Annotated in this window: 206 protein-coding genes, 2 tRNA genes, 2 pseudogenes and 3 riboswitches (2 of these 213 running past the window's edge); of the genes and pseudogenes, 133 read left to right on the top strand and 77 right to left on the bottom strand. The window is 44.9% G+C overall.

Translation table 11 applies throughout. The features are described 5' to 3' along the window. Nucleotides 1-840 carry the 5' portion of a glycine oxidase ThiO gene (gene thiO / locus ACZ1GZ_RS04760; protein ID WP_472667330.1) on the bottom strand. The gene continues 183 nt to the left of window position 1, outside the view, so the window shows 840 of its 1,023 coding nt (coding positions 1-840); the start codon lies at nt 838-840; its stop codon lies off the left edge, out of view. Next, complete coding sequence (gene thiD, locus ACZ1GZ_RS04765; protein ID WP_472668236.1) at nt 830-1,627, bottom strand: bifunctional hydroxymethylpyrimidine kinase/phosphomethylpyrimidine kinase; 798 nt, start codon at nt 1,625-1,627, stop codon at nt 830-832. Before thiD ends, thiO begins: the two co-directional genes overlap by 11 nt. A gap of 81 nt (nt 1,628-1,708) precedes the next feature. Continuing rightward, nucleotides 1,709-1,819: riboswitch (TPP riboswitch) on the bottom strand. A gap of 101 nt (nt 1,820-1,920) precedes the next feature. On the opposite strand from thiD, the gene ACZ1GZ_RS04770 reads away from it, so the two are divergent. The 3 genes from ACZ1GZ_RS04770 (at nt 1,921) to ACZ1GZ_RS04780 (ending at nt 4,155) form a co-directional block, all read left to right on the top strand. Further along, nucleotides 1,921-2,544 (top strand): ribonuclease D, encoded by a 624-nt coding sequence (locus tag ACZ1GZ_RS04770; protein WP_472667331.1) that lies wholly within the window; start codon nt 1,921-1,923, stop codon nt 2,542-2,544. A gap of 8 nt (nt 2,545-2,552) precedes the next feature. After that, nucleotides 2,553-2,951 (top strand): GNAT family N-acetyltransferase, encoded by a 399-nt coding sequence (locus ACZ1GZ_RS04775; protein ID WP_472667332.1) that lies wholly within the window; start codon nt 2,553-2,555, stop codon nt 2,949-2,951. Between the two features lie 64 nt (nt 2,952-3,015). Beyond that, nucleotides 3,016-3,162, top strand: a riboswitch (FMN riboswitch). 81 nt (nt 3,163-3,243) lie between these two features. Next, nucleotides 3,244-4,155 carry a DMT family transporter gene (locus ACZ1GZ_RS04780; protein WP_472667333.1) on the top strand — a complete coding sequence of 304 codons (912 nt, stop codon included), beginning with the start codon at nt 3,244-3,246 and terminating at the stop codon, nt 4,153-4,155. A gap of 68 nt (nt 4,156-4,223) precedes the next feature. Here ACZ1GZ_RS04780 and ACZ1GZ_RS04785 read toward each other — a convergent pair whose 3' ends face one another. The 3 genes from ACZ1GZ_RS04785 to ACZ1GZ_RS04795 form a co-directional block, all read right to left on the bottom strand. After that, on the bottom strand, nt 4,224-6,248 hold the full coding sequence (locus ACZ1GZ_RS04785; RefSeq protein WP_472667334.1) for an ATP-binding protein: 2,025 nt from the start codon (nt 6,246-6,248) through the stop codon (nt 4,224-4,226). A gap of 155 nt (nt 6,249-6,403) precedes the next feature. Continuing rightward, a complete protein-coding gene (locus ACZ1GZ_RS04790) occupies nt 6,404-7,153 on the bottom strand; it encodes an ImmA/IrrE family metallo-endopeptidase (RefSeq protein WP_472667335.1) in 750 nt (249 codons plus the stop codon). Continuing rightward, nucleotides 7,134-7,460 (bottom strand): helix-turn-helix domain-containing protein, encoded by a 327-nt coding sequence (locus ACZ1GZ_RS04795; RefSeq protein WP_472667336.1) that lies wholly within the window; start codon nt 7,458-7,460, stop codon nt 7,134-7,136. The genes ACZ1GZ_RS04790 and ACZ1GZ_RS04795 overlap by 20 nt, the downstream gene beginning before the upstream one ends. Before the next feature lie 101 nt (nt 7,461-7,561). On the opposite strand from ACZ1GZ_RS04795, the gene ACZ1GZ_RS04800 reads away from it, so the two are divergent. Further along, nucleotides 7,562-7,750 (top strand): YegP family protein, encoded by a 189-nt coding sequence (locus tag ACZ1GZ_RS04800; protein WP_472667337.1) that lies wholly within the window; start codon nt 7,562-7,564, stop codon nt 7,748-7,750. Nucleotides 7,751-7,838: 88 nt separating this feature from the next. Here the strand turns inward: ACZ1GZ_RS04800 and rpsA are convergent, their stop codons facing one another. The 3 genes from rpsA to aroA form a co-directional block, all read right to left on the bottom strand. Beyond that, a complete protein-coding gene (gene rpsA, locus ACZ1GZ_RS04805; protein WP_472667338.1) occupies nt 7,839-9,536 on the bottom strand; it encodes a 30S ribosomal protein S1 in 1,698 nt (565 codons plus the stop codon). Between the two features lie 167 nt (nt 9,537-9,703). Further along, nucleotides 9,704-10,336: a (d)CMP kinase gene (gene cmk, locus ACZ1GZ_RS04810; protein ID WP_472667339.1), complete on the bottom strand. Its 633-nt coding sequence runs from the start codon at nt 10,334-10,336 to the stop codon at nt 9,704-9,706. Beyond that, on the bottom strand, nt 10,336-11,715 hold the full coding sequence (gene aroA, locus ACZ1GZ_RS04815) for a 3-phosphoshikimate 1-carboxyvinyltransferase (RefSeq protein ID WP_472667340.1): 1,380 nt from the start codon (nt 11,713-11,715) through the stop codon (nt 10,336-10,338). The genes cmk and aroA overlap by 1 nt, the downstream gene beginning before the upstream one ends. Before the next feature lie 284 nt (nt 11,716-11,999). Between aroA and ACZ1GZ_RS04820 the strand changes: the two genes are divergently transcribed. Together ACZ1GZ_RS04820 and ACZ1GZ_RS04825 are read left to right on the top strand one after the other, a co-directional pair. Continuing rightward, nucleotides 12,000-12,410 (top strand): TIGR02300 family protein, encoded by a 411-nt coding sequence (locus tag ACZ1GZ_RS04820; RefSeq protein ID WP_472667341.1) that lies wholly within the window; start codon nt 12,000-12,002, stop codon nt 12,408-12,410. Nucleotides 12,411-12,523: 113 nt separating this feature from the next. Then, nucleotides 12,524-12,599 (top strand) — tRNA-Ala (locus ACZ1GZ_RS04825). A 30-nt stretch (nt 12,600-12,629) separates the two neighbouring features. On the opposite strand, the gene otnC is transcribed toward ACZ1GZ_RS04825, so the two are convergent. Beyond that, nucleotides 12,630-13,277, bottom strand: coding sequence for a 3-oxo-tetronate 4-phosphate decarboxylase (otnC, locus tag ACZ1GZ_RS04830; protein WP_472667342.1), 648 nt, complete (start codon nt 13,275-13,277; stop codon nt 12,630-12,632). Between the two features lie 143 nt (nt 13,278-13,420). Between otnC and otnK the strand changes: the two genes are divergently transcribed. The 3 genes from otnK to glpK all read left to right on the top strand — a co-directional run bounded on the left by otnK (nt 13,421) and on the right by glpK (nt 16,926). After that, nucleotides 13,421-14,659, top strand: a complete 1,239-nt coding sequence (gene otnK, locus ACZ1GZ_RS04835) for a 3-oxo-tetronate kinase (RefSeq protein WP_472667343.1) — start codon at nt 13,421-13,423, stop codon at nt 14,657-14,659. 45 nt (nt 14,660-14,704) lie between these two features. After that, nucleotides 14,705-15,334, top strand: coding sequence for a nucleoside/nucleotide kinase family protein (locus ACZ1GZ_RS04840; RefSeq protein ID WP_472667344.1), 630 nt, complete (start codon nt 14,705-14,707; stop codon nt 15,332-15,334). A gap of 92 nt (nt 15,335-15,426) precedes the next feature. Next, nucleotides 15,427-16,926, top strand: a complete 1,500-nt coding sequence (gene glpK / locus ACZ1GZ_RS04845; RefSeq protein WP_472667345.1) for a glycerol kinase GlpK — start codon at nt 15,427-15,429, stop codon at nt 16,924-16,926. Between the two features lie 35 nt (nt 16,927-16,961). On the opposite strand, the gene ACZ1GZ_RS04850 is transcribed toward glpK, so the two are convergent. Further along, on the bottom strand, nt 16,962-17,243 hold the full coding sequence (locus tag ACZ1GZ_RS04850; RefSeq protein ID WP_472667346.1) for a DUF1330 domain-containing protein: 282 nt from the start codon (nt 17,241-17,243) through the stop codon (nt 16,962-16,964). Between the two features lie 86 nt (nt 17,244-17,329). Between ACZ1GZ_RS04850 and ACZ1GZ_RS04855 the strand changes: the two genes are divergently transcribed. Continuing rightward, nucleotides 17,330-18,211 (top strand): LysR family transcriptional regulator, encoded by an 882-nt coding sequence (locus ACZ1GZ_RS04855; RefSeq protein ID WP_472667347.1) that lies wholly within the window; start codon nt 17,330-17,332, stop codon nt 18,209-18,211. Nucleotides 18,212-18,324: 113 nt separating this feature from the next. Then, the gene (gene acuI, locus ACZ1GZ_RS04860; RefSeq protein ID WP_472667348.1) at nt 18,325-19,320 is read left to right on the top strand and encodes an acryloyl-CoA reductase; all 996 of its coding nucleotides are present in this window, start codon (nt 18,325-18,327) and stop codon (nt 19,318-19,320) included. Between the two features lie 60 nt (nt 19,321-19,380). Here acuI and ACZ1GZ_RS04865 read toward each other — a convergent pair whose 3' ends face one another. The 6 genes from ACZ1GZ_RS04865 to ACZ1GZ_RS04890 form a co-directional block, all read right to left on the bottom strand. Then, nucleotides 19,381-21,609 (bottom strand): DEAD/DEAH box helicase, encoded by a 2,229-nt coding sequence (locus ACZ1GZ_RS04865; protein ID WP_472667349.1) that lies wholly within the window; start codon nt 21,607-21,609, stop codon nt 19,381-19,383. A 155-nt stretch (nt 21,610-21,764) separates the two neighbouring features. Continuing rightward, the gene (locus ACZ1GZ_RS04870) at nt 21,765-24,485 is read right to left on the bottom strand and encodes an ATP-binding protein (RefSeq protein ID WP_472667350.1); all 2,721 of its coding nucleotides are present in this window, start codon (nt 24,483-24,485) and stop codon (nt 21,765-21,767) included. Continuing rightward, entirely contained in the window at nt 24,485-24,772 is a 288-nt protein-coding gene (locus tag ACZ1GZ_RS04875; protein WP_472667351.1) for a hypothetical protein, read from the bottom strand. Before ACZ1GZ_RS04875 ends, ACZ1GZ_RS04870 begins: the two co-directional genes overlap by 1 nt. Next, entirely contained in the window at nt 24,772-25,137 is a 366-nt protein-coding gene (locus ACZ1GZ_RS04880; protein WP_472667352.1) for a response regulator transcription factor, read from the bottom strand. Before ACZ1GZ_RS04880 ends, ACZ1GZ_RS04875 begins: the two co-directional genes overlap by 1 nt. A gap of 103 nt (nt 25,138-25,240) precedes the next feature. After that, the gene (locus ACZ1GZ_RS04885; RefSeq protein WP_472667353.1) at nt 25,241-26,128 is read right to left on the bottom strand and encodes a short-chain fatty acyl-CoA regulator family protein; all 888 of its coding nucleotides are present in this window, start codon (nt 26,126-26,128) and stop codon (nt 25,241-25,243) included. Between the two features lie 20 nt (nt 26,129-26,148). Then, nucleotides 26,149-26,568, bottom strand: coding sequence for a helix-turn-helix domain-containing protein (locus tag ACZ1GZ_RS04890; protein WP_472667354.1), 420 nt, complete (start codon nt 26,566-26,568; stop codon nt 26,149-26,151). A gap of 222 nt (nt 26,569-26,790) precedes the next feature. Here ACZ1GZ_RS04890 and ACZ1GZ_RS04895 point away from each other — a divergent pair, with 222 nt between their 5' ends. From ACZ1GZ_RS04895 to acs, 6 genes are all read left to right on the top strand, one after another. Continuing rightward, entirely contained in the window at nt 26,791-28,140 is a 1,350-nt protein-coding gene (locus ACZ1GZ_RS04895; RefSeq protein ID WP_472667355.1) for a substrate-binding protein, read from the top strand. Nucleotides 28,141-28,226: 86 nt separating this feature from the next. Then, nucleotides 28,227-29,258, top strand: coding sequence for a branched-chain amino acid ABC transporter permease (locus tag ACZ1GZ_RS04900; protein WP_472667356.1), 1,032 nt, complete (start codon nt 28,227-28,229; stop codon nt 29,256-29,258). 2 nt (nt 29,259-29,260) lie between these two features. After that, a complete protein-coding gene (locus ACZ1GZ_RS04905) occupies nt 29,261-30,466 on the top strand; it encodes a branched-chain amino acid ABC transporter permease (protein ID WP_472667357.1) in 1,206 nt (401 codons plus the stop codon). A 16-nt stretch (nt 30,467-30,482) separates the two neighbouring features. Then, complete coding sequence (locus tag ACZ1GZ_RS04910) at nt 30,483-31,238, top strand: ABC transporter ATP-binding protein (protein WP_472667358.1); 756 nt, start codon at nt 30,483-30,485, stop codon at nt 31,236-31,238. A 24-nt stretch (nt 31,239-31,262) separates the two neighbouring features. Further along, nucleotides 31,263-32,006, top strand: a complete 744-nt coding sequence (locus tag ACZ1GZ_RS04915; protein WP_472667359.1) for an ABC transporter ATP-binding protein — start codon at nt 31,263-31,265, stop codon at nt 32,004-32,006. Nucleotides 32,007-32,083: 77 nt separating this feature from the next. Beyond that, nucleotides 32,084-34,024: an acetate--CoA ligase gene (gene acs / locus ACZ1GZ_RS04920; protein WP_472667360.1), complete on the top strand. Its 1,941-nt coding sequence runs from the start codon at nt 32,084-32,086 to the stop codon at nt 34,022-34,024. 96 nt (nt 34,025-34,120) lie between these two features. On the opposite strand, the gene ACZ1GZ_RS04925 is transcribed toward acs, so the two are convergent. The 4 genes from ACZ1GZ_RS04925 to ACZ1GZ_RS04940 are packed head-to-tail and all read right to left on the bottom strand — an operon-like array spanning nt 34,121 to nt 39,199. Further along, complete coding sequence (locus ACZ1GZ_RS04925; protein WP_472667361.1) at nt 34,121-34,906, bottom strand: SDR family NAD(P)-dependent oxidoreductase; 786 nt, start codon at nt 34,904-34,906, stop codon at nt 34,121-34,123. After that, the gene (locus ACZ1GZ_RS04930) at nt 34,906-36,543 is read right to left on the bottom strand and encodes a CRTAC1 family protein (protein ID WP_472667362.1); all 1,638 of its coding nucleotides are present in this window, start codon (nt 36,541-36,543) and stop codon (nt 34,906-34,908) included. The genes ACZ1GZ_RS04925 and ACZ1GZ_RS04930 overlap by 1 nt, the downstream gene beginning before the upstream one ends. A gap of 8 nt (nt 36,544-36,551) precedes the next feature. Continuing rightward, entirely contained in the window at nt 36,552-37,964 is a 1,413-nt protein-coding gene (locus ACZ1GZ_RS04935) for a di-heme oxidoredictase family protein (RefSeq protein ID WP_472667363.1), read from the bottom strand. Next, nucleotides 37,964-39,199, bottom strand: coding sequence for an ROK family transcriptional regulator (locus ACZ1GZ_RS04940; RefSeq protein ID WP_472667364.1), 1,236 nt, complete (start codon nt 39,197-39,199; stop codon nt 37,964-37,966). The genes ACZ1GZ_RS04935 and ACZ1GZ_RS04940 overlap by 1 nt, the downstream gene beginning before the upstream one ends. A 221-nt stretch (nt 39,200-39,420) precedes the next feature. Between ACZ1GZ_RS04940 and xylF the strand changes: the two genes are divergently transcribed. From xylF to ACZ1GZ_RS04970, 6 genes are all read left to right on the top strand, one after another. Continuing rightward, the gene (xylF, locus tag ACZ1GZ_RS04945; protein WP_472667365.1) at nt 39,421-40,458 is read left to right on the top strand and encodes a D-xylose ABC transporter substrate-binding protein; all 1,038 of its coding nucleotides are present in this window, start codon (nt 39,421-39,423) and stop codon (nt 40,456-40,458) included. A 143-nt stretch (nt 40,459-40,601) separates the two neighbouring features. Next, nucleotides 40,602-41,906 (top strand): sugar ABC transporter permease, encoded by a 1,305-nt coding sequence (locus tag ACZ1GZ_RS04950; RefSeq protein ID WP_472668237.1) that lies wholly within the window; start codon nt 40,602-40,604, stop codon nt 41,904-41,906. 14 nt (nt 41,907-41,920) lie between these two features. Beyond that, nucleotides 41,921-42,721, top strand: coding sequence for an ATP-binding cassette domain-containing protein (locus ACZ1GZ_RS04955; protein ID WP_472667366.1), 801 nt, complete (start codon nt 41,921-41,923; stop codon nt 42,719-42,721). Nucleotides 42,722-42,887: 166 nt separating this feature from the next. Continuing rightward, the gene (locus tag ACZ1GZ_RS04960; RefSeq protein ID WP_472667367.1) at nt 42,888-45,401 is read left to right on the top strand and encodes a GcvT family protein; all 2,514 of its coding nucleotides are present in this window, start codon (nt 42,888-42,890) and stop codon (nt 45,399-45,401) included. A 159-nt stretch (nt 45,402-45,560) separates the two neighbouring features. Further along, nucleotides 45,561-47,060 (top strand): hypothetical protein, encoded by a 1,500-nt coding sequence (locus ACZ1GZ_RS04965; protein WP_472667368.1) that lies wholly within the window; start codon nt 45,561-45,563, stop codon nt 47,058-47,060. Nucleotides 47,061-47,087: 27 nt separating this feature from the next. Beyond that, nucleotides 47,088-47,942 (top strand): D-amino-acid transaminase, encoded by an 855-nt coding sequence (locus ACZ1GZ_RS04970; protein WP_472667369.1) that lies wholly within the window; start codon nt 47,088-47,090, stop codon nt 47,940-47,942. Nucleotides 47,943-47,952: 10 nt separating this feature from the next. Here ACZ1GZ_RS04970 and ACZ1GZ_RS04975 read toward each other — a convergent pair whose 3' ends face one another. Continuing rightward, nucleotides 47,953-48,741: an SDR family oxidoreductase gene (locus ACZ1GZ_RS04975; RefSeq protein WP_472667370.1), complete on the bottom strand. Its 789-nt coding sequence runs from the start codon at nt 48,739-48,741 to the stop codon at nt 47,953-47,955. A gap of 157 nt (nt 48,742-48,898) precedes the next feature. Here ACZ1GZ_RS04975 and pyrC point away from each other — a divergent pair, with 157 nt between their 5' ends. Then, on the top strand, nt 48,899-49,945 hold the full coding sequence (gene pyrC, locus ACZ1GZ_RS04980; protein ID WP_472667371.1) for a dihydroorotase: 1,047 nt from the start codon (nt 48,899-48,901) through the stop codon (nt 49,943-49,945). Nucleotides 49,946-49,954: 9 nt separating this feature from the next. On the opposite strand, the gene pgi is transcribed toward pyrC, so the two are convergent. The 4 genes from pgi to ACZ1GZ_RS05000 form a co-directional block, all read right to left on the bottom strand. Continuing rightward, entirely contained in the window at nt 49,955-51,592 is a 1,638-nt protein-coding gene (pgi, locus tag ACZ1GZ_RS04985; RefSeq protein ID WP_472667372.1) for a glucose-6-phosphate isomerase, read from the bottom strand. 92 nt (nt 51,593-51,684) lie between these two features. Continuing rightward, nucleotides 51,685-53,388, bottom strand: a complete 1,704-nt coding sequence (locus ACZ1GZ_RS04990; protein WP_472667373.1) for an AMP-binding protein — start codon at nt 53,386-53,388, stop codon at nt 51,685-51,687. Nucleotides 53,389-53,407: 19 nt separating this feature from the next. After that, entirely contained in the window at nt 53,408-54,283 is an 876-nt protein-coding gene (gene ppk2 / locus ACZ1GZ_RS04995) for a polyphosphate kinase 2 (protein WP_472667374.1), read from the bottom strand. 79 nt (nt 54,284-54,362) lie between these two features. Continuing rightward, entirely contained in the window at nt 54,363-55,472 is a 1,110-nt protein-coding gene (locus ACZ1GZ_RS05000; RefSeq protein ID WP_472667375.1) for a 2'-deoxycytidine 5'-triphosphate deaminase, read from the bottom strand. Nucleotides 55,473-55,558: 86 nt separating this feature from the next. After that, nucleotides 55,559-55,636, top strand: a riboswitch (SAM riboswitch). An 80-nt stretch (nt 55,637-55,716) separates the two neighbouring features. Between ACZ1GZ_RS05000 and ACZ1GZ_RS05005 the strand changes: the two genes are divergently transcribed. Then, complete coding sequence (locus ACZ1GZ_RS05005) at nt 55,717-56,901, top strand: O-succinylhomoserine sulfhydrylase (protein WP_472667376.1); 1,185 nt, start codon at nt 55,717-55,719, stop codon at nt 56,899-56,901. Nucleotides 56,902-56,928: 27 nt separating this feature from the next. Here ACZ1GZ_RS05005 and ACZ1GZ_RS05010 read toward each other — a convergent pair whose 3' ends face one another. Continuing rightward, a complete protein-coding gene (locus ACZ1GZ_RS05010) occupies nt 56,929-57,543 on the bottom strand; it encodes a CDP-alcohol phosphatidyltransferase family protein (protein ID WP_472667377.1) in 615 nt (204 codons plus the stop codon). A gap of 201 nt (nt 57,544-57,744) precedes the next feature. On the opposite strand from ACZ1GZ_RS05010, the gene apaG reads away from it, so the two are divergent. The 3 genes from apaG (at nt 57,745) to ade (ending at nt 61,359) form a co-directional block, all read left to right on the top strand. Next, nucleotides 57,745-58,137, top strand: coding sequence for a Co2+/Mg2+ efflux protein ApaG (gene apaG, locus ACZ1GZ_RS05015; protein ID WP_472667378.1), 393 nt, complete (start codon nt 57,745-57,747; stop codon nt 58,135-58,137). Further along, nucleotides 58,134-59,591, top strand: coding sequence for a TrkH family potassium uptake protein (locus tag ACZ1GZ_RS05020; protein ID WP_472667379.1), 1,458 nt, complete (start codon nt 58,134-58,136; stop codon nt 59,589-59,591). Before apaG ends, ACZ1GZ_RS05020 begins: the two co-directional genes overlap by 4 nt. Before the next feature lie 67 nt (nt 59,592-59,658). Further along, nucleotides 59,659-61,359 carry an adenine deaminase gene (gene ade / locus ACZ1GZ_RS05025; RefSeq protein WP_472667380.1) on the top strand — a complete coding sequence of 567 codons (1,701 nt, stop codon included), beginning with the start codon at nt 59,659-59,661 and terminating at the stop codon, nt 61,357-61,359. Nucleotides 61,360-61,361: 2 nt separating this feature from the next. On the opposite strand, the gene ACZ1GZ_RS05030 is transcribed toward ade, so the two are convergent. The 5 genes from ACZ1GZ_RS05030 to ACZ1GZ_RS05050 all read right to left on the bottom strand — a co-directional run bounded on the left by ACZ1GZ_RS05030 (nt 61,362) and on the right by ACZ1GZ_RS05050 (nt 69,925). Next, entirely contained in the window at nt 61,362-65,006 is a 3,645-nt protein-coding gene (locus ACZ1GZ_RS05030; RefSeq protein ID WP_472667381.1) for an efflux RND transporter permease subunit, read from the bottom strand. Between the two features lie 3 nt (nt 65,007-65,009). Then, a complete protein-coding gene (locus ACZ1GZ_RS05035) occupies nt 65,010-66,602 on the bottom strand; it encodes an efflux RND transporter periplasmic adaptor subunit (protein ID WP_472667382.1) in 1,593 nt (530 codons plus the stop codon). Nucleotides 66,603-66,711: 109 nt separating this feature from the next. Beyond that, a complete protein-coding gene (locus ACZ1GZ_RS05040) occupies nt 66,712-67,701 on the bottom strand; it encodes an Hsp33 family molecular chaperone (protein ID WP_472667383.1) in 990 nt (329 codons plus the stop codon). A 96-nt stretch (nt 67,702-67,797) separates the two neighbouring features. Beyond that, nucleotides 67,798-68,724 (bottom strand): ornithine carbamoyltransferase, encoded by a 927-nt coding sequence (gene argF / locus ACZ1GZ_RS05045; protein ID WP_472667384.1) that lies wholly within the window; start codon nt 68,722-68,724, stop codon nt 67,798-67,800. Nucleotides 68,725-68,746: 22 nt separating this feature from the next. Further along, a complete protein-coding gene (locus ACZ1GZ_RS05050) occupies nt 68,747-69,925 on the bottom strand; it encodes an acetylornithine transaminase (RefSeq protein ID WP_472667385.1) in 1,179 nt (392 codons plus the stop codon). Between the two features lie 393 nt (nt 69,926-70,318). Between ACZ1GZ_RS05050 and ACZ1GZ_RS05055 the strand changes: the two genes are divergently transcribed. Beyond that, on the top strand, nt 70,319-70,861 hold the full coding sequence (locus ACZ1GZ_RS05055) for a GcrA family cell cycle regulator (RefSeq protein WP_472667386.1): 543 nt from the start codon (nt 70,319-70,321) through the stop codon (nt 70,859-70,861). A gap of 95 nt (nt 70,862-70,956) precedes the next feature. Further along, a complete protein-coding gene (locus tag ACZ1GZ_RS05060; protein WP_472667387.1) occupies nt 70,957-71,568 on the top strand; it encodes a DUF2799 domain-containing protein in 612 nt (203 codons plus the stop codon). 41 nt (nt 71,569-71,609) lie between these two features. Here the strand turns inward: ACZ1GZ_RS05060 and ACZ1GZ_RS05065 are convergent, their stop codons facing one another. Then, complete coding sequence (locus ACZ1GZ_RS05065; protein ID WP_472667388.1) at nt 71,610-73,508, bottom strand: glycosyltransferase family 2 protein; 1,899 nt, start codon at nt 73,506-73,508, stop codon at nt 71,610-71,612. 135 nt (nt 73,509-73,643) lie between these two features. On the opposite strand from ACZ1GZ_RS05065, the gene ACZ1GZ_RS05070 reads away from it, so the two are divergent. Beyond that, nucleotides 73,644-74,456 carry a transporter substrate-binding domain-containing protein gene (locus ACZ1GZ_RS05070; RefSeq protein ID WP_472667389.1) on the top strand — a complete coding sequence of 271 codons (813 nt, stop codon included), beginning with the start codon at nt 73,644-73,646 and terminating at the stop codon, nt 74,454-74,456. An 11-nt stretch (nt 74,457-74,467) separates the two neighbouring features. On the opposite strand, the gene ACZ1GZ_RS05075 is transcribed toward ACZ1GZ_RS05070, so the two are convergent. The 3 genes from ACZ1GZ_RS05075 to ACZ1GZ_RS05085 form a co-directional block, all read right to left on the bottom strand. Then, complete coding sequence (locus ACZ1GZ_RS05075) at nt 74,468-75,283, bottom strand: sterol desaturase family protein (protein ID WP_472667390.1); 816 nt, start codon at nt 75,281-75,283, stop codon at nt 74,468-74,470. Between the two features lie 98 nt (nt 75,284-75,381). After that, entirely contained in the window at nt 75,382-75,804 is a 423-nt protein-coding gene (locus tag ACZ1GZ_RS05080) for a tellurite resistance TerB family protein (protein WP_472667391.1), read from the bottom strand. A gap of 98 nt (nt 75,805-75,902) precedes the next feature. Continuing rightward, complete coding sequence (locus ACZ1GZ_RS05085; protein WP_472667392.1) at nt 75,903-76,574, bottom strand: S24 family peptidase; 672 nt, start codon at nt 76,572-76,574, stop codon at nt 75,903-75,905. A 483-nt stretch (nt 76,575-77,057) separates the two neighbouring features. Between ACZ1GZ_RS05085 and ACZ1GZ_RS05090 the strand changes: the two genes are divergently transcribed. Continuing rightward, nucleotides 77,058-77,948: a hypothetical protein gene (locus ACZ1GZ_RS05090; protein ID WP_472667393.1), complete on the top strand. Its 891-nt coding sequence runs from the start codon at nt 77,058-77,060 to the stop codon at nt 77,946-77,948. A 41-nt stretch (nt 77,949-77,989) separates the two neighbouring features. Then, nucleotides 77,990-80,521: a peptidoglycan-binding protein gene (locus tag ACZ1GZ_RS05095; protein WP_472667394.1), complete on the top strand. Its 2,532-nt coding sequence runs from the start codon at nt 77,990-77,992 to the stop codon at nt 80,519-80,521. Between the two features lie 45 nt (nt 80,522-80,566). Here ACZ1GZ_RS05095 and pdeM read toward each other — a convergent pair whose 3' ends face one another. Together pdeM and ACZ1GZ_RS05105 are read right to left on the bottom strand one after the other, a co-directional pair. Continuing rightward, nucleotides 80,567-81,286: a ligase-associated DNA damage response endonuclease PdeM gene (gene pdeM, locus ACZ1GZ_RS05100; RefSeq protein ID WP_472667395.1), complete on the bottom strand. Its 720-nt coding sequence runs from the start codon at nt 81,284-81,286 to the stop codon at nt 80,567-80,569. After that, nucleotides 81,283-83,787 (bottom strand): ligase-associated DNA damage response DEXH box helicase, encoded by a 2,505-nt coding sequence (locus ACZ1GZ_RS05105; RefSeq protein WP_472667396.1) that lies wholly within the window; start codon nt 83,785-83,787, stop codon nt 81,283-81,285. The genes pdeM and ACZ1GZ_RS05105 overlap by 4 nt, the downstream gene beginning before the upstream one ends. A gap of 167 nt (nt 83,788-83,954) precedes the next feature. Between ACZ1GZ_RS05105 and ACZ1GZ_RS05110 the strand changes: the two genes are divergently transcribed. The 3 genes from ACZ1GZ_RS05110 to ACZ1GZ_RS05120 all read left to right on the top strand — a co-directional run bounded on the left by ACZ1GZ_RS05110 (nt 83,955) and on the right by ACZ1GZ_RS05120 (nt 87,316). Continuing rightward, complete coding sequence (locus ACZ1GZ_RS05110) at nt 83,955-84,224, top strand: DUF6460 domain-containing protein (RefSeq protein WP_472667397.1); 270 nt, start codon at nt 83,955-83,957, stop codon at nt 84,222-84,224. A gap of 10 nt (nt 84,225-84,234) precedes the next feature. Then, nucleotides 84,235-85,578 (top strand): MATE family efflux transporter, encoded by a 1,344-nt coding sequence (locus tag ACZ1GZ_RS05115; protein ID WP_472667398.1) that lies wholly within the window; start codon nt 84,235-84,237, stop codon nt 85,576-85,578. Nucleotides 85,579-85,696: 118 nt separating this feature from the next. Beyond that, nucleotides 85,697-87,316 (top strand): TolC family protein, encoded by a 1,620-nt coding sequence (locus ACZ1GZ_RS05120; RefSeq protein ID WP_472667399.1) that lies wholly within the window; start codon nt 85,697-85,699, stop codon nt 87,314-87,316. Here ACZ1GZ_RS05120 and ACZ1GZ_RS05125 read toward each other — a convergent pair. Continuing rightward, a complete protein-coding gene (locus ACZ1GZ_RS05125; protein ID WP_472667400.1) occupies nt 87,313-87,996 on the bottom strand; it encodes a haloacid dehalogenase type II in 684 nt (227 codons plus the stop codon). The two genes, ACZ1GZ_RS05120 and ACZ1GZ_RS05125, sit on opposite strands and share 4 nt — an antisense overlap. A 182-nt stretch (nt 87,997-88,178) precedes the next feature. On the opposite strand from ACZ1GZ_RS05125, the gene ACZ1GZ_RS05130 reads away from it, so the two are divergent. Genes ACZ1GZ_RS05130 through ACZ1GZ_RS05140 form a run of 3 tightly spaced genes read left to right on the top strand, consistent with a single transcriptional unit; the run spans nt 88,179 to nt 91,392 of the window. Further along, entirely contained in the window at nt 88,179-89,312 is a 1,134-nt protein-coding gene (locus ACZ1GZ_RS05130) for a Gfo/Idh/MocA family protein (RefSeq protein WP_472667401.1), read from the top strand. Nucleotides 89,313-89,331: 19 nt separating this feature from the next. Further along, on the top strand, nt 89,332-90,234 hold the full coding sequence (locus ACZ1GZ_RS05135; RefSeq protein WP_472667402.1) for a TIM barrel protein: 903 nt from the start codon (nt 89,332-89,334) through the stop codon (nt 90,232-90,234). After that, nucleotides 90,235-91,392 carry a Gfo/Idh/MocA family protein gene (locus ACZ1GZ_RS05140; protein ID WP_472667403.1) on the top strand — a complete coding sequence of 386 codons (1,158 nt, stop codon included), beginning with the start codon at nt 90,235-90,237 and terminating at the stop codon, nt 91,390-91,392. It abuts the gene before it with no gap. A 103-nt stretch (nt 91,393-91,495) separates the two neighbouring features. On the opposite strand, the gene ACZ1GZ_RS05145 is transcribed toward ACZ1GZ_RS05140, so the two are convergent. Next, complete coding sequence (locus ACZ1GZ_RS05145) at nt 91,496-92,494, bottom strand: LacI family DNA-binding transcriptional regulator (RefSeq protein WP_472667404.1); 999 nt, start codon at nt 92,492-92,494, stop codon at nt 91,496-91,498. 98 nt (nt 92,495-92,592) lie between these two features. Next, nucleotides 92,593-93,159 (bottom strand): sugar transferase, encoded by a 567-nt coding sequence (locus tag ACZ1GZ_RS05150; protein ID WP_472667405.1) that lies wholly within the window; start codon nt 93,157-93,159, stop codon nt 92,593-92,595. A gap of 255 nt (nt 93,160-93,414) precedes the next feature. On the opposite strand from ACZ1GZ_RS05150, the gene ACZ1GZ_RS05155 reads away from it, so the two are divergent. Both ACZ1GZ_RS05155 and ACZ1GZ_RS05160 read left to right on the top strand, forming a co-directional pair. Then, the gene (locus ACZ1GZ_RS05155) at nt 93,415-95,232 is read left to right on the top strand and encodes a polysaccharide biosynthesis protein (protein WP_472667406.1); all 1,818 of its coding nucleotides are present in this window, start codon (nt 93,415-93,417) and stop codon (nt 95,230-95,232) included. Between the two features lie 124 nt (nt 95,233-95,356). After that, nucleotides 95,357-95,794 (top strand): hypothetical protein, encoded by a 438-nt coding sequence (locus ACZ1GZ_RS05160; RefSeq protein ID WP_472667407.1) that lies wholly within the window; start codon nt 95,357-95,359, stop codon nt 95,792-95,794. 2 nt (nt 95,795-95,796) lie between these two features. On the opposite strand, the gene ACZ1GZ_RS05165 is transcribed toward ACZ1GZ_RS05160, so the two are convergent. Together ACZ1GZ_RS05165 and ACZ1GZ_RS05170 are read right to left on the bottom strand one after the other, a co-directional pair. After that, entirely contained in the window at nt 95,797-96,894 is a 1,098-nt protein-coding gene (locus ACZ1GZ_RS05165; RefSeq protein WP_472667408.1) for a quinone-dependent dihydroorotate dehydrogenase, read from the bottom strand. Beyond that, nucleotides 96,891-97,250 (bottom strand): DUF952 domain-containing protein, encoded by a 360-nt coding sequence (locus ACZ1GZ_RS05170; RefSeq protein ID WP_472667409.1) that lies wholly within the window; start codon nt 97,248-97,250, stop codon nt 96,891-96,893. Before ACZ1GZ_RS05170 ends, ACZ1GZ_RS05165 begins: the two co-directional genes overlap by 4 nt. A 192-nt stretch (nt 97,251-97,442) precedes the next feature. Here ACZ1GZ_RS05170 and mscL point away from each other — a divergent pair, with 192 nt between their 5' ends. The 14 genes from mscL to ACZ1GZ_RS05240 all read left to right on the top strand — a co-directional run bounded on the left by mscL (nt 97,443) and on the right by ACZ1GZ_RS05240 (nt 111,787). Next, complete coding sequence (gene mscL, locus ACZ1GZ_RS05175) at nt 97,443-97,856, top strand: large conductance mechanosensitive channel protein MscL (RefSeq protein ID WP_472667410.1); 414 nt, start codon at nt 97,443-97,445, stop codon at nt 97,854-97,856. A gap of 140 nt (nt 97,857-97,996) precedes the next feature. Continuing rightward, nucleotides 97,997-98,920 carry a DMT family transporter gene (locus ACZ1GZ_RS05180; RefSeq protein ID WP_472667411.1) on the top strand — a complete coding sequence of 308 codons (924 nt, stop codon included), beginning with the start codon at nt 97,997-97,999 and terminating at the stop codon, nt 98,918-98,920. Nucleotides 98,921-99,088: 168 nt separating this feature from the next. Beyond that, nucleotides 99,089-100,618 (top strand): SulP family inorganic anion transporter, encoded by a 1,530-nt coding sequence (locus ACZ1GZ_RS05185; RefSeq protein ID WP_472668238.1) that lies wholly within the window; start codon nt 99,089-99,091, stop codon nt 100,616-100,618. Nucleotides 100,619-101,445: 827 nt separating this feature from the next. Next, the gene (locus ACZ1GZ_RS05190; RefSeq protein WP_472667412.1) at nt 101,446-101,742 is read left to right on the top strand and encodes an STAS domain-containing protein; all 297 of its coding nucleotides are present in this window, start codon (nt 101,446-101,448) and stop codon (nt 101,740-101,742) included. Beyond that, the gene (locus ACZ1GZ_RS05195; RefSeq protein ID WP_472667413.1) at nt 101,742-102,107 is read left to right on the top strand and encodes a response regulator; all 366 of its coding nucleotides are present in this window, start codon (nt 101,742-101,744) and stop codon (nt 102,105-102,107) included. Before ACZ1GZ_RS05190 ends, ACZ1GZ_RS05195 begins: the two co-directional genes overlap by 1 nt. A 37-nt stretch (nt 102,108-102,144) precedes the next feature. Beyond that, nucleotides 102,145-104,466 (top strand): chemotaxis protein CheA, encoded by a 2,322-nt coding sequence (locus ACZ1GZ_RS05200; RefSeq protein WP_472667414.1) that lies wholly within the window; start codon nt 102,145-102,147, stop codon nt 104,464-104,466. Nucleotides 104,467-104,480: 14 nt separating this feature from the next. Continuing rightward, nucleotides 104,481-105,359 (top strand): protein-glutamate O-methyltransferase, encoded by an 879-nt coding sequence (locus tag ACZ1GZ_RS05205; protein WP_472667415.1) that lies wholly within the window; start codon nt 104,481-104,483, stop codon nt 105,357-105,359. Nucleotides 105,360-105,365: 6 nt separating this feature from the next. Further along, the gene (locus ACZ1GZ_RS05210; RefSeq protein WP_472667416.1) at nt 105,366-106,421 is read left to right on the top strand and encodes a protein-glutamate methylesterase/protein-glutamine glutaminase; all 1,056 of its coding nucleotides are present in this window, start codon (nt 105,366-105,368) and stop codon (nt 106,419-106,421) included. Continuing rightward, nucleotides 106,421-106,807, top strand: a complete 387-nt coding sequence (locus tag ACZ1GZ_RS05215) for a response regulator (RefSeq protein ID WP_472667417.1) — start codon at nt 106,421-106,423, stop codon at nt 106,805-106,807. Before ACZ1GZ_RS05210 ends, ACZ1GZ_RS05215 begins: the two co-directional genes overlap by 1 nt. A gap of 3 nt (nt 106,808-106,810) precedes the next feature. After that, entirely contained in the window at nt 106,811-107,365 is a 555-nt protein-coding gene (locus ACZ1GZ_RS05220; RefSeq protein WP_472667418.1) for a chemotaxis protein CheD, read from the top strand. 37 nt (nt 107,366-107,402) lie between these two features. Further along, nucleotides 107,403-107,795: a hypothetical protein gene (locus ACZ1GZ_RS05225; protein WP_472667419.1), complete on the top strand. Its 393-nt coding sequence runs from the start codon at nt 107,403-107,405 to the stop codon at nt 107,793-107,795. Between the two features lie 161 nt (nt 107,796-107,956). Continuing rightward, the gene (gene fliF, locus ACZ1GZ_RS05230) at nt 107,957-109,702 is read left to right on the top strand and encodes a flagellar basal-body MS-ring/collar protein FliF (RefSeq protein WP_472667420.1); all 1,746 of its coding nucleotides are present in this window, start codon (nt 107,957-107,959) and stop codon (nt 109,700-109,702) included. A gap of 620 nt (nt 109,703-110,322) precedes the next feature. After that, complete coding sequence (locus ACZ1GZ_RS05235; RefSeq protein WP_472667421.1) at nt 110,323-111,024, top strand: helix-turn-helix transcriptional regulator; 702 nt, start codon at nt 110,323-110,325, stop codon at nt 111,022-111,024. A gap of 19 nt (nt 111,025-111,043) precedes the next feature. After that, on the top strand, nt 111,044-111,787 hold the full coding sequence (locus ACZ1GZ_RS05240; protein WP_472667422.1) for a response regulator transcription factor: 744 nt from the start codon (nt 111,044-111,046) through the stop codon (nt 111,785-111,787). Between the two features lie 5 nt (nt 111,788-111,792). On the opposite strand, the gene ACZ1GZ_RS05245 is transcribed toward ACZ1GZ_RS05240, so the two are convergent. The 6 genes and pseudogenes from ACZ1GZ_RS05245 to motA all read right to left on the bottom strand — a co-directional run bounded on the left by ACZ1GZ_RS05245 (nt 111,793) and on the right by motA (nt 117,251). Next, nucleotides 111,793-112,248, bottom strand: a complete 456-nt coding sequence (locus ACZ1GZ_RS05245; protein ID WP_472667423.1) for a hypothetical protein — start codon at nt 112,246-112,248, stop codon at nt 111,793-111,795. A gap of 129 nt (nt 112,249-112,377) precedes the next feature. Next, nucleotides 112,378-113,445: a flagellar biosynthesis protein FlhB gene (gene flhB, locus ACZ1GZ_RS05250; protein ID WP_472667424.1), complete on the bottom strand. Its 1,068-nt coding sequence runs from the start codon at nt 113,443-113,445 to the stop codon at nt 112,378-112,380. A 47-nt stretch (nt 113,446-113,492) separates the two neighbouring features. After that, nucleotides 113,493-114,461 (bottom strand): annotated as a pseudogene (locus tag ACZ1GZ_RS05255) (flagellar motor switch protein FliG); the annotation flags it as partial. Nucleotides 114,462-114,531: 70 nt separating this feature from the next. After that, a complete protein-coding gene (gene fliN / locus ACZ1GZ_RS05260; protein WP_472667425.1) occupies nt 114,532-115,260 on the bottom strand; it encodes a flagellar motor switch protein FliN in 729 nt (242 codons plus the stop codon). 88 nt (nt 115,261-115,348) lie between these two features. Then, on the bottom strand, nt 115,349-116,377 hold the full coding sequence (locus ACZ1GZ_RS05265; RefSeq protein WP_472667426.1) for a FliM/FliN family flagellar motor switch protein: 1,029 nt from the start codon (nt 116,375-116,377) through the stop codon (nt 115,349-115,351). 7 nt (nt 116,378-116,384) lie between these two features. Continuing rightward, the gene (gene motA / locus ACZ1GZ_RS05270; protein WP_472667427.1) at nt 116,385-117,251 is read right to left on the bottom strand and encodes a flagellar motor stator protein MotA; all 867 of its coding nucleotides are present in this window, start codon (nt 117,249-117,251) and stop codon (nt 116,385-116,387) included. Between the two features lie 190 nt (nt 117,252-117,441). Between motA and ACZ1GZ_RS05275 the strand changes: the two genes are divergently transcribed. The 40 genes from ACZ1GZ_RS05275 (at nt 117,442) to ACZ1GZ_RS05470 (ending at nt 153,574) form a co-directional block, all read left to right on the top strand. Then, nucleotides 117,442-118,245: a DUF1217 domain-containing protein gene (locus ACZ1GZ_RS05275; protein ID WP_472667428.1), complete on the top strand. Its 804-nt coding sequence runs from the start codon at nt 117,442-117,444 to the stop codon at nt 118,243-118,245. Then, a complete protein-coding gene (gene flgF, locus ACZ1GZ_RS05280) occupies nt 118,245-118,970 on the top strand; it encodes a flagellar basal-body rod protein FlgF (protein ID WP_472667429.1) in 726 nt (241 codons plus the stop codon). Before ACZ1GZ_RS05275 ends, flgF begins: the two co-directional genes overlap by 1 nt. Nucleotides 118,971-119,016: 46 nt before the next feature. Further along, nucleotides 119,017-120,393 carry a flagellar protein export ATPase FliI gene (gene fliI, locus ACZ1GZ_RS05285; protein ID WP_472667430.1) on the top strand — a complete coding sequence of 459 codons (1,377 nt, stop codon included), beginning with the start codon at nt 119,017-119,019 and terminating at the stop codon, nt 120,391-120,393. Continuing rightward, nucleotides 120,393-120,968, top strand: coding sequence for a flagellar protein (locus ACZ1GZ_RS05290; RefSeq protein ID WP_472667431.1), 576 nt, complete (start codon nt 120,393-120,395; stop codon nt 120,966-120,968). The genes fliI and ACZ1GZ_RS05290 overlap by 1 nt, the downstream gene beginning before the upstream one ends. Before the next feature lie 103 nt (nt 120,969-121,071). After that, nucleotides 121,072-121,449 carry a flagellar basal body rod protein FlgB gene (flgB, locus tag ACZ1GZ_RS05295; RefSeq protein ID WP_472667432.1) on the top strand — a complete coding sequence of 126 codons (378 nt, stop codon included), beginning with the start codon at nt 121,072-121,074 and terminating at the stop codon, nt 121,447-121,449. A 2-nt stretch (nt 121,450-121,451) separates the two neighbouring features. Continuing rightward, on the top strand, nt 121,452-121,868 hold the full coding sequence (gene flgC / locus ACZ1GZ_RS05300; protein ID WP_472667433.1) for a flagellar basal body rod protein FlgC: 417 nt from the start codon (nt 121,452-121,454) through the stop codon (nt 121,866-121,868). Between the two features lies 1 nt (nt 121,869). Then, entirely contained in the window at nt 121,870-122,214 is a 345-nt protein-coding gene (gene fliE, locus ACZ1GZ_RS05305) for a flagellar hook-basal body complex protein FliE (RefSeq protein ID WP_472667434.1), read from the top strand. A gap of 10 nt (nt 122,215-122,224) precedes the next feature. Beyond that, nucleotides 122,225-123,013, top strand: coding sequence for a flagellar basal-body rod protein FlgG (gene flgG / locus ACZ1GZ_RS05310; RefSeq protein ID WP_472667435.1), 789 nt, complete (start codon nt 122,225-122,227; stop codon nt 123,011-123,013). A gap of 20 nt (nt 123,014-123,033) precedes the next feature. Further along, nucleotides 123,034-123,513 (top strand): flagellar basal body P-ring formation chaperone FlgA, encoded by a 480-nt coding sequence (gene flgA / locus ACZ1GZ_RS05315; protein ID WP_472667436.1) that lies wholly within the window; start codon nt 123,034-123,036, stop codon nt 123,511-123,513. Then, the gene (locus tag ACZ1GZ_RS05320; RefSeq protein ID WP_472667437.1) at nt 123,510-124,628 is read left to right on the top strand and encodes a flagellar basal body P-ring protein FlgI; all 1,119 of its coding nucleotides are present in this window, start codon (nt 123,510-123,512) and stop codon (nt 124,626-124,628) included. Before flgA ends, ACZ1GZ_RS05320 begins: the two co-directional genes overlap by 4 nt. Further along, nucleotides 124,625-125,185 (top strand): MotE family protein, encoded by a 561-nt coding sequence (locus tag ACZ1GZ_RS05325; protein WP_472667438.1) that lies wholly within the window; start codon nt 124,625-124,627, stop codon nt 125,183-125,185. The genes ACZ1GZ_RS05320 and ACZ1GZ_RS05325 overlap by 4 nt, the downstream gene beginning before the upstream one ends. Then, on the top strand, nt 125,182-125,895 hold the full coding sequence (flgH, locus tag ACZ1GZ_RS05330; protein ID WP_472667439.1) for a flagellar basal body L-ring protein FlgH: 714 nt from the start codon (nt 125,182-125,184) through the stop codon (nt 125,893-125,895). The genes ACZ1GZ_RS05325 and flgH overlap by 4 nt, the downstream gene beginning before the upstream one ends. Before the next feature lie 12 nt (nt 125,896-125,907). Then, nucleotides 125,908-126,435 carry a flagellar basal body-associated FliL family protein gene (locus tag ACZ1GZ_RS05335; RefSeq protein WP_472667440.1) on the top strand — a complete coding sequence of 176 codons (528 nt, stop codon included), beginning with the start codon at nt 125,908-125,910 and terminating at the stop codon, nt 126,433-126,435. Then, nucleotides 126,432-127,169: a flagellar type III secretion system pore protein FliP gene (gene fliP / locus ACZ1GZ_RS05340; RefSeq protein WP_472667441.1), complete on the top strand. Its 738-nt coding sequence runs from the start codon at nt 126,432-126,434 to the stop codon at nt 127,167-127,169. The genes ACZ1GZ_RS05335 and fliP overlap by 4 nt, the downstream gene beginning before the upstream one ends. 296 nt (nt 127,170-127,465) lie before the next feature. Further along, nucleotides 127,466-128,446 carry a flagellin N-terminal helical domain-containing protein gene (locus ACZ1GZ_RS05345; protein ID WP_472667442.1) on the top strand — a complete coding sequence of 327 codons (981 nt, stop codon included), beginning with the start codon at nt 127,466-127,468 and terminating at the stop codon, nt 128,444-128,446. A 341-nt stretch (nt 128,447-128,787) separates the two neighbouring features. Continuing rightward, nucleotides 128,788-129,765: a flagellin N-terminal helical domain-containing protein gene (locus ACZ1GZ_RS05350; RefSeq protein ID WP_472667443.1), complete on the top strand. Its 978-nt coding sequence runs from the start codon at nt 128,788-128,790 to the stop codon at nt 129,763-129,765. A gap of 261 nt (nt 129,766-130,026) precedes the next feature. Next, nucleotides 130,027-130,995, top strand: a complete 969-nt coding sequence (locus ACZ1GZ_RS05355; protein WP_472667444.1) for a flagellin N-terminal helical domain-containing protein — start codon at nt 130,027-130,029, stop codon at nt 130,993-130,995. Nucleotides 130,996-131,268: 273 nt separating this feature from the next. Next, nucleotides 131,269-132,249, top strand: a complete 981-nt coding sequence (locus tag ACZ1GZ_RS05360; protein WP_472667445.1) for a flagellin N-terminal helical domain-containing protein — start codon at nt 131,269-131,271, stop codon at nt 132,247-132,249. 270 nt (nt 132,250-132,519) lie between these two features. Continuing rightward, complete coding sequence (locus tag ACZ1GZ_RS05365; RefSeq protein ID WP_472667446.1) at nt 132,520-133,494, top strand: flagellin N-terminal helical domain-containing protein; 975 nt, start codon at nt 132,520-132,522, stop codon at nt 133,492-133,494. A 677-nt stretch (nt 133,495-134,171) separates the two neighbouring features. Then, entirely contained in the window at nt 134,172-135,149 is a 978-nt protein-coding gene (locus tag ACZ1GZ_RS05370) for a flagellin N-terminal helical domain-containing protein (RefSeq protein WP_472667447.1), read from the top strand. 253 nt (nt 135,150-135,402) lie between these two features. Then, nucleotides 135,403-136,377: a flagellin N-terminal helical domain-containing protein gene (locus ACZ1GZ_RS05375; protein WP_472667448.1), complete on the top strand. Its 975-nt coding sequence runs from the start codon at nt 135,403-135,405 to the stop codon at nt 136,375-136,377. A gap of 238 nt (nt 136,378-136,615) precedes the next feature. Continuing rightward, nucleotides 136,616-137,239 (top strand): hypothetical protein, encoded by a 624-nt coding sequence (locus ACZ1GZ_RS05380; RefSeq protein WP_472667449.1) that lies wholly within the window; start codon nt 136,616-136,618, stop codon nt 137,237-137,239. After that, nucleotides 137,239-138,966: a MotB family protein gene (locus tag ACZ1GZ_RS05385; RefSeq protein ID WP_472667450.1), complete on the top strand. Its 1,728-nt coding sequence runs from the start codon at nt 137,239-137,241 to the stop codon at nt 138,964-138,966. Before ACZ1GZ_RS05380 ends, ACZ1GZ_RS05385 begins: the two co-directional genes overlap by 1 nt. A gap of 49 nt (nt 138,967-139,015) precedes the next feature. Then, a complete protein-coding gene (locus ACZ1GZ_RS05390) occupies nt 139,016-140,305 on the top strand; it encodes a chemotaxis protein MotC (protein WP_472667451.1) in 1,290 nt (429 codons plus the stop codon). After that, nucleotides 140,302-141,690 carry a flagellar hook-length control protein FliK gene (locus tag ACZ1GZ_RS05395; RefSeq protein WP_472667452.1) on the top strand — a complete coding sequence of 463 codons (1,389 nt, stop codon included), beginning with the start codon at nt 140,302-140,304 and terminating at the stop codon, nt 141,688-141,690. The genes ACZ1GZ_RS05390 and ACZ1GZ_RS05395 overlap by 4 nt, the downstream gene beginning before the upstream one ends. Further along, entirely contained in the window at nt 141,629-142,207 is a 579-nt protein-coding gene (locus tag ACZ1GZ_RS05400; protein ID WP_472667453.1) for a transglycosylase SLT domain-containing protein, read from the top strand. Before ACZ1GZ_RS05395 ends, ACZ1GZ_RS05400 begins: the two co-directional genes overlap by 62 nt. A gap of 301 nt (nt 142,208-142,508) precedes the next feature. Continuing rightward, on the top strand, nt 142,509-143,189 hold the full coding sequence (locus ACZ1GZ_RS05405) for a response regulator transcription factor (RefSeq protein ID WP_472667454.1): 681 nt from the start codon (nt 142,509-142,511) through the stop codon (nt 143,187-143,189). A 149-nt stretch (nt 143,190-143,338) separates the two neighbouring features. Continuing rightward, complete coding sequence (locus ACZ1GZ_RS05410; protein WP_472667455.1) at nt 143,339-144,598, top strand: flagellar hook protein FlgE; 1,260 nt, start codon at nt 143,339-143,341, stop codon at nt 144,596-144,598. A gap of 20 nt (nt 144,599-144,618) precedes the next feature. After that, the gene (gene flgK, locus ACZ1GZ_RS05415; RefSeq protein WP_472667456.1) at nt 144,619-146,082 is read left to right on the top strand and encodes a flagellar hook-associated protein FlgK; all 1,464 of its coding nucleotides are present in this window, start codon (nt 144,619-144,621) and stop codon (nt 146,080-146,082) included. Between the two features lie 4 nt (nt 146,083-146,086). Next, nucleotides 146,087-147,142, top strand: coding sequence for a flagellar hook-associated family protein (locus ACZ1GZ_RS05420; protein WP_472667457.1), 1,056 nt, complete (start codon nt 146,087-146,089; stop codon nt 147,140-147,142). Nucleotides 147,143-147,183: 41 nt separating this feature from the next. Continuing rightward, nucleotides 147,184-147,531: a flagellar biosynthesis regulator FlaF gene (gene flaF / locus ACZ1GZ_RS05425; protein ID WP_472667458.1), complete on the top strand. Its 348-nt coding sequence runs from the start codon at nt 147,184-147,186 to the stop codon at nt 147,529-147,531. Continuing rightward, nucleotides 147,528-147,977, top strand: coding sequence for a flagellar biosynthesis repressor FlbT (gene flbT / locus ACZ1GZ_RS05430; protein ID WP_472667459.1), 450 nt, complete (start codon nt 147,528-147,530; stop codon nt 147,975-147,977). Before flaF ends, flbT begins: the two co-directional genes overlap by 4 nt. Beyond that, nucleotides 147,968-148,378 carry a flagellar hook assembly protein FlgD gene (gene flgD / locus ACZ1GZ_RS05435; RefSeq protein WP_472667460.1) on the top strand — a complete coding sequence of 137 codons (411 nt, stop codon included), beginning with the start codon at nt 147,968-147,970 and terminating at the stop codon, nt 148,376-148,378. The genes flbT and flgD overlap by 10 nt, the downstream gene beginning before the upstream one ends. After that, entirely contained in the window at nt 148,375-148,641 is a 267-nt protein-coding gene (fliQ, locus tag ACZ1GZ_RS05440; RefSeq protein WP_472667461.1) for a flagellar biosynthesis protein FliQ, read from the top strand. The genes flgD and fliQ overlap by 4 nt, the downstream gene beginning before the upstream one ends. 195 nt (nt 148,642-148,836) lie before the next feature. Continuing rightward, the gene (flhA, locus tag ACZ1GZ_RS05445) at nt 148,837-150,924 is read left to right on the top strand and encodes a flagellar biosynthesis protein FlhA (RefSeq protein ID WP_472667462.1); all 2,088 of its coding nucleotides are present in this window, start codon (nt 148,837-148,839) and stop codon (nt 150,922-150,924) included. Next, on the top strand, nt 150,921-151,670 hold the full coding sequence (gene fliR / locus ACZ1GZ_RS05450) for a flagellar biosynthetic protein FliR (RefSeq protein ID WP_472667463.1): 750 nt from the start codon (nt 150,921-150,923) through the stop codon (nt 151,668-151,670). The genes flhA and fliR overlap by 4 nt, the downstream gene beginning before the upstream one ends. Before the next feature lie 10 nt (nt 151,671-151,680). Further along, entirely contained in the window at nt 151,681-152,097 is a 417-nt protein-coding gene (locus ACZ1GZ_RS05455) for a hypothetical protein (RefSeq protein ID WP_472667464.1), read from the top strand. Nucleotides 152,098-152,131: 34 nt separating this feature from the next. Then, entirely contained in the window at nt 152,132-152,641 is a 510-nt protein-coding gene (locus ACZ1GZ_RS05460) for a rod-binding protein (RefSeq protein ID WP_472667465.1), read from the top strand. Between the two features lie 28 nt (nt 152,642-152,669). Then, entirely contained in the window at nt 152,670-153,062 is a 393-nt protein-coding gene (locus ACZ1GZ_RS05465; RefSeq protein ID WP_472667466.1) for a hypothetical protein, read from the top strand. Then, on the top strand, nt 153,059-153,574 hold the full coding sequence (locus ACZ1GZ_RS05470; protein ID WP_472667467.1) for a hypothetical protein: 516 nt from the start codon (nt 153,059-153,061) through the stop codon (nt 153,572-153,574). Before ACZ1GZ_RS05465 ends, ACZ1GZ_RS05470 begins: the two co-directional genes overlap by 4 nt. Before the next feature lie 30 nt (nt 153,575-153,604). Here the strand turns inward: ACZ1GZ_RS05470 and ACZ1GZ_RS05475 are convergent, their stop codons facing one another. Beyond that, nucleotides 153,605-154,570 (bottom strand): glycosyltransferase family 2 protein, encoded by a 966-nt coding sequence (locus ACZ1GZ_RS05475; RefSeq protein WP_472667468.1) that lies wholly within the window; start codon nt 154,568-154,570, stop codon nt 153,605-153,607. 134 nt (nt 154,571-154,704) lie between these two features. Between ACZ1GZ_RS05475 and ACZ1GZ_RS05480 the strand changes: the two genes are divergently transcribed. Genes ACZ1GZ_RS05480 through ACZ1GZ_RS05490 form a run of 3 tightly spaced genes read left to right on the top strand, consistent with a single transcriptional unit; the run spans nt 154,705 to nt 157,530 of the window. Next, nucleotides 154,705-155,886 (top strand): glycosyltransferase, encoded by a 1,182-nt coding sequence (locus ACZ1GZ_RS05480; RefSeq protein WP_472667469.1) that lies wholly within the window; start codon nt 154,705-154,707, stop codon nt 155,884-155,886. After that, nucleotides 155,883-156,641: a WecB/TagA/CpsF family glycosyltransferase gene (locus ACZ1GZ_RS05485; protein WP_472667470.1), complete on the top strand. Its 759-nt coding sequence runs from the start codon at nt 155,883-155,885 to the stop codon at nt 156,639-156,641. The genes ACZ1GZ_RS05480 and ACZ1GZ_RS05485 overlap by 4 nt, the downstream gene beginning before the upstream one ends. 10 nt (nt 156,642-156,651) lie before the next feature. Then, entirely contained in the window at nt 156,652-157,530 is an 879-nt protein-coding gene (locus ACZ1GZ_RS05490) for a DUF6492 family protein (protein WP_472667471.1), read from the top strand. A 43-nt stretch (nt 157,531-157,573) separates the two neighbouring features. On the opposite strand, the gene ACZ1GZ_RS05495 is transcribed toward ACZ1GZ_RS05490, so the two are convergent. Beyond that, the gene (locus ACZ1GZ_RS05495; protein ID WP_472667472.1) at nt 157,574-158,842 is read right to left on the bottom strand and encodes a lipopolysaccharide biosynthesis protein; all 1,269 of its coding nucleotides are present in this window, start codon (nt 158,840-158,842) and stop codon (nt 157,574-157,576) included. Nucleotides 158,843-159,091: 249 nt separating this feature from the next. Here ACZ1GZ_RS05495 and ACZ1GZ_RS05500 point away from each other — a divergent pair, with 249 nt between their 5' ends. Next, nucleotides 159,092-161,446, top strand: coding sequence for a GNVR domain-containing protein (locus ACZ1GZ_RS05500; RefSeq protein ID WP_472667473.1), 2,355 nt, complete (start codon nt 159,092-159,094; stop codon nt 161,444-161,446). 54 nt (nt 161,447-161,500) lie between these two features. Here ACZ1GZ_RS05500 and edd read toward each other — a convergent pair whose 3' ends face one another. From edd to ACZ1GZ_RS05520, 4 genes and pseudogenes are all read right to left on the bottom strand, one after another. Beyond that, nucleotides 161,501-163,315: a phosphogluconate dehydratase gene (gene edd / locus ACZ1GZ_RS05505; protein WP_472667474.1), complete on the bottom strand. Its 1,815-nt coding sequence runs from the start codon at nt 163,313-163,315 to the stop codon at nt 161,501-161,503. A 38-nt stretch (nt 163,316-163,353) separates the two neighbouring features. Beyond that, a pseudogene (gene pgl, locus ACZ1GZ_RS05510) lies at nt 163,354-164,075 on the bottom strand (6-phosphogluconolactonase). Continuing rightward, nucleotides 164,047-165,519, bottom strand: coding sequence for a glucose-6-phosphate dehydrogenase (zwf, locus tag ACZ1GZ_RS05515; RefSeq protein ID WP_472667475.1), 1,473 nt, complete (start codon nt 165,517-165,519; stop codon nt 164,047-164,049). The pseudogene pgl and the gene zwf overlap by 29 nt, the downstream one beginning before the upstream one ends. A gap of 146 nt (nt 165,520-165,665) precedes the next feature. Beyond that, nucleotides 165,666-165,902 carry an SMc00767 family acetate metabolism repressor gene (locus tag ACZ1GZ_RS05520; protein WP_472667476.1) on the bottom strand — a complete coding sequence of 79 codons (237 nt, stop codon included), beginning with the start codon at nt 165,900-165,902 and terminating at the stop codon, nt 165,666-165,668. 276 nt (nt 165,903-166,178) lie between these two features. Between ACZ1GZ_RS05520 and ACZ1GZ_RS05525 the strand changes: the two genes are divergently transcribed. Beyond that, nucleotides 166,179-167,594 carry a helix-turn-helix domain-containing protein gene (locus ACZ1GZ_RS05525; RefSeq protein WP_472667477.1) on the top strand — a complete coding sequence of 472 codons (1,416 nt, stop codon included), beginning with the start codon at nt 166,179-166,181 and terminating at the stop codon, nt 167,592-167,594. 15 nt (nt 167,595-167,609) lie between these two features. Here ACZ1GZ_RS05525 and ACZ1GZ_RS05530 read toward each other — a convergent pair whose 3' ends face one another. Beyond that, the gene (locus tag ACZ1GZ_RS05530) at nt 167,610-167,852 is read right to left on the bottom strand and encodes a DUF6460 domain-containing protein (RefSeq protein WP_472667478.1); all 243 of its coding nucleotides are present in this window, start codon (nt 167,850-167,852) and stop codon (nt 167,610-167,612) included. A 67-nt stretch (nt 167,853-167,919) separates the two neighbouring features. Then, nucleotides 167,920-169,809, bottom strand: coding sequence for an AsmA family protein (locus ACZ1GZ_RS05535; RefSeq protein WP_472667479.1), 1,890 nt, complete (start codon nt 169,807-169,809; stop codon nt 167,920-167,922). A gap of 225 nt (nt 169,810-170,034) precedes the next feature. On the opposite strand from ACZ1GZ_RS05535, the gene ACZ1GZ_RS05540 reads away from it, so the two are divergent. After that, nucleotides 170,035-170,730, top strand: a complete 696-nt coding sequence (locus ACZ1GZ_RS05540) for a CoA transferase subunit A (RefSeq protein ID WP_472667480.1) — start codon at nt 170,035-170,037, stop codon at nt 170,728-170,730. Nucleotides 170,731-170,747: 17 nt separating this feature from the next. Continuing rightward, a complete protein-coding gene (locus ACZ1GZ_RS05545) occupies nt 170,748-171,374 on the top strand; it encodes a CoA transferase subunit B (RefSeq protein ID WP_472668239.1) in 627 nt (208 codons plus the stop codon). A gap of 184 nt (nt 171,375-171,558) precedes the next feature. Here ACZ1GZ_RS05545 and ACZ1GZ_RS05550 read toward each other — a convergent pair whose 3' ends face one another. Then, nucleotides 171,559-175,077, bottom strand: coding sequence for an ATP-binding protein (locus tag ACZ1GZ_RS05550; protein ID WP_472667481.1), 3,519 nt, complete (start codon nt 175,075-175,077; stop codon nt 171,559-171,561). Between the two features lie 239 nt (nt 175,078-175,316). On the opposite strand from ACZ1GZ_RS05550, the gene ACZ1GZ_RS05555 reads away from it, so the two are divergent. From ACZ1GZ_RS05555 to bcsN, 5 genes are all read left to right on the top strand, one after another. Continuing rightward, nucleotides 175,317-175,793, top strand: coding sequence for a phasin family protein (locus tag ACZ1GZ_RS05555; RefSeq protein WP_472667482.1), 477 nt, complete (start codon nt 175,317-175,319; stop codon nt 175,791-175,793). A gap of 173 nt (nt 175,794-175,966) precedes the next feature. Continuing rightward, nucleotides 175,967-176,043: transfer RNA gene (locus ACZ1GZ_RS05560), tRNA-His, on the top strand. 283 nt (nt 176,044-176,326) lie between these two features. Then, entirely contained in the window at nt 176,327-178,582 is a 2,256-nt protein-coding gene (bcsA, locus tag ACZ1GZ_RS05565) for a UDP-forming cellulose synthase catalytic subunit (RefSeq protein WP_472667483.1), read from the top strand. Then, a complete protein-coding gene (locus tag ACZ1GZ_RS05570; RefSeq protein WP_472667484.1) occupies nt 178,569-180,950 on the top strand; it encodes a cellulose biosynthesis cyclic di-GMP-binding regulatory protein BcsB in 2,382 nt (793 codons plus the stop codon). The genes bcsA and ACZ1GZ_RS05570 overlap by 14 nt, the downstream gene beginning before the upstream one ends. Beyond that, nucleotides 180,950-183,991 (top strand): cellulose biosynthesis protein BcsN, encoded by a 3,042-nt coding sequence (gene bcsN, locus ACZ1GZ_RS05575; RefSeq protein WP_472667485.1) that lies wholly within the window; start codon nt 180,950-180,952, stop codon nt 183,989-183,991. The genes ACZ1GZ_RS05570 and bcsN overlap by 1 nt, the downstream gene beginning before the upstream one ends. Before the next feature lie 121 nt (nt 183,992-184,112). Here bcsN and ACZ1GZ_RS05580 read toward each other — a convergent pair whose 3' ends face one another. The 4 genes from ACZ1GZ_RS05580 to ACZ1GZ_RS05595 are packed head-to-tail and all read right to left on the bottom strand — an operon-like array spanning nt 184,113 to nt 187,597. Further along, entirely contained in the window at nt 184,113-184,958 is an 846-nt protein-coding gene (locus ACZ1GZ_RS05580; RefSeq protein WP_472668240.1) for a metal ABC transporter permease, read from the bottom strand. Continuing rightward, nucleotides 184,958-185,833 carry a metal ABC transporter permease gene (locus ACZ1GZ_RS05585; RefSeq protein WP_472668241.1) on the bottom strand — a complete coding sequence of 292 codons (876 nt, stop codon included), beginning with the start codon at nt 185,831-185,833 and terminating at the stop codon, nt 184,958-184,960. Before ACZ1GZ_RS05585 ends, ACZ1GZ_RS05580 begins: the two co-directional genes overlap by 1 nt. Beyond that, complete coding sequence (locus ACZ1GZ_RS05590; RefSeq protein ID WP_472667486.1) at nt 185,830-186,717, bottom strand: manganese/iron ABC transporter ATP-binding protein; 888 nt, start codon at nt 186,715-186,717, stop codon at nt 185,830-185,832. The genes ACZ1GZ_RS05585 and ACZ1GZ_RS05590 overlap by 4 nt, the downstream gene beginning before the upstream one ends. Then, a complete protein-coding gene (locus ACZ1GZ_RS05595) occupies nt 186,710-187,597 on the bottom strand; it encodes a metal ABC transporter substrate-binding protein (protein ID WP_472667487.1) in 888 nt (295 codons plus the stop codon). The genes ACZ1GZ_RS05590 and ACZ1GZ_RS05595 overlap by 8 nt, the downstream gene beginning before the upstream one ends. Nucleotides 187,598-187,780: 183 nt before the next feature. Here ACZ1GZ_RS05595 and rpe point away from each other — a divergent pair, with 183 nt between their 5' ends. Beyond that, nucleotides 187,781-188,446 carry a ribulose-phosphate 3-epimerase gene (gene rpe, locus ACZ1GZ_RS05600; RefSeq protein WP_472667488.1) on the top strand — a complete coding sequence of 222 codons (666 nt, stop codon included), beginning with the start codon at nt 187,781-187,783 and terminating at the stop codon, nt 188,444-188,446. 9 nt (nt 188,447-188,455) lie between these two features. On the opposite strand, the gene ACZ1GZ_RS05605 is transcribed toward rpe, so the two are convergent. Continuing rightward, the gene (locus ACZ1GZ_RS05605; RefSeq protein WP_472667489.1) at nt 188,456-188,914 is read right to left on the bottom strand and encodes an Lrp/AsnC family transcriptional regulator; all 459 of its coding nucleotides are present in this window, start codon (nt 188,912-188,914) and stop codon (nt 188,456-188,458) included. A 374-nt stretch (nt 188,915-189,288) separates the two neighbouring features. Between ACZ1GZ_RS05605 and ACZ1GZ_RS05610 the strand changes: the two genes are divergently transcribed. The 9 genes from ACZ1GZ_RS05610 to ACZ1GZ_RS05650 all read left to right on the top strand — a co-directional run bounded on the left by ACZ1GZ_RS05610 (nt 189,289) and on the right by ACZ1GZ_RS05650 (nt 198,975). Beyond that, the gene (locus ACZ1GZ_RS05610) at nt 189,289-190,482 is read left to right on the top strand and encodes an ABC transporter substrate-binding protein (protein ID WP_472667490.1); all 1,194 of its coding nucleotides are present in this window, start codon (nt 189,289-189,291) and stop codon (nt 190,480-190,482) included. A gap of 85 nt (nt 190,483-190,567) precedes the next feature. Next, nucleotides 190,568-191,377 carry an ABC transporter ATP-binding protein gene (locus ACZ1GZ_RS05615; protein WP_472667491.1) on the top strand — a complete coding sequence of 270 codons (810 nt, stop codon included), beginning with the start codon at nt 190,568-190,570 and terminating at the stop codon, nt 191,375-191,377. Next, the gene (locus ACZ1GZ_RS05620) at nt 191,374-192,078 is read left to right on the top strand and encodes an ABC transporter ATP-binding protein (protein WP_472667492.1); all 705 of its coding nucleotides are present in this window, start codon (nt 191,374-191,376) and stop codon (nt 192,076-192,078) included. The genes ACZ1GZ_RS05615 and ACZ1GZ_RS05620 overlap by 4 nt, the downstream gene beginning before the upstream one ends. 3 nt (nt 192,079-192,081) lie before the next feature. Then, nucleotides 192,082-193,092 (top strand): branched-chain amino acid ABC transporter permease, encoded by a 1,011-nt coding sequence (locus ACZ1GZ_RS05625; RefSeq protein ID WP_472667493.1) that lies wholly within the window; start codon nt 192,082-192,084, stop codon nt 193,090-193,092. After that, nucleotides 193,089-194,405 carry a branched-chain amino acid ABC transporter permease gene (locus ACZ1GZ_RS05630; protein ID WP_472667494.1) on the top strand — a complete coding sequence of 439 codons (1,317 nt, stop codon included), beginning with the start codon at nt 193,089-193,091 and terminating at the stop codon, nt 194,403-194,405. Before ACZ1GZ_RS05625 ends, ACZ1GZ_RS05630 begins: the two co-directional genes overlap by 4 nt. Before the next feature lie 203 nt (nt 194,406-194,608). After that, complete coding sequence (locus tag ACZ1GZ_RS05635; RefSeq protein ID WP_472667495.1) at nt 194,609-195,763, top strand: NAD(P)/FAD-dependent oxidoreductase; 1,155 nt, start codon at nt 194,609-194,611, stop codon at nt 195,761-195,763. A gap of 22 nt (nt 195,764-195,785) precedes the next feature. Beyond that, nucleotides 195,786-196,523, top strand: a complete 738-nt coding sequence (locus tag ACZ1GZ_RS05640) for a 16S rRNA (uracil(1498)-N(3))-methyltransferase (RefSeq protein WP_472667496.1) — start codon at nt 195,786-195,788, stop codon at nt 196,521-196,523. Nucleotides 196,524-196,674: 151 nt separating this feature from the next. Further along, entirely contained in the window at nt 196,675-198,048 is a 1,374-nt protein-coding gene (locus ACZ1GZ_RS05645; protein ID WP_472667497.1) for a glutamate--cysteine ligase, read from the top strand. An 84-nt stretch (nt 198,049-198,132) separates the two neighbouring features. Then, nucleotides 198,133-198,975 carry a DUF937 domain-containing protein gene (locus ACZ1GZ_RS05650; protein ID WP_472667498.1) on the top strand — a complete coding sequence of 281 codons (843 nt, stop codon included), beginning with the start codon at nt 198,133-198,135 and terminating at the stop codon, nt 198,973-198,975. 117 nt (nt 198,976-199,092) lie between these two features. Here ACZ1GZ_RS05650 and ACZ1GZ_RS05655 read toward each other — a convergent pair whose 3' ends face one another. After that, entirely contained in the window at nt 199,093-199,386 is a 294-nt protein-coding gene (locus ACZ1GZ_RS05655) for a DUF1127 domain-containing protein (RefSeq protein WP_472667499.1), read from the bottom strand. 122 nt (nt 199,387-199,508) lie between these two features. Here ACZ1GZ_RS05655 and ACZ1GZ_RS05660 point away from each other — a divergent pair, with 122 nt between their 5' ends. Next, on the top strand, nt 199,509-200,465 hold the full coding sequence (locus tag ACZ1GZ_RS05660; RefSeq protein ID WP_472667500.1) for a LysR substrate-binding domain-containing protein: 957 nt from the start codon (nt 199,509-199,511) through the stop codon (nt 200,463-200,465). 10 nt (nt 200,466-200,475) lie between these two features. Here ACZ1GZ_RS05660 and guaB read toward each other — a convergent pair whose 3' ends face one another. The 3 genes from guaB to ACZ1GZ_RS05675 form a co-directional block, all read right to left on the bottom strand. Continuing rightward, nucleotides 200,476-201,975, bottom strand: coding sequence for an IMP dehydrogenase (gene guaB / locus ACZ1GZ_RS05665; RefSeq protein ID WP_472667501.1), 1,500 nt, complete (start codon nt 201,973-201,975; stop codon nt 200,476-200,478). Nucleotides 201,976-202,155: 180 nt separating this feature from the next. After that, a complete protein-coding gene (locus ACZ1GZ_RS05670; protein WP_472667502.1) occupies nt 202,156-202,854 on the bottom strand; it encodes an RlmE family RNA methyltransferase in 699 nt (232 codons plus the stop codon). Continuing rightward, nucleotides 202,847-204,367: a Ppx/GppA phosphatase family protein gene (locus tag ACZ1GZ_RS05675; RefSeq protein ID WP_472667503.1), complete on the bottom strand. Its 1,521-nt coding sequence runs from the start codon at nt 204,365-204,367 to the stop codon at nt 202,847-202,849. The genes ACZ1GZ_RS05670 and ACZ1GZ_RS05675 overlap by 8 nt, the downstream gene beginning before the upstream one ends. A 455-nt stretch (nt 204,368-204,822) precedes the next feature. Between ACZ1GZ_RS05675 and ACZ1GZ_RS05680 the strand changes: the two genes are divergently transcribed. From ACZ1GZ_RS05680 to iolG, 10 genes are all read left to right on the top strand, one after another. Next, entirely contained in the window at nt 204,823-205,641 is an 819-nt protein-coding gene (locus ACZ1GZ_RS05680) for a TIM barrel protein (RefSeq protein ID WP_472667504.1), read from the top strand. 90 nt (nt 205,642-205,731) lie between these two features. Then, a complete protein-coding gene (locus ACZ1GZ_RS05685) occupies nt 205,732-206,670 on the top strand; it encodes a substrate-binding domain-containing protein (protein ID WP_472667505.1) in 939 nt (312 codons plus the stop codon). A gap of 80 nt (nt 206,671-206,750) precedes the next feature. After that, nucleotides 206,751-207,824, top strand: coding sequence for an ABC transporter permease (locus ACZ1GZ_RS05690; protein WP_472667506.1), 1,074 nt, complete (start codon nt 206,751-206,753; stop codon nt 207,822-207,824). A 15-nt stretch (nt 207,825-207,839) separates the two neighbouring features. Next, nucleotides 207,840-208,616 carry an ATP-binding cassette domain-containing protein gene (locus ACZ1GZ_RS05695; protein ID WP_472667507.1) on the top strand — a complete coding sequence of 259 codons (777 nt, stop codon included), beginning with the start codon at nt 207,840-207,842 and terminating at the stop codon, nt 208,614-208,616. A gap of 10 nt (nt 208,617-208,626) precedes the next feature. Continuing rightward, nucleotides 208,627-208,830: a DUF3329 domain-containing protein gene (locus tag ACZ1GZ_RS05700; protein WP_472667508.1), complete on the top strand. Its 204-nt coding sequence runs from the start codon at nt 208,627-208,629 to the stop codon at nt 208,828-208,830. A 19-nt stretch (nt 208,831-208,849) separates the two neighbouring features. Next, entirely contained in the window at nt 208,850-210,736 is a 1,887-nt protein-coding gene (gene iolD, locus ACZ1GZ_RS05705) for a 3D-(3,5/4)-trihydroxycyclohexane-1,2-dione acylhydrolase (decyclizing) (RefSeq protein ID WP_472667509.1), read from the top strand. Between the two features lie 4 nt (nt 210,737-210,740). Then, the gene (gene iolC, locus ACZ1GZ_RS05710) at nt 210,741-211,727 is read left to right on the top strand and encodes a 5-dehydro-2-deoxygluconokinase (RefSeq protein WP_472667510.1); all 987 of its coding nucleotides are present in this window, start codon (nt 210,741-210,743) and stop codon (nt 211,725-211,727) included. Between the two features lie 44 nt (nt 211,728-211,771). Then, nucleotides 211,772-212,614, top strand: a complete 843-nt coding sequence (locus ACZ1GZ_RS05715; protein ID WP_472667511.1) for a 5-deoxy-glucuronate isomerase — start codon at nt 211,772-211,774, stop codon at nt 212,612-212,614. Then, nucleotides 212,611-213,456: a class II fructose-bisphosphate aldolase gene (locus tag ACZ1GZ_RS05720; protein WP_472667512.1), complete on the top strand. Its 846-nt coding sequence runs from the start codon at nt 212,611-212,613 to the stop codon at nt 213,454-213,456. The genes ACZ1GZ_RS05715 and ACZ1GZ_RS05720 overlap by 4 nt, the downstream gene beginning before the upstream one ends. Nucleotides 213,457-213,459: 3 nt before the next feature. After that, nucleotides 213,460-214,467 carry an inositol 2-dehydrogenase gene (gene iolG, locus ACZ1GZ_RS05725; RefSeq protein ID WP_472667513.1) on the top strand — a complete coding sequence of 336 codons (1,008 nt, stop codon included), beginning with the start codon at nt 213,460-213,462 and terminating at the stop codon, nt 214,465-214,467. Nucleotides 214,468-214,505: 38 nt separating this feature from the next. On the opposite strand, the gene ACZ1GZ_RS05730 is transcribed toward iolG, so the two are convergent. The 4 genes from ACZ1GZ_RS05730 to ACZ1GZ_RS05745 form a co-directional block, all read right to left on the bottom strand. Continuing rightward, nucleotides 214,506-214,886 carry a carboxymuconolactone decarboxylase family protein gene (locus ACZ1GZ_RS05730; protein WP_472667514.1) on the bottom strand — a complete coding sequence of 127 codons (381 nt, stop codon included), beginning with the start codon at nt 214,884-214,886 and terminating at the stop codon, nt 214,506-214,508. Continuing rightward, nucleotides 214,883-215,281 carry a MerR family transcriptional regulator gene (locus ACZ1GZ_RS05735; RefSeq protein WP_472667515.1) on the bottom strand — a complete coding sequence of 133 codons (399 nt, stop codon included), beginning with the start codon at nt 215,279-215,281 and terminating at the stop codon, nt 214,883-214,885. Before ACZ1GZ_RS05735 ends, ACZ1GZ_RS05730 begins: the two co-directional genes overlap by 4 nt. A 133-nt stretch (nt 215,282-215,414) precedes the next feature. Then, nucleotides 215,415-216,701, bottom strand: coding sequence for an O-acetylhomoserine aminocarboxypropyltransferase/cysteine synthase family protein (locus tag ACZ1GZ_RS05740; RefSeq protein WP_472667516.1), 1,287 nt, complete (start codon nt 216,699-216,701; stop codon nt 215,415-215,417). Nucleotides 216,702-216,798: 97 nt separating this feature from the next. Continuing rightward, entirely contained in the window at nt 216,799-217,857 is a 1,059-nt protein-coding gene (locus ACZ1GZ_RS05745; RefSeq protein ID WP_472668242.1) for a dipeptidase, read from the bottom strand. A 251-nt stretch (nt 217,858-218,108) separates the two neighbouring features. Between ACZ1GZ_RS05745 and ACZ1GZ_RS05750 the strand changes: the two genes are divergently transcribed. Together ACZ1GZ_RS05750 and ACZ1GZ_RS05755 are read left to right on the top strand one after the other, a co-directional pair. Then, entirely contained in the window at nt 218,109-218,630 is a 522-nt protein-coding gene (locus ACZ1GZ_RS05750) for a hypothetical protein (RefSeq protein WP_472667517.1), read from the top strand. 26 nt (nt 218,631-218,656) lie between these two features. Continuing rightward, on the top strand, nt 218,657-220,216 hold the full coding sequence (locus tag ACZ1GZ_RS05755) for a putative bifunctional diguanylate cyclase/phosphodiesterase (RefSeq protein WP_472667518.1): 1,560 nt from the start codon (nt 218,657-218,659) through the stop codon (nt 220,214-220,216). A 42-nt stretch (nt 220,217-220,258) separates the two neighbouring features. Here ACZ1GZ_RS05755 and ACZ1GZ_RS05760 read toward each other — a convergent pair whose 3' ends face one another. From ACZ1GZ_RS05760 to ACZ1GZ_RS05780, 5 genes are all read right to left on the bottom strand, one after another. Beyond that, nucleotides 220,259-220,933, bottom strand: coding sequence for a LutC/YkgG family protein (locus ACZ1GZ_RS05760; protein WP_472667519.1), 675 nt, complete (start codon nt 220,931-220,933; stop codon nt 220,259-220,261). After that, complete coding sequence (locus tag ACZ1GZ_RS05765; RefSeq protein ID WP_472667520.1) at nt 220,933-222,366, bottom strand: LutB/LldF family L-lactate oxidation iron-sulfur protein; 1,434 nt, start codon at nt 222,364-222,366, stop codon at nt 220,933-220,935. The genes ACZ1GZ_RS05760 and ACZ1GZ_RS05765 overlap by 1 nt, the downstream gene beginning before the upstream one ends. 41 nt (nt 222,367-222,407) lie before the next feature. Continuing rightward, on the bottom strand, nt 222,408-223,169 hold the full coding sequence (locus ACZ1GZ_RS05770) for a (Fe-S)-binding protein (protein ID WP_472667521.1): 762 nt from the start codon (nt 223,167-223,169) through the stop codon (nt 222,408-222,410). Between the two features lie 18 nt (nt 223,170-223,187). Then, nucleotides 223,188-223,961 (bottom strand): FadR/GntR family transcriptional regulator, encoded by a 774-nt coding sequence (locus ACZ1GZ_RS05775; RefSeq protein ID WP_472667522.1) that lies wholly within the window; start codon nt 223,959-223,961, stop codon nt 223,188-223,190. An 80-nt stretch (nt 223,962-224,041) separates the two neighbouring features. Further along, nucleotides 224,042-224,986, bottom strand: a complete 945-nt coding sequence (locus ACZ1GZ_RS05780) for a LysR family transcriptional regulator (RefSeq protein ID WP_472667523.1) — start codon at nt 224,984-224,986, stop codon at nt 224,042-224,044. A 162-nt stretch (nt 224,987-225,148) separates the two neighbouring features. On the opposite strand from ACZ1GZ_RS05780, the gene ACZ1GZ_RS05785 reads away from it, so the two are divergent. Genes ACZ1GZ_RS05785 through glcF form a run of 3 tightly spaced genes read left to right on the top strand, consistent with a single transcriptional unit; the run spans nt 225,149 to nt 229,129 of the window. Further along, entirely contained in the window at nt 225,149-226,588 is a 1,440-nt protein-coding gene (locus ACZ1GZ_RS05785) for an FAD-binding oxidoreductase (protein WP_472667524.1), read from the top strand. Continuing rightward, complete coding sequence (locus tag ACZ1GZ_RS05790) at nt 226,585-227,823, top strand: FAD-binding protein (RefSeq protein WP_472667525.1); 1,239 nt, start codon at nt 226,585-226,587, stop codon at nt 227,821-227,823. The genes ACZ1GZ_RS05785 and ACZ1GZ_RS05790 overlap by 4 nt, the downstream gene beginning before the upstream one ends. A 4-nt stretch (nt 227,824-227,827) precedes the next feature. Then, entirely contained in the window at nt 227,828-229,129 is a 1,302-nt protein-coding gene (glcF, locus tag ACZ1GZ_RS05795; RefSeq protein ID WP_472667526.1) for a glycolate oxidase subunit GlcF, read from the top strand. Nucleotides 229,130-229,195: 66 nt separating this feature from the next. Here glcF and ACZ1GZ_RS05800 read toward each other — a convergent pair whose 3' ends face one another. Further along, nucleotides 229,196-229,873: a L,D-transpeptidase gene (locus ACZ1GZ_RS05800; protein ID WP_472667527.1), complete on the bottom strand. Its 678-nt coding sequence runs from the start codon at nt 229,871-229,873 to the stop codon at nt 229,196-229,198. A 189-nt stretch (nt 229,874-230,062) separates the two neighbouring features. After that, nucleotides 230,063-230,686, bottom strand: the 3' portion of a protein-coding gene (locus ACZ1GZ_RS05805; RefSeq protein WP_472667528.1) for a L,D-transpeptidase. Its footprint extends 114 nt past the window's final position; 624 of the gene's 738 nt are visible here — the last part of the coding sequence; its start codon lies off the right edge, out of view; the stop codon is at nt 230,063-230,065.

A 230,686-nucleotide genomic window follows, 5' to 3' on the forward strand; every position in this document is an offset into this window, starting at 1 on the left:
CAAGTTATCGTTAAACGCGGGACGCGCGTCGACACCGATTTCCAAAATTTCCGCCTCACCAAAACTTGGGTGTAATGCGTAAGCAGCCGTCAGCATCTCAAGCATCGAACGGGCCGTAATGCGTGAGCGTTCGCCGGCTTCAATCATCGTTGCGCCAAGCATATAAATGCCATTACCGCGTGGAACGATGTAGAGCGGAATTCTTGGATGTAGCAATCGAATAGGACGTTTGAGATCAAGATCGGGACAATGCAAAATAAGCATCTCACCTTTGACCCCGCGCAGATCAGTTAGTTTGTCTTGCGCAGCTAAGCCGCGGCAATCAATGATCGTCGAGTTCGTCTCGGCTTCGCCAGATGTCTGAATTTTAATTCCTTGATTGGCTAGATTAGAAACCAAAGCCTCAAGCGCTTGCCTTGGTGCAAGATGTGCTTCGGATGGGAAATAGAGCGCCTTTCGATAGCGTCCTTCTAGATCAGGTTCTAGCTCTGAAACCTTATCTGCATCAATTTCTTCAAAATTTGATGTGCGTCTACCAAACCGTGCCAGCTCTTTAATATCACGTCCCTGAGCGACGACCATTGAACCGTTATAGGTGATATCTGCACCGTTTTTTGCCCACCAAGCAATGGCGTCTTGCCCTAAACGAACAACGGGTTCTTCGGCACTTTCACCTTCGCAAAATGGTGCGAGCATGCCGCCCGCCCACCAAGAACAACCATGCGGTCCAGGAGTGCCATCGGGATCGATGATGGTGACACTGCCACCACGCGCTGAAATTTCAGTCGCGATACTCAATCCCAAAACGCCTGCACCTTTAATGGTTACATTAGTCATCATCTGAACCCCAAAGCGCGTAAAAATGATGAACCGGCCCATGGCCTGAACCAATTTTAATCTGGTCGCTGGCGCGGATAGCCCCTTGCAAATATTGATGTGCGCGGCCAACTGCATCTTCGATCTCAAGTCCTTGCGCCATACATGCAGCAATCGATGAGGATAACGTGCAGCCCGTACCGTGTGTGTTTTTCGTATCGATGCGCTGTGCTTCAAATGAGATGGGTTCAGCGCTCGTGCCAATTAGCAAATCTGTACAGATGTCGTCATCGCTATGCCCACCTTTCATCAAAATAGCTTTCGGGCCCATAGCCAGAAGATCACTACCTTGAAAGGCCATCTGCATTGGGTTTTCTGCCTGCGTTGCACCCAGCAACTTCCCAGCTTCTGGCAGATTGGGTGTTAACAATGTTGCAAGGGGTAACAACTCGCTTTTAAGTGCAGAGATCGCTTCTTCACGCAGTAAAGCATCGCCAGATTTAGCGACCATAACCGGATCTAGGACAATCGGGATATCAACATTTACAAGCGAAGATGCGACAGCATGAATGATGTCGGGTGAGGAAAGCATGCCAATTTTAATAGCATCAACATCTAGGTCTTCCAGCACCGTTTGGATTTGTGCTGAAACCACATTGGGGGAGATTTCTTCAACCGCAGTTACTGCTTTGGTGTTTTGTGCGGTGATGGCCGTAATGACGCTCGCGCCATAAACCCCGAGTGCAGAAAATGCTTTTAAGTCCGCTTGGATACCTGCGCCGCCGCCACTATCGGATCCGGCAATTGTCATCGCTATTGCTGTCACTTTCTTCCCCTACCAATTTGTCATTTCCAAACAACTCGGCATTGGGGGGTCTTTGCGCTTTAAAGTAAGCTAGCGATGACCGTTCCCTCCGCCGGAATTGCCCGGATCAGGTTCGATGGGTTAGCGAAAAACGCCTCTCAGCCTTTGAAAAATTATAAGGCACCCCAACGGTGTATGATCGACACATAGTGCAGATCGAATTAAAATGCAATGGTTCAAACTCGCTTGTGATTGGACTAGACTGATTACAAAGTGATTCTGCAAAAAACGAGACTTTGATGACAAATATTCGATTGCATAAGGGTGATATTTCCACAAAAGCTGCGGCGCGATACAAGGGCGATATCGCAATCGATACCGAAACCTTGGGGCTGTTACCAAGGCGAGATAGACTATGCGTTGTTCAATTATCTTCTGGTGACGGCACAGCAGATATCATTCAAATCGAGAAAGGTCAGAAACAAGCGCCCAACCTTGTTGCGCTCCTTGAAGATCAAAGCAAAACGAAACTATTTCACTACGGTCGATTTGATATTGCCGTTTTGTATTACACCTTTGGGGTGACTTGTACGCCAGTTTTCTGCACCAAAATTGCCTCGAAACTCACACGCACTTACACAGACCGCCACGGCTTAAAAGATGTCTGCCGTGAGCTGTTAAGCGTTGATTTATCCAAACAACAACAATCATCTGACTGGGCAGCAGAAAAGCTCACCGATGCGCAGCTTGCCTATGCTGCATCGGATGTTTTGCACCTTCATGCGCTACGCGATAAAATGACAATCAATTTAGAACGCGAAGAGCGGTTAGATGTTGCAAAAGCCTGTTTTGAATTCCTACCGACGCGCGCAAAACTTGATCTTATGGGATGGGAAGACAGCGATATTTTCGCCCATAGTTAGGTTGTTTGATGCATTGGCTCGATGAATTTAACAGTGATTATCATGACCAATTATATGCGCTTTATATCAAAGAATGGTGGACCAAAGGCCGTCCGGCAAAGGATGTAATATCAGCATTTGATAATTCAGATCTGGTGTTTGGGTGTATCACTGATGATGATCAACTCATCGCCTGCGCACGAGTTTTATCCGACTTCACATTCAAAGCGCTTATCTTTGATGTCATCATTGCAAAAACCCACCGGAGACAAGGGTTGGGTAAACATATGCTTGATCAGATCACCGGTCATGGGAAACTCGCGAATGTAAAAAGTTTTGAACTTTATTGCCCCGATCACATCGCGCCGTTTTATGAAAAATATGGCTTTGAAAAGAGCAGCTCAAATCTGCTTAAAATTCAGCGTTGATTACCGCAGATCGGCACACTGCCAATAACCTTCTTGCGTTCTTGGGATGTTTGTGATTATTTGCAAGCGTTCTCAGGGCGGGGCGAAATTCCCCACCGGCGGTAATCATTTATTTGAAAGCCCGCGAGCGCTTGTGTCAGGTGATGCAAGGTCAGCAGATTTGGTTAAATTCCAAAGCCGACGGTCATAGTCCGGATGAAAGAGAGCGGGTGAAACACATATGCTGGTGGTCAGCATGTGTGGTCTTTCCTGTTTGCCTTGGGTCTTGTGCGCAACAGAAAGGATAACGCTCATGACTCAGTTAAATTTACAAAATTTTCAAAATAATGCTGCCCTTAAGGGTGCGTTTTTTATGGTGCTTGCAGGCGCCATTTTCGCGGTGATCAATACGCTATTGCAATCACTTACCATGCAGATGGGGCAAAGCTCCACAACCGTGGTTTTCTGGCAGTATTTGATCGCACTAATGTTCAGTCTTCCATGGATTTTAAGAAAGCTTCAAGACGGTAAAACATCGCGTCCATTGTGGCATGTGCTGCGTGTTGTTTTCGCAGCAGTCGGTGTTCAATTATGGGTTATGGGTCTTGCCCATGTTCCTATCTGGCAAGCAATTGCATTGATCATGACCTCGCCGTTTTTTGTCACCATCGGTGCGCGTCTTTTCTTAGGCGAAGACGTGAGTGTGCAAAGATGGTTCGCCGTCTTTTTTGGTTTCTGCGGTGGGATGGTTATCCTTGAACCGTGGTCAGATCAGTTTAGCTGGGCAACGCTTTATCCGGTAGCTGCAGCATTTTTTTGGGGGCTTTCAAGCCTTACGACCAAATATCTAACCCGCTTTGAAAAGCCGCAAACACTGACTTTTTATCTGTTGGTATTATTGGCGCCGATCAATGCGGTGCTCACGCTGGATTCAGGATTTTCGGTATCAACCACCAATGCAATTTGGCTCGTTGCGATCACAGGTATTTTAACCACAATTGCACAGTTCTCATTGGTAAAAGCCTATTCGATTGCCGATGCTGCATATCTTCAGCCATTTGATCATTTGAAATTACCAATGAATGTAGTTCTGGGTTGGCTAGCCTTTGGTTTCTTGCCAACGGGAGCCATGTGGGTTGGAACTCTGATGATTGTGCTGTCATCGCTTTATCTCTTGAAAAACGAGATGCAGCCTGAATCAGATACAAATATGGCAACAGCTTAACGGCTAAAAATTTGAATCCCGTTGGCATATTTGTCAGCGGGATTTGTCATACTAAGCCTATGAGCAAATTAAGATGCAAGCTTGGTCTGTATGTTAGATGCTTTAAGAAGACGTTCTTCAATCGCCGGTCTTAAAGTCTCAACACAAAATGGCTTGCTGACAATTGCACAGCGCTCCGAAATTTCAGCAATATCGGCATTACCAGTTTTGTTTACCTGGGCAAGCAGAATAATCGGGATGTCACTGAAGTCCTGATCACAACTTAGCTGTTGAATGAACTTTGCACCATTGATGCCAGACATTTTATAGTCTGTTATTATCAGATCAGGCGCAATGCCAACCTCGCGCATGGCGTATAACATTTGCATGCCTTCATCAGCGTCAACGCATGCTGCGCTCTCAATACCCCAACAATGCATATATTCTTGCAAAATTTGGCGACACAGCGGGTGATCGTCGAGAATGAGAACACGTGTTTTCTCGCGGTCTGAAGAGAGATGTTGTAGTGTTTTTGTTGGATCGATCAGCGGCAGTTCAATCTCAAACCAGAAGGTTGAACCCACCCCTAATTCACTTTCTACCCCAATTTCTCCATCCATGAGTTCGACAAGTGATGATGCAATGGATAGTCCCAAGCCCGTGCCTTCAAATTTTTTAGTTGCAGATGAATCAGCTTGCGAGAACTTGCTGAAAATCTTTTCAATTTGATCCGAACTAATACCAATACCAGTATCTGAAACACTGATATGAATTTTTGCACACCCATCTTTTTCACAAATACGTGTGCCGACATCGATAAGAACATGTCCCGCGTCAGTAAACTTAACAGCGTTACCAACTAGGTTTGTGATAATTTGTCGAATACGGATGGCATCACCTAGAAAACTCTTTGGCAGGTCAGGTGAGACTCTCAGTATAATTTCAAGGCCCTTGCTTTTAATGCTTGCTGAAACAAGCGTTGCAATATCGTGCGCAGTTTGCGTTAGCGAAAATGGTTCCGCTGACAGTTTTAATTGTCCGGCGTCAATTTTTGAAAAATCTAGAATATCATTGATAACTGTGAGTAGGGTTTCACCAGAATTTACAATTGTGTTGGCAAACATCTTTTGTTTGGAATTGAGTTCAGTCTTGGCCAATAGCTGCGCCATGCCCATCACACCATTCATTGGGGTGCGGATCTCGTGACTCATATTCGCCAGAAATTCGGATTTTGCCTTTTCAGCACTCTCAGCTTGGTGCTTTGCCTCTTCAAGTTCAGCCTCACGTTGCTTTAAATCTGTGATGTCAAAATATGTTAAAAGATGCGTTGCATCCACTTTGACATGGCTGTGAACAAAGACCTTTCCGCTTTCTCGGTACAGAATTTCCGGCCCATAATTACCAGAGCGGACCATCGTTTCGCGTTCTTTAATCACATCATCCCAGGAAAAGTTAGCATAGCCGTTTTCAACCGGGTCGTTTTCTTCCTGCGATAATTCCATGAGCTCGCGCAATGTTAAATTTTTATCGACAATGTTTTTATCGAATTCCCATATATCGAGAAAGCGCGCGTTCATATGCAGCACATTGAGATCTTTGTCTAAGAATAAAATTCCGTAGTCGATATTGTTGAGCACGCTTTCAAACTGTTGCTCTTGTCGCTGCATTAAAGTGATATCTTGAAAGGTTAGCAGGTAGTGTTCATCGAGTTTAACCGAACTTTGAACCAGTGTTTTATCGCCGCGTTGAACAATTTCAGGTCCTGTGTCGCCATCCCTAAGTTCATCAATGAGCCCTGTTATAATTTCATGACGCTCGTCATCAGGTAGCGGTGTTTCGCTATAATCGCTATCCGTTATTCCGTAAGTAATCAGCTCGTATAGTGTGATGTCATTATAGTTCAGATGATCAGGATAACCCCAGATCTCTTTACAACGTTGATTGATGTAAAGAACTTTAAAATCTGCATCTAAAAATATGACACCGTTATTAATATTGCCGAGAACGGTTTTTGTCTGAAGTTCACGTAATTTGGGTGCGTTAAATCCGCGCTCGGACATGTCGGTATCTGAGATTTTTAGCTGCTTAACAATTTGCTCAGATGATAAGTTCATTTCCCAGTATCCGATGCAGTCTTAAAAAAAACTATGCCGTTATGAAGTTAACAAAGAGAAAACATGATCTGCGGGAATCTGGGGTATATATTTGGCATAAAAAACCCGCCGATAGTGATACCGGCGGGTTTAGAATGATTATTTATAGTTTTGTTTTATGCAAAGTTTATGCAAGTGTATTGATATCCAGACCCCGAAGTATCGAAATAAGTAGTTTCGCTTGAAACCGTATTATCGGTCCAACGAGACAGATCGCTTTGCGGTAATAACTTGGGCATTTCGTCACCAAAGCGATAAGACTTCATATAAGGGGCGTTATTACTTTTGCAAGCCCAGCATATCATGCCATCTCGTGATACGACGAAGGCAATTGGCTTATTCGAAAGTTCGATGTACCTGATTGCACTTGCCTGTAGAGAGCATTCAAAATAGTTGCCAAGATATTTTAAGTTTTCTACATCCCACTTTAGATCTGAAAACTTAGAGCGTATTATGTTCGCTGGCATTAGTAAGTGTGATGCAAAAACATTTGCTTCATATTCGAGATGAGAATTGTAGTTACTCAATGTATCAAGGTTATCTTCGAAGTCGTTTTTAAGTTTCCTATGGCACATGAAATGCCCGAGTTCATGTGCAAGGGTAAACCTTAATCTTCTTGAGTTTTTGATATTTGAATTTATCGCGATTAGCCATTGATTTGTATCCCGTACTCTTCGAAGGCAGCCTTCTATCGAGTCGAATTTTTCAAAAGCTACAGAAAGTCGGCTGTCAAAATCATCTCCCGAAAATAATTGATCAATCAATATTTCAATATCAAGGGGATATTCATTTGGCCCGACTTCCTGCCACAAACTTGTTAACTGATTTGCATGTTTTTTCGGGAAGTTACTTTTTCTTTGGTTCAAATGCAGAGATCATCCTATCAAATTTTTCTTTGTCGTCTTTGGAGAGCTTCTTAAACTTTCGGAAAAATGCTTCCTCTACATGCGACTCAGTACGTTCTTCAATAGAATCATCTATAAAATAATCGGGCGATTCATCAAAGTAATTTGCTATTTTAAGTAGAAATTCTGCTGATGGTTTCGCATTTTTCTTGTTTTCCAACTGCCAAACATACGCCTTTGAGGAGCCGATGCCGTCTGCAAGATCCTCTAAGGTTTTGTTTTTATTGGTTCTTATTTGCCGTAACTTCTCTCCAAATTTTTTCGACATGATATCTCCCTGATGTCTTGACATGAAGTATAGTGATAACTATACATTTAGCAAGTATAGTAATCGCTATACTTTAATATATGGTTTATAAAGGAACTAATATGACTACATCTTGTACTGCCTCTAATGGGGATAAATGGGTAATTTACAAAGACGCACGAACACAATGGCGTTGGAAACGAACTGCTCGAAATGGTAATATCGTGGGTGCTTCTACAGAAGGTTATGTCAACCGGGTAGACTGCGTATCCAATGCCAATCGTAATGGTATGTCGTGTACACCGTCATGAGCCGGCGTTTGATTTTTGCAAAAAAACCCGCCGGTAGTGATACCGGCGGGTCTAGAACTAGCTTAAAGGCTATGCCTTCTTGAATGAATTATTCGTCGTTGCCTTTAAGAGCAGCACCAAGAATATCACCCAATGAAGCACCTGAGTCTGATGAACCAAACTGCTCAACAGCTTGTTTCTCTTCAGCGATTTCAAGAGCTTTAATTGAAAGTGTAACTTTACGATCTTTCTTAGAGAAGTTTGTTACACGTGCATCAACTGTTTGACCAACAGAGAAACGCTCTGGGCGCTGCTCATCACGGTCACGAGACAAGTCGCTGCGACGGATGTAAGATGAAACTTCTGGGAAGTCGACAAGCTTAACTTCAAGACCAGCATCCTGAACGTCAGTAACTTCAACAGACACAACTGCGTTTTTACGCAATTCGCCAGAAGCAGTTGCTTCACCGATGTTGTCTTTTGACAATTGCTTGATACCAAGTGAGATACGCTCTTTGTCAACATCAACATCAAGAACAACAGCTTGAACAGCGTCGCCTTTGTTGAAGTCTTCAATAGCTTGCTCACCAGGACGGTTCCAGTCAAGATCTGACAAGTGAACCATGCCGTCAACGTCGCCTTCAAGACCAACAAACAAACCAAACTCAGTTTTGTTTTTAACTTCGCCTTCAACAGTTGCACCAACAGGGAATTGGTCAGCAAATGCGTTCCAAGGATTGTCGAGTGTTTGTTTAAGACCAAGTGAGATGCGGCGTTTTGAAGGATCAACTTCAAGTACAACAACGTCAACTTCTTCAGATGTTGACAAGATTTTGCCTGGGTGCACGTTCTTTTTCGTCCAAGACATTTCAGAAACGTGGATTAGGCCTTCGATACCTGGCTCTAGTTCAACGAATGCACCGTAATCTGTGATGTTGGTAACAGCACCAGAGATTTTCTTGCCAAGTGGGAATTTCGCATCGATACCGTCCCAAGGATCAGTTTCAAGCTGCTTCATACCCAATGAGATACGGTGTGTATCTTGGTTGATGCGAACGATCTGAACTTTAATTGTTTGACCAATTGTCAAGATTTCAGATGGGTGGTTCACACGACGCCAAGCCATGTCTGTTACGTGAAGTAGACCATCGATACCACCAAGATCAACGAAGGCACCGTAGTCAGTGATGTTTTTAACAACACCGTCAACTGCCTGACCTTCTTCAAGGTTTTGTACGATTTCAGAGCGCTGTTCTGCACGGCTCTCTTCAAGTACTGTACGACGAGAAACAACGATGTTGCCGCGACGCTTGTCCATTTTCAAGATTTCAAATGGCTGCGGGTTGTGCATCAAAGGTGTTACGTCACGGATTGGACGGATGTCCACTTGTGAGCGCGGCAAGAACGCAACAGCGCCGTCAAGGTCAACTGTGAAGCCGCCTTTAACCTGATTGAAGATAGTACCTTCAACGCGTTCGCTTGCTTCGAATTTAGCTTCAAGGCGGATCCAGCTTTCTTCGCGACGTGCTTTTTCACGTGAAAGAACAGCTTCGCCAAGAGCATTTTCGATGCGCTCAACATAAACTTCAACTTCAGCTCCAGTTGTGAGTGAGCCGTCTTTGGCTTGTGCGCCAAACTCTTTTAAAGGCACGCGACCTTCAACTTTAAGACCAACGTCAACAATCGCAACGTCTTTCTCAATAGCAGTGATCAAGCCTTTAACAACTGTACCTTCTACACCATCTTGTGTTGCAAAAGATTCTTCGAGGAGAGACGCAAAGTCTTCCATCATCGGGGTATCTGACATAAATTTTCCTTAAGTGACGCAACTTTTGGCTCAAGCTAAATTTTGGTGCGGAAGCGCAAAATTGCGTACGGCGTCGTGGTTCGAGTTTCAAAAAATCAGCTAAGGCCCAGATTGTATTAAACAAAGTCCGACGCGATTGAGCGAAAACTGATGTAAATTAAGCCTGTTTAGGCGTTCTTTGCTGCATCAACCATAGCTTTTGCGGCTTGGAACGCTGTCTCTATATCCATTTTACTCGTATCTAGCAAGAGGGCATCGTCAGCTTGACGCATTGGGCTGTCATTTCTTTGCGAATCTCGAGCATCTCGGGCAATGATGTCTGAGAGCACATCATCATAATTAAGATCCCGACCCTTGCTAATGGCTTCATCATAGCGGCGTTTAGCTCTAACATCTGCATTTGCTGTGACGAATATTTTCACATTTGCATTTGGGCAAACAACCGTGCCGATATCGCGGCCGTCTAACACGGTGCCCGGCAGTCTCAGTGAGAAATCTTGCTGAGCTTTGACCAATATTTTGCGCACAGATGGCATCACGGCAACTTTCGATGCCGCATTGCCAATTTCGTGCACGGCAAGAACATTTGCATCCAAACCGGATAAATCCAGATCTTTTGCCACTTGTTCTGCAATATTGACGTCATCCAATGGAAGATTTTGATCAAGAAGTGCTTTTGCCACCGCGCGATAGGTAAGACCTGTATCTAAATGATGGAACCCGTTTTCTCGCGCCAGCCGACGCGAGATTGTGCCCTTACCAGAAGCTGCAGGTCCATCAATTGCGATGACAAATGACATTAAGCTGCCTCAATCAATGAAATGTTTGCACCCAAGCCGGTCATTAAATCCATAAATTCAGGAAAACTGGTGCGAATAACATTGGCATCATCAACGTGAACGGCATGTTCGCTGCCAAGCCCGAGAATAAGGAAGCTCATAGCAATTCGGTGATCAAGGTGCGTTACAACGCGTGCACCACTTTGATTGCCGTAGCCTTTGCCATCTGGACGACCGCGCACCGTCAGCGACATCTCGCCTTCATCACAATCAACACCATTGAGTTTAAGCCCTGTCGCAACAGCACTTAAGCGGTCACTTTCCTTAACGCGCAATTCGTCAAGACCATCCATAAACGTCTCGCCTTCCGCGTATGCAGCTGCCATAGCAAGTATTGGATATTCATCAATCATTGAAGGTGCGCGTTCGGGAGGAACAATAATGCCTTTCAGTTCGGATGAACGTACGCACAGATCAGCAACATCTTCCCCACCATTTTGACGTTTGTTGAGGATCTCAATGTTACCACCCATTTCAATCAGCGTGGTAATAAGCCCGGTGCGGGTTGGGTTCATCAAAACATTCTCGATAATGACGTCACTATCTGGTGCAATCAGTGCGGCAACCAACGGAAATGCGGTAGATGAGGGATCACCCGGTACATTGATATTTTGGCCCTTAAGCTCACCTTGGCCTTCAAGTGTAATGGTTCTTACACCATCTGCATCGGTATGAACTTCAAGATTGGCGCCAAATCCCTGTAGCATTTTTTCAGTGTGATCACGGGTCATAACAGTTTCGATCACAGTTGTGGTGCCGGGTGTATTGAGCCCAGCTAGCAATACGGCAGATTTGACCTGGGCTGATGCCATAGGTACGCGATAAGTAATTGGCGTCGCAATGCGCGGGCCCTTAAGTGTAGCTGGCAGACGATCGCCTGCTTCAGCTTCAACCTGAACGCCCATTTCACGCAATGGATTCAAAACCCGGCCCATAGGACGCGACGACAATGACGCATCACCAATAAATGTGGATGAGAAGTCATAAGAACCCACAAGGCCCATGGTCAAACGGCATCCGGTACCAGCATTGCCGAAATCGAGCGGACTATCAGGTGCAAGCAGACATCCATTGCCTGTGCCTTGGATGATCCATTCATCACCGACTTTATCGATTTTGGCACCCATTTTTTGCATAGCTTTACCCGTAGCGATCACATCTTCGCCTTCGAGCAAACCTTTCACGCGAGTTTCACCTGATGCGAGACCACCAAACATGAAAGAGCGATGGGAGATGGATTTATCTCCTGGGATCTGGATTGTACCTTTAAGAGAATTAGATTTCTGCGCAAAAGCGGGACAAGCTTGCGCGTTCGGATGAGAATCCGGCGAATGTGACATGGGTCACTCCTGTAATTTTAAAATTTTTTGGATGATTAGTCGCTTTTGATCTATTCCTTTTTGAGCGCTTCATCCGTCAGTTCGCCACAGGCTGGTAGCACGGTTTGTGTAAAATGTCATCAATTGGGCTTAGAAAAATGCAGCTTTTTTCTTGAAGCGCAGAAATATGACACTTATTCTTTGACAATGGCGGCCTAAGATGTTTAAGGGTTCGCAATCTATCATTTATGTCCGGGCTGTAACTTTAGAGTTTACACAGCCATATCAAGAAAGAGGCTATAACCTTGGCTAAAGCTGAACTTGGAACAAAGCGTGTTTGCCCAGAAACAGAACGCAAATTCTATGATCTAAATCGTGATCCAATCATCTCACCATATACGGGTCAGTCATATCCACTGACATTCTTCGAAAAACCAGAAGATGAGCCGGTTGAAGAAGTGAAAAAAGAAGAAGAAACAGCTGAAGCTGCTGTTGAACCTACAACACCTGAATTGGATGAAGATGGTGATGTGGAAATCGTAAGCCTTGAAGATGCTGACGATGAAACAGCTGGCGTGAAGGATATTCCAGACTTGGACGACGACGATGATGACATCGGCGCACCATCTGATGACACATTCTTGGAAACTGATGATGATGAAAATGACGACTTGTCAGACATCGTTGTTGTTTCTGATGAAGGTGACGACAGCTAAATCTGCAAAAGCAGAAGTTTTTCGCTTGATCTTCGCATCAAGCGGCATTAGTAAAAAATCGCTATCGGGTTCGACCCGGTAGCTTCCCGCCAGGGTTACCAGACTGGCATGATGGGGCATTAGCTCAGCTGGGAGAGCGCTTCGCTGGCAGCGAAGAGGTCAGCGGTTCGATCCCGCTATGCTCCACCAAATTCTCTCTTTCATCGCATGTAAATTAAACTAGTCGTCCCATTCAACGTCAAAACGTGTGACAAGATCTTTGACTTGCTCTTCGCTTAGCATTTTTGGATTATAGCCGCGCATCATAATCGCCAGCCGCGCTGTATCTTCCAATTCTTCAATCGCATTGCATGCAGCTTCAACATCTTTACCAGCAACTACTGGGCCATGATTTGCCAACATCACGGCCGTTCTTTTCCCTGCAAGTCCGCGCACTGCTTCACCCATCTGCGGATCACCTGGACGGTAAAAAGGAAGTAGTTTCACTTTGCCAAGTTTCATAATTGCGTAAGGTGTTAGCGGCGGAAGAAAATTGTCTTCATCTGCATCTGGCATAAGTGACCAGGCAACTGAGTGGCAAGAATGCAAGTGGACAACAGCACCTGCCTGACTTCGCGTGTCGTAAAAGGCACTATGAAGCGGCATTTCTTTGGTTGGTTGATCTCCAGATACCAGCCGACCTTTTGAATTAAACCGGCTGAGGCGACCAGGATCCAGCCGGCCAAAACTGGTGCCAGTTGGAGATACCAACAATCCGCCATCTTCCGTGCGTGCAGAAATATTTCCTGTGCTGCCGCCCGTTAGGCCGCGATCAAACATCGACTTTGCTAATTCACATATTTGCTCGCGAAGTTTGTTCTCACTCATACCGCCCACCTGTTGTTGTAAACCTATCACTTGCATAAGTCGCTATTACTATGCAATCAAGAATTAATGTATACATTAATGAATTTTTCTTATATTGAATGATCTGATTACATATAGCGAAATAAAAATTTTGGAGATGCGATATGCTGTTTGGCGCAATTGGAGATGATTTTACTGGTTCTTCCGATCTTGGTTTGATGCTGGCTGACGGCGGTATGCGCACGGTGCAATATGTTGGTACTCCAAATGTCCCAGCTGATAAAGATATTGACGCGGGCATTGTGGCGCTAAAAACGCGATGTGTTCCGGTTAAAGAAGCAATCGAAAAATCGCTTGAGGCTTATCACTGGTTAAAAGCGCAAGGTTGCCAACAGTTTATGTTCAAATATTGCTCAACGTTTGACAGCACGGCTGAGGGAAATATCGGGCAAGTGATTGATGCGCTGGTTGATGAGATTGGCACTGATAAACCGGTTGTCGTGTGTCCTGTATTCCCAGGTGCGGGACGCTCGATTTATCAAGGACATTTATTCGTAAATGATACATTGCTTTCAGAATCAGGCATGCAAAATCATCCGCTCACACCAATGACTGACCCTGATATTCGCCGAGTGCTTGCGCCTCAAACAACTCGCAAGGTTGGCCATTTGCCGCTTGCTGATATTCTTGACGGCCAGGCAAAATCGCGCCTCATGCAGGAAGCCAATGAAGGCAGGCAGCTTGTGGTTTGCGATGCTGTAAGCGAAGATAATCTTTATGATATTGCCAAAGCTGCATGCGACTTCCCATTGATAACAGGTGGGTCTGGTATTGCGCTTGGTATTCCTGCAAATTTCGCCAAAACATCAGCCAATAAAGCCGATTGGGTAAAAAACTCCGCTAGGGTTTTATGCCTGTCTGGGTCTTGTTCGATTGCAACCCGAGGGCAAATTAAAACCCATGGTGACAAAGGCGGTGCGCTTTTAAAGCTCGATGCTGACGAAGTGATTGCGGGTAATATGGATGCTGAAAAAGCTCTCAGTTGGGCGAAAGAACAAACATCATTGCCGCTCATTTATTCCTCAGATGATCCTGAACAGGTCAAAGCAGTGCAAAATAAATACGGTTTGGAAAAAGCTGCATCTGTATTTGAGGGTTTGTTTAGTGAGATCGCCAGTCAGGCATCGCAATTTGGTTTTGGTACAATCATTTCTGCAGGCGGTGAAACATCAGGCGCGGTTGTTGAGGCATTAAGCGCTGATGCACTTGAAATTGGCCCAATGATTGATCCGGGTGTGCCAGCGATTAAAGTTTCGGGTCAGGATTTGGTTTTGGCGTTAAAATCAGGAAATTTTGGTGCACCTGACTTTTTTGAAAAAGCTGCTAATGTCCTTTCGAATTAGGTTGTCAAAACTGATTATTTGAAAGAGACGAATTTGCACAAAACGATGTCTGACCTTGATGAACTTATCAAGGTGATAAAAGAACTACCCGCTTCGCAACGAAAGATCATTGCAGTTGCAGGTGCACCTGCATCTGGAAAATCCACCATCGCAGAAGCAATCTGCGATAAGATGAATGAGATTAAACCCAATTGCGCGAAAATTTTGCCAATGGATGGGTATCATTATGACGATGTTTTGCTCAAAGCGCGCGGTATTCATAGCTTAAAGGGCGCGCCGCATACCTTCGATGTATTGGGATTTTCCCACACTCTTAAACGGCTTGCGGCAAGAGATGAGGATGAGGTGGTAACACCCGTATTTGACCGTTCGATTGAAATTGCACGAGCCGGTGCAAACCCGATCTCCAAAGATGTTGAATATATCATTGTTGAGGGCAATTATGTGCTCGTCGATCAGAAACCTTGGTCGGAATTAAAACCCTATTTTGACTTATCTGTTTTTGTCAGCGTTCCCGTGCCAATACTAGAACAGAGATTGCGTCAGCGTTGGATTGATCATGGATTGGACGAAGCGGGGATTATGCGAAAACTTGAAGAAGTTGACCTGCCAAATGGCGAATTTATCCGCGCAAATTCATCTTTGCCTGACATTACTTTTGAAATGAAAAATTAGAACAAGATATGGCGCAAATTATTGCCAATTGGTTCTTGTTCTAAAGAATTAGTAGTGATAATTCTGTGGCAAAATTTTTCTAGGGAGCGAGCATGTCGAGTTTTATTCTATCCATTGACCAGGGAACCACATCCACAAGGTCATTAATCTTTGATGAGAACTATAATGTCGTTTCGTCAGATCAAATGGAATTTACTCAACATTTTCCATCATCTGGATTGGTGGAGCACGAGCCGGAAGAGATCTGGCAAACTGTTCTGACCACATCAAAAAACGCGATTGCCAAAGCTGGGATCGACGCTGGTTCAATTGCCGGTATCGGGATTACCAATCAGCGCGAGACAGTTGTCATTTGGGATAAAACAACAGGAGAACCTGTCCATAAAGCTATTGTCTGGCAAGATCGTCGGACATCTGAATTTTGCGCAAATCTTAAAGCTGACGGTCTGGAAGAAACTGTTACTGCAAAAACTGGCTTGTTGCTTGATCCATATTTTTCTGGCAGCAAGATCCGTTGGATCCTAGATAATGTTGAAGGTGCTCGCGCCCGTGCTGAAAAAGGCGAATTAATTTTCGGAACCGTTGATACATATTTGCTTTGGCATCTTACGGGCGGCGCTTCGCATAAAACCGATGCCACAAATGCTTGCCGAACTTTGCTCTACAATATTCACGATGGCGCGTGGGATGACGAGCTTTTAAAAATCTTCGACGTGCCGAAAGCAATGTTGCCGGAAGTGGAAGATACTGCAGCTGATTTTGGTATGACAGATCCATCTCTACTTGGTGCAAGCATTCCAGTGCTTGGCATTGCAGGCGACCAACATGCAGCAACACTCGGTCAGGCCTGCTTTAAGCCCGGCATGGTTAAATCAACATATGGCACAGGCTGTTTCATGATGCTCAATACGGGCGAAGTTGCTGTACCATCCAAAAATCGCATGCTCACAACAGTTGCTTATCAGCTCAATGGTAAAACGACATATGCGCTTGAAGGATCAATCTTTATCGCAGGTGCTGCGGTACAATGGTTGCGCGATGGGATTAAGATCATCGACAATGCGGCGCAAACAGGTGCATTTGCAGCTGAAGCTGATGAAGGTCAAGATGTGATATTGGTGCCGGCATTCGCCGGACTTGGTGCGCCATATTGGCAGGCTGATGTGCGTGGCGCAATGTTCGGACTTACGCGCAACACAGGGCCAAATGAGATTGCAAAAGCTGCTCTAGAAGCTGCTTGTTATCAAACACGCGATCTTATCGAAGCCATGCAGGACGATTGGGGCAAAGCGCTTGATGATGTGACCTTGCGCGTTGATGGCGGCATGGTTGCGAGTGATTGGACAATGCAGTTCCTATCCGACATTTTGAACGCGCCGATTGATCGCCCAACGGTTCTAGAAACCACAGCCTTGGGTGCTGCATGGCTTGCAGGAATGCGCAGCGGCACATGGCCGGATATGGATGAATTTGCAAATTCCTGGAAGTTACAGCAGCGCTTTGAAACTAAAATGCCAAATGATCTGCGCGAGCAAAAATATAGCAGTTGGAAATCAGCTGTATCATGCTTGATCGCACGTGAAGGCAACTAGGTGCCTTCACAGGATCGCTGCTGTAGCGCTCTTAATTAAGCCATTAAATGTATCGTGCTTTGCCCAGAATTACGGCGAAGCGCGTGCACATCTTTTAGCTCTTCATCATTAATCCAGGCTAACGCTTTTTCCTTGTTCGGAAAGCTCAGAAGCGCTGCCATTTGTGGTGTCTCAATTGAGCCTTCGAGCAGTGCCACATCTTTGCTGGCCGACACAAGTGCGCCCTCATGTTTGGCAAGCGCTTGCCCGGCAACCTCGCGATATTTCGCAAGACTGTCTGGGTTGTCGATATTAAGGTGTACATAGGCGTAAATCATTTTGGTCTCCTTGTAGATTTGTGCAATTCATTAGCATTCAAATACACATGCAAAAACACGTAAAACTGCCGATATAATATGCAATAATGCATGTTATGGATCTAAACTGGGAAGACTATCGCGCCGTTCTTCATCTCGTCAGAGAGAAATCTCTCGGCGGTGCCGCGAGAAAGTTGGGGTGTAACTACACCACGATTTCACGGCGCATTGCACGCGCTGAAACTGCGCTCAACCAAGAGCTATTTGAGAAATTGCCAAGCGGTTACACTGCTACAGAACTTGCTTATAAAATCGCTGAACAAGCAGAAAAAATGGAAGATGCTTCCAACAACTTTCTGCGTTATGCATCCTCTTTAGAAGGAGAATTGTCCGGACCGCTCACCATTACGTCTCCGCAGCTTTTGGTCGCATATTACATCTCTCCTGTTTTGAAAGAATTCAGTCAGAAGCATCCAAATGTGGAAGTGAAAATCAAAGCCACAAACGAGCTGTTAAATCTCAATCAGCGAGAAGCTGATCTAGCGATCCGAATTACCAATAAGCCAGATGAAAACCTCGTTGGGCAAAGACTGACCGAGCAACGCACGTCTATTTTTGCAACGGATGAAATCGCAACCAATATCGAGAATGATCCAGATTTACCGTTGAATTGGATTTGGTTTGAACATTGGGACAATGTACCAGAAAAAGCGCTGCAATCGCGATCAGTGCCTAATCCGCGCTACATATTTGACGATATGTCAGCGGTTATCGGCGCAGCGCAAGCAGGGTTGGGGATCGTCAGGCTGCCCTTATTTTTAGGACGGCACACACATGGGCTTCGGCAAGTAAAATTAATCGAACCACAGCCTTATGTTGATATTTGGAGTTTGAGCCACGCGGATATGAAAGATGCACCCAAAGTGCGAGACTTTAAAGATATCCTCATTCCGTTTTTCAAATCCAAGCGCGCAGAATTCACCGCATAAAAGATCTATGTTTCGTTTTTCACAAGGGATGAATTTCTCGGCGGAAAATTCTTGATTGCAATTTGCGTATTCAATGACATAGTGCAGTGCAAGAAAATATTTGGGAGTGAGACATGAGCTTTAACGCGGTCATCGTAGAAAAAGACGATGAAGGAAAAACATCGGCGTCCGTAAAATCGATTAATGAGAGCGATCTACCAGAAGGTAACGTGACAATTGCCGTTGAATATTCAACGGTCAATTATAAAGATGGTTTATGTATTGGTCCCGGTGGTGGTTTGGTTCGAAACTACCCGCATGTGCCTGGTATCGATTTTGCAGGAACTGTGGAAGCATCAGATGATGATCGCTATAAACCCGGCGATAAAGTTGTTTTGACTGGCTGGCGCGTGGGCGAAGCGTATTGGGGTGGATATTCGCAGAAAGCGCGTGTGAATGCAGATTGGCTTGTGCCGCTTCCCGATGGTTTAACAACGCGCCAAGCAATGGCTGTAGGAACGGCAGGGTTCACTGCGATGTTGGCGGTCATGGCGCTTGAAAATCAAGGCATGAAAAAGGGCGCAGGTCCTGTGCTCGTAACAGGTGCAGCGGGCGGCGTTGGTTCTGTTGCAACGGCAATTTTATCTCATCTTGGTTATGAAGTTGCTGGTGTAACTGGACGTCCTGAAACGTCAGATTACCTAAAATCTTTAGGCGCTACGCAAATTGTTCCGCGTGAAGAGATCAACGAAACCACCAAACGTCCATTGGAAAAAGAAACCTGGGCAGGCTGTATCGATGCTGTGGGGGGCGACATGATGGCCCGCGTTTTAGGGCAGATGCAATATGGAGCATCGGTTGCAGCAGTTGGGCTGGCGGGTGGTGCGGCATTGCCGGCTACTGTGATCCCGTTCTTGCTGCGCGGTGTTAATATCCTGGGCATTGATAGCGTCATGCAGCCCTATGAAAATCGCGTTGAAGCATGGAAGCGCGTTGCGACAGATCTGCCGCTTGATAAGCTTGAAGATATGATTGTTCCAGCAAAATTGGGCGATCTTCCCAAGCTTGGAAAAGACATCCTAAAAGGCCAAGTTAAAGGCCGCGTTGTTGTCGATGTCAACGCTGAATAGAGGCAATTTTTAGCCGTAAAAAAAGCCCGGTCAGTTTGATCGGGCTTTTTGTTTCTAATTTTATTCGCTGCGAGGTCGTTTTCGACCCGACATGCCCCCGGAAGATGCTTCTTTACCGCGGCCTTCTTTTTTCTTAAGGCCAGTAAACTTTACCGTGCGGTTCTTTTTCGCTTTTTTAGGCTTTTTATCAGATTGTGCTTCATCGCGACGTTTTGAACGTTTTTGCTCAGGCGCCTCACCACTATCATTTACAAAATGGCTGTCATTTGCGAACTGCTCTTTGGGTCCACGGTCGCGTTTAGGTTTGCGATCTCGTTCGCCACTTGAATTACCTGACTTGCCAGAGCCACGTTCAAGTTCTTCTAATGCTTTGTCGCGATTTCGGCGGTTTTCATCCTTACGGCGTTTTGGTGGAACATCTCTACCGGTTTCCCTGCGTGGACGACGGCCACCTTCTTCCTGACCTGAGCGCTCGCGGCGTTCACGACGTTCTTCGCTTGAGAACTTGGGTTTATCCCACTTTTTCTCGCCGTCACGTGATGATCTCTCGCCACGATCTCTACCTCTATTATCACCACCGCGATCTCTGTCGCGTTTGCCTCTTCCTCGATCCCGTGGCGGTTGCTCGTGATCGAAATCAGGCACACCGTCAATTTGTGTAACGCGAATGCTTTTTTCCAGAGTTTGATTTGGTCCGATGGACGTTAAAAATCCGTCGAAACTATCATTTGCAATTTCAACATATGTTTCTTCATTGCGGATCTTAATCGAACCGATATTACGTTTGGTTAAACCGCTTGATTTGCACAGCATCGGTAGCAACCAACGTGGCTCCGCTTTCTGATTGCGACCAATTGATAAAGAAATCCATTTGCCGTTCTCAAATTCAGCCGTTTGGCGCGGTCCGCGAGGTGGTGCATCAAAATCACGATCGGCACCGCGGCCCTGACCTTTTTGGTTGCGAGCAGGTTTGACGGAAATTTCCATCAGCTCTTCAGGTGCTGATTTTGCATTCCGATGTCCGCGCACAAATGCGGCTGCAATCTGCTCAGCAGAATGTGTTGAAAGCAATTGTTCGATAAAGGCGGTTTCAGTTTCTTCGATCGGATCACTTAAAAGTGGATCAGCTAAAATACGCTCATCATCACGCGCTAAAATATCATCCGCAGATGGAGGATTTGCCCATGTTGCATCAACATTTGCCCAGCGCAGCAAACGCTCAGCACGGCCACGAAGATTTGCGGGCACCATTAAAGCACTCACACCTTTGCGCCCAGCACGACCTGTTCGACCGGAACGGTGAAGAAGAGTTTCCTTGTTTGTAGGAAGATCTGCATGGATAACCAATTCAAGCTCTGGCAGATCAATCCCGCGCGCTGCAACATCTGTTGCGATACAAATCTTTGCGCGTCCGTCTCGCATTGCCTGCAAAGCGTGGCTTCGTTGTTCCTGGCTCAATTCACCAGATAGCGCCACGACAGAAAATCCACGATTTGAAAACCGCGATGTCATGCGCGCAACAGCAGCACGTGTCGCACAAAACACGATAGTGTTTTTCGCATCATAATAACGCAACACATTAATGATGCCATTCTCAACATCACGATGGTTCACCATCAAAGCACGATATTCGATATCAACATGTTGCTTTTCTTCAGACGCTGTAGAAATACGCAACGCATCATTCTGGTAGCGTTTGGCAAGATTGGTGATCGAACGCGGCACTGTCGCCGAGAACATCAATGTTCTGCGGTCTTCAGGTGTCGTTTCTAAGATATATTCAAGGTCGTCGCGGAAACCCAGATCAAGCATTTCATCTGCTTCATCAAGAACTACTGTTTTAATGTCGCCAAGTTGTAATGATCCGCGATCAATGTGATCACGTAAGCGACCGGGTGTGCCAACGACAATATGCGCGCCTTGTGCCAAAGTACGACGTTCTTTACGCATATCCATGCCGCCCACGCATGATGTGATGACAGCTTTGGTTGAGCCATAAAGCCATTGGAGTTCACGCTGGACCTGCAACGCTAATTCGCGTGTTGGCGCAACGATCAACGCAAGAGGGGCGCCAGAATGATCAAAACGTTCTGCATCTCCCAACAAATCAGGTGCAAATGCAAGGCCAAAAGCAACGGTTTTACCCGAACCTGTTTGTGCAGAAACAAGCAGATCGCGTCCCAACAGCTCGGTATTGAGAACTTCTTCTTGCACTGGAGTAAGTGTTTCATAGCCACGTTTTTCTAAAGCGTGGCTGAGCGCTGGATGAGCGCCATCAAATTTCAACATAAAATGCCTTTTTGGAATTAGACTACGGATGTAAAGAATAATTCTTAGACAAACGAGCCATCGCGAATTGCGCGATTTTCATAAACTTTGCCCAGCTAGTACATGGCAATTGCACAAATGTATAGCCTTATCAGGTCAAATGATTGCGCTTTAGGTTAATCAGCAGGTTCAATTGATGCGGCAGGGTCGAGTAATGGCGAAATGCTATGGGGTAAAATAATGTTGAACACAGCGCCCGGATTGTTGCCGACATAGAGTAGTTTACCACCCAGATTGCGTACAATTTCACGACTGATGGGCAGGCCAAGACCAGCACTGCCAGCGCCCTGTTCTGATGAAAGTTTAGCAAATTTTTGGAAAATAATCTCGGCATTTTCGGCTGAAATACCTTTGCCATTATCTGTCATTTCAATTTGTATTGTGTGTTCAAAATGTTCAAGATTAAAACGGATAATCGGTTTTTCAGCATCGCTATGTTTTATGGCATTGGATATCAAATTGATCAGAACCTGGGATAATCGGTCCGCATCCGTCTCAATAACAAGGTGTTTCAAATCATCCGGTATCTCAATTTCAGCGCCCGACTGTTCGCGCAAAGTTTGGGTCGCGTTCATGGCGCGTTTTAGGATTTTATCGAACTTGGTGAATGATAGTTTGAGCTGAACCTTGCCGTGTTCAAGGAAGCTCAGATCAAGAATTTCATCAAGCAGATACGTCAGACGTATACTCTCGTCGTGAATGATGGATGAGAAATGCGATATCTGGTCTTTGCCCATATGATCTTCATCTCGCAAGATCTCGGCAAACGCCCGGATAGAAGTCATTGGCGTGCGCAGCTCGTGACTTACCTGACTTAAAAATGCATCTTTCTGCTCGCCAAGTTCGCGCAGCTTAGCATTGGCTTGACGCAATTGTTCAGCGGTTTGTTCGATCTCTTTTGACTGCGTTTCAAGCCGCGCTGAATATTCCATAATTTGCGCGGTCTCATCGGCCACTTTGATAAGGTCTTCCACTGAAATCGCTTCACCACTGGCAATCTGCCCAATCATAGCATGTGCTGTAGCTGCACCGACCGAGCCGGAAAATTCACGTTCTAAGTCGATTACAAAATCATTGGTTGGGTCAGGCAATTGACCTGAGAGTTTGCCCTGTCGTCTCGCGGCCTCGTTAAATAGTTTTTGTGTCGTTTCATGTCCTAAAATCCGTTGGGATAAGATGTGCAATTCTTCAGATGTTGTTTGGCGAGATAGTGTTGTACTGGTTGTTGCCTGATCAAAGATATGAATGAATTGGCTTGCTTGTACTTTCTCAATCGGACGAGGCAAACTGAACATTGATATTAAAATAAATACGATGGTGTTTACGCCAAGCGACCATACAGTTGCATGCACAAGTGGATCTTCGATGGTCACGCCAAACAATGCGCTTGGGATTAAGAACTCAAATCCAAATATGCCATTGGTAATGGCTGATTGGCTGAGAAGGAAATTACCCTCAAAACTAGGTAGGAACGATGTATAGGCCCAAAGGATAAAGCCTGCGGTGATGCCCCAGATCGCACCTTTACGCGTAGAACTTTGCCAGAATAATCCCCCGATCAGAGCAGGCAGTATTTGAGCAACACCCAAAAACGCAATCAAGCCAATAGACGCCAAGCCACCAGTGCCGGAAGTAAATTGATAATATAAAAAGCCCAGCCCTAATATGACAGCGATAGATATGCGACGGCTTCTTAAAAGCAAAGTTCTCACATCTTCACTTGTTGGACTGCGGCTCAATGTCAACCAAAGCCAAAGTGGTAAAACGATATGGTTGGAAACCATGGTTGATAAGGCGATCGCAGCAACAATGACCATTGAAGTGGCTGACGAAAATCCACCCAAGAAGGCTAGCATCGCCAAGGCATCTTGATTTTGGGTAAGCGGGATGGTCAAGACAAAAAGATCTGGGTTCGCACCAGCGGGTAAAATATCAAGACCAGCAATCGCGATTGGTAGCACAAAAAGGCTCATCAAAAATAGATAAAGTGGAAACGCCCAAGAGGCCATGCTGAGATGTTTTTCATCGGAATTTTCAACTACGATCACCTGGAACATGCGTGGCAAACAGATGACAGCGGTTGCGGATAGGAATATGAGGGTTACCCATCTTGGGGTGAAAATATCTTGTGATTGCATGATCTGTGGCTGAATGCGTGACATGATATCAGTGGGTCCGTCAGCGACACCCCAAACCACAAATAATCCGACAGCGATCAATGCGAGAATTTTAACGATGGCTTCGACCGCAATGGCAGACACAACGCCATGATGTCGCTCATTTGAATCCAGATTGCGTGTACCAAATATGATCGTAAATGCAGCAAGCCCAACTGCCGCCCATAATGCGGTTAGAGATGATGTGGTTGCGGGATCTTGCCCTGCAAACCCGTCGGAAAATACAGAGAAACTCAATGTCAAAGACTGGAGCTGCAGCGCAATATAAGGTGTTGAGCCGATCACCGATAAGACAGTGATGATCACCGCAAGTGTTGTGCTTTTGCCGTAACGCGCGGAGATTAAGTCAGCAATTGAGGTAATGCGCTGCGTATTGCCAATGCGAACCAGCTTTCGTAGCAACCACCACCAGCCGATAAATACAAGTGTCGGCCCGAGATAAATGGTGATGAACTCAAGACCATTTCGCGCCGCCGATCCCACAGCACCATAATAAGTCCAGGCTGTACAATATACGGAAATTGACAGTGTATAGGTAAGCGGGGAAGAGAAGAACCCAAGTTTTTTACGTTTGGCATTCTTCTCCGCTAGAAAGGCAACACAGAATAATCCTGCGACATAGATCAAACAAACCGTTAGTAGCAGATTAAACGATAGCATTAATCAGCCTCATCCAGGTCTGGTTCTGATCCGCTTAAAAAACGCGCAAGAATGCAAGCTGCGAGAATGAGCAATGCCCAAATACTAAAAATGTAAAAAGCTGTTCCGCCAATTCCAGATGGATTGTCATTGGTGATTGTCGATATCACCGGTGTTGCAAAAAACAACACGCCAAAGATCGGCAGCAATGCTGCAAGATCCTTACGTTTTTGTGTAATTGAAGGCCGCTCCTCGTCTTGACGAGGCGTGGGAAGCGTTGGTGAGTGATGCTCGTCCGGTTGTGCCATCAACTCACCAATTCACGAATGCTGGCGACGATCTCCTGGTTTGAAAATGGTTTGGTCATAAACAAACTAGCGCCGGCATCTTCTGCAGCTTTTCTATCTTTTTGTTGCCCTTTTGCCGTTAACATGAGGACTGGCGTTTGAGCTGTTTTCTGATTTTGGCGAATGTCATGCAGAATTTCCATGCCGCCAATATTGGGAAGCATGACATCTAAAATCACCAAGTCGGGTGTGATTTCAGATACTTTATTTACGGCTCCGATCCCGTCATTATGAATTTCGACTTGCCAACTTTCCCGCTTTAACAAGAACGAAAGAGCCTCCACGATGTGAGGCTCGTCCTCAATCAAGAGAACTGTTTTTGTCATCTTTCCCTCCCAGAAATGATGTCGCCATACTAGCTTTATTTCGTTCACGTGCAAGTGCGGAAAAATAAGCACAAACATCGAGAAGGTTTAAAGCTCGTACCTTCTATTTATCAAGAATAGAATCTGAGCGCCGAGCGGAGCAATTTTTTCTCGGGCAAACCTCGCAACTCATGCCCACTTTTATGGTTGGCAATGCACGCCTTTCATGGGTGGGTAAAAACCGCTGATAGTCGGATGTAAATACCATAGCGCTCTTCACTGTTGGTGGCACTGTATAGTCATTAATGCCCGACCACGAAGCTTGCGAGACGGTTAAAAAACTTTCACCTGTGGGAGTTTCAATGATCGCCCGGACTGGATGCATCGGCTGGCTGATAGCGCGGTAAAGCGGCCAGAGCGGACAGGCACTACTCTTATGAGGCAAGGATAGTGTTTTAAGAGGTTTTCGAAATAAAACACCTCCTGAACCATCGCATTCAATTAAGCCAAATTGCGGAAGGTTCTGTCCGCCATATTCAGATGGAAGATGTGAAAAACGGAAAAAGACATCATGCAATTCGCAGTCAAATTTTTGAGCAAGAAGAATTGGATTATAAAGGTAATCAACTGCTGCATTGACAAAAGCGTCTATTGGAAGACGGTCAGCGACATTGGCATAACGCTCGACAAGTATTTCCGCTTGCCGTTGCTCACCCGATTCTTGAAAGTTCCAAGACACCATCATTTTTTTAATTTGCGCTTTGGGGTTAAGCTCGGGTTTTTCTAATTCCAGCAAGTGATAATCATGCATTTCCCAAAACTGATCGAGTTTTGAAGGAGCAAGCATCGGCGATTGGGTTTCCGTACTTGTTGTCTCATCGAAATAACTCAGCAAGTTTGTAATTGTATCGGAAAGCCGCTCACTCTCGGTTTTCATATTGTGAATAAATCTTTTGAACTGTTCTGCTGGGATTTCTTCACTCGTTGCCAGAATATCTGATGTGGAATGCAAAACGGTCACATTGGAGAGCATTAAGTGCATAGCTTCAGAGAAAAAGGATCATGCCCCAACCTGTCTGACAAAGCTTGGAGGCGTTGTTCCTGTTGTTGAATATTCTCATAAAGCTTTGCACATAAATTGGACCAGCCTGGATATCTGCCTACAAATTCTTCAAGCCGATTAAGCTCAACCGTTTTCTCACTTATGAGATTTGCGGCCTCCTGCAATTGTGTCAGCATCAAATGATCAGCACCTTCGGTTAAGACTTTAGGATCTACTTCAAGACTCTCCGCAATAGACAATAAAGTTCGCCCAGCAATAGCGCGATGGTTGTGCTCAATTAAATTCATATATGAAGTGGATATGCCCGCTTTTTCTGCCAACATGGTTTGGCTAAGCTTTTTTGCGCGCCTTCTTTCTCGAATGCGAGTCCCGATAAGTGAGCGAACCATTTAATTTTTCCCAACGTTTTTCGTAACATATCAAAGTTTAGTAAAAAAATTTACAAAAACAGAAATCTTATATTGCTATTTTACACAAAAAAATCGTTTAAACACAATAGTTTATTGATCTTTTCACAAAAATGACGCATTCTTGGTTATGCGAAATCATCGCATGACATGCCAAAGCCTTTGGAGGAAGGACTTGGCCTTAGTCTTTTTAGGAGGAATTTAATGTCAATAATTAAACCAACACGACGTGGTCTACTAAGAACAGGTGCCGTTGCCGGTGCCGGTCTTGCTATGCCAACAATCTTTACAGGTTCTGCCAGCGCTTACATGAATGAGCCAACTGGTTCGACTGTAACATTGGGCTTCAACGTTCCACAATCAGGTCCTTACGCTGATGAAGGTGCAGATGAGCTTCGCGCTTACGAACTAGCTGTTGAGCACCTAAACGGTGGTGGCGATGGCGGTATGATGAATACATTTTCATCAAAGTCTTTAAAAGGTAATGGTATCCTTGGCAAAAAAGTTGAGTATGTAACAGGTGATACTCAAACTAAAGCTGATGCGGCACGTGCGTCTGCGAAATCTATGATCGAAAAAGATGGTGCGATCATGATTACTGGTGGTTCTTCATCAGGTGTTGCTGTAGCTGTGCAGGCTCTATGTCAGGAAGCTGGCGTGATCTTCATGGCTGGTTTGACACACTCAAACGATACAACTGGTAAAGATAAGAAAGCTAACGGCTTCCGTCACTTCTTTAACTCATACATGTCTGGTGCTGCTTTGGCTCCAGTGCTTGCAAATGCTTACGGTAAAGATCGTAAAGCATATCACCTAACAGCTGACTATAACTGGGGTTACACAACAGAAGAAGCTGTTCGTGAATCAACAGAAGCCATGGGTTGGGAAACAGTGAATGCGGTGAAAACACCACTTACACAAACTGACTTCTCTTCATACATCGCTCCTGTTCTTCAGTCAGATGCTGACGTTCTTGTTCTTAACCACTACGGTGGTAACATGATCAACTCACTGACAAACGCTGTTCAGTTCGGTCTACGTGACAAGCTTGTTAACGGTAAGAACTTCGAAATCATCGTTCCGCTATATTCTCGCCTAATGGCTCGCGGTGCTGGTGAAAACGTTAAAGGCATCTTCGGTTCAACAAACTGGCACTGGTCACTACAGGACGAAGGTTCAAAAGCCTTTGTTAAGTCCTTCGGTGAAAAATATGGCTTCCCGCCATCACAGGCTGCGCACACAACATACTGTCAGACATTGCTATATGCTGATGCTGCTGAGCGTGCTGGTACATTTAACCCATGCGGTATCGTTGAAGCACTTGAAGGCTTCGAGTTCGATGGTCTAGGTAACGGTAAAACACTTTACCGCGCAGAAGATCACCAGTGCTTTAAAGATGTATTGGTTGTGAAGGGTAAAGAAAACCCAACATCAGAATTCGATATTCTTGAAGTTGTGGAAGTTACTCCTGTTGAGCAAGTTACATATGATGCAAATATTGCACAAATGGGCGGACCAGAAGCAACATTGGGTGACTGTAACCCAGGCGCATAATTATTCGCCAATTGAAAAGGGGCAATCTGTGCCCCTTTTCTTTTACTAAAAATACTTAAATCGATAATTACTTTTAAGGTGATGCTATGGAAGCTATAGTCCTGCAGATACTTAATGGCTTAGACAAAGGATCCGCTTATGCGTTGATCGCTCTGGGCCTGACATTGATCTTTGGTACACTCGGTGTCGTGAATTTTGCCCATGGTGCGCTCTTCATGATCGGGGCGTTTTGTGCGGTAACGCTCAGCAAAATTTTAACACTTAGCCACGTTGTTATCGATGCGACTAAGAAAGATTTCTTGGGCAATCCGCTCAAAGTGGAAGTCCCATATATCTATGATTTCGTCGGTGAAGCCGCAGGTAATGTGATCATTGATTGGGCCGTGCCCTTATCCATATTGTTTGCGATACCAGTGATGGTTCTGATTGGCTTCATTATGGAACGCGGATTGATCAAACACTTCTATAAGCGTCCACATGCGGACCAAATTCTTGTGACATTTGGCTTGGCAATCGTGATGCAGGAAGTCATCAAATATTTTTATGGCGCGAACCCAATTCCAACACCAGCACCTGAAGTCTTTAAAGGGTCTTTGGATTTTGGTGCTATGCTCGGGTTTGAAGCCAATTCAATCATCTATCCTTATTGGCGATTGGTATATTTCTCATTTGCCGCGGTGATCATCGGTGGCGTGTTTGCATTCCTGCAGTTCACGACCTTTGGTATGGTCGTGCGCGCTGGGATGGCGGACCGCGAAACAGTTGGCCTTTTGGGGATCAATATCGACAAACGCTTCACAATCATGTTTGGTCTGGCAGCAGCCGTTGCGGGTCTTGCAGGTGTCATGTACACGCCGATTAACTCACCGAACTATCATATGGGCATGGACTTCTTGGTCCTAAGCTTCGTGGTTGTTGTGGTTGGCGGTATGGGTTCATTATCCGGTGCTGTGCTCGCAGGCTTCTTGCTGGGTATTTTGGAGAGTTTCGCTTCCATGACAGTTGTTTTGGAAACGCTTCCAGGCATCAACCAAATTATCATTTACTTAGTTGCTATCATTGTGCTTCTCACACGACCACGCGGTCTAATGGGTAAAGCCGGCGTGATGGAGGAATAATCATGTTCGGACTTAGAAAATCAGATTCAGTTCTGTTACTTATTGTCATTGCGCTTACATTGTTTGCGCCATTCATTCTAAATCCATTTCCAGAGAATTCTGTAATGGCTCAGTTTAACGCTGGTTATCCTGATCTTATGCAGCGTCTAGTAATCTTCGGCATCTTTGCGATCGGATTTAATATCTTGTTCGGTCTGACAGGTTACCTCAGCTTCGGACATGCAGCCTTTTTGGGTGTGGGTTCATATGCTGGCGTCTGGATGATTAAGTTGCTCACGCTTAATGTTATTCCTGCAATCGTGGTCTCCGTGATTGTCGCTGGTGCTTTCTCGCTGCTCGTCGGCTGGATTTCGCTCAGACGTTCAGGGATTTACTTCTCAATTCTAACACTTGCATTTGCGCAAATGTCATACGCTTTGGCTTACTCAGTGCTCACACCGATTACCGGTGGTGAAACTGGTCTTCAGCCTAAAGTTGGCGATCCGCGTATATTAGATGCAGCTCTTGAAGAGGGTGTAACACCACGCGCAAATCTGTTTGGCATGTTCATGAATGATAGTTATGAGCTGGTAATCGGTGGCTGGATCTTCACATTTAATGTTGGCTATTACATCGCTGCTGTTTGTATGGTTGCTGCATTTTATCTTTCCATTCGCATTTTTAGATCGCCATTTGGTCTAATGTTGCGTGCGGTAAAATCTAACCAGCAACGTTTGAACTATACAGGGATTGAATCAAAGCCGTACACATTGGCAGCCTTTGTAATCTCAGGCATGTATGCCGGTCTTGCAGGTGGTTTGCTTGTTGCGATGGATACACAAGCAGGTGCAGAACGTATGTTCTGGACAGCCTCGGGTGAGGTGGTGTTGATGACCATCTTAGGTGGTGCAGGTACCTTAATTGGTCCGGTACTTGGTGCTGGTTTCATTAAGTACTTTGAAAATATCGTATCAAAAATCAACGCGAGTATTCTTGAAACTTGGTTCTCAGTTTTGCCAGATGGCATCAGCGATTTCTTCGTTGCCATTGTTTACCCGTTCATTGGTAAAGGTTGGCATCTCACACTAGGTATCTTGTTCATGCTTGTTGTTATCTTCTTGCCAGGTGGACTGGTGCAAGGCGGACAAAAATTGGCAGGCTTGTTTAAAAACAAAAAAGATGGTTCAGATTCAGCTTCAGGCAGCGCTTCAGCTGCGCCTGCTGAATAACATTTAGGAGTTCATTATGGGTATTTTAGAAGTCCAAAATGTCAACAAAAGCTTCGGTGGTTTGAAAGCTCTGACCAACGTGAACCTTAATGTTGAAGAAGGCATGATCCACGCGATCATCGGACCGAACGGTGCGGGTAAATCAACATTGCTCAACTGCTTTGTTGGCCGCTTAATTCCAGACACAGGTGCGGTTACCTTTGATGGTCAGTCGCTTTTGGGAAAGAAACCACACGAGATTAACCAAACAGGTGTGTCTCGCGTGTTCCAAACGCCGGAAATTTTCTCAGATCTTTCGGTCTTGGAAAATGTGATGATCCCATGTTTTGCAAAGCGGGATGGTTCTTATTCACTCAATGCAATTAACGCAGTGAATAAAGAGAAAGACATCTTAGAAAAAGCCGAACAGATGCTGATCGATGTGGACATGATCGATAAACGCGACATGATTGCATCATCCATGTCACGTGGTGATAAGCGACGTTTGGAAATGGCTATGTGTTTGTCGCAGGATCCAAAATTGTTGCTTTTGGATGAGCCGACTGCTGGTATGGCACGTGCCGATACCAACAACACTATCGCGCTCTTGGCAGAAATTCAGGAAAAGCGTCATATCACCATGGTCGTCATTGAGCATGATATGCATGTTGTATTCTCGTTAGCGCAAAAAATATCAGTGCTGGCGCAAGGGACTGTGATTGTGGAAGACATGCCTGAAAACATTAAAGGTCACCCAAAGGTTCAAGAAGCCTATTTGGGTGGTGCACATTAATTAGAAATAAGCTGAGTATATATTATGTCAGAAAATATGAATGCTAATCATGCTAAAAATGCCCCAGCTTATTTTTCAGCTTGGGATATAAAAGCCTATTACGGTGAAAGCTACATCGTTCAAGGGGTAAGCCTTAATGTTCATGAAGGCGAAATTCTAGCGCTTTTGGGTCGTAACGGTGCAGGTAAAACATCAACGCTTCGTGCCTTAGCAAGACTTGCAGATCCAATGGTCACTCATGGCGAAATTTGGCTTGATCACCAACCACTTCATTTGATGAAGGCCCATGAAGCATCGCAAGCAGGCATTGGGCTTGTACCGGAAGATCGTCGGATTATCCAAGGCCTCACTGTCGAAGAAAACCTTCAACTTGCGCAGATTGAAAAGCCAATTGGCTGGTCAATCGAACGCATTTATGAACTATTCCCGCGACTTGGTGAGCGTGCAAAACAAGAGGGTACAACGCTCTCTGGTGGTGAGCAACAAATGTTGGCAATCGGTCGTGCTTTGGCGCGCGATATCAAATTGCTATTGTTGGATGAGCCTTATGAGGGGCTTGCGCCTGTGATCGTTCAAGAAATTGAAAAGACACTTCATCTCATCCGTGAACAAGGCATTACAACCATTATTGTTGAGCAAAATGCTGTTGCTGCGCTGAACCTTGCCGATCGCGCTGTGATCTTGGACACAGGTAAAGTTGTGTTTGATGGAACAGCGAAAGAAGTGCTCGATAACGAAGAACTTCGTCACGAATATCTAGCCATTTAGAGGCTTACAAAGCCCCATCATAATGTGGTGGGGCTTTTTAAATATTGATACATGACCAATAGTGCAGGGAGAACGCTATGAGCGATCCAATTTTTCCACCCGCTGATGATTTTGCAAATTCGGCACATATTTCCAAAGCAAAATATGATGAAATGTATGCATCATCTGTCTCAGATCCGGATAAATTTTGGGGTGAGGTCGGCAAACGGCTAGATTGGATTAAACCCTATTCGATTGTAAAAAATACAAGCTTTGCCTATGACAATGTCTCCATCAAATGGTTTGAAGATGGTGTTTTAAACGTATGCGCCAACTGCGTAGACCGTCATTTGGAAACACGGGGCGACCAAACTGCCATCATCTGGGAAGGTGATGATCCAACGGTTTCTGAGCACATCACCTATAATCAATTGCATGAGCATGTATCGCGCCTTGCAAATGCTTATAAGTCATTGGGTGTTGGAAAAGGTGACCGCGTAATCCTTTATATGCCAATGATCCCGGAAGCTGCATATGCAATGCTTGCTTGCGCGCGTATTGGTGCTGTTCATTCCATCGTCTTTGGCGGTTTCTCACCCGATGCTCTGGCAAGTCGTGTGACCGATTGCGGCGCTAAACTGCTGGTGACAGCTGATGAAGGCCCGCGCGGTGGTAAAAACATTCCGCTGAAGAAAAACGTCGATGCAGCGCTGGAAATTTCCGGTGATGTAACAACTATTGTGGTTAAGCGTACAGGTGGTGGCCCAGGTAATAAAGCTGGCCGTGACCACGATTATGGTGAGCTCGTCGCAAGCGTTTCGGCAGACTGCCCGGTCGAGCCGATGAATGCAGAAGATCCACTGTTTATTCTTTATACATCCGGGTCAACCGGTAAGCCAAAAGGCGTGCTTCACACATCAGGCGGATATCTAACTTATGCTGCGATGACGCATGAATATGTGTTTGATTATCACGATGGTGATATCTACTGGTGTACTGCCGATGTCGGTTGGGTTACTGGTCACAGCTATATCGTATATGGCCCGCTTGCCAATGGCGCCGTTACATTGATGTTTGAGGGTGTTCCAACATACCCCGATGCATCGCGTTTCTGGCAAGTGTGCGAAAAACATAAAGTCAACCAGTTCTACACAGCACCAACGGCGATCCGTGCGTTGATGGCACAAGGTAAAGAGCCAGTTGAAAAGTGTGATCTTTCATCATTAAAAGTGCTTGGCACTGTGGGTGAGCCGATCAACCCAGAGGCTTGGAATTGGTATAATGAGGTGGTTGGCAAAGGCAATTGTCCAATTGTAGACACTTGGTGGCAAACCGAAACTGGTGGTCATATGATCACGCCGCTGCCGGGTGCAACAGCTGCAAAACCAGGTTCGGCAACCACACCATTCTTTGGTGTGCAGCCTGTCCTGTTAGAGCCAACAACTGGTGCTGAGATCAATGAAACCGCAGCAGAAGGCGTGCTATGCATTAAGGATAGCTGGCCGGGGCAAATGCGCACTGTTTATGGTGATCATGAGCGTTTTGTTCAGACCTATTTCTCAGACTATAAAGGGTACTACTTCACAGGTGACGGCTGTCGTCGCGATGCAGATGGCTATTATTGGATCACAGGTCGCGTGGATGACGTGATCAATGTTTCTGGTCACCGTATGGGAACGGCTGAAGTCGAGAGCGCTCTTGTTGCGCATCCAAAAGTTTCTGAATCCGCGGTTGTGGGCTATCCTCACGATGTTAAAGGCCAAGGCATTTACTGCTATGTGACATTAAATGCAGGTGAAGAGCCATCAGATGATCTACGTGTTGAACTGCGCAACTGGGTTCGTAAAGAAATTGGCCCAATTGCTTCACCAGACCTTATTCAGTGGGCACCAGGCCTGCCGAAAACACGTTCAGGTAAAATCATGCGTCGTATTTTGCGCAAAATAGCTGAAGATGATTTTGGTGCATTGGGCGATACATCGACGCTTGCCGATCCATCAGTTGTCGACAATCTGATTTATAACCGGATGAACCGGTAAGCTATTTTGAAGAAATATTAGGCGCCAACCTAATGGGCCGGTCTGAAAAGATCGGCCCTTTTTTGTGATGGTTTGTATTCTAACCCAGGTCCTATTCTAACCTAGGCCGATAACACCACCATCAACAGCAATCGATTGTCGCGTGAGCATACGAGACGCATCTGATGCTAAGAATAATACAATACCAAGCATATCTTCTGAGACGAGTTTTGTCGGAATGGACTGTGTTTCAAGGTGTTTTGCAACACCTTCTTCGGTTGCCCAAAGATCCAGTTGCCGTTGGGTAAATACCCAACCGGGCAAAATTGAATTTACACGAATATTATCTTTACCCAATGTGTCTGCAAGCGCTCGCGTTAAACCAGCAATCCCGGCTTTTGCGGTAATATAAACCGGATATTGATCACTACCCAAATGATGCGCGATGGATGAGAAGTTGATAATCGATCCACCACCAAGTGCGGTCATATCCTTAGCTACGTGTTTTGCTGTAAAGAAATGCGGCCGTAGATTGATATCAATGCCTTTATCAAAATCGTCAACACTGGTTGTTTCGAGTTTGTGCCGAACATCAGAGGCTGCATTATTGACCAATATGCTTATTGCGCCAAAAGTCTCTTTTGCCTGATCCATAGCATTCTCAAGTGCAGGAATATCGATGACATCGCACTTTATAAAAAGCGGTCGTTCGCCGTATTTGGCTTCCATCTCCTCACAAAAGTTCGTCGCGTCACTCCGCTGCACAAAGCTCACATGAGCACCCTGGGCTAAAAAACCTTCAGTTAACAAAGCCCCAATGCCCGAACCACCGCCGGTGATAAAAACAGATTTGCCTTTTAAGTCCGGGAAAATCGCACTTGGCATTCTTGAATTTTCAGACATCAATCCTCCGCAGGGTACCAGTAATTTGCACTTGGGTTATCGCGTTTGATGATAACATGATTATTGGCAAATACTTTATATGGATGGCTCCAATCGCCATTTGGCCATTGTATGCGGATAGTCGCGCGCTCGGCAACGCCTAATCCAAAGTGGTTAAAACCCAATTGGCCAGATGCATGTCCGCCGCCAATTTGAACAGTCTTATTTTGTGTAAGGTTACCCGTTTTAACCGAGATTTTTGCACCGATTGCATCGGTGTTCACCGCGCCATTGTCCAATTCAATTTTAATCCAGTTGCCCATTGGGCGATGACCCCAATCGGTTTTAGCACCTTCATTTAAAAACAAATTGACGTTAGTTTTGCGGTTAACGACGAGCATATCCAACATGCCGTCAGCATTAAAATCTTCAATCACTGCACCACGACCTGCAGTATTAAGTGCAATGCCAGCTTCATCACCCTTCTCGGTGAATTTGTTTTCCAAGCCGCCAAGCAACATGTTATCTGGATCGTAACTTGCAAAATCGCTCATCGCTTCGACATTACCTTTGGCAATATACAAATCCTTATGTGTGTCATTGTTGAAATCAACAAATTGCGAATGCCATCCGGTTGATGGTTTAAGATCATCGCCTGTGTAGGGGCGATGTGCAGTCGCACCGCTTTCAAATGCAATGTCACGATAAATCGGGCTCTCTTCGTCACCCTCTTCGTCCAAAGATTGGATTTTTGTATCACCCATCGATGTTAGTGCATATTCAGGATAGCCGTCGCCATTAAGGTCTGTTTCAGCAATCCCCATGCCCCAGATCTGTAGCGTTTCCCAGCCATCATTTTGAGTGTAGGCACGCGGGGCTTCATTCGGCGTTATCTGCCAAAGCTGTTCTTCTCCACCACGATAATATTGACGGTCATTGGTAATGCGAAGATCAGGTTCGCCAGATTTGTTCCAATCGGTAAACAGGATTGAAAGTGAGCAATAGCCCGGTTCTAAAGCGAGAGGTTCTGAATACGTGCCATCCGCATTTGGTCGAAGCAGCATATTGGGCGAACATGTCCCCCATGGCGTTCCGGGTGCGTCTCTATCAACATAATTGCCAATTGCCATTGTTGGCAGAGTATTGTCACTCTCCCAAATTGCGGCAAAGCCCGTCGACCATTCACGTCCACCTTTAACAGCAAACTCTTTGTTGGCTTTGGTGAAGCTACAATTTGGGCCGCCTTTTAAAATCTGGTTGGCACCTAAGCGCAACAAAACTAAATCTGTGTACCCGTCATTATCAATATTGATGGGATAGGCTCCAAGTATCTTTGTGTTGCTGCGACCGATCTCAAGAGCTTTCTCAGTAAAAGATAAATTGCCACCCGCTGATGATGTGTTGATGAAGAGCTTGGCAGCACTTTTACCGCCGCTTAAAAATACATCCGGCATGCGATCGCCATTGCAATCAAAGCTCGCAGCACCACCGCCAACGAAGTATTCCCAAGGCCCCTCATATGTGTGCTGTATACCAGCCATTTCAGATTGTTCGACCATTGCAGGAACATCAAATGGAAAATCATCCGCATGTGCACTCGATAGTCCAATGGAAAAAACCAAAGCGATGGCAGAGCCTATTTTGAGGTATTTTTTCATGCCAACACCTATTTAATTTCAAGGGTACGCAAGAATGCGATGAGCTGTTGTTTGATATCCTCATCAAGCGCAAGATATGCATCCCGCGATTGTCGCGCGTCGCCGCCATGGGCGGTGATGACTTCATCAAGATCATACATATCGTTGCGGTGTCCATAGGGAGCCGTTGAAGCCACACCCCAAAGTTCTGCAGTGATGAAAATATTTCGGTCGACAAATCTTTGCGACATCAACTCATTACCGAATGCATCGACTTCGCCATCCGTCATTGTGTGGCGTTTGAGATCACCAAACAATGGCACCATTACTTGGCCATCAGCATTACGGGGTAGGGATTGAGCCCAATCAAGCATGGCCAGATCATATGTTGCGGGTGCTTCAACCTGATAGGTTTGCAAAGTGCCTGCCACATCAAAAAGACCCGGATCATCAAATTGAAGCGAGTTTAGCGGCAAGGCGGGCATATGACACTGCGCACAGCCAATTTGTTCAAAAACTTGCTGTCCCTTACCCGCAGCGCTCTGCCATTCAGCGTTTTCAGGTTTGGTGACCACAGGAGGGCGCAAGGTAGCTTGCCAGGCAACAAGTGCAGATACATCCGCAGAACTTAACTCCGCACTCATGCCATCTTCATCAAAATCAGTTTCACCCGTCCATCGCGCACCAAATCGCTCGATTGCCTGCATACCATGATGATGGTTTGATGCATTTACTGTGAACTGCCGCAATGACGTCATGACGCCTTTTTGCGAAAATGGACGTACCACAAGGTCAGTGTCGATCCCATCGATTTCGTCGAGCTGCAAAACGCCGTCAGGTTGCGCTGTGATAAAGCCATAGGAAATGCCTTTTGAGGCCAATTCCACTCGTGTAGCGGATTTATTTGCCCGAGCGGTTTTTAATGCATCACGGCGGATATCATGCAGCTCAGTCGTAATTTCGCGTGCTAAAAGTTCAATGAGGCCCGCGCCAAAAAGATGATTGGTGCCACGCTCGTTTGAAAACTGCGGATTGATTGAATCAAAATCAGCATTGGTAAAGCCTTCGGATACAAACACATTGGTAACAAAGTCACCTGCGCCACCTAAAAGGGGTTCATTATGACAGGCGCCGCAAGATGCGGCATCAGGCCCTGACGTTCTTGCAAATGCAGTTTTGGATACCCGCCGTGCTTTTGTCGGAAGAATAGCAGCCGTTGCCATGGGGCGACCAGCACCTTCAGTTTTCTTAAACTTTGCCTCAAAAAGCTCTTCACCAGCTTGTACCAATTCATCAAGTTCTTTTTGCCCAAGAAACCCAATTGGCATTTGTCCAATTCGCCCAATTGCATCGGTTTTTTCATCCCAAGGCAGTGCATCCTGTGCAACGCTATTTGATACGCTTAGGCAGACCAAGCCCATGACAAGAAGTGAATTACGCATTAGTTAAACTTCCACTTTGTACCGTTTTGTTCGGAGATAATATTGCTATCAAGATCGCTCAAACATGATTGCACATTGCCATTGAAAATTAGCTCACCTTCATCTGTGTAAAAGCTGACCTCCGGCATTTTATTACGTCTGACTTGCAAAGTGTTTTGAATACCTTCGAGAATAGATGTCTGCATGAGATCGTAAAACAAGGTTCCATGACCGGTAATGGCAATTGGCATTGGTCCCAATAATGTAAGCAATCGGCCAAGGCCAATACCAAGGGCTTCACCTGCACGACGAAATGCATATTCAGATTGGTGATCACCATCGCGGGCGCGAACGGCAATATTTTCAATTTCTTTAAGCGGAATAAATTTTGCCGGGACTACATTGTCGTCAACTTCAAATGCTGTCCGCAAAATCCCATAAAATCCGGCAATGGATTCAATGCAGCCATTGGCGCCACAACGACACAATGGTCCATTGGGATCGTGCATCATATGCCCAAAAGGTGGTGCAAAGGAACTGATCCTACCATTTGCCTCTTCTGTTGCGATGCCCAAACCAATGGAATGACTTAGCGAAAGCGTTGCGAGCTTTCGATTGCTGAAGCCACCAAATTGTGCGGCGCGCTTTTCTGCAATTGATTGCGCAGCAAATTGTGTGTCATTTGTTAAACGTATGTGTGCTGGAAGAACTGGTTTTAGAACCTTCTCAAAATCAAGTGATGTGTCTTCAAATACCGGTGACCACAACAATTCAGGTTTTCCGGATGCGACCAGCCCCTTTGTAGTAATCGACACCGTCAAAATTTGTTCAGGAAGCAGTTCATTACGCTCAATCAAACGTTCGATATCGTGTTTAAGACGTTGTGAGAATGTATCAATATCAGTTTCGGCAGGCGGGCGTTTTTCTTCAAAGCGGTCTTTCAACGTACCGGCATAATCAACCAATGAATACTGCACCATTTCTGAAGTGATACGCACAATTGCAATAAACGCACAATTTGGGTTCTGGCGAAATTTGACCCGCGGGCGTCCACGTCCGGAGGAAGGGGTTTGTTCATCGCGAAAAAGAATGCCCTCTTTTTCTAGCTCGGTCGTAATTGTCGATACAGTTGCAGAGCTTAAACTTGTCCATTGCGATAGTTCAGTATGAGAGACCGAGCCAAGCCTACGCAGGGCTGATAAAATCAAGCCTCGGTTCTGCTTTCTTAAATTCTCAGTGCTCGCCTTCATCAACATCGAAAGTTTAACCCTTTATAATTGAACCACTATTTAGAGGCAAAATCTGATTCTGTCAATTTTCTCGTGTCTCGAAATAAATAAGTTGACTCGCATAAAAAAATTTGGCAAACATTTTTTCGACTGTCGAGAAAATTAATTTTCGATCGGTCTAAACGACGAAATGAGGGGCCAAGTATTTCGCGTCTCATCATCCATTTTATCATTTGGGAGGAATTCAAATGAACAAATTCGCAACTATGTTGCTCGCTGGCGCAGCTCTATCTGTTGTCGCTTCAGGCGTTGCTGTCGCTAAAGACAAAGTAATCGGTGTTTCCTGGTCAAACTTCCAGGAAGAGCGCTGGAAGACTGATGAAGCTGCAATGAAAGCTGCTATCGAAGCAAATGGTGACAGATACATCTCTGCTGATGCACAAGCATCTGCTGCTAAGCAATTGACTGATGTTGAAAGCTTGATTGCACAAGGTGCTGACGCACTTATTATCCTAGCACAAGATTCTGGCGCGATTGGTCCAGCTGTTGATAGTGCTGCAAACGAAGGTATTCCGGTTGTTGGTTATGACCGCTTGATCGAAGATGCCCGCTCATTCTACCTAACATTCGACAATGTTGAAGTTGGTCGCATGCAAGCACGTGCTGTTTTGGCTGCTAAGCCTGAAGGTCGTTATGCTTTCATCAAGGGTTCTTCAGCTGATCCGAACGCTGACTTCCTATTCGGTGGTCAAATGGAAGTTCTAAAAGAAGCAATGGATGCAGGCAAAATCACCAATGTTGGTGAAGCTTACACAGATGGCTGGAAGCCGGACAATGCTCAAAGAAACATGGAACAAATCCTAACAGCTAACGACAATGGTGTTGATGCTGTTGTGGCATCAAACGATGGTACAGCTGGTGGTGTTGTTGCGGCTCTAGAGGCTCAAGGTCTTGCCGGTACAGTGCCTGTATCTGGTCAAGATGGTGACCATGCTGCGCTTAACCGTGTTGCTCGCGGTACACAAACAGTATCTGTTTGGAAAGACGCGCGTGAGCTCGGCAAAGCAGCTGGTAACATTGCAGCAATGCTTGCTGATGGTAAAGCAATGGGTGACATTCCAGGTGCAGTAAGCTGGTCAGGTGGCGCAAATGGCGTTGAAATGACAGCACAATTCCTAGCGCCAATCCCAGTAACAAAAGACAACCTAAATGTTGTTATCGACGCAGGCTGGATTGCGAAAGACAAAGCTTGTGAAGGTGCAATGGCTGGCGTTTCTGGCTGTTAATCTATATAAAAAACATATTCACATCGCATGCTCATCATGCGGTGTGAATTCAATTTGAACTTTCCACAACTTGGTTCGTGTAAATCGATACTGGGTTGTTGGCATGTTTTTCATTGGAGTCATCGGTGAGCAATAATAACAATATGCATCGCGCCAATAAAGTTGAAAACGAAAGCGGGTTTACGCGTTTCCTTCGTGCAACTGAATTAGACGTGCGTTTGCTGGGCATGATTGCAGCACTCATATTAATTTGGGTGGGCTTTCATTTATACGGACTGTTTGCAAACGGATTTGGTGCGTTTCTAACGCCGCGAAATCTTTGGAACTTATCAGTTCAAACATCGTCAATTGGCGTTATGGCATGTGGTATGGTGTTGGTCATCGTTACCAGGCATATCGATCTGTCGGTTGGTTCAATTCTAGGTTTTTCAGCCATGTGTATGGCCATCCTTCAGGTTTGGATTCTGCCTGAGATTTTAGGTTTGGGGCATCCTCTCATCTGGATTATCACAGCTATTGCAGGAATTTTGATTGGTACGATTATCGGTGCTTTGCATGGCTATCTTATTGCTTATCTCGCAATCCCAGCCTTTATTGTAACCTTAGGTGGGCTTCTTGTTTGGCGCGGCGCAGCTTGGTTGCTTGCGAGCGGTGAAACAATTTCACCCGTTGATCGCACATTTGCCAAGCTTGGTGGCGGACCATTTGGTGCGATCGGTTCAACAGGCAGTTGGATTATTGCTTTGCTTGCATGTGCGCTTGTTCTCTTTAGCTTTTGGCAAGCACGTAAAAAACGCAAACAGTTCAATTTTCCATTACGTCCTATGTGGGCAGAAACATTCTTGGGCGCATTAGCGTGTACAGCGATTTTAGGTTTTGCTTGGGTTGTGAACGCTTATCCATGGCCTAAGGGTATCGTGCGCCGCTATGCAGCCGAAAACAACATCTCCACCCCGGTTGAAGAAATTTTCATCTCGCATGGCTTCGCCATTCCGGTTCTCATTATGATTGCGGTGGGCGTGGGCATGACATTCCTCATGAGCCGCACACGTTTTGGCCGTTATGTTTTTGCTATTGGTGGTAATCCCGAAGCAGCTGAACTTGCGGGCATTAAAACAAAATGGATTACCGTTAAAATCTTTGCTCTCATGGGTGCGCTTTGTGGATTATCTGCGATCATCGCCAGTGCGCGTCTTAACTCAGCAACAAATGCGTTGGGAACGTTGGACGAGCTATATGTTATTGCCGCAGCGGTGATTGGCGGTACGTCCTTTGCTGGCGGTATCGGAACCATTTACGGTGCTATCTTAGGCGCTGTTGTCATGCAATCACTTCAAACAGGTATGATTTTGATCGGATTTGATACGGCCATTCAGCAGATGGTCGTGGGCGGAGTTCTTGTCTTCGCGGTCTGGATTGACACAATCTACCGACGTCGTGCGAAGTAAGGGGAGTTGGGATAATGACTGATAAAAATTCAAACAAGCCCTCAAAAACGCCGCTGATCGAAATGAAAGATATTTCAATCGGGTTTGGAGGCATCAAAGCTGTTGATAAGGCTGACGTCGATCTGTTCCCTGGTGAAGTCGTTGCGATCTTGGGTCACAACGGTGCGGGTAAATCGACTTTGATCAAAATATTGTCTGGTGCATATAAGCGTGATGAAGGGCAGATTTTTGTAAACGGCGAAGAAGCTGTGATCAATAATCCGCGCGATGCTAAAAAGTATGGCATTGAGACGATTTATCAAACATTGGCAGTGGCCGATAATGTTGATGCAGCGGCAAATCTTTATCTTGGTCGCGAAATTCTAACCAATTTTGGAACCTTAGATGATGCGGCTATGGAAGCCGAGGCGCGGAAAGTAATGGGTCGCTTGAACCCGAACTTCCAACGTTTCAAAGAGCCTGTTAGCAAGCTATCTGGTGGTCAACGACAGTCAGTGGCAATTGCGCGAGCAATTTTGTTCAACGCAAAAATCCTAATCATGGATGAGCCAACTGCAGCACTTGGGCCACAAGAAACTGAGCAGGTTGGACAATTGATCCAGCAGCTTAAGAAAGATGGCATTGGTATCTTCCTCATCAGCCATGACATTCATGACGTATTTGATCTCGCCGATCGTGTCGCCGTGATGAAAAATGGTCAAGTTGTCGGTTATGCAAGAACTGAAGATGTGACCAAAGATGAAGTGCTTGGCATGATCATTTTGGGCAAATGTCCTGAAGGTGCAATCCCCGGACCAGGGGCCATGAAAGAATAGACTTTCCCCCTCCCGGGACAGTTTGCAGAAACTTTGCAATTTGCGACATATTTTGTGTCGTAAGTCGCAGAGTTTTTGCGTTTTATGGGTTACAAATCTAACTGGTAATTGAAAATTGATCTGCTAGTTTGATCGGGCAATCGTTAACTGTGTCGGGAAAGTTATTATGGAAAATAAAGCACGTGTCGTCGTTATTGGCGGGGGAGTGGTTGGTGTATCAACGCTTTATCATCTGGCGAAAAAAGGTTGGTCCGATTGTATTCTGATTGAACGAAAAGAACTCACCTCCGGTTCAACATGGCACGCAGCTGGTTTGTTGCCACTTTTCAATATGAGCTATTCTGTCGGGCAGATCCATAAATATTCCGTAAAATTTTATCGTGAGCTGGAGGAAGAAACCGGTGTTAATGTTGGTTTTTCTGATGTCAGCAATATTCGCCTTGCCAAAACCAAAGACCGCTGGGATGAGTATATGTATTATGCGGGTGTTGCTGAAACACTTGGCATCCCGGTCAATATTCTAACGCCTGAACAGGTGAAAGAAATCTGGCCTTTATGTGAGACGGAAGGCCTGCTTGGCGCTATCCAGCATCCTGATGATGGTTATATTCAACCGGCAGATTTGACCCAAGCCTTGGCAAAAGGCGCGCGCGATTTGGGCGCGACGATCCAAAGATATACAACTGTGACCGCGATTGAAAAATTAGATAACGGTCAGTTCGTTGTTAAAACCGACAAAGGCGACATCACTTGCGACCATGTAGTTTCGTGTACAGGTAACTTTGCGCGCAAAACAGGTGCAATGGTCGGCCTTGACGTCCCTGTTATCCCCGTTGAGCACCAATATATTGTCACCGAACCGCATCCAGACATTGTTGCACGCAAAGAACAAGGTCTGCCAGAAATGGGTGTACTTCGTGAGTCAGATAGCTCCTGGTATATGCGCGAAGAAAATGGTGGCTTGCTGCTTGGACCTTACGAAAAAGGTGCACCATGCTGTTATGTCGATGGACCAAGCGATGAAAGTGAATACGAGCTTTTCCAAGAAGATATCGACCGCTTGATGCCGCATATCGAAACAGCAATCGAACGCGTTCCTGCTTTTGGTGAAGTCGGCATCAAAAAAGTTTACAATGGCGCAATTGCGTATACACCTGATGGTTCACCGATCATTGGCCCAGCACCTGGTTTGAAAAATTTCTGGCTCAATGAAGGTCATTCATTTGGGATCACAGCTGCCGGTGGTGCAGGATGGCAATTGGCAGAATGGATTGTCGATGGTGAACCAACCATTGATATGATGGGTGTAGACCCACGCCGATTTGGTCCTTATGCGACAGAAGGTTATTTGCGTGAGAAAAACGAAGAAGCCTATGCCAATGTCTTCACAACGCATTACCCAGATGAGGAACGTTTTGCAGCGCGTCCGCTGAAAACCACGCCAATTTATGATCGCTTGAAAGACCGCGGTGCGGTGTTCGGGTCTGTCTATGGTTGGGAGCGCGCCAACTGGTTTGCGCCGGAAGGCTATGAAGTGCCTAAGGAAGAGTTAGACCTTGGTGCTGATGTTTTAACCGATCACAATTATGCACCTGCAACAGATGATGGGCGCATTGTTGAAAGATGGTCATTCCGCCGTTCAAACTATTTCGAGCATGTCGGCAATGAAGTTAAAAACGTGAACGAAAATGTCGGCCTTTTGGACATGTCCGCCTTCGCCAAGATTGAAGTCAGCGGCAAAGGTGCGCGTGATTGGTTAAACTATATTTTTGCCAATGCTATTCCTAAAAAACGCGGCCGTGTTGCGCTTTGTCATTTGCTCACCAAATATGGCGGTGTCCGTTCAGAATTCACAGTCTTTGAATTCAAGCCGGATCATTTCTATCTGGTTTCGGCTGGTGCATATGAGGCGCATGATCACGATATTCTGGGCAAATTGGTGCCGGAAGATGGTTCGGTTCAACTCACGCCAATCACTGAAAGATATGGTGTGTTGGTACTTGCAGGACCAAAGGCGCGCGATGTATTGTCTAAACTCACACGCACCAGCTTGTCCAATGATGATTTCAAATGGTTGACTGGGAAGAAAATCTCCGTGGGTCGCGCCACAGCAAATGCGTTGCGAGTGAATTTTGTCGGTGAATTAGGTTGGGAGCTGCACCATCCGATCGAGCAGCAAAATGCCATTTTTGATGCTGTTATGGAGGCTGGTGAAGAATTTGGTATCAAGCCATTTGGTATTAGAGCAATGACGGCTATGGCTGTTGAAAAAAGCTACCGTTTGATCCCTCGCGAACTCTCAATTGAGTATAATGCTTATGAATCTGGTCTCGACCGATTTGTGAAATTGAGCAAAGATGATTTCCTTGGCAAAGATGCTCTTGTGAAAGCTAAAGAGGATGGTTTGAACTGGAACTTTGTCACAATGGAAGTTCACGATGTCACGGATGCTGACGCACGCGGCAACGAAGCGATCTATAAAGATGGCACGCTTGTTGGTCGTGCAACACACGGTGCTTATGGCTATCGGATTGGCAAATCTTTAGCGCTCGCAATGGTCAAACCAGATGTGTCTGCCATCGGAACCCAGCTTGAGATCAAAATTCTTGGAAAACTTCATAAAGCAACGATTGTTGAGGAAAGTCCGTTCGATCCAGAAAACGTTGCATTGCGCGCTTAAAACGTCGTTGGAACATTAAACTAGTCGGATTGATGCAATTTGGCACCCCTGATTTGAATATGTCTGGGGGTCAAACCACGTGATATATTGTAATATATTACACTGGCGTGTATCAATCGCAGATATGTTCAACCCCGCACGTTGCGTAAAGGGCATAGATTGCAAGGCATTGAAAAAACACTTCGGGATACATTGGGCAAATTAGACAGCCCGGATGAAGCCACGAGGATTAAGCTATATAAAGCGACTGAGACGATCCTTGAGAGAAGTTTAGCGCCCTATATCGAAACCCAACCAGAGATGGTCGCTAAGCGGCGTGAGCAATTAATTGAAATTGTTTCGCGGCTTGAAAACGAGTATCAAAATCCTGCGCCTGCTCCTGTGCCAGAGCCTACACCGCCTGAACCAGCACAAACACATCCCCAGTCGCCAGTACCTGTTGCTTCGCCCGTAACACAGCCAGCCCCTGAACCTTCAGCACCGCCTGAAGTTTCTGTTGCACCAGAACCTGTGATCACTCCGGATGTTCCAAGTGTTGAGGCGAGCCGAGCAAAGCCTAGAGCCCCATCATCTGTCGATTTTCCGGTTGTTGAACCGCAAAGCACTCCGCAAGATTTAACGGCGCCAAGTGTGGATACCCCACAACGTTCCGAACCTGTTGCCAAAGATGTGCCACCTGTTGTAACCCAATCAAGCGCGCCGGTTAATGATGCACCGAATGTGCAGACCCCAGCGGACGAAACGGTAGATTTAACATCAGCGCCCGAGATCAAGCCTGCGCAGCGCAGTGCGCGTAGTGCCAATGTCGCCTGGCCAGATGCAGCAACGCATCCAGATCGAGCAGAAACAAACAACGATAATTCAGCGGTTGGACCTGAAGTTACAGGTGCTCAAACAAAAACAGACACTAAGAAATTAAAAGCTGAATTGCGTGCTGAAAAGCGTGCAAAGCGCCTTCGCGAACACAAAGAAAAACGCGAAAAGAAAAAGGATAATCGCCGCAGGGGGCGCAGTTTAATTGATACGATTGCCGGTTCAATTGTTTCTGTGATTTTGATTATCTTTTTGATCGGTGGCGCGTGGTTGTTGGTCGAAAGCGAATATTACGAGCTATTTGTTGAATGGCGAAATGGTGGGCCCGCTGAAGTCACCGCTGAAGGGCAAGTTGCGCAGGATGATTTCATTCCCAAAGTGCTCAATGAATCACAAGAACAAGTGGGAGACTGGATCGAGGTGTTCAGCCCAGCGGACGCCGATAAAGCCCGTGGTCGAGGTGAAGTTTTAGTTGAAACAATTGGCGATGATGATGCCGGTGGCGTTCGCATTACTTCCGTAAATCCTGGAGAGTTTGGTGAAGCCCTTATTCCGCTAAACGGCCGATTGCTAGCACCTGCCGCATCGAGAAAGTTTGCATTGGCGTTGTCAGTTTCGGTCACAGAACCGACACAAGTATATGTTCGTTGTTTGTTGAAAAGTGGTATCGAAATTGGCCGTCGACGTTTCCAGCTCGGTGGCGGTCGTACGGATGTTCTGATTGATCTTGATATGACAAATGTTGGTGCTTTTGAAACGCAGCCCTATCTTGCGATCAATAGCGACATCACAGGTGGTGGCAAGTCGGTCGAACTTTATGATGTTCGCTTTCAGGTACAAAATTAATTGGCATCAAGCCTTAAAGGATGAACAATGCGCATTGTCTATGTAAATGGAGAGTATAAACCCGAAAACGAAGCAACGGTTTCAGTTTTTGATCGAGGGTTTCTATTTGCGGATGCTGTTTATGAAGGCATTGCGGTGATCGATGGTAAGCTGATTGATTTCCCAGCACATATTGCGCGCTTGGAACGCTCGTGCAAAGCGCTCGATATGCCGTTAAATTATGATTATGAGCAATTGTTAGAACTAAACCGTCAGGTTGTTGCGCGCAATAATTTGCAAGAAGGTTTTTTGTATTTTCAGATTTCACGCGGTGTGGCTGACCGAGATTTTGCTTTTAACAATGATGAGCTAACGCAAAGTGTTGTCATCTTCTGCCAACCAAAATCTATCATCAATAATTCAGCTGTCGATACTGGGATTTCTGTGATCACAATTGATGATTTGCGCTGGGGTCGTTGCGATATCAAAACTGTTCAGCTGCTCTACCCTTCACTGGCAAAAATGGAAGCCAAGAAACAGGGTGCGGATGATGCTTGGTTTGTCAAAGATGGTGTGGTTATGGAAGGTACATCCAACAACGCTTTCATCATCACCAAGGACAATGTGATCATCACGCGACCAACATCAAATGAGATATTGCCTGGCATTACACGAGCTGCAATTTTGCAATACGCAGACGAGAGCGGATTGAAGATTGAAGAGCGCAAGTTCACCAAGGAAGAAGCCTACCAAGCAAAAGAAGCGTTCATTTCATCAGCAACAACTTTCATGTTCCCGGTCGTAAAAATTGACGGTCATGAAGTTGGTGGTGGTGTTGTTGGTGAGCATGTAAAAAAATTGCGCGCACTCTACATAAAAGAGAGCATTGCGCGCGCAATCTAATTGCTATCGATTATACAGACTTAATCGAACCGCCATCACAACGGATCATGCTGCCAGTGATATAGCTTGCTTTGTCACTGCACAAAAATGCAGCGACCGAACCAAATTCCTTTGGATCACCATAACGGCCCGCAGGGATTGTTGCGATCGAGTTTTTGGTGACTTGCTCAACTGGCAAGTCGTTTTTCTTGGCATTCGCTTCATCCAGCTGTTTGGTGCGATCTGTTGCGATCCGGCCCGGAAGCAACATGTTAAACGTCAAACCATCACCAGCCAATTCGTTCGACATTGATTTCGACCAGCCCACAAGCGCAGCGCGCAATGTGTTGGAAAGTCCCAAATTTGGGATAGGTTGTTCAACGCCTGAAGACGCAACTGTTAGAACACGGCCCCAACCTTGCTCTTTCATATGCGGTACAAAACGAGCTGTGATGTCCATCACACGCATAACCATGGTGTTAAAATGTGGGGCTAGTCCCATAACATCCGCATCTGACATTTTACCAGGAGGTGGACCACCTGTATTATTGACCAAAATGTCGATCTTGCCGAGCTTTTCCAGAGCAGCTTTTTCGATCACTTCAGCACTTGCAGGATCAGATAAATCCGCCGTTACATAATCTGCTTTGCCTTCTGAATTGTTGTTGATGTCAGCGGCGACACTTTGCAGTATCTCGCTGCTGCGGCCGACCAACAAAACATTGGCACCTTCTGCCGCAAGTGCCTCGGCAATAGCGCGGCCCAAGCCTTTTGATGAGGCTAAAACAACCGCGTTTTTACCTGATATTCCTAAATCCATTACCAACTCCTTATTTGGTGTGCATGTTAGGAAATATTGATTTGAATGAACAGCATAAAAGCAACGAAAATTATGATCAAAGCATGGACGTATTGTGCGCCATCCTTTATTCCGTTTTAAACAAGTTAGATGTTCAACCGTATTGGAAAGAAGTTTTATGTCTCAGCCGTCAATTACCATCAGAACACCAGATGACTGGCATTTACACCTACGAGACGGTGATATGCTCAAGTCGGTATTGCCTGAAACTTCTCGCCATTTTGCGCGCGCCATTATCATGCCGAATCTTGTGCCTCCTGTGGTTACGAAAGCAGATGCGCAAGCCTATCGAGATCGCATTACGGCGGTTCGGCCTGAAGGATCAAATTTTGAACCGTTGATGACGTTATATCTTACCGAGGGCACAGATCCTGATGATTTGGAAGACGCGTTTAAATCAGGGGTCGTGACCGCGGCAAAACTATATCCAGCAGGTGCGACAACAAACTCAGAAAATGGTGTCAGAAATTTTGAAAACATCATGCCTGTTCTAGAACGCATGGCCGAAATTGGCATGGTGATGTGTGTTCATGGTGAAGTAACCGATGCAGACATCGATATCTTTGATCGCGAAAAGGTCTTCATTGACCGCGTTTTAGATCCGCTTCGCACGAAACTGCCTGAGTTAAAGGTCACAATGGAACACATCACGACCAGTGATGCTGTTGATTATGTCACGTCTTCAAGCGGCCCATTGGGTGCAAGCATTACAACGCATCACTTGATGATCAATCGCAACTCAATTCTCGCTGGTGGAATTCGGCCGCATTATTATTGCCTACCGGTTGCCAAGCGCGAAACACACCGTCTCGCCTTACGAAAAGCAGCAACGTCTGATGATACAAGGTTCTTCACAGGAACAGATTCTGCGCCTCATTTGGACGTGAATAAAATTGATCCATGTGGCTGCGCCGGGATCTTCACAGCAACCAATACGATGGCGTGTTTGGCGCAAGTGTTTGATGAAGAAAATGCGCTTGATCGTCTGGAAGCCTTTGCAAGTCTAAACGGGCCAAAGCATTACGGTTTGCAGCCAAATGAAGGCTCAATGACGCTGGTTAAGCATGACCAGGCGGTCAGCTTTCCAAAAGTTATTCCAACCGGCGAGGGCGAAGTCACCGTGTTTGACCCGATGACCCCTGTTTATTGGGATGTGAAAGCTTAAGCTTTAAGCTTAAGATTTACGGCTTTGAATGTATGCGGCAATTGCAGCGGTTGAACTATCATGACCGCTTGCATCTTCTTTGCCTTCAACAACGGGCAACAATCCTGTTGCGAGTTCTTTGCCCAATTCAACGCCCCATTGGTCATAGGCGTTAATGCCAAAAATCTGCGCTTCAACAAATACACGATGCTCATAAAGCGCGATCAAGCGACCAAGTGCAAATGGTGTTAATTTGTCATAGATAAAGGTGATAGATGGGCGATTGCCGGTAAAGACGCGGTGCGGTGCAATCTTTGCTGCTGTTTCTTCATCCATGCCTTTAGATGTAAGCTGTGCAAAGGCTTCCTCATAAGTACGGCCCTTCATGAGGGCTTCTGATTGCGCTAAGCAGTTTGCTACGAGCAAATCATGCTGATGCGTCAGATTTGTTTCATGACCATTGGCTGCAATCATAAATTCAGCTGGAATGACATCAGTGCCTTGGTGGATAAGCTGATAAAAAGCATGTTGACCATTGGTTCCAGGCTCACCCCACACAATAGGACCAGATGCTGTTTTTAAGGCTTCGCCGTCAACAGTCACACCCTTACCATTGGATTCCATATCAAGCTGCTGCAGGTAAGCAGGAAAACGGGACAGGCGTTGATCATAAGGCAAGATTGCGCGCGTTGAGCAACCACATACCAAGCGATGCCAAACACCCAACAGGCCGAGCAATAGCGGAATATTTTGTGCCGGTTCTGCCGTTTTGAAATGATTATCCATCGATTGCGCACCATCAAGGAAGGCTCGGAAATTTTCTTTCCCGATTGCAATCATAATTGGCAAACCAATCGCTGACCAAAGCGAATAACGTCCGCCAACCCAATCCCAAAACCCAAATACACGCTCAGATGACATGCCGAATTTTTCAACTTTGTCCAAAGCGGTTGATACAGCTGCAAAGTGATCACTGACAGCTGCTTCCCCCAAAGCCTCTGCAATCCACTGACGTGCTGTTTCAGCGTTGGTCATGGTTTCAATTGTTGTGAAGGTTTTAGATGCGACAATGATTAAAGTGGTTTCTGGTGTAAGTCCCGCCAAAATGTCGGCTATATGCGCACCATCCACATTGGAAACAAAATGCGCCTTTGGGCCATCATGGTAAGGTGACAGCGCGATTGTGGCCATGACAGGACCAAGATCTGAACCACCGATCCCGATATTGACAATGTCTGTGATCTTTTCACCCGTTGCACCTTTGATCTCGCCTGAACGCACGCCGTCTGAAAATGCACCCATCGCATCAAGCACGGCATGCACATCCGTGACAACGTTCTCACCTTCGAACAAAACTTCCGCATCGCGGCTCGCACGCAAAGCGGTGTGCAAAACAGCACGATCTTCAGTGATGTTTATCTTCTCGCCAGCGAACATCGCATCGCGTTTTTTAAAGACCTCAGAACTCTGAGCAAGCTCGAGCAATTGCGCTAAGCTTGCCTCGTCTATGGAACATTTAGAATAATCCATCAAAAAATCGTCGAGCTTTGCTGAGAAAGTTTCAGCGCGGTTGGGATCATCAGCAAACGCCTGACGCATATCGCGAGGACCACTTTCGGCTAGATTGGATTTCAGCAGTTCAAGTATTTTCTGAGATTGATTGTTCACGGCATGGGCTCCTTTGATCAGCCCATATATGAAGATGAATTTTGATAAAATCAACTGTTAGACAGCTAAGTAACCAAAAAAATTAAATCGATTTAAGTTTCTCTTAGTGCACGCCGTAAAACTTTCCCAACATTGCTTTTGGGCAGCTCATCACGAAACACGATATGTTTTGGGCGCTTATAGTTTGTCAGCTGCGTTTTGCAATATTCGCGGATTTGCTCTTCGGTTAGCCTCGGATCACTTCGAACCACAAAGAGTTTAATATCCTCGTGACCATCAGTATTTTGAATACCAATGGCCGCACATTCCTGTACTCCGTCGAGCTGTGCGATTACATCTTCAAGCTCGTTCGGATATACATTAAATCCGGAAACTAGGATCATATCCTTCACACGATCAACGAGCGTAATGTAGCCCTCATTGCTCATTAATCCGATATCACCTGTTTTGAAATACCCATCTTCGGTCATGACATTTTCGGTTTCTTCAGGATTGTTCCAATAGCCTTTCATCACCTGTGGGCCACGGACGCAAATCTCGCCGATCTCTCCGAACGGAAGCTCTTTATTATCTTCACCGCGGACTTCAACAATAGTTGAGGAAACAGGGATGCCGATGGTGCCGTTGAAATGGTCATCATCAAACAAATTCCCGCAAACAACAGGTGATGTTTCAGACAATCCATAGGCTTCATGAATGATGGAACCTGTGATTGTCTCCCATCGATTGGCGACAGCAGTTTGTGTTTTCATTCCGCCACTTGCTGAGATCAACAATTCTGAAAAATCGAGTTTACGGAAATCTGGATTGTTCATCAGCGCATTAAACAAAGTGTTTAACCCGGCGAAAATATGAACTGGATGCTTTTCAAGTTCTTTGACAAAACCTGGAATATCGCGTGGATTTGCGATCAATAAATTATGCGAACCCAGCCGCGTTGAAATCATCAAATTCACAGTAAGCGCGAAGATATGATAAAGCGGCAAAGCGCAAAGAAAGGTAATTTGATCAACCTCTTTCTTGGATTTGATCGCGCTTTCAACCCAAATGGCAGATTGTTCGATATTCGATAGCAGATTACCATGCGTGATCATCGCAGCTTTGGGTACGCCTGTTGTCCCGCCGGTATATTGTAAAAGTGCTAAATCATCATGTGTGTTTTCGTGTGGTTTAAACCCGGATTTTGCACCCGTGCTGAGTGCTGTGCGATAAGGAACATGTCCGGGCAGTGACCATTTTGGCACCATTTTTTTAACGCGGCGCACCACTAAGTTCACCACCTGGCTTTTAAGCCCCAAAGCATCACCGATAAACATATCGCCCATTGAAGTTACACAGACATGTTTGATATTTGTCTCACTAACCACTTGCTGCAGTGTATGGGCAAAATTCTCTAGCACGATAATTGCTTCAGCACCGGAATCATTGAGCTGGTTTTTAAGTTCGCGCGGTGTGTAAAGTGGGTTGATGCTTGTTAGCACATATCCTGCACGCAAAATCGCAGCAATTACGATGGGAGATTGCAAAATATTGGGCAGCATAACAGCTATTCGGGTTCCGGGTTCAAGCCCGAGGGATTGCAACCATCCCGCAAAATTTTCAGATCCCTTGTCCCAATCGCCATAAGTTATGGTTTTGCCCATTGAAGTGTGCGCAGGCAAACTGGCATTTGCTTTTAAGCTTTTTTCAAAAAATGAGCTAAGGGAAGGGTGCTCTAATGGAGGGAGTTCAGCCGGAATGTCAGATGGATATGTTGGCACCCACGCGCGTGGTGCCGGCAGTAAGATCTTTTCCATGTTTCCTCCCTAATATTTTCTACTCCAAAAAGCTTGGCCCGTGTCCTAATACCTTGTCATCGATTTCGCCGATCACATCCTCATCTTTACCATCATATGGAAGAGTGGAGAGAATATGGCGGATGATATTAATGCGGGCGCGCCGCTTATCGTTGGTTTTGACAACAGTCCACGGGGCATGTTCTGAATGCGTTGTGGCTAACATCAAATCACGTTTTTTGGTGTAGTCTTCCCACTTGTTCAAACTGGCAATATCCATCGGTGAAAGCTTCCAGACCTTCAGTGGATTATGACGACGATCATGAAAACGCTTTAGCTGCATTTCGCGCCCGATATTCAGCCAGAATTTGAAGAAATAAATGCCCTCATCCGCAATCATTTTTTCAAATGCAGGTGTTTGCTCCAAGAAATTAGCGTGCTGATCGGGTGTGCAAAATCCCATGACTGGTTCAACGCCGGCGCGATTATACCAAGAACGGTCGAACAGCACCATTTCACCTTCGGTTGGGAAATGGTCAATATAACGCTGATAATACCATTCACCACGTTCGCGGTCTGTTGGTTTTGGCAGCGCAACGGTACGCACCGTTCTATGGTTCATATATTGCTTTACAGCATTAATTGAGCCACCTTTACCAGCAGCATCGCGGCCTTCAAACACGGAGATAATTCTCGAACCGCTGGAACCAAGCCAAGACTGAACTTTCACAAGCTCAACCTGAAGAGCCTCAATGGTTTCCTCATAGTGCTTCCATTTCAGCTTCTTATCATAGGGATAATCATCTGAGGAAAAGGCTTCATCCCCAACCCAATCCGGTAGATCAGGATCATCAATGTCAAACTTGCGGGTTTCCCCACCGATTTCTAATTCAACTTCTCTAGTTTCGTCGCTCATAACATCACTTATTCTTTGGGTTCTTATACGCAAATGAGCGCATATTTAGATCATTTTTGCAAGCGTTAGCTTACACAGGTTAGCTTTCCAATCGAAAGTGCTTGGAGAGTTTCAGCCCTTGTGCCTGGTAGTTAGACTTAAGATCCGCACCATAAAGCGCACTTGGTTTTTCAAGCATATGCTCATAAACCAAGCGACCAACAATCTGCCCATGTTCTAAAATAAACGGTACTTCGTGGCTGCGCACTTCTAGCACTGCGCGACTGCCAGCGCCGCCTGCAGATGAATGACCAAAGCCAGGATCAAAGAAGCCTGCGTAATGCACACGAAACTCTCCAACGAGTGGATCAAAAGGGGTCATTTCAGCTGCATATAATGGTGGGACGTGCACAGCTTCTTGCGAAACGAGAATGTAAAATTCATCTGGATCTAGAATGAGCTCGGGGCGGCCACGATTGTAAAGTGGTTCCCAAAAGTCATAGACATTTTGCGAAGCTTTCTTATCGACATCCACAACGCTTGTGTGATGTTTGCCTCGATAGCCGACAAGTGACCCTTCACCGGTTCCAACCAGATCAATTGACATGCCAATGCCGCCATCGGAAATGGACGGGTTTTCAGCATCATTGAGTGTTTCTCTTTCATGAAGGTCCGCAACTTCATCCGAGCTTAAAAGCGAATTGCCTTTGCGAAATCTGATTTGTGAAAGTCGTGATCCCGTACGTGCAACAATTGGGAACGTGCGCGGGCTAACCTCCATCCATAATGGTCCATTATAACCGGCAACAATCTTGTCAAATTCCGGACCATAATCTGTCATTACGCGAGTAAAGATATCAAGACGACCTGTTGAGCTTTTTGGATTTGCAGATGCAGAAATTTCCTGGGGTAATTCCAGGCTTTCCAGAAGCGGGACAATGTAGACGCATCCAGTTTCTAAAACTGCACCCTCAGTCAAATCGATCTCATGCAATTTTAAACGCTGGAGTTTTTCATCAACTGTGCTGTTTGGGCCAGGCAGAAAACTTGCCCGAACACGATAGGCTTTTGCACCCAACCGCAAATCAAGACTCGCGGGTTGGATTTGATCCCCATCCAGCTCTTTTGTGCTTACAAGTTTACCGCTGTCGAAAAGCTGCGAAATAAGCCTATCCGATAAAATTCCGGTTTCACGAACATCGTTCGTCATATCATCACCTAGTCTAAAGTCATTTTTCGTCGACTATTTCTTGCAGTTCAAGTCAATTGACGCAAGTTTATCGACGTGATAATTGATCCTTATCCCGTGGTGATTTGGCCGACCGGCTTGCAGCCACATTAAATAACTCGCTAAAAGGTCGTGCGTTCAAGACTAAACGTGTGAACCGGCTGGCGTGTGCAAGCCGGTTTTTTATTGTCAGTTTGACTGACAAAAGTTCATTGTTGGAAAGAAAATGACTGAGAAGAAAAAACTGCGACCCGCAACGCAACTGGTTCATTCAGGGACAACGCGTTCCCAATTTGGTGAAACCTCAGAAGCATTATACCTCACTCAAGGCTATATCTACGACAGCTCAGAATCTGCGCAAGCGCGCTTTTTGGGTGAAGAAGAGGGCTTTATCTATTCAAGATATGCAAACCCGACCGTAGATATGTTTGAAAAGCGAATGTGCGAGCTGGAAGGCGCTGAAGATGCGCGTGCAACAGCTTCTGGTATGGCCGCGGTCACTGCAGCACTTATGTGTCAGGTGCAAGCTGGCGATCACGTCGTGGCTGCCCGCGCACTATTTGGTTCATGTCGCTGGGTCGTTGAAAAACTTATGCCTAAATACGGCATTGAGACAACGTTAGTTGATGGTACAAATTTGGAAAATTGGGAAAAAGCAATTCGTCCAAATACCAAACTTATGTTCCTTGAAAGCCCGACGAACCCAACCTTGGAAGTGATTGATATTGCAGGTGTTGCCAATCTCGCCAACCAAGTGGGTGCAAAGCTTGTGGTCGATAATGTTTTTGCGACCCCGCTTTATCAAAAGCCATTGGAATTGGGCGCGCATATCGTTGTTTACTCAACGACCAAACACATTGACGGTCAGGGCCGATGTTTAGGTGGCATGATTTTGTCCGATAAAGATTGGATTGATGAGCATTTACACGACTATTACCGTCATACTGGTCCATCAATGTCTCCATTTAACGCTTGGACTATGCTGAAAGGCATGGAAACCCTGTCACTACGTGTAGACCAGCAGACAGAAAATGCTGCTGCGGTTGCGGACTATTTGGCTGGTCACAACGCAGTAGGTAGAGTGATTTATCCAGGTCGTGCTGACCACCCGCAGGCAGATCTCGTTGCGAAACAGATGAAAGCAGGTTCAACGCTCGTCGCTTTTGAGCTCAAACGCGGCCAACAGGCAGCATTTAAGTTCCAAAATGCACTTGATGTGATTAGCATCTCCAATAATTTGGGAGATTCAAAAAGCTTAATTACCCATCCTGCAACAACAACGCATAAAAATCTGGCGGAAGAAGATCGCGCCGAATTGGGTATCACAGAAGGTACAGTTCGCGTGTCTTTGGGTATCGAAGACGTTGATGATCTTTTGGAAGATCTTGATCAGGCATTGCAAAATATCTAATCAGATATCGATAATTATTGTGTTGGCCTATTCAGTGGGCTTAAAAGCGCTCCAGGCCAACACAATTCTTGAAAATGCGGTATAAATGCAAATCGCTGCGAAAATATATGCCACAACTGCAAAATAGCTTGGAAACAGGCAAAAAATCGCAAAAGCAGCAAATGTTTCGGTTGCTTCCGCTAATCCTGTGGTGAAATAAATTGATTTTTCGCCACGAACGGCTGTTTGCAATCGATATTTTTCAGCCAGAATTGAATAAGCCAAAAAGCTGGCGCCATTGACGTAAAAAGCAAAGAGCAACACGGCACCTGCAATGGCGTTATTTGCCTGATCATAAATGATAAATGCCAGCGGAATTGCGCCATAAAACGCAAAATCTAAGACGATATCCAAAAACCCGCCAAAATCAGATGTTTGCGTATGTCGTGCAACCGCGCCATCCAAACCATCGCCTAATCGACTTAGTAGCAATAGAACAAGGCCCGGGATCATATAACCAAACGCGATTAATGCAGCAGAGATCATCCCGACAACAAAAGCTGTGAGGGTAACGGCATTCGCCGAAGCGCCTTTAGTCGCCAAATAAGCGCCCATTTTGTCTAGAGTCGGGTCCAAAACCCGTCTTGCTGTACCGTCTAACATAATTATTGCCTTAACTTTTGCGATTTCTATTATAGGCGGAAAGCTCAAAGAGCAAATGACCAATTCTCAAAACTACGTTATAATTGGTCATTTAGATGTCACAGTTTGGTTTCTGCTTGACCTTGGTTTTCAGCTATACAATAAGGCTTGTGCTGATTTTGGTGAAGAAATTGATGCATAAAATATCAAGTGGATGCGATGATGTATAAAGCCACAACCCATGAGATCGAAGTTGCGGTTGAGCCATTTTATCTGGAAGAACAATCTGACCCTGAAGATTCGCGTTATGTTTGGGGCTATCAGATTACGGTAATCAATCATTCAGATAAGCGTGTTCAGCTTATTAATCGCTATTGGAATATCACCGATGGCAATGGTTTGGTCGATGAAATCTCTGGTAAGGGTGTTGTTGGCGAAGAGCCATTTATTGAACCAAATGGAAGCTATGAATATTCCTCTGGTTGCCCGCTCGACACTCCTTCTGGTATTATGTTTGGAACATATCAATTTCAAACAGATGATGGGGCGTTGTTTGACGTTGCCATACCGGCATTTTCGCTGGATTTGCCCGACCAAAAAAGAGTGCTTAATTGAACAGCATAATCGACTTTAGACCAGTCGTATTGGTAACTGGGGTTCTGGTTATCACACTTGGTGCATCCATGTTGCTGCCAGCATTTGTTGATGCAGCTGTAGGTAATCCTGATTGGCAAGTCTTCGTCATCTCGTCGGGGATAACGCTGCTCATCGGGTTGTTGATGTTTTTGTCCACCCGCGGCATTCCCAAAGGTTTATCAACACGACAAGCATTATTGATGACGGTCTGCGCCTGGACAGCGCTTGTCGCTTTTGGCGCGTTGCCGTTTTTATGGTCTGGTGTTGTTGATAATTACACCGATGCATTTTTCGAATCCATGTCCGGTTTAACAACAACCGGGGCTACGGTCATCACAGGTTTGGACCGTGTACCACCAGGCATTTTGTTTTGGCGTGGTCTTTTGCAATGGTTAGGTGGTTTGGGAATTATTGTGATGGCGATTGCCGTGCTGCCGATGCTACAAATTGGTGGTATGCAGCTGTTTAAGGCCGAAGCCTTTGATACGGCGGAAAAGATTCTACCAAGAACACGCCAGATTTCCTCATCAATCACCCTTGTATTTATTGCGGTAACGGGCCTATGCGCAATTTTATATGTCGTAGCCGGCATGGCAGTAGATGATGCGGTTATTCACGCAATGACGACTGTTGCGACCGGTGGGTTTTCCACCAAAGATGGCTCCATCGGACATTTTAACAGTGCTGCGATCGATACCGTTGCGATCATATTTATGATCTTGGGATCCATCCCGTTTATCTTATATGTGCAGATGTTGCAGGGTCGATACAAACCGCTTTTGCAGGACCTTCAGGTTCGCGTATTTTTAGTGTTCTTGGCTTTTTGTATTGTCATGGCGATGATTATGGCTGTCATCAGCGGGGCTCACCAAGGGATAGATGCATTGCGCTATGCAGCATTTAACGTTGTTTCAATCATCACAGGTACCGGTTATGCCTCAACGGATTATGGCACTTGGGGTCCTCAAGCCGTCACCTTTTTCTTCCTGATCATGTTTGTCGGTGGCTGCGCGGGGTCAACATCTTGCGGGATTAAGATTTTTCGGTTTCAGGTTCTATTCCAAGCGGTGAAAATGCACCTTAATCATGTCATGTATCCCAGCGGTGTTTTCAAACCAATGTTTAATAAGCGCCCAATCCAAAAGCATGTTATTTCGTCTGTAATGGCGTTTTTCTTTTTGTTTATCACGTCATTTATGGTTTTGGCCTTTGCTCTTAAACTCACCGGTTTGGATACGACAACAGCGCTATCAGGCGCTGGGTCTGCGCTGGCAAATGTTGGCCCAGGGTTGGGAGACATTATCGGACCCTCAGGCAATTATTCAGAACTAAGTGCAACAGCTAAATGGCTTTTATCTGCGGGTATGTTGTTGGGGCGTTTAGAATTGTTCACGCTGCTTGTTATATTTTTGCCAAGCTTTTGGCGAACATGATATCACACACAATACAACGCGATCGACAATGTCGATTCGAGTGTTTGAGTGTAAATAGGATATCGTCATGGATAAGCAAACCATTGCCAAACGTATTGATCAGGGCCGAGGCGTTGAAAAAGCAGATCTCGTTTTAAAGAACGGACGGTTTTACGATCTTGTAACCGGTGAATTGGTAAGCGGTGATATCGCGATTTGCGGCGACATCATTGTCGGCACCTGCGAGGAATATCACGGTGAGGTTGAAGTTGATATTTCCGGCAAAACGGTTGTTCCGGGCTTTATAGACACGCATCTTCATATCGAATCTTCGATGGTAACGCCTTATGAGTTTGACCGTTGCGTTTTGCCCTATGGTGTAACAACTGTGATATGCGATCCGCATGAAATTGCAAACGTGGTTGGAATTAGTGGCATTGAGTATTTTCTTAAATGCGCTGAAAATACCATTATGGATATCCGTGTGCAGTTGTCATCATGTGTGCCAGCAACGGAAATGGAAACCTCCGGTGCACGGTTAATTGCAAAGGATCTCATTCCTTATGCAGATCATCCTCAGGTGATTGGCCTTGCGGAATTTATGAACTATCCGGGCGTTCTCAACAAGGATGAAACTTGCCTTGATAAATTGGAAGCATTCTCAGATCGACATATAGATGGCCATGCACCCTTGGTACGAGGTCATGATATTAACGGCTATCTATCAGCGGGCATTTCAACTGATCATGAAACGACCACGGCAGATGAAGCTTTAGAAAAACTTCGCAAAGGCATGCATATATTGGTGCGCGAGGGGTCGGTATCTAAAGATCTTCATGCGCTGGCACCGATTATCACTGAACGTAATTCGCCTTATTTGGCAATCTGCACCGATGATCGAAATCCGCTTGATATCGCAGAACAAGGCCATCTTGATTATGTCATTCGAACAGCAATTGAACTCGGCTCCGATCCGCTGGCGATTTATCGCGCAGCATCGATTTCAGCAGCAAAGGCCTTTGGTTTGAAAGATCGGGGCTTGGTGGCTCCAGGCAAACGCGCTGACCTTGTTGTCTTAAATGATCTTCAAACTTGTGATATCGATCATGTTTATAGCGCAGGTCGATTAGTAGAAGATAAGCTGTTTGGAGAACGAGAAATTATCGAACCCATCGGGCGCAACTCGGTTCAATCGCAAAAGCTGACGGCAAAGTCATTTGAAACCAAAACCAATAGCAATGAAGCACATGTCATCGGCATTGTGCCCGGCAAGATTATCACCCAGCATTTAACGTGCGAAATAATTGAAGGTAAAGCCGGAGATCGATCTGATCTAGAACGAGATCTTATTAAAATCGGCATCGTAGAACGCCACGGTAAAAATGGGAATGTTTCAGCAGGATTTGTAAATGGCTTTGGACTTCAGCGCGGCGCGATTGCATCGACTGTTTGCCATGATCATCACAATATTGCTGTCGTGGGGGCCAATGACGAGGATATGGCCGTTGCTGCAAATCGCCTTGTTGAGCTCGAAGGTGGCTTTGTTGTTGTTGAAGATGGTAAAATTCTGGCTGAAGTCGCATTACCGATTGCAGGTTTGATGAGCGTTGAACCATTTGAAACGGTTCGCGATCAATTGATCATTTTGCGCGACGCTGCAAAATCTTTAGGCGTTGTTTTGGAAGAGCCGTTTTTGCAATTGGCATTTCTAGCTCTTCCTGTCATTCCGCATCTGAAAATTACCGACCACGGTTTGGTAGATGTCGATCGGTTCCAGATCTTAACTTAGGGCTATTCAGCCGGGGTTGCTGATGGGTTTGAAGGTGGGCTTTTACGTTCACGCATCTGCCCATATACGGCCACCAAGCTGCGGCGAATATCGTTACCAACGCCGACAAGCGCAGGCACCAAGAACAATACTAGAAATGTCGATAGCGCCAAACCAAACACAATTGTGATTGCCATCGGCAGCAAGAATTGTGCTTGCCGGCTGGTTTCAAACAATAGCGGCAGCAAGCCACCAATTGTGGTCAGCGATGTCAGCATCACAGCGCGCAATCGATCAAGACTTGCACCAATTGCAGCCTGTGCAAAATCATTGCCCCTTTTGATACGCTCGTTCAGTCTCGCAACCAAAATAATAGAATCATTGACCAGAATACCGGACAATCCAAGCAAGCCGATAAAGGACAGAATGGTGAGTTTAAAGCCCATCAACCAGTGCCCAAAGACAGCGCCAACAATACCAAATGGTATGATCAACATCACGGCTATTGGGCTCCAATAACTGCCGAAGAACCAGGCAAGAATAATATAGATCACTGCGACAGCGATGATCGCCCCAAGTTGAAGATCCGCAAATGCATTACGCTGCTCCTCAGATCGACCACCAAAACTAAATGTCACATCGTGTTTGGATGTAATTGCGGCAAGTTCTCCACCCGCAAGCAAGGTTTCCGTGACCTTGTCAGTGGTTGAGACTTCATCATCGATATCCCCGGACACAGATATGGTGGTTTTGCCATCACGCCTTCTGATAGATGCAAATCCTTGTCGTTCGCTCAGGGTTACAATCTCCGTTAACGGAACAAACTCACCTGCGTTACTCTTGATGGTTAAGTTACGCAATGCGGCCATACCATCTTCGCGCTGAACGGCGTTGACACGCACAGTGACTTCATCATCACCGCGGGCAAATCTAAATGGAATGCTACCCTCAAACGAGTTTCGGATTTGTCGTCCCACACCATCAATTGTAAACCCAAGCGCAGAACCAAACGGCGTGAGTTCCATCACCAATTCCGGTTTTCCGTAAGGAAGATTATCTTCAACGCCGGAAACCCCTGCAATTGTTGAAACAAGTTCTGCAACGTCATTGGCTGCGGCTTTTAGCTGTTCAGAGCTGTCACCTTGCAATCGAACTTCAACATCGCGCCCAGGAGGGCCACCACGCGATTGGGCGACAGAGAAACGTGTAACACCTGCAATGTTCGGCACGCCGCTACGCCATGCACTGACGATATCATTCGTGCGTACGGACCTGAATTCAGATGCTGTGAGCTGAACCTGGATACGCGCTTGCACCGCGCCGTTGCGGTTAGACGCGCCGTAGGTGGTGAAGATTGCACTGACGAATTCTTCATTTTCATCAGTTAATCTGTCATCAATTTCGTGCAAAGTTTTTTCGTACGCAATGATTGCCTGTTTAGCTTTATCTTCAGGAAGGCCAGCATTAAAGACCACAATCCCCGTAATATTTTCAGCTTCAGGAGATGGGAAGAAAACAAATTCCACCTTGCCGCTGCGGATTAGTCCAACAGCTAGAACCATTATCAAACCAACCGAAACAGCAATGGTCACATAACGCCAATTGTAGGAAAGAGTTACCAAGAAACGGACAGGATTATCACGGAACCAAGCAAAGCCTTTGTCGAAATTACGGCGGAACCAACTGCCCTGATCCTGCATTTCAGCAACTTCTTCCGGCGTTAGATTTCGCGTAGTGCGCCAAATTCGCAATTCAGTAACAGCTGCAACCAATGTCGCCACAATAATTGAACCCACAATATATTGCATTGGAGGTAATGAAATGAGAGCGCCAACAAATGCGCGAATTCCCACTATTTCAACGGATGAATCAGTTGAAAGATGGAAAATGTTGGAGCTGATAATAAAGATCAAACTTAGGATCATGATGGCCACTACGGGGCGCAAGAGTCTTAAGTAAATATACTCAATGAGCGTAGCAAGACAAATTGCGACGACAGCAGAAATAACCGCGCGTACGTAAACTGATTGATCAAATATCCACGCAAGCTGAGATGTATTATCTACCCCGCCATATGTCACACTCAGGCGGTTTAAAATTGAAGCCGCAGTTAAGGTAAAGACCAAGGCGATGAAAAATTGGCGCCAATAAGACCACCGCGCTTTGTTATTGCTTCGCAGCGAATGAGCTAAGTGACCTGGGAGAATGAAAAAACACTCAACAAGGCTTGCGATCAAAACGGCAATGACCACATAGGGCAGCACACCCATGATCTGTCCAATCGTGTCATTGATCAAAAGTATGGGGCTAAAAGCTGCAAGTGTGGTGAGCATCGCAGCCATCACCGGCGTCATCATCATGCCCACACCGTTTTCCGCAGCCGTGATATTATCATCGCCCATCTCTAGGCGTGTATTGGTGTGTTCGCCTACGACAATCGCGTCATCTACGATGATGCCAAGCATCATAATCAGCGCAAAGAGAGTGATCATATTGATCGTTTGTCCGATCAACAGCATGATGCCCACTGTTGCCAATAGCGCGATTGGAATGCCGGCAGCCACCCAAAACGCAATCCTGGCATTGAGGAATATAAACAGCATCAGGACAACGATCACCAAACCACCAAGTGCATTTTTCACCAAAAGGAGAATCCGCTCTGAGAGTGCATCAGCTGAAACGCGGTAGGTTGACAATTCGATATTGCTTGGCAATTGGGGTGTAATTTCCTCAATATAGTCAAACAAAATCGCAGCAGTTTGAAGCGTATCGGCTGTCGGCGCGCGGCGCACGTCAAGCTCAATTGCGCTCAGGTTTCCGCTCAAGCCCTGCGTTTCACTATCATCAAATGCTTCATCAATGTGGGCAATATCATTGAGTTTAATTTTTTCGCCCGTGGGGAAGGATTTGACTTCAACGTTACCGATAGATTTTGTATCGCGTGCATTGGCGAGCGCGCGCAATTGGCGTTCAATATCACCCTCAACGTTACCAGAAGGTAGATCGCGGCTATTGCTAGTAATGATGTTTGACACTTCCGAAACCGTCATGGAAAGGCGTCGTAACTCACGTTCTGGGATAGAAACTGCAATTTCCGGTGAGCGCAATCCGGTAAAATTAATCTTATCAATACCGCGATCAATCAAATCATCGCGAATACGTTTTGCCCAATCACGTTTTGTTTTCTCGGACGCAGTGCCGCCGACAGAAAGGCGTGCAACGGCATCGAAAAATTGTGAGCGACTTACGGTTGGTGTTTCAGCATCTTCAGGCAGATTGCTTATTGATTTAGCTGCAGCTTCAACATCCGCAAGTGCTTGTTGCATATCGGTACCCTCGGAGAATTCCAAGGTGATGGCACCATTACCTTCAGATGCGGTTGACGTCATTTTATCGACGCCATTGATAAACCGAAGTTCAGGTTCTGCCACAGCCAAAACATTTACCTCTACATCCTGCGCGCTGGCTCCAGACCAGGGAATAATCACACCGATGGTTGGCCGATCAACTGTTGGGAAAAACTGAGTATTGATTTTCGCAATGGCATATGCGCCAAATATGATCATCAAGACCATCAGCAAATTGGCTGCATTGGGGTGTCGGATAAAGGTACTAACTAGACCAGCCCAACCGCTGCGAACTTGCTCCATTCGGGACGTATCGCTCATGACTTAACCTCCGGAATTGTTATTGGCGTTCGGGCGTTGTCTCTCGCCACCTTGCCCAACAGCGGGGCGGCGTCCTTCACCGTTAGCGTTTTGTCCCCCACGCTGTTGCTGACCTGCACCTTCTTGGGTACCATTTTGGCGTTGCTCACCATTGCCTTGGCGCTGGCCACCGTTACCCTGACGACGTTCAGCAGCGCCGGGCGCACGAACTCGCGCACCTTCAGTTGCTTCTGTTAGCCGTGTGGTGAGGATTTTATCACCTGTTTTTAACGCACCTTCTCCAGTGCCTTTAACAATCGCGCTACTGCCGTCAAATGCTAAAATTTCAATGTCTTTACGAACAAGCTGTCCTTCTTCAATAATGAAGACATGAGATTGATCATACACTGAAGTTTCAGGTACTTTAATCGCATCATTATAAGCACGATCAGGGACGAGAATTTCAACAAATGCGCCCGGACGAATTTGTGCTGCATGATCTTCAGGCCTAATCCGCGCCACGACTTCAACGCCACCGCGTTCAGCTGCAACTGTTGCGCCAATACGATCAATCTCACCTTTATAAGAATAGCTCACTGTGCCAATAGTCCATATGATTTCAACTTCACGACCAATCAATGGGTCGCTATCTGTAGCCATACGTCCATATTGCGCGTTGGTAAGTGTAAACCGGCTTTCCAATTGGCTATCGTCGTAGATAGAAACCAGCACATCATTACTGCCAACAGAGCGGCCAGGTTCAGCATTGGCATTAGACACAATGCCGCCAAATGGCGCGTAAAGCTTGGTGTTTTCTAGCTGGCGTTCAGCTTCATTTAACTTCCACTCTAATCGCTCAATATTGGCCAGCTGCTGTTCTTTTTGGGCTTCATTTATGATGATATTGTTGCGTCTTTGGCTAACGGACTGGCTGCGCTGCGAAACCAAAAGCACGCGGTCATCAACCTGTTTGTTGGTCAAAGTTCCCGAAGCTGCGAGTGATTGTGCACGTTCTAAATCAGCACGCGCAAGTTCAAGCTGATCTTGAGCTGAAATCAATTGATCATTTTCAGACGCCAAGCGCGCATCAATCTCGCGCACACTTGCTTGCACCTGCAATAAGTTGGCTTTTGCTTCGCGAATCGCGCCTTCATAATTAAATGGATCGATCGAAACGAGCAGCTCGCCTTCTTCGATCCGCATTCCGGCAGTAAGCTTGTCATTCACATCAATTATTTCACCGCTTACAAGTGGCCGAAGTTCGACATTCCTAGCTGTTTCAACTTGACCATAGACCAAAATGCTTGGGCGATGTGCTGTTTGAACTGCTTCCAATGACTCAACGGTAAAGGTTGCTTCACGGAATGGGCGTTTGGTAGGTTCCTCGCGAGAATTTACCATCTGATCCATTAATTTGTAAGCACCAGCCAAAACGGCAATCATCAGCAAAAACTGGAAGCTAGCACGTAAAAAAGCTATTATTCTGCGGCCCCAAGAGCCTTTGACCCTCGGGTTTGATACAGCCGGAGCCTCGTCAGAATTTGGCGTTTCAGCAATAGTCGTGACGTTTGGTTGATCAAGTTCAACCACATTTTCGGGATTGGATTTTTCTAGCATGTCTCACACTCGCTTATGCGAATTGATTATGCCCATTGATTACCGAGAATTGCAAATTAACGATTTGTAATTTTTGGGTAATGTTGGAGCTTTGGCTCCGGGTTCAAAGTCATAAATCAAATTCAGATTGCGTAAATACGTGTTGCGTAGAACAAAATTCACAAACGATCTCGATCTTGCCGTCGGTGAAGGTGTCAACCAACTCTTCTTTTTCCATACGTGCTAAAACGCCAAATAGATGTTCGCGTGAGCAACTGCATTCATCGCGTACTTCACCAGCATCAAAAATTCGCACACCACGTTCATGAAATAAACGATATAGCAATCGTTCACTGCCAACTTGTGGATCGGTTAATTCGCTGGCGCTGACTGTTTCAACCAATACCTTTGCTTCAGTCCAGGCATCATCTTCAGTCGCAGTTTCTTCTTCAACGCCTTCGGGCAGATCGCCACCTGGTAGATCGTTTTGCGTCATACGATCACTCGCATGTGGCAGGAACTGGATTAAAAGTCCACCAGCACGCCATTGATGTTCAGATTTGCCATCTTCATCCTTAGCAATTAATTCCGCGACGCTTAGCTTAATGCTTGTTGGTATTTGTTCAGATTGTTTGAAGTAGGACTCTGCCATTTGAGACAGCGTATCGCCCTTCATCTCCACAATCCCTTGATAGCGCTGCATATGCGCACCTTGATCAATTGTAAACGCGAGAACACCTTTGCCAAGCAATTGATGCGGCAACGCATTGCCTTCTTTAATTGCATGATCAAGTTTTGCCTGATTAAACTGAGCATAGCCACGAACAGACGCAGGTGCCTGGAAATCAGCAACGAGCAAATCAACAGGACCATCACCTTTTGTTTGCAGGATCAAACGTCCTTCGAACTTCAAAGATGTGCCCAATAAAACCGTTAAAACAATTGCTTCTGCCAAAAGCTGTGCAACAGGTTCTGGATATGTATGACGGGTTAAGATTTGGTCCAACATGGGGCCGAGCTGAACCGCTCTTCCACGAACGTCCAATCCTTCGACCTGAAAAGGTACAACGTGATCGTCGCCCGAAAGCTTAATGTCATGCGCGGTTTCAAATGCGTCCATAATAAATACTCAATATTGGGGGTGTTTCAATTGATGCAGTTTTGCATTTGGTCCCACCGGACACAAATTTCAATAGTTAGAAATTTATCGCTGATTTTAAAGTGCACCCAAACACCATTCAATGATGGCCTTTTGTGCATGCATTCTATTCTCAGCTTCGTCAAATACGACAGATTGCGGACCGTCGATCACTTCATCTGTAACATCTTCACCACGCTTTGCAGGAAGACAATGCATAAATAATGCATCAGATTTAGCCTGTGCCATGAGTTTTGAGTTTACCTGGAACGGTTGGAATACATTATGCCCACGCGCTTTATGCTCTTGGTTCATTGAAACCCACTTATCGGTGATAATGCAGTCTGTGTCTTTAACCGTGGTTTCCGCATCATGACCCAAATTGATAGTTGCACCATTTTTGCGTGCCCATTCAACATATTTTTGATCAGGTTCAGAACCTTCAGGAGTTCCGATGTTCATTGAATAGCCAAATTGCGCCGCACCCTCCATCAAGGAGTGGGTTACATTATTGCCATCGCCCACCCAAGAAAGCGTTTTTCCTTCGATTGAACCGCGGTGCTCTTCATATGTCTGAACATCTGCCATGATCTGACAAGGATGGGTGTCATCGGTCAGCGCATTAATCACCGGCACTGTTGCATATTCCGCCATTTCAAGAAGGCGTTCATGCTCCATGGTTCTGATCATGATAATGTCAACATAACGAGATAATACACGCGCGGTGTCAGCCACGGTTTCAGATGATCCAAGCTGCATATCAGAACCAGAAAGCAACAGCGTTTCACCACCAAGTTGACGCATCCCCACGTCGAACGAAACCCTCGTGCGTGTCGACGGTTTTTCAAAAATCATCGCGAGAACTTTACCTTGTAACGGCTTGTGTTCAATCCCTTGCTTTAGATTGATCTTAGTTGCTTTTGCATGGTCAATCATGCGACGAAGTTCGCCCTTATTAACTTCAGCAAGATCTAAAAAATGGTGATGTGAATCTTTTAAAGACATAGGATTTTCCTAAAATAAGCAGTTATTTCTGGATTGTTTTGAGGGCATTTTTGATGCGGGACAATCCATCGCGCGCCTCTTCTTTTGTGAGTGTAAGCGGTGGCAAAAGCCGCACCACATTATCTCCTGCAGGCACTGCAAGGAATTTTTCATCCCGCATTGCAGTTAGCAGTTCAGCAATCGGCGTTTTACATTTTATGCCAATCATAAGACCCTGACCGCGGATCTCTTCGATAATATCTGGATAGGTATCGGTGAGTTCTGCAAGCCCTTGTCTTAAAAACAATGCAACATCCAGCACATTTTCTAAAAAGCCATCTTCCAGCACGACATCCAAAACAGCGTTACCAACAGCCATCGCTAAAGGATTACCGCCAAATGTTGTGCCATGTGTTCCTGGCACCATGCTTTGCGCAGCGTCTTCCGTTGCAAGACACGCACCCAGCGGAAAGCCTCCGCCAATACCTTTTGCAACCGCCATGATATCAGGTGTTACCCCTGACCACTCGTGTGCAAATAATTTACCAGTTCGGCCCACTCCGCACTGAATTTCGTCAAAGATAAGCAAAGCGCCCGTTTCGTCACAGATATTGCGCAAATCTCTTAAAAATTCAGTTGGTACATAACGCAGCCCACCTTCACCTTGAATAGGCTCAATCAGCAAGGCCGCTGTTTTGTCTGTGATCACTTCTTTAAGTGCATCTAAATCATTAAGAGGAACTTGGATAAAACCTGGTGCCTTTGGTCCAAAGCCCTCGATATATTTTTCCTGTCCACCGGCAGCGATGGTTGCTGTAGAGCGTCCGTGAAATGCGCCTGTAAAAGTAATAATTTCAAAGCGGTCTTCTTCACCGTTTGCAAAATGGTAATGGCGCGCAGTTTTAATTGCGCATTCCATTGCTTCGACACCAGAATTTGTAAAAAATACTTTGTCGGCAAATGTATTGGCGGTCAATCGGTCTGCAAGTGTGGTTTGACCCTTTACCTGAAATAAATTGGATATATGCCAAAGCTGTTCAGACTGCTGTTTTAAAGTTTCAACCAAATGCGGGTGGCAGTGTCCCAGTGAATTCACAGCAATTCCTGCGGTAAAATCGAGATATTTTTCACCTTGATCTGTTTCAAGCCAAACACCTTCACCGGATGTAAAAGTTGCGCCAGAGTTTGGAAGAATTGAATATAAAGACGTGGCTTGTGCCATGTCGCTCTCCTGTTAAAATCAATGTGAGTGCCAACAGTATCCGTGGCGCGATTGGTCATAGTAAAAATTGAAAAACCGCCCAGTTCGGACGGCTCTCTTTATTATCGCCAGTTTAAAGCAAAAAGTCAATTCTGCTTCGCAATGGTACAAATACGTTATTCACCCATGCAATTTTTGGCAAAAAATAACTAAAACACGCTTTAGTTGGGGAAAACTAGATTTTTGCGAATCAGAGCAATTTCTCCCCCTTGTCACGGAGTCTTGTCATCACTAACTTAGATCTAGTTGGAAAAAATGCGACGGACCCAGCGACTTTTTAAGTGGTTTTAAAATGTGCTCGTTTGAGTGCAGGGGTGGCGGATTCTGTCAAGATAAATAGGAACGGAGATAAATATGAGTTGGACTGATGAACGCGTCGAACAGCTCAAGAAATTGTGGGCAGAAGGTTTGAGCGCGAGTCAAATCGCAGCGCAGCTTGGCGGCGTAAGCCGTAATGCCGTAATTGGTAAAGTTCATCGCCTCCATTTGCCTGGCCGCGCTAAGTCAGGTGGTTCACGCAGCCCACGTGCAAAACGTCCAACAGTAGCTACACAGCGTACAGGTTTCACAACACCGCGTTCAGCTAGCACATCTTCTCGTCCAACACCAACGCGTTCGGGTGGTGGAGGAGCCGCAGCTGCAGCGATTAAAACAGATGTTGATGCTGTTGCGATGGCAGAAATTGACACACGTCCAGTTGAAGATGTGGTTGTACCGATTTCGAAAAAGCTCAAGCTTATTGAACTAAGCGAAACAACATGTAAGTGGCCCGTTGGTGACCCGATGATGGATGGCTTCCACTTCTGTGGCAATGATGCCGATGAATCTGCACCTTACTGCACGTATCACTCCAAATTGGCATATCAGCCAAGCGCGGAGCGGAAACGCGCACGCTAGCTCGAAAAGGCCTAATAAGGCCCGAAAAGGTGGGCTCTTGACTTATTTACCCAGCTCTCGAATAAAGAGCTGGGTTTTTTATTGAGGGGAATAATATGCGCCAGCACTTACCAAAGCTGTATCTCATTGCGGGTCTGTTCGGAATGGGAGTTGCACTAAGCGCATGTCAAACGCTTTCAAAAGAAGAATGTGTTGCAGCGGATTGGACCGTTATCGGTGAAAGTGATGGTGCTGCAGGCTACGCCCCGCAGGATAGGTTTGCACGTCATGTGAAAGCCTGCACAAAAGCCGGTATTACTCCCAATCAAACAGCCTGGAACCAGGGTTACCAATCAGGTTTGGTTCGATATTGTACGCCGGCCAACGGATTGCGGGTTGGAGAGGCTGGTAAATCATACGCAAATGTGTGCCCACTTGATAAATCAACAAGGTTTTTGTCGGGATATAATCTTGGCAAACGCGCTCATGGGCTTAGATCAGACATAAATAGCCGCAAGAGTGCAATTTCCAGACGCCAGTCTGAAGCCGCTGAGAAAATTAAACTCATTGCAACGTCAACCCCGCAACAGCAAACAACTATTCAGCTAGAAATTGCTAATCTCAATTTGCAAAACTCGACAGACCAGACTGAGATCGCTCGTTTAAGCGGTGAGCTTGCGCTTGCGGAACGCGACATTCAGAATTTTCGCGCAGGTTTGGTGAACTAGCCCACAAATTAAATCGATAGTGTGTGTCACGAACTTGGGTCTTACAAATCACGCCGTGCAGGTTCATGTGGTGTTTTCTCCCAAAGCTGAGAATGTAGCGGCAACTGCGAGAGTGCGCGCCATCCAGCAAAGGACATGAGGAGCCAATAAACCGGTGGTAGGAATAACCACCTGGTTTTTAGCTTCTTCTTTTGCGCTGGAATGAGGGCGCTCATTCCAACAAAAATAAAAATTATATATCCACCAACGAGGTTGAAAATATCAAGATAAACCAGAATTATCTCGATCAATGTCGAACCAAACATCGCACCAAATAGCGCTTTATAAAGTGTGTATCCTATAAAAATGAAAGCAAAGGGGTGTGCTAAAGCTGCAACCAACATTCCGCCAATCATAATTTGCATCACTATAAACCCAACAATGCCTCTCTTAGCCAGGAGTTGAAACGGATGTCGCATTAATACTAACCAGGTTTGCATCCAGCCTTTTAGCCACCTTGTTCTTTGTCGGATCCATACCCGAATTTCAGTAGGTGCAGTTTCAAGCGTTGGACGTTTTAATACACCGGTATAATATCCTTGGCAGTAAAGACGTATTCCTAAATCTGCGTCTTCTGTTACATTGCAAGGATCCCATCCACCAACATCCAACAATGCCGTTTTACGGAAATGATTTGATGTACCGCCCAAAGGAATGGGCAATCCAAAATATGCCAATAGCGGAATTAAGCGGCGAAACAGGCCTGAATATTCCAAGCTAAAAAGCCCCGGTAGCCACCCTGCATCAGCATTGGTCATGACCAACGGTGCCTGTAAACAAGCTAATCCTTCACCGTAGTGTTCAAATTCCCGATAGGCTTCCATGAGTTGTTCGGGGTGAGGGCGGTCTTCTGCGTCATAAACTGCAACAAATTCACCCTTTGCCGCAACAAGTGCATATTGAAGCGCCTTGGGTTTAGTTCGGGGTTGTAACTTGGGAACTTTGACAATTTCAAATTCGGGACCGGGATCTGCGTCTTTTAACGCATTGATGGTTCTTTCATCATCCGCTTCACAGATAAGCTTTATATCAAGCTTACTTTTGGGCCAATTCAATCGGCTCATGGCAGTAATGAGTTGGTTTGCGACGCGATCTTCTTTGTAAAGGGCAATTAGGATTGTGTAGGTTGGAAGGTGTTCAGAATGTGTGAGGAGGTTTTGCGTATCCTTTTCAATATATGAATAAAACCCGGCAGATAGTTTGAGCAAATTAAATGACAGATAAATCAGTGATAAAACGGCATGAAGTATTAAAAATATAATGCCGGGTTGAAAATAGATCAGTAGGCAGACACCCAGGCATAAGAAACCCAGACAAAAGCTCTGCCAATTTGTCAGGAGCATCTTTGCACTCATCTCAGGTTTGTTATCGTAAAGTTCTCGGACAATGGTGATTGCGCGGTCTTTTTCGTTTAACTGCCAAACTGCCTGCCTAATTTCTGTTCGCGTGGCTATTGCGAACTTACTCCTTAGTTCGGGTTTTGCGGCAAATAGCTGTTCCAAACGTGTGAGTTCAATTATTGAGGGACTGACAACTGTTAGAACTTTATCGTTAAGTTGTATGCGTAAAGGACCATTTCGAGATAGCAAGATATCAATCGATGGCATTGCTATGACACTACTTGTTTGTATTGTCTCCAAAAAGATCAGACCAAGATGTTCAGACAGTAATTTGTAATAATCTGTTTCTGACACAAACCGATTTGCAATCAGTTCTTTCTCAATATTCGTGCCATTTTGCTTTGCAAGAACATCTGCTTGATGAAGGTAGGTTTCGTCAATTTCCAATTTTGCGAAAATTTCTAAACGGGCTGCATCGCTGATATTTTCCACACTTCTCGACTGTGAGAGATCAATGATTTTGTCTTTCTTTTGGTTGTCGCTGCCGTTGGGAGATGACATAAGTAATACAAGACTCTAATTATATACACGGAATTGTAGAAGATTATGATTTATACATATATAGGTTTATTAAAGAAGTCACTACTTAATACACTTATTACGATAGTAATGTTAAGTATATTTCCCGTTTATAGTATGGCTCAGGCGCCTATAATTCCGAATTACTTCGATTCACAAGAGCGTATTCCGATCGCAGATATTCGAAATATTGAACGTTTGCGGTTTTTAACCACAGTCGATTTTCCACCGTTTAGTTTTTTAGATGAAAATGGTCGTCTCACGGGGTTTCACGTCGATCTTGCACGCAATATTTGTTCGATATTAAAAATCATCGACCGTTGTCAGATTCAAGGAATTGAATGGAAAGATCTGCCTGAAGCAATAAAGAGCAAGCAAGGAGATGCAATGATAGCTGGATTTGCAATCTCAGCAGATGCTAGCAAACAATATTTATTCAGCCGACCTTATCTTGAGCTCCCAGCGCGATTTATTTCGCTCAAAGCAAAAGACATCAACCTAAAAGCTCTTAGCACTGAGATAAAAACCGATGGTCCCGCTTGGCAGAAAAAAGATGTCATCAAAGTAGGTGTTACGCGTAATTCTGCGCACGAAGCCATGTTAAAAGACTGGTTCCCCAAAGCTGAAGTGAAACCGTTTGATGATCGAACGGAGCTCTATAAGGCCTTAAAGTCGGGTGATGTGAACTTGCTATTTGGTGATGGCTTGCAATTTTCGTTTTGGCTATCGGGTGAAGATGCAACAGGCTGCTGCGAATTTGTTGGCGGGCCTTTTTTATCGCAATATTATCTTGGAGAAGGTTTGGCTGTTGCCGTAGCTAAAGACAATCCTGATTTGCTGCGAACATTAAACTATGGATTGTCTCTATTGGGTAAAAACGGCAATTTTGCTGAATTATATTTGCGCTATTTTCCAAACGGCATTTATTAGTTAAACGAGGATCAGTTTTTACCTTTAAAGGGCAATAAGAGTGTCCATATAAGGTTTGAACTTTTTGGACCTCTGAACTCTTTCAAACCGATTTCCATACCTTCATGCCCAAGTTTAGGCTGATCGTTGTAGGTTGAAAAAATTCGATCCCAAAATGAAAAATTAAACCCATAATTTGAATCTGTCTCTCTGTGATCAGTTGAATGATGCACGCGGTGCATATCCGGTGTAACCAATATTGGACGGATAATTCGGTCCAGCGCAAGCGGTAGCTTGATGTTGGAGTGATTAAACATTGCCATGCCGTTTAAGACGATTTCAAAAATGAGGACGGCGACGGCCGGGGCTCCTAATAGTGCAATGATAAAAATTTTCCATGCCATGGATAGAACGATTTCCAAAGGATGAAAACGTAATGCGGTTGTTACATCAAACCCGTTATCAGCGTGGTGCATGCGGTGAATACGCCACAAAATTGGCCATTTATGGCTTACAAGATGCTCTAGCCACACAATAAAATCGAGCACAACAAAGGCAATCAATCCACCAATAATCGTTGGCACATTTAAGATATTAAAAAGACCAATATTGCGTTCTTCAAGCCAGAACGCTGCGCCAACCGCTGCTGCTGGGAATATTACACGAAGACACAATGAAGAGATGACGACCATTGAAAGATTGGTAAACCAGCGCTGAGTTTTCAACGCACCGCGCATTTCATCGCGTTCCAATCGGGGGTGCACCAATTCAAAAATGGCCATTGCCAACAAAATGCCAAGAAAAGCAGTGAGCCGGAGAACAGGTTCTGAAAAGCCAAAAAGTGTCACGTGATACAAGCCTTATGTTTGGTGATCAGACTTGTATATTTCAAATGCGATGCAAAATCACATAAAACAATCGTGATGGCGGTTAAGCCGCAGCTAAGCTAGCGGTTTCGCGCGCGCTTATACCGTGCGATAGCACTTCGCTCGATAGCTGCACAGGTAAGTTTATCAAGATCCAGGCGATCGCGCAGCAACTGTAACATACGGATTTCTTCGGTCTTAACTTCATAATCAGCAGACGCGATTTCAACCGCAATTGAATAGGCCGTGTCATGTAGGCGTTCAGGGATGGAATCCCTTATAATTTCCAGTACAAGCGCCAAACCATCTGGTTCCGCTAATAGCACGCTACATCGACGGGCTGTTGGCAAGATGTCATCTTCGTTGAAATGTTCAAAGACTGGTAGAAAGCTAACCAGACGACCAATACGTTCCAATTCTGCATCATCCATCGAACTGTCGACAGCGGACATTGTTACCATAATGTAGATAAGGCCTTCGTGGAGATTAACTTCGTTATTCATGGAAAGATCCGGTTTTGTTTAAAGATTACACTTAGTGTCGGGTATTGGCGTAATTCAAGACCAAATCAGTTTATTTAATCTAAACATTGCCTGAAAAGTTATTGGCTCGCCCAGATAATACGTGCAGTCCAATCAATTTCAGCCTTTGAGAATTGTCGGTTCGGATGTTCTGGATTTAATGACAAGAGCTCAATGCTTTGCGCGGTATCTCGAGATAGAACTTTTGCCATGACCTCACCTTCTTTGGTGCGCACAACAATTCGATCACCTTTACGAGTTTGTGCATTTGGTTCAATGATCAGCACATCTCCATCACGATAAAGAGGCATCATAGATTCCCCTTGCACCTCCAACGCATAAACACTGTTTTTCTTTGCATCTTGTGTTGGAAAATCAACTTCTTCCCAACCTTGCCCCACCGGAAAACCCGCATCATCAAAAAAACCACCGGCGCCTGCCTGAGCAAAACCTAATAAAGGGATTCCATTGGACTGCGCTGGGAAATTACCGGCTGGGAGCCCTGAATATTCATCCTCCTCAGTATCGCTAACCAAACGCGCAAAATCATCGAAGGAAGTGTTTGTTGCATGCATAATTTTCGCCAAAGATTCAGTTGATGGCCACCGCAGGCGTCCGTCGGCTCCTTGGCGTTTTGACTTGTTAAAAGATGTTGGATCCAAGCCTGCTAATCGCGCGAGACCAGAGGGTGAAAGATTGTTTCGTGTTGCCAGCGTTTCAATCGCTGTCCAAATATGTGAATGAGATAACAACCCAACGGCTCCAAAATTACAATCTATTGCTAACTTTAAGATTAGCGATCAAATCTTATTGAGTAAAGAAAATAGGAAAAATGTCCGATCTATTGGCTTATTTTCCTCATATTTCTCCTAAATTTGTGCATTCCAGCGTATTTGGTGTTGGCGAATTTGCTCAAAAACCTGGGATATGAATAACCAATACCGCAGTTCTACGGGCGAAATCTTCCCGCAAGCTTCGGTCATTAATCTAAAAAATCAGCGTTATCAGCGAAAAATATGGTTAATTTTTAGGAAAATTAAGAATAGTTAACGGCTTGTTTACCATGTTTCGATGATGTTGCGCATAGGTGACCGTACCAAGTGATTTGTTTTTGCATGTCTAAATTCAACCGGCATGTGGGATGAAAAACAAGTCAATCCCTTGGCATTGAGGTCATAAACAGGTGAAACGAGCTATAGATTATGACCGGAAGCAGATCTAATAACTATCATTCGATGACACAGGAATCGACGCTAGATACTCTCAGTAGAACGATTGAGGATTTAGAAGAAAAAATTCTTGGTCAGGCCAATTCATCAGGACATGATTATGCACAACGCGGTGCAACGGCTTCAGGTGATTATTCGTTGACCGATGAAATTAGAGCCCGTCAGCAAAGCTTATCAGGACGCCAAACTAGACCGCAAAATCGAGGCCAGGGTGCTCAACGTAGTGGCTCAAATTCAGGTCGTTTACAGTTGAAAATGAATAGAGCTGCTGCCCCTGCACCTTCAAATGATCTATCCAGCATTGTAACTCAGCTCCGTTCTGAATTAAAACAAGATATGCAGATGACATTGCGTAAGGAGTTAGGCCAGCTTCAAAATGATATGTCGGCTCTCAATTCAAATGCAAATGGTGCAAATGTCCCTGCATCCATTGGTGCAGATCTTGAAGCTATCGCGCAAAGCTTGAAAGAACTGGAAGTTGGGCGCACGCCGGTTCAAGGTGGGAGCTACGACGGTGGTGACCTCGATAGTTTACGTCTTGAAGTCGATAGTTTACGCAATCTTGTCGACACCGTTGCCAAAGAAGATACGCTGATAGGACTTGATAACCGATGGAGTGATATTGAGCGTACACTTCAAGGATTTAACCCGCATGCAATTCACGGTGAATTATCTGATTTAGCCACGCGGTTAGAAGATATTCGCCACGTGCTCGCAAGCATGCCACAATCAGATGGTGCGTTGCGACCTTTGGAAGAAAAAGTTGAATTAATCGCAACGGCTATCACCCAGCTCATGGAGCGCCCGGCAGGCGGGGGAGTCATGAACAATTTGCCGAATTTACCAATCAAACAGATGCAAGACTTGCACAGCTTGCCGATCAAATTGAACAATTAGCTAACAATGGTGAACACGGTGTTGCTGATCGCCTGGAAGCGATGTCAGCGCGTTTGAATGATATAGCCAATGATACAAGCATCAGCGAGCTGGAACAAAGACTTGCGAACCTTCAGACGAGTTTGGACAGCAGAGGACCAAGTGCTCACAACCCTCAATTAGATGAGCGTTTATTGGAAATTGCGAATAAGGTTGATGCTCTAGATAACCGGGCTGCATCTGTTGAAACTGCTGGGATCGAGCGACTTGTCGGACAACTTGCTGAAATTGCGAACAAACTTGATGAACGCGCTTCGCCAACGGATTTACCGGGCTTTGATCGCTTGGAACATCAACTTTCCGGTATTGCAGAACGTTTGGAAAATTCGACAGGTGGTGTGACGCAGGCAAACACCGATGGTTTGCAACAGCAAATCGCGCAATTGTCGGAATTGATGAGCGGCGCGAGTGTTGACCAGGTTGGTGATAAATTATCAAATCTGGAAGAACATCTAAATACCAATGACGAGTTTGTGTTAGAGGCAGCGCGACAAGCAGCAGAAGCGACGCTTGAAGCGTACCAAAGATCGCCAAATGCAGCCCAAGCTGGTGGCGATGTTGATGGGGCAAATATTCAGGCTCTGACATCTGATTTGCAGCAGCTTGAACATCTTTATCGTGAATCTGAAGATCGTAACTCTAAATCGTTTGGGGCTCTGCAAGATACTTTGCTCAAGATTGCAGATCGTTTGGAAGCTATGGAACGTTCTGGTGTGCCAAGTTCACCTCAGGTATCTGAAACACCGCCATCCAATGCTGAAATGCCGCGCGCGGCAATGCTTGCGGAACCCACACCTAGTGTTGAGGTTTATGATGACCCTGTGCTTGGCGATGAAGCTGCAATCGAATCTGATGTTAAGGCCGAAAAGCCAGCACGCGGCGCAAGTTCGCTCCTTGCGGGTTTAGCAGAACGTATTAAACGTGATCGTAATTCTGGCGATGAAGAACAAAGCCTTCTTGCAACACCAGAGCAACGCTCAGAACCTTCAGCTTTAGATGAGTTGGAAAGTGAGTTTGCAGATGAGCCACTCGAACCGGGTTCAGGCGCACCCGATATCAATTCTATCATGCAAAAAATGCGTGATGTACAAAGACAACGTGGTAGCGAAACTGAACCTCAGATGGCGACCACAAAACCAACTGATTATGTTGCATCAGCGCGCAAAGCTGCGCTTGCAGCAGCTGCAGAAGTTAGCGCCATGGATGGTGATGAAAAGCCACAAAAGAAGAAACGTGGTGTTAAACAATCTGGTGGACCGCTTGTACGTAAGCCAATTTTGATGGCAGCAGGTGCAATCTTGTTGGCTATTATGGCCATTCCTTTGGCGAAAAACTTTATCGGTGGTTCATCGCAGGCCCCGGCACCGGAAGTGGTCGAGGTTGTGCCAGAAACAGTTGAGCCAAGGGAAATTCCTTTGGCGAATGAGGCGCAAACAGCTGTCAATGAAACAACATCGTTTGATCAGTCTCCGCCTGCGATCGCACCTCCTGATCCGGTGCTTCCTTTGAGCGATGGATCAGCTCCTGAGGTGAATCAATTGGCAAGTGAAGATACAGGCGCTCTTCCTTCAGACTTGGCACCTGTGCGTGAAGTGATCGACACAGCCGCAGTTACAGATCCAGTTAGTTCATTTCAACCTCAAGCAGAGGTTTCTAGTCCGGTAAATCCATATGCAGACGCGCAAGGGCTACCTGATTCTGTAGCACCAGTTGCTTTAAAACAGGCTGCATTAAATGGTGATCCCATTGCTCTTTATGAAATTTCAGCACGCTTTACCGAAGGTCGCGGTACCGAAGTTAAACTGGATGAGGCCGTTAAATGGCTTAAACTTTCGTCCGACTTAGATTTCGCCCCTGCGCAATATCGTTTGGGTAATTTCTTTGAAAAAGGAACCGGAGTTGATCGTGATATAGATCGCGCCAGAGTTCTTTATCAATCATCAGCAGATAACGGCAATATAAATGCTATGCACAATCTTGGTGTTTTACTTGCGTCCACTGGCAATGCATCTGACTTTACGCAGGCTGCAAACTGGTTCTTAGCTGCTGCTGAGCGTGGTGTCCGTGACAGCCAGGTCAATATGGCGATCCTATATGCACGCGGCGAAGGTGTTCAGCGCAATCTGTCAGAAAGCTATAAGTGGTTCGCAATTGCTGCAAATCAGGGTGATGCGGATGCTGCTTCTAAGAGAGATGAGGTTTTCAACGCTTTGCCACAAGCTGATACCGAAATTGCTAAAGCACTGGTTGCGAATTGGAAGCCAACACCGCTTGATGTGGGCGCAAATAATGTTCAAGTTCCAGATTCATGGATTGGTGAAGCAACCAACACTGCATCAATTGATATGAAAAAAGCTATCATGAATATTCAAGGCATTTTGAACAACAATGGCTTTGATGCTGGTCGCCCGGACGGAATTATAGGTGCGAAAACAACCAATGCCATTAAAGAGTTCCAAGCCTCAATTGGTATGGATGCAGATGGACAAATTACCGATAAGCTTGTGCAAGAATTGCTCAAGCGCAACGGTTAGGACAACTTTGCTTAAGCCACATTTGCGCGATGAGCCTCTTTCGCGTTAGCCGCGCATTTTGGACCAAGAAATTGGATAAATTTGCTCTTTGCCTAGAACATGGGCGAAGAGCCTTTTTGTATCAAACAAACCTTTAAATGCTTTGTGCTTTAACGAAAGCCCGCCTGTTGTCGCTCCAAACGAAGGCATGATAAGGCGGTTTCCATCGGTTGCAAAACAAGGCCTGTGAACAGATTTACCCCGCCGTGTGATCACAGCTGCAGGATGCAGGTGGCCCGATATCTCTCCCACAACATCATTATCAGATGGTTCATGACGTAACAGCAAGGTTTCGCAAATTGTTTCTTGAGCACAATCACCTTCAATACTGGTATGTGGGTCTGGATCGTGGTTGCCCGAAATCCATAGCCAATCGCGCCCTGCTTGCATCTGCTTTATTTGCTCGCGGGCAGCATCTGGCAAAAGTTCAGATCCCAATTGATCGTGAAAACTATCCCCAAGACTAATCACGGATTTGGGATCAAAATACGCAATGGCACGTTTCAATTTGGCAAGAGTTTGTGAGGTATCATAAGGCGGATGCAGCAATCCTCGCCGCGCAAATGCAGCCCCTTTTTCAAGGTGAAGGTCAGATACAATTAATGTGCGTGATTGCGGCAGATACAAAACACCGTCGATATCACAAACTATATCCACACCGTTAAGCTCGGTTGAATGTGAGCGTAAGGTCGTTTTTGTGTTTGAAACGGGCCTTGCTATATTCATTCAAGATGACCCGTCGCCTCGCTCAAAAACTCTTCGGCAGCTTCTAGCAAAATGCTTTCCTGCGCTTCGCCATTAACTGGTTCGCGACCTATTTCAAGCATGATAGGAACAGCAAGCGGTGAAATATGATCGAGTTTTTGATGCATGATACGTCCTTTGATTCGTAAAAGCATATCGCTTAATCTGCGAATATCCAACAATCCTGTTGCTGCATCAGCGCGCGTTGCTTGCATAAGAATGTGATCAGGCTCGTGACTGCGTAAAACATCGTAAATTAAATCAGCCGAAACGGTAACTTGTCGCCCAGTTTTTTCCTTGCCGGGGTGGCGACGTTCAATCAATCCAGAGATGACAGCACAATTTCTAAATGTGCGTTTTAACAACCAGGATTCATCAAGCCATGCCTCTAGGTCATCGCCAAGCATATCTTCATCAAATAATTCGCTTAAAGATATTAAGCCGCTTTTAAATCGTTCGCCCAAATCATCAAGTGCCCAAATGGCAAGCGCATAGTCTGTAGCTACAAAGCCAAGCGGCCGTGCATGCATGCGCTCTAGTCGTCTGGTTAGCAACATACCAAGAGTTTGATGCGCTAAGCGACCTTCAAACGGGTAGATGATCATGTAATGTTTTTTGTTTCGCGGGAATGTTTCGAGCAAAAGTTCATTATGACTTGGTAAACGTGACACCCGTTTTTGCAGCTCAAGCCATTCGCGAACTTGTGCTGGAAATGAAGCCCATTTGTCAGGATCTATCAGCATCTTACGCACTTGTTCAGCAAGATATGTTGATAGCGGGAATTTGCCACCCGCGTAAGAAGGGATCTTGGGCGATTCATCAAATGTTTTAGAGGCTAAACTTTCATTTTCGCGGATACCCTCAAATCGCAGGACTTGCCCACTAAATAAAAACGTATCGCCCGGTGACAACATTTCTAAAAAATATTCTTCAATAGTGCCCAATTTGGGTCCACCACGACCGATGGAACCATTGGATTTTCTTTTCGTTAGGCGCACATTCAAGATAGGTGCTTCGATGATTGTGCCAATGTTTAATCTATATTGCTGAGCGATTTGCGGATTGGATATGCGCCAGGTTCCGTCTTTTGTTTTGCGAATGCGGGCATATCGTTCGTAGGTTTTAAGCGCGTAGCCGCCTGTTGCCACAAATTCTACAATGCGCGCAAATTGTGTTTTTGAAAAACCACTATAGGGCGCGGCACTAATCACCTCGCGATATAACTCGTCTTCCAAAAATGGCTTCGCACATGCCATTCCTAAAATATGTTGGGCCAAAACATCAATTGCCCCTTCAAGAAGTGGGGGAGTATCCTGTGCACCGATATAATTGGCGTCAAGTGCTGCTTTACACTCCATAACTTCAAAGCGGTTTGCGGGTACTAAAACCGCTTTGCTGGGTTCGTCCATTCTATGGTTTGAACGCCCAATTCGTTGCGCCAAACGGCTGGCACCTTTGGGCGCGCCGATATGAATGACTAAATCAACATCTCCCCAATCAATGCCCAAATCCAGTGTTGAGGTGGCAACAACTGCGCGTAGAGCATTTTGCGCCATCGCCGCTTCTACTTTGCGGCGTTGGCTTGCATCCAACGAGCCGTGATGCAAAGCAATGGGTAAATTATCGTCGTTAATGGTCCATAATTCTTGAAATAACAACTCGGCTTGGCTGCGTGTGTTGACGAATAAAAGTGTTGTTTGATGAGCTTTGATCTGGTCATACACATCACCCATGGCATATCTGGCGCTATGACCAGACCATGGGATCCGTTCTTTGGTCTCAAGAATTGAGATATTTGGTTTCGCGCCACCTTCAACAACAATTTTTTCGGCCCGTTCATCACCGTTCATTTGACCAACTAGCCATTTTTGCAAGTCTTCTGGATTGGCAACCGTAGCTGACAATCCAATGGTCTTAAGGTCTGGTGCATGACTTCTTAAACGTGAAAGTGCAAGTGCCAACAAATGCCCACGTTTTGATGTCACAAGTGAATGTAATTCATCAAAGATGATGTATTTCAAATCTTTGAAAAAGAGTTCCGCCTGTCCATTGGCGAGCAATAGAGAAATTTGCTCAGGCGTCGTTAGCAGGATATCCGGCGGATCAAGCTTTTGTCTTTGACGTTTATGTTGGGGAGTGTCCCCGGTACGAGTTTCAATTTTTATAGACAATCCCATTTCAGAAACAGGTTTTGTCAAATTGCGTTCAATATCAACCGCCAATGCTTTTAAAGGAGACACATAAAGCGTATGCAAGCGTGGTTTCACCATCCCTGGTTTAGGTTTTTCGCGCATCGATAATTCTGTCAGCGATGGCAGAAAGCCCGCAAGTGTCTTGCCCGCGCCTGTTGGTGCAATCAAAAGGCTTGAAAATCCATCCTGAGCTTTTTTCAAAAGCGCCAGCTGGTGATCTCGCGGCGCCCAACCATGGCTGTCAAACCATTGGGTAAATATGTCGGGGAGTAGATGCTGCTCAGACGCCATTGATAAAGAATCGCTTTAAATTTGATTAAAGCTATGAGCGATGCCTATTTCATGCAAGCTTCCGTGAAAAAGAAGCGTCTTATTTACATCCAAAAGCGCATTTATCTTGCAACCCAACTACCAGATGATTATGTCCGTGTTAAAAGATTATGCCAAGGAGTGAGCCTATGTCAGGACAAATAAACCGATTTTTAGGTGATACAATTGGACGAACCATCCTGAAATTGTTGGTTATTTCGTTTATTGTCGGTGTGGTGATGGCAGCTTTTAACTGGTCACCATTTGATATTTTATATGGTGTGCGAGACTTTATCGTTCGCATATGGGAGCAGGGATTTGCAGCTCTCGGGCGCGTTGGCGAATATTTGGCCTTAGGTGCAGCAATCGTTGTCCCTGTCTTCTTGTTGCTTCGCATTTTAAATTATCGCCGTAACTAAAGATCAGCATTTGCAAACTCAACAAAATGAAACATCAAAAGTTACGCGCAAATTTGATGTAGATCATAAAAGTATATTTGCTATTGCTATGCCGATGACATTGGCGTTTTTAACAACGCCATTGCTGGGCATAACCGATATGGCTGTCGTAGGTCAGTTTGCCAATGCCGCATTAATTGGCGGTCTCGCAATTGCTACCATTATTTTCGATCTTTTGTTTGGCACTTTTAACTTTTTAAGATCAGCTACAACCGGATTGGTCGCACAAGCCTATGGACGCGATGATGAGCTTGAGCAGAAAGCTGTGTTTTGGCGTTCAATGCTCATTGGTTTGGCATCTGGCATTTTAATCTTGCTGCTGCATTCTGTTATTATTTCAATGGGCCTTTTTTTGATGGATGCAAGTGCGCAAGTTGCGTCCGCCGCAAAAGAGTATTTCGTAATCCGTATATTTTCAGCGCCAGCTGCTTTGATGAATTACGCACTATTGGGATATGTTTTAGGCTTGGGCAAGGGGCGCCTTGGGCTCATCCTGCAAATTTTGATCAACGGCACCAATATCGCACTTTCTTTTGCTCTGGGCTTGGGCCTTGAATGGGGGCTATCAGGTGTTGCAATAGCAACTGTTATTGCTGAATTTCTTGGTTTGACCATCGGGCTAATCATCATTTTGCGCAGCTTTAAAGGTACACAACAATTGCCGCAAAAGCAGATTTTTCACCGCCCGGCTATTGTAAAACTCATGGCGTTAAACGGTGATATTATGATCAGAAGTTTTGCGCTTGTTGGGGCATTTGCTTGGCTGACGAGAATGGGTGGTCAAATCGGTGATGAAACGCTTGCCGCCAATGCGATATTGATGAATTTTTTAATGCTCTCGGGATATTTGCTCGATGGATTTGCAACAGCTGCAGAACAATTAGCGGGCCGTGCAATTGGCGCAAATTATCGCCCTGCATTTGTTAAAACGGTGAAATTGACCCTTTATTGGGGCTTTTTGCTCGCGGGCATTTTGATGATTGTATTCGTTTTGCTTGGGCCTTGGTTGATCAATTTAATAACAAACGAGCCGACAGTGCGCACAATTGCCAGCGAGTACTATATTTGGGCAGCATTAATTTCCATTACAGGCGTCCTAGCATTTCAAATGGATGGAATTTTTATCGGTGCGACATGGTCAGCGGATATGAGAAATATGATGCTTGTATCACTGGGGGGCTTTATTGTGTTATCCATTGGTTTCACCCATTTTTGGGGCAATCACGGTCTTTGGCTTAGCCTTAATGCATTTATGTTGCTTCGTGGTTTGTCGTTAAGCTATATTTTATCACGTAAAATCAAGCATATATTCTAATAATCCACTTTCCTGTAGGGATATTTATTAAACGAAGAGCTACGGAGATTTGGGCCGTATTCTAAAGGATTATTAACCATAACGCATTAAAGTGTGCTCCATATTTGTGGAGTAAGTAATGTTGTATCAGGGGGCGTATCTTGTAAAAACGTTCTCGCACCGTTTGACGGTTGCGGGTTTGTTTTGCGTTTTTCTGCTCCTTTCATCAACTCATGCCCGATCAGATGAAGTTTTGTCCGATCCAGCTTTGTCTGATCAAACATCGCCCGATCAAACTTTGTCTAAACTATCCTTGTTTTCCGAGGAGGCATTACGCGGCTCCAGCGAAGTAAATATTGTCGTTGATGCGACACAAGCTGCTGAAATCAAGGTGAAAGAACCAAAAATTACCGCAAAAGCTACGCCTTCTAATGAAGTGGTCGGTTCCATCCCGATGACCGTGAATAGAAAAGCCAAAACGCGTCGTCACGTTCATTCCAAAAAGACAAATAGATATGCTTCCAAATCCGAGCCTAAATTAAATGCAGAGGTCGCAGGTGATTTGCGTGGGGTCTTAAAAGAGGCTGTTTCAAACAGTGATGGAATTAAAATTGCGGTCAAACAAGTTCATATTTCTGATACAAAAATTTGGTCTGAGATCGCGAAATTTACACCCACCATCAGCATGACATTTGATGCATCTCGTTCAAGTGACGGTTTTGGTAATTTAAGCAATGCTGACCGCGAAACAGAGCTAAGTTTTGCATTAAATATGCCGATCTATACAGGTGGGCAGCGTATATTCTCTCTTCGTGCGGCACGCCGGAATAAATTAGCGGCGAAGAGCGATGCAATTTCAGCGCAAAACAAGGTGCTATTAGACGTTTTGTCAGCATATCTGCAGTATCATCAAACTGAGGAAACGGTGAACCTGCTCGGGCAAAATGTTTCAAGTTTGAGAAAACTATTGTCGGCAGTTAAAAATCGGAAAGCGCACGGTGTTGCAAGTCAGGCAGATGTTGCATATGTGCAAGCAAATTTGGCGAGTATGCGACAACAGCATGAGGCAGCAAAAGGGTCTCAATCTCAGCTACGAGCTCAAATTGAGAGCTTAACTGGAGGAAAATTCACTGATCTTCCAAAGCTAATGCGTGTATCAAAGCTGGTCTTAGATGATGAAGAACAGCTGGTTCAACAGGCCATGGTTGCCAATCCAGAGGTTAAAGCCGCGCAACATCGCGCTGTCTCTCAGCGTCATACAAGTCGCGCCGCTTATGGTCAGTATTTGCCGCAGGTCAATGTTTACGCACAGCACGATAGAGCGATAAGCGCTTATTCAAAATCTCAACAATCAACAGATTGGAAAGTGGGTGTGAAACTATCCATGCCACTTGTCGATTTAAGTACGGTTTCAAGCATTGCAGAAAGCCGTCAACGCGCACAACTTGCCTCATACGAAGCTTCAGATACAAAACGTAATGTGGCCTTATCCATTCGCTCACTATATCGCCAATATAAAGCCGGTAAGAGACAAATTGATCTGGCGGCATCACGCGTGAAATATATGAAGCAGATCGAAACTGCTGAGCGCGAACGTTACACTCAGGGAGTTGGTTCGCTTGATCAGCTTCTTGAACAAAAGCGTGCGCTGGCTCAATCAAAGATTGATGCAATCGGTGTAAAGACCGATGCTTATTGGAGCGCATATCAGTTGCTTATCGCGGCAAATAAATTTGATATGAATGAACTTGGTCTTTAGCGCTCAATAAGTTGAAACACATCTTCCAAAGACGTGCCAATTACATCCGGAACAATATGCAGTTCTTCAAGCGGCATATCGGCTCGATTAACCCACAATGTTTGATAGCCAAACCAGGTAGCGCCACAGGCATCCCAGCAATTGGAAGAAACAAATAAGATCTCATCTACATTGAGTTTAAAACTATCTGGACCGAGCTGATAAGCCTCTGGAACGGTTTTGAACTTACGAATGGCTTCAACCGTTAGAATATGATCGAAGTAGCCATCCATTTTGGCGCTTTCAACGGCGCTATCGATCATGTTTTTCGTGCCATTTGATAAAATACCAAGTTTAAGCCCATCGGTCTTGAGTTGATCAAGTACAGCCAAATTTTCTGGAAACGCGGCAAGATGTGCATATTGTTGCATTAATTTTTCAAATTTCTCATTTGTGAGTTCGAGTTTAAGAGCAGCACAAGCAAACCTCAGCGCATCTTGGGTGATCTCCCAAAAATCAATATATTGGTCACATAATGTGCGAATGCGCGTATAATCTATTTGTCTATCGCGCCATATATTTGCCAATGCTGGTCCATTTCCGGGGAAGAATTCCTCCGCTAATGCACCAACAGAATAAACGTCAAATAATGTACCATAAGCATCAAAAATAACGGCTTTGATTTCAACGTCTTTTTTCATGGTAACTTCCTGATGTTTTATGATTGCCTTGAAGAAGGTTTTAGTCTTCTAGTTTTTGAAGAATAAAGAAAAAATATGTCGAGTGAAAGAGTTCTGTTGACCAAATGGACAAACTAATGATAGGAATTTGCAACCGCGTGCAAAGCGAGTGAGTTCGCAGCCCGGTTTCAGGGAGGAAGAAGATGGCAGATAACAGTAATGCGATCGGTATAGGGATCGTTGGTGGTGGCTATATGGGCAAAGCACATGCTGTTGCAATGTCGTCCGTTGGCGCCATTTTTAACACAGAGCTTCGACCATCTTTACAAATGGTTTGCGCAACGTCACCAGATTCTGCTGAGCGATATCGAAAGGCTTATGGGTTTGCGCGCGCAACAACCGATTGGCGTGAATTGGTCAATGACCCACAAGTGGGAGCAATTGTCATCGCATCACCGCAAAGTACTCATCGTGAAATCGCTGAAGCAGCCTTTGCGCTTGGAAAGCCCGTTCTTTGTGAAAAGCCAATGGGAGCTTCGCTAGAAGATGCGCGTGCAATGGTTAAAAGTGCTCAACAGCATAATGTCACCAACATGGTCGCCTATAACTATATCCGCACTCCGGCCTCCCAATATGCACGCAAACTTATCGCAGATGGCGCTATTGGGGATATCACCTGGTTTCGAGGTGAGCACACAGAAGATTTTCTAGCAGATCCAAATTCACCATCAACTTGGCGTACAAGAGGCGACGCTAACGGTACAATGGGCGATCTAGCCCCGCACATGATCAATGCTGCATTAGCACTTATTGGTCCAATATCAGGATTGATTGCAGAAGTTGAAACAGTGCATGCCAAACGCCCGCATCCAGATACGGGTCATATGGAAGACGTGACCAATGATGATCATGGTCAAATGATGTGTCGGTTTGAAAATGGTGTCATGGGCCACATGTATTTCAGCCGCGTCGCGTCGGGTCGAAAAATGGGCTACGCCTATGAAATTATCGGAACAAAGGGTGCAATTCGTTTTGATCAGGAAGATCAAAATGCGCTTTGGTTATATGAGATGGATGCACCTGCTGCACAGCAAGGTTTCAAAAAGATATTTACAGGGCCAGAACATCCAGATTATCTGCCGTTTTGTCAGGGACCAGGGCACGGAACCGGATATCAAGATCAGATCATTATTGAGGCCAAAGACTTTTTAGAAGCAATTGCAACTAAGAAAGCGATTTGGCCAACATTTCAAGATGGGTTGGACGTTATGCAAATCGTCTCAGCCGCCTTTAAATCAGCCTCCGAAAAAAGGTGGCTTAATATCAACGATATTTAATTTTTTGAAAGACTAGAAAATGACAATAAGAATAGGCAATGCACCCTGTTCATGGGGTGTTGAATTTGCAGATGATCCTCGCAATCCTGCGTGGCAGGACGTGCTGAAAGATTGCAAGGATGCTGGTTATAATGGCATCGAGCTTGGCCCTGTCGGTTATATGCCAGAAGACCCCGCGCAATTGGGTGATGCACTTGCTGCGCACGAATTAGAGTTGATCGGTGGTGTTGTTTTCCGCGCCTTCCACGATGTAAATGCATGGGATGATGTTAAAGATGCATCGCGTAGAACATGCGAAGCTCTTAAAGCCCACGGTGCCGAGCATCTGGTGTTAATTGATTCCATTTCACCACGCCGGGCGCCAACAGCAGGTCGTGCCAATGAAGCTGAGCAAATGGATGATGCTGAATGGTCGGCATTTCGCGATCGTATCGCTTATGTTGCTAAGATGGGTGCTGAAGAATACGGCCTGACTGTTGGAATTCATGCACATGCTGGCGGCTTTATGGATTTTGAGCCGGAGCTCGAAAAACTTCTGGCCGAAGTCGATGAGAGTATTTTAAAGATCTGCTTTGATACAGGTCACCATAGTTATGCTGGATTTGATCCTGTTGCATTTATGGAAAAATATATTAGCCGCATATCCTATATGCATTTCAAAGACATTGATCCGGCGGTGAAGGCCAATGTGGTTAAAAACCGCACAGATTTCTATGAGGCCTGCGGCCAACATATATTCTGCAAACTGGGACAGGGTGATGTCGATTTCCCAAGTGTTTATAAAATACTGACTGATAATAACTTCTCTGGTTGGTGTACGGTCGAACAGGATATCGATCCAACACTGGAAAACGATCCAGTGGGAGACGCACGTTTTAATCGTGAGTTTTTGGCATCTATTGGTTTCAGCGAGGATACATAAATGACAAAACTAAAATGGGGTATGATCGGCGGCGGTGAAGGCAGCCAAATTGGTCCAGCACACAGACTAGGTTCCGGGATTGACGGTGAGTTCGAGTTTGTTGCTGGTGCGCTAGACCATCGACCCGAAGAAGGTCGCGCTTACGGTCAAAAATTGGGTTTAGATGCTGATCGATCTTATGGTAGTTGGCAAGAAATGCTTGAAGGTGAGAAAGATCGTAAAGATCGCGTTGATCTTGTCACAGTTGCGACACCAAACTCAACGCATTACGAAATCACCAAAGCGTTTCTAGAAGCTGGATTTAATGTCTTGTGCGAAAAGCCTATGACGATGACAGTTGAAGAAGGTGAAGATATTGTGCGCACAGCCAATAAAATGGGTAAGATCTGCGCCGTTAATTATGGCTATACAGGTTACTCACTTGTGCGCCACATGAAAGCGATGATCGCGCGCGGTGATTTGGGTGCAATTCGTGTTGTTAATGCAGAATTTGCCCATGGTCATCATGCCGATGCAGAGGATGCTGACAATCCTCGCGTCCGTTGGCGTTATGATCCCGCACAAGCGGGCGTATCAGCGCAATTTGCCGACTGCGGTATTCATGCGCTTCACATGGCAAGTTTTGTAACAGGCCAAGAAGTGGAAAAACTTTCTGCTGATACCGTTTCGTGTATTCCGGTTCGGACATTAGAAGATGATGCCATGGTCAATTTCCGCATGGATGGCGGCACCGTTGGTCGCCTTTGGACATCTTCGATTGCTATTGGACGTCAGCACGGTTTGGCAATTCAGGTCTTTGGCGAAAAAGGCGGCCTTCGCTGGTCCCAAGAGCAGCCAAACCAGCTTTATTACATGCCGTTGGGTGAGCGTTTACAAGTGATCGAACGCGGAGAAGGTAATCTTTCTCCAGAGGCGGATCGTACATCGCGCGTGACTGTTGGACATGCCGAAGGCATGCCACTGGCATTTGCAAATATTTATCTAGATCTCGCCGAAGCAATTAAAGCGCAAAAAGAAAATCGTGATATGGACCCTGCGGCAAATCTTTATCCGCGCGCTGAAGACGGCCTGCGTTCGATGGCAGCCGTGGTTGCTGTAGCGCAATCAGGTAAAAACGATGGGGAATGGCTCGATGCCCGACCGCCAATGTTTCGCTAAATGAAATTAATTATATCAAAAAAGCCGCGTAGATAATAAAATCCATGCGGCTTTTTTAGGTCTTAATGTCGATGCAATTTCGATTAAATCGACTGGTTGGGTACTAGGTTTTTTTGACCAATGTCCCGCGTTCAATAATTTCGCAGGGAAATATTTTTGCTTGCGGTTCGTGATCGGGATCTTCAAGCATCTCAAACATCAACTGTAAAGATGAGTTGATGATATCCGTAATTGGCTGCTTGATTGTGGTAAGATTGATGTTCTGCCAGCTGGCTATTTCCATATCATTTAATCCGATGAAGCCAATGTCACCGGGAACATTAAATCCTGCGTCTTCGGCTGCACTCATTGCACCAACAGCAAGCGCATCATCCCCGCAAAAATATGCTTGCTGAGGCTTGTACTTGAGTAATCTCTGCATTTCTGCGCGCCCGGCCTTAAACGAATAAGCGTTTGCGTAGGAGTGGGTCACATGTACTTCCGGGTGTTTGGCAATTTCTTCGCGAAAACCAGTGACACGGTCCTGTGTTGAACTTGCAAGCTCCGGGCCACCGATAAAGCCCACGGATGTATAGCCGCACGCCAACAACGCTTGCGCTGCCATCCGGCCACATTCAACATTATCAATACCAACTATGGTTACAGCTGGAGAAATAGCATGGCGTCCAAATGAATGAACAATTGGAATGCCCTCATCAGAAAACGCTTTGGCAAATCCAGGTGGCAAGGTTGATGAGGCAACAATCACTCCATCGACGGAATATTGGCGCAGCAAATGCACTGAATTTTCTGGATTGTGCTCACCCGATAAATTTAACAAGAGTGGTCTTAAACCCTTTTCCTGCAAGCCGCGAGAAAACAGATCAAACACTTCCAAAAAAAGTGGGTTTTGAAAATTGTCAGAAACCAAGCCGATAAGCTTGGTGCGCCGTGTTGTTAAGCTACTTGCCAAAACATTTGGGCTATAACCTAAATCTTTCGCGGCATCTTCAACTCTTTTGCGCATACGCGCTGATACAGATGCGCCTGGTGTAAAAGCACGCGATACAGCCGAGCGAGAAACCCCAGCTTTATCAGCGACATCTTGAGCTGTTACAGGCATAATTCTCTTTCCATCTTGAACTTAGAAGAACCTTACGATGAATATCAGTGATTGTTAACAGGCTAAATTCAATGTTCACCAGAAGAAAAAGTAGGTGTTTATTTCGTTCTATCGCCATTACCGCGACCGATAAACGTTGCAAAAAGAATTTTTATATCAAACAAAATCGAGCGTTTGGTTCTGTATTCTATTTCTGTGTCGACTAAGTATTTTGGATTGCTCATATCAATACCTTGAACTTGCGCCCAACCTGTAATGCCGGGTAAATCATCAAAAATTCCCGCTTCGGATCTAAGGAGAATAAGTTCATTTTGAGTGGGCAGGCACGGACGGGGGCCAACAAAGCTCATCTCGTTTTTTAAGATATTCCAGATTTGAGGCAACTCATCGAGCTTTGATTTGCGTAAAAAACCGCCGATTTGCGTAATGTTATTGGTGCTGACTTCGTGTGTTGCAGCGACCTTTGTACCGATATGCATGGTCCTAAATTTGTAACAGGTAAATTCATCACCATTCAACCCAACACGTTTTTGCGCGAGAATAGCAGGGCCTTTGGAATCAAGCTTTACCAGCAAAGAAATCAGCAAAAACAACCACCAAAAGGCTGCAAAAATGACAATTGACACGCCGTAATCAAATATTTTTTTAAATAGTGAATATAACATGGGCAGTTTGAAATTCCTAGATAATCGCACAAGAGATGTGGGGTCTTAGCATGTAAGATGTGTAAATCTCAATTGGTACAATCACGAATTATTTCAGGACATTTTTTTGACCTGATTCAACTTTATCTTTAACCTTCTTTTATGTCTGGGAGTTGCATAATAAATACAACTCGGTTACCTCAGGCTAGAGGGTAATAACGAAAAGTATAAATGCGTAATTTTTTAAATAGTCTACCAAGGTTCACAAGAGCGTTATTGGTTTTAGTAACAGATGTGTTTCTCATTCCATTTGCACTTTATGCAGCTTTGGTCATGCGATTAAATGATCTAATGCCGTTGCAATTCATGGAGCGTTCAATTCCGCTTCTTGGTGCGTTGGTAATTGCATATCCGATCATATTTTATGCGTTTCAGCTCCATAGGTTAAAGCTGTCAGGTTTTGATGTTTCTGCGATTACCAAAACTGTTATCGCAATCCTTGCGCTCAGCCTTATCGGTTTCATATCGAATATATTGCTGTCGCTGGGAGCACCCAGAACGGTGCCTGTTATATTTATGCTGACATTTATCATGCTGGTTTTAAGTTCCCGCTTGGTTGCAATTTATGCAATTCGCGACATTCTTAATTCCAGTCGAAGCCGTTTGCCCGTAGCTATTTTCGGTGCTGGTCAAGCAGGCGTTCAGCTCATATTGGCACTAAAGCAATCGAGCGAGTATCGTCCCGTTGCATTGGTCGATGATAATCGCACTTTGCACGGTTTGGTGGTTGAAGGGTTGCGAGTTTCCTCGCCGGATGGTCTGGCAAACTATGTAAAAGACGATGCGGTAAAAGAGATTTTTCTCGCGATCCCATCGTTAACAGCACCAAGACGACGTCAGGTTTTGTCAATGTTGGGAGAGTTGGATTGTAAAATCCGTGAGCTTCCAAGCATTAATGATGTGATCAAATCTGGTAACGTGTTAGGCTCGCTTCGTCAGGTGTCGGTCGATGAAGTATTGGGGCGAGACAGCATTGATCTGCAAAACCAGGAAGTCAAAGATATCATAGAGGGTAAAACTGTACTGGTTAGCGGTGCTGGTGGCTCCATCGGATCGGAAATTTGTCGGCAATTGCTCGCCAATAAGGTGGGTCGCATCATTTTATTAGAACAGTCTGAATTTGCCCTTTATCGTATTGAAGCTGAATTGAAGGTTCATCCAAATCATACACAAGGCCAAATTGTTCCGTGTTTAGGGAGTGTCTCTGACCGGACGCTCATTGATGATTTGATTAAACAATATGATGTGAAATCAATATATCATGCAGCCGCGTATAAACATGTGCCTTTGGTTGAATTTAATGAAGTTGAAGGTGCTCGTAACAATGTTTTGGGTACAAAAGTATTAGCTGAAGCTGCGGCTGAAAATGGCGTAGAACGTTTTACGCTCATTTCAACTGACAAGGCTGTTAATCCAACCAATGTTATGGGCGCAACTAAACGTTTAGCAGAACATGTCATCCAGTATTTACAAAGCCAGCGAAACAATACGGTTTTTTCAATCGTGCGTTTTGGAAATGTGTTGGGCTCATCAGGATCTGTGGTGCCATTGTTCAAAGATCAGATCGCAAGGGGTGGGCCGATCACGCTAACCCATAGAGATGTTACGCGATACTTTATGACCATCCCTGAAGCATCGTCTCTGGTTTTGCTGGCGAGTGCGTCAGCCGAAGGTGGCGAAGTATTTGTGCTCGATATGGGCGAACCCATTAAAATCTATGATCTGGCAACCCGTTTAATTGAATTGTCGGGTTTTAAAGTCAAGGATGCTGAAAATCCCGATGGTGATATTGAGATTTCGGTCACCGGTTTAAGATCGGGTGAAAAGCTCTATGAGGAGCTGCTAATCGAACCAGGCACATTGCCAACAGATAATCCGCAGATCTTCCGTGCAAAAGAAGCTGATTTAAGCGAAGAAAATATGCTTGAATTGGTAACGTGCATTGAAAGCGCTGTTGATGAACGCGATCCGCAAGTGATACGCCAATGTATTGAAAAATGGGTTGAGGGATATCATCTCTCGCAAGATATCTAAGTGTAACCTCCCACTGAAATTAACCATGTAAAAAAAGATCTGCCGAAAGGGGCAGATTTGCGTTGAGCTGTGCGCAAAAACCGATATAGTTAAAGAAGTGTTAATGCGTATCCTGTGAGTTCCTATGTCAACGAATATTGTTAATTTCGAAGAGTTGCAATCTCTCACAGCAAGCAAAAGCCTTTCCGTTCAATCAGATGATTTTTCAGTTAAAGTTGTGTCCAGTGAGGACCCATTCTTTTGGGTGCGAATACAAAAATCAGATGAAGGTGAGATCATCGTCACCGATTTTAATCCTGGTAGTTTGCCGCAATTAACTCTTAACATTGCATTGCGAAAAGCAGTTAAACAACTTTACTCACCGACACCCGATAATATCACGTTTAAAAATGTTATACCGGTCAAGTCTTCAGACATGCATCCATTGCCATCCTATGAAGGTCCGGTAAATACTATCCGTGCAGCATGTGAGGGTTTTGCTCGAACAAGCCGAAAAGTAGTTAGCTCCTTCCGAGTTGTCCCAGAAGGTCGAAAGTTCAACGTCGTCGTTGCTCTGAGCTAAAGTTATTCCGGAATTGATTGATCTGCATATTCGCGCACACTGGTGTTGCAAATATCATCAATATGTCCAAGCTGATTTTGATCACAATATTGGCTAAGACCATGATTAATGTCGCAAGCAATTGTTGGGCCTTGGTAAATCATACCTGTGTAAAGTTGAACCAAATCCGCACCAGCCTTCATTTTCTCAAGTGCAGATGACGCATCTTCAATACCACCTACGCCGATAATCGGAAAATCATCACCCAATCTTTGACGCATTTTTGCCAAAACAATATTTGAGCGTTGTAAAACAGGGCGACCAGACAACCCTCCAGCTTGTGAGCTTACTCTTTGGTTTTTTAACCCTTGGCGTGAAAGCGTCGTATTGGAAACAATTATGCCATCTAGATTGTGAGACAAAACCTCAGCTGCAATATCGTCCAGACCCTCTTCTGTCAGATCAGGAGCAATTTTTAAGAATAATGGGATCTGTTTTTGAGTGGCCTCTGTTAATTTATCGCGCTCTGCCATACATCTTGAAAGCAATTGCGCAAGGCTTTCCCGCGCTTGTAAATCTCGTAATCCAGGCGTGTTGGGTGAGGAAATGTTTGCAGTGAAATAATCAGCAAATTTATAAAATGCGCGAATGCCTTTCACATAATCTTCAACCATATCAGAGCTGGTTTTATTTGCGCCAATATTTACCCCGATGATGCCAGCACGGTGCGTAATTGCCCCTAAACGCTCAAGAGCCGCTTCATGGCCTTCATTGTTAAAACCAAGTCGATTAATCACCGCATGATCTTCAGGCAATCGAAAGATACGAGGTTTGGGGTTCCCCGCTTGCGCTAAAGGGGTGATTGTACCAACTTCTGTGAAGCCGAAACCCATTTTTAGCAGTGCTGTTGGAACCTCTGCATTTTTGTCAAAGCCAGCTGCCATCCCAACAGGATTTTTAAATTCCAGTCCCGCAATGCGTTTAATAAGACGATCATCTGAATGGAAGTTTGGCTTCGGAACCGTGCCAAGTTTTAAAGCCTTGATGGACAAGCCGTGAGCAATTTCTGCATCCAGTTTAAAAATGGCATTGCGAAGTATGTTTTGATAAATTCGGCTCATAAGTTTGCACTGTCATCAAGATTTGGAAATATATGTGTACCATCTTCACCCAGTGGAAGAGGTTTAACCCAAAGAACTGCATCCATTTTCAGAGTTGCGTATAAATGCGGGAAAAGTGCATTTCCACGAGATACTTCATATTTGAGTGCGTCTCCAAGTTTGTCTGCATCAACTGCGATAAGATAAAGGTCTGACTGATTTGAAAAATGCTTTACAGCGGTTTCAACACTCTGTTCTGCCGTTGAAAAATGAATATATCCGTCCTGGATGTCAATTGGCGCACCGGTAAACTCACCTTGAGCCTCGGCCTTCTGCCAAAGTTCCATCGGGCTAATTTTATAAATTATATTGCTCATGGTGTGTGAGTATCACCATCCTACGCTGTAAAAAAGGTTGGAACACTAATCTAAATCAACAATGCACAATTATCGTCGTCGTTTATTCACGTATAATTACGTGCTGTTTCGACTTGCATGTTGAAGTTTCTTTGAAATCTTGTAGTTTGTCGACGGTCTATTTTACAACTTTTACCTTCGGGGGATAAATACATGTTAAAAGAATTTAAGGATTTCATTGCCAAGGGCAATGTGATGGATATGGCTGTCGGTATCATTATCGGTGGTGCATTTGGACTTATTGTTAAATCTTTGGTCGACGATATCATTATGCCAATCGTGAGTGCGATTTTCGGCGGTCTTGATTTTTCAAGCTACTTCATTCCACTCAATGATGCGGTGACAGCCACAGCACTTGATGCGGCGAAAGAGCAAGGTGCCGTTCTTGCTTGGGGTAACTTCCTCACAGTTGCGGTTAATTTTGTGATCCTAGCTTGGATCATCTTCATGCTTGTAAAAGCAGTTAACAATTTAAAGAAAAAAGAAGAAGAAAAACCAGCAGAGCCTGCAGCACCTCCAGCGGATGTGCAGCTGCTTGAAGAAATTCGCGATTTGTTGAAAAAATAACCGCAGAATTTTTTAGATATAAGCCCCTGTTGTCATACCGATAACAGGGGCTTTTTTGGTTAAATGAAGGATGCAAGAAACGGAATGCGACATGCACCCTTTTGTTCTATCAATAGCTCTTGTGATGAGAGGGAAAACATATGAATAAAACAATGGGCAAAGCAGAGTGGATTATGCTGATCGCGTTATCGTTTCTTTGGGGTGGGTCATTTTTGTTCGTGGGCATTGCCATAAGTGATGTGCCACCTTTGACCATTGTCTTAGTGCGTGTGTTTTTATCCGCATTGGCGCTGCATCTTATCTTGAAAGTAATGGGCTACGCTTTTCCCACGCAGGCCAAGATCCTGTTGGCATTTTTGATCATGGGATTGTTGAACAACGCCATTCCATTCTCGTTGATCGCCTATGGGCAAAGCCATATTTCTTCAGGTTTAGCATCAATATTAAATGCCACAACGCCAATCTTTACCGTAATTGTCGCGCATTTTTTGACGAGCGATGAAAAACTGACAGGTCGCAAAATAGCAGGGGTTCTAATTGGCTTTTTCGGAGTGGCAATTATGATCGGCATCGATGCATTACAGGCATTGGGCATTCATATTTTTGCCCAGATAGCTATATTGCTCGCCACCACCAGCTATGCTTTTGCAGGCATATTTGGAAAACGCTTTCAAACTTTAGGGATAAAACCAATAACTGTAGCCACAGGTCAGGTCACTGCGTCGAGTTTTCTCATGTTGCCTTTGGTCTTGCTGATTGATCAACCCTGGAACCTGCCCATGCCATCCTTGCATTCCATCTTAGCATTGGTCGCGTTGGCTTTGTTATCAACGGTTTTGGCCTACATTTTATTCTTCGAAATATTGGCAAGGGCAGGAGCGACCAACTTGCTTTTGGTGACATTTTTAATTCCACCAAGTGCCATTATTTTGGGCGTTCTTGTTCTAAATGAAACCATTCAGCTTAACCAAATGTTGGGATTAGCGCTCATCGTTTTAAGTTTGGCGACGATTGATGGCAGGATATTTAGCCTCTTTGGCAAGGAAAAGTCGTCATCTACGTGATTTTGAAGGGTGTTCGACTTGCAATTCAAAAAAATCGATTTAAAAGCAAGGTCAAAATTACCTCCAAAAAAATGAGATGATATTTTGGCTATCAACCCGCTTAAGGCGTTTGCGCTGCGTGTAAAATCCGGCTCAAACAAAGATTCAGAAGCTGTCAAATTGACACCTATGCAAGTCAAAACCGAGCTTTTGTCCGGTCTAACTGTTGCATTGGCGCTTGTTCCAGAGGCCGTCGCATTTGCATTTGTTGCAGGCGTTCATCCACTTGTCGGGTTATATGCCGCATTTTTGGTTGGATTAATTACAGCTGTTTTCGGTGGTCGTCCGGGCATGATTTCAGGTGCCACAGGTGCGTTGGCTGTGGTCATGGTCGCGCTTGTTGCTGAACATGGCGTGCAATATTTGTTTGCGACCGTTGTGTTGATGGGAATATTGCAGCTGCTGGCTGGAATTTTCCGACTTGGTAAATTTATCCGCTTGGTGCCGCATCCTGTCATGCTTGGTTTCGTAAATGGTCTGGCGATCGTTATCTTCCTCGCGCAGCTTACCCAATTCCAAGTTCCAGGTCCCGATGGTGCTAAGGTTTGGATGACGGGAATGCCACTCATTATAAGCCTGGCTCTTGTGGGTCTTACAATGTTGATCATTTGGGGCATGCCTAAAATTTCAAACATTATTCCTGCGCCATTGGCGGGTATCGCCATTGTCGCAATTATGGTAATTGCATTTGGTATTGACGTGCCGCGTGTTGGGGATCTCGCTTCTATTGAGGGTGGTCTTCCACAATTTGCAATCCCGCAAGTTCCATTCACTCTTGAAACGTTACAAATCATTTTCCCATATGCACTTATTTTGGCAGCGATTGGTTTGATAGAGAGCCTTCTAACGCTTAATCTCGTCGGTGAAATGACGAACCGTCGTGGCGGTGCATCTCAAGAATGCATGGCGCAAGGTGCATCAAATGTGGTCACTGGTTTCTTTGGCGGTATGGGTGGTTGTGCTATGATCGGCCAGTCCATGATCAATGTGAAATCTGGCGGCCGTACCAGAATATCTGGTATTTCTGCAGCTTTGTTCTTGCTCGTGTTCATTTTGTTTGCGTCCGGTTTAATCGAACAAATTCCGTTGGCCGCACTCGTCGGTGTAATGTTCATGGTTGTTATTGGCACATTTGCTTGGCAGAGCTTGCGCTTGTTCCGCAAAATCCCACTCACAGATGCGTTGGTGATCGTGCTTGTGACTGCAGTTACAGTCTATGCTGACCTTGCAATTGCCGTTGTGGTTGGTGTGATTGTGTCTGCTCTTGCATACGCTTGGACAAATGCGGTGCGCATTGAAGCTAGAACACGAATTACTCATGATGGGTCAAAAACCTATGAGATTTTCGGACCGTTATTCTTCGGATCATCAGAAGGCTTCATGGAATTATTTGATCCAAAAAATGATCCAGATCGCGTGATTATTGATTTTGCATCAAGCCGTGTTGCTGACCAATCCGCATTGCAAGTTATCGATGCTGTTGCGGTGAAATACCAAGCGGAAGGCAAGTCAGTTCAATTGCGTCATTTATCGCGCGATTGCCACAGACTTCTGGAGCGCGCAGGTCAACTTGTCGTGGATTCAGAGGACGATCCGGATTATGAGATCGCAGCCGATTATTCAATTAAGATTGGCGCATTAGGCGGTGGTGGCCATTAGTTTTAATGGCCTCTTAAGCTTACCAATTAAGGTAAACGTGTCTTAAATTTTGTAGGAAACTAATAGAATAGTTCGTGCTGTTCAGGTGTCTCTGGTGTGTTGATACGCATAACAACTAGAAACGTCATCATAGTCTTAAGTGCGATGATTGCAGCACAGATACCGAGTATACTCATTGCTTAAACCCCTCAAAAACAGCTTTCTATAATTAGAAAGTTACGCAATTTATTGCTTGGTCAATGATGTCTTACAAAACTTGCCTGAGGCTTTTCACAAAATTTGGGGCCGAAAATCCCAGAAAACATGCTTCGTGTGCCATTTTGTGAAAATTCATTTCATTACGTTAACCTTCAGGCAAGGAATTAACCATAAAAATTGTAATTGCGTTGATTTGCGTAAAAGTCTGGTGTTTCCAACTTCTTACCCAATGGCATGATGCTCTATCGTCGCACCGGTTCTGATCCGGATTTTTTTCTTTTTGTAAATGGGCCGAAATGGTCTTGTCTCGATTTTGAGTTTTGAATGCTTTTTAGCGATCGCACTCACTCCTAGGCTTGGTTTATGTCCAGTTTACAAGCGAAATTGCAGCGAGTGGGGATACGCATTGTTATTTAATGCGAGAGATATTGCAAAACGGGGGCAGCATTTAAGCAACACATTGTTGTTTATATCGTCCACTATTTGGCACCTTCCTTATTCAATCGTCGAAATTTTGTTGGCGCGATATTCGCAGCCGCAAAGCTTCGCACCATTTTCGATGGCTACTGTCGCGACAGGTATGGCGCACAAAGGCTGGAACCGTAATTTTAACGTCAAAAGGAATGAACATGGGTGACGAGAACGAAGCACCAAGCATCCTTAAGCTTCCAGATAATCTGGACTTGAATGCCGTAAGTGCCATGCATGCTCAATTGGTTGAGCTGAAGGGGCATAACGTCGAGATCGACGCAGCAGATGTACGAAAATCGGGCGCACAATGTGTCCAGGTGCTGCTCGCAGCCAAAAAGACATGGGATGCTGATGGCAAAAGCTTGATGCTAGGCACCATGTCTGAAGCTTTTGAGAACACATTGAAATTACTAGGAATATCTGGCGAAGTATTGCCATCAAAGGAGACAGCGTAATGAAAACTAAAGTACTGACGGTCGATGATTCGCGCACGATCAGAAATATGCTTTTGGTCACACTTAACAATGCCGGTTTTGACACTGTGCAGGCTGAGGATGGCATGGAAGGGCTTGAGGTTTTAGAAGAGTCTAACCCAGATGTGATTGTAACTGACATCAATATGCCGCGCCTCGATGGCTTCGGCTTTATTGAAGGTGTACGCCAAAACGAACGCTATAGAAGCGTTCCAATCTTAGTTTTGACGACTGAAAGCGATGACGAGAAAAAGAATCGTGCCCGTCAAGCAGGTGCTACCGGTTGGATTGTAAAGCCATTTGACCCAACAAAGCTCGTGTCAGCTATTGAGCGCGTTACAGCCTAATTTGAATTTAAATACTGCCTAATAGGACTTTTTCCTCATGGATATGAACGAAATCAAGGAAATTTTCTTCCAAGAATGTGAAGAACAACTGACAGAACTGGAAACAGGTCTTCTTGCCATGAATGATGGTGACGATGACCCTGAAACGGTGAACGCGGTGTTTCGTGCAGTTCATTCCATTAAAGGCGGTGCAGGTGCATTTGGTTTAGACGACCTTGTGGCGTTTGCCCACGTATTTGAAACAACACTGGACTGTGTTCGCTCCAACAAATTGGATCCAGATGAAACCGTCATGAAGGTCATGCTCAAATCTGCAGATGTCTTGGCAGATTTGACCGCAGCAGCCAGAGATGGTGGCACTGTTGATCCAGCGCGTTCTTCAACCCTTGCAAAAGACCTTGAAGCACTTGCAAATGGCCAACCTCTGCCGGACGGAGAAGCTGCGCCAGAAGCTGCGGCTCCTGCCCCTGCACCAGTTGCCGAAGAGCCTGCTCCGGTTGCTGAAGAGGCTGAGCCTGCTCCAACAGATGATAGTGGGTTCCAACCCGTTCCATTTTCTTTTGATGACATGGACGAAGCCACTGTTGAAGAAGCTGCTCCGGAAATTGTAGATGGAAACGTATTTACAATTGAGTTCAAACCAAATGCAGGTTTGTACGCCAAAGGAAATGACACAGCATTACTATTTAGAGACCTCGCTCAACTTGGTCAGATGGAAGTGCGTTGTAATTCTGATGCATTGCCTGATCTTGAAGGTATGGACCCGGAAGATTCGTACCTGACATGGAGCGTGACGCTTACAACTGAGAGCGATGAAGATGCAATCCGCCAAGTATTTGAATTTGCTGAATGGGATTGTAAACTTGAAGTAACAGCAGGTCGCGCTGATTCAGATGATGATGGTGAAGAAGCTCCAATGGTACCTGTTCCATTTGATCTATCTATGTTGGGTGAGCCCGAAGAAAAAGTTGCACCTGCACCTACTCCGGTAGCTGAGGCACCTGCTGCACCAACGCCCGCACCAGCTCCAGCTGCTGCTGCGCCACAAGCTGCAGCACCTGCACCGGCACCGGCAAAAGAGCCTGCAAAAGCTGCATCTCCTATTGCAAAAGAACCTGTTAAAAAACCAAAAGTTGCTGCGGTCGCGCCGACACAGCAAATTCGTGTTGATTTGGATCGTGTTGATCGCCTGATCAACTTGGTTGGTGAGCTTGTCATTAACCAGGCTATGCTTGCACAAAGTGTTGGCGAGAGCGAAGAGACCGTTAGTGGTCAAGGCAACAATATTAATCTTGGTTTGGATGAGTTGAACCAACTCACACGCGAAATCCAAGATAGTGTGATGGCAATTCGTGCGCAGCCTGTGAAACCTGTTTTCCAGCGTATGTCACGTATTGTACGTGAAATCGCCGATATGGTTGGGAAAAATGTGCGCTTGGTCACTGAAGGTGAAAATACCGAGGTTGATAAAACCGTTATCGATAAGCTTGCTGAACCGTTAACTCACATGATCCGCAACTCGGTGGATCATGGTCTTGAATCTGCTGAAGATCGAAAAGCAGCAGGTAAAGACCCTCAAGGCATGGTGAAACTTTCTGCGAAACACCGTTCAGGCCGTATTGTTATTGAGATTGAAGATGATGGTGCAGGTATTAACCGCGAACGTGTGAAACAAAAAGCCATGGATAATGGCCTTATTACCGCTGAAAGCAATCTATCTGACGAAGAAATCGATAACCTGATCTTCCATCCTGGTTTCTCAACAGCTGAGAAATTATCAGATATCTCAGGTCGTGGTGTCGGCATGGATGTTGTGAAAAAGTCCATTCAATCGCTAGGTGGACGTATTTCAATTCAATCCAACCCGGGTAAAGGCTCAATTTTCTCAATGAGCTTGCCACTCACATTGGCGGTTCTTGATGGCATGGTTGTATCGGTTGCCGACCAAACATTGGTTGTGCCACTAACAGCAATTGTTGAAACGCTACAGCCGGAGAAATCAGACATTCATGGATTTGGTGCAAAACAGCGTTTGATCGCCATTCGCGAAACATTCTGCCCGCTCGTGGACGTAGGAGAAATCTTAAATTTCCGCGATGAGCCTGCTGATCCAATTGAGGGTGTTGCGCTTCTCGTTGAAAGTGAAGGCGGTGGTCAACGCGCGCTTATGGTTGATGCAATTCAAGGGCAGCGTCAGGTTGTTATTAAGAGTTTGGAATCAAACTATTCTAACGTTCCAGGTATCGCTGCTGCCACAATCCTTGGTGATGGGCGCGTGGCGCTTATCTTGGATGTCGACATGATTGTTTCAGCGTCCAAAGGCCAAAGTCTTGCTATTGAAGAATTAAAGTCAGCTTAAGGACAAATTTTGTAATGAGTATTTCGAGTTCAATTATGTCAAATGGTTCACCATCAGAACAATTGGTTTCTGGTGAGTCTCCGCTGACGCGTCGTGATCTGTCAGATATTGCTGATATGATTTACGCAGACGCTGGCATATTCTTAAATGAAAGCAAGGCTTCACTTGTTTATTCGCGTCTTTCCAAGCGTTTAAGAAAAATTGGTCTTTCAAGCTTCAGACAGTATTGCGAACTTGTAGGTTCAGAACGCGGTGCAGAAGAACGCCGTGAAATGCTGTCGCAATTGACGACAAACTTTACAAAATTTTATCGTGAACGCCATCATTTTGAGCATCTTGCAAGCGATGTACTACCTGCGTTAATCAGTCGTGCGAAAGCAGGCGGTCGGGTAAGAATTTGGTCATCAGCTTGCTCGTTAGGTCATGAACCTTATTCGCTTGCTATGACTATTTTGTCGATGTTCCCAGATGCCACGAAATACGATTTTAGATTGCTTGCATCCGATATCGACCCGAAGGTTGTCGCCTCTGCAAGTGAGGGTATTTACACCGCTGATGCGATTGAGCCTGTTGGGCAGCAGTTTCGTAAAGAATATTTCAATGATCTTGGTCAGGGAAAATTCCAGGTCAAAGATCATGTTAAGGATCTTATTTCCTTTAGAGAACTAAATCTCATCGCGAACTGGCCATTTAAGGGTAAGTTTGATGTTATTTTCTGCCGCAATGTTGTGATCTATTTTGATGATCCAACGCAGGCAAAAATCTGGCAGCGCTATTCAGATGTGCTTTTAAAGGATGGATATCTGTATATCGGCCATTCAGAACGCTTGTCTGGTCCTGCGAAAGCGCGCTTTGACAATGTAGGCGTGACAGCCTTTAGGTTTAAGGGGTAAATCGCCATGCTCAATAAAGTTAAAGTCCTTGTGGTAGACGATTCACCTACAATGCGCGGTCTTTTACGGGCAGTGTTAAGCGCTGATCCTGAAATTCAAGTTGTCGGTGAAGCTGGTGACGCAATGGAAGCGCGCGGCGCGATCAAGTCGTTAAACCCAGATGTGGTCACACTTGATATCGAAATGCCGAACATGAATGGCCTTGAGTTCTTGGAAAAGATCATGACCCTGCGCCCGATGCCAGTTATTATGGTTTCAACGCTGACACATCGTGGTGCACAAGCGACATTATCTGCGCTTGAGATTGGTGCATTTGATTGCATTGGTAAACCAAGCCCAGGTGATAGTACCCCATTTAAGGGACTTGCTGATGTGGTAAAAGCTGCGGGACGTTCGAAGCGAACTTCTTATGCTAGCCCAGCATCTCAACCAAGTCAGCCAGCTAAGCAGCCGGGATATGAAAATTACATCCCTGCACGGAAGATTATTTCAATTGGTTCTTCAACCGGTGGTGTTGAAGCGCTTATTCAGGTGATTTCAAAATTCCCTGCAAATTGCCCGCCAACGGTCATCACACAACATATGCCCCCAGCGTTTACTGGTAGCTTTGCCGCAAGATTAGATCGTCTTTCAGCACCTGTTGTGAAAGAGGCGGAAGATGGTGATCGTCTTGAAGTTGGTAAGGTTTTACTTGCCCCGGGTGGCACACGCCAGATGGAAGTTGTTAATCAAACAGCGCCGCGCATTAGCCTTATGGAAGGTGATCCGGTCTCCGGACATTGTCCATCTGTAGATGTTTTGTTCAGATCCGTTGCGAAAATCGCAAGAAAGAACGCGGTTGGTGTAATTTTAACCGGCATGGGCCGAGATGGTGCTAGCGGGCTATTAGAAATGCGCGAGGCTGGTGCTCGCACAATTGGCCAAGATGAAAAATCTTGTGTCGTTTATGGAATGCCGAAAGTAGCGTTCGAGATTGGGGCGGTGGAAACGCAGCATCCAATCGGAGAAATCACAGATCAAATATATAAGTTAACTGCAGTTAGAAGGGACAGGGTAGCCTAATGTCTATTGCACAAAAAATAAAAGTACTGATCGTCGATGATCAGGTAACCAGCCGTCTACTTTTGGGAGAAGCGTTGCAATCGCTTGGTTTCAAAAATATCACGGTCGCAGCCGATGGGGCACAAGGTTTGAAAATCATGCAAACTCAACCACATCATTTGGTTATTTCTGATTTCAACATGCCGAATATGGATGGCCTAGGCTTCTTGGAAGGTGTTCGTAAAAACCCTGCCACGCAGCGCGCAGCATTTATTATGCTGACAGCGCAAGGTGATCGCGAGCTTGTTAAAAAAGCTGCAGCGCTTGGGGCGAACAATGTTTTGGCCAAGCCATTTACAATTGAAAAAATGAAGGCTGCTATCGAAGCAGTGTTTGGAGCGCTTTAGAGAATGGACGCGCGGGGTAAACGAGTTCACGTCATTCAAGGCGAGTATCAGGTCACTGACGATCCAGAAGTAGTTTTGTCTACTATCTTGGGTTCATGTGTTGCTGCTTGCATGCGTGATCCTGTTGCCGGTGTTGGCGGGATGAATCATTTCCTTCTTCCCGGTGATGGTGGGCAAACAGGCGGCGGCGAAGTCGCACGCTATGGTGTGCACCTTATGGAGTTGTTGATCAATGGACTTTTGAAAAAAGGTGCAAGCCGTGATCGTATTGAAGCTAAGATAATCGGTGGTGGCAAGACTATACCCGGTCTTTCTAACGTCGGTGAGAAAAATGCAATCTTTGCCAAGTCCTTTCTTGAAGACGAAGGCATCATGATTGTGGGAACAAATGTCGGCGGTGATCACGGACGCAAGTTGGAATATTGGCCAGTAAGTGGCCGTGCACGTCAATGTATCCTTAATGGTAACGAAGCTGAACGCGCAGTTGCACGTGAGCGTAAACCAATTCCAAGGGCTGCTCCGGTTGCTGCACCTAAGGATGATATTGAATTCTTTTGATCGAAATTTTGAGTACTAGTTTGTAGAGGACGCGTATATGTCAAATGCTTTAGAAAAAAATAGCGGTGAATTTCATGAACCGCTGACAGAAATACTGTCCCGGGTCGGCGCAGAGATGCAGGATGTTGCTGTATTGATTGAACGGCTTGAACCGATGCTTGAATGTGAAAAGGTTGCGAGCTCCGTTGATGCAATGGAACATATGAAACTTCTTCAAGGTATCGATTTGGCAGTGCAAAAGGCACGCGGATTGGCAGATTTTGTGGATGCAGTTTCAAATGACGTCAGTATCGATAATCTTGTCGATATCAATACAGCGCTAAATTTGATCACGTTGTCTGATTTGAAAAAGCGACTATCCTCGAACACGCAAACAGTGGTTTCTGCCGATACGTATGAAAAAGCGTCAGGTGATCTCGATTTCTTTTAGAAACCATTTTCCTGTTTAATTGCAGCCATTTGGCTGCAAAATCACACAAGATTATAGATCTATATTGTCTGCTCGGCGGCTATAGATCGTCAAAGCGCCATACTCACGCAAGTTTCAGCAACTAACTTGGGGTTCGTTGTGATCTCTTTAGTGGTTGTGGAATGAATCTGGTCAATCAATTATCACAGATTGGTAATAACCTATCTGAACTTGGACAAGGGCGCTTAGCTGCATTAGGCGGTATCGGTGCTTTCGCGGTAATTCTTATTATCGCAGCAGGACTGTTTTTAAACAAACCCGCTGCTGAATCTCTCTATATAGGGCTTACAAGCGACGATATTAATTCCATCGGCATCGCATTATCAGAAGCTCGCATCGATTATGAAGTCGGTTCAGACGGTTCGAGCATTAAAGTTGCAGCTGGTACCGCATTGCAAGCACGCGCTATTCTCGCCGAACGCGGGCTACCAAATAGTTCAAGTGCAGGATATGAACTTTTCGATGAAGTGGGATCATTAGGCCTTACAAGCTTTATGCAGGAAGTCACCCGCGTACGCGCACTTGAAGGTGAGATTGCGCGAACCATTCAGAAAATTAACGGCATTAACGCCGCCCGTGTTCACATTGTAATGGCTGACACCGGTAACTTTCGCAGTGGCGAGCAAAAACCATCTGCTTCCGTAATGGTCAAAACCGGGAATGCGGTTGCTCGTCGTTCCGCAGATTCAATCAGACATCTTGTTGCATCATCAGTGCCCGGTCTAACGGTAGATGAAGTGACGGTGTTAGATTCCACCGGCAAATTGTTGGCGTCAGGTGATGATTTTTCCAACAGCACCCTTAATCGCTCAATGTCGATTGTTCAAATCATCCAGAACGAAGTTGAAAACAATATTGATAAAGCACTTTCGCCATTTCTTGGGATTGATAATTTCCGCTCAAGTGTAATGGCGAAGGTCAACACTGATACCCAGCAGATTCAGGAAACAGTTTTTGATCCTGAATCACGTGTTGAAAGATCGACACGTGTGACACGTGAGAACCAAACATCAAATTCTACAACATCAGATGCACCGGCAACCGTTGAACAGAATATACCTGATCAAACACCGGAAGCGGGCGGTAATTCACCATCGTCTAGCGAATTGGCAGAGCGTAAAGAAGAGCAAACCAATTATGAGATCAACTCAAAGGTAACTCAAACTGTCCGCAATAGTTATGATGTTCAAAAGCTTTCAATTGCAGTTGTCGTGAACGATGCACGGGTAAAAGAAATGTTGGGCGCTGAAGCGACCCAGGAACAAATTGATGATTATTTGGCTGAGTTGCAGCAGGTCATTGCAACAGCAGCAGGTTTGGATACGGAGCGCGGAGACGCAATCAAACTGACGACTATGGAATTCCTTGCAACTGAAATGTTGGCCGACTCAATAACCACCGGCGGCTTTATGGAAGTGTTGATGGCTCAATTGGGAACCATCATCAATGCGATTGCATTTGTAGCTGTGGCCTTCCTTTTGGTTTGGTTCGGTTTCCGCCCAATCTTAAGTGGTGGTGCATCATCTGGTGCCGCGGCAGCAGGTGGTGGCGATGCAATTGCGGGCCTTGATGATATCGATGGTTTGGAATTGCCTGACTTCTCTCCTGGTGCTGGCGGTATGGATGGTATGCCAGGTGGTCCTGCATCCATGGAAGGCTTTGGCGCTGACTTTGGCTTTGACGCTGATGCTGAATTTGGTGGTGGCGAAGATGGTGGCAGCGGTGATGGCGTTGTCATTGAAGAGGGTATGAGTTTCACTGGCCGCGTTAAAGGTGGTCCTGAGAAGAGACTTTCATCCATGGTGGAAATCAGTGAAGAACGGGCTGCAAAAGTACTGCGCAAATGGGCTGTAGGTGATGCCGCATAGTAGCAGATTTCACGTCATCAAAATCAATTAAAAGTTTTAAATTCAAAATACAACAACTAATGTAGCAGTCTCTTATCAGTAGATTTGCGGCTTTTGTAGTTGAAGTGATTCGGCTTAATACTAAATCATTAGTATTAATTGACTAAATCTCATTTCATATTTAGATCTATTTTGGAATATTCAGCGCGTTTTTTGCTCTGTTTATGAAAAATAAGAAAAAATAATTCATCGCTATTTTGATTTTTTTGTGAATTTTTATAGATCTGCTCTCATATTCAATCGATCTGCATTTTTCTTGAAATGAAATTTTATCTACATGTAATTTTATAAAAAATAAAACCAAATTGAATGATTTATTAGTTATATCATCTAGATAATGATTCAAATCGTGTTATTATTTAAATCTGATTTGTAAAGTACTCAAAGATACCTATAGATTTTAGTAATTCTATTGGTGATACTTATCGAATGAGTAGGTCCGTTGGCGGCGATGTAATAGGAAGGGAACTATTTAATCGAAATTACAGCACTGGGTGACTAAGCTGTAAATTAGGGGATGGTTATTTTGTCATGTGGCAGACATTAAATAACATAAAATCGAAGGGCAGCTGTGAATTGTGATGCTTGAGAACACGACCACCATTGATGAATTGGGTGTGGAAGTGATGACCCGCGGGGATTTTTTCGAGCAAATTTGTAACAGTGCATCTTCAGACCATATCAGTGACGGGCTCGATATTGCGTGTAAATTTATCAGCAGCAGCGCCTATTTGCTTCTGCGCGACGACGGATCTGAGAATTTTGTTATTAGCTCCAATTGGCCATATGATTTAGCAAAGAATTTGGGCCAAGCCATCGTATCCGAGAGATCCGATTTCATAGAAAACCTTCCACCACAATCTGCATTTGAACCGAGCTTTTTCGATGCAAGCGAACAGTTTAGAATTCCAAAACAGTTTGCCAAACAGATTTGTATATTACCGCTAACTTGTGGTGATCAAAAATTCATTATTTTGTTCTTGTTCGCACCAGGTACATCAATCGCCCAAGAACGTCTACGTGACGCAGCACTTGCATGCTCTTACCATATTTCAGAATTCGTAGTTTCTGGGTCGGCTGAAACCAATCAGGCAGAACTCACAGATCGTGAGATGGAATGCCTGTCTTGGATTGCGAAAGGTAAAACCAGTGATGAAATCGCACTCATTATTGGAATCTCGCGAAATACGGTCAATAACTACATAACAAGTATTATGAACAAAACCGCGACGAAGTCGCGCGCAGAGGCTGTGGCAGAGGCTGTGCGTGGGCAATTGATTTAGGGTTCTGGGAGCATAGCTGATGAAAGATTTGGAAACGACATGGTCCGCTGATTCAGCAACACATTGGGAAATTGGGGGCAATTTAAATGTCAACAAATCCAAGGCCGATTTTTTCCCGAAAGCTGTCGAACTTCAAAAAAGAATTGATGCTGCTGGCTTTGCAATCGTCGTCAACAGCCGTGCGATTAATGATGTTGCGCCACTTAAAGTGATTATGAGCAATTCAAGTTTTGAACGTGATGAGAATGCAAATGCTGTTATCGAATGCATGGGCTCCGCGCTTTCCGCTCAGATCAACAAATCATCAAACCCAGTTTATTGGACCGCAGATGACCAGGCGGCGGAATTTATTACGAGCAAGGGGCCAGCTAAGCAAATTGATGCGCATGGCGCGCCAATAAATGGACTGGCATTTCCAGTTCACTTAGGCGGAAAACAATCGGGTATGGCGATTTATTTTTCACCATCGATCAAGATTACACGCGAAATGCTGATTGATATTCACCGCAAAGTCTTTGTCATTTTACGAGAACTTTTGAAAATAGAGATGTTGGCTCGCACTGATTCTGTCTCAATCAACGTTCGTGAGACAGAATGTTTGCAACATGCTGGGAATGGTTTGACCAGTGATGAAATTTCAGAGATGTTGAATTTATCAGTGCATACGGTCAACGCCCATTTAAGTTCTGCGACAACAAAACTCGACAGCGTTAACCGAATTCAAGCGATTGCAAAAGCAATACGCCTTGGTCTAATCACCTAAGCGGATTAAACAGCGCGATAAGCCTCTGGGATTTCTGGCATTTTATGCATGGAGAATGCAGCATTCTCCAAGCTTTGCCTCAGGAAAGTAGCGCTTTCTTCTAAATCCATAAAGCTCTCCTGAAATTCAATGTGACTGATTTCAATGCCGCAATAGTCTTTTTCAAGAGTCAGCCGCACAAACACTGTCACCAAATTGGGGTGGATTTCGAGGTCGAGTACAATTTTTGGATTATAATCCCAGTCAACGACATAGTCGCCACCGGATCCCAACTTCACTGTTTCCGGAAGAAAATAGAGTTCAGCAGCTGAAGTTACCAATTCAGATAAACTTGCATGACGTTCATATTTTAGCATCGCAATGAGGTCTGCGATATCGATCAATCTTAATTCACGAGCAACTGGTGCAAGTGCTTGAGCAACAATTTTTTCATGTTCATGACTGTGTGGTGTTTTCTTCATAACTGGATACATACTTCTTTCAACAAGGAAGCCACGAGATGTTAAACGGCAAAAGCAATCAGCCTTACAGTCAAACCTTGTGGGTTAAACATTACATTTCGCTCTAAAATACGACCGGAATCATGGTCGCTAACGGCGCGATTGATCATATATTCGATGAATTAGTTCGGCGACTGCCTGATAAAACTCCGATGGAATTAAAGTACCAAGCGAGACTTGCGCAAACATTGAGCGTGCAAGTGGTGGGTCTTCAAAAACAGGAATTTCATGTTCTTCTGCAATTTCTCTTATGCGCAGCGCGATCAGGTCTTGACCCATGGCTACAACAATAGGTGCGCCGGTTTCTTCAGCGTCATATCTTAAAGCAACTGCATAGTGGGTCGGGTTTGCCACAACCAAAGTAGCACGCGGTACATCCGCCATCATCCGTTTGCGCGCGCGATCTCGCGCTAAAGATCTTTGACGCGCTTTGACCATCGGATCACCATCGGATTGTTTCATTTCATCCTTGATTTCCTGCTTGGTCATCCGCAAGTCTTCATACCAAAAATGACGCGTTGCAAATATATCGATGATTGCCAGAACAGCAGTTGATAATAAAACGATGATAAAAATCGTGATTGTATGCTCAGAAATAATTTGCGTGATCGCACCCGGATCCACATACATGATTTGCAAAATATCCATGAAATCACTGCGCATAACAAGCGCGATAATTAGCGAGATCACCATAACTTTGGCCAGGTTTTTTGCAAATTCAACCATGCCTTTTTTACCGAAAATACGCCCAAATCCTGCTGGAATGGATAACCTGTTCCATTTGGGTTGAACGCGATCAAGTACGGGGCGTGGAATGTTTTGAAAAATTGAAGCAGCAAGACCAAACGTCATCAAAATTGCAAAGGCCGGCAAAAGAATGATGCTTGCTTCCCAAAATAAATGTTTAAAAATGGCAAGCGCATCTTCACCTGTGATAATGCGCCAGTCTTCGGGCTTTTCAAAAATTCCCTTTAATCCATATGTCACGCGACCGACGCTAGAGGGAAGGAAAAACACAACAAATAACAGAGCACCTAGTACAGATGCAAAGGCTGGAACTTCCCTGGCAAACGGGACGTTACCCTTGTCAAAGGCATCGCGGATCTTTTTCTCGGTGGGGTCTTCGGTTTTGGAGTCTTTGTCTTCATCACCGGACATGGGACCAACCTTATCGCATGATTACGAATCGTTAGATTACACTAACACTAGGCGGCTTGTTTGTCTTCCCGAAGTCGTAATTTGTCTTCACCAGCTAAACGAATAGCTTCTTGCGTGATCGAGCGGCGCGCAACTGCAACTTCTGCAGGTTTACCCAAATCCCCGTTCCCAAGTTCTGACTCGATCATTCGGCGTTGACGTGCGCCAATTGCTGAAAGCACAGCTTCCTGCATCTCTGGCGATGTGCCACGCAATGCGAGCGTGATAACATCTCCATTAATGTCATTAAATAAAGTAACGCGTGATTGCTGAGACATGAGTAATAGATCATCAAACAGGAAGATCCGTGGTTTAACTTTATTTGCAGTATCAGCGCTGCGGCTCTCTAATGCGCCCAATAATGATTCAACAACGGGTTTGTCCAACTCGTTCATGATGTCAGCTACTTTGACCGAACCAGTTGCGTTTTTCTCAGCGTTGATTTCATCAACAAGCTCGCGAACTTTGCCCTCAATAATTTCAGCAACACGCGGGTTGATGTCTTTCATATTCACAGCACGATGAACAATATCAACACGCTTCTCTTCCGGCATTTTCATCAAAGTTTTGCCAGCAAATGAAGATGGCAGCATAGATAAGATATATGCAGATGTCTGCGGGTGTTCGTTTTCCAAGAACTTGTAAACTCGGTCCGGGTCAGCTTCATTCAGCTCATCCCAAATCGTTTGCGTAATGGCTTGGAATTCTGTTTGGCGACCTAAAAGTCCATCGACTTCATCGGGTGTCAAACCTTCTTCAAGAATACTTTCCATCACTTTGGCATTGTCCATAAGGCCAGTACCTTCACTGAACAATTCCTCAAACTCGGTGACGAGCTCTTCCAACTCTTGCGGAGGAATAGGACGCAGTTTCTGCGCTTTATCAATAATGACTTGTAATTCGCCCTGCTCAAAGAATTTAAGCAATTTACCTGCTACAGGTTTTCCCATCGCTAAAAGCACAGCAGCGGCTTTCTCAGGGGAGAGAGTTCTTTCGAACTTCCCGTTTGAGCATCATGCTCAAAATCGTCATAAATATCCACGATACTTATCCTGTTGTGGCTTTAGTGCCGATGACTTCTATCATCTTAACACCAAAACGCGTGTCGTCATTTTCCAAAACTGTTATTTCGCCGCGACCAATCAATTTACCATTGACCATGATCTCGACAGGTTCGCCGATTTTGCGCTGTAGCCCAATCGTTGCGCCTTCGTTTAAATCCATTAATTCAGAAACTTGCATCCGGCTTGTGCCCAAAACAACTTGCACGTCAATTGGGATATCCATGACCAGGTCCGCGCGGGAATTACTGCCAGTTGCCCCGGTTACTGAAGAACCGCTACCGAAGTCACTAACACCAGGGTCTGCGCTTTCCAGGCTTCCACCGCCGAAATCAGAACCTAAATCACCACCTGCGCCAAAGTCGGAACCAAGTGTATCGCCGCCGCCAAAGTCAGAGCCTAAGTCACTACCTAGATCGCCACCTAAATCACTGCCAAAATCGGAACCCATATCTGGTGCTGCATCAAAGTCACCACCGAAATCAGAACCCAGATCTCCGCCTAGATCACCACCTGCGTCTAAATCACCACCGATGTCGCCGCCAAAATCTGAACCAATATCTAGGGCGCCGTCACCCGCTCCTGCGCTTGACAAATCCAAGCCCTCCGCGTCTTGTTGCAACACATCCCGAAGACCGTCGATAGCGCCGTCCAGCTCATCTGGATTATCAGCGTTCGCTTCTGTTTCGTTTTCTGGTGCGTTTTCCGTACTCATACCCAATTTATGTCAGCTGAAGCTTGTCGGGGCCTTTCCAAATGGAAAAATTGACGGGTAATTTTTAAAAAAATAGATCGGATGTGGGCTAGATGCCATCTTTCCAGTCTTCATCGCCGAACGGGCTTTCAACACGAACCATGTATTTATTGCCTGATTTCCCTAGTGCGCAATTATACAATTCACGTCCGTTTGCCTGTAAAACAACGGTCGGTTCACCTTCTTCGCCAAAGCGCAATACATCGCCAACCTGCAATCGGCTTACCTCATCAAGTTTTAATCGCTCTAAACCAATATTGGCCTGCAACATGATGTCAGAGCTATAAACTTGTTTGGATAACTTCTCAGCCCATTCCGTCTTTTTTTCAGCCTTGCGGCGGCGGTTGGTAACTGCGTCAATGTCGGTTTTAATGATTTTGGATTGCGGAACAATCACGGTAGCAGATGTTTCCAATTGTCCAAATTTCAAGTCTAGTGAAAATGAAGCCGCATGATATTCTTTATAAGTTTCTGCTTCCGGATCGGGTAGATTTTGCGTTGGTTTGTCAACGCTCTGCTCCAATATTGGGTTTCGCGTGATTGTCGCTTTTAATGCCTCATTCAGCGTTTCAAAAAACACTGCGGACAAGTCAATCTCGAGCGTTGATAACGAACGCGATACCGCTTCGATATTTTCTGGATCATCGCCACCAAGCATACATTCAACAATTGAGATTATCAGATCATTATTGCAATAAAGTGCAATATCATCTGACCAGGTTTCAATCTTAGCTTCTGTGAAACAAAAATCACCCTCGATAGCTTTCAAAAGCTCAGTGCGCGTGCCTTGTGTGATGTTACCAGCTGTTGCCTCTATAGGTAAGCTATTATTATCTTTAAATAAAACCATAAATACTTGCGCTAAAGACAACGCAATTTGATGGCATTTTTCTTCGATAATCTGTGGGCTACCAAGCTCACCAACCATCAATGACAGCAGCTTGGGATCAAACTGAACTTCATCTATCGCTGCACCATCAGATGCAGCTTCTTCATGTCCTGCATCATCGATTTCAGCATCGGTGGATGCGACATCATCGGCTTTAATTTCTGCTTCAGTTGTTTCGGTATCAGCCATGATCTATCTAAGCGCCACCGCCGCCAGGGTTCATCATCTCTTGCTCGACAGCATCGATAGATGGACGCTCATAAGACGAGATGGTTTTACGACCATGTTCAAGTGCAACTTGTGGCACCGAACCATTCATATATGCAAGCAAAGTCTGTTTAACCACCGTAAAGAGGCGTAGCTGCTTTGTGCGTACAATCTCAACCTGGTGATTAAGTGGTTGCATCACACAATATGATAAGAAAATTCCAAGGAAAGTACCCACAAGCGCAGCCGCGATCAAACCACCTAGAACATCCGGTGGTTCGTTAATCGCGCCCATCGCTTTAATAATACCCAAAACCGCGGCCACAATCCCGATCGCCGGAAAAGCGTCACCCATGGTTACAAGCGAATGGTGAGAATGGAGTTTATCATGAGAAAGCGTGTGGATTTCTTCGTCCATCAAAGCTTCAATCTCGTGCGGTCTGGCATTTCCGATAATGATCAAACGGATGTAGTCGCAGATAAAAGAAGAAAGCTCTTTGTTGGCAAGAACGGTTGGAGCTGCAAGAAAAATCTCTGATTCTTCAGGATTATCAACATGAGCTTCGATCTCGTTACGAGACTTTGTGCGAAGATCACGCATGAGTTGATACAGAAGTCCAAGCGTATCGAGATAATGGCGCTCTTTCGGTACATCATATTTGAAGGCCTCACCAACAACCTTACCGGCATCTTTGATGATTTTTGTAGGATTGGCCATTATGAAGCCACCAATCCCTGCGCCGCCGATGATCACCAGCTCGAACGGTTGGTTAAGCACCCCAAGTTTGCCGCCCATAGCCATATATCCGCCAAGAACACAGCCGATGGTAACAACGAATCCGATAATAATATTCATGCCAAGCTTCCAAGTAAAAATTGCTTATCCATGATTATGTGTGTTTCCTTGCGTGAGGCTTATTCCATCCAATTAATCGCACAGGACAACCAACAGTTTCGCGCAAGACTTTTCACCTAATTTATAACGCAAATGCGAACTGCGATGGCATTTGTTCATTGCCTATGCAGCAGGTGAGAGAAGGGCCCTTATGACAACTTTTTCTGATTATCGATTGATTGCGCGAGACATGCAAAGCTCCCTGCAGCGCGTTGCAGAAGATAATGTGGTGTCCAGAGATACAGATTATTATCTGGAGAATATTAGCAAGGTCAGCACGATTGAAGAATTTCTTCAAGATGATCGCTTGTTCAGCTATGCCATGAGAGCACACGGCCTTGAGGAAATGACTTATGCAAAGGGCCTGATGCGAAAAGTGCTTGAGGGCGGCACCGATGACGAAGAAGCGCTCGCAAACAAATTCACCGATCCAAGATATAAGCAATTTGCAGAAGCATTTGATTTTGCAACCCATGGCGATAATGCAACTGTGTTTACCGCAGCTCAACAGGGAACGGTTGATAAATATCTTCAACAAACTTTGGAAGAAGAAGCTGGTGAAGATAATCAAGGGGTTCGGTTGGCGCTATATTTCGAGCGCAAAATGCCGGAAATCTTGGATGAGCAAACTTCAAACACCGCGATCGCCTTTTCTATTTTGGGTGACAATGCACTAGCAGATGTTGTCCGCACGGCGCTCAGCATTCCAGCTGAAACCGCAACAGCTGACATTGATATTCAAGCTGAAAACATCATTGAAAAACTTGATTTTGATGACCTTCGGGAGCCGGAAGGCATGGAAAAATTTATGGAGCGCTTTACCAATTTATGGGAAGTAGAAAATCCAACGGGCGGAGCAACATCGGCTGCTGATTTTCTATCATCGAGCACCGGCGGCAGCATTTCAGCCGACCTTTTATATTCGCTCAATAATCTCAAGTTAGGCGGCCGCTGATGCAGACAGCTCTTTATGTTTCAATTTCATCGCAGCTTGCACTTGAGCGTCGACTAGACACGATTGCGGGAAACCTTGCGAACTCAAATACGACCGGATTTCGCGCAACGGAAATTAAGTTTAGCGAAGTTTTGGACGGGACAAATCAAGTTAAAACATCCTACGTAAATCAAGGTAATGACTATCTAGCGACCCATAATGGCGAGTTCAAACCAACCGATAACCCATTCGATTTTGCAGTAAAAGGAGATGGTTGGCTAATGGTTGATGGCCCTGCGGGCGAAATGCTAACACGTGATGGTCGCTTTACCATGACCCAGGATGGAGAGTTACAAACCATCAATGGGTTTAAGGTTTTAGATGCAGGCGGCGCACCTATCCAGCTTGATCCAGAAGCGGGTATTCCGGTTGCTGCGCGAGATGGTGCATTGATGCAAGATGGCATCGTTGTCGCAAATATCGGGCTCTATACAGCGGACTTATCCGCAGGTTATCAGCGTGTCAATGAATTAGGTATCATCTCCAGAAATGCACCTGAACCTGTGGTCGATCGCCAGGACATCGGCATCCACCAAGGTTATTTAGAAGATTCAAATGTCAACGCGGTGACTGAAATGAGCCAGCTTATTCAGGTCTCGCGCGCATTTGAAAACATCACTGCATTGGTGCGCGATAGCGATAAAACATATCGTGAAGCAATCCAAACACTTGGCGGCGGTCGATAAGATGATGTCGGTGACAAAACCCAGTTTTAACAATTGAGTATCTTTTATGAATAGCCCGCAAACACTTACCAATATTGAAAATGCTGTCCGTTACTTTAAGGCGCCAGAAAATCTTCTGCGCGTTGGCGGTAAGGTAAAATCAATTTCAGCGGGTGCATATTCAGTTGTTGGGCTCTCACGTCATGTGGGATTGGGCGACTTTGTTGAACTATCGAGACATGGGGAAATGCATCCGGGAGAAGTGGTTCATGTGGGACCTGATGAAATTATCGTCTGTCCGCTACATTCGGAAAACCCAGCTCATATCGGTGATCAGGTTTTCAAACGAGGCAGCTTTAAAATAAGACCCGATGCTTCTTGGTGTGGCCGTACTATTAATGCACTTGCAGAACCCATCGATGGCGGCCCAGCGCTCGCATCAGGCATTAAAGAAATGCCGCTGCAGGCTTCAGCTCCTGCTTCCATGACAAGATCTCGCATTAGCAGCGCTATTCACACAGGCATTCGGGTGGTTGATGTGTTTGCTCCAATTTGCCAAGGCCAGCGCATGGGGATTTTTGCAGGTTCTGGCGTTGGTAAATCTACCATGCTTTCCATGTTTGCAAAAACGGCTGACTTTGATCGTGCTGTCATCGCTCTCGTCGGTGAACGGGGCCGTGAAGTGCGTGAATTTATTGAAGAAACCATGGGCGAGAATATGGCAAAATCAATTGTTGTGGTTGCAACAAGTGATGAAAGCCCAATCCTTCGCAAAATGGCTCCTTTAACGGCAATGGCAATTGCTGAAAGTTTCCGCGATAAAGGTGAAAACGTTCTGTTGATCGTTGATAGTTTAACACGCTATGCGCATGCATTGCGCGAAATTGGTGTGGCGTCTGGTGAACCACCGGTCGCGCGTGGATACCCAGCATCGGTCTTTACCGCAATGCCGCGGCTGTTAGAGCGCGCCGGTCCAGGTGGTGAGGCATCGGGTTCTATTACCGCATTGGTATCAATATTGATTGACGGCGATAATCACAATGATCCAATTGCCGATAATGCGCGTGGAATTTTAGACGGCCATCTGGTGCTGGATAGAGCGCTGGCCGATGAAGGCCGGTATCCACCTGTTGATCCATTAAGTTCGATATCGAGATTGGCAAGAAAAGCCTGGAAAGGCGATGAGGAAATGCTGGTCAACAGGATTAAAGCACTCATTCATAAATATGAAGAAACACGGGATTTAAGGCTTATTGGTGGCTATCGCCCTGGCACTGACGCCGATTTGGATATGGCCGTCACACAAGTTCCCGTTATATATGAAAATTTGCGCCAAACACCGTCCGACCCACCAAGCAGTGACTCTTTTGGTGAGTTAGCGGAAGCGATGAAGGCTGCAGCCATGGCAAATATGCCAGATAATCAGGCCAGGAGACCAGGTTAATGTCAGAGTTTTATGATGACTTCGAAGATGAGATGGATGAAGTCGTTCAAGAGGCGCTAGAAAACGAAAAAGTCGTTAAAAAAGTTAAACGAGAACGGATCAATTTTGACTTTCTATTTGCCGTAGTGGGCGTTTGCCTTGCAGGTTCTGCGGCCTTTCTTCCATGGTATGTATTCCTGCACCAGGAAGATTTCAGCGTAAAGAGAATGGCATATACCAAGGATCGCGAATTGCCGGACTGGGAAGGGAGAACAATTGTTAATGTGTCTCCATCTGCCATTCCAAAACGAGATCCTGACGCATTAGATGAAGATTTGTTGCCCGATGACATTACGACCGCATCTATTCCGGAAGATGGCGGTGCCGGAGGAGACGGTTCGCAAGCGTTTCCCGGGCAGCCAAGATTTAAGCTATTACATGTAGCAAATGAGCGCGCGCTCATTGAAGATGCATCTGGTATGTACATGGTCAAAGTCGGTTCTGTTTTACCAGATAACAGCACGCTAGCGGCACTGGAAGAACGCGGCAACGGCTGGGCTTTGGTGACATCAAATGGCGATGTTGTCGAAAACTAAACACGAAGTTTGCGTGGGTTAAACGCATCAAGTTGACCAAATCGGTAAGTCCCACGCAAGATTATTACCATATCCTTAACGGGAAGATAAATGGGATAATCTGATGCAACCAATCCAATTATTTAAACTCGCATCTCAGCAGGCAGAATGGCTGACAGTTCGCCACACTGTTGTGGCTGGTAATATTGCGAATGTGAATACGCCTGGATATGCGGCCAAAGATGTTGAGCCCTTTAAAGCAGTGATGGAAGCAACCGGAACCAAAATGGCGGCAACCCATAGCCGACATTTCTCCGACGCAAAACTGAGTGCTTCAATTCGAAGTAATGAAATTAATGGGATCGCTGTTCATCCGTCTGGCAATACAGTCAATTTGGCCAATGAGGTTTCAAAAGGCAGTGGCATCAAACGCGAATATGAAATCAATACGAGCATCGTCAAGACTGTTAATCGCATGATTATGGCAACGGTTAGGAAATAAGTATGGATCCTTTAAGCTTATCATCCAAAATTGCAGCAAGTGGTTTGCACGCTCAGGAAACCCGGTTGCGAATAGTCTCTGAAAACCTAGCTAATGCACAATCCACAGGCGATGTACCAGGTGCTGATCCCTACCGCAGGAAAACAGTTTCCTTTGCGTCTTATCTTGATAATGCAACGGGCGCTTCGCGTGTAAAAGTTCAGCGTTTGGGAGTTGATAACTCAGATTTTACAGTGAACTTTGACCCAAGCCACCCGGCAGCAAATGAAAAAGGCATGGTAAAAATGCCAAACGTCAATCCGTTGATTGAGCTTGCAGATATGCGCGAAACCAACCGCTCATATGAAGCAAATTTACAGACGATCAAACAAACGCGAGAGCTTGTTTCCCTCACACTTGGACTTTTGAGGAACACTTAAGATGGATATTATTTCTCAAACACTTTCAGCCATTAATACATCTCCCAACGCGACAGCGCAGACCGAATTAGCAAGCTTGAGCACTGCATCAGCCGCGGCAGGGTTTCGTCCAGTTGAAGATGTGCAGGGCCCTGGCTTTGGCGAAGTTTTATCAGGCATGGCAAGTGGCGTTGTGGGCCGGCTTAATCAGGCTGAATACGTTTCAATGAAAGCCGTTCAAGGTGAAGCAAATACGCGAGAAGTGGTTGATGCTCTCATGACCGCAGAGCAGTCATTAAACACAGCAATCGCGATCCGCGATAAAATTGTAACTGCATATCTCGAAGTTTCGAGAATGCAAATTTAGGAGTAATGTTATGAAGGCTTTGTCAATTGCCGCAACAGGTATGAATGCGCAACAAACAAATTTAGAAGTGATCGCAAATAACATTGCTAACATCAATACAACGGGTTTTAAGCGTTCCCGAGCTGAATTTTCTGATCTTTTATATCAGGTAGAACGCAGCCAAGGTGTTCCAAATAGTGCAAACCAAGCGATTGTTCCAGAAGGCGCGCATATTGGTTTGGGTGTCCAAACATCAGCTGTTCGAAACCTGCACATCCAAGGTAGCCTGGCTCAAACATCAAACAAACTTGATTTAGCTCTGATTGGCCGTGGGTGGTTCCAGATTGAAACCCCGCAAGGCGAAACGCTTTATTCTCGTGCTGGTACGTTCAACACAAATGCCGACGGCCTAATGGTCAACATTGATGGTTATGAACTTGAAGGCGGCATTACGTTCCCGGACAATACATCTGAAGTTATCATTTCGCGATCAGGTCAAGTCTTCGCTCGTATCGGAACAGATGTGGAATTAACTGAAGTTGGTCAGATCACGTTGGCGAACTTTATCAATGAAGCCGGACTAGAACCTTTAGGTGATAATCTATTTCGTGAAACAGAAGCATCTGGTGGGCCATCTTTAGGAACACCTGATGATGCGGGTTTTGCGCATATCCAGCAAGGTTATCTTGAAGCCTCAAACGTGGATCCGATCAAAGAGATCACAGATATGATTTCTGCCCAACGCGCATATGAAATGAATTCAAAAGTAATCAAAGCAGCCGATGAAATGGCGAGCACTGTGACACAATCACTGAGGTAGTGAGGCCATAGGAGGCAAACATGAAGTTTGACTTGAATAAATTTTTTAGTGCGATTGCACTGCTGGTATTTGGTTTTGCGATAATCTTAATCTCTAACCTTTCAGCTCACGCGCAGCCTACCGCTGTTGTGCCACATCAGATTATATATCCCGGCCAAAAAATCACCTTCGACATGATTAAGGAAGTTGATGTTGTAAACCCAAATCTCAGACCAGGTTATGCCAAGGTGCTTGAGCAAGTTGAGGGGTTTGTAACGAAGAAAACTCTTCTTCCTGGTCGCACAATACCTGTAAGTGCGCTTCGTGAAGCATATGTCGTAGAACGTGGAAAAAATATTTCCATGATTTTCTCGAATAACTCTATGGTAATCACCGCACAAGGTGTCGCGCTTCAAAATGGTGGCCTGGGTGAACTTATCAAAGCACGTAATCTAGATTCTGGCGTCATCATTTCAGGTACAGTGATGCAGGATGGAACCTTGCGGGTAATTACACAATGAAACGTTTAATTCAGCTCGTTCTGTCACTCCTAGTTTTAATAAGTATATCTTTTCCGGCGCTCGCTAACGGCCCAACAGCACGTTTAAAAGACATAGCCTCGCTTCAATCCGGACGAGATAATCAGCTGATTGGATACGGGCTAGTCGTTGGTTTGCAGGGGACAGGCGACAGTCTTCGAAATTCTCCTTATACGGAAGCATCACTAAGAGCGATGCTACAAAATTTGGGCATTGCAACAGAAGGTGGTCGCACCAGATCTCAGAACATCGCGGCCGTGTTGGTCACAGCCACCTTGCCACCGTTTGCGACAATGGGATCCCGAATTGATACAACAGTCTCTTCATTGGGCGACGCAAGCTCCTTGCGCGGTGGCACACTTGTGATGACATCTCTGGCAGGTGCCGATGGCGAAATTTACGCAGTTGCGCAAGGCTCAGTTGTTGTCTCTGGTTTCAACGCTGAAGGCGATGCCGCAACCTTGCAAACAGGCATCACAACATCGGGTCGTTTACCCGGCGGTGCGATCATAGAACGCGAAATCCCAGCCAAATTTAAATCTACAAACGGTTTGGTGTTCCAGCTTCGAAATCCTGATTTTACCACTGCAGTTGGTGTCGCTGACACAATCAATGAATATGCTTTAACCAGATTTGGACAAGCAATTGCAACAGCGCGAGACTCAGGTGCGATTGATGTTCTTAAGCCTGCCAATACTGACTTGGCGCGGCTCATGGCAGAGCTCGAAAGCCTAGCTGTCCAAACAGACATGCCAGCACGTGTTGTTATCAATGAAAAGACCGGAACAATTGTAATTGGTCACCACGTGAAGATTGCAAAAGTTGCGGTTAGCCACGGTGCGCTCACGGTGCAAGTTACAGAAACGCCAACGGTTATCCAGCCGCTTCCGTTTTCTAAAGGTGTGACAGAGTTTGAACCGCTAACCGACATAACAGCAGGTGTAGAAGAGGGGCAAGTTGCTATTCTAGCAGGTCCTGATCTGCGCACTTTGGTTGCTGGACTAAATACAATTGGTGTCAAGCCAGATGGCGTGATCGCTATCTTACAAGGAATGAAATCAGCCGGAGCGCTGCAAGCGGAGCTTATACTACAATGAAAATCTTGTCTTTCGTAACCCGCAACAACTTTACTGCATTTGTGAAAATTTCGGCATTGGCAGTTATTGTTTCAAGCTCCCATCCTATTATCGGTTCATACGCGCAAACGGCAAAAACAATGTCGACCGATGGTACATCAAGCATTGATGTCAATGAAGACATCCGAAAGTTCTGTGGCAATATCGCCGATGCAGCACGCGATAAACGTTACCTTTTGCAACGCGAGGAGCTGTTTAAGCTTCAGGCCCAGGTTGATGAGCGGATTGAGCAGTTAAAAATGCACCGCGATGATTATAAAAACTGGCTGGATAAGCGGAATGATTTTCTTGCAACAGCTGAAGCTGGATTGGTTGAGATCTTCAAAAAGATGAAACCAGATGCAGCTGCAAGTCAGCTCGAGATCATTGAAAAAAATATTGCTGCTGCAATTATTATGAAGTTAAGTCCGCGCCTTTCCAGTCAAATTTTCAATGAAATGGATGCGAAAGTTGCCGCAAAGCTTGCAACGATTATTGCCAGCACAACAGATCGCGAATTGGAAGAGACACAATCATGAAGCTAAGTTTAAGTATGATTGGTGTTGCTCTTTTGCTCAGCGCCTGCGGTGGACAAAAACTCCGCGAATTGGGTAGGGAGCCAGAAATGTCTCCAGTCGGCACAGGTATGAAATATTCAAATGCCTCGCAAGTTATGGCTTATCCGACGCAACCGAAAAAACGCGTCAGCCAATTCTCGCTATGGAGTGATCACAAAAGTGCACTGTTTCAAGATACGCGCGCCATGTCTGTCGGTGATATCTTAACGGTGAACATTTCCATTAATGATAAAGCATCCTTTGAAAATGAATCTGAGCGTTCGCGCAAAAATTCAAGCGGATTTAATGCAGGTGGCGGTGTTAGCACACTCTTGGGACGCATTTCCGCAGGGACTTCAGACCTCACTTATGACTCAAATGCTTCGAGCACGGGTGACGGTTCAACAAAACGCGCTGAACAGCTAAATATTCGTGTTGCTGCAATTGTCACAGGCATTATGGATAACGGAAATCTGATTATCAGCGGCTCGCAAGAGGTTCGTGTAAACTTTGAACTTCGTATCTTAAATGTGGCCGGTATTGTAAGACCCAAAGATATCGATCCTGATAACATGATCGCTTACGAGAAAATTGCTGAAGCCCGCATTTCTTATGGCGGACGTGGACGCTTAACCGAAGTTCAACAACCACCTATCGGCCAACAAGTTGTCGATGTCGTAACACCGTTTTAAAGGATCCTGACGATGGAAGAGCTCATGGATGCCGACGAAGGTGGTGAAGGTGAAGAGGGTAAGAAAAAATCCAGCTTAGTTGTAACCATTGCAGGCGTCGCGATTGCGTCAGTTATTGCAGCTGGTGGCGGCTGGGTGATTGGCGGCATGTTGGCACCCGCGGCGATTGATTTACAGGCAAAAGCTGAGGAAGAGGAAGCCAAGGCTCAACCCAAATCAGATGAAGAGGAAGAGGTGCCCGTTGCCGGCGAAGAAAGTCCAAACCTCATCAGATTACAGCCAATTACCACAAATTTGTCGTTTCCAGCTGAAAGTTGGGTGCGATTAGAGGTATCTCTTGTGGTTAAAGGTGAACCAAACATCGAAATGGTCGAACTTGTCCACCAAGATATGGTAGGGTATCTGCGAACACTCTCATTGCAACAAGTGCAAGGTGCTCGAGGATTTAGATATGTACGCGATGATTTAAAAGAACGTGCAATTCTCAGATCAAAAGGAAATGTTGAAAATATTTTGATAAGGACTTTTGTAATCGAATGATTCGATTTCTACTCGTTATCCTAGCCATGATGGCTTTGGTAACTTCAGCGAGTGCCCAAGCGGTAGATCCGGGTATTTTCCAAACACCTTTGGAAGGCTCTGTTGCGAGCTGGATTGTTCGAACATTTGGACTTTTAACAGTTCTATCTCTGGCCCCTGGCATTTTGATTATGATTACGAGTTTCCCTCGTTTCATCATTGCCTTTTCAATATTAAGAACTGGCCTTGGCCTGCCATCCGCACCGGCAAATATGATATTAATATCATTGGCTATGTTCATGACGTTTTATGTTATGGCCCCAACTTTCGATCGTGCCTGGGATGAGGGGATCAACCCATTAATTGAAAATCAGATCAATGAAGAGCAAGCTATTGAATTGATATCCGAGCCGTTTCGCGATTTTATGCTCGCCAATACGAGACCAAAAGATATTGATCTGTTTATTGATTTAGCTCGCGAACAAGGGCAGAGCTTTCAAACGGATGATAAGATTGATATGCGGGTGCTGGTGCCAGCATTTATGATTTCAGAAATACGGCGCGGTTTTGAGATTGGTTTTCTCGTCGTATTGCCATTTTTGGTCATTGATCTGGTGGTTGCGACCATCACAATGGCAATGGGTATGATGATGCTGCCCCCAACCGCTATTTCACTTCCATTTAAGATTTTATTCTTTGTGTTAATCGATGGCTGGAACCTACTTGTAGGCAGTTTAGTGCGATCTTTCGTCTAATTTTTGCGATTTTGTATCAAAAATGAACAAAATTTACCTCTCCCAATAAGGATAGATTCGGATCCGTAATGCTTGGAGTCATATTGTTAACTCTAATTCTAGAAGTATCCGTTTCAAGCCGCATTTGTCGGTGCAAATTAAGACTTTCGTAAAGATCTGAAGGCAGTTTGAAAAGCGCAAGACGGGCTTGGTTTGTGTGTATGACAATCCAGGCGGCATGATGCCTTTCCGACTTTACCGGTATTTAGTCCGGTATGTCCCTCTTTTTTGTAACGAGTATTGTAAGGGACACTCTTATGACAAGTATTATGACAAACAATTCGGCATCAGCAGCGCTGGCCACACTACGCAGCATCAACTCTAACCTTGAAGAGACACAGTCTCGTATTTCATCTGGTTATAAAGTTGAATCAGCTAAAGACAACTCAGCTTACTGGTCAATCGCGACAACAATGCGTTCTGACAACAAAGCACTTTCAACAGTACAAGACGCTTTGGGTCTTGGTGCTGCGAAAGTTGATACAGCATATACTGGTATGAACTCTGCCATGGAAGTTGTATCAGAGATTAAAGCAAAGTTGGTTGCAGCTCGTGAGCCAGGTGTTGATAAAACAAAGATCAATACAGAGATGACTGCTCTTAAAGAACAGCTTCAGAGCATTGCAGAATCTGCATCATTCTCAGGTGAGAACTGGTTGCAGAACGAGCAAGGCAATACAGCGAGTGACAAACAGATCGTTGGTAGCTTTAACCGTGCAGCAGATGGTACAGTTTCACTAACTAAATTGGATGTGAACGTCACAGGTACTGGCGGTACAATTTTGATCGACAACAACAACGAAACAAATGGTATCCTAACAGCTGGTTACCTTGGTGCTTCACCATCAGGTGCGGTTGGTACTGCAGGTGAAAGCTGGCAGCTTATCGAAGCTTCAGGCACACCAGCAACTTCAGCCGTTGGTGCAACAATCGAGTTGACAGCAACAACATCTGATGCAGATATTGAAGAAATGATTTCAGTTGTGGATCACATCTATTCAAAAATGACAGATGCGGCATCAAGCCTTGGTGCGGTGAACAGTCGTATTGAAATGCAGAACGACTTCGTGGGCAACTTGATGGATTCCATCGATAAAGGTGTCGGTCGATTAGTCGATGCTGATATGAATGAAGAATCGACGCGATTAAAAGCACTGCAGACACAGCAACAGCTTGGTATTCAAGCTCTATCAATTGCGAACTCTTCTTCACAGAACGTGATTTCGCTCTTTAGATAAGTACGATAGAACACCTCTCCATTAAGAGGTGGTAAATCGAAAAAATTAAGCCGTGCCAACATGTTTGGTGCGGCTTTTGTTATGTGTGCATCACCTTTAGATTCGGCTCCGGAATGGTTGGAATCATATTGTTAACCGTGTTTGCAGATGTTTGGTCGCAATCGCCGTTTGACCCTGAAAATTAAGGTTTTTGTAAAGGTCTGAGTGCAATTTGAAAGGCGCAAGACGGGCTTGGTTTTGAGTTTTTTCAGCTCCAAGCGGCATGATGCCTTTCCGACTTTACCGGTATTTAGTCCGGTATGTCCCTCTTTTTTGTAACGAGTATTGTAAGGGACACTCTTATGACAAGTATTATGACAAACAATTCGGCATCAGCAGCGCTGGCCACACTAAGAAGCATCAACTCTAACCTTGAAGAGACACAGTCTCGTATTTCATCTGGTTATAAAGTTGAATCAGCTAAAGACAACTCAGCTTACTGGTCAATCGCGACAACAATGCGTTCTGACAACAAAGCGCTTTCAACAGTACAAGACGCTTTGGGTCTTGGTGCTGCGAAAGTTGATACAGCTTACACAGGTATGAACTCTGCCATGGAAGTGGTTTCTGAGATCAAATCTAAGCTTGTTGCGGCTCGTGAGCCAGGTGTTGATAAGACAAAGATTAACACTGAGATGACAGCTCTTAAAGAGCAACTTGCAAGTATTGCAGAATCTGCTTCATTCTCAGGTGAGAACTGGTTGCAGAATGAAGAAGGAACAACTGCGACTGATAAACAGATCGTTGGTAGCTTTAACCGTGCAGCAGATGGTACAGTTTCACTAACTAAATTGGATGTGAACGTAACCGGTGACGGTGGTACAATCTTGATCGATAAAGAGCAGGCTGCAAATGGTATTCTAACTGCAGGTTATCTTGGTTCTAATCCAGATGCGACAGCCGCAGGTACTGCAGCAGCTGACTGGAAACTAATCGATTCATCAACAGGTACAACAGTAACAGCATCTGTGATTGGATTAACAGCAACAACATCTGATGTTGACATTGAAGAGATGATTTCAGTTGTGGATCACATCTATTCAAAAATGACAGATGCGGCATCAAGCCTTGGTGCAGTCAACAGTCGTATTGAAATGCAGAACGATTTCGTGGGTAACTTGATGGATTCCATCGATAAAGGTGTTGGCCGTTTGGTTGATGCGGATATGAACGAAGAATCAACACGCCTTAAAGCGCTACAAACCCAGCAACAGCTTGGTATTCAGGCACTTTCAATCGCGAACTCTTCTTCACAGAACGTGATTTCACTCTTCAGATAAGTAAGAGTTTAAGTGGATTAATCCACAGTAAGACAACTTAAAGCCGCAACAAGATGAGTTGCGGCTTTTTGTTTTTTGAAGACAAGTTACAAAATTTTTGCACAGTTAAAGCTTTGGTAACTATAAAAGTGTGTAATGCAAACCAAGTAATAACAGACTTATTCTTTATAGGGATCGAATAAGTATGCATGAAGCTGTCCTGTTATTACCGGTGTTTGAGTCCGGTATGTCCCTCAGTTTTTGGTCAAAAAGGGGCACTTAATGACTAGTATTATGACAAATAATGCGGCGCTTGCTGCGCTGCAGACAATGCGATCCATCAACATGGATCTTGAAACAACGCAATCACGTATTTCATCCGGCTATCGGGTTGAAACAGCTAAAGACAACTCAGCTTACTGGTCAATCGCAACAACAATGCGTTCTGACAACAAGGCGCTTGGCACAGTCCAAGACGCGCTGGGTCTGGGTGCTGCGAAAGTTGATACAGCATATACTGGTATGAATTCTTCAATGGAAGTTGTATCAGAAATTAAAGCAAAATTGGTTGCAGCGCGTGAGCCTGGTGTTGATAAAACAAAGATCAACAGCGAACTCACAGAGCTTAAAAACCAGCTTGTAAGTATTTCAGAATCTGCATCATTCTCAGGTGAAAACTGGTTGCAGAATACAGACGTTGGTGGTGCTACAGACAAAGAGATCGTCGGTAGTTTCAACCGTGCAGCAGATGGTACGGTATCGCTAACGAAACTAACTGTAGATGTAACAGGTTCAATTCTTATTGATAAAGATAACGCAACACGCGGTATCTTGACAGCTGGATATAATGGAACTTCTCCTTCTTCGACACCAACAGGTGCAACAGCAACTGACTGGACATTGATTGATGTAAGTTCATCAACGCCAGCAGCGGCCACAGTTATCTCGCTAACAGCAACAACATCTGATGCAGATATTGATCAAATGATTTCAGTTGTTGATCACATCTATTCAAAGATGACAGATGCAGCTTCCAACCTCGGTGCGGTTAACAGTCGAATTGAGATGCAAGAGAGTTTTGTTGGAAAGCTCATGGATTCCATTGATAAAGGTGTTGGGCGATTGGTCGATGCAGATATGAATGAAGAATCGACGCGATTAAAAGCGCTACAGACCCAGCAACAATTGGGTGTTCAAGCACTATCAATTGCGAACTCTTCTTCGCAAAACATCATGTCATTGTTCAGATAATTCATCGAACAATAAGAAGAATTTTTTCTTCTTTATATCTAAAATACTCAATCGCGTCAGACCAAAATCTGGCGCGATTTATTTATAATTAACAATAACTTAGATGGTATGGTTAACTTAAGTAATTGGTAACCATATCATGTTTTAATAATCGCTAAGTAATAACAGACTTATCCCTTATAGGGATCGGATAAGTATGCATGAAGCTGTCCTGTTATTACCGGTGTTTGAGTCCGGTATGTCCCTCAGTATTTGGTCAAAAAGGGGCACTTAATGACTAGTATTATGACAAATAATGCGGCGCTTGCTGCGCTGCAGACAATGCGATCCATCAATATGGATCTTGAAACAACACAATCACGTATTTCATCCGGTTATCGTGTAGAAACTGCTAAAGACAACTCAGCTTACTGGTCAATCGCAACAACAATGCGTTCTGACAACAAGGCGCTTGGCACAGTTCAAGACGCGCTTGGTTTGGGTGCTGCAAAAGTTGATACAGCATATACTGGTATGAATTCTTCAATGGAAGTTGTATCAGAAATTAAAGCAAAATTGGTTGCAGCGCGTGAGCCTGGTGTTGATAAAACAAAGATCAACAGCGAACTCACAGAGCTTAAAAACCAGCTTGTAAGTATCGCAGAATCTGCATCATTCTCTGGTGAGAACTGGTTGCAGAATGAGCAGGGTGATACACCATCAGACAAAGAAATTGTTGGTAGTTTTAACCGTGCAGCAGATGGTACAGTTTCACTAACTAAATTGTCAGTTAATGTAACAGGTACTGGTGGTACGATCCTCATCGATAACAACAATGAGACAAATGGTATCTTAACAGCTGCTTATGTTGGTGCATCACCATCAGGTGCTACTGGTACAGCCGCTGAGAGCTGGCAGCTAATTGAAGCTTCTGGCACGCCTGCAACGTCTGCGGTTGGTCAAACAATTCAACTAACAGCAACAACATCTGATGCAAACATTGATGAAATGATCTCAGTTGTAGATCACATCTATTCAAAAATGACAGATGCAGCTTCCAACCTCGGTGCGGTTAACAGCCGAATTGAGATGCAAGAAAGCTTTGTTGGACAGCTCATGGATTCCATTGATAAAGGTGTTGGGCGATTGGTCGATGCAGATATGAATGAAGAATCGACGCGATTAAAAGCGCTACAGACCCAGCAACAGCTTGGGGTGCAGGCACTATCAATTGCGAACTCTTCATCGCAAAATATCATGTCATTGTTCAGATAATTCATCGAACAATAAGAAGAGTTTTTTCTTCTTTATATTTAAAATACTCAATCGCGTCAGGTTTATATTTGGCGCGATTTTTCAAAGTTAAATAAGCTTAAGTTATTGATATTATTAAGTTATGAGTAACCATATCATGTTTTAATAATCGCTAAGTAATAACAGGCTTATCCCTTATAGGGATCGGATAAGTATGCATGAAGCTGTCCTGTTATTACCGGTGTTTGAGTCCGGTATGTCCCTCAGTATGTGGTCAAAAAGGGGCACTTAATGACTAGTATTATGACAAATAATGCGGCGCTTGCTGCGCTGCAGACAATGCGATCCATCAATATGGATCTTGAAACAACACAATCACGTATTTCATCCGGTTATCGTGTGGAAACTGCTAAAGACAACTCAGCTTACTGGTCAATCGCAACAACAATGCGTTCTGACAACAAAGCGCTTGGCACAGTACAAGATGCGCTGGGTTTGGGTGCTGCGAAAGTTGATACAGCATATACTGGTATGAATTCTTCGATGGAAGTTGTATCAGAAATTAAAGCAAAATTGGTTGCAGCTCGTGAGCCTGGTGTTGATAAATCTAAGATCAACAGCGAACTCACAGAGCTTAAAAATCAGCTTGTCAGTATTTCTGAATCTGCATCATTCTCTGGTGAGAACTGGTTGCAGAATGAAGCTGGCGACACACCATCAGACAAAGAAATTGTTGGTAGTTTCAACCGCGCAGCAGATGGTACAGTTTCACTGACTAAACTTGCAGTTAACGTAACTGGTACTGGCGGTACGATCCTAATCGACAAAGAAACCGCGTCAAATGGTATCTTAACAGCTTCTTATCTTGGTTCAACACCCGGGGGTGCAATCGGTACAGCTGGTGACAACTGGAAGCTAATCGATGTGTCGTCAACAACGGGTGCAACAGGTACTGTCATTAGTATTGATAACACAACAAGCGATGCTGATATTGATGAGATGATTAGTGTTGTTGATTACATTTATTCTCAAATGACAGATGCAGCTTCTAATCTTGGTGCGGTAAACAGCCGAATTGAGATGCAGGAGAGTTTTGTTGGAAAGCTCATGGATTCCATTGATAAAGGTGTTGGCCGATTAGTCGATGCGGATATGAATGAAGAATCGACGCGATTAAAAGCGTTACAGACCCAGCAACAGCTTGGCGTGCAGGCATTGTCGATTGCGAACTCTTCTTCGCAAAATATCATGTCATTGTTCAGATAATTCATCGAACAATAAGAAGAGTTTTTTCTTCTTTATATTTAAAAAACTTAATCGCGTCAGATTTACATCTGGCGCGCTTTTTATTTGTAGATCAGTTTTCTCATTGACTTGATCATTTGAGGCACCTCACTGTCTAACGCGCCCTTTGGCGACATAATCTCCCAAAATTTGAAATATATAGAATACTTAGCCCCAATAATGCATGCGGGATCTTCATTTTGTTCCCTAATTAATGGCCATAATTGGGTGCTTTTTCTCATATCGTCGCAAAATAGGGATGCAGATACTGAATCGTTGACTAGGCGATCCATCTGCGAAGCGTGTTTTGACCAAATAGTCTTCTTGCCGATCAGAGGTTGATAATGAGGAGTTGATTTTCGCAAAATTATTGAACTTCTCAAATATTGTCTCAAATTAAGTAAATAAAAGACAATAAATACTGCATTAATTCAGTAACAATACAGACAAATACTGTATACATGTAGTATAAAACAAGTATTTACTTATGAAATCTATGTTTTTACTTAAGGCTTTGATAACTATAAACTGATTTATTAATGCAAGTAATGGTAGGCTTTTTGAGAAAATATTATCGGAAAAGTAGCATGATGCTACCTACTGTTGCCGGTGTTCAAATCCGGTATGTCCCTCAACAATGAGTCAGAAAGGGACACTTTATGACTAGTATAATGACCAATAATGCAGCGCTTGCAGCGTTGCAGACAATGAGATCCATCAACGAGGATCTAGAGACAACACAATCGCGAATTTCATCAGGCTATAAGGTTGAAACGGCCAAAGACAATTCAGCCTACTGGTCTATCGCAACAACAATGCGATCGGACAATCAAGTTCTTGGAACAGTGCAGGATGCATTAGGTTTGGGAGCTGCTAAAGTTGATACGGCCTATACAGCTATGGAATCTGCGATGGATGTCGTATCCGAAATTCAAGCCAAGTTGGTTGCAGCCGCGCAACCCGGTGTTGATAAAGATAAAGTCAACAACGAGCTGACAGAGCTTAAGAACCAGTTGATGAGTATTGCGGAATCTGCATCATTTTCAGGTGAGAACTGGTTGCAGAATGAGGCGGGTGAGACACCAGCAGACAAAGAAATCGTCGCCGGCTTTAATCGTGGTGCTGATGGCACTGTTTCGCTAACGAAATTGGAGGTCAACGTAACTGGATCTGGTGGTACTATTCTCGTTGATAAAGAAGATGCGGCCAATGGTATTCTCACGGCAGCCTATGCTGGATCGGATCCTGGCGCTACTCTTGGGGCTGCAACAGCTGATAATTGGGTGTTGATCGATGCCTCTTCCACGACTGGTGTAACGGCTACTGTAATCGAGATCGACAGCAATACATCTGACGAAGATATTGGTGAAATGATCGATGTTGTCGACCACATCCTCCAAACAATGACATCAGCTGCTGCCAATTTGGGTGCGATTAACAGCCGCATCGAAATGCAGGATGATTTTGTCGGGCAACTCAGGGATTCCATTGATAAAGGTGTTGGCCGATTAGTTGATGCTGATATGAATGAAGAATCGACGCGATTAAAAGCGCTACAGACCCAGCAACAATTGGGTGTTCAAGCACTATCAATTGCGAACTCTTCTTCTGACAGTATCATGTCATTGTTCAGATAAGATCTATGATGCACTTGTTGCATTTATAAACTCTTTTAAGAATTTAACAGGTCGCATTTATGCGCGACCTTTTTTATTCCTTTATATCAATAACTTACGTCTAAAACTTGCGTTAACCTGACGTTAACCATACTTGTTTATATTTAATTTACCACAGAGTACTGAACGCATTTAGTAAGCGTCGGTTGCATGAAGCGTAACTCTCTTAGCCTTTCACGGCATGTCTGTAGTAAATTGAAGGGGCAATCTTCAAATGACAAGTATTATGACAAATAACGCTGCATTGGCAGCGCTGCAAACAATGAGATCCATCAACATGGATCTTGAAGAAACACAATCACGCATCTCATCTGGTTATAAAGTTGAGTCTGCGAAAGATAACTCAGCTTATTGGTCCATCGCGACAACGATGCGTTCGGATAATAAAGCACTATCAACAGTTCAAGATGCTCTTGGGTTGGGTGCTGCAAAGGTTGATACCGCATATACCGGTATGAATTCTGCGCTAGACGTTGTATCTGAAATTAAGGCTAAATTGGTCGCGGCGCGTGAGCCGGGTGTTGATAAAAATAAAATCAACAACGAGCTGACTGAACTTAAAAACCAACTGCAAAGCATCTCAGAATCAGCCTCATTCTCTGGTGAGAACTGGTTGAAAAATACAAATGCTGCAACAGCATTGGATAAAGATGTTGTTGGTAGTTTTAACCGAGCTTCTAACGGTACAGTGTCGGTAACAACATTATCTGTTGACGTATCAAGCATGATCTTGATTGACACGATCGATGCAACACGTGGTGTTTTAACAAATTCATACCTTGGTGCATCGCCAAGCGGAACAGTTGGTACAGCTGCTGAAAACTGGGTTCTAATTGATATTCCAGCTTCAACTGGTGTAACAACAGCAGTCGGTACAGAAATCACCATTAATGACACAACAGCTGATTCAGATATTGATGAAATGATCAGTGTTGTAGACCATATTTTCTCTCAATTGACACAACAAGCATCAAACCTTGGTGCGATTAATCAGCGTATCGAAATGCAAGATAGTTTCGTTGGCAAATTGATGGATTCAATTGATATCGGTATCGGGCGACTGGTGGATGCCGACATGAATGAGGAATCGACGCGGCTAAAAGCACTGCAAACCCAGCAACAGCTCGGGGTGCAAGCGCTATCGATCGCGAACTCAAGCGCTGAAAATATTATGTCGTTGTTCAGATAACGAACGCCGAACAGCACTCGCTTTTTATATAAAAATTAAAATTCTGTGGAGTGCCGCCGGTCAGCGCATTCTCAGATCAAACGACCGCATTGGATTGCCCCCAATGCGGTCGTTCTACGTTCATGTTCGCGCAAGTTTGAAATCCTAAAATAAACGGGAATTTGAAGAAAAAAATGTGTCAGTGAATCGATAATGTTGAAGCGATTTTTGACATGGATAATCGGCGGGTGAGTACGATATGAGTTTTGCATTTGCACAGCATCTTGAAGATTTTGGTCAGCCGAATGGGTTAGCGCCTGTTCCGATGTTCGAAACCTCCCCATCCCATTCGATAGAAATGCAAAGTGAACCAGAAATCGATATTGATGCAATAAAATCAGTAGCTTATCAGGATGGTTACAATGCGGCGATGGCCGAATTGCAGCAGCAACATCAAGCTGCAGAAGCAGCGCTTGGTAATACACATGCGCAACAAATTGCAGCGTTAGAAGCACAGCTTGGTGAAGCAACGGCTCAAAAAATTGCGCAAAGTGCTGCCAGCCAAATTGATGCAAATTGTCAGGCGATTTCAAATGAGGTTGGACAAATTTTGTCCCATATTGTTTCGCGCGAATTGGTCAATCAATCCGTGCAGCAATTGCAGGACTTAATTCGCTCAGCATTTGCTGACAATGAAACAGCACATATTCGTATTGAAGGGCCACAAGTCCTGATTGATAAAATGCAAGATACCTTTGGCGAAGATTTTGCCAAGATTGACGTAAGCACAAGTGAAAATACTGAACTCAGTGTTGAAATTGATCAAACAATGATGGTGACCAAGCTAAATGAGTGGCGTCAGATATTTGGAGATAATGTCTAATGGCAGATGAAACATCTACCCATCAAGGGCAAGGTGAAATCATTATTGTTAAAAAGGTCCAAGGTGGTGGCGGTGGTCACCACGGTGGTGCCTGGAAAATTGCTTACGCTGACTTTGTGACAGCGATGATGGCGTTTTTCTTGGTGATGTGGCTTGTAAATGCTGCGAACGAAGACACTAAAGCGTCTGTTGCCAGTTATTTTAACCCAATCAAACTTACCGATCAGCAGCCATCTGAAAAAGGTGTGAAAAAAGCGGGTGAAACCGCGGAGGGCGAGCAGACTTCAGCTAAGTCAAAATCCGAGGGTGAAGAAGAAACAACAGGTGATGGTAAGTCCGATGGTAATCAGGAAACTTCAACTGCGGGTGAGGAATCTGAAAACTCAGAGGCTGATTACTTCGAAAATCCATACGCTGTTCTTGCGGAAATCGTGATGGAAGCTGCCGAAGAATCCAATATCTCTGAAAAAGGTGATGGTGGTGCTCAAAATTCTGGTTCTGCAACGGGTGCATCAGGTGGTGAAGCTTATCGCGATCCTTTCGATCCAGATTTTTGGAACAAGCAGGTGACCGCTGACCCAAATCAAAGCACACCAATGGAAGGTTCGCCGGAGTTAGGTGAAGAAACTGAATTGGCTGAAGATAGCGGTGCTTCAGAACTTGATATGGGTGCAGGTGATGTTTTCGGCAAAACCGCAGGCGCGGGTGACATTGTTGCAAAAGGTGCTGGTTTAAGTGATCACGATACCGGCGGTGATAAAAGCGGCTTGTCCCCTTATGATGGTGAGCAGGGTGGTAAAATGCATGACTTTGAAACCGCAGGTCAGCACATTAGTAATTTACCAGATGAAGGAAAAACATCAAATACACTACCGGCGGGTGATACCCCTGTTGATCAAATCGATCCGACTAAACTTGCAACACTCTTTAAAGAAGGCACGCTCAAACTCGATGATCTTCGCCAAAAAGGCATGAAAAAGCGCTTATCAGGTGAAGAAGCTGAAGAGTTGAAAAAGCTCGCTAAAAAGTCAAAACAAGAGGGCTTAACCGAAGAGGAAAAGCAAAAATTGGAGGAACTTCTCGCTAAAAATGACTTGGCGAGAATGGCGGTTGCTGAAGTTGCTGAAATGGAAAAGAACCTCAAGGAATTTGAAGAGCAACTTGGCGAAGGCGATTTTTCCGAACAAGGCAAAGAATTTATCAAACAGCTGCTAAACGATAGTGACATTGAAATGGCAAAGCTTGAAGTTGAAGACGAGGGCCTGTCTGACGCCGAACAACTTGAAAAGCGCATCATGTCAGCGCTTGGCGGCAAGCTTGGAAAGCTGGCAGAGGGCCTTGAGGTTTATCCGGCCGAAGGTGGATTATTGTTATCGCTCACTGATCAGCGCAATGTAGGAATGTTTAATGTCGGTTCCGCAATACCGCGCCGCGAGATGATCTTGCTCATGGATGAAATTGGCGAGGTATTAAACGAGCGTGACGGTGCAATAGCTATCCGCGGTCATACCGATTCTCGACCATTCTCATCTGGTGGAAATGATAACTGGCGTTTATCGATGGCAAGAGCGCATAGTGCATATTTTATGCTTGTACGCGGCGGCATTCCTGAGGAGCGAATTACCCAAGTGTCGGGGTTTGCAGATCGACGTTTAAAAATGCCAGATGATCCATATTCTGAGGTGAATAGACGCATTGAGATCCTCATCCAATCGCAAGGTAGCTAGGTTATCTTATGATTTTGATATTATTCGACAAATTGAACGGTTTGCAACAATGCTGAACTTTAAAAAACAGCTTGTAGCGGGTGTCATTTGTGTAAGTACTTTATTACCAATGGGACCAGCGCTAGGCCAGAACCTTGATAGCTCGGCGCCTTTATATACATTGGTCAGATCACTACAATATGTTCAGGATACGGTAGTTGCCGGTGATTTTTCAGCAATGGAAATGCAAAGGTTCCTGCTTGAGCAGGTGGACCGCAAACTCCGCGAAGCAAAGCCAGAAGATTTTGATGATCCGCGCAATGTTGATGCCGCGCTAATATATGCTATGAGCGGCGGCAATCCTAAGACGCTCGATCTTGTCGTGGCGCAAGATAAATATGGCTATTTTGACGAAGAAATAACCAGTATCATGCGTGCTTATCTCAATGGTCTTATTCCGACGACGAAAAAGCCGATTGAAGAGATTGTGGATGATTATTTAAATACTGCAATCGGACCTTACATCGCGTTGATTGCAGCTAATGTGAAAGCTGCAGCGAAGGATTTGAAAGCAGTCGAATTATTCGATTTAGCCCGTCTTGTTGCGCCTGGGTCATTGATCGAAGAGGCGGCACTTCGCCGTTCAATTCTCATTTCAATCAACCATAGTGCTTTTGACAAGGCGTTGGGCCTAGCGCACATTTATGCGCGACGATTTAATAAGTCTCCCTATAATGTTCAGTTTTCACAATTGATCATTGAGATGATTGTACAAAATCTTGATAACATTGATGAAACGCTGGTTGATGAGGTGATATCATTTCTTCCAGTTCAGCAGCAAAAAGCCATTTATCTAAGGATTGCGCGGACGGGTGTTGTCAACGGAAATGACGTTATGGCCGTTAAAGCAAACGAAAAAGCGCATCTCTTTGAGGGAGAAAGAAACGCTTATTACAACATGATGGCAAAGCTATATGCCAGCATTAATGAGTTACCAAAGGGCGAGACACAGCAATTGCTTGACGATATTACCAATATTCGCCGACGTAGCCTTGCGCCAATTGATCGACCTTTACACGATGCAGCAATGTTGCTTGCAGAACAAATTATTAGTTTGCCTGACGAGAAAAGCCTCACACAAGTCATGGAAAGCAATATGGAACGCAAGTTAGAAGAGGCTGCGGAACTCAAATCAGTTAATCTTAAGGAACTCATTGAAACAGGTGTCACAGAAGAAGTGCGCGATGAAATTGAGCTACCCGGAGATGAAGAGTTTGCAGAATATATGCAAGGCAGAACAACCACACTTGATGATGTGGATGCGATGCTCGCATTAGAGAGTAAGGATGAAGACAGTTGAATAGTATAAGCCCAGCTCTTGCAAATGTATCAACACCGGTAAAGTCTGGTCGTGGCATGGATAAAAATTCAAAGCCCGACGGTCAAGGTGAAACAAAATTCCAGTTGCCCGAAAAGAAATCTAAAGGCAATTCAGAAACCGTTGCTAATCAAAATGATAACAATGAAAGCGGTGCGATAAACGAAAAAGTTGCTGTTGCGAAAGACGAAGATCTAAAAGGCACAAAATCATCGCATAATGCGGAAGCTGCTCTATTGGAGCTCATCAATTCGTATCAACCGAAAAATGCGGATGTGGCTGAAACCGCAAATGAAGATGATAAACTGGATACTGAGCTTCAAATAGACGAAGTTGAAGAGCTAAATTCAGTTGAAGCTGAAGTTGATGCAGATGCAATTGCTTCCGCGGCACTCGCGCATACGAAACCCGGTGCTCAACCAGATAAAACAGCAGCGATTAAAGATGTAGATCAGATAAGCAAAAAAGTTGATGCGAAAACTGATGATAAAATTGCTCGTTTTGACAAAACTTCCTCAGAGAGCGCTCAACCTGTTGTTGCTAAATCTACCGAAGAGCCATTGAAAACTGCAGCTGCAGCAAACGCTGTTCAGGATAAAGATGTAATACCGCGAAAAGAGGGGCAAAACGCTACGCCTGAAAGTGTAGATGGAAAGAAGCCTAGCGCCGTATTGAATGCGGAAAAAGCGATGAGTGATGGCACAAAAGATCAAGGCTCTCGCCAAAACGATGATCGTGCATCTGGATCAAACATTTCTATGGTTGATAAATCAGGAACCAAGATGGCCGGTGTTGAAGTATTAGAGGCGAAAACATTTATCGCGCCTTCAAATGCATCCACAAACGCAAATAACATTTCACAAGCGATTTTGAAATCACAACAGATCTCCAGCGCATCAGCTGCACAAAGTTCAGAGCCTGTTTATCAAACATCACAGCCAAAAGCCCTTAATACACTTAAAATTCAACTCAACCCTGCGGAACTTGGTGTTGTGACGGCAACAATGAAGCTAAATGGCGACAATCTGCAGGTCCAATTGCGCGTTGAAAATATTGACGCTTACCGCATGTTGAGTGAAGACAGCTCTTCCATTGTGAAAGCGCTTAAAGGGCAGGGGTTTGGAATTGATCAAATCAATCTAACACTTGCAAGCTCCGATCGTGGACAAAACCAGCAGGGCAATTCACAAAATGGTCAATCATTCCAATCTCAAACTGACCAGGAGCAAATGAGCAATCAAAGTGGCAATGAACGAAACAATGGCTCCCAAAATTCAAAGGGATCCGATACAACGGTTCCAGCTAATGAATTGGCACGACAAGAAACTGTTCAAGAAGACTCTTATTCTAGCGGCGTTTATCTCTAGCACGTGCGTCTATCAAAGCGCGGCTAGGGAAACTTGCGAAGAACATATTATACGCGCAGCTCAGAAATATAATGTTCCCGTCGGAATTTTGTATTCTGTGGGTTTAACAGAAACAGGGCGCAACGGAACACTTCATCCTTATGCATTGAACATTGCAGGAAAAGCCGTCTATGCCCGTTCAACCTCGCACGCAGTAGAGCTGTTTCATTCAGCACGAAAAAAGAACATAAAATTAATCGACCTTGGATGTATGCAGATAAACCACCATTATCATCATAGAGAGTTTTCATCCCTCTCAGCGATGTTACGTCCTGAATATAATGTCAATTACGCGGCGAAATTTCTTGCCCGATTGAGGCGACGTCATGAAAATTGGACAATGGCAGTTGCCCGCTATCATGCCGGTCCAAATAATGACCCAGCGCAAAAAAGATACATCTGTCGTGTGATCTCAAATCTTGTCGCAACTGGTTACGGAAATTGGACCAAACCTGCTCGCGAATTCTGTCAGTCATAATACATGCTGTAACAGAAGTTGAATCTTACGCCCTAATTTCGGCATAATTTTAGTAGATTTGTCTCCGTTAACACATACGAACAAATAGTTAACGTCACTTTTGGCTGTTAACCTTTTGTTAATACTACGCTAATCCGTTTGTGTCTTGCGCATGATATACATACTATATCTAGTGTTTTGGGCGAGTTTATAGTAAAAATTCTATTAAATATTATGGTTAATATAAGGTAATTGTTTGGAAACAGGCAGATTCGTACCGTGTAATTGTAGAAATTAATACCTACGATTCGGAGGCGGACGAATGATTGTAGTGGTAGACGACAGACAACTTGTTAAAGATGGTTATACATCGCTTTTTGGACGTGAAGGCGTTCCATCAGCAAGCTTTGATAGCTCAGAATTTGGTGAATGGGTAAATACAGCAGCAGACGGGGACATCGATGCTGTAGAAGCATTCTTAATCGGTCAGGGTAGCGAAACGCTCAGCCTTCCAAAAACAATTCGAAGCAGAACAACAGCCCCAGTGATTGCTGTTAGCGATTCACCTTCTCTTGATGCAACACTTGCATTTTATGACAGTGGTGTTGATGATGTTGTACGCAAACCAGTACACCCAAAAGAAATCCTGGCACGCGCTGCAGCGATCCGACGCCGCTTGAAAGCGCTTAACAACTTCACAGACATTGGACCAATTCGAGTTTACTCAGATGGTCGCGATACGGAAGTTAATAACGAGCCATTCCCGCTACCACGTCGTGAGCGCCGCATTCTAGAATATCTAGTTGCAAACCGCGGCCGTCGTGTGACAAAGCAACAGATCTTCAACGCGATCTATGGTATTTTTGATGAAGATGTTGAAGAAAATGTTGTTGAGAGCCATATCTCCAAATTGCGCAAGAAACTACGCAAACGCCTGGACTTTGATCCGATTGATTCAAAACGCTTCCTTGGATACCGCATTGATTGGGCGACAGCGGATTAACCTTAGTTAACAAGATCTTAACAAGTGACAGTGACCAGCTTAGAAATAAGCTGGTCATTTTCTTTTTGTCGCATTTTTTGTTGAAACAAACAGTTTCACGCAAGGCAGTTGAACTACGTTTTAAATATGTAAAAAGCGAGGGAATTGCTATGAGTCTATATGGAATGATGCGTACAGGTACTGCAGGAATGAATTCGCAGGCCAGCCGATTGGGAACAGTTGCTGATAATATCGCCAACGCCAATACTACCGGTTACAAAAAAGCCATGACGGAGTTTTCATCACTCGTCCTCCCCGCAACTACCGGCGCATATAACTCAGGTAGTGTGGCACCCAATGTCAGATACGCGATTTCAGAGCAAGGAGCTTTGGAGTTTACCTCATCTTCAACCGATCTTGCCATTAGTGGAAGCGGCTTCTTTGTTGTCGCAGATCCAAACGGTCAACCATTTTTAACGCGCGCTGGTTCGTTTACCGCAGATGGCGATGGATATTTGGTCAATGCTGCAGGCTTCAAATTACTCGGTGCGGATTATACCAATGGTACCCCGGTACCGGTTGTAAATGGTTTTGATGGGCTCGTTCCGGTCAACGTAAACTCAACAGGCTTAACAGCTGTTGCTTCCACGGAAGGTGTTTTCACAGCAAACCTTGATTCACGCGAAACAGTGAAAACGACGAACCTTCCTTCGGCAAATGCCAACGCAAGTGTTGAATATGACGCTAAAAGTTCGCTTGTGGTTTATGACAATAAAGGCGCGGAAGTCCTTTTAGATTTCTATTACACAAAGACAGGTGCAAATGATTGGGAAGTTGCTGTTTTTGATCAATCTACTGGTACCTCCGGTACATCATTTCCCTATAGTTCAGGACCCCTGGCTACAACGACTTTGACGTTTGATGCAACGTCGGGTGCACTCGCTGGAACCAGCGCAAACTCGATTAGTTTATCGGTTCCAAATGGTGCTGCTATGACTGTTGACTTAAGCAATATGACAGAACTTGCTTATGATTTCTCTGTTGCAAACGGTACCGTCAATGGTCAGCCACCTAATGAAGCAACTCGAATTGAAATTTCAGAGGATGGTACAGTTTACGCAAACTATGCAAATGGTGAATTGGACCCAGTTTACCGAATTGCTATGGCGGACGTGCCGAGCCCGGATCGTTTGCGCCCACTATCAGGTAACGTTTATGCCCAAGGTATTGATTCCGGTGTTGTAACAACGGGTTTTGCTGGCACAAATAACTTTGGTTCAATTCAATCCGGCGCTCTTGAAGGTTCTAACGTGGACATTGCGGAAGAACTGACATCAATGATTGAAAGTCAGCGTAGCTACACAGCCAATTCTAAAGTGTTCCAAACAGGCTCCGATCTAATGGACGTCCTTGTGAACCTTAAACGATAATCGGCTAGGATACTAAACCCATGAATTTAGGGTCAGCTCTCAATACTGCAACACGGTCTTTGTCGAATACCTCGACACAGACCTCTGTGGTATCGCAAAATGTTGCAAATGCTGAAAACCCAAATTATGCACGCCGATCCACGCATCTAGAATATGATTCTCTTGCTGGATCGCAAATTGCTTCAATCCAGCGAACAACTGATAGCGTTCTCTATCGGCAATCCATTGCAAGTATTGCATCTTCAGATGCTCAAAGCACGTTGGTTGCCGGACTTGATCAGCTAAAAACCATATTCGGTACAAATGATTACGAATTGTCTCCAGCCGTTATTGCAGGTCAACTTCGTGACAATTTAAGTGCTTATGCAGCTCAACCAAGTGAACCAACACTTGCGGAAACTGCAATTGCAAGTGCACAAGATCTAGCGCTTTCTCTTCGTTCATCCTCGGAAGCTGTACAGCAAGTGCGCGCTGAGATGGATGTAGACATTGCTGCAAATGTGTCAGATCTGAATGATATGCTGGCACGTTTTAAAGTTATCAATGACGAAATTATTCAAGGCAGTTACGGAAATTCCGATGTAAACAATTATCTTGATGAGCGTGATACGCTGGTAAAGGAAATTTCGTCAATTATTGAAGTGCGTCCAGTTACAAGAAGCGGTAACGACATGGTTTTATACACCATGGATGGCACGACTTTATTTGAAAAATCGCCTCGCACGGTAACATTTGAAACAGTGCCTGCATATGATGCTTTAACCACAGGTAATAGCATCTATGTAGATGGCGTTCCACTTGAAGCAGGTTCAGGTGCGAATTCATCTGCTGGTGGCTCACTCCAGGCGATGTTGCAGATCAGAGATGATATTGCGCCGATGCTGCAAGGTCAGCTTGATGAAATCGCTCGCGGCGTCGTCACAGTATTTGCTGAACAAGATCAAATTGGTGGTGGTGGCGCAGATCTACCGGGTCTCTTCACCTGGGTGTCGGGAACAGTTCCAACGGCTGGAGTGCGCGTTGACGGAATGGCGTCAAGCATTGAAGTAAACCCGGCTGTGTTATCTAGCTTGGGTGGTGACCCGACTTTATTACGAGATGGTGGCATTAACGGTGCTGCATATCTTTACAATACCGAAGGGGCAGCTGGTTATTCTGAACGTCTGGACAGTTTAGTGACGTCAATGGATGAGCCCATTCCATTTGATGGCACATCATTACTTGGCACCTCAAAAGGATTAATCAACTTTGCAGCAGACAGTCTTGGTTGGTTAGAGCTAAATCGAAGTGATGCGACAGCATCGATGGAAACCAAGGAAGCATATGCTGCGCAAATTGAGCAGACTTTTTCGAATGCCACCGGTGTGAGCATCGATGAAGAGATGTCGCTATTATTGTCGCTTGAACAATCCTATAAAGCTGCAACACGAATTATTTCTGTGGTCGACGAGCTACTTCAAACCCTTCTAAGTGCGGTGAGGTAGCGTTATGAAAACTAGCTTTGTTTCAAGTTACGCCACACAAACCTCAATGCGTTTGATCGTGCAAAGGGCGCAAGCAGAGGTTCAACAATTACAAACGGAAACAGTGACTGGTCGCCATGCAGATATTGGTGTTGAGCTCGGTGGTCAAACTTCAAATGCCGTGCGTTTACACCGAGATTTTGAGCAGTTCTCAACCATTCAAGACACGAATTCGCTTGTTGAAAACAGGTTATCATCCGCTCAAGCAGCCTTGGAGCAATCGTCTCAAAGTGCCCAGGATTTGTTGGAAACTCTTATCATTGCCAAAGACGCGACCGATGAAGGGTTGCGTGGTGTTGCTGTGCTCGAAATATCGGATTCCCTTCGCGCCTTTACAGATGCCGGCAATCTAACAGCTAATGGCGAACATATTTTTTCAGGTATCAACACAGATACAAAGCCACTGGTTGATTATTTTGAAACGGGTAACGCGGCAAAAACAGCATTTGATAATGCATTTTCTACTTACTTCGGTTTTACGCAATCCAGTGCATCAACATCGACAATAACTGCAGCGCAGATGTCAGATTTCCTGGATAATACAATCGAGCCGATGTTCACAGGCACCGATTGGACAACCAATTGGTCGTCTGCATCAGATACCAATATGACAAGCCGAATTGCGCGCGAAGAATTGGTTCAAAGCTCTGTTAATTCCAATGGTGATGGCTTCAGAAACGTGGCATTTGCGGCGACCATTTCATTAGAAATGATGAATATTGGACTAGGTGAAGCTGCTCAATCTGTATTGGTTGACAAAGCCATTGATGCTGCCGGCCAAGGCGTTTCTGGTATTGATGATGATCGAACAACATTGGGTATCTCTCAAGCGAGATTAGAGAAAGCCAATAACCTTTTACAAGTCCAAGCTGACTTAACAAAAATTCATGTAAGCGAGATGGAGGAGGTCGATATTTATGAAGCATCGACCCGAGTAAATGCGCTTATGGCACAGATAGAAACTTCTTATTCAATTACGTCACGACTACAGCAACTCAATTTAATTGATTACCTGAGGTAATTGAAGATGACAGATAGCAAGCAGATAAAAAGGGCTATGTAATGTATCAATTTTCTTATGCAGATGTTCAAGAGGATGACGTCACAGAATCTAAAGATCGTGAACGTCAGGTTCTCGATCGATCGATTGATATGTTGCGCAATGCAATGAAACTCGGCGGTGATTCTCAAGAGGCGATTGAAGCGATTTATTACACTAATCGCGTTTGGGTTCGCTTGATTGAAGACCTGGGTTCTGAGGAAAATCAATTAGATGAAGAATTGCGTGCAAATCTCATCTCTATAGGCATTTGGATCATTAAAGAATCCGAACGGATACGCCATCGGGAATCTGACAATTTCCAGGGCATTATCGATATTACAACCATGATCAGGGACGGTTTAAAATGAAGAATACACTCCGCATATCGCTCAAAGCAGGTGAGCGCATTTTTATAAATGGCGCGGTGCTTAGAGTAGATCGAAAAGTATCCCTGGAATTCATGAACGACGTTACATTTTTGCTAGAAAACCACGTCATGCAGCCTGAAGAGGCAACCACACCTTTACGTCAGCTCTATTTCATTGTGCAAATGATGCTGATTAATCCAGCAGGTGTTGAGCAATCAATGGATATGTTCCGGAAATCTATCGTGATGCTATTAAGCTGCTTTAATGATGAGGAAGTACGTTCAGAACTCAAGCATATCGATGGCATGGTTATCCAAGGTAAAGCGTTTGAATCGCTTAAAGCAATTCGTGGTTTGTATCCAATCGAAGAAAAGATTTTAAACACACCACAGATGCCAGCAACAACTATTGATGAAATCCGTCGGGAGTTAGCACCATGGGCGTAGAAGCAGTTTCTTCAGCGGTAAGCACAACCGCACAATCTAATGCGACGACCGCAGAAAATAAGGCCGCGTTGGATTATGATACATTCTTGCAGTTATTAATTGCACAAATGCAAAATCAAGATCCAACGGAACCGATGGATTCAAGTGAACAAATTGCACAATTGGCAACTTTCTCACAGGTTGAACAAACCATTGAAACCAATAAAAATTTAGAAGCTCTTTTGCAATCTAACTCACTTTCACAGGCCAGTGCAATTATTGGAAAAACTGTGAGTTCTTTAGATGGTGAGACAAGTGGTGTTGTCAAAGAAGTGCAAATCATGTCTGATGGTGCCATCGCAGTATTAGAAGATGATACTAAAATAATTGTTGGCCCCGGGATGGTTATCCAAGATACATGAATGAAGCAGATGCTTTAGACCTAGTACAAACAGCAATATGGACGGTTTTGGTCTCCGCGGGGCCGGTCGTCTTTGTTGCCATGGGTATTGGCGTCATCATCGCATTTATACAAGCACTCACTCAAGTTCAGGAAATCACACTGACATTCGTGCCAAAAATCGTAACTGTGTTAATTACTGTTGCTGTTGCAGCGCCATTCGTTGGCGCGCAAATCTCTTCATTTACCAATCTGGTGTTTCAGCGGATTGAAAGCGGCTTTTAGCTGCCGCGTTAGAAGTAAACGAAGCGACTCATTTACAAATTGTTAATTTTTCGATCAAGAACCTAACTTCGCGCAAGCTTGGGGCTTTAAAGTTAGAATTTGAGTGTGGCGTACATTAGGTGCTGCCGTCTCAAAAGATAACTAGAAGCAAACTAGCGTTTTTCCTAAAACGTCCATGAATAGACGGTATTGAAAATGGCTCAGCCCGAAGTCGCAGTCACCCCAATTAAGCTTACATTCGGTAAGGATATGGGCTTTGCGCTCGGCATCATTATCATTTTGTCGGTTTTATTCTTACCAATTCCAGCATTTTTAATCGATGTGGGCCTTGCATTTTCAATTGCGTTTTCTGTTCTAATTTTGATGGTGGCATTGTGGATCCAAAAGCCGTTGGATTTTTCATCGTTTCCAACAATTTTGTTGATTGCGACAATGACCCGATTATCGCTCAATATCGCGACAACGCGGGTGATTTTGTCAGATGGTAATTCAGGAACAGAAGCTGCCGGAAATGTAATTGGCGGATTTTCACAACTCGTTATGGGTGGTGATTTTGTGATCGGCGTGATCGTCTTTCTTATTCTTGTTGTCGTCAATTTTATCGTGATCACCAAAGGTGCAACACGTATTGCCGAAGTGGGCGCTCGATTTACCCTTGATGCGATCCCCGGTAAACAAATGGCGATTGATGCGGATTTGTCCGCAGGTTTAATCAGCGAACAAGATGCACAAGCAAGACGAAAAGAGTTAGAGCAGGAAAGCTCATTCTTTGGTTCCATGGATGGTGCATCGAAATTTGTGCGCGGCGATGCAATTGCCGGGTTGATCATCACCGGTATCAATATATTTGGCGGCATTATTATCGGTTATGCACGCCATGACATGGAAGTTGGTCAAGCGGCCGATGTGTTTGTGCGCCTGTCCGTTGGTGACGGTCTTGTTTCGCAAATCCCGGCACTGATTGTATCGCTCGCAGCTGGTCTTTTGGTATCTCGCGGTGGCCAGGTCGGAACAACCGATCACGCTGTGATTACCCAGCTTAGTTTTTATCCGCGTGCACTATTTGCAGCATCAGGTTTGCTTTTCTTGCTCGCCTTAATGCCAGGTCTGCCATTTATTCCATTCATGCTTTTGGGGTCTATTTTGGCGTTTGGTAGCTGGCTCATTCCACGACAAAGAATGGTGATTGAACAGCAAGAGCTCGCCGAAAAACAGCGTCAGCTTGCGCAAAAAACTGAGACTGAACAGGACTCAGTTAAACAGGTTCTAAAAACAGCAGAAGTTGAATTGCTATTGGGTAAGCAATTGTCCAGCGAATTGCTAAATTCACATGAAGAGCTTGCATTCCGTGTGAGTAAAATGCGTAAGAAATTTGCCACACAATTTGGCTTTGTTGTGCCAGAGATTAAGGTTTCAGACGATATCTCTATTGATGAAAAATCTTATCAAATTCGAATTCACGGTACGACGATTGCAGCAAACAAATTACGTGTTGGCGAGTTAATGGTCGTTGTTGGAAACGGACGCAAGCCGTCGGTTCCTGGGGATGAATTGCGCGAGCCAGCATTTGGTATGCCAGCGGTTTCTGTCCCAGAGGCTTTTGCCGATGATTTAAGACGTGAGGGGTTCCAGCCCATTGATAACGTATCTGTGGTTTTAACCCATCTAAGTGAAGTTATCCGCAATAATCTACCTCAGCTATTGTCGTATAAAGACATGAAAGTGTTGATCGAACGACTTGATCCTGAATATCGAAAGTTGGCTGATGAGATTTGTTCAAACCATATGTCCTACTCTGGTCTGCAAGCAGTTCTGAAATTACTTCTGGCCGAGCGTATGTCCATTCGAAACCTTCATCTTGTTCTGGAAGCCGTGGCAGAACTTGCACCTCATATGCGCAAGACGGAGCAAATTGTTGAGCATGTACGTATTCGCATGGCGCAACAGCTTTGTGGTGATTTGGCGCAAAATGGAACGCTTAATATCCTGCGATTAGGCAGCCATTGGGACTCAGTATTCCATCAAGCATTAAAGCGCGATACCAAAGGTGAAGTCGTTGAGTTCGATATCGATCCCAAACTTTTGGAAGAGTTTACTGAAAAAGCCACAGATATCATTCGTAACCATATGGACAAAGGCATTCCATTTGTGCTCGTGTCATCTCCAGATGCACGCCCATATGTGAGGATGATTGTGGAACGTATATTTGCAACACTGCCAGTGCTTTCGCATGTTGAGATCGCTAAAGGTATCGAGATCAACATTTTAGGTTCGCTGTCGTGATCACCGATCCAGAGGGTACATTGCTAGCCCTCTTTGCTACCTTCTGTCGAATTGGTGGCTGCTTTATGGTGTTGCCTGGCATAAGCACAGCCCGCGTTGCTTTGCGCATTCGTTTGTTTGTATCCATCGCCATTGCAATTGCGATTACTCCGCTGATGTGGGAGCAGATCTACACAGCAACGCGAGTAAGCAACAGTGCCTATATAGTCCTTATTGCAAGTGAAACATTCATCGGTGTAACACTGGGATTAATCGCTCGATATTTAACACTTGGCTTGCAGTTTTCAGGTGCAGCACTATCAGCATCCATTGGTTTTAACGCCGCGCCAACATCTGCAATTTTGCAGAATGAGCCGCAAGGCGCCATCACAAACCTTATTACGCTAACGGCAATTGTCTTACTGTTTATTTCAGATTTTCATCATCTGATCATTCAAACCATCGTTAATTCCTATGAATTCATGCCAATAGGTACCGGCTTTGAAGTGCGCATGGCTTTGGTCACGTTAACGGATACGTTGAGTGAGACATTTTTACTTGTTCTGCGCTTGGCAAGTCCATTTATCGTTTATGGCCTGATTTTCAACTTAGCCATTGGTATGGTCAACAAGCTTGCACCACAAATTCCGATCTATTTCATCTCTATCCCTTTCATCCTAGCGGGTGGTTTGTTGTTGTTATATTTTGGCATCTCAAACTATCTGACGCTGTTCCTGGATGGGTTTATCCAGATTTTCCAAGGTTAGGTGAAACAGGATGGCAGAGAAAAAATCCCAGCGTTTGCAACGTCTAGTAAACATCCAACGTCAAAAGGAAAAAATGGCAGAAATTGAGTTGGCAGATGTTGTCAACGCGCAAAGGAACAATCAAGATTCAATGGAATCCGTTTTGGATGCTTTAAGCACATTTGACCCAATTCACATGGTTTGTTCCGGCCATTATTCAAAGCGTTTATCAAGTTTAGATGTGAAGAAACGCCAATTGCAATTGCATCGTGAAATGCAAGAAAAGAATATGATGAAAGAACGGGTGAAGGCCGATCGTTTAGAAGAGAAAGTGGATGCTTTTAAAATGGATGAGGCACGTGAAGCCGAAGACGAGGGGCTTCAGGACCTCATTGATACAATTGGTGGCGGGAAAAATCCAGCCTCTGGTAAGCCTGACATGAGATAATTTTCAAAGACGATTATTTCAGTTGGGTAATTTGATGGCAGTTTCGGTAAATACAGATTTGATTATGGGTGTCATTAATGCTGCGCAGCCATCAAGCATTGCTCAAGCAGATGCCAAACTAAACGCAAAATCTGTTTCCAAAATCGAAATTGCAGCTGCAGGTGAAGAGTTTGCGAAAGAGCTACTTAACACGCAAACCTCGTCAGTTCTTGCCAAAGATCTATCGGATCTTCGGAGCCAATTTAATAAGCCAAGTCAAACCGATGCGCACAAAAAGTTTGAAGCCATGGTGCTTCATCAATTTGTGCAGCACATGTTGCCCAGCGATTCCAGCGTGATCTTCGGGGAAGGCATGTCTGGTGATGTATGGAAAGGGATGATGGCGCAACAGATTGGTGACGCAATCGCGAAAGCCGGTGGTATTGGAATTGCAGATCAAATGCTCGCAGACAAAGCCAATGTTGATGCAAGCCCACTTGGCACAGCAGCCAATATTATCAATGCACGTCAACGCGATTTAATTGATAGCTTAAACGACAATTAGTCCCTGATATTAAACAAGGAATACAAAAATGAGACAAGCGGCACAAACAACGCAGCCACATGAAATCAGGTTTGGAAATGTATTGGGGCGTTTGGAAGCATTGTTGGATCTGGAAAATGCAAAAATTGGCAAAGATAAAAGTTTTGATATCACAGCCTCCAGCACATATAAAAGTCGTTGTCTTTATGAAATGACCACGTTGCTCAAGGGTTTTCGTCCAGAACAAATTCGACCAGAACATCAAGCGCTTTTGATGAAAGTTCAAGAAAAGCTTGCTGTTAACAAGCGCAAACTCGAAACACATATGGAAGCTGTTCGCGGAATTGCAGAATTGTTAAAAGATGCACATAAAGATGCTGAAGACGACGGAACTTATTCAATGAACCAGTTTGGTGGATACGGCGCTTACGAACTCTCATGATTAAAACCTTGATAATTGGTGTTTGGGTTGCAGCTGTCGCGCTTGGCTCCGTTTATGGCGCCATCACTATGGCCAAACCTTCACCCCCACAGGAAGAATTAGATAAAGCAGCGTTCTATGCCAAGTTAGAGCGGGTAGATAGCGATGTTATTTCCGTCCCTGTCATCAGTGGCGGTCAAGTGCATGGATATTTTCTAACTCAGGTTAGTTTTTTAATTGAACCAAAAGACATGGAAGTGTTCCCTGTTTCTGCGCAGGAAATGCTCAACGATATTTTAATCACCCAATTCATTGGTAATCGGATTATCGATTTCCCTAATATGACGAATTTCAATCTTGAGGAATTTCGCCTACTTGTAGGCAATGCACTTAACGAACGAGTGGGCCGCGAAGTCTATCACGATATCGTCATTGGCCGTTTAGATTATCTTGGCAAGGCTGATATCAGATCAAACATCCGCCAGAAACGCTATTCTATGAGTGAAGGCGGTGAGGGTGTGGGTGAAGAGTAAGTTAATACTTACTTTTAATTCCTAATAACTCTAGTTCGCTTCTGGATTTCGGTATTGCTCATTGACAATACCGAATTCAGCAAGCAGCCGCCCAACAGCAATCTGCATATGGTATAAGCCAATAATCAATGAACGATGCTTGATCGCAGATTGCATTGATCGAAATGGCGATGCAGCTAGTAGCACAAACGACTTAGCGATTGTTTTGGCCCTGTTATTGTGAAGACGCGTTTCAATAATCGCAGAGATGGCGCCATTGCGATAACTTCTCGCATTGACCCAGCGAAAAGTGGAGCGACGTTCAGGCACATCTTCAAGCACGGGAGCTTCGTTGCACCAGGCAAATGTAAAGCCTTTGGATTGGCAGCGTCGGTAAAAATCGCTATCACCGCCGCCAATAAAATTAAATTTCGGCTCTAAAAACGGTTGAGGCATTGTCTCAAGAACAGCGCGCGTAATAACCACATTTCCAGACGAATATAAAATTGGAACCGGTCCTGTCACCTTGTAATGTGGTTGAAATACAGGATGTCGTTTCCATACATCAGCTGCACTTTCATGAAATTGTTGCAATTGTGGACCGCCCACAATATCGCAACTTGTCTTTTCAAGTGTTTTGAGATGATTAAACAGCCAGTTTTTATCGGCAATTTCGTCATCATCAATAACGGCAAGCCACTTAAAATTAGGAAATTCTTTTAGCGCTGTTGCCCAACCAGCGTTATAAGCATGGCAGTTGCCGCGATCATGGGCGATAATCACCAAGCCATCTAATGCGTTTTCTTCCATAAATTTTGCTGATGCTGCTGCACCTTCTGCATCCTCATGATTATCCATGACAATGACTGCAAAAGTTTTATCGATATTCTGAGAAGCAATTGATTTGAGTGTAAGCAACACTTGATCGGGCCGTTTAAACGTCGGAAGCGTAACGACTATCTCAACATCGTCAGCTTTTAGACCTTCTGTCCGGTAAAAATCTGAAATTTTCATCATACGACCCAATATCTCTTTCGCGTGACCATATAACGATCATCTAAAGATATTATTGATGATTATATTCGATTTTAATCATCTCGTTTAACTCCGATTTGACCTTTGTTCGTTATAAGTACGTCAAAGGATAGTTTATGAAGCTTGTTTTTTTAACATCATTGGTACCGGTCGAAAATCCGAAATCTGGCTACGATATCGCTAACCGTGTTGTTGTCGATGCGTTGCGAGCGTTGGGTGTTGAGCTCAAAATCATTGGATACTTAACGCCCGGCGAAAAACCCGCTTATCCAGACGACACCATAGTATTGGATCAATTGGAAGTGACAAACTCCAAAGTTGGAAAAATACAGAAGCTCAAATGGCTATTGCGTGCGTTTACCTCAACTACCCCGGTCTCCGTTGCAAAAATGCTTCAAACCCCTGCTTTTGAAATTGAAGCTGCTTTGAACAAGTGTCGGCCATATGACGGGCTATTTTTAAACTCAGTTCAGTTGCCTGGTGCATTTATTGATCAATTTGGCAAAGACAAATTTGTGTTCCTTGCACATAATGTTGAATCTCAATCTGCATATAAAAATGCGGTCAATGCTTCAAATCCTGTGTCATCATTTTTATTCAAGCGTGAAGCTAGGCTTTTGAAAAAACTCGAAAGCGGTTTATGCAAGGGTGCAAATCATGTCTTCACTTTAGCAAACGCAGATCGAATTGGTTTAAAGGTTGAGGAAAAATCATCTTATTTACCTCTGGTCACACGCTTTGAGCATTTATCAAAAAGTCTAGCGACAAAACCCAAATATGATCTTGGTTTAATCGGCTCCTGGAGTTGGGCAGCCAATAGATCTGGCCTCGATTGGTTTTTAGAAAACGTTGTTAGACATATACCAGATTTAAAAATCGCAATTGCAGGGAACATATCAAATGTTCCATCCAATGCTCCCAGTAATGTTTCGTTTTTGGGCAGGGTGGAAGACGCGCATGAATTTGTAGGTTCTTGCCGTGTCATTCCGCTGGTTAGCCGCGAGGGCACGGGGGTTCAATTGAAAACAATAGAGACATTTGAGATGGGTCTGCCCACAGTGGCCACAAAAAGTTCACTGCGAGGTATAGATCAATTGCCAACTAATTGTGTGGTTGCAGATGAGGGCAAAGAATTCGCTACTGCACTTTTAGATATGGTCAATCGTATCCAGTCCGGTGAAGAGTTAAAGATTGATGGAAATGATTTCCATCGTCAGCAGCTCGACCAACTTCTTACTGCGTTAGAAAGCGGTTTATCTCCATTGGATGTATCACAAAAGGAACTGCAAATATCGTGATACAGGAACAATTAAAAGCAAGCCCACAACTTGATATCTTGGGTATCGATGTTGAAAATTGGAGTTGGGATGAAGGTTTTAAAAACATCACCGGGCGATACCAGCTTGATGATGAGCAGTCGATTTTTGCCTTCATCAATGCACATAATGCGAACATCTCGATGCGCGATCCCCAATACCGAAATTGCATTCAAGATGCGATTGTCCTCCCTGATGGAGTAGGGGTTGATCTGGCAACGAAAATTTCCTCCGGAGAGACGTTTAAAGCGAACCTAAACGGGACCGATTTAATACCTGCTTTAATGGTGTATTTTCAAAAACCCATGAAGGTGGCACTGGTAGGCGGTCAAAAAGTAGTGGTTGAACGTGCGGCTGAAAAATTTAAATCTGCAACACCCTGGCACGATTTCATCGTCGTTTCAGATGGTTATTTTGATCAACAAGATATTCCAAATATCCTATCTAAATTAAAAGCTGAGCAACCAGATATTCTACTTGTGGGTATGGGAAGCCCTACACAGGAAAAATGGGTTGATGAGTATCTTACAGTTGAGCATGCAAAACTGGTGTTCACAGTTGGCGCGCTATTTGACTTCGTGTCTCATCGTGTCCCTCGCGCGCCTGCAAGCTGGCGAAAAATGCGTATTGAGTGGCTCTATCGACTTTCGCTCGAACCAAAACGACTTTGGCGCCGGTATATTCTTGGCAATCCGCTATTTCTCTGGCATGTGGTTCGCAGACGCTTCTTAAAGTGATTTTCAAACGATGACGACAGCAGTAGTAACAGCAACCTATGATAAAGACTTTGAGCGATGTGCTTTTTTGTGTGAGAGCATGGATCAGCGCCTTAAGGGTGATTGGACGCATTATCTTTTGGTCGCAGATATCGATCGCGAAACGTTTAGTCCGCTTGAAAATGAAAACCGAAAGATCATTGCTGAAAGCGAAATTTTTCCGTTTTGGTGTAAGTCGTTCCCAGACCCAATTAGTGCACGTCACGCCAGAGTTTGGCTCACGCCATTTTCCCGACCATTGCGCGGATGGCATGCGCAACAATTGCGGCGCTTAGCCGTTGCACGCTATATCAAAGAAGATATTTTGCTAACGCTTGATTCCGACGTCGTTATGGTCAGAAACTTCGATGTCGATGATTTAGGTGATGTCGATGCGATCAGGTTCTATCGCAACGAAGATGCATTTGATGAAGATATGCAAGAGCACTTAATATGGTCAAAAAATGCTGGCCAATTACTAGGCATTTCAGAGCCCTTAATCTCTAAGACTGATTACATTACGACTTTTATTGCTTGGCGCCGAGAAACAGTTTGCGATATGCTCGATTACATTGAAGCACAAAATAAATGTCATTGGATGCGTGCGATTGTTCGGCATTCTCAAATGTCTGAATGCATGATTTATGGTCGGTATGTCGATGAAGTTCGCATGGGTCGAAACCATCTGCCAACAGGTCATTCATTATGCCATGTTTTATGGGATGAAAATGCCACCGAACCGAACAAAGATGGTTTGAAGTCATTTATCAGAAAAATGAGTAATGAACAGGTGGCCGTTGGCATTCAGTCATTTGTTGGCATACCGATGGATGACATTCGTTCAGTTGTTCGTGAAATTCATCCTGAGTGATTTGCCCATATCATATAATTGTCTTAGCAGTGTATTGGCAATGCTAGTTTTTAAGGATTGGTGCCACTCTCCGCATAGCAGGATATGTGAGCAAGAGAGAAGTAAGATATAACAATCCAAACATAACGTTGAGCATAATAAACCATTGCTCATCTTCAGAGAACATTGCGAATATCCATGATAGATAGCAGGCTTTCATAAAACCAATGATGGCGGCATTGGTTGTACGTAGCAAAGTGCGATTAACCGCATAAAGTAATTCAGAATGATATTCAGTTAAATTTCTAAAACTTGGAACGAGTAGAACCAAAATCAAGAATGGGGATATCTGCGCGACGTTTTCTCCCAAGATGTTGGGAAACAGCCACATGAATATCGCAAGTGCGGCAATTCCACCAAATGAAATAAACGCAATCGCGGCTTCGAAGATAATTCGATATTTAAGAGATTGAATTGTCGTTTTTGTGCGCATGATTTGTTGAATTATCAGCATAAACAGGGAGCGCACAGGAAGAGCTGTGATATCAACAAGGCGCATAAGAATGGCGTAAACACCAGCAATTTGCGGACCGCCAATGGCCAGTACAAGAATTTTATCCAATTCGGCTTGAGCGTAATAAACAATCTCAGCCGCAGCAACCGCAAGTGAATCAACCCAGCGTGCAAGATATACTTTTAAACACCAGCGCATTTTTACACGTGGGTAGTAAAATAAAATGGCGATCAAAGCTGATGCAGCATTTGCAAAGATGTAATAAACGCCCCATTGTTCGATTGAACTATCTGACAGGAAAGCAAAGGCAATTGCTCCAAGCATTTTCATTATAGTTGCAATGATGACTAAAATTGATCCTGCTGCAAACCGATATAGTCCGTTTAAAACAATGGTCGTAATTTCCATCGCGCGCCAAAAGATAACTTCGGCCGCGACAATGCAAATGAATGCCATCAACGACATTTCGCCGTCGAAAATAAGATAATAGAACCCCAATGCAATCAGACCAATTAAAGGGAGTGATAAAACGCTACCAACAATCAGGCCAGGGGTATAAACACCCAGCAATCGTTTCTTAGATGTTGCAATCCGATACATGGGTGATGCAAATCCAAAAGCAATAAGCCGAGATAGAATAATCCCGGTTGCTGAAGCCGTTGCAAACAAGCCAAAGTCTTTAACTGCAAGTGTATTGGCAATGGCTATGAAATAGCCAAGCGAAATGACTAGGCGGCCAACGGAACCACCAACCAACGTCGCGTAATCTTGGATGCGTCCGATATTTTGTCGAACTAAGATATTTAGACTTCCAAACATTGGAGAATTTATGGCCTTCTGGGTGGTTTACTTCGATCCAGCATAGCTTGAAATATAAAATTTATTACTAAGATACGGGGTATTTACCGTGTAAAATAGGATAAATGATGGAGAAATTACCCGAAAGTGCATGACACTGATCCGTTGTTAATATTTTGTTACCCATAACTGCTTACTGTGCATTAACAAATCGGTTTTGCTGCGCGATATTTAATTAGTCGGCAACATATTAGTTTAAATTGGGATTTCATGCGTCAGAAAAGGCAATCTTTATTGGATCTTGCTTCCAGTTCTCCTCAGAATGGAGGTCAACAGGATGTCGGCCGAAATGCGCAAAGCCATGGCAAAATCCGTTCGAAAGTAAAACCCAGTCGCCAAAAAGTTAGTCGCCCACAAGTTAGTCGCGCAGAACTCAGTCAAAGCAATCCCGACCGGGCACCATCGCGTCCACGCGTACCACATCAAACTTTAGCGCCTGAAGAACATGCTGCGAAAACCGCGGAACGTCAAAGCTCCAAAAAGTTTGGTTTTCTAAATAAAAAACAAGCGCGCGATGAATTTGACGACGCGCAGCAGGTAAAGCCGGTTGACCATCAAATTGAATATTCAAATTCCTATGAAATTGATCCAGACAAACCACTCTTGGATCTCTTCATAATCGCTCGTCACATTTGGGCTAAAAAATGGCTTGTCATCGCGTTTGGATTTATCGGTGCCTTTATCGGTGTATTTGTCGCATTATCGACACCACACAAATATTATGCAGATAGTCGTTTGATACTTGATCCGCGAGATGTTCAAGTAACAGACACGGTCAATAGTAATAACCAAGCGAGTTCTCAAGTTCTATTAGCTGTGGTTGATAGTCAAATGCAAGTTGCGCGTTCGGCAAGTGTGCTTGAGCGTGTTGTGGAAAAACTACGTCTGGACCAAGACCCGGAATTTAACGGGGATGACACAACTGGTATTTTTACAAAAATCAAAGATATCTTATCGCCAAGTTCACAGTCAAATGATCCCTTTGAAAACGCGGTGTCTTATTTGCAAAAGAGCATGGGGCTAGCACGAGATCCAGAAACATTCCTTGTTTATATTGGTGCAACGACAAATAACGCAGAAAAATCCGCCCTGGTTGCCAACACAATTGTTGAAGAATATCTCATTGAATATAAAAACCAGCAGTCTGGAATTTTTGCCAAAACATCCAATTCAATTGAATCGAGACTGGAAGAGCTTCGTGTGAAATTGGACGCTGCTGAAAAAGCAATTGTTGAATATCGCTCTGAAAATGACATTATCGATGTTGGCGGTGGCGTTATTAATGAAAAAGAGATGCTTGCGCTAAGCAATGAACTTGCAAGAGTTCGCGCAGACCAAGTTGCAAAAACTGTGCTTGCCAATGAGTTGAAAAATGCCGATGTCGATGGCGTTATTTCCGGCTCATTCCCACAAGCTGCTTTGACAACAACTCTCACCGAGCTTCGCAAGCAATATACCGAAGCCAAATCAAATAGTGATTCATTAGCTGTTGGTTTGGGACCACGCCACCCACAATATATCGCGGCAAAAGCATCCGCAGATGCGGTGGCTGCAGAGATTAGAAATGAGTTGACCCGCATTATCTCATCAACACAAAACGACGTACAACGTGCTCAAGATTCAGAAAATCAACTTGCTGAAAAACTAGCGGTTCTAAAAACGCGCGCCTCTAGTCAGTCTACTGAAAATGTTGGTTTACGAGAATTAGATCGCAAAGCCGAAGCGATCCGTCAGATCTATGAAAGCTTGCTTCGCCGAGCGCGCGAGACAACAGAACGCGGCAATCTTGAAACTTCGGTCATTCAGGTCATTGCCAAAGCCGATCCACCACAACAACCTTCGACAACGTCACGAAAAACCACGGTGATTTTGTTCGGGATTATGGGTGGCATGTTGGGTCTCGCAATTGCGTTTATCTTGGGTTCAATTGAAAGCTTGAAGCAGCATTCAAAAGGTAACAGCCCGCGGGCAAGACAAAGTCATGCGACACAATCTCGTTCACCCCAGAACACTGATCACGGTGCGCACAATTATGAAGATGAGTTTGAGGAACAAGTCGCGGTGAGAGCTGCGCAGGCGCCACAAACGAGATCAACGCCCGTGGAAGCTGTTCAAAACTATCAGCATGAAACTGCACATCCTGCGCCCAATTACCAAAGTGCAAACGCGCCGCAAATGCCACCACAGCATCCAGTTTATCCGCCACAGTTTAATCCGGTGATGATGGCTCCAAACTTCGTTGCACCTCAGCAATCGATGCCAACTGGTTATCCAATGCCGCACACACAAATGCCGAACCAACCTATGCCAAATGCGCCTTATGGCTATCCAGCGCATTCGCATATACCTGTCGCAGTTCAACCTCAGCAAATGCCACAACAAATGGCACCAGCTGCACCAGTTCCATTTGAAGCGCCTATGACTGCGCAACCGAGCAATGCAGTCACTGACGCGCGTGAAAACAGCTCGTCAAATGATGATCGTGAAAAAGTTATGCGATTAAAAAGCGATGTGCAAAGACTACGCGCTGAGCTTGAAAGTTGGGCGCAGTCTAGAAACAGCTAAGCCCAACAATAATGTCGGGCTCAGTATCAATTCAATATTAATTTATATGCCGTGTTAGAAAACGCCTGCGCCTTCATCCGCAGTGCCTGCAAGCTGACGGAATGCACCGAACAATTCGCGGCCCATACCAAAATGGTTAGCAGAGAAATCGATAGTCTCAGCTTCGCGAGCGGCAAACTCATCTGCATCCATAAGCACGTTAAGCGTGCCTTCAATTGCATCTAGGCGGATCATATCGCCATCGCGCAATCTTGAAATGTTACCAGCGTCTTTTGCCTCGGGTGTCATGTGAATTGCAGCTGGCACTTTACCCGATGCACCTGACATGCGGCCATCCGTTAAAAGCGCAACCTTTTGTCCACGGTCAAGCAATACCCCTAAAGGTGGCGTGAGTTTGTGAAGTTCTGGCATACCGTTGGCTTTTGGTCCTTGGAAGCGCACCACAGCAACAAAATCACCTGTGAGTTCACCCGCTTTAAACGCGGCTTGCAATTCAGATTGATCATTAAAGATCTTTGCAGGCGCTTCGACCACCATGTTGTCCGCTTTAACGGCAGACACTTTGATAACTGATTTACCAAGATTACCTTCAAGAACCTTAAGCCCGCCATCTTTGCGGAATGGTTCGGCTAATGTGGCAATAACCTTTGGATCTGCACTTACCTTTGGTGCTGCAACATGATGGATGTTACCTTTTTCACCAAGTTTCGCTTCAACGCGATAAGCGGACAGACCATCACCCCATACAGTGCGAACGTCATCATGAAGCATACCATTGTCTAAGAGTTCACCAATGAGATAACCCAAACCACCAGCCGCTGCGAAGTGATTAACATCTGCAGGGCCATTTGGGTAAACGCGGGCAAGCAGCGGAATGGTGTCAGACAGATCGGAAATATCCTGCCAAGTCAGTTGAATACCCGCCGCTTTTGCCATCGCCACGAGGTGCATTGTGTGGTTCGTTGACCCACCCGTCGCATGAAGACCAATAACGCCATTGACGATTGAGCGTTCGTCGATCATTTCACCAGCGGGTGTAAATTCGTTGCCTTGCGCGGTAATCGCAATTGCGCGCTTAGTCGCTTCCGCAGTGAGTGCATCACGCAGTGGCGTGCCCGGATTGACAAAGGATGCACCCGGGATATGAAAGCCCATGATTTCCATCAGCATCTGATTGGAGTTCGCAGTCCCGTAAAATGTACAAGTGCCTGGTCCATGATAGGATTGCGATTCAGATTCAAGCAATTCCGCACGACCCACTTTGCCCTCTGCATAAAGCTGACGTGTGCGTGCTTTATCTTTGTTAGAAAGACCGCTGGTCATTGGACCCGCAGGCACAAAGACGGCCGGCAAATGACCAAAAGTTAGCGCCGCAATTGTAAGGCCGGGAACAATTTTATCGCATACGCCCAAATATAGGGCTGCATCAAACATGTCATGAGACAAGCCAACCGCTGTTGCCATGGCAATCACATCACGTGAAAACAGCGAAAGTTCCATGCCCGGTTCACCCTGGGTTACTCCGTCACACATGGCAGGAACACCGCTTGCAACTTGTGCTGTGCCACCGGCTTCGCGCGCGGCATTTCTGATTATGTCAGGGAATTTTTCAAATGGTTGGTGTGCTGACAACATGTCGTTATAAGCATTGATGATCGCAAGGTTAGGCGTATCACCTCCAGCGAGATTGAGTTTGTCTTCCGGGCTGCTGGCCGCAAATCCGTGTGCTAAGTTTGTACAACCAAGTTTTGAGCGGTGCGGACCTTTAGAGCTCGCAGCTTTAACGCGGTCAAGATAAGGTTCACGTTTTGGTTTTGAGCGTTCAATTAGTCGATGTGTTACATCCAAAATTCGCTTATCAGCGGACATGGTTCTCTTCTTTCCTATCGGCAAATTGCCAAGTTAGATTATGGTGCCCAATACAAATTTATTGAGCCATTCAATGCTTCGATAACAGTGCGAATTGGCGGAGCTTCTGCCAAATCTGAGTTTAATGCTTGCTCGAGAACAGCGCGTTTACCTTCGCCTTCAATATGCAAAACAAGATAAGACGAATTCACAATAACAGGTAGTGTAAGTGTCAGGCGAGGTTCGCCCGCGCCCTCAGCTTCCATCTGAATGATAGCACGTTCGCATGACATCACTGTGGCAGCTTCTAAGTTGTTCCCACCAGGGAAAAAGGATGCAGTATGTCCATCCAACCCCATGCCAAGAACTGTAATATCAATATTTGGATAGGCCTTTAAACCACCATCAAGCGTGGCTTCTGCTTGTGTGATATCCTGACCATCCTGCCAGAAACTAATAAGCGTTGCCTTTGCAGCATCGCCCTGTAAAAAGTTTTCGCGAATGAGCTTTTCATTCGAGCGATCATCACCGGGATGAACGTAACGCTCATCCACCATAATGACAGTTACCTTTTCCCAATCAACTGCCTGTTGAGACAAGTGTTGGAAAAAAGTTTTGGCGTTGAACCGCCTGATACAGCAATGCTTGCAGTACCGCTTGCATCAATCTTACTCTGCAAACGTTTTGCAACGTCATCGGCAAGACCCGCTGCGAGCGCATCTTTGCTTTCAAAATCGTGCGAATTTACTTTACTAGTCATTGTCATACCATGTGCGCCCATCGCGCTCAATTAAGCCGATAGCTTGGCTAGGTCCGGATGTACCTGCTGTATAGGTTTGTGCAAGCTGACCAGTTTGTTCCCAAGCCGCAAGAATTGGATCAATCCATTCCCATGCAGCTTCCACCTCATCACCGCGCATAAATAGTGTTTGGTTGTTACGAATAACATCGAGCAACAAACGTTCATAAGCATCTGGATGGCGTACATCAAAATTCTCAGCAAAGCTCATATCAAGTGGAACATGACGCAAGCGCATTCCACCAGGACCTGGATCTTTAATCATGATCCATTGCTGCACGGCCTCATCAGGCTGTAGGCGAATAACCAATTGGTTCGCATGCACGGCTTGATCGGCTTCACCGAAGATTGAATGTGGGACAGGTTTAAAATTGATAACAATTTCAGAAACGCGATTTGGCATGCGTTTACCCGTACGTAGATAAAATGGCACACCATTCCAACGCCAATTTGAAATCTCAGCTTTAATTGCAACATAAGTTTCAATATTTGATGGTTTACCCAACTCATCAAGGTAACCAGATACGGGTCCACCATCTGATGCACCTGCTTTATATTGACCGCGTACAGTCAACTTATCTGTGTTACTTGTGTCAATTCTCTTAAGTGAGCGCAGAACTTTCAACTTTTCATCGCGAACATTTTCTGCATTCATTGATGCAGGTGGTTCCATGGCAACAAGGCACATGAGCTGCACAAGGTGGTTTTGCACCATATCACGCAACGCGCCGGCATTGTCGTAATACCCAGCACGTCCTTCAAGCCCAACAGATTCAGATACGTTAATCTGAACATGGTCGATGTGAGCTGAATTCCACAATGGTTCATAAAGCACGTTGGCAAAACGTAGAGCCATAAGGTTCTGCACGGTTTCCTTGCCGAGATAATGGTCGATACGGAAAACTTGTTCTTCTTTAAACACTTTTGCGATTGTGTCGTTTAGCTCACGAGCGGACGCAAGGTCGCGACCCAATGGCTTTTCAACAACAACCCTTGTTTTATCAGTGATCAAGCCATGCTGGCGAATATTCTCAGAAATATCACCAAATAGCGACGGGCCAACTGCCATGTAAAACGCACGAACGCGGTCTTCGCTGCCTTTAAGCTTTTCGACCAGATTGTCCCAGCCCTTGTCAGATTTTGCATCCAGCGCAACATAATCGAGGCGCGCGACAAATTTATCAGCTTCGGATTGATCAAACTCCTTTGGTTTGACATGCTCTTTAAGAGCCGCCATCGCAAAGGCTTGATACTCTTCTTGTGATTTTTCTGACCGCGAAGCGCCAATGATGCGGGTTGGTTCAGAAAATTGTCCTGCTGCTTGTCTGTGATAAAGCGCTGGAAGAAGTTTGCGTTCGGCGAGGTCGCCTGTTCCACCAAAGACAATATAGTCAAAGGGATCTACGGGTATGATCTGACTGCTCATAATTTTCATCCATGTTTGGTATAGCAGTTACATAATCTAATCGATTTAAAAATGCTAGTATTAATCTAGAAAATTATCAATTTTCGTCAGGCTATAAAAATAGCCCCGATAAAATCGAGGCTATTGGATAAGGGAACATTGAAGAATTAATTGTTGTTAGCAACGATAACAGGAACCAAAAGATCGCCCCAATTTCCATTGCCGCCGTGATGGCGTGCTGAACGGATAAGTTCAACGGATACACCTTCATCAACTGCCTTCATAATTGAATTGTTCAGGCGATGTAAATCATTTGCGAGGCGGTGAATGGATGCCTGCTGATTTTCTGGCATTGAGTGTGATTGCTCTTCTGCTCTTTCTTTAACGCGTGTCTTAGGTGCCATAATGGTCTCCATTAATAATACTGTTTGATCCTAAAGATCATCGATTTGTAAATTTTAGTCACAGATTGAATTTAATGCTGATGCTCTACGTTCAATTCCGCGCTGGCTTGTGACTAGATTTACAGAGAAGGGGAGTTTCGGCGAGGAATTTGTGCGAAATAGTGCCTAAAACAGGGTAATGCTGTATAAAATTTGACAATCTGTTCTTGTAAACTTGTCAATTTTGTAAAATTCTGTATGGGTGTATTTAGTAAAAAATTGTAAAATGAGGTAAAATTGGCTGAGCAAAAAGTATTTTTAGGCCCGCGAGTAAGGCGCATACGCAATTCGCTAGGATTGACCCAGACCTCAATGGCAGCCGATCTAGATATATCGCCGTCCTATTTGAATTTGATTGAGCGTAATCAACGACCTTTAACTGTACCTTTAATCATTAAACTATCTTCGGTTTATAAAATCGATCCGCAAGAGTTGCAGGTTGAAGGTGCCGGAACATTAAGCGCGCTTAAGGAAGTTTTTGCTGATCCATTGCTCGTCGGGGAATTGCCGGGCGATCAAGAACTGGTTGAGATCACGGATGCAGCGCCAAATGCAGCCTCGGGAATTGTCAAACTTTATAGAGCCTATCGCGAGCAACAAGAACGGTTAAGCGATTTGTCTTCGATGTTGGCGAAAAATGAGGGCGGGCCGCAGATAACAGGCTCTAGGCTTCCTATTGATATTGTGCGGCAGGTTTTTGAGGAACGTCCGAATTATTACGGCCGCATTGATGAGGCAGCTGAAAAATTTAGTGAAGAGTTTATATCGTCTGAAGAACCAACGGTTTCACTGCGAGATTGGTTAAAGTCCAAGCATGGTATCAGTGTTAAAATTCTGCCTGTAAAAACGATGCCGAATTTGCGTCGTCGGCTTGATCGACATTCAATGAGACTGTTTCTATCAGCCCGATTATCTCCCCAAGATCGCTTGAGAGAGATTGCAATTGAAGTTGCCATGCTCGCTCTTGCCACGCCTATTCAATCAGAATTGGAAGGATTAAATCTGCAAGGCGATGAGGCGATAAGACTAGCGCGCTATGAACTATCTCGTTATGCGGCATTGGCTATGATAATGCCTTATGGAAAGTTTTATGCCAGTGCGAAACGTGATGAGTATGATGTTGATGCGTTAAGCGCTCAATTTAATGTTTCTTTTGAGCAAGCGGCAACCCGCCTGACATCTATGCAACGCGCGGACTTGCCGCTCATTCCATATTTTATGCTTGAAGTTGATAATGCTGGCAACATTGTGCGACGCGTGGGTGCAAAGGGTTATCCAAGGTCGCAGTTTGGTGGAAGTTGCCCCAAGCACAGCATATATGCAGCCTTTTCACTACCAGGTCAGGTCTTCATAGATGAGGTGGAACTAGTTGATGGTGCAAATTTTGTAACGATGGCTCGGACGGTGGACGGTTTAAAAGGATCTATGAACGATCCGGTTCGCAGAACTGCTATCATGTTGTGTTGCGCATCCGAACACGCATATCAACTTAGTTATTTTGCGGATCGGTCAACAGATAAAAAGCTTGAAGTTGGGCCTGCATGCCGCGTTTGTGAGCGCCAAGGCTGCGTCTCGCGAGCAGAACCATCAATCACACGGCCGTTAGGGTTAGATGAAATGGTGACGGGTTTAAGCGCGTTTGATTTTCAATAATTGCGAAGTATCAACTTAACTACGCGGTGGCTTGAAAAGGAATGCGACCAACCAGATGGGTATGACCACAATGGAGCCCAGAACCAAATTTGGGATCGCCCATTCAGCACCGCGTTGTAAAAGTGCAAATACATCTTCCGGCGTTAAGCCGATATCTGACAAAAGGTCTGATGCTGAGATATTGAGCGCCGATAAAATGGCGCCAGCTATCAATGATGCCAAGCAAATTTTAAAAATTGCAGATAGTACCTGAAGCATTTATCCCACCATGTTTCGCCGTAATTGTTGTCGCAAATACGTAATTTCGCAAGTTTTTTCTACGGTTTTACTGGAAATCCATATCCGGGATGGGAGGCGACATAATTGGATTTGGCCAGGAACCACCAATAAAGAGGGATAACGGAGGGGGCGATAAATTGGGTGACAGGGCCGCGTCATTGTCTGTTGCTTCAGCATCAAATGATTTGTTGCCTAATGTTGCAAGTAGCGCAAGACTGCTCTGGGCAAATGGAACAATTCCGCTCAGGGACAAAATCTGATCACTGGTATTAACTTCGGCAGTTTCTATGCGTGCCACCCCGCCATCAATTTCAGCGCGCAACACCGATGTTTCAAAATTAAATGACCCGCCTTGAACATCCTCAAGCGTGAAAAACTGACGCTTTTCTGCAAGTTGTTTTACAAGATCAAGATCAAGTCCAGGTATCAGACCTTCACCAATATCAACCTCGATATTTCCCGTTATATCTGACACAGTGGTAGCCCAAAGCGGTGTCTCTGAGCGCAGTTTTAGATCAATGTTTCCAACACCACGCGGCAAAGGTCCATTGATATTTAACGTTTCAAACACGTCGGCAAAGTTTATCCCTCGCGAGGAGAAAGAGATTTCACCGCCACCATCAATACCCTTTTCTGAGATCGAAACCTTGGCAAAAATCTGACCATCATATGCATTAGCATCACCAATATTAAAAGTCGCAATTTCCGGGTTAACCTGAACGCCCGCTGCCAGATTAGACATCTCGATCGGTCCAAAATTTGCCGATTGCGCTGATAATCTTAAATCCAGACCCACCTGTTTTAAAAAGCGCGTATCGATCGTATCAGCAATATCATCGCTTGATTTTGGGATGGGCGTAAATGCGCGAAGGAATGTACCTATATCAAGATTATTAAAAGCGAGCGTGCCATTAATTAATGGTGGAGCATCATCAGGCAAAGTAAAATCTAAAATCCCAAGGCCTCTGTTTTCACCGATCCGAATAATAAGGTCGTTAAATTTCGCAGCATGTAAAGAGCCGGATACTTCCGCTTCAATTTCAACTTCACCTAACGCTGCACCCGGTATGATCTCACTGCCAGACCATTCTAAAACACGCCTCACTGATGGGCTGTCAGCGACAATATCTCCCATGAGGAACACTCGCTCACCCAATTCAATATCACCGATATAGTTGAGATTGAACATGGCGGAATTCATGTTGATATTCACGGCCACATTCTCACCTGCTAAAAATGACAACGGTTTTTCGTTTCGCCCATCAAGATTAACTTCTTGCCCGCGAAGTATCGCACTAAGATTAAAATCTAACGGGGTATCGTCGCCACTCCAGACGACTTGCCCATTTATAGATGTGATCCGTTCAGGTTCTGAGCCAGGATTGGTGATGACAGATAGGCTACCGCCTTCAATTGCAAGATTTCCCAGATTTAAGAATTCGCGAATATTCTTATCGCTCACATTTGCAGTGCTAACCAGCAAGCTGCTTTGTTGCGTTTGGATTTCCCCACCCAAGATGTTTTTTGATGGGAGCCAATTTGAACTACCATTTGGATACAGCTCGAAATTAACCGAAGGACGAACCAAGCGATAATTGGAAAAATTTGGCTCACCTAAAATGGCAGAAAAAATACTGACATCTGCTGAAAACAGATCAGCCTGCATAAGAGGATCTGAATTAGGGTCTGATATATCTCCAATAGTAATATTGCTGATTTCAATATTTGCACGCGGCCAAAGATTGATCTGCGGATTACTTTCAAAGGTGACTGGATGACCAACCACATTTGAAATCTCGGTTCTAAAGCGATCTCGTACTAGATCAGTTGAGATCATGTAGGGAAGCGCAAACCATATCATCATCGACAAAGCGACTAAGCCCGCAATCAGCAAACTTAATCGTTTAAACAGTTTATTTTTGCTCCAAATTGGCAAGGAAAACCCCATACATAACCGCAGTTCATTATTTGCGCATTTTCTAGCATGACAAAAGGCAAAAGTTCAGAACAATATAAAATAAATTTTGCACACGGTTGCAATTAATCGATTTAGGACTGGAAATACGAAAAAAAACCGCTATGCATGATAGCAAGCACAACACTTTAGCCGATCTTTGGTCACGGTTAGGGTCTTGAACTGTTTGAGAACCGAGGAAGACGAATGAAGAAAATATATAAGACAGCCAATGATGCATTAGATGGATTGTTGCAAGATGGCTTAACAATTGCTGCCGGAGGTTTTGGGCTCTGCGGTATTCCTGAATTATTAATTCAAGCCATTCGCGAAGATGGTGCCAAGGACCTAACATTTGCGTCCAACAACGCAGGCGTTGATGGTTTTGGCCTTGGTATTTTGCTGGAATCCCGTCAGGTTAAAAAAATGATCTCTTCTTATGTCGGTGAAAATGCTGAATTCATGCGTCAATACCTTTCCGGTGAGCTTGAGCTTGAATTTGCGCCGCAAGGAACACTTGCCGAGCGCATGCGTTCTGCTGGCTGTGGCATTCCGGGCTTTTACACAAAAACCGGTGTCGGCACAGTTATCGCAGATGGCAAAGAGCACAAAGAATTCAACGGTGAAACATACATTCTAGAAGAAGGCATTTTTGCAGATCTTTCCATTGTCAAAGCATGGAAAGCTGATGAGACTGGAAACCTCGTCTTTAGAAAAACAGCGCGTAACTTTAATCCTCCTGCTGCGATGTGTGGCAAAATTTGTATTGCGGAAGTTGAAGAAATTGTTCCAACTGGTTCACTTGATCCTGATTCAATCCACTTGCCGGGTATCTATGTGCATCGCCTTATCCAAGGTGAACATGAAAAACGCATCGAACAACGCACAGTCAGCGCAGCCTAGTTAAAAGTAAGGATATTATTATGTGGGATCGTAATCAGATGGCTGCACGTGCAGCAAAAGAACTACAAGATGGTTGGTATGTGAATTTGGGTATCGGTATTCCAACGCTTGTTGCGAATTATATTCCGGAAGGCATTGAAGTCACGCTTCAGTCTGAAAATGGAATGTTGGGAATGGGACCTTTTCCAACTGAAGAAAATATCGATGCAGATTTGATCAATGCCGGTAAACAGACAATCACTGAATTGCCGCAAACAGCTTATTTTGATTCAGCGCAGAGTTTTGGCATGATCCGAGGCGGCAAAATCGCTATGGCGATTTTGGGTGCGATGGAAGTTGCTGAAAATGGTGATCTGGCAAACTGGATGATCCCAGGTAAGCTCATTAAGGGTATGGGCGGCGCTATGGATCTCGTCGCAGGTGTTGGCCGAGTTGTTGTGGTCATGGATCATACCAATAAAAAAGGTGAATCAAAACTTCTTAGAAACTGCACGCTGCCTTTAACAGGGCAGGGAGTTGTTGATCGCATCATCACTAATTTAGGTGTGTTCGATGTTGTTGAAGGCGGTTTAAAGCTCGTTGAGCTTGCAGATGGCGTTACTGAGGAAGAGGTTAAGGCTTCAACAGAAGCAAAACTGGTTTAATTATCTAATTAAATCAATGATTTGGCTAGTTTGTTCAAATTTGAATGATTAAGTTAGCGGCTTTATAAGGTCTAACCCGTATATTCCCCTTAGCATTTTAAAAATGCTGTCATGAATGCTTGTCAAATTTATCGGGGTCCAGAAATGGACCCCTTTTTTTATCTAAATTTGCTTGATACGCTGACTATTCAGTCAGCACGCGTTGCGGTGGGAAATTAATGGTCACTAATGTGCCTTCACCTGGGGCGGAAACAATATCGAAATTAGCCCGATTGGCTTCAGTCATCGCCCGTGTGAGCGGTAGGCCTAATCCTGTGCCCTCGCCACGTTGGCGAGTTTCTTGGCCAACCTGACCAAACGGCTGCATGGCGCGTTCCAATTCTGCACGGTTCATACCCACCCCATTATCGCGGATGCGTAACAAAACATTGCCAGATGCTTCAAGCGAACTTGAAACAACAATCTGTCCACCAGCTGGTGTAAAGCGAATGGAGTTTGACAAAATGTTGAGCAAAATCTGCTTGATAGAACGCTTATCTGCAACAACGGATGGTACATTGGATGGCAGGCTTGAGCGCACAATAACGCGGTTTTCGTTAGCAATTTGCTGCATCAATGACAAAGATTCAGTGATCTCATCATTAAGTGATACCGCTTGAAAGTCGAGATCTTGCTGACCTGCTTCAATTTTTGAAATGTCCAAGAGATCATTGACGATATCTAAAACATGACGTCCAGACTTGCTGATATCATGTGCGTATTCATTATATCTTGGATGCCCAACAGGTCCAAAACGTTCCTGAGCGATCAAATCAGAAAAACCAATGATCGCATTTAATGGTGTTCTGATCTCGTGACTAACACGAGCTAAGAAATCAGTTTTGTGTGAACTTGCCGACTCAGCTTGCGATTTAGCCGATTGCAGTTCTTCCTCTGTGTTTTTTGCATGACTAATATCACGCAACACAGCACAATAACCATCAGAACCTGAAAGGCGTCCCATCGTCATGGAAAGTGGCATTGTGCCACCTGTTGAAACGCGCCCAATGATTTCGCGCCCATCATTTAAAAGGCTAGTTACCCCGGGGCCTGACATTGCATTGACATAATCTAATACAGAATTTTGGCTTTCAGCAGCGAACAACATCGCAAATGGTTTGCCAATTGCATCATCTGAATTGTAGTCAAACAGTGCTGACGCCGAAGCATTCAAAGACTGAATTTTACTCTCGCGATCAATGATCACAACACCATCTGTTGCTGTTTCCAAAATGGATGCAAGATCAGAAATTTTGAGCTTTAGGCGTTCGTTTTCTTCCACCAATTCATCATCAACAACCAGCTTAGAATCCGCTAAATGCTCTTCCTGCGTTGCATCTGATAGTGTAAAGCTAAGTTCGAGAACTTTTTCATCATTCCATTCAGTTGATCGCAATCTTAGATCAACTGGGACCGTCGTGCCATCTGCAGTACGAATAGCATGGTCGACTTCAATAGGATCTGCATCAAGTTCGTCTAATTCCTGGCTATCATCATTACCCAGTAAGAAGTCGATACCACCTAAATCCTTCAACTCTTCAAGATCTTCATAACCCGTGATACCAAAAAAGGTTTCGTTCGCAAATAGCAAGTTTTCGCTATCATAGACGATTAAAGCGGGCGTAATATTTGCAATCTCATCAGTTGCGTTGTTTTCATCAAAAGTTTCATTATCTTCTGCAACCGCAATGTCATCATGCTCTGCTTGGTCATCTGAAGCTAAATTATTGTCATCTGCAATGGGTGCTGTATCTTCCAAATCAGAAACGTTCGAAGTCTGATCGTCTAGCGCCGCTAAATCCGCAGTTTCGCTTTCATTGAAAGGTTCATCTAACTGTTCAGTATCATCTGATGACAACTCATCAGATGGGTCAATAAAGCTTGATGTGATTTCGTCGTCGACATCGCTGAAATCTGATTGCTCGCTATATGTATTCTTATGTTCTGAATTTGCACCAATTCCGCTTAGCTGCTTTCGAATTTCCAAGAAAGCGTCTTTCTCTTCCTCGGTAAGTTCAGCGCGTGCTTCGTTATGCAATTCTTCTAGCTGATCAATCTTATCAGATGAGCGACGCTTTGGTGTATCAGTTGGCTCAACCGCCGGCACTTCGCCACGGAATGGATCTTCGTTGATGTCAACTGAAGTTTTAGTGTGCAAATCCTCGTCGTTAAGAGGCGTTTCTTCGGTTTCAGTGTCAGAACTCTGGGTCAAATCTTGAGCTTCAACAATGGACTTTGGCGTGTTTTCTACTGTCTCAATTGTCTCGTCATAAGAACCACTTGTGAGCGCAAAGCCAATGGATTGAGGGTCTGGTGTTGCCTCTTGAAGGCGCGCAATGCCAAAACCACGATAGCCATCAAACAACCTATCTCTCGTGTAAGTTGGGAGCGCAGCTAGATCAACTGGCACAGAAAGATCAGTTCCCTGAACAGGCCACATGACTGTTTTTCCAGACCAGGTGTCGCGACGACGTATAAGATCGACAATTTCTTCGCTAGGGTTCAGATTAAACACCAATGCTACGTCAGCAAAACGGCGACCTAATATGTCAGCTGCATTTGGACCAATTGCTTCACCAAGTTCCGGTGAAATCTCAGTGAAAATACCTGCAGCATCTGTTTTCCAAACAAAACGCACTGCCCGTTGTTGACGTTCAAATTTAAAGTTTTCTTGAGCTTTTTCAAGGTTATCTTCGCTTGTCGTCTCTGATGGCTCATTCTCAACCGAAGCCCCATCAGGTGTTGGTACAATTCTCAAATTGGTTTCGCTGGGTAGTTCACCTGCATCTGATGCATCAACTGTCTCATCCTGTTGAAGAAACGCAGCAATGGGATCCTCCTCATTGGCATCCGTGTCAGGTTCCATGTCTGCAACCAAATCAGCTTCCACAGTGGGGCTGTCTTCAGATGTATCAATAGAGCTCAAAGTCGTGTGAAACTCGTCGTTGTTTTCAACTTCATCCTCAGAAATTTCACCATTGCCCAGCGTTTCGTCAGCTACAGTATCGTCGATTGCAAACAACAAATACATGTCCGGATTTTCTGATAAGTGGCCAATTGCAGCAGGTAAATCACCTTTCGCAGTTTTTAAACGGCGCTTGATGAGACGATCGTCTTCCGTTGAAACATCTTCGCTCATTGCTCGGCGTTCTGACAGCGAAACATCTAGCGCATAAAACTGTTCCGTCGCACCCAAGATCTGGCCCTGTTTTCCCAGGACGGCAACGCAAGTTTCCTCATCATCAAATCCAGAAATGATGTGATCAACATCAAAAATACCGCGCGCCGATGCTTTATCAGTATTCACAATAACTAAAATGGCCTGCTCACCCTGCGGCAGCGTGATCAATTCAAGTGTTAGATCTAATTCATTGCCTTTTTTTGTCGGCAAAATTTGTAAATTGGCGCTTTTAATGACATCATTTGCGATCAGCTGTTGTGCCGTTTCACGGAGTTTCTTGCGTGTTTTCTTGCTGTCAATAAAACCATCATCCATAAAGTCATAGATCGTTTTGTGATTAAAGAGTTTCGCAGCAGGTCCGTTTGTCCAGATAATCGCATTAAAGTCGGTCGATACAATTGCCAACGCATCACCATCGGTGAAGCGGTCGCGAATTGCGGCATGAACTGCCAAATCGATAAATGGATACAAAATGTCCGTCATATTAAAACCTAACCGACTTTCTTACGTCTTATTACTCGTTACTCAGCCAATTACTATCGTGTTGTTATCACAAGGTCCATAAATACCGGGGTTTGCGGCGGTCATTTATTAAAAAAAGGTTAATTTTGTGCACCGCAACAAAAATGTTGCAATGCACAATAAGATGTACTATATAATAGGCAAGTTTATGAGAGCACTTTGCTCATCAGAACCGTTAAACACAATTAATGGAGCATATTATGGTTGCGAAGAAAGCCACAAAAACAGTCGAAGCAAAAGTAGAAACACCAGCTGCAAGCGATAATGTTGTCGCATTTGACCTGAACAAGGTCTCAGAAACATACCGCAAAGCTGCTGAAACAAACCTAGAGCAAGCAAAAGAGAACTTTGAAAAAATCAAAGTTGCTTCTGATGATGCGACCAAAGCAATGGAAGCTGCAATGGATACAGCAAAAACAGAAGGCGCTGAGCTAGGCATGAAAGCAATTGACGTTGCACAAACAAACCTTAAAAGCTCAATTTCTCATTTTGAAAAGTTGATGGGTGTAAAATCTGTCGCTGAAATGATCGAATTGCAGTCTACTTTTGTACGCGAGCAAACAGAAGTTGTGACATCACAACTTAAGACATTCCAGGAAGCTTCAACTAAAATGGCGCAAGACGTGTCTGCACCAGTTAAAGAAGTTGCTGAGAAGTCATTTAAATCTTTCAAGTAAGTTTTGAGTGCATAATTTGCGTGAGGGCGGGGTAATTTACCTCGCCCTTTTTCGTATCTATCGAAAAAAGTCAGTAACTATGCAAAGTTTTCTCAAAGAAAATTAATTGAAGACTTGCAAATTTTGTACGAGAGACGTATGTCACCAAAGTTCGCAGTAAAAGTGAACTTTGTGCGGTTGTAGCTCAGCTGGTTAGAGCGCCGGATTGTGGATCCGGAGGTCGGTGGTTCAAATCCACCCAACCGTACCATTTCTTAACAATTCCTCCCAAATACATTAAACATCACCCGGTATTGTGGTTAACATAACCTATATGTTTTGGACGAATTGGCTCAAAATTAATCATATTTTTCAACATTAAGCCCGGTTTCTCGGCGAATTTACAATAAGTTAACCATGCAATTGGAATTCGCCAAAGTAAATGAAGTGTTTAGGAAATCGGCAACCTTTTAACTCATATATTAGCCACGTTCCATGAGGAGCAAACCGCATGAGGCGGGAGTTTTGTTGTGTTATTGTGAGGTTACAGCCACATGAAATTAGCATGGGTTTCGGCTGTCATTGCTGGTGTATTAGGTATTTTTCTGCTTTGGCTTCCGATGAGCTTGCAGGCGCAATTGGTGCTAAGCTTCGCATCTCTTGGCGTGATGTTTTTTGCTATGAGCAGGCCTGACAACAAAGTCTTCCGTTTAGTTACATTTACATTCTGTGCGATTTTGGCCATCCGCTACGGTTTTTGGCGCAGCACTGAAACGCTGCCGAGTATTTCTGAGCCAGCAAACTTTATTCCAGGCTTCATCCTTTACATTGCCGAAATGTACTGCCTTGTGATGTTGGGCATCAGCTTCTTTATGTTGTCTGATCCGCTTAAGCGCAAAACACCACCTTTAAAGAAGATCGAAGATCTGCCAACAGTCGATGTTTTCGTTCCAACATATAATGAAGATCCAGAATTGCTTGCAGGTACGCTCGCTGCGGCCAAATCTATGGTCTATCCAAAAGAGAAACTTAAAATTTGGCTTTTAGATGATGGTGGTACTGAACAAAAGCGTGCAGATAAAGACCCTCAAAAAGCCATCGCTGCAACACGTCGTCATGAACAATTAAAAGCTTTGTGCGAGGCGATGGGTGTAAACTATCTCACGCGTAAGCGAAATGAACACGCCAAAGCCGGTAACATGAATGAAGCGCTTAAGGTCACAAATGGTGATCTTGTGGTCGTATTTGACGCTGACCACGCGCCAGTTCGAACATTCATGCGCGAAACAGTGACTTATTTCTTGGATGATCCAAAACTGTTCCTGGCGCAAACACCGCACTTTTTCTTAAATCCGGATCCGCTTGAGAAAAATCTTCAGACATTTAAACATATGCCGTCTGAAAACGAGATGTTCTATTCAGTCGTCCAAACCGGACTTGATAAATGGGATGCATCATTCTTCTGTGGTTCAGGTGCAGTTTTGCGTCGTGCAGCATTGGATACAACAGGTGGTTTTGCTGGTCAGTCAATCACCGAGGATTGCGAAACAGCGCTTGCTCTACACTCAAACGGTTGGCATTCGGTCTATATCAACAAGCCGTTAATTGCGGGCCTTCAACCTGAAACATTTGATGCGTTTATCGGTCAACGTGCGCGCTGGTGTCAGGGTATGTTGCAGATTTTGATCTTGAACCGCCCGTTCTTGGCAAAAGGTTTGAAAATGTCACAGCGCCTTTGCTATGCCGGTATTAACCTATTTTGGTTGTTCCCAATCTCGCGCCTTATTTTCATGTTTGCGCCGCTTTTATATATCTTTTTCTCACTCGAGATTTATCAAGCGAACATTCAGGAATTCTGCGCCTATGCTTTAACATATCTTATCGCGTCATTTGGAATGCAAAGCTATCTTCACGGGAAGGTGCGCTGGCCTTGGATATCTGAATTATATGAATATGTTCAATCGGTTATGCTATTTGGCAGTATTCTATCGGTGATCAGAAGTCCGCGCAAACCAACATTTAATGTGACGGCGAAGGGTGTTACACTTGATAACAATTTTATCTCGCCTTTGGCACGGCCATATTTTGTAATTTTCTTCCTGTTGTCAGGCGCTGCACTATATTCATTCTGGCGTTTGTTAACCGAGCCGGTGGCGAGTGATCTGTTGCTAATGGTTGCCGGTTGGAATGCGATCAACTTATCAATTGCTGCGCTCGCCCTTGGCGTAGTTGCAGAACGTAGAGAATTACGTCGCAACCAGCGTCTGCCAGTTCAGCGTCATGGTTTGATGAGACAAGGGGATAAAACCTGGTCAATTCTTATCAAGGATGCGTCCAGCGGTGGTATTGGTGTTCAATTCCTGGATGAAGTTCCTGAAATTGAACATGATTCAAACTGGCAAGGCGAAGTTGAAGTTCGTCGAGCAGGCAAGCAAGTAAAGTTCCCTGTTATCATTCGCAGCGGCAGTGTTGTTGAAGGTGAGAACCACTACGGATTTGCCTATACTGTACGCACGCCTGAAGTATTTATGGCAATTGCTGAAGTGATGTATTCTGATCAGGAAATCTTGCAAGAACGAATTAATCGCCGTCAGGTTCGCCAGAACATTCTGACCGGGTCTTGGGTGTTTGCTAAACGCAGCGTAACCGAGACAATCAGAGCATTTGCTTATCTGGTTGGTTTTGGAAAAACACCGCCAGTTCAATCCGCTGAAGATGCGCCAATTACGGTGAAAGAGAATAATGCGCAAATTCCCGGCAAAGTTATGCCGATGGCGCAACCCATGGGAGCCAACCGTGCAGAAGCTTAAACATAAATTGCTGATAGCTGGTGCCTATACTGCAATTAGCGTGGGCACGGCCATTTCACCTATCATGGCGCAAAGCTTGTTTTCAAACGATGCGGCGCCAAAAAATGGTCTTTCAAAGTCTCCGTTTACGCAAACGGAAAACTTTATCATGACCACCCGTCAGCCAGCTTTGGCGCTTGAAGATGCGGTCGCAAACCCGACTTTAATTGCGTTTGATCAACCTCGTTCGCGTTTCAAACTCGAGGGTGAGGATGCTTTGGGGCGTTTCACATTCCAACATGATATGGATAAAGCTGGCACCATCGGCGAGTTGGTGATTTCGTATAAAAACGCGGTTTCCGTTATGCCTGAAGCTTCGAGCTTGAATATAAAGGTCAATGGTTATCCCGTTGGTAAGTTTCCGATTGCGTCTTCATCAGAATTTTCATCGCATAAATTCTTAATACCAGCCAATGCGTTGGTTGATGGTACTAATGTCGTCGAGGTTCAAGCAATTCAGCGCCATCGCGTGGATTGTTCGTTAGAAGCGACATATGAATTGTGGACCGAAATAGACTTTATGAATTCAGGCTTTTTGACGGAAGACGAGTTTACATTCTCGGACCTGAAGTCACTAAAGATGATCGGTCGTTCGGAAAATGGCTTAACAGACCTGCGTTTGGTTCTTCCTGAAAACTCTGGTATCGGCGATTTAAATGCGACGTTACCTCTTGTTCAAACCCTCTCACTGGCTTTGGGCAGAGACGACATAGCCGTAACAGTTTCAGATAAATCGGGTATTGGCCCGGGGATCGACGTTTATCTCGCAGCAATGGATCGACCAGATCTAAATTATCCAGCTGCCGCAAATGCAAAACACGGTTTGTCAGTGGTTCAAACCCAGGATGCAAGACGTGTTGCTGTGGTGCTAAAAGCTCCGTCAATTGGTCAGGCAACAGCTCAGTTGCTAGCAGGTATTCGTGGTGAACTTAAGCCAATGCTTGATGCTGCGATTTCGCATGAGAAGCATATGGAAATCAAAGCCGATGCGGGCGGGGTCTATACTCTTGGACAAGCCGGGTACACCGCGCGTTCATTCTCTGGTCGATTGTTCAGAACGAATTTTGATCTTGTGCTTCCAGCTGATTTTTATCCGGCTGAATATGCAACAATTGATTTAGGATTGCATGCAGCAACGTCACCAGGATTAAATCCCCAATCGCAATTACTGGTGCGCGTAAACGGTCAAATTGTAACCAGTTTACCAATGCGGGACACCGATGGTGAGGTGTTTGAAGATCGCCGAATTGAATTGCCAATGCGTGCGTTCAGACCAGGGCGAAATCAGATTGAAATTTTGGCTGAATTAGAGAAAGCTAGCGATGAGGCATGCGTTTACAGTGAACGCGATGAGACTGCACCGCGTTTCATTCTGCTTGAGAACACTGAAATTCGAGTGCCGCAGCTTGCCCGCATTTCGAGGTTGCCCGATTTGTCAGTATTTGCGGGGACGGCCTATCCTTATCGCAATGATGAGCGATTGAACATCTATGCTGTTCACGCTGATAGTCGCACTTTGTCCGCAGCACTCACCATGATGAGCAAAATGAGTATTGCATCGGGTGTGCCGTTAAATGCGCAAGTTTTGTTGGGCCGCCCGGACAATTCAGATCGTGAAAACAAGCTTGTGATCGCGCCGCGTCGTGCCTTTATTCAATCGGGTCCACGCGTAAGTGACGAACCAGAGCAGGTATCCTATCGCATCAAATTCCATGATGCAGATTGGTTGCCAGACTTGATCACAACGGCAAGTGTTGAAACCATTGCACTGCCAAAAGTAACTCAAGCGACACCTGAAGATTTGTTGCAGGCGTTTCGTCATAAAACACAGAAAACGGCGACTGAGCTTTCAACATCAGCCGTGATAAAACAAAAGTTTGATGAATTATCACATCGCTTCCAATCTTGGCTTAAATATGAGCCAACCATTGATGAGGGTGTCACTGGTGACATTGACGGGCGCAAAGCAAATCTGGTGCAGACTTTAGATGATCAGAATAATTCTGTCGTAACATGGCTTGCAGCAGACACCCCGGAAGACGTTGTTCGTGCATCGTTAATTCTTGCGGAACCGGATATTTGGTCTCAGGTAAAAGGGTCGGATGTAACTGTCGATTTGCGTTCAAAACAGATCAGTGCACAATTGCCGTCAAATTACAAAGTGCATGCGTTAACCGATAAATCACCGAGTAATTTAAGGCGGTTAGCTGCCGCTTGGTTCTCGGATAATTTCATAGTCTATATCGTCCTAATCGTGGCATTTTTCGCATTTTTTGCTGTTTGGCTCGGTCGCACAATACCTAAAGCTGGCGTAAGAACGGAAGAATAATGAGAACAAAAATCCTATCAAATGCTTTAAGAGCTTCCGTATTTGCGCTCGCGTTTTCAACGCTGCCTTTCTCATTTGCATCCGCAAATGATGGGACGGAATTGATCGTTCAGGAAAGCTTATTTGCCAATCGGCAACCACTCAATTTGCAAACACCAATTATGGGTGGAAGTGAAACTCACACGCTTGTGCCGCAAGCAACAGTGACACCAGTTGTTGAGAAAAAACCGGTTGTAGAACCTGTCCAACAATATGCATTTGCGGATGCGGATTTATCAGCGCTTTATTACTATGCAAAACAGCGACAACATGAGCGTGTGGACGCTGAAATTGCGCGCCTGCAAGTGCTTCATCCAGGGTTTACAGCACCAGCAGATCTATACGTAACGGCTCAAAAATTGGTGCCGAACGAACAGCCATTGTGGGATATGTTCGCCATTGATGACTTCACTGGAATTGACGCGGAAATCGTACGCCGAAAAACAGAAGATCCGAAATGGAAACCAACAGAAGATTTTTCGACCAAACTAGCGCGCAAAAAGCAACGCATTCAAATGGTTGAATTAGCTCGTGTTGAGGATTGGATAGGCGTTGTCAGCGTTGGTCAATCAATCGACCCCAAAATCGAAACGGATGTAGATCTGGTTTGGACATTGATCGATGCGTATTCGAATTTGGAAGAAAAAGCACCATTGGTGCGCGCCTATAAAGGATTGTTCTTCCGTGAGCCGCAACATCGTTTAACAGATGCACATTTATTGGTGACATTGCAAAAAGCAGTGCGTGATTTTCCTGCGGTTGAAATCAGACGAGTTATGACAAGCCTTTGGACGGTGCCAAGCCAAGTGCCTGGTATAGAAATGCTGAAGGTTGATCTTGTGCGCAAATCCATTGCGGATTTCAATGCAAGCGAGAGCGATGTTTCGACGGTCTCAAGTTTTGATATTCGCCAACTTACCGACAACGCGATGAAAGGTGATATAGCATCTGATTTATCGCTTTTAGGCTGGTATCAGCTTAAGCTTGAGCAGCCGGGATTAGCCGAGCCACTGTTTGAAAAAGCGATGAAGCTTGACCCTAATGCACAAAATGCGAAGGGTTATTACTTATCGCTTTCCCGTCAGGATCTGAATCAAAAAGCATATAAATTTGCGCGCACGCATTTGCCAAATCTGGCTGATGATCCGATCTTCTTGATGAATGTATTATCGCCAAAATTTGCAAAGCCAAAACGTGGGTCGATAACAGAAGATATTGTTCTTGCCTATACAACAGCAATTTTGGAAACAAGCTCTCCGGAGCATTCTGAAGTATTGGGTTGGTATGCTTACAATTCGCGCCAATTTGATGCAGCATACGCTTGGTTTTCAAAAGCCATTGATTGGGATGAAAATTCAGATCGGGTTAAGGGCTTGGCGCTGACCTTACTGAGACTTGGGCGTAAAACAGATTATGCGGAACTAAAGCAAGACTATGTCGATATATATCCTGATATCTGGACAGAAGTCGTTAAAGCCAGCCCGCCAAAAGCGCGAAAAGCTGCAGCGATTGCAAAACCAAAGCGATCTGTGAAAACAAGCTATATTAAGCATTTCGAGCGCAAAGATTATAAATCTTGTTTGCAAGAAATTGATCGCTTGTCTTCCAACGGATTAACCGCAAACGCTTGGTTGATCAGAGGATGGTGTTATCTTGCCATGTCGCGTGTGACAGAGGCGGAAAACTCATTCGCGCAGGCTATGCGTGGCTCCGGCAGCGGCAAGGTGATGGATGACGCCGTTTACGGACGCGCATTATCACTTTTAAGAACGCGATTAACGGATGATGCGGAGAGCTTGTTGCGAACCTATCCTTTGTCGACAAAACGACAAACTGAGTTGTTTTCGGAAATCTATTTCCAACGAGCGCGCTCTTCATTTGATATCAAACAATATGATCGCACGTTAGCTGCACTAGATGCGCGCGCTAAATTGGTGAATGAACCGAGAGATCTAACGCTTATGCGGGGGTGGGCCTACCACCATCTTGGTTACCCGAATGAAGCGAATTCGATTTTCCGCAGATTAAATATGCATTTGCGAGATAGCCATGCGTCGCACGGAATTGTGATGACAGGAGGGGAAGTTAATTTCATGAAGAAATTAAGCCTGACTTTAGCATTGATGCTGCCATTAACAGCATGCTCAATGACAACAGACAAAAGCATTGTAACAAGCTCTACCAAAGCTGTTGCTCCGACACTTGCGAGTGAGGTTGACCCTTTATATGCGGTTGCCTATTTGCCAAGTATCGCCGGCCCGATTTCATCGGTTCGCCAATCATCTGGTAACAATCGTGTACACCAAACTGTGCTTTATCCTAATTATGGATATGGCGGTGGGGAAAACCAGATTATCGTAGATGTTGCAAAAACATCTAGCAATCGGGACTATTATCAAGCGCCGACACGACGCCAGATCGTGAGCGAAATGAAACGTTTTTTCCCGACCATGAAAATGAGTATCGATCAAACGCCTCGTGAAAATTTGCATGGAATTTATGGCTATGCATATGGCAAGTCCAAAATTGATGGAAACTGCATTTATGCATGGCAAGTAGTCAGAAATGTCACGCGAAAGGATTTGGTTGATTTTCAACGCTTCCTGCAGCCCAAATATGCATCCAAGGTACGTGTGAGATATTGTCATCCAACGAAAACGACCGAACAGTTATTGGTGTTAATGGATGGTTTCCGCATCAAAGAAGTGACATCAGCTTCGCTTGAAATCCTGCGATTTGCAGAAGGTGCGGGATATTCAAAACAACCAGTTGCTTCGATTGCGCAACCTGTTATTGCACCCAAGCCTGTAAAGGTGAAAACCAAGACACGCGCAAAAGTGATCAAGACCAAGCGTCAAGCTGTGACGGTACCAGAAGGACCTCGTGTTTTATTGCCGACTGAGCTTGATGGTTCAACACCTGTTGCGACCACGCGTAAAATCAAAGTGGCTGAAAGTTTTGTGGTCGATCCAACTGCACCGAAGATACCGTTGCCAAATTAAGTGAAAAATTGAAATCCGTGAGGCCAAACGTCAGCACGTTTGGTAGACCGGGAGGCAAATACAGGACGGCAGATAATATGATCTGCCGTCCTGTATTATTTTAAAAGCCATATTTTTTCTTCTAAGAAGGTGTTGATGATCGTAGCTGTCTAAAACGAAATTGCTGGATAAAAAATGCAATGATAAACACCAATGTCAGCAATAAGACGATTGTTGGTGCCGGGGCGCTATCGATATAGAAGCTGAAATAAATCCCCAAAAAGCTAGAAATCGCAGTGACAATGGATGCAACAATGAGCATTTTTGAAAATGTGCGAGTTAATAAAAATGCGATTGCACCCGGTGTAACCAAAAGCGCAATGGAAAGTATAATGCCAATAGCATCAAGGCTTGCCACAATGATTGTTGAAAGCGCAATTAACAGCCCGTAATGCAGTATATGAACAGCTAAGCCAATTGCCTGCGCATGTTGGCTGTCAAATGAATGCAGTAACAGGTCTTTCCGCTTCGCTAGGACAAATCCTCCGCAAAGGAATGCTAAAAATGCAGAGATTGATATATCCTGCCAATTCACACCCAACATATTGCCAAACAGGATATGATCCAGATGCACATCTGTTTGAATATTGACGTATAACACAATGCCGAAACCAAACATGCCCGAGAACACAATACCAAGGACGGTATCTTCTTTGATACGGCTATTATCTTTAATGTAACCCGTTGCGATTGCGCAAAATAGACCTGCAACAAAAGCGCCAATGGCAAGCGGGATGGAAAAAATATAAGCTAACACAATACCGGGCAAAACAGCGTGCGATACAGCATCACCCATTAAAGACCAACCTTTAAGCACAACAAGACATGACATAAGGCTCATCGGCACTGAAATAATCAGCGTGATGATGAATGCTTTTTGCATAAACGAGAAGCCAAATGGCTCAGCCAATAGCGAAATTAACTCCATCATGCATCCACCACTTGTGTTTGCGAAATACTGTTTTGTTTCGCTTTTTTTCGCTGGCTCAAAATCCCGTGTTTGGGAGCAAATACAAGCGCAATGAGAAATAGTGCTGTTTGCAGAACCACGATGATCCCACCCGTTGCGCCATCGAGAAAATAACTCAAATAGGCGCCTGAAAAACATGTTAACGCACCAATGAGTGAGCTGATCAGCACCAGCTTTGGAAAACGGTCTGTCAGTAGATACGCGGTAGCGCCGGGCGTGATTACAAGTGCAATCACCAAAAACGCGCCCACTGTTTGAAGAGCTGCAACGGTCGAAGCGCTAAGCAGTGTAAAGAACAATACCTTGATCCAAAATGGATCAATCCCGATGGCTTTGGCTTGATGTTCATCAAAAAACACCAGCATGATGTCTTTCCATTTAAACATCAAAACAAGGAGTGTTATGCCACCAATAAGCGCCAGTTGAATGGTGTCGTATGAAGATATGGCGAGCACGTTTCCTAAAATGATTTTTTGCACATCAATAGATGCGGGAGAAATCGACACCATAAACAAACCAAGTGCAAAAAATGACGTAAAGATGATCCCGATGATCGCATCTTGTTTTAACGAGGTTTGCTGATTTAAAAACATAATGCCAGCCGCTGCCAAGCCGCCTGCAAGAAAGGCACCGGCAGCAAAGGGAAGACCAAGCATGTAGGCGCCAGCAACGCCCGGAACGATGGCGTGGGATAAAGCATCACCGATCAAAGACCAGCCTTTTAAGATCAAATAGGATGATAAAAATCCGCAAACCAATCCAACCAATGCACTAATCCAAATTGCATTGAGCATATATTGATAGGTGAATGGTTCTAATAGATATTCCATTATTCACCTTCAGCGCTTTCATTTGACTTTTTATTATGTTCAGAGGCTTCGCCGTAAATCACAAATGGTCGTTCGTCATCAGTTAGAACTGTGACCTGTCGACTATCATCGTCATCATGCAGATTTGCGCCGCCAAGTATAAAGTGCCGAAGTACACCACCAAATGCTTTTTCTAAGTTTTCATGGGTGAACACATCTTCCGTTGTGCCAGATGCAAGTATGGTCTTGTTGATCAACACAGCACGATCGCAAAATTCAGGCACACTACCCAAATTATGTGTTGATACCAGTAACACACGTCCTTCATCGCGCAGCGATTGCAACAGTGATATAATCTGTGCCTCGGTTTTAACATCCACGCCGGTAAAGGGTTCATCGAGAAGAATAATCTGACCTTCTTGCGCTAAGGCTCGGGCAAGGAACACACGCTTTTTCTGCCCACCAGATAATTCACCAATCTGTCGTTTGCGATATTCAAGCATACCAACACGGTCTAAAGCTTGGGATACCATTTCATGATCTTTTTGCTTAGGACTACGCAGCCAGTTCATGTGGCCATATCGCCCCATCATCACCACGTCTTCTACTAAAACAGGAAAGTTCCAATCCACGTCTTCGCTCTGGGGTACATAGGCAACTAGGTTTTGAGATAATGCCGATTTTGCCTTTTCACCGAGGATTTTAATGTGACCTGATGACAGGGCAACAAACCCCATGATGGATTTAAAAAGAGTGGACTTACCACTACCGTTAATTCCAACAAGCGCAGTGATGGAGCCTTTAGGAACTTCAAATGAAGCGTCCTTTAAAGCAGTGTTACCGTTACGATATGTAACGGTAACACCTTCCACTTTTAAGCCAGGTTGGTCTTTGAATTGGTTATTCATTACCTTTTGCTAAACCTTCTGCAATTGTATCAACTGTAACTTTTAAAAGGTCGATATATGTCGGCACCGGTCCGTCAGCTTCACTGAGCGAATCTACATATAAAACGCCACCGTAAATAGCATCCGTTTCGTTTGCGATTGTTTGTGCAGGGTTTGCAGAAACAGTGCTTTCTGAGAACACCGCGGGAATATTAAATTCTCGGACTGTATCGATCACTTTGCGAACCTGCTGGGGAGTGCCTTGCTGATCAGCATTAATTGGCCAGATAAATAGTTCTTTTAATCCAAAGTCGCGTGCAAGGTAACTAAACGCACCTTCACTGGTCACAAGCCATCGACTGTTTTCGTCAATTGCATCAATCGATGCTTTGATTGGAGCCGAAATTGCGCGTAGTTCTTTGATATATTCTTCAGCATTTGCATTGTAAAAATCAGCATTTTCAGGATCATATTTACCAAATGCTTTTGCCATGTTTTGTACATAAATCACGCCATTTTCAGGAGACATCCATGCATGCGGATTTGGCTTGCCATTATATGGGCCTTCGCCAATGCTCATCGGCTCAATACCTTCAGTCAGTAAAATGCCTGGAACATCGGACAAGTTTTCGAAAAACTTTTCAAACCATAATTCCAAGTTTAATCCGTTCCACAAAATAAGGTCAGCGCCTTGTGCGCGGCGAATGTCGCCTGGTGTTGGTTGATAATTATGGATCTCTGCGCCTGGTCGAGTGATTGAAACAACCTCGGCCCGGTCTTTCGTAACGTTCTTTGCCATATCAGCAAAAACCGTAAAGGTGGTGACCACTTTCAATGTGTCAGCTGATGCTGCACCGAATGTGGTTATGGTCATGAGTATTGCAATGATGATCGACTTCATGGTCGCATTATCTCCTAGTTGCGATTAATTCGCAACTAGGTATGAACTAATTTTTATCAAGCGTCAAGCTTGTTGCGAATAATTCGCAATAAGAAATAATTTCGGACAAACCGGAGATATGCTTGACGTGGCCCAAACAACAACGTAACCGCCCTTTAAAGATCGTTTCGTGGGAGAGACACTATGGGTTCTGATGTAATAATTGCGCCGTCTGTTCTTTCAGCAGATTTTTCAAAATTAGGTGACGAGATTGAAAGTGTTGTCAAAGCGGGAGCTGACTGGATTCACTTAGACGTCATGGACGGGCACTTCGTTCCCAATATTACTTTCGGCCCGCCAATCATCAAAGCCGTGCGCGATCGCACAGACAAGATCTTTGATTGTCACTTAATGATCGAACCTTGTGACCCATATCTGCAAGCCTTTGCGGATGCGGGATGCGATATCATTACGGTACATGCTGAAGCGACGAAACATTTAGACCGTTCCTTGCAGGCAATTCGCGCCATGGGTAAAAAAGCAGGCGTGTCCTTAAACCCATCCACACCTGAAAGTGTGATTGAATATGTCTTAGACCGGCTTGATTTGGTATTGATCATGACCGTGAACCCAGGTTTTGGCGGACAGGCATTTATTGATGCAATGGTCGAAAAGGTAGCTCGCGTAAAAGCCATGATCGGTGATCGACCCATTGATATTGAAATCGATGGTGGCGTGTCACCCAAAACAACCCCGAAATTGGTAAAGGCTGGGGCAAATGTTTTGGTTGCAGGATCCGCGGTTTTTAAAGGTGGTAGTGAAGGCCATTATCGCGAGAATATTTCGGCAATTCGAAACGCTGCGGTTTAAACGGGTATTTTAGAATGGAAGCGAAGACGTTTCTTTAATCGTCTCAAGTGAGATGAGCGCGCGGGCTGATTTAACACCGTCCTGCGCCTCTAAATGATCGCTAATGACCATCGACAATTCTTCAAGGCTCGATACAACAACCTTCGCCAAAAAATCCATGTCTTCTGTCATGGCGTGGGCTTCTAGTACATAAGGTGAGTTTTTTAAAAACTGACCAAATTTTTCAGCTGCTGAGCGTTCGTGGTCATTTAGGTTGATGTGAACAAATGCAAAGATATCAAACCCAGTTTTAGCCCGACTAACGAATGCGCTGTATCCTTCAATGATGCCATCATCCTCAAGCTTTTTGCGTCTCTTCGATAATTCCTCAGTTGATAATCCTGTAAGTTCCGCAAGCAAGGTTTCGCAATGAGCGCCATCTTGCTGTAATGCTGCCAGAATTTTTAGATCAATATTATCGAATTGCACAACGTACCCGCATACTTTGTTTGATGAAATTACAGGGTGCATTTCATCCCTGTGTAACGTTTCACGACTACTTATATTAATCAGTATAATATTGCAATAATCCTAAAATTTGTAACAAAGTAATTGGACCTTTAGGGCCATATTTGAATCACAATTGGGTCGAGGTGGAAAAAATTTTTTCAAATTTTGCAATAATAAAAACTTTAACTCTCAATGATGGCCATTAGCCTGCCATAAAACAGCTTTTCTTATGAAAGTTAACCCTTTGGCAAGAATCCCACTAGTCAAACGTCAAAATCTTGGCTAGCTTTCAATTCAGGAAGGTAGACATGGAAAATCCAGCTGCCTTAAAAGTTTTTCAAAGGGAGACATTTATGAAAAAACTACTACTTGCAACTGCTGCGTCTGTAGCTTTGTTAGCATCACCTGTTATTGGTGCAGGCCACGGCCCTGTAAAAATTGGCGTATTCCTAGGTTTCACTGGTCCGATTGAGAGCTTGGTTGCAAACATGGCACCAGGTGCTGAACTTGCGATCAAAGAAGTCAGCGATTCCGGTAAACTGCTTGGTGGTAAAGCTGTCGAAGCTGTGCGTGCAGATACAACTTGTGTGGATGCTGCTGCTGCAACAACTGCTATGGAAACTCTTGTAACATCTGAAGGTGTTGCTGGTGTTGTTGGCGGTGACTGTTCAGGTGTTACTGGTGCTGCATTGACAAATGTCGCTGTGCCAAACGGCATGGTCATGATTTCACCATCTGCGACTTCTCCAGGTCTTTCAACTGCTGAAGATAATGGCTTATTCTTCCGCACAGCTCCATCTGATGCACGTCAAGGCGTTGTTATGTCAGACATTATCATGGAGCGCGGTTTTAAATCTGTAGCTTTGACATATACAAACAACGACTATGGTAAAGGTTTGGCTGATGCCTTCGCTACTGCTTACACTGCAGCTGGTGGTACGGTGACAATCAACACAGCGCACGAAGATGGTAAAGCTGATTATGCCGCTGAAGTTGGCGCTCTAGCTGCTGCAGGTGGCGATGTTCTTGTTGTTGCAGGTTACCTTGACCAAGGTGGTAAAGGCATTATCCAAGGTTCATTGGATACAGGCGCATTTGATACATTCGTATTGCCGGACGGCATGGTTGGTGACGCCCTTCCAAAAGCGATAGGTTCAGACCTAAACGGTTCATTCGGTCAAGCACCAGGTACAGATAGCCCAGGCGCTGGCAAGCTTGTTGAAATGGCTGGTGACGCATTTGACGCTTCAAGCCCATTTGCTGCTGAATCATACGATGCTGCTGCATTGATCATGCTAGCGATGCAAGCTGCTGAATCAACAGACCCTGCCGCATATAAAGACAAAGTCTTCGACGTTGCCAATGCACCAGGCGAGAAAATTCTACCAGGTGAACTTGGTAAAGCGCTAGAGATTTTGGCAAATGGTGGTGAGATTGATTATGTTGGTGCTTCCAACGTTGAGTTAATCGGCCCAGGTGAATCTGCTGGTAACTACCGCGAGATCGAGATCAAAGACGAAGCTCTTTCAACTGTTGGCTACCGTTAAGCCATACGAGTTAAATTAGATGGAGCCCAGTTGGTAGCACTTTGTTTATCAGCTGGGCTTCATCACATTCTTGACAAGTGTTTATATGATTATTGTAGAAAATCTGTCGAAACAGTTCGGAGGTCTTCGCGCGGTTAATAACGCGTCGCTGAAGATCGAAACAGGTTCGATAACTGGTCTGATTGGCCCCAATGGTGCTGGCAAGACAACCTTATTTAATGTGATCGCCGGTGTACATAAGCCCACCGCTGGTCGGGTGCTATTGGATGGTGAGGACGTCACTGGATTAGCACCGCACGAATTGTTCCACCGTGGCATGCTGCGCACCTTCCAAATCGCCCATGAATTTTCAACTATGACAGTCCGCGAAAATTTGATGATGGTTCCACCAAATCAATCCGGCGAGAAAATCTGGGACGCATGGTTCTCGCCCAAAAAGGTGGCTGAGGAAGAAATAGCAGTTCGCAAAAAAGCCGACGAAGTGATCGAGTTCTTAGAAATCTCACACGTTGCTGACGAACTAGCGGGCAACCTATCAGGCGGGCAAAAGAAATTACTTGAACTTGGCCGCACAATGATGGTGGACGCAAAAATTGTGTTTCTTGATGAGGTGGGTGCGGGTGTAAACCGCACGCTTTTAAATACCATTGGCGACGCGATTTTGCGCCTCAATAAAGAGCGTGGTTATACCTTCTGCATGATTGAACACGATATGGATTTCATCACGCGTCTATGTAATCCGGTTATTTGTATGGCCGAAGGTGCTGTTCTTGCTGAAGGAACTGCCGAAGAGGTTAAATCCAATGAGCAAGTGATTGAAGCTTATCTGGGAACTGGTCTTAAAAACAAACCGAAAGCCCATGATAACCAATCAGATAGTGAGGCAGAAGAATGAGTTTTTTATCTGCTGAAAATATGACTGGTGGTTATGGTGGTGCAGACATTTTACATGACTGTGATATCAAAGCTGAAAAAGGCGAAATTACTGTAATTGTTGGCCCCAATGGTGCCGGCAAATCCACCGCAATGAAAGCCGTATTTGGTATGTTGCATTTGCGTTTGGGACGCGTCTTGTTAGATGGCGAAGACATCACAGGATTAACCCCGCAGGCACGCGTTGCACAAGGCATGGCATTTGTTCCTCAAACCAACAATGTGTTTCCATCTATGACTGTTGAGGAAAATCTTGAAATGGGAGCATTTTTACGCGACGACGATATCTTTGAAACCGTTGCACAGATCTACGATCTTTTCCCAATCTTGAAGGAAAAACGTTTGCAGCCAGCGGGTGAATTATCCGGTGGTCAGCGTCAACAAGTCGCCGTTGGCAGAGCGCTTATGACTCAACCAAAACTTTTGATGCTTGATGAACCTACCGCAGGTGTATCACCCATTGTCATGGATGAATTGTTTGATCGAATTATTGAAGTTGCAAAAACAGGTATTTCAATTCTGATGGTTGAACAAAATGCCCGCCAGGCGCTGAACATCGCTGATAAGGGCTATGTTTTAGTGCAAGGTGCAAACAGATTTACAGACACAGGTGAAGCATTGCTTGCTAATCCGGATGTTCGCAGAAGTTTCTTGGGGGGATAGGCTATGGATATTTTAAACGCACTTGTTCTCTTTAGTAATTTTGTCGTGGTACCAGCTCTTGCTTATGGCTCACAACTCGCGCTTGGTGCGCTGGGTGTGACACTCATTTACGGGATTTTGAGATTCTCAAATTTTGCACATGGCGCGACCATGGCATTTGGTACTATGTGCTGTGTGCTCATCACCTGGTGGTTCCAGTCTCTTGGGATTAGCTTTGGTCCCTTACCAACAGCCTTGTTGGCATTGCCATTTGCAATTGTGCTGTGTGTGATCTTTGCATTGGCGACAGATAAAGCGGTTTACAAATTTTATCGGAACGCCAAGTCATCACCCGTTATATTGGTCATTGCATCAGTTGGTATGATGTTTGTAACGGGCGGTCTTGTTCGTTTCATCATTGGTCCAGATGATCAACAGTTTAGTGATGGTGAACGTTTCATCATCAGAGCACGCGAATTTAAGGAACTTACAGGCTTAAATGAAGGCCTTGCAATTAAAACAAGCCAGGGGATCGCTTTTTTCGCGGCCGTTATTGTTGTAGTCGCATTGTTCTGGTTCTTAAATAAAACGCGCACGGGCAAATCGATGCGCGCTTATTCGGATAATGAGGATCTGGCATTGCTTTCTGGCATTAATCCAGAGCGCGTTGTTCGTGTGACCTGGATTTTAGCTGCTGCATTGGCGACCCTTGCGGGTGTGCTCTATGGATTGGATAAAAGCTTTAGACCGTTTACCTATGATCAGCTTTTATTGCCGTTCTTTGCGGCTGCGATTTTAGGTGGTTTAGGTAATCCTTTTGGTGCCATCGGTGGCGGGTTCATTGTGGCTTTCTCCGAGATTATGATGACTTACGCTTATAAGAAGTTCTTTGCTTATTTGCTTCCCGAAGGCATGGCGCCTACGGATTTGCTGCAACTCTTTGCGACCAACTACAAATTCGCTGTGAGTTTCTTGATCTTGGTAATCGTGCTCATCTTCATGCCAACAGGCTTATTTAAGGGGAAATCAGTATGACGATAGATGCTCGTGCCCTCATTTATTTTGCCATTATGGCAGGAATGTTACTCGTGGTTGGCTTCTTCCAAAGTTGGAACGTGTCACTTTCCATTTTAAACCTTTGCCTAATCTCTGCGATTATGGCGCTCGGTGTTAACATCCAATGGGGTTATGCTGGTCTCTTTAATGCGGGGATTATGGGCTTTGCGGCCTTAGGTGGATTGGCGGCGGTTGTGGTTTCTATGCCGGCAGTGCCCGAAGCTATATCAGCCGGTGGTGGTTTAATTGCTTTGTCTTTTGGCATTGCTGCTTTAACCATTGCATTGGCTGTGGTTGCGTTTAAAAAATTGCCCAACTCCAAGATGCGATCTATTTTGATCGTTGCCATTATTGTTGTGGGTTATTTTACTACGCGATTTTTCTTTGTGCCAGGAACCGCAGCAGTTGAGGCTGTCGAACCGGCAAGAACAGGTTATCTCGGCGGTTTTGGATTGCCGGTTGTCTTCTCATGGATCGTCGGTGGCGCCTTTGCCGGGATCGCCGCTTGGTTGATCGGAAAGATCACACTCGGTCTCAGATCTGACTATTTGGCGATTGCAACACTTGGTATTTCTGAGATTATTGTGGCCATCATCAAAAACGAAGACTGGATGTCTCGTGGCGTTAAAAACGTCATTGGTATCCCACGTCCTGTGCCGTATGAGATTGATCTTCAGCAGTCTGAATGGTTCCAAAACTTGGCAACAAATCTCGGTGCGGATATCGTTACATTTTCATCCGTCTTTGTGAAATTATGCTATGCTGGGCTATTCTCAATTGTCTTGTTGATTTGTGTTTGGTTAGCGCAACGCGCGTTGAATTCGCCATGGGGCCGCATGATGCGGGCTATCCGTGATAACGAAGTTTCAGCCAATGCCATGGGTAAAGATGTGACGGGTCGTCACCTGCAGGTCTTTGTTCTCGGTACTATTATCATTGGTATTGCAGGTGCAATGCTCACCACACTGGATGGACAATTGACCCCATCAAGTTATCAGCCACTTCGCTTCACATTCCTGGTCTGGGTGATGGTGATCGTGGGTGGTTCTGGCAATAACTGGGGTGCCGTATTAGGTGGCTTCTTAGTGTGGTTCTTCTGGACAGAAGCGCCGATTGTTGGATTATGGGCGCTTGAGGTTATCACTTCTCCACTTGCTGAAGACAATCCTTTACGACTTCACCTACTCGATAGTGCGGCCTTCATGCGTCTTATTACCATGGGTGTGTTGCTACTGGTCGTACTAAGGTTCAGTCCAAGAGGTTTGTTGCCTGAAAAATCTGCACGCAAGTAATGTAATTTGACGATATAAAATCAAATGGCTCTGCATCGGCAGGGCCATTTTTTTGTCTCAATTGCAAGGTCAAACCTATACCTGAATGTTGATGGTCACTGCAATCTTAAGCACGGGTTTTGAATTCTCGGCCTTTATCGGTTGATTTGCGCACAAGAGATCAATAATTGTGAGTTTAAGAAAATATCTATTCAGGTGAGAATATGTCAAAACCAATGGTAATTATCGGTGCGGGCCAATGTGGCTTAAAGGCGGTGGAAACACTTCGCCAAACTGGATATGAAAATGACATTGTACTCATTGGTGACGAAACACAGCCCCCTTATCAAAGACCGCCATTGTCAAAAGCCTTTTTAAAAGGAGAGCTTGAGGAAGACCGGTTGTATTTAAAGGCTGATAATTTTTATGCTGATCATAATGTGACAACAAAATTTGGCGTTTCAGCAACCTCTATTAACCGCAAGGAAAAGTGTGTTCACCTCTCGGATGGCGAGGCCGTTGAATATGATAAATTATTGATATCCACCGGAACCGTTGCACGGCAAATCCCACTGGAAGGCTCGGATTTAAAAGGTGTATTCACCTTGCGTAACATTGATGATGTTAAGCGATTATCGGCTGCAATTACTCCAGATATGAAGGTCGGTATCATTGGTGCAGGTTATATTGGATTAGAGGTTGCAGCTTCTTTGCGTGGACGCGGTAATGAGGTGACCGTTATCGAAGCTGCACCGCGGGTTTTAGCGCGTGTCATGCCTGAGGAAATGTCTGCATATTTCCAAACATTGCATGAAGGTCATGGTGTTAAGTTCCACATTGCCTCAGGCACAAAAGCCATAGAAGGTACAGATAAAGTTGAAAAAATCCTCTTAGAAGATGGATCAGAAGTTCCCTGTGATATCGTTTTGTTATCTGTAGGTGCAATGCCAGTCACCGGTTTGGCACAGGATGCAGGTCTGACAATTGACAATGGTATTTTCGTAAATGCGCAGGCGCAAACATCAGATCCTGATATTTATGCTGCGGGTGATTGCGCTTCGTTTTTCTCTGATCGGTATGATCGCAATATCAGATTAGAGAGCGTCCAAAACGCGATTGATCAAGGCAAAGTCGCAGCACAAGCAATGTTGGGGCAGGAGATACATTACAATCCGCTGCCATGGTTTTGGTCAGATCAATATGATGTCAAACTTCAAATTGCTGGTTTGTCGCAAGGCTTCGATCGCTTGGAAATCGAAGGCGATATGTCGCAAAATAGTTTTACCGTCACCTATTACAAAGATGAAAATCCCATTTGCGTAGATGCGGTAAATCAAGCCCGCGCGCATATGATGGCCCGCCGTTCACTCAATACCTAACCAGTATAGGAATGCTCAGACCATGCGTGCTAATTTCCGCCTTCAGCGACTTTTTATCGAGCAACCTTTAAAAGAAGGGGTTGAGATACATCTGGAGCGTGAACAGGCCAACTATCTGCTAAATGTGTTGCGCTTAAAGGATGATAGCCAGCTGTTGGTGTTTAATGGTCAAGATGGTGAATGGCTGACAAATTTGAAACAAGAAGGACGTAAAAAAGCTGTCCTAATTTTAAAAGAGCAAACGCGGCCCCAACCAGAACAATCAGACCTGGTTGTTTTATTTGCACCCATAAAAGTTGGCCGCCTCGAATATATGGTGCAGAAAATGGTTGAGATGGGGGCAGGGACCATCCAGCCGGTTTTTACCGATCACACACAGCTTCATAAAATCAACGAAAAACGTTTGGCTGCAAATATTTTAGAAGCAGCGGAGCAATGTGGTGTCTTATCCATTCCAGAATTCAAGCCAGCAAAGAAGTTGTCTGAAATTCTGTCGGATTGGGATGCATCCCGGCAGATAATATTTTGCGACGAGGGGACTCAAACAAATAACCCACTTAATCAATTAAAAGCCCAAACTAATGATAAATATGCGGTTCTCATTGGCCCTGAAGGTGGTTTTTCAGCTCAAGAGCGCAAGACGTTGCAATCCCTAAACTATGTAACGCCAATTCCGCTAGGGCCCCGCATACTCCGTGCTGATACAGCGCTAGTTGCAGCCATGGCAGTTTTGCAGGCGACGATTGGTGATTGGGAATAGATCACTATTTTATGAGCGGTCTTTAAAAAAAATTACTTGCACCATATTGCGTAAAGGTTCAATCAATGAACCTGATAGTTTTTGTGAATGTTCATTGATTTGAATGAGCATATGTGTAGAGAAATCTATGCAGTTAAAAGGGCGAATAAACATGGCGCGTGATACAACGGATCAGACACCTCTGACATCTTATGAGCAAATGGTGGCGTATCTGGAGGCTGGAAATAAGCCAAAGGAAGATTTCCGCATTGGCACGGAGCATGAAAAATTCGCATTCTTTAAGGATGATAATTCGCCAGTCCCTTATGAAGGCGAACGCTCAATCTCTGCGTTATTAAAAGGCATGGCAGAAAAGATCGATTGGGAACCCATCACCGATGCGGGCAATATCATCGGCCTTGCCGCAAAATCTGGCGGCGGCGCTATTTCATTGGAACCAGGGGGGCAATTTGAATTATCTGGCGCGCCTGTTGAAACCATCCACGAAACATGCGCTGAATCCAATCTTCATCTGAAGCAATTGCGTGAAATTGCCGATCCGATGGGCATCAAATTTTTGGGTGTTGGAGGCAGTCCAAAATGGACCTTGGAAGAAACACCGCGCATGCCGAAAAACCGATACGATATCATGACCAATTATATGCCTAAGGTTGGCACGCAAGGTTTGGATATGATGTATCGGACATGCACCATACAAGTAAATTTAGATTTCAGCTCAGAGCAAGACATGCGTAAAAAAATGCAGGTCAGTATGAAACTGCAATCATTGGCGACTGCATTGTTTGCAAGTTCGCCTTTTACCAATGGCAAACCAAATGGTCTTTTGTCATGGCGAGGTGATATTTGGCGCGATACCGATAATGCCCGTGCTGGAATTTTGCCAAGTGTGTTTGAGGATAGTTTCTCATTTGAAAAATACACAGATTGGGCGCTGGATGTCCCCATGTACTTTATTTTGCGAAATGGCGAATATCATGACGTAACACATGTCACATTCCGCCAATTCCGTGATGGTGCATTGAAAAATGATATCCCTGATCCTGAACCAACTTTGGGTGATTGGACGAACCATCTTTCAACTGTGTTTCCTGATGTGCGTCTCAAGCAATTTATCGAAATGCGCGGTGCTGATGGTGGGCCATGGCGCCGTATTTGCGCACTGCCTGCTTTTTGGGTGGGTCTGCTCTACGATGATCAGGCTTTGCAAGATGCTAGCGAACTTACAAAAGACTGGTCCTATGAAGATGTTCTAGGCCTGCGCGATCAAGTGCCCCGTGACGGTTTGAAGAGCCACATTGCGGGTCGTTCATTGCTTGATGTTGCGCGCGATACGCTCGATATTGCCAAAACAGGCCTAAAAGCTCGCAATATTTTAAATACTGCCGGAAATGACGAGACACATTTCCTGGAGCCCCTGCAGGAAGTTGTGGCGCGCGGGAGCACACCAGCTGAGGTGAAACTCGCGCTTTATCACGGCCGCTGGAATAACAGTGTCGATCCGATTTTTGATGAGTTCGCTTATTAAGGGCATTGCCCTCGACTTGCCAAATTGCCGTGCTAATATCACCATGAGGATAAAACAGATCAATCTGCAATGGGAGAGATTATCATGATGCCACTATTTGACATGCTCAATAATGCGCAAAACGGTGAAGCGATGAAGGGGATCGCAAAACAGTTTGGTTTGGATGAAAACCAAATGAACAAAACTGTTGAAGCCCTCATGCCCGCATTCTCAACCGGATTAAAGCGAAACACACAAACACCAGATGCGATGGGCAATTTTATGCAGGCTTTATCGACGGGCAATCATGCCCAATATTTTGAGGATATGAGCAAAGCTGCATCCCCTGAAGGTATGGCAGATGGCAATAATATTCTGGGTCATTTATTTGGTTCAAAAGATGTTAGCCGCGCCGTTGCAGCGCAGGCTGAAGCGGCTACGGGTGTTGGGCAAGATATTATCAAACAACTTTTACCAATACTTGCAACAACGATCATGGGCGGAATGTTCAACCAAACCAATGATTCCATGAAAGCCATGAGCGGTGGAAGCGGCAATGTCTTTGGCGATCTCATGGGGCAAATGATGAGTGCCGGACAAGGCGGTGGTGCCAACCAATCCGCTGGTAATAATCCGCTTGGTGATTTGATGGGTCAGATGATGGGTGGAGGGCAAAGTGGTGCTCAAAACAACCCGCTAGGGCAAATTCTTGGCGGCCTTTTGGGCGGTGGTTCTCAAAATGGAGCACAAAACAATCCACTTGGTCAGATGATGGAAGGTATGTTCGGTGGCGCTACTCAGCAAAAGCAGCCAGAAGCCGCACCATCAAATCCATATGATGAACTATTTGGTAAAATGTTCGATACCGGACGAACAGTTCAGGACGAGTATCAAAAAAATGTAGATAATATTTTTGATCAATATCTCGGCGGTATGAACAAGAGATAAGCGCCACTATCAAAAAAGCCCGATTATCTGGGGAAGACAATCGGGCAGAAATGCAGGTCACAGGGCCGCGACCCGCTAGGGGACAAGTCTTACTTCGACAAGTGTCAAAGCATCTGATTAGGGTTTCATTTGACGGTTGCGGTAATGCGAACGTCTTGCAAGCTCAGAAGTAGGATCGATAAACAACCCAGCAGACCGGATAAATCGCAGATCTTCATGCGTTAATCCCATATCTTTGAGCTGATGATCACTAAACGTGAGCAGTTCATTCGCGGCACGTCGGTTTTTCACTGATTTAACCAGTGCTTTAAGAGTTGAAATCGCGCCATTCAGCCAAATTGAAACAATGCTTTTATCCGGCTGGATGGATTGATCAATGCAAAAACTATGGTCTTTATTCAAAGCAGTCATGAGTGTCACTCCATCTTGTTAGGGTTAAAATTTACTGCATGAAACATATATGGCAGATTGCTATTGATCATTCCAACGAATATTTCTAATGTTATTTATCAAATAAATTGATGGATAGAATTATGGCCGCTCCGTTAGACTTAGATCAGCTCAAAACATTTATCGCGATTGCAGAGACGGGTAGCTTCACGCGTGCAGCAGATCGCGTATTCAAAACCCAGTCAGCCGTTTCTATGCAAATGCGCAGATTAGAAGAACGCATCGGGCAACCCATCTTCATCAAAGATGGTCGCATTAACAGGCTCAGCGATGATGGGGAGAAGCTTCTAAATTATGCGCGCAAAATGCTGAAATTAAATGATGAAACAATCAACGCATTCGCCGAAGAGCAATTGGAGGGCTCAATTCGCTTTGGTACAGCAGATGATTATGCGGACCGTTTTATGCCATCAATCATTGCACAATTTACCGAAACGCATCCAAATATTGAATTGAATGTCATTTGCGAGCCATCTCCATCGCTTCATAACAAAATCCTCAACAATGAACTCGATGTGGCGCTCGTGACGCATGAAAATGCAACATATCAATCTGAACTGGTGAGAACCGAGCCGTTATATTGGGTTACATCGCTCAACCACATGGTACATGAAGAAGAGGTTATTCCATTGGCAATTGGGCGAGATAATTGTTGTTGGCGAAAAGTGGCGCTGGATGCGTTGGACCAAAGAGGTCGCCAGCACCGAGTGTTGGTCGCAAGTTATTCAGCAACAGTTGTTGCAGCAGCAGTTCTTGCTGGTTTAGCGATCGCGCCATTGCCTGAATGTGCATTGCAATATGGTATGCGAATTTTAACTGAAGCTGATGGTTACCCTCAGCTTGGTATGACCCATATTGGTTTGATTAAACGTCCCGGAGCACCGGTTACACTCACTAAAGCGCTCAATGACCATATCATAGCAAGCTTGGACAACATAACACCAAACGGCCCCCAAGGGCACCTTGCAGCACAATCGCCAAATATGTTGATGCCGGACGATTTGATTGAAGTATCATCGTCCAGCAATATTACTTGGTAGCTATTTTAGCTTAAACTCCAGCGCCGGGGTAATTTGGGCTTTCGCGGGTGATCGTCACATCATGTGCGTGACTTTCACGCAATCCCGCGCTTGAAATTTGAACGAATTTTGCATTTTCAGAAAATTCTTCAAGTGAAGCACCACCGACATAACCCATTGCGGCGCGAAGACCACCTGTGAGCTGGTGTAATACGCCAGATACTGGTCCTTTATAAGGAACCTGCCCTTCAATGCCTTCAGGTACAAGTTTCAGTGTATCGCGCACTTCAGCTTGGAAGTAACGATCCGCGGATCCGCGTGCCATTGCACCCACTGACCCCATGCCGCGATAAGCTTTAAAAGAGCGGCCTTGGTGAAGATAAACTTCACCAGGGCTTTCATCAGTGCCTGCAAGCAATGAGCCAACCATCACTGCATCCGCGCCAGCTGCAAGTGCTTTTGCTACATCGCCAGAGAACTTGATGCCGCCATCCGCAATAACAGGAATGCCTGTATCTTTTGCACCGGCGACCGCTGACATGATGGCTGATAGTTGCGGTACACCGACACCGGCAACAATACGCGTTGTACAAATCGAACCGGGGCCGATACCAACTTTAATGGAATCAGCACCTGCATCAATAAGCGCCTTTGTGCCGTCTTCTGTTGCAACGTTACCTGCCATGATGCTGACAGAGTTTGAAATCTTGCGCATGCGCTTCACAGCATCCAAAACACGTTGTGAATGGCCGTGGGCGGTATCAACAACCAGCAAATCAATGCCTGCATCTATCAATCGTTCTGCACGCTCAAAACCGTCGTCACCTACACTTGTCGCGGCGCCAACACGTAATCGGCCTTGCTCATCTTTACAAGCATTTGGGTTCAACTGAGATTTTTCAATATCTTTCACCGTGATCAAACCAACGCAGCGCTTTTCTTCATCCACCACGAGCAGCTTTTCAATCCTGTGTTGGTGAAGCAGCTTTTTCGCTTCATCTTGCCCAACACCTTCACGAACCGTCACAAGGTTATCACGTGTCATAAGTTCAAAGATCTTCTGGCTTGGGTCAGAAGCAAAGCGCACATCGCGGTTGGTCAATATACCCACCAGCTTACCTGGTTTGTTGGGCTTCTGATCTTCAACAACCGGGATACCTGAAATTTTATGCGCTGCCATTAAAGCATGTGCATCAGCTAGGGTTTCATTTGGCCCAATGGTCACCGGATTAACAACCATACCACTTTCAAACTTCTTCACAGCACGTGCTTCAGCTGCTTGTTCTTCGGGTGTTAAGTTGCGATGAATAATACCAATGCCACCAGCTTGCGCCATCGCAATTGCCAAACGACCTTCCGTCACCGTGTCCATTGCAGATGAAAGAATCGGTATATTCAAATCAATGTTTTTTGCGATTTTTGTGGAGACATCAACCTGATTTGGCATGACGGTTGAGTGGCCAGGTTGTAATAGCACATCGTCAAATGTCAGTGCCTGAAGTCCTGTTCGTGTTTGTAAGATTTCTGCCATGGTCAAGTCCAATCTTTAACTTGTGAGCTGAATGAAGGGCTGAAAAACCCAACGCATTACACTCATATTTCTAAAGGAGTTGACACGGGCTCGTAACACTAAAGCGAACGAAAGGAAACCATGAATTAGATATATTTGATAATTATCTCTGGACGATGCAAAAAAATTGTCATCTTTAGATTATTCAGTCGGCTTTCGGCCTTTAAAACCCTTAGCCAATAGATAGAGTTCGACGGACTCAGATCGCGATGCTGGAGGCTTTACATGCACAACGGATTGAAAATTCTTCTTCAGCATCTGCAAAAGATCATTTTCAGTGCCGCCTTGGAACGTTTTTGACAGGAAATGCCCACCCTTGGCTAAAACATCAACCGCAAAATAAGCTGCGATCTCACAAAGATGCTGCGTCCTTAAGTGATCAGTTCTTTTATGACCTGTCGTTGGGGCTGCCATATCAGATAAAACAAGGTTTGGCGCCGCACCACAAAGTTCCATGAGCTTTGCCGGCGCATCATCATCCAAAAAGTCCATTTGAAGAAATGCAACACCGGGTACCTGATCCATTTCAAGGAAATCAATGGCGACAACGCGTGGGTCAAGATCAGATGAATCTGTGACTTTAGACGCAATTTGCGCCCAACCGCCCGGGGCCGCGCCTAAGTCAATAATATGCTTTGCACCCTTGAGGATCTTATGCTTTTCATCAATTTCTAAAAGCTTGAACGCCGCACGTGATCGATAGCCCTCATGTTTTGAGCGCTGTACATAAGGGTCATTGATGTGACGTTCCAGCCATCGACGAGATGACGCCTTCATTTTCTTTTTGCGTATCTTTTGGCCAAGTTTACGGCCAGTAGCGATTGTAGGTTTCTTACTCATTGTGCTTACCTGAGTTTACGTGCGTGGGCGTATTGGATTGCGAACTATTCGACTTGTCAATTTGGCTTTGATTGTTGTGCGAATTACGTCTGCGGCGACGTCTGCGCCATACGCCGTCTTTTGCCATCATATCATTTAGCAAACCTTCGCGCAGTCCGCGATCCGCCACACGCATTTTATTCGATGGCCAACGTTTGCGAATAGATTGCATGATCGCACATCCCGCCAAAACCAAATCAGAACGGTCCGGCCCAATACAAGGATTAGCAGACCGCGTTTCAATGTCCCAAGATAAAAGCTGGTTGAGCATTTTATCAACGTCTTCATCTTGCAGCCAAAGACCATCAACCCGCCGTCTGTCATATCTTGGTAGGTTCAGATGAAGACCGGCAAGAGTTGTTACCGTTCCCGAGGTTCCTAACAAGTGAAAAGTATCAATGCTGGGTGAAAAATCGAGCATGTTTTGTGGTGCAGTTGTTTCAATGAGTTTATCAACCTCATCAACCATTGCATCAAACACCTGTTGGGTTACATCTTTGCCGCCATGACGCTCAGACAGCGTAACAACACCTACAGGAAGTGATGTCCAGGATTTGATGTGATTTGCCAAACGCTGAGTTCGTCGCTCATCGAACTGTATTGCTGCTATCTCAGAAGACCCTCCACCGATATCAAACAAAATGACCGATTGAGTTTCGCGATCAACCAAAGATGCGCAACCAGAAACCGCCAGTCTGGCTTCTGTTTCACGATTGATAATCTCCAGATCAAGTCCAGTTTCTTTTTTTACGCGTGCGAGAAACGCTTCCCCATTGGTCGCTTGGCGACATGCTTCCGTTGCGATTAATCGATAATTGCGAATATTGTGTCGAGCAAGTTTCGACGCGCAAATTTTAAGCGCACCAACCGCTCTATCCATTGCGCCATCTGACAGCTTACCAGTTGCGGCCAGGCCTTCACCCAAGCGAACAATGCGTGAGAACGCATCAACGACACGAAACTGCCCAGCCTTCATTGGTTTTGCAATCAAGAGCCGGCAATTGTTCGTGCCCAAATCAAGCGCCGCATATAATGGCTGTTGCTGGGCGTTATTGTGTTTGTTTAAGCGATTAAAGCGCTTTTTGCCATTATGATTTTGGTTCGGCTTAGGGTGTTGCTTCGATGTCTTTTGTTTGTCGAGCGTTCGATTTTGACCCTCGCGATCGTCATGTGTTTTTGCCGTATTGGCTTGGTCGGGTGCCACATGATGAGTTTGCGATGGTGAGGATGCGTTAGCGTTCTTACGACGCGAACGTTTCTTCCACCGCTTTCGCTTTTTGGGCTGTTCATTCTGGGAAGAAACTTTGGAATCTGGGCTTGATGCCGCCTGTCCACCACCATTATGATGTTGAATAGGTTTTTCAAATTCTGCAGGCAACTCACCACGTGCACTCTTTGCATGAGAGCGCTGGGTATTGCTGCCATCTCGCGTTTCTCCCAAGGGGGCTTTTGCGCCACGCACTGGGTCAGTCACACTTATATCCTGTTCGCCGAGCGTAATATCGCATCAGGCGCTTAAATGTTTATCGTTGCCATCACAGTATCAGTGATTATGAGAATTACAAATCCTTTTTGTGATTTCTCGTCTAAAATTGAAGAAGATTTTCAAATTCTGTTTTTGCGCACGCGTGCAAAATCGCAATTCATTTTTGAAAATTGATCATGAATTTGCAGCAGACTCTCAGGTTTAACAGAACCAAATTGTGTTTAGAAAAATTACAGTTTTAGAATATGAGTGAGTTGCTAATTCACTGATAAAATTGGTTAAAATCATTTACTCTGTGTGTGAGGTTTTGGGGTTGAAAAGCCCACATAAATTGAATCTTTAATAATCTTTCGATTCCCTATTGACAGTTTTTGAAACCGGTTGCAATATTATGGACAAGTCGTTCATCGAAGTGTCGTGACGTCTTGTTGGAGGAGTTTTTCGTGGTCTCATATGGGCTCAATCAAATAGCTGTGCCAAGCTATGGTGCCGGTGCGTTTTGCGCACTAGCGCGTGCGCTTGGTTGTGACGGCGTTGAGTTCAGAAATGACGTGACTGGCTCTGATTTTGACACAGATCAAGCTAAGCAATTTGGCAAGATGGCCAAGGACAATCAGCTTGAAATTTTCAATCTGTCGGAAGTTCCGCAATTCGATAAATGGGATGATGACAAAAAGCTTGAGGCTGAAAACCTGATCACACTCGCAGTTGCTATGGGTGCCAAGGCGATCGGCTTGATCCCACGCAATGATAACGCAAATTTGGATAAAGCAACGCGCGTCGCCAACTTGAAGGTGGCATTGATCGCGCTTCAACCATTGCTCGCAAAGAATAATCTTATTGGCCTCGTTGAGCCTTTAGGTTTTTCAACAGCATCTCTAAGATTTAAATCTGAAATCGTCTCGACCCTAATTGAGCTTGGTTTTGAGGACGATTTTAAAATCATTCACGACACCTTTCACCATACGCTTGCGGGTGAAACTGAGTTCTTTCCTAATCACACAGCGCTGGTTCACATTTCCGGAGTTGAACGTACTGACGTTGACTTTTCCAAAATGCAGGATCAGGATCGGGTCCTTGTTGGAGGACAAGATCGATTGGGAAATATAACACAAATATCTCAATTACAGGCTTCGGGTTTCTGTGGTCCTGTATCTTTCGAACCATTTTCACCGATGGTTCAAAATACGAACGACATTGCGGGTGAACTCGCAAAGTCAATTAATTTCATCGACAGTCAATTGGAAAAATGCGCCGCATAACCAATTGCTAAGATGATTTCACTGATCCAATTTGGATCACCGGTAAAAAACTCATTCGGTGGCCGGTCACCGAAACGGGAGGAATTAAATATGAAAAAGACTCTAATGACAGCAGGCATTGCTGCTCTTATGACAACAACATCTATGGCTGCTGAAATCGGTGCTACATTCTCACGATTTGACGATAACTGGTTGACAGTTCTTCGTAACGGTATGGTTGAGTATGCCGCAACGATTGACGGGCTTACTTACCAGCAAGAAGATGCAACTGACGATCTTGCTAAACAGATCGACCAAGTGAAAAACTTTGTTGCAAACGGCGTTGACGGCATCATCGTAAATATCGTTGATACATCAGCTGGTGCAGCGATTACAGAAGCTGCTGGTGATGTGCCATTGGTCTTCGTTAACCGCGAGCCAGACAATGTGAACGAGTTGCCACCAACACAGGCATTCGTTGCTTCTAACGAAATTGAATCTGGTACATTGTCTGCATTTGAAGTTTGTAAGAACCTTCGCGCAGCTGGTAAAGCTGGTGGTGCACGTGGCTACCTAATGAATGGTCAGCTATCTAACCAAGCTGCTGTTCAGCGTTCAAAAGACGTTCATGACGTCATTGGTATGGACATGTGTAACTTCATGACAATCATCGATGAGCAGCCAGCTAACTGGTCTCGCGATGAAGCACAAGATCTTATGACGAACTGGATGTCTTCAGGTGAGCCATTTGACTTTGTTCTTGCAAACAATGATGAAATGGCAATTGGTGCAATCCAGGCAATGAAAGCAGCCGGCATGGACATGGCTGATGTTCAAGTTGGTGGCGTTGATGCCAGCCAGGACGCTTTGGTTGTTATGTCAGCAGGCGACTATGACGTGACTGTATTCCAGGATTCAGTTGGTCAAGGTACTGGTTCAATCGATGCGGTTCTTAAATTGGTCGCTGGTGAAAAAGTTGACCAAAAAGTCTACATCCCATTCAAGCTGGTTACACCTGCGAACATGGATGAGTTCTTGAACAAAAACTAAGTCTTTCCAAGACAAGTAGTGCGGGATGGCTCTAACGGGCCATCTCGTGATTTCATCATTAAGCGTGGGGAGTTTTATCCATGACTGAAAACAGCGATGGTATTGGCGGGCTAACTTTTGACAAGTCAAAGCGGTCTTGGCCAAATGAATTTAACATCTTCTTTGCATTGATCATCATCATTGTAATTTTTGAAGCGTTGGGGCAGATCCTGCCTTATATGAATGATCAGAGTTTTCTCTTTGACACCAAAGATAGATTTGATTCAATTTTCAATGAAGCACGTTTAAAAATTATTATTCTACAGGTCGCCATCATCGGTATTATCGCCCTTGGTGTGACCCAAGTTATTATTACCGCAGGTATTGATCTGAGTTCCGGGCCTCTTGTTGCAGCAACCGCGATGATCGCGATGAGTTTTGGGCAAACAGAATTGGTCAATGGTAACCCAAATCCAAAAGCGCTCTTTGGAGCCTGGGCGATGGACTTACCTGTGATAGTTCCGGTGGTTATCGGACTGGCTTTTGGCGCATTTATCGGCGCGATTAACGGAACATTTATCGCATTCTTGCGCATCCCACCATTTATCGCAACGCTTGGTATGTTCCTTATATGTCGCGGTATTGCTCTTTGGTGGTCATCTGGTAACCCAATCTCATTCCCAACTGAACAATATAAATTTCTAGGTGCTGGAATGATGCCAGTTGTCTGGTTCCTCGCATTGGCAGTCGTATTCCATATCATCATGAAATATACAGTCTATGGAAAGCATACCTATGCGATCGGTTCGAATGAAGATGCCGCGCGTATGTCAGGTATTAATGTTAAGCGCCATAAAGTCATGGTTTACATGATCGCCTCTATGCTAGCTGCATTTGCTGGCATCGTTTTGAGCGCCAAGGCGTCGACTGCACAGGCTGGTATGGGTGAGTTCTATGAGCTGTTTGCGATTGCCATGGCTGTGATCGGCGGGATCAGCCTGACAGGTGGTCGTGGTTCCATCATCGGTACAGTTCTCGGTGCGATGGTGCTTGGTGTCATTCGCTCTGGATTTACCTTCATTAAGCTTGATGGCTCATACCAGTTAATGGCAATGGGTAGCATCATTATAGCTGCGGTCATTCTTGACCAATACAGACAACGAAATCGAGCATAGTTAGGAGAATATGAGATGAGCAGTGAAATTGTTCTGAAAACCGAAAACCTAACCAAACACTATGGCGGTGTTCATGCTTTGGTTGGCGCAAACTTCGAAATGAAAAAAGGTGAACATGTCGCTATTATGGGTGACAATGGTGCGGGAAAATCGACCTTCGTTCGGCAGATCACAGGCGTGGAACAGCGCACGAGCGGCACCGTTTCGCTCTATGGCGAAGAAGTAAACTTCACAGGTCCGTTGGATGCCCGTCAGGCAGGTATTGAGACTGTGTTCCAAACTCTAGCTTTGGCAGATGATTTGGATGTTCCTGATAACTTATTCCTTGGTCGTGAATTGACCAAGTGGAATTGGCTTGGGCCATTTCGTCGGCTTGATTATAAGGCGATGCGCGAAGCAACAATGAATGGTCTAGTGAAAACTGGGGTGAAAATTCCAAACATCAGAAACTCCATTCAAAACATGTCCGGTGGTCAGCGCCAATGTGTTGCCATCGCGCGCACAGCAACATTTGCATCTAAACTGACAATTATGGATGAGCCAACGGCGGCACTGGGTGTTCAAGAAACTGCACAGGTGGAAAATATCATCCGCAATATGAAAGAGCAGGGCGCTCCGCTTATTTTGGTAAGTCACAACATGCGTCAGGTTTTTGATTTGGTGGATCGTATCGTGGTGTTCCGCAGAGGGCGCATTGTCGCCAATCTGAACAAAGACGAGACCGATGGTCAGGATGTTGTAGCTTATATCACTGGGGTTAAAACCGGTGCAGAATTTGAAGGTGCGGCTTAGAGCCTGAAACATGTTAGATTTTGCACATCCCTTTTTCAAACCTATGTGGCGACGCGTGGCGGTGGTTACGTTTTGCGCTTGCTGGGGCATGGTTGAATTAGTCGTTCAAGGTTCGCATTTTTGGGCGGCCTTGTTCTTGGGGATGGGCGGCGTTGCATTTTGGAAATTGTTTTTAGACAAAGCCACTTTGCAGAAGTTGGAAGATGACAATTAGTCGTCAAAGGTGAATTAAAATGAGTGTAGTTGATCAAACTGTGACATTGACAGTTGCGCAGGCAATCGTGCGCTATTTGACCAATCAATTTATTGAAATTGATGGCGTTAAAACCCGCATTTGTGGTGGCGGCTTTGGGATATTTGGACATGGTAATGTGACCTGTCTGGGTGAGGCTCTTTACGAAAATCAAGATGCTTTGCCATTATATCGCGGACAAAATGAACAGGGCATGGGCTTTGCAGCAGCAGCTTATGCAAAATATCATTTGCGTCAGCGCTTCATGCTTTGTACGGCGTCAGCGGGTCCAGGTACTGCGAACTTGCTCACATCAGCCGCATTAGCGCATGCAAATCGTTTACCTATGCTTTTGCTCTGTGGGGACGCGTTTCAAACGCGTCTTCCAGATCCTGTTTTGCAACAGCTTGAGCACTTTGGAAATCCAACCTTTGGTGTCAATGATGCTTTCAAAGCCGTCTCGCGCTATTGGGATCGCATCACTCATCCTGCGCAGATCATCCAATCATTGCCGTCAGCGATTGCAACCATGCTAGACCCAGCCGATTGCGGACCGGCATTTATTGGCCTGCCTCAGGATATCCAAGGCTGGACGTATGATTATCCGGTTGAGATGTTTGAAGAAAAAATCCATCACATTCGCCGACAAACACCTGATGAAAACGAAATTAAAGCAGCGGTCAAAGCGCTTAAAAATGCAAAGAAACCAATTATTATTGCCGGTGGTGGTGTTCAGTATTCACGTGCGGTGAAAAAACTAACTAAATTTGCAGAAGAAACCCAAATTCCGGTGGTCGAAACAATTGCAGGCCGTGCAAATTTGGTTGACGATCACAACCTAAACATTGGTCCAATTGGTGTGACCGGTTCAGATAGCGCAAATAATATTGCACAAGAAGCTGATGTGATTTTATCCATCGGTTGTCGTCTGCAGGATTTCACCACTGGCTCATGGACGGCTTTTGCCAAAGATGCGCAAATCATTTCGATCAATGCCGGTCGCCATGACGCAGGCAAACACAGATCTCTGCCTGTTGTGGGTGATGCAAAGGTTGGAATTGGTAAACTGTGGGATGCTCTTGGTAGCTACAAAACTCCAGATGCATGGGTGAGTTTCGCGCGCGAAGAACGAGCGAAATGGGTTCAATATGTTGCCGATAATGTGAACCCAAAGGCAGGTGATGGAAGCAATCGTCCAAACTCTTATGCCCAAGCCATCGGTGCTGTAAATGCACTTTGCGATCCGCGTGATCGCGTTGTTGCAGCAGCAGGTGGTTTGCCTGCAGAAGTGACAGCTAACTGGCGCACGCTTGATACAGGCACGGTTGATGTTGAGTTTGGTTTTTCTTGCATGGGGTATGAAATTGCCGGTGGTTGGGGTGCACGTATCGCCCAATCTGAAAAAGAACCCGACGCTGATACAGTCGTCTTCTGTGGCGACGGCTCATACCTATTGATGAACTCAGATATTTATTCAGCTGTTTTAACTGAAAAGAAAATGATTGTGTTAGTGCTTGATAATGGCGGTTTCGCCGTCATCAACAAACTGCAAAACAACACAGGCAATGAAAGCTTTAATAATCTAATCGCGGATACGCCAACCGCGACTAATCAAGTGGGTGTTGATTTTGAAGCGCATGCCCGTGCTATGGGTGCAAATGCAGAAACTGTGCAAAATCCGCAAGAATTGGGCGAAGCTTTCAAACGTGCCAAGCAATCCGATAATACAAGCGTCATCGTGATGAATGTTGATCCGTATGAAGGATGGACAACAGAAGGTCATACCTGGTGGGAAGTAGGAACCCCTCACATCACCAATAGCGACCGTGTTCGACAGGCCCATCTCGATTGGGAAGATGGTCGTAAGAGACAGCGAAACGGGATCTAGTCAATTGAATATCGATCAAGTTATAGCTGGTATCAGAAAAAACAATTTTGTTGTTGTCGGGCGTGCAGGGATGGACTTGTTCCCTCATCCTGCTGGCACGAAAACAGAAGAAGCAACGGACTTTAAAAGCGATCTTGGTGGCTCGTCTGCAAATATCGCAGCTGGGATCTGCAAGTTTGGCGGAAATGCATCGCTGGTCACTTGTGTGTCCGATGATTCCGTTGGCCGTTTTTGTCTTAATCGATTGGACCATTATGGGGTGCAGCGCGAATATGTGCGTTCTGTAGGCGGTGAGTATCGCAACTCGTTAGCGCTATATGAAAGCCGTGTTGAAGACCATCAATCGGTGATCTACCGCAATGGTGCCGCCGACTTTCAAATGAGCATCGAAGATGTTGAGCGTGTGGATTATTCAAAATTTGGAGCGCTCATCACAGCCGGTACAGTGTTTGCGGCAGAGCCATCGCGCAGCGCGACATTTAAAGCATTTGAATTGGCCAAAGCAGCAGGTCTGCCGATCATCTTTGATGTTGATTATCGACCATATTCGTGGCCTTCGGCGGAAGTTGCCTCCGATGTATTGTCCCGCGCTGCGGAATTATCAGATGTAATTGTGGGTAATGACGAAGAATTTGGCTTCATGGCAGGCGGGATTGAAAAAGGGCTTGCAAAAGCAAAATCATTGTCAGAAGAAAGCGTCGCAATCGTCATTTACAAAATGGGTGAAAAAGGTGCAATCACCTATGCAGATGGCGATGAAATTACAACTGGAATTTATTCGGTCACAGCATTAAAGCCAACAGGTGCAGGTGACAGCTTCATGGCAGGCATGATGTCCTCGTTGTCATCAGGACTATCGCTTCATGACAGTATTTTACGTGGATCAGCTTGTGCGGCAATTGTGGTGGGTAAACCTGGTTGCGCACCTGCTATGCCGAACCTAGAACAATTAGAAGAATTTTTAAAAACCCATCCGGGTCCAAATCATTGAGTTTTACGGTCTGAAAAGAACCGTTGAATTGTAAAGGAAACAACATGCACATCGCCCCATTTGATAACAAGAACAAGCCTATTGTCGACGTGGACGATCAAACTGTGCCGCTCAATTATTTCAATATTGTGAAGTTGAAAAAGGGTGATGCATTTGAATATTCAACGCCTGGATATGAAACATGTATTGTGCCTGCTACCGGTTCAATTGACGTCGATATCGAAGGATTTAAAGCAGCTGATTTAGGCGGCCGTGGTGTTGATGTTTGGGATGGTGAGCCTGAAGGTGTTTATGTACCAAGTGCAGCAAAAGCTGAATTTGTCTGCACATCCGATGAAGCTGAAATATTCATCGCGGGTGCAAAATACGACAAAGTATTAGATGCATTTGCCGTACGAAGCGATGAGTTGGATCTTGTGCAATATGGTTCGGACGAGACAAAAACACACCGCAAAATCAAACACATCTTGGGTCAGAAACAGGCTGATAAAGTGGGCCGACTTTTGGTGAGTGAACTTTATACAGTTGGTCAAGGTGGTTGGTCAGGTTTCCCATCACACAAACATGATACGGATCGTTTGCCTGATGAAACACGTCACGATGAGACATATAACTTCCGCTTCCGTCCGAACTATGGTTCAGGCGTTCAAATGTTGCAGCGTGAAGACAATAAGCCGGGCGACGCATACCACATCGTAGATGGTTCAACGATTTGCCTTGATAAAGGTTACCATCCTTGCTGCGTGCTTCCAGGCTATGAAATGTATTACTTTACGATCTTAGGTGGATTGAGCCAGCGCCCATTGGTGCAGTATTTCCAGCCAACACATGCGGATCAATTACAGACAATCCCGGGTATTTTAGACATGGTGGCAAAATTTAAATGACCTTGGTAACGTTAAAAGATGTACTGCAGCCTGCGCTGAAACAAGGCCACGCTGTAGGTGGATTGGTGTGCCTTGGCTGGGAAGATATGCGTGCATATGTGGCTGCAGCAGAAGCTGAAAATGCGCCCGTCATTTTGCAGGCTGGACCTGGGTGTCGTGAACATACGCCATTGCCGGTTCTGGGCAAAATGTTCCGGCATCTAGCTGAAGAAGCAAGTGTTCCTGTGGTGGCGCATTTAGATCACGGTTACACATTTGAAGAATGTCAGATTGCGTTGGATTCTGGTTTTACATCCCTCATGTATGACGGATCACGCAAGCCACTTAATCAGAATATCGACGAGACAGCAAAAATTGCTGAACTTGCACATGCTGCTAAAATTTCATGCGAAGGTGAGATCGGTTTTGTTGGTTATGCGGATGGCGAAGCATCGGCAGGAACGGATCCGGAGGAGGCCGCGAAATTTGCACTAGAAACCGGGGTTGATGCGATGGCAATCTCGGTTGGCAATGTGCATTTGCAGCAAGACAAAGCCAGTGGTTTGGATCTTGATCGCATTAAAGCAATTGACGAAAAGACGAATGTTCCGCTTGTCATCCACGGTGGTTCCGGTGTTCCTGTTGAACAACGCACATTGCTTGCAAAAACTTCATCCATTTGTAAGTTCAATATTGGAACTGAATTACGCATGGCATTTGGTTCTGCATTGCGAGAAGCTGTGAACAAAGACGAGACCCGATTTGATCGCGTTTCGATTTTAAAAGAAACCCATGATCCAGTGATGCAAGCGACACAATATGTAATCCGCGCATTTGGTGCACCACCTCAAAGAAAGGCTTAGATCATGTTGCGAATTGGTATCCTAGGCGCTGGTCGGATTGGACAAGTGCATGGCAGAACGCTCAAACATTTAGATGTGGCACAAGCCGTTGCAGTATCAGATTATTTCGAGGAAGCTGCGAAAAAACTCGCCGATGAGCATGGCGCTAAAGTCATGACCACAGATGAGATTATCGCAAGCCCTGATGTTGATGCCGTCATTATTGGAACGCCCACGGATACCCATTTTGATATCATTCAAGCCGCTGCAAAAGCCGGTAAGGCAATTTTTTGTGAGAAGCCGGTTGACCTTTCAACCGATCGCATTCGCCAATGTCTTGAAGTGGTAGAGCAGGCAAATGTGCCGTTTATGACGGCTTTTAACCGTCGCTTTGATCCAAATTTTGCGCATATGCAAAACCAGATCAAAAAAGGTGCTGTGGGTGATGTCGAAATGATTACGATCATGTCGCGCGATCCATCCCCACCTCCGATTGGTTATATCAAATCATCTGGTGGAATTTTTCGCGATATGATGATCCATGACTTGGATATGGCGCGTTTTCTTCTAGGCGAAGATCCAATTGAGATCTACGCAACGGGGTCATGTTTGGTCGATCCCGCTATCGGGGAGGCTGGTGATGTCGATACTGCAAGCGCCACACTTAAAACGCAAAGCGGCAAAATTTGCACCATTACAGTCTCTCGTCGTGCGTCTTATGGTTATGATCAGCGTATTGAAGTTCATGGCTCAAAGGGATTGATCCGAGCTGATAATGTGCATGAAAACACTGTTCAGATCGCAACGGAAAATGGCTTTAATTCGTCCGTTGTCCAAAACTTCTTCCTTGAAAGATATGCGGACGCTTATCGCGATGAAATGATCCACTTTGTGGAAGCTCTCAATTCAGGCAACGCTCCTCAGCCAAGTGGCGAAGATGGTTTAAAAGCGCAGCAGCTAGCCGATGCTGCAGCGCTTTCAATGGAAGAACAGCGTCCTGTACTGGTTCAATATAAACGTAAGATAGACTAATTAAGAGCCTGGCGAATAGACGTGGTCAGGCTTTTATCTCAATCGATATTTTCAGCGAAAACTTCTTTCGCGGCGTTTAGCCCATTGATGGCAGCTGGCATGCCGCCATAAACCGACATTTGAAAAATTACTTCGCTTATTTCACGTTTGGTGGCTCCGGCTGCAAGCGCGTGCTCAATATTGATTTTTAGTTGCGGAGATGTTTGCCCACCAAGCGCGGTTAAAGCTGCGATGGTCGCTAGTTGTCGCGTTTTTAAGTCAAGTCCATCGCGTGCATAAAGCCGACCATAGGCAAATTCAAATAGTGTATCGGTGAAGCCGGGAATGATATCCTCATATCGGTCATCTAAAATTTCTTTGAGATTTGGGTTCAGTTTATGTGCGATTTCATGACCTTTTTGAAGTGCTGATGTGCTCATGTATTATCCTTTTTGCAAGTTAGACTATCGCCATCGATTTCACCGCTCAGGACGGCTTTAAACGTGGCAATCTTGTTGGACAAAACAGCATCGATTTTCTGCAAGCGATCAATTTCGTTGCGAACTTTTATGTGGTGCTGGCTAAGCAATTCTAATCTCTCCTGGATTGATTGCGTACCATTGGCACGAAGTTCAACATAGCTTGCCATGTCTTTGACACCCATGCCTGTAGATTTCAAGACATCTAAAAAGTCCGCCCAAACCAAGTGATCGTCACCATAAATGCGGCGACCACTACCATCACGTAGTGGCAATGGCATGAGGCCTATTTTTTCGTAATACCGGATCGTATCAATTGTTAATCCGCTATGTTTTGAAAATTCACCGATTTGCATATTCTGTCTCCTTGCCATTGTTAGTAATGGCTGGAGTGCACACCAGATCAAGCTTTATTTTTACGAAATAAAAAACCGCCTGACGAAATCGAAAGGCGGTTCTTAAAGAGATCTATAATTGAACTATCTTGTATTAGATGTTGGCAAGCGCCTGTTCTAAATCAGCGATCAGATCATCTGCATCTTCAATACCAATTGAGAAACGAACAATGTTTGGTGCAGCTCCTGCTGCTGTTTTTTGTTCATCACTTAATTGACTATGTGTTGTTGATGCTGGGTGAATAACCAAGGAACGTGCATCACCCAAGTTTGCAACATGGCTAAAGAGCTTCAAGCTATCGACAAATTTCACACAACCGTCATGGCCGGACTTTAGTGCCACGGTGAAGAGTGAACTGGCGCCGCGTGGGCAATATTTTGCAATGCGGTCATAGTAAGGTGACGACTTAAGGCCAGCATATGTAACCGCCTCAACAGCATCGTGACCTTCAAGATATGCAGCAACTTTTTCAGCATTTGCAACATGCTTTTGCATGCGAAGTGACAATGATTCAATTCCCATGAGCGTGTAATGTGCACCTTGTGGGTTCATGGTCATGCCAAGATCACGTAGGCCAATTGCTATTGAATGGAATGTAAATGCCATTGGGCCAAGTGCTTCATGAAAATTAAGGCCATTATAAGCAGGCTCAGGAGCCGCAAGAGACGGGAACTTATCAGACGCTGACCAATCAAATTTGCCGCTATCAACGACACAGCCACCTGTAACAGAACCATTGCCTGTGAGGTATTTCGTTGTTGAATGCGTCACAAGCGTTGCGCCGTGCTCAATTGGATTACAAAGATATGGTGTTGCTGTTGTGTTATCAACAATCAGCGGAATGCCCGCTGCGTCTGCAACATCTGCAATGGCACGAAGATCAGCAATGTGACCGCCTGGGTTTGCAATACTTTCGCAATAAACGGCACGTGTATTTTCATCAATTGCAGCTTCAATTGCTTTTGGATCGTCGATGTCGACAAATTTTGTGCTCCAGCCAAAACGCTGAATTGTGCGTGTGAGCTGTGTTACGGAACCACCATAAAGACGGTTTGATGCAACAATGTTTAAACCCGGTCCCATCAACGGGAATAAAGCCATAATCTGTGCTGCGTGACCTGATGAACAAGCAACAGCGCCCGCACCGCCCTCAAGGGCAGCCATGCGATTTTGCAATGCGCCAATTGTTGGATTGGTCAAACGAGAATAAATGTAGCCAACTTCCTTAAGTGCAAAAAGATTTGCCGCATGCTCGGAATCTTTAAAGACGAAAGCAGTTGATTGATAAATTGGTGTGTTACGTGCACCAGTTGCCGGATCTGGCTCTGCACCTGCATGTACCTGCAGCGTATCAAAACCTTGTTGACGTTCTTCGCTCATGCGAACCTCCCTATTTTATTTTTCCCTTTCGTTTCTAACATTTAACCGGGATTTGTCCAGCGACAAACATTTCTTCAATAGGGGGATTGAGAGAAAACTATTTCCAAACCTTGTCGAGAACGCGAATCCAGTTTTCGTTACAAAGCTTATTCATGAGATTATTGTTATATCCGTGATCTGACATAACTTTACGCAGAATTCCAAGGTCGGAAATATCTTTCATCTCGTGTGGGATATGCGCGCCATCAAAGTCTGAACCCAATCCAACATGATCTTCACCTAGATGTTCGATTAAATAATCCAAATGCGGAAGAAATGCTGAAAGCTCAGTATCTTCGTTCATGGCACCGTCTGGCCGCGAAAAGGCCACAGCGAAGTTTAAGCCGACCATGCCGCCGCTCTCTTTAATTGCGCTCAGCTGATCATCAGTTAGATTTCGCGCATGAGGACAAATCGCATGTACATTTGAATGTGTAGCGACAATTGGATTGCTACTGGTTTTGGCAATGTCCCAAAACCCTTTTTCATTGAGATGAGACACATCAAGCATGATCCCCAATTCATCGCATCTTTTAACCAATCTGAACCCAGCATCGGTCAACCCGTCACCAGTATCCCCAGTACTTGGATATCGAAAAGGAACACCATGACCAAAAATAGTTGGACGGGACCAGACAGGACCTAGGGAGCGCAAGCCCGCTTTATATAAAACATCCAAGGCATAGAGATCCTCATCAATCGCTTCAGCACCTTCCATATGCATAACAGCTGCAATCACACCCTTATCCAGGCATGTGCGAATATCGTGCGTCGATGTGCAGATTTTTAAGGTTCCCGTTTTTTCAAGGGTAATCAAATGTGCGGCTTGTTCCATGGCAATGGGCAGTGCATCGAAATGCGTCATTGGCCCCGGCAAAGGCAAATCATAAGGTGGATTTTGCATTTGGGTGAGTGTGTCTAGCAAATCATCAGGTGAGGGGACGTAAATGGCAAAAAAGCCTCCTGCAAAGCCGCCTTTCCGTGCTTTTGGAAGATCGATATGACCTGGTCGCCCGTCTACAAACAATTGGCTGACGTTGACACCACCATCTTCAAAAAGACGAAATAATAGATCGTTATGTCCATCGAAGATTAATGGATTATTTTGCTCGCCCATATGATTACTCCAAGTGATGATGCCCGTATCTGAATCGAGCATGTGACAGCTATTGCCAAGTAATCGTTTATCTTTCTGGCAAAATCAAGATTCGCATATATTTGGTATCAAGACGTATTATATAGTATAAATACTATAATTACTTATCGATTATAAATAGTATTTACTATTAATAAATATAAGTATTAATAATACTAAGTTTATACTCAAATTCACGTCGCAATGTATATCTGTTTGTTGAGGCTTATTTCATGATGAAAATTAGTTTAGTGCGAAAGATGGTTCGGATTTTAGGATTAACTCCTAAAAACCTCTGGGTAGGCTATGTTTTAGGATTTGCTTTGATTGTCATACTACTGACGATCTCGCAGATTACCTCATCTTGGAGTGGAAAATCGGCTGAGCGTCATGCAAAGCTATCTCAGATCTTATCTGATCAAACAGAATTAAGTTTGCAAATATTCTCACAATTTGCAGACATTTCTTATAGCAGTTTGGATCATACAACCAGTACCGTTAAACCACTAATGTTACAATACAGTGACAATTACAGATCTATACAATCTCTTAAGCTGGATTTTTCATACGCAGATACATTCATAAAACAACAGGCTGATTGGACCGGCAGCAATATCGAAATGCAGCATGCGTTATTTGTGAGCTATTATCTAAAAAGGTTGTCAAATGTGCGCAGCTTTTACAGCTCACCAACGCGAATAAAATTAGATGAATTTCGCCCCCTTACTTCCGAGAAAAAGAAATCGAACTTATAGGGCTTCATCGCACCAATGAGCGAAAATTGGCAGATGCAGAAGCAAAGCGAAATGAGTTGACCTCCAATATTAACTTTTACTCCTACATAGCGGCAATGGTGCTGTTGGCACTTGAAGCTGTTTTCATTTTTTGGCCCGGTCATATCATCACCTCTCGTTACTACCATCGCAGCATTCGACAAAAGGAAAAGATGTGGCAGTTGATGCATAATTTAAGCAAGCGTAATGAAGAAATTTTAGAAGCCTATGATCGCATTGGACATGATGCGCTTCATGATTCACTTACAGGGTTGGCTAATCGCAGGTATTTAAAAGAAGAGTTGGGTCGACGTGTTGAATTGCATCGTTCAAAACATGAAAAAATCGGTGTCTGCCATATCGATTTAGATAAGTTCAAACGCGTAAATGACGGGCAAGGCCATAAGGCTGGAGACTTCGTTTTGCGTTTTGTGGCGAAAACCTTAAATACCCACAAGCAAAGCGGTGACTTTGTTGCGCGCATTGGCGGCGATGAATTCGTTATTGTGTCATCTCCGGTAAAAGATATGAAAGAGATGGCGTTCAAGGCGGCTCATCTTAGTGCAAAGATTCAAAAGAAAATGTTGATTGAAGGGCGACCTTGTGAGTTGAGCGCGAGTATAGGGGTTGATGTCGTTGATATCGAAAATTTCAGCAACAAAATTGATGTCAGTGATTTCCTCATCCGCGCCGACATTGCTCTTTATGAAGCGAAGAAAAGTGGTGGAGGTGGCTATGAGTGCTTTACGGAAGAGCTGATGACAGCTCATCTGCGCTCAACTATGCTGTTCGATGAAATCTCGCAAGGTTTGCTAAATCGAGAATTTGTGCCCTATTATCAATTACAATATTCAGCTTCAACACATGAAATCGTCAGTGCAGAAGCCTTAGTTAGATGGCGCCATCCGGACCGCGGGGTACTACCCCCTTCTGAATTCTTAGAGGCTGCGTGTGAGGCTGGATTAGAGCAGCAGATTGATGAAATCATGATCAAAGAAGCGATGCGAGATCTAAGTCAATGGAAGTTAAATAAATCGAACACAATCGCAAGTGTCGCTGTGAATCTAAGCGCAAAAACGATCGGCAATCCAAGTTTTATTTCAATGATTACAGCTCTGGATATTCCCCCGGGGCAGCTAAGTTTTGAAATCACTGAAACGGTTGATGTAAATCAGCATTCGCATCAAATTATCGAAAATGTTGAGTATCTTAAGAAGCTAGGATTTGAAGTTGAAATTGATGATTTTGGAACAGGACATGCTTCAATTTTGTCTCTGCAATATCTTAAACCAAAGCGGTTGAAAATTGATCGCGAGTTTATTTTCCCAATTGTCGAGCATGAAGATCAACGGCAATTGGTTATGAATATTATTGAATTGAGTAAACCGTTTAATGTTGAAGTGGTCGCAGAAGGAGTTGAAAGCCTTGAACATGCGCGCATACTTAATGAGATGGGTTGCGATATTTTACAAGGATACGCCTTTTGTAAGCCCATACCGAGCGTGGGCGTTACTGCTCTTTTAAATAAAGAGCGAATGACAGCCCGCCGCCGAAACAACATCGCTTAAGTTACGAAGCTATTTAAATAAGCAGTTACTTACGTTAGGCATCTATCCAACAATGATGATTTGCAATGCGCGTGGTCCATGTGCACCCAGTAACAATTTTTGTTCAATATCCCCTGAACGCGAAGGCCCTGTCACAAAATTTACCGCGCGCGGCATGACAACTTCACCATCTTTCTTGTTCAAGCTCGACCATGCACTTTCCATATCCCCTTTAATATCTTTTGCTGAGATAACAACGATATGATGATCTGCAAGGAAGTTAATCGTGGTCGGGTTATCAGCACCAGACGCGAGCAACAAAGTACCTGTTTCGGCAATACCCGCTTTTGCGTGACTAACGCCAACCAGATCATGTCCGTCAGATGGACCTTTCTTAATGGTTAAGTTCTTCTCGCGCGACCATTCAGCTTTGTTCAGCCGACGGTCTGCACCCATGATGAGATTTGCAGGTAGGTTATGTTCGCGCAAATATTGGCTAACGCTTTGCGGAATTTCATCATAACTGCTTACGCGCGTAACGCTTGAATGAACCTTCGTTGCCATCTCCGCAAATAATTCGACACGTGCATCTTGTTTTAATTGACCGCGCTTTGGGATGATGCCCGTTGGGCGACTGCGGAGGCGTTCGGCAACTTCTTTTGCACGTGCATCATCTGGTGCTTTTTTAGAAAGCGTACTGCGGATGTCTGATAAGACAGCATTGCGTGTTTCTGACATTAGCGTGCCTCCTGTTTAAGCGCTTCGCGCTGATCCCAGGCCTGCATAAATGTGCGACCCTCCGGTGCCGGTAACTCGCGATGTTTGGTCCAGCCTGATGCAAGAGGCAGTGACGAGATGCGTTTCTTTGTACCACCTAAAACGGATAAGGCTGGCATCGCAAAAGAAACCATCGCACGATAAAGCTTCGGACGTTTAGCAAAATATGCCCATAGTGCCAGGCCATATCTGGCGGCTTTGGGCTGAAGGTGTTGTTCAAATTCTCGCTCTCGCCAATGGCGCATCATTTTGGGCAGCGGTATTCGCATGGGGCATACGCTTTCACATCGTCCGCAAAACGTAGAGGCATTTGGCAAGGTACCGGCTTTCTCAACGCCCGCAAGTGATGGAGTTAAAACAGAGCCCATAGGACCTGGATAAATGGAGCCATAGGCATGGCCACCAATTGAATGATATACCGGACAATGATTGATACATGCGCCACATCTGATGCAGCGAAGCATTTCCTCAAATTCCGTCCCAAGCATTTCACTTCTGCCATTATCGAGCAGAATTACATGATATTCACCCGGACCATCGGGATCTTTCTCGCGCTTTGGCCCAGTTGAAAATGTCGTATATACAGACATATCTTGACCCGTAGCTGAACGCGCTAATATGCGAAGAATTTGAGAGCAGTCGGCAAGTGTTGGAACCACTTTTTCAATCGATGCCATAACCACATGAACTTTACCAAGTGTCTGTGTTAAATCACCATTTCCCTCATTGGTTACGATAACAGAGGAACCTGTTTCAGCAACCAGGAAATTAGCACCTGTAAAGCCAACATCTGCCTCAAAGTAACGTTTCCGCAAAACCTCACGTGCCTCGGCAAGCAATGTTTCAGGCTCCGACATATCTCTTTCCTCATCGAGATGCGTGTGCACACGTCTGAAGTCTTCTTCAATCTGCCCTTGGTTCAAGTGAATTGCCGGCGCAATGATATGGCTTGGTTTTTCATCGCGTAGTTGAATGATATATTCGCCAAGGTCAGTTTCGACAGGTTCAATACCGTTTTCCAAGAGATGCTCATTGAGCTCCACCTCCTCGGTAATCATCGACTTACCTTTGGTAACAGTTTTTGCATTGTGTTTCTGACAGATCTCTAATGCAATTCGGCGCGCGTCTTCCGCTGTCTTTGCCCAATGCACGTGGCCACCATTTTCAATGACTTTCTTCTCATATGCTTCAAGGTATAAATCCAGATGAGCCAGCGTGTGGTCTTTTATCTCTCGACCTTTATCGCGCAATTCTTCAAATTCATCGAGCGCAGCCGCTGCTTTTGCGCGCTTGTCGATAAAGCCTTTCGGCACATTGCTAAGCGCTTTTTGCAACTGCTCGTTACCCAAGGCGTCTTTGACATTTGATTTTAAATTATGTGAAGTGAGTTCCATAATTTCCTCCCTATCCGGTAGTTGAGGTATTAAAGTGAGACCTAACTGCCAGAAATTGGTTTTGTATCCAGTTTTCCTGCAAGTACTTCTGCAACGTGACGAACTTCAGTTTTCGAACCCTGACGTTTCAGTTTGCCTGCCATATTCATCAAGCAGCCCATGTCACCTGCAACCAGCATATCGGCTCCCGTATCATCAATGTTCTGCGTTTTTTTAGACACCATCGCATTTGAGATATCTGAATATTTTACGCAAAAAGTGCCGCCAAAGCCGCAGCAAACTTCGCTATCATTCATCTCGCGAATGTCCACGCCAGCATTTTTTAATAATTTACGCGGTTGTTCTTTGACCCCAAGCTCTCGCAAACCAGAGCAGGAATCGTGATAAGTCACGGATCCGTCAAATTCGCCCGGGGTCTGCGTGATGAACATGATGTCTGTTAAAAAACTAATGAGTTCATAGGTTTTTTCAGACAATGCTTTGAATTTTACTAGCATTGCAGGATCGTCTTCAAAAACCTCTGGATAATGCTTCTTGATCATCGCAGCACAGGAGCCTGAAGGAGCAACCACGTAGTCGTAATCCTCAAATGCGTCGAGCACCTGCTTTGCAATTTCCTTGGTATCGGCTTTATCACCGCTATTATATGCGGGCTGCCCACAACAAGTTTGTGCGCGTGGTACATCTACATCGCAACCGGCAGCTTCAAGCAACTCTACAGCTGAAAATCCGACATTTGGCCGGAAAAGATCAACCAAACAAGTTACAAATAATCCGACTTTTGGATTTGTATTTTCAGACAAGCTGAACTCCTATTACTTCTAGTTTGTTCTTTGTTTTAATCGAAGCTCAGATATATGCTCTCGATCACGCAATTGTTGCGCTTCTCGAAAACTATCCATCACATAGTCGATGTGAGCTTCAGCGCTCAAGCGCGCTGCCTTTGGGTCATTGGCAACAATGGCCTCAATGATTTTAATATGCTGTTCAAGCAACGCATCGCCTGCTGAATGAAGATCAAAGATAAGCATGCGATTAAACACAACGCCATCTGACAGCAACCGATAGCAAGATCTTAAACTGTGCAACATGATAACATTATGCGCGCATTCTCCAATGGCGTTATGCAATTCAATATCAAGCGTTGCTTCTTTTTCTGTATCGTTTTGTTCATGGGCTTCGACCATAGCTTTGCCAATTGATGACAGCAGATCTTTATCTGCAAGTGTCGCTCTTTTGGCAGCAAGCTCCGCAGCTGTTCCTTCCATTGCGCGTCGATATTCAAGGTAATCAACTGTTGCTTTGGGATGTCTTCCGATCAAACCAATCACAGGTTCTGTAAAAACCTGCCCGGTAATATCTGCAACATAGGTGCCGCCACCGGGTTTTGTTGTCAGCAATTCACGATCTTCTAAGCTTTTGATTGCCTTACGCAGTACTGGGCGCGAAATATTAAGCTGTTGCGCAAGGTCCCGCTCTGAAGGCAAGCGGTCGCCAAAACGCAAAATGCCTTCTAAGATGAGTTTTTCAATGTGAACAACAGCCTGATCAGCTGTTTTGTGATGTTCAATTTGTGAGAATATATTTTTTGTCATGACCACTCGCAGTTCGCTGGAAATTATCAGCGAATGTGCAATTGGTCAATTAAATTATCCAAAATTCCATTTTCGAAGAATTATGAATGGCCGCCTATTTGACGTTTAATTTGGCTGTCATCATTCATATTCTGCTCCCAATAGGGCGTGTTCCCGTAAAGGTCAGCTAAATAATCGATGAATAAGCGTACCTTTAACGGCAGGAAGGTTTTGCTTGCGTATACAGCGTGGATGGCAACAAGGCGAGAGCTCTCATATTGCGGTAAAACCTGCCTAAGATTGCCGGACATTAAGCTTTCGCCGATATCCCAATTTGATCTATAAGCAATGCCGATACCTGAAAGCACAGCTTCCCGGACCACTTCACTAGAATTGGTTTGAATGGGGCCCGTTGGTTTGAAATTAATTGATCCATCTGTTCCGTCAAGGCGCCAAATCTCACTGTTGTGATTTGGAAGACATGTATGTTTTTCAAGGTCTTCGAGCGTTTCAGGGGTGCCGTTTTTATCGAGATATTCAGGCGTTGCGCACAAGATGCGTCGCACTGGCGCTAATTTCCGCGCAACTAAACTTGAATCTTTAAGTTCCGCAATTCTAATTGCCAGGTCATACCCTTCGCCAACAATATCAGTCATGTCATCGTGGAGATTGAGATTGATCTGAATTCCCGGATTTTGTTCGAAAAACTGTTGGAGATGCGGGGCAACATGCATGCGCCCAAAGGAAGTCGGGGCGGAAATCTTTAAGATCCCGCGGGCAACATTTGAACGACGACTAACGAATGATTCCGCTTCTTCCAGTCCTGCTAAAATAGCGACAACGCGCTCATAAAAACCTTGCCCGGCTTCTGTTAGCGATATCTGACGGGTTGTTCGGTTCATAAGTCGTGTACCAAGTCGGTCTTCAAGCCGACGTAGCCTTTTCGATACCACCGCCGGTGATAAACCTAACTCGCGACCTGCAGCTGACATTGAGCCAGCCGATACCATTCGCGCAAAAACTTCTAAATCACCAAGATTGTTCATAACACTTTATCCAATACGAGCTTTGTCTTGTATACGCGAGATGCGGACGTTTAGATCATTTATATCCCTCTGTCCCCATCCAATTATGAAAAACACTGTTGCGATTGCATCGCCAATAAAAAAGTGGTAAACAAATTTTACCAAAATAGAGTGGAGCCCTTTATGCCGGAATTGATCAAGTTTCTTGAACCTAACGCCGAGATTATTTCAAAGCGGTCGAGCATCATAGCAGGTCTTGCAGACATATTGCCAATTGATTGTCTTATTACAGATGAGCGGGAACTTGTGCCGTTCGAAACAGATGCATTTATCGCATATCGGCGGCTCCCGCTGGCAGTCGTACTGCCTGAAACGACAGAGCAAGTTGCTCAGGTTGTCAAATATTGTCATGAAAACGAAGTTCCAATTGTACCGCGTGGTGCCGGCACATCACTTGCGGGTGGTGCGATCCCGCAGGAAGATGCGATTGTGATTGGACTGTCTAAAATGAATCGCATCTTGGATGTGGATTTAGCCAATCGTTGCGCTGTTGTTCAAGCCGGTGTGACCAATATTGCGATATCCCAGGAAACAGATTCGGAAGGTTTTTTCTACGCGCCGGATCCAAGTTCTCAGCTAGCTTGCACGATCGGCGGCAATATCGGGATGAACTCCGGCGGTGCACATTGTTTAAAATATGGTGTGACCACCAATAATCTTTTGGGACTGAAGATGGTTATGTTTGATGGCACAATCATCGATTTAGGCGGCAAAGCGCTGGATATGCCTGGCTATGATCTAATCGGTTTGCTGTGTGGTTCAGAAGGCCAGATGGGAATTATTACTGAAGCGACGGTTAAACTTCTTGCAAAACCAGAAGGCGCGAAGCCTGTTTTATTTGGCTTCGACACACCCGAAGATGCGGGCCGCTGCGTCAGAGATGTGATCGGCGCAGGGATTATACCCGTCGCGATCGAATATATGGACAAGCCGGCAATTGAAATTTGCGAAGCGTTTGCGAATGCTGGATATCCAATGGATGTTGAAGCGTTGTTGATTGTTGAAGTTGAGGGATCCGAGGCTGAGATGGATGCCATGCTCAATAAGATTATTAAGGTTGCCAAAACACACAATGTTAAGACGGTCAAAGAAAGCCAGTCAGCTTTTGAGGCAGCGCTGATCTGGAAAGGGCGAAAGTCTGCATTTGGGGCAACAGGGCGCATTGCAGACTATATGTGCATGGATGGCACAGTGCCATTATCGCAGCTTGCATTTGTGTTAGAAGGCACAGCCAAAATCATCGAGAAATATGGTTTGCGCGTTGCCAATGTTTTCCATGCAGGTGACGGTAATATGCACCCGCTTATTCTTTTTAATATGAATGATGAAGAAGAAAGCATCAAAGCAGAGCAAGCCGGGATGGATATCTTACGCTTATGTGTTGATGCAGGTGGCTGCTTAACCGGCGAACATGGTGTTGGTATAGAAAAACGCGATTTGATGACGCATCAGTATTCGAAAGAAGATCTTGATCAGCAAATGGCTGTTCGCGCAGCATTTGATCCACAATGGTTGTTCAATCCATCCAAAGTATTCCCATTAGAAGTTAGAGAAGACGCATGAGCGAACAGAACCTGATAACACCCACAACGACTGAAGAGTTGGTCGATGCTGTTAAAACATGTGTATCAGCGGGCACCGTCATGAATGTAATGGGCGCTGGTACGAAGTCAGAAATTGGCAATCCTGTGATGGCTAACACGACGATTTCAACGGCTAGTCTGAGCGGCGTTACTGAATATATTCACTCAGAATTGGTGATGACTGCTAAATCCGGGACACCGGTTTCCGTTGTTCAGAAAGAGCTCGCCAAAAACAATCAAATGTTAGCCTTCGAGCCAGCGGACTATTCCAATTTGCTTGGTTCGCAAGAAGAGCAAACAATGGGCGGAGTATTTGCAACCAACATGTCAGGTTCGCGTCGTTTAAGTGCTGGGGCTGCTCGCGATGCACTTTTGGGTGTGAAATTTGTCAATGGCAAAGGTGAATTGATTAAAAGCGGTGGTAAGGTGATGAAAAACGTCACCGGACTTGATCTTGTCAAATTACTTGCGGGTTCATGGGGAACGCTCGGTGTGATGAGCGAGGTGACGTTTAAAGTTTTGCCGCGCCCGGAAATAATGAAAACTATACTCATTAAAGGGTTGAGCGACGCAGAAGCGACAAAGGCTATGGCAAAAGCTATGGGGCAGTCGACTGAAGTGTCATCAGCTGCGCATTTGCCACAAACGGTTAGTGGTGCATTTTTAGATGGAGTTTTTGCAAATCAATCCCTAACGGCACTTCGCTTGGAGGGATTAAAAGAATCCGTCAATGACAGAGAAAAACGGCTCGTTAAAGCATTGGCTGAGTACCCAGATATATCAGTCATTGATACAAAACAAACAGCTGCGCTTTGGCAGGATATCGCGAATGTAAAACCATTTTGGGGAACAGATTCAATTGTTTGGAAGGTTTCAGTAGCGCCATCTGAAGGACATAAGCTGGTTGCGAAATTGGCAGCAGCAACAGATGTCGATGCCTTTTATGATTGGCAAGGTGGCTTAGTTTGGATCTCGCTGGATAAATCGCACCATGGCGTTGAGATAAGGCAGGCAATTAAAGATCTAGGTGGTGGCCACGCAACGCTAATTCGCGCACCGCAGGACGTTCGATCCGAGATCGATGTTTTTGAACCGCAACCACTTCCTATCGCAGCGTTATCAGCTCGGATAAAAGCACAAATTGATCCTAAAAACATTTTCAGCCCAACCCGAATATCTAAAAATGACGGTGCAATGAATAAAGCGGCGGTTTAATATAATGAGAACAACTTTTTCACCAGATCAGCTAAAAGACCCAATGGTCTCAGAATCTGAGCAGATTTTGCGAAAATGCGTACATTGCGGTTTTTGTACCGCCACCTGTCCAACCTATGTCACGCTTGGAAATGAGCTTGATAGCCCGCGTGGTCGCATTTATCTCATCAAGGATATGCTGGAGAACAATCGTCCGGCGGATGAAAAAACAGTAAAGCACCTCGATCGCTGCTTGTCCTGTCTTGCATGCACAACAACTTGTCCATCGGGTGTTGATTATATGCATCTCATCGACAATGCGCGCGCATATATTGAAAAAACATATGACCGTCCAATGATGGACAAAATCACGCGAGCAATTCTGGTCAATGTTCTGCCTTATCCCAAGCGGTTTCGCTTAGCACTTAGATTTGCGCAAGTTGGGCGACCATTGGCAGGTATGTTTAAGCAAGTGGCAGCTTTTAAACCATTTGGTGCCATGCTTGATCTAGCACCGAAGTCTATTCCCTCTGACACAAGTTCAGCCGAGCCCGGGGTTAGAGTAGCAAAAGGTCACAAACGTGCGCGAATTGCTATTTTATCCGGCTGCGCCCAGCCGGTGCTTAATCCGGCAATTAACCAGGCAACCATGGATCTCTTGAACCGTTTTGATGTCGAGGTTGTGGTGCCAGAAGGAGAGGGCTGTTGTGGCGCGCTAACCCATCACATGGGGCGCGAACATGTGGCCCATCAATCAGCGAAAAATAATGTCGACGTCTGGACGCGAGAGATCGAGAATGGTGGATTGGACGCGATCATCATCACCGCATCAGGTTGCGGTACAACCATCAAAGACTACGGCCATATGCTTCGTGATGATCCTGAATATGCGGATAAGGCGAAACGTGTATCTGAACTTGCAAAAGATATCACCGAATTTTTGACAACCTTGGAATTGCCAAAAATTACCCAAGATGAAGAGATGATCGTGACCTATCATTCCGCCTGTTCAATGCAGCATGGGCAAAAAATTACTAACCATCCAAAAGACTTGCTGCGTCAAGCGGGTTATACAGTGCGTGAACCTGCTGAAGGTCATTTATGCTGCGGTTCTGCCGGCACCTATAACATTATGCAAAGTGAAATTGCTGACAAACTGAAAACCCGTAAAGTTTCAAATCTTGAGCGCACAAAACCAGATGTGATTGCGGCGGGTAATATTGGGTGTATCACGCAAATTGGATCGGGCACAGATATCCCAATCATTCATACAATTGAATTGCTCAACTGGGCCTATGGTGGACCTAAACCTGCAGGTCTGAAATAAGACAAAGAAAAAACCCAGCTGAGCAATTCAACTGGGTTTTTATTTATGATCTTTGGTCGTTATAAATTAAGCACCAAAGATACCTCTTTTAACAGTGTAGTATTTGCTGCTTGATTGACCTGGACCGATGACAATCACCTTTGTGCCAACAGGTGCACGCTTGTAGAGGTGCTCAACATCTTTATTGACCATGCGGATACAGCCTGACGACATGTTCTGACCAATTGTCCAAGGTTGGTTTGTTCCGTGGATGCGGAAAATCGTATCACGACCACCGCGGTACAAATAAAGTGCGCGTGCGCCCAATGGGTTGTTGATGCCACCTTTCATGAATGGTGGGATCTTGCGACCTTTACGTGCTTCGCGCGCAATCATTGTTTTTGGTGGCGTCCAGGAAGGCCACTCTGCTTTACGACCAATTTTAACCGTACCGCTCCAACCGAAGCCTTCGCGACCAACACCTACACCGTAACGGATGGCTTTGTTCTTTGCTGTGATCAAGTAAAGATACTTTGTGTTAGAATCGATAATAATTGTACCAGGCTTCTGGTTTGTATCGATGCGAACATTGCGGCGTTTAAATTTCGGATTAACACGCTTTTTAGATGCAGCTAGAATAACATCACTCTGCTGAGCTTCTGCAACTGGCGCTTGATTAAACGTGAAAGCAAATGCGCTTGGCGCTGCGATAATAAGTGCGAGACCAACACTTATCATCATATAGACTTTTCTCATATAACTCATGTTTATGAGCTCCCCTTTATTGAAATATCCCTAGAAAATACCATTGTTTGCGATTTGTGCAATATCAACTGTGATCAATTTATTACTGATCTTAATAAAATTTGATAATTGATTATCAACCCCAAAAATAAAGTGACCCCAGATTGTTGCCTCTAGGGTCACGAATAACGGGTTTGTCGTGATTTTATTCTAAATAACGCGAACTTTTGCGCCAACGCGCGCACGTTCGTATAAATCCACAACATCTTGGTTTCTCATGCGGATACAGCCTGACGACACGGCCTGACCAATTGTCCATGGCTGGTTTGTGCCGTGAATGCGGTAAAGCGTTGAACCAAGATAAAGCGCTCGTGCACCCAATGGGTTTTGGGGTCCACCCTCCATAAAGGTCGGTAAGTGACGTCCTTTTTTCTTTTCACGTGCAATCATTTCTGCAGGCGGGCGCCAAGATGGCCACTCTTTTTTCTGCGTAATGCGCTCAGAACCTGTCCATTCAAAGCCTGCTTTACCTACACCAACGCCATAGCGACGTGCTTTTCCATCACCCATAACGAGATACAAAAAGCGGCTTTGTGTATCGATGATAATCGTGCCCGCTTTATCTTTTGAATTATAATTCACCACTTGCGGCAGGAATTGTGGTGCAAGTTGCGGTGTAGCGGATTTCTTTTTCTGCACAGGTCGAACCGATGCCTGGCGAATTTTACGCTGTTTTTTTGGTGCAACTGCATAACGACGCTTAACTTGTTGCTGCACTCTTGGTGCATGCGCGCGTGTTTGCCCCCCATTTAATTGCATAACCCATGGGGCAGC

This window comes from Lentilitoribacter sp. JB5-8 (assembly GCF_055693385.1).

Coding starts and splice junctions, on each gene's coding strand:
- thiD (WP_472668236.1), bottom strand. CDS start 1,627: ATGACAATTGCCGGATCCGATAGTGGCGGCGGCGCAGGTATCCAAGCG.
- ACZ1GZ_RS04770 (WP_472667331.1), top strand. CDS start 1,921: ATGACAAATATTCGATTGCATAAGGGTGATATTTCCACAAAAGCTGCG.
- ACZ1GZ_RS04775 (WP_472667332.1), top strand. CDS start 2,553: ATGCATTGGCTCGATGAATTTAACAGTGATTATCATGACCAATTATAT.
- ACZ1GZ_RS04780 (WP_472667333.1), top strand. CDS start 3,244: ATGACTCAGTTAAATTTACAAAATTTTCAAAATAATGCTGCCCTTAAG.
- ACZ1GZ_RS04785 (WP_472667334.1), bottom strand. CDS start 6,248: ATGAACTTATCATCTGAGCAAATTGTTAAGCAGCTAAAAATCTCAGAT.
- ACZ1GZ_RS04795 (WP_472667336.1), bottom strand. CDS start 7,460: ATGTCGAAAAAATTTGGAGAGAAGTTACGGCAAATAAGAACCAATAAA.
- ACZ1GZ_RS04800 (WP_472667337.1), top strand. CDS start 7,562: ATGACTACATCTTGTACTGCCTCTAATGGGGATAAATGGGTAATTTAC.
- rpsA (WP_472667338.1), bottom strand. CDS start 9,536: ATGTCAGATACCCCGATGATGGAAGACTTTGCGTCTCTCCTCGAAGAA.
- cmk (WP_472667339.1), bottom strand. CDS start 10,336: ATGTCATTTGTCATCGCAATTGATGGACCTGCAGCTTCTGGTAAGGGC.
- aroA (WP_472667340.1), bottom strand. CDS start 11,715: ATGTCACATTCGCCGGATTCTCATCCGAACGCGCAAGCTTGTCCCGCT.
- otnC (WP_472667342.1), bottom strand. CDS start 13,277: ATGAGTGAGAACAAACTTCGCGAGCAAATATGTGAATTAGCAAAGTCG.
- otnK (WP_472667343.1), top strand. CDS start 13,421: ATGCTGTTTGGCGCAATTGGAGATGATTTTACTGGTTCTTCCGATCTT.
- ACZ1GZ_RS04840 (WP_472667344.1), top strand. CDS start 14,705: ATGTCTGACCTTGATGAACTTATCAAGGTGATAAAAGAACTACCCGCT.
- glpK (WP_472667345.1), top strand. CDS start 15,427: ATGTCGAGTTTTATTCTATCCATTGACCAGGGAACCACATCCACAAGG.
- ACZ1GZ_RS04850 (WP_472667346.1), bottom strand. CDS start 17,243: ATGATTTACGCCTATGTACACCTTAATATCGACAACCCAGACAGTCTT.
- ACZ1GZ_RS04855 (WP_472667347.1), top strand. CDS start 17,330: ATGCATGTTATGGATCTAAACTGGGAAGACTATCGCGCCGTTCTTCAT.
- acuI (WP_472667348.1), top strand. CDS start 18,325: ATGAGCTTTAACGCGGTCATCGTAGAAAAAGACGATGAAGGAAAAACA.
- ACZ1GZ_RS04865 (WP_472667349.1), bottom strand. CDS start 21,609: ATGTTGAAATTTGATGGCGCTCATCCAGCGCTCAGCCACGCTTTAGAA.
- ACZ1GZ_RS04870 (WP_472667350.1), bottom strand. CDS start 24,485: ATGCTATCGTTTAATCTGCTACTAACGGTTTGTTTGATCTATGTCGCA.
- ACZ1GZ_RS04875 (WP_472667351.1), bottom strand. CDS start 24,772: ATGGCACAACCGGACGAGCATCACTCACCAACGCTTCCCACGCCTCGT.
- ACZ1GZ_RS04880 (WP_472667352.1), bottom strand. CDS start 25,137: ATGACAAAAACAGTTCTCTTGATTGAGGACGAGCCTCACATCGTGGAG.
- ACZ1GZ_RS04890 (WP_472667354.1), bottom strand. CDS start 26,568: ATGGTTCGCTCACTTATCGGGACTCGCATTCGAGAAAGAAGGCGCGCA.
- ACZ1GZ_RS04895 (WP_472667355.1), top strand. CDS start 26,791: ATGTCAATAATTAAACCAACACGACGTGGTCTACTAAGAACAGGTGCC.
- ACZ1GZ_RS04900 (WP_472667356.1), top strand. CDS start 28,227: ATGGAAGCTATAGTCCTGCAGATACTTAATGGCTTAGACAAAGGATCC.
- ACZ1GZ_RS04905 (WP_472667357.1), top strand. CDS start 29,261: ATGTTCGGACTTAGAAAATCAGATTCAGTTCTGTTACTTATTGTCATT.
- ACZ1GZ_RS04910 (WP_472667358.1), top strand. CDS start 30,483: ATGGGTATTTTAGAAGTCCAAAATGTCAACAAAAGCTTCGGTGGTTTG.
- ACZ1GZ_RS04915 (WP_472667359.1), top strand. CDS start 31,263: ATGTCAGAAAATATGAATGCTAATCATGCTAAAAATGCCCCAGCTTAT.
- acs (WP_472667360.1), top strand. CDS start 32,084: ATGAGCGATCCAATTTTTCCACCCGCTGATGATTTTGCAAATTCGGCA.
- ACZ1GZ_RS04925 (WP_472667361.1), bottom strand. CDS start 34,906: ATGTCTGAAAATTCAAGAATGCCAAGTGCGATTTTCCCGGACTTAAAA.
- ACZ1GZ_RS04930 (WP_472667362.1), bottom strand. CDS start 36,543: ATGAAAAAATACCTCAAAATAGGCTCTGCCATCGCTTTGGTTTTTTCC.
- ACZ1GZ_RS04935 (WP_472667363.1), bottom strand. CDS start 37,964: ATGCGTAATTCACTTCTTGTCATGGGCTTGGTCTGCCTAAGCGTATCA.
- ACZ1GZ_RS04940 (WP_472667364.1), bottom strand. CDS start 39,199: ATGTTGATGAAGGCGAGCACTGAGAATTTAAGAAAGCAGAACCGAGGC.
- xylF (WP_472667365.1), top strand. CDS start 39,421: ATGAACAAATTCGCAACTATGTTGCTCGCTGGCGCAGCTCTATCTGTT.
- ACZ1GZ_RS04950 (WP_472668237.1), top strand. CDS start 40,602: ATGCATCGCGCCAATAAAGTTGAAAACGAAAGCGGGTTTACGCGTTTC.
- ACZ1GZ_RS04955 (WP_472667366.1), top strand. CDS start 41,921: ATGACTGATAAAAATTCAAACAAGCCCTCAAAAACGCCGCTGATCGAA.
- ACZ1GZ_RS04960 (WP_472667367.1), top strand. CDS start 42,888: ATGGAAAATAAAGCACGTGTCGTCGTTATTGGCGGGGGAGTGGTTGGT.
- ACZ1GZ_RS04970 (WP_472667369.1), top strand. CDS start 47,088: ATGCGCATTGTCTATGTAAATGGAGAGTATAAACCCGAAAACGAAGCA.
- ACZ1GZ_RS04975 (WP_472667370.1), bottom strand. CDS start 48,741: ATGGATTTAGGAATATCAGGTAAAAACGCGGTTGTTTTAGCCTCATCA.
- pyrC (WP_472667371.1), top strand. CDS start 48,899: ATGTCTCAGCCGTCAATTACCATCAGAACACCAGATGACTGGCATTTA.
- ACZ1GZ_RS04990 (WP_472667373.1), bottom strand. CDS start 53,388: ATGGAAAAGATCTTACTGCCGGCACCACGCGCGTGGGTGCCAACATAT.
- ppk2 (WP_472667374.1), bottom strand. CDS start 54,283: ATGAGCGACGAAACTAGAGAAGTTGAATTAGAAATCGGTGGGGAAACC.
- ACZ1GZ_RS05000 (WP_472667375.1), bottom strand. CDS start 55,472: ATGACGAACGATGTTCGTGAAACCGGAATTTTATCGGATAGGCTTATT.
- ACZ1GZ_RS05005 (WP_472667376.1), top strand. CDS start 55,717: ATGACTGAGAAGAAAAAACTGCGACCCGCAACGCAACTGGTTCATTCA.
- ACZ1GZ_RS05010 (WP_472667377.1), bottom strand. CDS start 57,543: ATGTTAGACGGTACAGCAAGACGGGTTTTGGACCCGACTCTAGACAAA.
- apaG (WP_472667378.1), top strand. CDS start 57,745: ATGTATAAAGCCACAACCCATGAGATCGAAGTTGCGGTTGAGCCATTT.
- ade (WP_472667380.1), top strand. CDS start 59,659: ATGGATAAGCAAACCATTGCCAAACGTATTGATCAGGGCCGAGGCGTT.
- ACZ1GZ_RS05030 (WP_472667381.1), bottom strand. CDS start 65,006: ATGAGCGATACGTCCCGAATGGAGCAAGTTCGCAGCGGTTGGGCTGGT.
- ACZ1GZ_RS05035 (WP_472667382.1), bottom strand. CDS start 66,602: ATGCTAGAAAAATCCAATCCCGAAAATGTGGTTGAACTTGATCAACCA.
- ACZ1GZ_RS05040 (WP_472667383.1), bottom strand. CDS start 67,701: ATGGACGCATTTGAAACCGCGCATGACATTAAGCTTTCGGGCGACGAT.
- argF (WP_472667384.1), bottom strand. CDS start 68,724: ATGTCTTTAAAAGATTCACATCACCATTTTTTAGATCTTGCTGAAGTT.
- ACZ1GZ_RS05050 (WP_472667385.1), bottom strand. CDS start 69,925: ATGGCACAAGCCACGTCTTTATATTCAATTCTTCCAAACTCTGGCGCA.
- ACZ1GZ_RS05055 (WP_472667386.1), top strand. CDS start 70,319: ATGAGTTGGACTGATGAACGCGTCGAACAGCTCAAGAAATTGTGGGCA.
- ACZ1GZ_RS05060 (WP_472667387.1), top strand. CDS start 70,957: ATGCGCCAGCACTTACCAAAGCTGTATCTCATTGCGGGTCTGTTCGGA.
- ACZ1GZ_RS05065 (WP_472667388.1), bottom strand. CDS start 73,508: ATGTCATCTCCCAACGGCAGCGACAACCAAAAGAAAGACAAAATCATT.
- ACZ1GZ_RS05070 (WP_472667389.1), top strand. CDS start 73,644: ATGGCTCAGGCGCCTATAATTCCGAATTACTTCGATTCACAAGAGCGT.
- ACZ1GZ_RS05080 (WP_472667391.1), bottom strand. CDS start 75,804: ATGAATAACGAAGTTAATCTCCACGAAGGCCTTATCTACATTATGGTA.
- ACZ1GZ_RS05090 (WP_472667393.1), top strand. CDS start 77,058: ATGACACAGGAATCGACGCTAGATACTCTCAGTAGAACGATTGAGGAT.
- ACZ1GZ_RS05095 (WP_472667394.1), top strand. CDS start 77,990: ATGTCAGCGCGTTTGAATGATATAGCCAATGATACAAGCATCAGCGAG.
- pdeM (WP_472667395.1), bottom strand. CDS start 81,286: ATGAATATAGCAAGGCCCGTTTCAAACACAAAAACGACCTTACGCTCA.
- ACZ1GZ_RS05105 (WP_472667396.1), bottom strand. CDS start 83,787: ATGGCGTCTGAGCAGCATCTACTCCCCGACATATTTACCCAATGGTTT.
- ACZ1GZ_RS05110 (WP_472667397.1), top strand. CDS start 83,955: ATGTCAGGACAAATAAACCGATTTTTAGGTGATACAATTGGACGAACC.
- ACZ1GZ_RS05120 (WP_472667399.1), top strand. CDS start 85,697: ATGTTGTATCAGGGGGCGTATCTTGTAAAAACGTTCTCGCACCGTTTG.
- ACZ1GZ_RS05125 (WP_472667400.1), bottom strand. CDS start 87,996: ATGAAAAAAGACGTTGAAATCAAAGCCGTTATTTTTGATGCTTATGGT.
- ACZ1GZ_RS05130 (WP_472667401.1), top strand. CDS start 88,179: ATGGCAGATAACAGTAATGCGATCGGTATAGGGATCGTTGGTGGTGGC.
- ACZ1GZ_RS05135 (WP_472667402.1), top strand. CDS start 89,332: ATGACAATAAGAATAGGCAATGCACCCTGTTCATGGGGTGTTGAATTT.
- ACZ1GZ_RS05140 (WP_472667403.1), top strand. CDS start 90,235: ATGACAAAACTAAAATGGGGTATGATCGGCGGCGGTGAAGGCAGCCAA.
- ACZ1GZ_RS05145 (WP_472667404.1), bottom strand. CDS start 92,494: ATGCCTGTAACAGCTCAAGATGTCGCTGATAAAGCTGGGGTTTCTCGC.
- ACZ1GZ_RS05150 (WP_472667405.1), bottom strand. CDS start 93,159: ATGTTATATTCACTATTTAAAAAAATATTTGATTACGGCGTGTCAATT.
- ACZ1GZ_RS05160 (WP_472667407.1), top strand. CDS start 95,357: ATGTCAACGAATATTGTTAATTTCGAAGAGTTGCAATCTCTCACAGCA.
- ACZ1GZ_RS05165 (WP_472667408.1), bottom strand. CDS start 96,894: ATGAGCCGAATTTATCAAAACATACTTCGCAATGCCATTTTTAAACTG.
- ACZ1GZ_RS05170 (WP_472667409.1), bottom strand. CDS start 97,250: ATGAGCAATATAATTTATAAAATTAGCCCGATGGAACTTTGGCAGAAG.
- mscL (WP_472667410.1), top strand. CDS start 97,443: ATGTTAAAAGAATTTAAGGATTTCATTGCCAAGGGCAATGTGATGGAT.
- ACZ1GZ_RS05180 (WP_472667411.1), top strand. CDS start 97,997: ATGAATAAAACAATGGGCAAAGCAGAGTGGATTATGCTGATCGCGTTA.
- ACZ1GZ_RS05185 (WP_472668238.1), top strand. CDS start 99,089: ATGCAAGTCAAAACCGAGCTTTTGTCCGGTCTAACTGTTGCATTGGCG.
- ACZ1GZ_RS05190 (WP_472667412.1), top strand. CDS start 101,446: ATGGGTGACGAGAACGAAGCACCAAGCATCCTTAAGCTTCCAGATAAT.
- ACZ1GZ_RS05195 (WP_472667413.1), top strand. CDS start 101,742: ATGAAAACTAAAGTACTGACGGTCGATGATTCGCGCACGATCAGAAAT.
- ACZ1GZ_RS05200 (WP_472667414.1), top strand. CDS start 102,145: ATGGATATGAACGAAATCAAGGAAATTTTCTTCCAAGAATGTGAAGAA.
- ACZ1GZ_RS05205 (WP_472667415.1), top strand. CDS start 104,481: ATGAGTATTTCGAGTTCAATTATGTCAAATGGTTCACCATCAGAACAA.
- ACZ1GZ_RS05210 (WP_472667416.1), top strand. CDS start 105,366: ATGCTCAATAAAGTTAAAGTCCTTGTGGTAGACGATTCACCTACAATG.
- ACZ1GZ_RS05215 (WP_472667417.1), top strand. CDS start 106,421: ATGTCTATTGCACAAAAAATAAAAGTACTGATCGTCGATGATCAGGTA.
- ACZ1GZ_RS05220 (WP_472667418.1), top strand. CDS start 106,811: ATGGACGCGCGGGGTAAACGAGTTCACGTCATTCAAGGCGAGTATCAG.
- ACZ1GZ_RS05225 (WP_472667419.1), top strand. CDS start 107,403: ATGTCAAATGCTTTAGAAAAAAATAGCGGTGAATTTCATGAACCGCTG.
- fliF (WP_472667420.1), top strand. CDS start 107,957: ATGAATCTGGTCAATCAATTATCACAGATTGGTAATAACCTATCTGAA.
- ACZ1GZ_RS05235 (WP_472667421.1), top strand. CDS start 110,323: ATGCTTGAGAACACGACCACCATTGATGAATTGGGTGTGGAAGTGATG.
- ACZ1GZ_RS05240 (WP_472667422.1), top strand. CDS start 111,044: ATGAAAGATTTGGAAACGACATGGTCCGCTGATTCAGCAACACATTGG.
- ACZ1GZ_RS05245 (WP_472667423.1), bottom strand. CDS start 112,248: ATGAAGAAAACACCACACAGTCATGAACATGAAAAAATTGTTGCTCAA.
- flhB (WP_472667424.1), bottom strand. CDS start 113,445: ATGTCCGGTGATGAAGACAAAGACTCCAAAACCGAAGACCCCACCGAG.
- fliN (WP_472667425.1), bottom strand. CDS start 115,260: ATGAGTACGGAAAACGCACCAGAAAACGAAACAGAAGCGAACGCTGAT.
- ACZ1GZ_RS05265 (WP_472667426.1), bottom strand. CDS start 116,377: ATGGCTGATACCGAAACAACTGAAGCAGAAATTAAAGCCGATGATGTC.
- motA (WP_472667427.1), bottom strand. CDS start 117,251: ATGAATATTATTATCGGATTCGTTGTTACCATCGGCTGTGTTCTTGGC.
- ACZ1GZ_RS05275 (WP_472667428.1), top strand. CDS start 117,442: ATGACAACTTTTTCTGATTATCGATTGATTGCGCGAGACATGCAAAGC.
- flgF (WP_472667429.1), top strand. CDS start 118,245: ATGCAGACAGCTCTTTATGTTTCAATTTCATCGCAGCTTGCACTTGAG.
- fliI (WP_472667430.1), top strand. CDS start 119,017: ATGAATAGCCCGCAAACACTTACCAATATTGAAAATGCTGTCCGTTAC.
- ACZ1GZ_RS05290 (WP_472667431.1), top strand. CDS start 120,393: ATGTCAGAGTTTTATGATGACTTCGAAGATGAGATGGATGAAGTCGTT.
- flgB (WP_472667432.1), top strand. CDS start 121,072: ATGCAACCAATCCAATTATTTAAACTCGCATCTCAGCAGGCAGAATGG.
- flgC (WP_472667433.1), top strand. CDS start 121,452: ATGGATCCTTTAAGCTTATCATCCAAAATTGCAGCAAGTGGTTTGCAC.
- fliE (WP_472667434.1), top strand. CDS start 121,870: ATGGATATTATTTCTCAAACACTTTCAGCCATTAATACATCTCCCAAC.
- flgG (WP_472667435.1), top strand. CDS start 122,225: ATGAAGGCTTTGTCAATTGCCGCAACAGGTATGAATGCGCAACAAACA.
- flgA (WP_472667436.1), top strand. CDS start 123,034: ATGAAGTTTGACTTGAATAAATTTTTTAGTGCGATTGCACTGCTGGTA.
- ACZ1GZ_RS05320 (WP_472667437.1), top strand. CDS start 123,510: ATGAAACGTTTAATTCAGCTCGTTCTGTCACTCCTAGTTTTAATAAGT.
- ACZ1GZ_RS05325 (WP_472667438.1), top strand. CDS start 124,625: ATGAAAATCTTGTCTTTCGTAACCCGCAACAACTTTACTGCATTTGTG.
- flgH (WP_472667439.1), top strand. CDS start 125,182: ATGAAGCTAAGTTTAAGTATGATTGGTGTTGCTCTTTTGCTCAGCGCC.
- ACZ1GZ_RS05335 (WP_472667440.1), top strand. CDS start 125,908: ATGGAAGAGCTCATGGATGCCGACGAAGGTGGTGAAGGTGAAGAGGGT.
- fliP (WP_472667441.1), top strand. CDS start 126,432: ATGATTCGATTTCTACTCGTTATCCTAGCCATGATGGCTTTGGTAACT.
- ACZ1GZ_RS05345 (WP_472667442.1), top strand. CDS start 127,466: ATGACAAGTATTATGACAAACAATTCGGCATCAGCAGCGCTGGCCACA.
- ACZ1GZ_RS05350 (WP_472667443.1), top strand. CDS start 128,788: ATGACAAGTATTATGACAAACAATTCGGCATCAGCAGCGCTGGCCACA.
- ACZ1GZ_RS05355 (WP_472667444.1), top strand. CDS start 130,027: ATGACTAGTATTATGACAAATAATGCGGCGCTTGCTGCGCTGCAGACA.
- ACZ1GZ_RS05360 (WP_472667445.1), top strand. CDS start 131,269: ATGACTAGTATTATGACAAATAATGCGGCGCTTGCTGCGCTGCAGACA.
- ACZ1GZ_RS05365 (WP_472667446.1), top strand. CDS start 132,520: ATGACTAGTATTATGACAAATAATGCGGCGCTTGCTGCGCTGCAGACA.
- ACZ1GZ_RS05370 (WP_472667447.1), top strand. CDS start 134,172: ATGACTAGTATAATGACCAATAATGCAGCGCTTGCAGCGTTGCAGACA.
- ACZ1GZ_RS05375 (WP_472667448.1), top strand. CDS start 135,403: ATGACAAGTATTATGACAAATAACGCTGCATTGGCAGCGCTGCAAACA.
- ACZ1GZ_RS05380 (WP_472667449.1), top strand. CDS start 136,616: ATGAGTTTTGCATTTGCACAGCATCTTGAAGATTTTGGTCAGCCGAAT.
- ACZ1GZ_RS05385 (WP_472667450.1), top strand. CDS start 137,239: ATGGCAGATGAAACATCTACCCATCAAGGGCAAGGTGAAATCATTATT.
- ACZ1GZ_RS05390 (WP_472667451.1), top strand. CDS start 139,016: ATGCTGAACTTTAAAAAACAGCTTGTAGCGGGTGTCATTTGTGTAAGT.
- ACZ1GZ_RS05400 (WP_472667453.1), top strand. CDS start 141,629: ATGAATTGGCACGACAAGAAACTGTTCAAGAAGACTCTTATTCTAGCG.
- ACZ1GZ_RS05405 (WP_472667454.1), top strand. CDS start 142,509: ATGATTGTAGTGGTAGACGACAGACAACTTGTTAAAGATGGTTATACA.
- ACZ1GZ_RS05410 (WP_472667455.1), top strand. CDS start 143,339: ATGAGTCTATATGGAATGATGCGTACAGGTACTGCAGGAATGAATTCG.
- flgK (WP_472667456.1), top strand. CDS start 144,619: ATGAATTTAGGGTCAGCTCTCAATACTGCAACACGGTCTTTGTCGAAT.
- ACZ1GZ_RS05420 (WP_472667457.1), top strand. CDS start 146,087: ATGAAAACTAGCTTTGTTTCAAGTTACGCCACACAAACCTCAATGCGT.
- flaF (WP_472667458.1), top strand. CDS start 147,184: ATGTATCAATTTTCTTATGCAGATGTTCAAGAGGATGACGTCACAGAA.
- flbT (WP_472667459.1), top strand. CDS start 147,528: ATGAAGAATACACTCCGCATATCGCTCAAAGCAGGTGAGCGCATTTTT.
- flgD (WP_472667460.1), top strand. CDS start 147,968: ATGGGCGTAGAAGCAGTTTCTTCAGCGGTAAGCACAACCGCACAATCT.
- fliQ (WP_472667461.1), top strand. CDS start 148,375: ATGAATGAAGCAGATGCTTTAGACCTAGTACAAACAGCAATATGGACG.
- flhA (WP_472667462.1), top strand. CDS start 148,837: ATGGCTCAGCCCGAAGTCGCAGTCACCCCAATTAAGCTTACATTCGGT.
- ACZ1GZ_RS05455 (WP_472667464.1), top strand. CDS start 151,681: ATGGCAGAGAAAAAATCCCAGCGTTTGCAACGTCTAGTAAACATCCAA.
- ACZ1GZ_RS05460 (WP_472667465.1), top strand. CDS start 152,132: ATGGCAGTTTCGGTAAATACAGATTTGATTATGGGTGTCATTAATGCT.
- ACZ1GZ_RS05465 (WP_472667466.1), top strand. CDS start 152,670: ATGAGACAAGCGGCACAAACAACGCAGCCACATGAAATCAGGTTTGGA.
- ACZ1GZ_RS05470 (WP_472667467.1), top strand. CDS start 153,059: ATGATTAAAACCTTGATAATTGGTGTTTGGGTTGCAGCTGTCGCGCTT.
- ACZ1GZ_RS05475 (WP_472667468.1), bottom strand. CDS start 154,570: ATGATGAAAATTTCAGATTTTTACCGGACAGAAGGTCTAAAAGCTGAC.
- ACZ1GZ_RS05480 (WP_472667469.1), top strand. CDS start 154,705: ATGAAGCTTGTTTTTTTAACATCATTGGTACCGGTCGAAAATCCGAAA.
- ACZ1GZ_RS05490 (WP_472667471.1), top strand. CDS start 156,652: ATGACGACAGCAGTAGTAACAGCAACCTATGATAAAGACTTTGAGCGA.
- ACZ1GZ_RS05495 (WP_472667472.1), bottom strand. CDS start 158,842: ATGTTTGGAAGTCTAAATATCTTAGTTCGACAAAATATCGGACGCATC.
- ACZ1GZ_RS05500 (WP_472667473.1), top strand. CDS start 159,092: ATGCGTCAGAAAAGGCAATCTTTATTGGATCTTGCTTCCAGTTCTCCT.
- edd (WP_472667474.1), bottom strand. CDS start 163,315: ATGTCCGCTGATAAGCGAATTTTGGATGTAACACATCGACTAATTGAA.
- zwf (WP_472667475.1), bottom strand. CDS start 165,519: ATGAGCAGTCAGATCATACCCGTAGATCCCTTTGACTATATTGTCTTT.
- ACZ1GZ_RS05520 (WP_472667476.1), bottom strand. CDS start 165,902: ATGGCACCTAAGACACGCGTTAAAGAAAGAGCAGAAGAGCAATCACAC.
- ACZ1GZ_RS05530 (WP_472667478.1), bottom strand. CDS start 167,852: ATGCTTCAGGTACTATCTGCAATTTTTAAAATTTGCTTGGCATCATTG.
- ACZ1GZ_RS05540 (WP_472667480.1), top strand. CDS start 170,035: ATGAAGAAAATATATAAGACAGCCAATGATGCATTAGATGGATTGTTG.
- ACZ1GZ_RS05550 (WP_472667481.1), bottom strand. CDS start 175,077: ATGACGGACATTTTGTATCCATTTATCGATTTGGCAGTTCATGCCGCA.
- ACZ1GZ_RS05555 (WP_472667482.1), top strand. CDS start 175,317: ATGGTTGCGAAGAAAGCCACAAAAACAGTCGAAGCAAAAGTAGAAACA.
- bcsA (WP_472667483.1), top strand. CDS start 176,327: ATGAAATTAGCATGGGTTTCGGCTGTCATTGCTGGTGTATTAGGTATT.
- bcsN (WP_472667485.1), top strand. CDS start 180,950: ATGAGAACAAAAATCCTATCAAATGCTTTAAGAGCTTCCGTATTTGCG.
- ACZ1GZ_RS05580 (WP_472668240.1), bottom strand. CDS start 184,958: ATGGAGTTAATTTCGCTATTGGCTGAGCCATTTGGCTTCTCGTTTATG.
- ACZ1GZ_RS05590 (WP_472667486.1), bottom strand. CDS start 186,717: ATGAATAACCAATTCAAAGACCAACCTGGCTTAAAAGTGGAAGGTGTT.
- ACZ1GZ_RS05595 (WP_472667487.1), bottom strand. CDS start 187,597: ATGAAGTCGATCATCATTGCAATACTCATGACCATAACCACATTCGGT.
- rpe (WP_472667488.1), top strand. CDS start 187,781: ATGGGTTCTGATGTAATAATTGCGCCGTCTGTTCTTTCAGCAGATTTT.
- ACZ1GZ_RS05610 (WP_472667490.1), top strand. CDS start 189,289: ATGAAAAAACTACTACTTGCAACTGCTGCGTCTGTAGCTTTGTTAGCA.
- ACZ1GZ_RS05615 (WP_472667491.1), top strand. CDS start 190,568: ATGATTATTGTAGAAAATCTGTCGAAACAGTTCGGAGGTCTTCGCGCG.
- ACZ1GZ_RS05620 (WP_472667492.1), top strand. CDS start 191,374: ATGAGTTTTTTATCTGCTGAAAATATGACTGGTGGTTATGGTGGTGCA.
- ACZ1GZ_RS05625 (WP_472667493.1), top strand. CDS start 192,082: ATGGATATTTTAAACGCACTTGTTCTCTTTAGTAATTTTGTCGTGGTA.
- ACZ1GZ_RS05630 (WP_472667494.1), top strand. CDS start 193,089: ATGACGATAGATGCTCGTGCCCTCATTTATTTTGCCATTATGGCAGGA.
- ACZ1GZ_RS05635 (WP_472667495.1), top strand. CDS start 194,609: ATGTCAAAACCAATGGTAATTATCGGTGCGGGCCAATGTGGCTTAAAG.
- ACZ1GZ_RS05640 (WP_472667496.1), top strand. CDS start 195,786: ATGCGTGCTAATTTCCGCCTTCAGCGACTTTTTATCGAGCAACCTTTA.
- ACZ1GZ_RS05645 (WP_472667497.1), top strand. CDS start 196,675: ATGGCGCGTGATACAACGGATCAGACACCTCTGACATCTTATGAGCAA.
- ACZ1GZ_RS05650 (WP_472667498.1), top strand. CDS start 198,133: ATGATGCCACTATTTGACATGCTCAATAATGCGCAAAACGGTGAAGCG.
- ACZ1GZ_RS05655 (WP_472667499.1), bottom strand. CDS start 199,386: ATGACTGCTTTGAATAAAGACCATAGTTTTTGCATTGATCAATCCATC.
- ACZ1GZ_RS05660 (WP_472667500.1), top strand. CDS start 199,509: ATGGCCGCTCCGTTAGACTTAGATCAGCTCAAAACATTTATCGCGATT.
- guaB (WP_472667501.1), bottom strand. CDS start 201,975: ATGGCAGAAATCTTACAAACACGAACAGGACTTCAGGCACTGACATTT.
- ACZ1GZ_RS05670 (WP_472667502.1), bottom strand. CDS start 202,854: ATGAGTAAGAAACCTACAATCGCTACTGGCCGTAAACTTGGCCAAAAG.
- ACZ1GZ_RS05685 (WP_472667505.1), top strand. CDS start 205,732: ATGAAAAAGACTCTAATGACAGCAGGCATTGCTGCTCTTATGACAACA.
- ACZ1GZ_RS05690 (WP_472667506.1), top strand. CDS start 206,751: ATGACTGAAAACAGCGATGGTATTGGCGGGCTAACTTTTGACAAGTCA.
- ACZ1GZ_RS05695 (WP_472667507.1), top strand. CDS start 207,840: ATGAGCAGTGAAATTGTTCTGAAAACCGAAAACCTAACCAAACACTAT.
- ACZ1GZ_RS05700 (WP_472667508.1), top strand. CDS start 208,627: ATGTTAGATTTTGCACATCCCTTTTTCAAACCTATGTGGCGACGCGTG.
- iolD (WP_472667509.1), top strand. CDS start 208,850: ATGAGTGTAGTTGATCAAACTGTGACATTGACAGTTGCGCAGGCAATC.
- ACZ1GZ_RS05715 (WP_472667511.1), top strand. CDS start 211,772: ATGCACATCGCCCCATTTGATAACAAGAACAAGCCTATTGTCGACGTG.
- ACZ1GZ_RS05720 (WP_472667512.1), top strand. CDS start 212,611: ATGACCTTGGTAACGTTAAAAGATGTACTGCAGCCTGCGCTGAAACAA.
- iolG (WP_472667513.1), top strand. CDS start 213,460: ATGTTGCGAATTGGTATCCTAGGCGCTGGTCGGATTGGACAAGTGCAT.
- ACZ1GZ_RS05730 (WP_472667514.1), bottom strand. CDS start 214,886: ATGAGCACATCAGCACTTCAAAAAGGTCATGAAATCGCACATAAACTG.
- ACZ1GZ_RS05735 (WP_472667515.1), bottom strand. CDS start 215,281: ATGCAAATCGGTGAATTTTCAAAACATAGCGGATTAACAATTGATACG.
- ACZ1GZ_RS05740 (WP_472667516.1), bottom strand. CDS start 216,701: ATGAGCGAAGAACGTCAACAAGGTTTTGATACGCTGCAGGTACATGCA.
- ACZ1GZ_RS05745 (WP_472668242.1), bottom strand. CDS start 217,857: ATGGGCGAGCAAAATAATCCATTAATCTTCGATGGACATAACGATCTA.
- ACZ1GZ_RS05750 (WP_472667517.1), top strand. CDS start 218,109: ATGATGAAAATTAGTTTAGTGCGAAAGATGGTTCGGATTTTAGGATTA.
- ACZ1GZ_RS05760 (WP_472667519.1), bottom strand. CDS start 220,933: ATGTCAGAAACACGCAATGCTGTCTTATCAGACATCCGCAGTACGCTT.
- ACZ1GZ_RS05765 (WP_472667520.1), bottom strand. CDS start 222,366: ATGGAACTCACTTCACATAATTTAAAATCAAATGTCAAAGACGCCTTG.
- ACZ1GZ_RS05775 (WP_472667522.1), bottom strand. CDS start 223,961: ATGACAAAAAATATATTCTCACAAATTGAACATCACAAAACAGCTGAT.
- ACZ1GZ_RS05780 (WP_472667523.1), bottom strand. CDS start 224,986: ATGAACAATCTTGGTGATTTAGAAGTTTTTGCGCGAATGGTATCGGCT.
- ACZ1GZ_RS05785 (WP_472667524.1), top strand. CDS start 225,149: ATGCCGGAATTGATCAAGTTTCTTGAACCTAACGCCGAGATTATTTCA.
- ACZ1GZ_RS05790 (WP_472667525.1), top strand. CDS start 226,585: ATGAGCGAACAGAACCTGATAACACCCACAACGACTGAAGAGTTGGTC.
- glcF (WP_472667526.1), top strand. CDS start 227,828: ATGAGAACAACTTTTTCACCAGATCAGCTAAAAGACCCAATGGTCTCA.
- ACZ1GZ_RS05800 (WP_472667527.1), bottom strand. CDS start 229,873: ATGAGTTATATGAGAAAAGTCTATATGATGATAAGTGTTGGTCTCGCA.